Here is a 225,019-nt window from a genome sequence, read left to right on the forward strand (position 1 = left end):
AGATGCGGCCGTGCACCGGCTGGGGCTGCGGCTTGCGGTGCCAAGCACGATCGAAACGCGCTACCGCTACAACCCCGACGTAAGAAGCCTGCCCGCCATGGTGCCCGCCGTGATCCCGATGCTGCTGATGATGATTCCCGCCATGCTGGCGGCGTTGTCGGTGGTGCGGGAAAAGGAACTGGGCTCCATCATCAACTTCTACGTCACGCCGGTCACGCGCGCGGAGTTTCTGCTGGGCAAGCAGGCGCCGTACATCGTGCTCGCGATGCTGAACTTCCTGCTGCTGGCGCTGCTGGCCGTGACGGTGTTTGGCGTGCCCATCAAGGGCAGCTTTGCGACGCTTGCATTGGGGGCGCTGATCTTCGTCACGTGCTCCACGGGCTTCGGACTGTTTGCCTCCACCTTCACGCAAAGCCAGATTGCCGCCATGTTTGTCACCATGATCGGCACGATCATCCCGTGCGTGCAGTTTGCGGGGCTGCTCAATCCGGTGTCGTCGCTGGAGGGGGCGGGGGCGATGATCGGCCGCGTGTATCCGGCCACGCACTTCCTGACCATCAGCCGGGGCGTGTTCAGCAAGGCACTCGACGCGGGCGCGCTGGGCAGCGCGTTCTGGCCGCTGCTGGCGGCGGTGCCAGTCATCCTGGCCGCGACGCTGCTGATGCTGCGCAAGCAGGATCGGTAAGGGGCCCGTGCCATGTCCAGCCGTATGACAGATCGCCGCGCTGCCCGCCTGAGCAACATCTTCCGCCTCGGCATCAAGGAGTTGTGGAGCCTGGCGCGCGACCCGATGATGCTGGTGCTGATCGCCTATACCTTCACGTTGTCGATCTATGTGGCGGCCACGGCCATGCCGGAGAGCCTGCACAACGCCACGATCGCCATCGTGGATGAAGACAGCTCGCCGCTCTCGGCACGCATCGTATCGAGTTTCTATCCGCCGCACTTCCGGACGCCCGCGCTGATCCCGCTCACCGAGATGGATGCGGGCATGGACAGCGGGCGCTACACGTTTGTGCTCGACATTCCGCCCAACTTTCAGCGCGATGTGCTGGCCGGGCGCGCACCGGCCATCCAGCTCAACATCGACGCGACCCGCATGAGCCAGGCCTTCACCGGCAACGGCTACATCCAGCAGATCGTCTCGGGCGAGGTGAACGAGTTCCTGCAGCGCCATCGCGCTGCGCCCAGCGCACCGGTCGACCTTGTGCTGCGTACGCGCTTCAACCCCAACCTGGAGCAGACGTGGTTCGGCTCGTTGATGGAGATCATCAACAACGTGACCATGCTGTCGATCATCCTGACCGGCGCCGCGCTCATCCGCGAGCGCGAGCATGGCACCATCGAGCACCTGCTGGTGATGCCTGTCACGCCGTTCGAGATCATGACCGCCAAGGTGTGGTCGATGGGGCTGGTGGTGGCAGCGGCGGCGCTGGTGGCACTGGTGTGCGTGGTGCAGGGCGCGCTGCGCGTGCCGATCGAAGGCTCTATCCTGCTGTTTATGCTGGTCGCCACGCTGCACCTGTTTGCTACCACTTCCATGGGCATTTTCCTGGCGACGGTGGCGCGCTCCATGCCGCAGTTCGGCATGCTGCTGGTGTTGGTGCTGCTGCCGCTGCAATTGCTTTCCGGTGGAACGACGCCGCGCGAGAGCATGCCGCAACTGGTGCAGGACATCATGCTGGCGGCGCCGACCACGCATTTTGTGGCGGCATCGCAGGCGATTCTTTATCGTGGTGCCGGGCTGTCCGTGGTGTGGCCGCAGTGTCTGGCCATCTGCGCCATCGGGGCCGCGCTGTTTGTCGCATCATTGACACGTTTTCGCCGGACCATCAGCCAGATGGCATAAGGAACGAACATGGACACAGCCACGGACACGCCGTCCGAACCGACTCCGACAACGCCACTACCGGGCGGTGATCTGAGCGTGGTGCGCAACCGCACCTTTGATGAGATCGCGGTGGGCGACAGCGCCGCCATCCGGCGCACGCTCACGACCGAGGACGTACAGCTATTTGCCGTGCTGTCGGGCGACGTCAACCCGCAGCATCTGGACGCGGAGTTTGCGGCGTCGACGCGTTTTCACGGCGTGATTGCCCACGGCATGCTGGGTGGCGCGTTGATCTCCGCAGTACTCGGCACGCGGCTACCTGGCCCCGGCACGATCTACCTGGGGCAGACGCTGCAGTTCCACGCGCCGGTGCGCATTGGCGATACGCTGACCATCCGCGTCACCGTCACGGGCAAGGAGTACGAGAAGCGACGGCTCAAGCTGGAATGCACCTGCACCACCGACACCAATACCGTCGCCATCACGGGCGAGGCCGAGGTCATCGCGCCCACCGAGCGGATCGAGCGCCCGCGCACGACATTGCCGGACGTTCGCATGACGGTGGGCGGCAATGGCGTACACCGCCTGCTCGACCATGTGCGCCCCTTGGGGGCGATCCGCACGGCCGTGGTCCATCCGTGCGATGCGTTGAGCTTGTCCGCTGCGCTGGATGCGCAAGCCGAAGGCCTCATCGTGCCGTGCCTGGTTGCGCCGCGTGACAAGCTGATGCGTGTGGCTGCCGAGGCGGGGCTCGACCTGACCGGCATCGAGATCGAGGACGTGCCGCACAGCAACGCAGCCGCTGCCCGCGCCGTGCAGCTTGTGACGCAAGGCAAGGTGGAAGCGCTGATGAAGGGCAGCCTGCATACCGATGAGCTGATGGCCGCCGTGGTGCAGACCGATGCGGGGTTGCGCACCAGGCGCCGGATTAGCCATTGCTTCGTGATGCAGTCGCCGGCGTATCCGCGCCCGTTTATCGTGACGGATGCCGCCATCAATATTGCGCCGACGCTGGAGCAGAAAGCGGACATCGTGCGCAACGCCATCGACCTGGCACACGCGATCGGTGTGGCGCAGCCGCGGGTGGCGATTCTGGCGGCGGTTGAGACGGTCAACCCGAATATGCCCGCCACGGTCGACGCCGCAGCACTGTGCAAGATGGCCGATCGTGGCCAGATCGAAGGCGGCGTGCTGGACGGGCCGCTGGCATTTGACAACGCCGTGTCGGTGGCGGCTGCGCGCATCAAGGGCATCGTCTCCGAGGTGGCAGGGCAGGCCGACGTGCTGGTGGTCCCCGATCTGGAAAGCGGCAACATGCTTGCCAAGCAGTTGGAGTATCTGGGCGGGGCAGCCAGTGCGGGCATCGTGCTCGGCGCGCGCGTGCCCATCGTGCTGACCAGCCGTGCCGATTCGCGTGAATCGCGCATTGCCTCGTGCGCCATTGCCACGCTGCTGGCGCACCGCTACCGCATGCTGCCGCCATGAACGATTGCATTGTGGTTCTGAACTGCGGCTCGTCGAGCATCAAGTTTGCGTTGTTCGACGTAACGCACGGCCCATTGCCGCGTACGCCCTCCTGGAGCGGCAAGGTGGAGGGCATTGGCACCGACCATCCGGTTGTTACCGAAGCCGGGCGGCCGGCCGAGCCCGTGAAGCTCGATGCCGCGCAGCCATACCATTCGGCGCTGCTGCAGATTCGCCACCGCGTAGAGCGGGTGCTCGGCGGCCGCCGGCTGGCCGCCGTTGCGCATCGGGTGGTGCACGGCGGAGCGAAGTATTTCGCGCCGGTGCGTGTCGATGCCGAGGTGCTGGCCGATCTGCGCAGCTACATCCCCCTGGCGCCGCTGCACCAGCCGTTTGCCCTGGAGGCCATCGAGGCGCTGCTGTCCGATCTGCCGGAAGTGCCGCAGGTGGCCTGCTTCGATACGGCGTTCCACCATACGCTGCCGCAAGTCGAGAAGATGCTGCCACTGCCCTATGCGGCCTGGGAACGCGGCTTGCGGCGCTACGGCTTTCACGGGCTGTCGTATGAGTACATGTCGATTGCGCTGGCCGAGCGTTACGGCGATGCCGCCCGTGGCCGCACCGTGGTTGCACACCTGGGCAGCGGTGCCAGCCTGTGTGCCATGCAGGGGTTGGCGAGCGTGGCAACCACGATGGGCTTCTCCGCGCTCGATGGCCTGATGATGGGCACGCGTTGCGGCGCGCTGGACCCGGGCGCCGTGCTTTACCTGATGGAGATCGAAAAGCTCTCGCTGGCCGAGGTCGGCCACGTGCTCTATCACGAGTCGGGCTTGCTCGGCGTGTCCGGCGTGTCGTCCGACCCGCGTGACCTGCTGCCGCGCGAGGCAGACGACGCGCGCGTGCAGGCGGCCCTGGCACTCTACGTTCGGCGCATCGTTCGCGAGATCGGCGCCCTGACGGCGGTGCTGGGCGGGCTCGATCTGCTGGTCTTCACCGCCGGCATTGGCGAGCACAACGCCGTGCTGCGCGAACGTGTCGTGCACGCGCTCGGTTATCTCGGCGCGCAACTGGACGACGCGGCCAACGCCGCACATGCGGCCGTCATCTCCACACCGGCCAGCCGCGTGCGCGTGGCGGTGGAACCCACCAACGAAGAGTGGGTTGCCGCGCGGCACGCGGTGCAATGCGTTCTGGGGTGATTGCCTTGGCGCGAGCGGTTCTAGCGCGCCCGTAACACCGACGGCGGCATCCCCAGCAGACGCTGAAAGCTGCGCCGCATGCGCTCGGTATCGCCGAATCCGCATTCATTCGCCACGCGCTGCATCGAGGTTGCGCCGCTCTCCAGCGCGGCGCGCGCAGCCTCCACGCGCAGCTTTTCCACAGCCTTGGCAGGCGTGAGGCCGGTTTCGGCCTGGAACGCGCGCGCGAAATGGCGTGGGCTCATGCAGGCCTGCTCGGCCAGATCGCCCACGCGGTGCGGCGCACCGAGGTTGCGCCGCACGTGATCCAGCAGCGGCTTGAAGCGGCCGCGGGCCGAGTCCATCTCATTCAGTGCAGAGAACTGCGATTGCCCCCCGGGCCGCCGGTAGTAGACGACAAGCTGCCTGGCCACCGCGCGTGCTACACGTTCACCCAGGTCTTCGGTAATCACGGCGAGCGCCAGGTCGATGCCGGCGCTGATGCCGGCGCTGGTCCAGAAGCGGCCATCGTTCACGTAGATGCGGTCGGCCTCCAGCCGCACTTGCGGAAACTCGCGCGCGAACTGCTCGCTGCGGCACCAGTGCGTGGTGGCGCGCCGGCCATCCAGCACCCCCGTCGCGGCCAGCAGCAGGCTGCCCGAGCACACGCTCGCCACACGTGCCTCCCGCGCCGCACAGCGCTGCACGAACCGGCGCGTGCGTGCGTCGGTGATGGCGGCATCCACGCCGTCACCGCCGGCCACGAGCAGCGTGTCGACCTGGCTTGCGGGCGGGAGCGCCTCGGCGGCCCAGCATGCGCCCGATGAACTGCGCACCAGGCCGGGCTGCGCAGCAACGATCCGCAGTGCGTAGTGCGCATCCCGGTAGTGGCTTGCCACCTCGAACGCGGCCACCGGCCCGGCAGCGTCGAGCACCTGGAAGTCAGGAAACACAAGAACGGCGATCCGATGGGACATGGCTGAAATGGGGTATGGCAGAAAAGGTGGGAACCAAGACATTGCTGCCAGAACGATAGAGCGCGATGCTACAAGTCGTCAACCCGACTGGCGTCAACCCACACGAAGGAGATTCGCATCATGACGACTGCCCCGTTCATCGTTGTCTTTGCACTGTTCGACCGCGTCACCCAGCTGGATTTCACCGGCCCCAACGAGGTGTTCTGGCGCCTGCCTGGCGCGCAATGCATCATGGCCTCCGCGCGCGGCGGAGAGATCCGTGCCGACGGCGGCCTCACGATCTCGAACGTGCAGCGGCTGGCCGACATCCCGCATGCCGACCTCATCTGCGTGCCCGGCGGCTTTGGTGTGATCGAGGCGATGGGCGATGCGGATTTCGTGCGCGAACTTCGCCGGCTGGCGCAAGGCGCCCGCTATGTCACCTCGGTGTGCAGCGGGTCGCTCGTGCTGGGCGCTGCCGGATTGCTGCGCGGCAAGCGGGCGGCCTGTCATTGGGCCTGGCGCGATCTGCTGCCGCCGTTCGGCGCGATCGTGGACGAAGGCCGCGTGGCGCGCGACGTCAACCTCATCACCGGAGGCGGTGTCACCGCCGGCATCGACATGGCGCTCACCGTCATGGCCGACATTGCCGGCGCCGAGTACGCGCAATCGGTGCAACTGGGCATCGAGTACGCGCCGGCGCCGCCGTTCGAATGTGGGCGGCCTGAGCTTGCGGCACCGCAGATCCTGCAGGCCGTGACCGAGCGGCTGGACCGCCTGCGCGCAGACCGCTATGCAGCGGTGGAGAAGGCCGCGCAGCTCATCTGAACCCAGGGTGCGGATTGCGGCGACAATGGCGTCTTTCTTGACACCCTTGCCGCCAAGAGTGGCGCCGCATCCTGCATGAACATCGCATCCTCCAACCCCAACGGCCCGCTCGGCATTGTGGCCGCTTTGCATGAAGAGATCAGCGAGCTGCTGACGCTGCTGTCCGGCGCCCACCGCGTGCGCATCGGCAGCCGGGATTTCTGGACGGGCAAAGTTGAGGGGCAGGCGGTGGTCGTGGTGCTTTCACGCATCGGCAAGGTGGCGGCGGCGTCCACGGCGGCGGTGCTCGTGACGCATTTCGGGGTGCGTGCCGTGGTGTTTGCGGGCGTGGCCGGCGCGCTTGCCCCCGGGGTGGCGGTGGGGGATGTAGTGGTCTCGGCGGAACTGCTGCAGCACGACGTGGATGCCTCACCGCTGTTCCCGCGCTGGGAGATTCCCCTGACGGGCGTGGCGCGCTTTGCGGCCGACGCATCGCTGGCGCGGGGCCTGCAGGAGAGCGCCGGCGCCGTCCTGGCCGATCCTCAGGCGCTCCTGGGGCTGGAGGTCATGCGCGCGTTTGGGATTGCCGCGCCGCAGGTGCATGCCGGCCTGATCGTCAGCGGTGATCGCTTTGTCTCCACCTCGGCCGAAAGCGCGGCACTCCGGGGTGACCTGCCCGATGCGCTGGCCGTTGAAATGGAAGGCGCCGCGGTGGCCCAGGTTTGCCATGAGTGGGGCGTGCCGTTCGCAGCCATCCGCACGATTTCCGACCGGGCGGACGATGCGGCCAGCGTGGATTTTGCGCAGTTCATCGCGCAAGTGGATTCGCGTTACAGCGTCGCCATCTTGCGCCGATGGCTGGCCGGGGCCAGCTAAAGCGCCCAGGCCCCCGCATGCTTCCTGCTCGCTCGCTTCAGGCGGTGACGCGCTCCAGGTAGGGTTCGATGTTCTTCAGGGCGTTCGCCACATACGCCTCCTTCTCGCCGACGGGCGCCACGTAATGCAACGCCGCGCGAGCGGCTTCCAGCCCTTCCGTACGCGCGATGACCCAACCTGCGATATAGGGTGAAGCCAGGCACCCGCCTGCCGTCGCGACGTTGCCCTGCGCGAAGAACGGTTGGTCCAGCACTTCCACGCCGGCTTCCTGCACCCAAGGCCTGGTCGTCAGGTCCGTGCATGCCGGCACGCTGCCGAGCAGCCCGAGCTTGGCCAGGACGAGCGTGCCGGAACACTGTGCGGCAATCAGTTGACGCGACGGATCGAGCGCCAAGCGTTGCATCAGCCCCGCATCGGCCACGACCTCGCGCGTGCGCATGCCGCTGCCCACGATGACGACATCGGCCGTGCGCGCCGCTTCCAGCAGCGATTGCGCGTGCACGGTGACGCCGTTCATCGACGTGACCTCCGGCTGCGGGCAGCACAAGGTCACACGCCAGTCGGGCTTTTTGACGCGGTTCAGTACGCCCAGGGCGATGATCGAGTCGAGCTCGTTGAATCCGTCGAACGTGAGGATGGCGATATGCATGGCTAGGCTGGGCGCGGAGCCCTGGCGGGTTGGGATGCCAGGCATGCTAGAGCGCGAAATCAATACAATCAAAAAATTGTCCTGAGTACATCGCGCCATGACCCAAGCCCGATATCAGTCGCTGGCCGACGCACTGGCCGCGCAGATCCGTGCCGGCCACCTGCCGCCCGGCACGCGTTTGCCTACCCATCGCCTGCTCGCGCAGCGCCATGGCATCGCGCTGGCCACCGCCACGCGCGTCTATGCTGAACTTGAATCGATGGGGCTGGTAAGCGGCGAGGTGGGGCGTGGCACGTTCGTGCGCGAGACGGCACTGCCGCGCAGCCTCGGTATCGATCAGCAAGCGGTGGCGGCCGGCGTGGTCGATCTGAACTTCAACTACCCCTCGCTGCCGGGACAGGCCAAGCTGTTGAGCCACGGCTTGCGCGAGCTTGCGGCCCGGGGTGATCTTGAAGCGCTGCTGCGCTATGCCCCCCACGGCGGCCGGCCCCACGAGCGCGCCAGCGTCGCCCGGCACCTGGCGAACCGGGGCCTGGCCGTCGAGCCTGGCAACGTGCTGATTGTCGATGGCGCGCAGCATGGGCTGGCCGTCGCGGCAATGGCGCTGCTGAAGCCCGGCGACGTGGTCGCGGTCGATGCGTTGACCTATTCCGGGTTCAAGGTGGTGGCCGACATGCTGCACCTGGAGTTGGCCCCGATTCCTGCGGCAGGGCTGGGCCTCGATCTCGACAAGCTGGAGCGCCTTTGCGCGCGCCGCCGCGTGCGAGCCGTCTACGTCATGCCCACGCTTCACAACCCGCTTGGCTGGGTGAGCGGCATGAGCTGGCGGCGCCGGTTGGCTGCCATCGTGCGGCGGTACGGCCTGGTTGCCATCGAGGACGCGGCCTACGCCTTTCTGGAAGCCCGTGCGCCTGCCCCGCTCGCAACGCTGGTGCCCGAGGCCACGCTCTACGTTTCAGGTTTGTCCAAGAGCGTGGCGACCGGCTTGCGTTTCGGCTTCATCGCCGCCCCGGTCGCGTGGGTGCCCAAGCTTGAACGCGCCATCCGCGCGACGACCTGGAATACGCCGGCCATCGTCACGACCCTGGCCTGCGCCTGGCTCGACGACGGCACGGTCGACCGCCTTGAAGCCGAGAAGCGGTGCGATGCGGCAGCGCGGCAGGCGATCGCGCGGAAGGCCCTGGCCGGGCTGACGTTCGTTGCGCACCCGGCGTCGTATTTCGTCTGGCTCGCGTTGCCGCCCGAGGTGCGGGCCGACCGCGTGGCCGCCGCCCTGCAAGACGACGGCATCTCCGTGTCGACAGCAGAGCCCTTCGCCACGTCGAAGCAGGTGCCCCACGCACTGCGCCTCGCGCTCGGTTCCGTCAGCCTCGACCGGTTGCATGCGGCCTTGCAGACGGTCAAGCATCGCGTTGACGAGCAGGTGTACCGCTGATGCCAGTCACGCCGGCCATGCTGAATTCCGCAGGCTTGAATACACTCTCGTCCGAACCACGATGTTGGAACATTCGAATGGCTTGGCCCATGAGAGAACACGGAGAACATATGAAGCGCTGGCTCGTGACGATGGCGGGATGGATGGTCTGCGCGTGCGCAACCTTTGGCGGCGCGGCGTATGCTGCGGACCCGGTGACGCTCATCGTCGCCGTGGGCGCGCAGCAGCAGACCTGGGAACGCGATGCGCTGCTGCATGACCAGCGCCTGACAAATGTCACCGTTGAAGACGAGAACCTGAAGCGTCGCCTGACCTTCAAGGCGATCCCCGTGACGGAGTTGTTCCGGGGCCAGTTGACCAGCCCGGACGCCAGCGCCACCACCGCGGCCAGCGATGGCTATGTGTCGCACCTGCCGATGCGTCTGCTGCTGGCTGACCGCGCCGACGGCCCGCGCGCCTGGCTTGCGGTGGAAGATCCCGCCGCGCCGTGGCCGATGCTCAAGGGTCAGGACATCGGGCCGTTCCGCCTGATCTGGACGGCGCCGGCAGCCAAGGCATCCGTGGTGAACGAGAGCCTGTGGACCTACAACATCGTGCGTATCGATGTGGCCGCTGTGCCCGAAGCGCGTTTCGCCGCCATTCGGCCCGCCGCCGGGCTGCCTGCTGATGGGCCCGTCATGCGCGGCTTCGCGACTTTCCAGCGCGTCTGCTTTTCCTGCCACACGCTCAACCGCGCGGGCGATGCCAACCTGGGGCCGGACCTGAACGTCCCCTACAGCCCCGTGGAATATCTGGGTGACGATAAGCTGCGCCACCTCATCCGCGACCCGCAATCGCTGCGCTGGTGGCCGAACGCGCGCATGTCGGCCATCGATGAGAAGACGCTCTCCGAGGCCCAGCTCAACGAGCTGCTGGCCTACTTGCACCACATGGCGCAGCGCAAGGCGATGGTCACGCACTGACGGCCGCGCTCGATGCCCGGTACGCCTGGTATTGAGGTGGAGGACATTGCCCAGCGCCACGGCCCCAATACCGGCGCGCTGGTGATGTGCTGCAATCGACCCGTATGCAAGGGCGCATGGCCGCTCGCTCAAGCCGCGCTGGCAATCGATCTGGCGGGATGACCGTCCACGAGAAATCTCATCATCAACGCTGTGCTAATGTGCGCGTGCACGCGCCGGCCGAGTGTTAACAAATAGAAATATGACGCTCTGCCGGTGCTGCTTCATTGCACTCTCTGGCCCGGGGGGGCCGACATTTTTGGCGAGCCGTTGATGAGCAACGATAGCGATCTGCATTTCTCAAACAACTACCGCGACCTGTGCATTCAGTCGGGAACGGGCGCCGGGTTCCAGTTCGAGTTTTATTGCCAATGCTGCAGCGACACCTGGCGCTCGTCGTTCGAGCCCTACCGCAGTGGCCAGGCGTCGGGCTGGATGCGCGAAGCCGGTGGCCTGCTCGGCGGTCTGTTCGGCGGGTTCGGCAATCAACTGGACAACGCGGCCGAAGGGCTGGCGCGTGCGGGTTGGGGTACGTCGCGGGATGCCGCGTTCAAGACGGCCATCGGCTCGGCACAGGCGCACTTTCATCGTTGCGCGAGCTGCCATCGGTATTCCTGCAGCCAATGCTGGAGCCCCGACACCGGCCTGTGCCAGAGCTGCGCCCCGGACCTCGCCGCCCAGGTGCGCGTGGCACGGCATGCCGGCACCATGGAGGCAGCCACGGATGCTGCCAAAGAGGCTGGCAAGGGTCAGGCGGCCGACGTGGAAATCAACGCCGCACGCACGCTCGTTTGCCCGGAATGCCATACCGAAACGCATGGCGCCAAGTTCTGCCCGCAGTGCGGCCACAACCTGACCGCCAAAACCGCGTGCGGACATTGCAAGACCGAACTGCCGGCCGGCAGCCGGTTCTGCCCAGAATGCGGTCAAGCTGCTTCGGGCGGCTGATGTACCGGCCGATTTTCTGAGCTATTCATTCGCCCACGCAACCAGCGTGGCGATGGTGTTCATGTTGCGCGCGGTCCCCGTCCTGGCGACGGGGATCTTCAGTTTGGAGTGCGCCATGCCGTCGCCGTAGTGCACGTAGATCTCTCGCACGCCAAGCGCGATGTCTTCTGCCTGGCGGCCGCTCACGGCTGCCAGCGCATCGGCCGGCGGCGGCGTATCGAGAAAGACGGCGACGGTCCGGTTGGGCGCTGCCGACTTGAACGGATTGCTTTCCAGCACGGCGGCCAGCTCCGCACCCGTGCGCACCAGGACGCCCACGGGCTTGCCGGCGTAGTCCTCCAGGCAACGCTCCAGCTTGGCCTTTACCGAGGCCTCGGACAGCCGGCTTTGAAAGAAGACGTTGCCGCTCGCAATGTAGGTGCGCACGTCGGCCAGCCCGATGGACTCGCACATGGCTCGCAGCTCTGCCATCGGCAGCTTGCCGGTGCCACCAACGTTCACGGCACGCAGGAAGGCGACGTAGATCGGCATGGGGTGTTCTCCTGAGCTTCACAATCTGTACATTTTGTTACCGGATTGACCGGATTGTTTAACCCGGCCAGCCACCGGCCCTGTATTCTGCGCCGCAACCCGTTGAGCCCGATTGCGTCCTGACGGGCTCTCAAGCGGTGAGCCGTTCACTTGTTGACCAACGTGAATGCTGCACCGAGCCTACATTTGCGAGCAAGGAGAACACCAGCATGTGGAAGAAGATGGCCCCCACCCTCATCGTGGCAACTCTCGCCGGCCTGACGGCTTTGCCGGCAGCGGCGGATGACCTGCGCAATGCACTCGGCGGCGCCCTGGGCGGTGCCGGTGGGGCCGCAGTAGGCGGTGCAGTCGGCGGGCAGACCGGCTCGGTGATCGGCGGTGCCATTGGCGGCGGTGCCGGCGGCGCGCTGACGGCGAATGGCCACGAGCGCAAGGGTGCCATCATCGGCGGTGCGGTCGGTGGCGGTGTGGGTGCTGCTGCTGGCAATGCCATGGGCGGCCGCACGGGCGGCATCGTCGGCGCGGGCTTGGGTGGTGGCGCAGGCGCGGCGCTGGGCGGCAACGTGCAGCGCAATTCGTATCCCGACCACGATGGTCGCGGCCGAGGTCATCGCCATCACGGTAAGCATCACCGCGACTAATCCGACGCATCCTCTGGGCGCTCGCGGCCGAGCGCTCGCGACCAACGACCGTGCCCGCGCACGGTCGTTTTTTTTCTCCTCCGCTCTGGCGAAGGCGCGATGCCTTCCAGAAATCGGTCGCCGGTGTTGTGCGATCGACCTACCATAGCCAGACGGGCGCGGTGCCGTGCATGCCGTAGCCGCCACGAAGGAGAGCGCCATGACGCAACGCTTCGACGCCATCATCATCGGAACCGGGCAGGCCGGTCCGCCGTTGGCCGCGCGGTTGTCCGCCGCGGGCATGAAGGTGGCCATCGTCGAGCGCGGACGGTTTGGCGGTACGTGCGTCAACACCGGGTGCATCCCCACCAAGACGCTCGTGGCCAGCGCCTATGCGGCACGCCTGGCGCAACGTGCGGCCGAATACGGAGTGGTGATCGGCGGTCCGGTCACGGTCGACATGCAGCGCGTGAAGGCGCGCAAGGATGAAATTTCCGGACGCTCCAGCCGGGGCGTGGAGCAGTGGGTCCGTGGCCTGGAGCACGGCACGGTCTTCCAGGGCCACGCGCGCTTCGAGAGTGCGCATACCGTGCGCGTCGGCAGCGATCTGCTCGAAGCTGGACGGATCTTCATCAACGTCGGCGGCCGCGCGCTGATTCCGCCCATGCCGGGCCTCGATCAGGTGCCCTACCTCACCAACGCGACGATGATGGACGTCGACTTTCTGCCCGAACACCTGATCGTGGTCGGGGGCAGCTACGTGGGGCTCGAATTCGGCCAGATGTACCGGCGCTTCGGCTCGCGGGTGACGATCGTGGAGAAAGGCCCGCGCCTGATTGCCCGTGAAGACGAAGACGTGGCGCAGGCCGTGCGCGAGATCCTGGAGGCCGAGGGGATCGACGTTCAGGTTGCCGCCAATTGCCTGAGCGTGCGGCGCGATGGAGGCAACGTGGTGGTCGGATTGGACTGCACCGGAGGCGCGCGTGAAGTGTCGGGTTCGCATCTGCTGATGGCAGTCGGGCGCGTGCCCAACACCGACGATCTCGGCCTGGACAAGGCCGGGGTCGAGACCGATGCGCGCGGCACCATCCGCGTGGATGAGCAACTGCGCACCAACGTCCCCGGCATTTGGGCCATGGGCGATTGCAACGGCCGCGGCGCGTTCACGCATACGTCCTACAACGATTACGAGATCGTCGCGGCCAACCTGCTCGACGATGATCCGCGCAGGGTGTCGGACCGCATTCCGGCGTATGCCATGTACATCGACCCACCCCTCGGCCGCGTCGGCATGACGCTGGCCGAGGCACGACAATCCGGCCGCAAGCTGCTGGTGGGCACACGCCCCATGACGCGCGTCGGACGCGCCGTGGAGAAGGGCGAGAGCCTGGGCTTCATGCGCGTGATTGTGGATGCGCAGACCCACGAGATCCTGGGCGCTTCCATTCTGGGTGTGACGGGGGACGAGGTCGTGCATTCGCTGCTCGATGTGATGTACGCCAGGGCGCCATACACCACAATCGGCCGCGCCATGCACATCCACCCGACCGTGTCGGAATTGCTGCCGACGCTGCTGCAGGAGATGCGGCCAATGCAGTAGCGCTGGGCTGCAGGAAAAAAAAAGAAGGGCGCCATCAAGGCGCCCCGCGTGTTGGTCGATCGCAGCGTGCGCCCGTCAGGGCACGACGGACAGGAACAGATACGCCGCAAAGATCGCCAGGTGAACCACACCCTGCAGGATCGTCGTGCGGCCCTTGCCGAGCGTGAGCGCCGAGACGACCAGCGTGAGCATCAGCAGGACCATTTCCTTTGGCCCCAGCCCCAGTTCGAGCGGCCGGCCGATCCAGATGAACACGGCGGCCACCGTGGGGATGGTCAGCCCGATACTTGCGAGCGCCGAGCCCAGTGCAAGGTTCAGGCTGGTCTGGATGCGGTCGGCATTGGCCGCACGCAGGGCCGCGAGCCCTTCCGGCAGCAGGACCAGGGCCGCGATGACAATCCCCACCGTTGCCGGCGGCGCCCCGGCGCTCAGCAGGGCGGCTTCCACCGACGGGGACAGCACCTTGGCCAATCCCACCACCGCCACCAGGCTCACCATCAACAGCACGGTGCTGGTCAGCGCCACGCGCATGGGCGGCGGCGGCGCATGCACGTCTTCGTTGGAACCCTCGGCGAGGAAGTAGTCGCGGTGGCGGATGGTCTGCACGATCACGAAGCAGCCGTACAGCACCAGCGACGTCACCCCGGCAAAGCCGAGCTGCGATGAGGTCATGACCGGGCCTGGTGTCGAGCTGGTGTAGTTCGGCAGCACCATGGTCAGCGTCACCAGCGCGGCCAGCACCGCCAGCGCCGCGTTGGCGCCGGGTGCCTGGAATGCCTGCTCGCGATGTCGCAGGCCGCCGACGAACAGGCATATGCCCACGATGCCGTTGCAGATGATCATGACTGCGGCAAACACGGTATCGCGCGCCAGCCCTGCCTTCTCGGGCCCGGACGACAGCATGACCGACACGATCAGCGCCACCTCGATCACGGTCACGGCAATGGCCAGGACCAGCGTGCCGAACGGCTCGCCCACCTTGTGCGCCACCACCTCGGCATGGTGCACGGCAGCGAAGACGGCCCCGGCCAGCGCAAGCGCCATCAGCGCGATCAGCCAGCCGGGCAGAGACATCAACGTGCCGGCCACCAGCACCACCCATGCGAGCAGGGGTGCGGCAATCGTCCAGGGGGGCAGCTTGTTGGAAGTCAGGGCCACGGAGTTCTCCTTGTTGTTGCCTCAAGCCCCGCATGCGGCGGCGGGCGAGGTGGGATGTGCATGCTGCCCGAATATAAAGCATGCATCTCCACCGGCCCGGCGCGGCCCCAAAATCTCACATCATTTTGCGGCTCCCGCTGCCGAGACTTCCTGGCTCCAATAGGCCGGCAGGGCGCCATACGGGTTGGGCAGCGTCTTGGACGTGAAATACACGCTGCCCGCGTCCTTGGCCGACGCGCTCTGCATGAAGGTCTGCATCTGCGTGGCTGACGCGGCGTACACGATATGCGCGAACCGGCTGGTCGGGTAGTTGGCCTGCCACGCCAGCGGTGCGTAGCTGGCGTAGTGCTTGGCGTTGTCTTCAAACACGACGATCTGGTCCGCCACCGGCAGGCTGGCGTAAATCTCAGGCACGTTGGTGCCTGGGTTGCCCGTGACCGCGTAGTTGGCCGACAGGCCCTTGATGTAGTTGTAGACCGACTGGTAGAACTGGATGTGCGCGGTGACGCTGTCGTCGGTCATTTCGTCGATGAAGAAGCCGTCGACCTGGTATAGCGCCTGATAGGTGTTGATGTCCTGCACCACGGCAGACAACGACCGGTTCGTGTATGACGTCGATACGTACCCGATCACCTTGCCGCCACTGGCGTGCACCTTGGCCACTGCGGCGACGTAGTTGGGGTCTTGCGTCGTGCCTGGGCCGCTGTTGGGGTTGAGGATGACGGTGGTCGGCACCGTCTTGGCCGTCGAAGCGAGCGTGCTCCATTGGGTCGCGCCGGTGCCGGACGGATAGATGTATGCGGGCACTAGGAGCCCTTCGGCCTTGGCATGCGGAGCGCCGATCAGCGTGCAGGCTGCAATGGTGGCCACCGCAGATGCGATGCGCGCGAGCGCGCCTGCCGAAGATGCCACAGCCTTCGTGGCGAATGCGGGCGCAAGCCCCCCCGTTTGTGTCGTTTTCATTATGTGCCTCCTGACCACGCAGAGGTCTGCGTGCGTCAATTGGCCCGCCGCCATTGCGGGTCAGCGGGCAACTGGCTGACTTCCCTCGTTTCCCCCGCGGGAAGTCCCTTTAGCTTTGCGTCGCCGGATCACTCCGGTTTTGCCAAACCTCTGGGCTCTTGCCCATTGGCCGAAGACTCTACCGGGCCTCCGATTTTCGGGCAAACACAGATTGTGCAAACGCACTATGTGAGCGCAGGAGCGTTGTCGGAAACCGACGGGTGCCTCGGTCGAGGGGGGCAATCCGCGGGGGCTCGCCCGCTAGGCCAGATGACGGACGGGAATGCCCGGATTGCCTGCGGCGTTGTCTTTCGCGCCGGGCCGCAAACCCAGCAGGAATTCGTTTGCGTGGCGCTGGCAGGTCGGCCGATCGGCGTGACGCGGACGACCGATTTCCGAGGGCGGTGTGCGGGTTTCATCCCGCTTTCCGGCTGCGGGTGCTAGTCTGGGCTCTCCCTATCCAACGGTGAGCTCGACTCGGAAAAGCGTTGAGAAGGGAGGGGGGAATGCGTTTTGCCCCATCACGACAGAAGCGTGTCGCAGACGTCTCGTCGTCAGCGAGCATGCTCCCGGAGACCGCATCCACCATGCAGACAGACGACATTCACCTGCGCCAGGCCTCTCTCGACGATTGGAGCGAGGTGGCCATGCTCCTCAAACGCTGCGGCCTGCCCGCAGACGACACCCAGGACAGTATCGAAGCCTTTCACGTGGCCCTGGACAAGGGACGCATCGTTGGCTGTGCCGCCGTGGAGCATGGCGGCCGATCCGTCGTGGTGCGCTCGGCTGCCGTCGACTTCGCCTACCGGGAGCGCGGCATCGCCAGTCGGCTGATCGAGACGCTGCTGCTGCGCGCACGCGGCACCGGCGCGCGTGAAGCCTATCTGCTGTCGACGACCGCGCCGTTGTATTTCGCGCGCTGGGGGTTCTCGCTGTTTCCCGCAGAGAAGGCGCCGGCGGAAGTGAGGGCATCGACGGTCTTCCGTAATGCTGAGCGCACTTCGGCGTTGTGTATGCGGTGTGACTTGCAGTAAGGCCGAAGCGCCTCAAGCGGTCAGCAGAAGCGGCACAACACGCTGATCAGCCAGGCTGTCGCTCCGTGTGCGCAACGGGAGCCGACACTGCGTGCGAGAGCCCGCCATTGTGCCGATTCCCTGAGGAGACCTCGATGACCGCATCTGCTGCCGTATCTGCCATCCTTGTGGCGCTGCTGCTCGGGGCGATGATCCCGGGGCCGAGCTTCGTGCTCGTGGCGCGCAACGCCATCGGCCTGTCGCGCCGCGATGGCCTGGCCACCGCGCTCGGGATGGGCACGGGCGCGTTGTTCTTCGGCGGCCTTGCGCTGGCGGGGCTTTACACGTTGCTGCAGACCGTTGAGTGGCTCTACATCGGCCTGAAGATGGCCGGCGGCGCCTACCTGACCCATGTCGCGTGGAAGATCTGGCGCGGTGCCCCGCACCCCATCGCGATGGACGATCCGCTCGCGGCGCAAGCGGGCCGCGGCGCCAGGTCGTTCTGGACGGGCATCACCACGCAACTGAGCAACCCAAAGACGGCGATCTGGTATGGCAGTATCTTTGCCGCGCTGCTGCCGCAGCATCCGCCGCTGTGGTGTTACTTCGTGCTGCCGCCGCTGGTGTTCCTGGTTGAGTTCGGGTGGTACACGATCGTTGCACTGTGCTTTTCGAGCCGTGTGCCGCGCGAGATGTATCTGCGCGCCAAAGCCTGGGTGGATCGGGTGGCGGCCGTTGCGATTGCGGCGCTCGGGCTGCGCCTGATCCTGTCCGCGCCCAAGGCTGGGTTGTGACGATTGGCGTCAGGGCGGTTTCACACCGACCTCGCCACCGTGTCACGCAGCCACTGATGCCCCGGGTCCCGATGCATCCGCTCGTGCCACAGCATCGACATCTCATACCCCGGCACCTCCACCGGCGGCTCGACTACCTGTAGCGCGCCGGCACTGCGCACGAGTCGCTCCGGCAGCATCGCCACGAGGTCGGTGCTCGCCACTGCGGTCATCACGAAGAGGAAGTGCGGCACCGACAGCGCCACGCGCCGTGTTGCTCCCGCTGCCTTGAGCGCTTCGTCTGTAACGCCGAAGAAGCCCCCGCCGTCGGGTGACACGATCACATGATCCAGCGCGCAGAACTGCGCCAGCGTCGGCCTGCGCTTGAGGCGTGGGTGGCCCGTCCGACCGACCAGCACGTATCGCTCGGTGAACAGCGCGCGGCGGCGCAGGCCGGGTGGGGCGCCGTCGGTAGTATGGAAGGCGAGGTCGATCTCGCCTCGCTCGGCCTGTTTCTCGATGTGCGGCGGCGCGAGTTCAAGAACGGCCAGTCGGGTGCCCGGCGCGGAGGTGCGCAGGGCGTTGAGCGTAGGCAGGATGATGGTCGATTCGCCGTAGTCGGTGGCGGCCACGCGCCACGTGTTCTTGGCCTGTGCCGGGTCGAACGGGCTGGCAGGTGCGACGGCCTGCTCCAACGCTTCGAGTGCCTGCCGCAGTGGTTCGCGCAGCGCTTCGGCTCGGGCGGTGGGACGCATGCCGCGCGGGCCGGGCAACAGCAGCGGATCATCAAAGATATCGCGCAGCTTGGCCAGGTGCACGCTCACCGACGGTTGCGAGAAGTTCAGGCGTTCTGCCGCCCGCGTGACGTTGTGCTCGGCGAGTAGCACGTCCAGCGTCACCAGCAGGTTGAGATCCAGTCGTCTGAGATTATTCATGGCTATGCCTGGAATATTAATTATTCATTTCCAATATACCTTGGCAACAGCCACCCTGGTGTCTTTCCAGACTGGAGTTGCCACCATGAATGTTCTGATCGTCTACGCTCATCCCGAACCCAAGTCGCTCAACGGCGCCCTGAAGGACTTTGCCGTCCAGCGCCTGGAGGCCGCCGGCCACACCGTGCAGGTTTCAGACCTGTACGCCATGCAATGGAAAGCCGCGCTCGACGCCGACGACAGTACCGTCGCACCGATTGGCCCGCACTTCCATCCGTCGCTCGATTCCAGGCACGCATTCGAGAAAGGCCTGCAGACTGCAGACATCGCCACCGAACAGGCCAGGCTGCGCTGGGCCGATGCGGTCATCCTGCAGTTTCCGCTGTGGTGGTTCTCGATGCCCGCCATCCTCAAGGGCTGGGTCGAGCGCGTCTATGCCTACGGCTTTGCCTATGGCGTGGGCGAGCATTCCGACGCCCACTGGGGAGACCGCTACGGCGAAGGCACGCTGGCCGGCAAGCGTGCCATGCTGATCGTCACCACAGGCGGTTGGGAATCGCACTACAGCCCGCGCGGCATCAACGGCCCGATCGACGACATCCTGTTCCCGATCCAGCACGGCATCCTGTACTACCCCGGATTCGACGTGGCGCCGCCGTTCGTGACCTACCGCACCGGCCGCATGGACGAAGCGCGCTTTGCGCAGACCACTCAGGCGCTCGGCGCGCGGCTCGACACGCTGTTCACCATCGAGCCGATCCGATTCCGCCCGCAGAACGCCGGTGACTACGAGATCCCGGCCCTCACGCTGCGTGCGGAGATCGCGCCCGAAAAATCGGGCTTTGCCGCACACGTTGCCTAGCCGGCCAGCGCTACAATTTCCGGCGTGCTGGAGGAGGGATCATGGCAGAACAAGACAAGCAAGCGGGGCGGGCACGCCGCGCGCAGGTGATGGGTGACGCGTTTGTAGAGCGGGCAATGAGCGGGCTCGATACCTTTTCGGCGCCGCTGCAGGATTGGCTCAACGAGCACGCGTGGGGCAGCACGTGGCTGCGTGAGGGCATCGACCTCAAGACGCGCAGCTTGTGCACGTGCGCCATGCTGGCCGCGCTCGGTCGCAGCACCGAACTCAAGGGCCACGTGCGCGGTGCCATCAACAACGGCGCGACTGCGGTGGAGATCCGCGAGGTGCTGTTGCACAGCGCCATCTATGCCGGCGCACCTGCGGCCATCGAGGCGTTTCGATCGGCGCGAGAAGTGCTCAACGAACTGGGCGTGACGATCGAGGAAGGACGCTAGCACCGGCGCGAGCGGCCTTCAACACAACACGCAAAGGAGTGGCATGGAGACCTCCGACGACGATCTCACGCGCTTTGCAGCGCACGGTGCTGCGCCGTTGCAGGCTGCCACGCTCCAGGGCCACGTGGAGCACGACGGCGCCCGCATCTGGTACGCGACCTTCGGTGCGGGCGCACCCGTGATCCTGTTGCATGGTGGCCTCGGCCATGGCGGCAACTGGGGATACCAGGTGCCGGCGCTGGTAGCGGCAGGCCACCGCGTCATCCTGATCGACAGCCGGGGGCACGGCCGCAGCACGCGCGACGCGCGACCCTACACCTACGAGGCCATGGCATCCGACGTGCGCGCCATCATGGACGCATTGGATATCGACCGTGTCGCCTTTGTCGGCTGGAGCGATGGCGCCTGCATTGCGCTCGTGCTTGCCATGCAGGCGCCCGAGCGCGTGGCTGGTGTGTTCTTCTTCGGCTGCAACATGGACCCCAGCGGCGCCAGGCCTTTCCAGAGCACCCCGGTCGTCGACCGCTGCTTCGGGCGCCACCAGAAGGACTACGCGGCGCTGTCGGCTACGCCGGCCGACTTCCAGGCGGTGGTTGCCGCCGTCACCGAGATGATGCAGACGCAGCCAAACGCCACGGCGACGGAGCTGGCCGCGATCCGCGTGCCCGTCACCATTGTGCAGAGCGAACACGACGAGTTCATCAAGCCTGAGCACGCGCAGTACCTGGCGCGGACCATTCCCGGCGCGCGGTTTGTGCTGCTGCAAGGTGTGAGCCATTTCGCGCCGCTGCAGCGGCCCGCGTTGTTCAATGATGCGATGCTGGCTTTTCTGGACGATCTACCGCAGGAAGGCTAAAGCGATCTGCCACTCAACCGGCCGCACTCGGCGTACCGTGCGCCGCCTTGATCGCCTTATGCCGTGCCTCCATTTCTTGCCGCAGCGCGCGGCGTTGCTGGGCGGCTTCAAAGCGTTCCTTCTCTTCCGCATTGGCGGGCACCAGCGGCGGCACGTCAGCCGGCTTGCCGTCGTCATCCACCGCCACCATGGTGAAGTAGCAGCTATTGGTGTGGCGCACGACCTGGTTGCGGATGTTCTCCGTGATCACCTTGATGCCGATCTCCATTGAGGTGCGGCCGGTGTAGTTGACCGACGCGAGGAAGGTCACCAGTTCGCCCACGTGGATCGGCTGGCGGAACACCACCTGGTCCACCGACAGCGTGACCACGTAGCGGCCGGCATAGCGGCTGGCGCACGCATAGGCGACCTGATCGAGCAGCTTGAGGATGTGACCGCCGTGCACATTCCCTGAAAAATTGGCCATGTCAGGGGTCATCAGCACGGTCATGCTGAGCTGGTGGGATTGCGTATTCATGGGACGCTAAAGCAGGAATGAAAGCTGGAAGGATGGGAAAAGCGGGGACGCAGAAATGGGTACGCGGCAAGCGTGCCATTGTGCCGTGTGCGCGCCGCGTTGTGCGACATCGCGCGACATTTGATGGCCACGCGCCACACCTGCCGGCGTGTTTGGGCGGTTGATGGGTAACCGCCCCGGCTGCGGAGGCCGTTTGATCCTGCGCAGGATCACCGCATGTTCGCACCATCTGGGGCCTGCACAGCACGCGGCGGCGCGCTACACTCAATGTCTTTCGCCGTCTCAGCACGCCCCTTCCCACATGACCGCGCCTGCTTCCACGCTTGCTCACGCGCAAACGCTTTCCGCCGAGCAACAAGCCTTCTTCAACGAATACGGCTACCTCGTGCTGCGTGGCCTCGCAAGTCAGCAGGAGTGCGCCACCCTGCTGGCCGCCGCGCAGGACGCCCTGGCGCGTGCGGTGCCGCCGGTAGAGCTGGAAGCCGATGTCGGCTATGCCGGCGCGCCCGCCTCGCGCGAGGCCGAGGGGGGCCACACCGTGCGCCGGCTGCTCGACGCCGATTCGCGCGGCACGCCCTATACGGAATGGGCGCGCACTGCGCGCGTTGCCGGGCCGATCGCGCAACTGCTAGGCGGGCCGGTGCACCTATCGCTCGCGCACCACAACTGCGTCATGACCAAGCATCCGGCCTTCGGCACGGCCACGCACTGGCACCGCGACAGCCGCTACTGGTCGTTCGCGCGCAACGAGCTGGTGTCGTCGTGGCTGGCGCTGGTGGAAGAGACCGTCGACAACGGCTGCCTGTGGGTCATCCCCGGCAGCCACAAGCTTAACCTGCCCGCCCAGCGTTTTGACGCGAAGCTTTTCCTGCGGCAGGACCTGCCCGAGAACCTCGAACTGATCGATACCGCGCGCCCCGTGCCGCTGATGCCCGGCGACGTGTTGCTCTTTCACTGCAACACCTTCCATGCGGCGCGTGCCAACCAGACCGGCGCGGTCAAGTTCTCGGCCGTGTTCACGTATTACGGCCCGGGCAACCACCCGTTGCCGGGCACGCGATCGTCTGCGCGGCCCGATCCGCTGGTCGGCTGAGGCGTGGGGGGATGTCTTCAACGTTTGCCTTCCCCCACTTGTAGGTGCATGGCGGACAGATTTGTGCCAAGTGCCTTTGCTAAGGTGGACCTCCAACAACCATGAACGGGGGAAACACCATGCCGATTCAGGAAGTGACACACGGCGCGCACGTCATTCTGATCGATCCACTGCAGCGTGACGACCGCCGTTGGACGGCACGTTTTCAGGTGTGCCGGGCCGGCAGCGTCGTGTGTGACTGGGAAGATGTCGAGATGCCCGAGGGCTTCATCTCTGCCCAGCTTGCCTTGAGCGCCAGCGTTTTGCTGGCCGAGCACCGCCTCTCCAGCCTGTCGTAAGAGAAACGCCCGTCACGCAACGGGCGTTTTTGCACGCACTTTTGGGCCGCTGGACCGCAGTTGGCGTGATTCCTTGGCGTGATCCGTTCGCCGCGTGCCAATGACCATCCACACCCCGCAGTCTGCACTTCGTCGCACCCTGGGCGACAGCCCCGACTTGCCTGCCTAGACTGCCTCCTGACCGCCGGCCATTGTCCGGCCACCCAGGAGACCTCCATGACTGCAGTGTTCCCGATGCCGCTGATGTTCCGCATGGGCGCCGCGCTGGCATTAATGCTGGCTGCAGCCGGCGCATCCGCCGCCACGCTCACCGTTGTCATTGAAGGTGGGCAGGGCCGCCAGGGCGCAATGCGCGCCGCCATGTTCCGTGACGTCGCCGGCTGGCTCAAGCCAGATACGGCCATCCGCGCCGACATTGCCGCGCTCGACAGCGTGTCGGGCACCAGCGTCACCTTCGTCTACCCGGACTTGCCGCCGGGACGCTATGCGCTGTCGGTCTTCCACGATGCCAACAGCGACGGCAAGCTCGGCACCAACCCAGCCGGCATTCCCATCGAGCCCTACGGCTTCAGCCGCGATGCGCGAGGCCGATTTGGCCCACCGTCGTTCGACGATGCGGCCATCGACGTGCAAGGCGACCAGCGCGTGACCATCCACCTGCATTGATACCGGGGCCTGCCATGCAACGCCGATCTTTCCTCGCGGCACTGGGCGCCGCACCGTTTGGCCTGACGCTGCGTGATGTGATGGCGGCGGAGGTCGCCCAAGACCCGTGGGCTGCCGGGTTTGCCGCGGCACGCGCGCAGCACCCGTGGCTGGCGGGCTATCAGGGCATCAGTGGCGACATGCCGACCAGCGCGCTCAAGGTGGAAGGCACCTTCCCGCCCGCACTGCGCGGTACGTTCTACCGCAACGGCCCGGCGCGCCACGAGATCGGCGGCGTGCGTTACCACCACCTGTTCGATGGCGACGGCATGATCCAGCGCTACGACATCAGTGGCCACGGTGCCATGCATCGTGGCGTATTCGTGCGTACCGACAAGTTCATCGCCGACACCGTCGCCGGCAAGCCGTTGCGCGCCGCCTTCGGCACCGCCAACCCGGACATGGAACCGGTCAGCTCGCCCGACAGCATCAACGTTGCCAACACCAGCCTCGTGATGCATGGCGACGAGATGCTGGCGCTATGGGAAGGCGGGTCGGCCACGCGCGTCGATCCTGATTCGCTGCGTACGCTGGGCGTGCAGACCTGGCGTGATGATTACAAGGGCATGCCGTTCTCCGCCCATCCCAAGGTGGAAGCCGACGGCACGCTGTGGAATTTTGGCGTGAGCAGCGCGGCGGGTTTGCTGACCATTTACTGCGTGGGTGCTGGCGGCGCGCTCAAGCGTGTGCAATCGGTGCAGGTGCCGGACATTGCGATGGTGCACGACTTTGCCGTGACGCAGCGGCATCTGGTGTTCCTGCTGCCGTCGTTCATCTACGACGCAGAGCGCTCCCGCGCCGGCATGTCGTACCTTGATGCGCATGTGTGGCGGCCCGAACTGGGCATGCGCGTGCTGGTACTCGACAAGGACGACGCCACCCGCATGCGCTGGCTGCAGTTGCCGGTCGGTTTCGTGTTCCACCTTGGCAATGCGTGGTCGTCACCGGATGGGCAGGAAATCCACCTCGACTACGTGCGTTCCGACGACGCCACCATCGTCACCACCACGCTGCGCGAACTGATGCGCGGGCAAATTCGACCGGCGCCCGGTGCGCGACTCACGCAACTGCATCTGAACCTGCGCACGGGCCGCGCCGAGCAGGTCACCACGGAACATGTGGCGGAGTTTCCGAAGATCGACACACGCCGCACTGCGCTGCGCCATCGCACGCTGTTCACCGTCGCCCATACTGCGCCGGCAGGCGGTGCGCACGCGCTGGCTGGTTTTGACACGATCATGCGTTTCGATACGGACTCGGGTCAGGTGCAGCAATACCGGTTCGGGCACCGCGCGCTGGTGGAAGAACACGTGTTCGTACCGGCCTCGGCCAGCGCCCGCGAAGGCGACGGCTGGCTGATCGGCACGGTGTTCGATGTGGATGCCGGCTGCACGAAGTTGACGGCGTTCGACGCGCGCAATGTGTCAGCCGGGCCAGTGGCCGTGGCGAGCCTGAACGGCGTGGCGCCACTCGGCTTGCACGGGTTGTTTCGTTCGGCTTAGAACCCGTTCACGATCGACCGGAAATCGCCTGACGCCAACGCCTGCGTCCAGATGGTTTGGCCTTTGACTTTCCTGCCCTATGCGGCGCCTTGAATTTCTGTCGCAAGGAGGAAAAAGGAAGGGAAACTGTCTGAGCGCAGCGAGTTTTTCCCTTCCCCTCCTTGCGACAGAAATTCAAGGAGGGGGTCGCCGCATCGGGCGCGCCTTTCTTTGCTGACTTTCTTTGGCAAGACAAAGAAAGTGAGTCAGCCCCGGCAGGGGATGAAACCGGGGATGCTCCGACAACGTCAACGCATTAACGTGATCACGTGCTGAGGTGCCGACGTTCAACGGAACGCCGGCTCGTCAAAGCTGCGCAGCTTGCGCGAATGCAAGGCTTCGACACCGTTCTCTCGCAGCAGCCGCACGGTCTCCATGCCGATCGCCAAGTGCTGGCTCACACGCTGGCGATAGAACAGGTTGGCCATGCCGCGCAACTTCAACTCGCCGTGCAGCGGCTTGTCCGACACGCACAGCAGCGTGCCATAGGGCACGCGTAGGCGGAAGCCGTTGGCGGCGATCGTCGCGCTTTCCATGTCGATGGCAATGGCGCGCGACTGGTTGAAGCGCGTGTACAGCGCCTGGTACTTCAGCTCCCAGTTGCGGTCGTCGGTGGAAACCACCGTGCCGGTACGCATGCGCGATTTCATGTCGGCGCCGGAGAGCCCCGTGATGCGCGCCACGGCCTCTTGCAGCGCCACCTGGATTTCGGCAATCGGCGGCACCGGCACCCAGGGCGGCAGGTCCTGGTCGAGCACGTGGTCGTCGCGCACATAGGCGTGGGCGAGCACGTAGTCGCCCAACTGCTGCGAGCGACGCAGGCCGCCGCAGTGGCCGATCATCATCCAGCAGTGCGGGCGCAGCACGGCCAAGTGGTCGGTGATGGTCTTGGCGTTGGACGGGCCCACGCCGATGTTGACCAGCGTCACGCCCAGGCGGTCGTCGCGCACCAGGTGATAGGCGGGCATCTGAGGCAGGCCCTTGATGCGGTGCGAATCGTCCGGCGCCGGCGTGCCGAGTTCGTGCATGGTGTCGCCGGGCTCGATAAAGCGGACGTAGCCCTCGTCGTTACCGTCTTCCATGAGCTTGCGGCCGAGGGCGGCAAACTCGTCGACATAGCGCTGATAGTTGGTGAACAGCACGAAGCGCTGGAAGTGTTTCGGGTGGGTGGCGGTGTAGTGGTACAGCCGCTGCAGGGCCAGGTCGACCCGCTCGGCGGTGAACATCGACAGCGGTTGCGGTTCGTCGTCCGCCAGGTGGTAGGTGCCGTTGGCGATGGAATCGTCGATCTGCGCGAGGTCGGGCAGCGTGAACGCGCCGCCGAGTGCGCGCGCCTGTTCGGGCGTGATGTCCACCGTGGACGCCTCCACCACAAAGGGCAGCGGGATCGGCCGGTTGCTCACGCCGACCACCACGGGGCTGTTGTGGTAGTGCAGCAGGCGCTCGATCTGCCCGCGGTAGTACTCGCGGAAGAGATCCGGCCGCGTGAGCGTGGTGCCGTACACGCCGGGATATGCCACCGTGCCCCACGCCGGCCGCGCGTCGCTCACGAGCGTTTTCGGGTCGACGGTGATGCCGAGATACGGGTAGCAGGCGGAAGCGTCGTCGCTGCAATCCTCGCCACGCGCGAAGGCGTGGAAGCGCTCGCGGATGGTCTGCGCGGAGCGCTCGTAGATGGCGGTGATGCGCTCGACGGCACTGTTGGCGTCGGTGCAGATTGCCAGGTCGTGCGCGGGATAGAGATGGGCGGTGGCGCGGGTATCGGTCATGTATTTGATGATACCGGCGTTTTGTGAACGCAAGATAGCGGTGTGGCTTACGTCACCGCATCCGAAATGGGGCGTGCACGCCAGCGCACGAAGCGCTTCCAGGTCGACATTTGGACCGGCTGTGCCGCAGATGCGCGCAGCCATTTGGGCAGCGCTTCGATACCGCTGCACAGCAGGAAATACAGCGCCGCCACGGCGCCGAACACTTCGGCCGGATACGCCACCGTGCGGCTGTTGACCTGGCTGGCGGCGGTGGACAGTTCCACCACGCCCACGATATAGGCCAGCGAGGTGTCCTTGACCGTTGATACCCACTGGTTGGCCAGCGATGGCAGCATGATGCGCCACGCTTGCGGCAGCACGATGGTCAGCAGGGCCTGAGCAGGCTGCATACCGAGCGCCAGTGCCGCGTTGCGCTGACCTACGCCAACCGCGCGCAAGCCGGCCTCCATACTCTGCGCGATATAAGAGGCGCCCACGGCGGCCAGCGCTGTGACAACCGTGGCGGTTTCCGGCACCGCCACACCCAGCGCCATCGGGATCAGGAAGTACGCCCAGAACATCAGCATCAGCACGGGAATGGCACGCAACGTGGCGAGTACGCCGCGCAGTGCGCGCGCCAGCCAGTGCAGTTGTGGCGCAGCGTCGAGCCGATCCAGCACCAGCGCGCAACCGACGCCCGCTGCCGTCGCGGCCGCACATGCCAGCAGCGCCATCCACAGTGTGAGCGCCGCACCCGACAGTGGCCCGTTCGGATACGGCCCGACCAGCAGGTAGCGCAGATGCAGAAGCAGGGCTTCGGCCGTCATGCCAGCGTTCCAGCCGTGGCAACCTGCGATGTGGCCACCCACCCGAGTTGCCGCAACACCATCGGCGCAGCCCATTGCAGCAGCAGGATTACGGCTGCGTAGAGCACCGTTGCCACGGCAAAGGCCTGGAAGGCGAGCAGCGTGTCGGTCTCCACTTGGCGCGCGCTGTAGGACAGCTCCGCCAGCCCGATGCCCATGGCCAGCGAGGTGTTCTTGATGGTGTTGGCGCATTGCCCCAGGAGCGGCAGCGCCGACACGCGCAGCGCCTGCGGCAGCACCACGCGCAGGAAGGCCGCATGCGGCGTGAAGCCGAGTGACAGGGCCGCCTCGCGCTGCCCGCGCGGAACGGCCCGGATACCGGCGCGCAGTTCCTCCGAGATGAAGGCGCCCGCATACAGTGCAATACCGAAGGCAGCCGCCAGGAATTCGAACGACGGCGCGGGCACCCGCCAGCCACCCAGCGCGACACCGCTCCATCCCGTGATGCTGCCGACCACATCCTCGCCCAGGAGCTGCGCCGCGCCGAAGTACCAGAAGAAGAGTTGCACCAGCAGCGGCGTCTTGCGCAGGAAGGCGACCAGACCGCGTGCCGGCAGATGCAGCCAGGGTTGGCCGCTGGCACGCAGCGCGGTCAGCAGCAGCCCAATGGCGAGCCCGCCGGCAATGGCCGCTGCCGACACCAGCAGCGTCATCCCGAAGCCCTCCAGCATCCAGCCGAGGTAACGTGGCGGCAGGGGCTGGAGGAAGTTCGGCAGGCTCAGACTCACTTGGTACTGCCGATGATGAAGTCGCGCGGCAGCGGGGCGGCGCTCTTCGGGCCGAACCAGCGGTCGTAGATGCGGGCGGCCGTGCCGTCTTTCTCCAGGCCCTGCAGAATCTGATCGACGGTGGCCGTCAGTTGCGTCTCGCCCTTGGGCACGCCGATCCCCATGGTCTCGCGCGTGAGCACGAACGGCGAGATCTCCAGTTCGTTGCGGTTCGGCAGCGTGGCCAGTAGCGCGCCGAGCTTGGCGCCGTCCTGCGCGAAAGCCTGGATGGCGCCGCTGCGCAGTGCGGTGAGCGCCAGCGGGGAATCGTCATACGCAATCACGCGGGCGGTGGGGTAGCCCTCGCGCAGGGTGGTTTCCTGCGTGGTGCCCTTGTCCACGCCCAGGCGGATGCCGTCTTTCTTCAGGTCGTCCGGCTGCTTGAGGAAGCCCTTCTTGGCGATGAACTGCAGGCCGCTGGCGAAGTACGGCGTGCTGAAGTCGATCTGCTTCTTGCGCTCGTCGGTGATGGTGAAGTTGGCGGCAATGATGTCGACCTTGCCCGAGGTGAGCAGCGGCACGCGGTTGGCCGGGTTGGTGGCGCGCAGTTCCAGCTTTACGCCCAGCTTCTTGGCGATCTCCCGCGCGTAATCGACGTCCAGGCCCACCGGCTGGCCGGTCTTGGCGTCGGCATAGCCGAACGGCGGGTTGGCGTCGAACACGCCCACGCGCAACACGCCGGCTTTGCGGATGTCGTCCAGCCGGTCGGCCCGGGCAGCCGGTGCGTGCAGTACCGCAACCGCCAGCGCCGCTCCGATGACCACGCCCACCGCCTGGCGCGATGCGCGGGCCAGACCCCGCAACGAGAAGAATCCCGAGAATCCTGCCTGCATGACAACCCCCTGAAGATTTTGAGGGGTCCAAGCGTAGGGTGGATGCTGCGCCGCGCAAACGAATTCGTTGGCAGATCGATATGCGTGCTGCACCGCTGCGCATCATTGCCGGAAGCATCCAGCCCGCATGGGGCTTCAGTTTTTACATTTGACGCCGATACGGTCTGACAGGTGATCGGGTACGCACCAAGCGTTTTGCCCACGGAAAAACGTACCCGATACACTGGCAAAAACGACACACAGACGGGGAGTGCAACGTGGATCAACCGGCTGACGACACCAGCCGCCGGCATCGCCGCGCTCGCGTGGAGTGCGGATCATGCTGATCGCCGCGCTGGCCTGCGCCGCCCTCGTTTCCATTGCACTGATCGGCCAGTCATGGCCGCGCCGTGACGATCCGGAAGTCTCCACTTTCATGCTCCTGGCGCTGGGCACCGCGCTGTGGAGCGGTGCGCGTCTCATGGAGGTCGTTACCTTCGACATGCCCGTGCGAGTGGGCTGGGCGAAGGTCGCGTACGTCGGGATCGTGATCGTGCCGGCTGCCTGGCTGCGCATGGTGGCGGGGCTTACGCGGCCGGAACTCAACGGATTGCCGTCCGTGCGCGTGGGCTGGGTGCTGGCCCTGCTCGTGGCCGCCGGGTTTCTCGGGCTGGTTGCCACCAACGAGCTGCATCGCCTCGTTTGGCTGGATGCGCGTTTTGTCCTCATCGACGGCGTGCAGCGCGCGGTGTTCGATCATGGGCCGATGTTCTGGGTGGCCACCGCCTACAACTACGTGCTGCTGGCCATGAGCCTCGTGCTGCTGACATTGCCTGTTAGCGAGGCGGCCAGCGCGCTATACGCGTCGTCGCGCACGCAGGTGCGGCTGGTTCTTGTCATCGGGCAACTGCTGCCGCTGGTGGCGCATCTGGCCTATCTGCAGCGTTGGACGACCGCCCTGGGCGGCGACCTGACGCCCGCGACCTTCGCTGTCAGCACCGCGCTGCTCGGCTGGGTCGTACTGCGCCCGCGCCTGCGTGACACCGCTGTCTATGCACGCGGCAAGATCATCGAGGCCATGCGCGACGGTTGCATCGTGCTGGCGCGCGATGGCGCCATCGCCAGCCTCAATGCCGCCGCGCGCCATCTGGTGCCCGCCGCGCGGCTGCATATGCCGCCGCCTGCGGTGCTGGGCGTGCCGGGCATCCTGCGCGAGTTCGAGCGTACGCGCCTGCCCAACCGGCACCAGGTCTGGTTGGCCGAAACCGGCCGCACGCTGGAGATCACGCTGGAGGGTCTGACCGACGCGCGTGGCCGTCACGTTGGCGTATTCCTGCTGCTGCGCGACGTGACAGTCGAACAGTTGCAGCGCGCCGGCATGGCCAGCGCCCAGGATGCTCTGCGCGGCGAGCTGCAACGCACGCAAGCCAAGCTGAGCCTGCTTGAGAACGACGTCAACCGCGACCCGCTCACGCACCTGTTCAACCGCCGCTTCTTCGAGACGCAGGCCCCGCGCCTGCTCGACCACGCGCGCCGCGACAGCCGCCCCGTCACGCTGGCGTTGTTCGATATCGACTGCTTCAAGCAGTACAACGACACGTACGGTCACCTGCAGGGCGACGATTGCCTGCGCATGGTGGCCGACACGCTTGGCACCGCATGCCGCCACCCCGACGATTTCATTGCCCGCGTGGGCGGCGAAGAATTCATCGCCATGCTGTTCGACCTGGGGCCGGACGACGCACGCCAAGCCGTGGCGCGTGTTGTGGCCACCGTGGCGGAGCAGGCGCGTCCGCATGCATCATCTGCCGTGGCGCCGTATGTCACGCTCTCGGCCGGTGCCGTTGCCTTCACGCCCGATGATGAACGACTGGACGCGTTGTTCGATCGGGCGGATGTGGCGCTTTACGAGGCCAAGCGCAATGGGCGCAATACGTTCCGGTTTCACCACGGCAGTCCTGGATTGCGCAGCGTGTCGGGTGGGGAGTGAGACGCTGAGCCGGGCGAACGCAGCTCGTTGCCTGCGCTGCATTTTGAATCCCACGTGTGTGAGGAGGAACACTGGCGAGCTTCAGGTGAAGCCGATGTCGTCGTATATCGGTAGGAGCGAAAAAAGGGGAACCATGTCTGCCCAGACTTGGGGCAGGGGCGTCCAATCTTTGGAGCCTGCCTGCGCCGATTCGGGCGCCATTTGGAAATCGCAAACGGAAAGGCTGCATGCGTACGAGTCCCCAAGGTAGCGGCACGGAGTCCTTATCGATCGCCAGCAAGAGTGAGCACGCCCTGGCGGCGAATGATCTGCCGGTGCCCATCCTGCGCTACGACGCGGCCGGCCAGCGGCTTGGCATGAACGCCGCCGCTGCCACGATGTGCACCATGGCCGCTAATCCAGCGGGCCCGTGCAGCGATGCGCAGTGGTTGTCCTCACAGAGCTTGCCGCGCTACCTGGAGGCGATCCGCACGGTGGCCGCGACGGGCGTGGCGCAGGAGATCGAACTCGCGTGCGAGCCGGTACTGGGCGCAGAGGGTGCACCTCGCAAGCATTACGCCGCCCGGCTCTGGCCCGAGCTGGCCTCGGACGGCAGGGCGGGCGTCGTTGTGGTCTGTTTCGAAATCACCGCCCGCAAGCAAGCCGAAGTCCGGCTCCAGGAGCGCGTTGCCTTTCTCGAATCACTGTTCGATACGATTCCGGTGCCCGTGTTTTCCAAGAATCGGGAAGGCAGGTATCTCCATCTGAACAAGGCGTTCGAAACGTTTTTCGGGGCTCGGAAGGCGCAGTTGGTCGGCAAGACGGTGTTCGAGATCGGCGACTACGAACTGGCCAAGATCTGTTTCGACATGGACGAAGCCCTGTTCAAGGCCGGCGGCATCCAGCGCTACGAATCGAAAGTGAGGAACGCGCGCCAAGAGCAGCGCGAGGTGGAGTTGAGCAAGGCGGCGTTCCATGACGCCGAGGGCCGGGCGGCTGGCCTGATCGGCGCGATCCTGGACATCACCGAGCGCAAGCGCGCGGAACAGGCGCTGGATGCGTCGCACGCGCGCCTGAAGAGTGTGCTGCAGACCATTCCGGACGTCGTATGGCTCAAGGACACCAATCACGCTTACCTGGCCAGCAACCACGCATGCGAGCGGCTGATCGGCAAGCCGGAGGCCGACGTCATCGGCAAGACCGACGACGAATTGTTCGACGCCGAATTGGCCGATAGCTTTCGCGCCCGAGACAAGGCCGCGATGCACGCAGGCGCCACCAGCGTCTACGAGCAGTGGCTTACTTATGCAGATACTGGCGAGCGCGCGTTGTTTGAGACGCGCAAGGTGCCCGTGCTCGATGCGGCGGGCAACGTGACGGGCGTGCTCGGCGTCGCGCGGGATATCACCGAGCGCAGGCGTATCGAAGACAGGATGGCCCGCCGGGAACAGGAATTCCGCACGCTGGTCGAGCACTCCCCCGACACCATCGCCCGCTACGGCAGCGACTTGCGGCGCCTGTACGTCAACCCGACGTTCGCCAGGCGGGTCGAGGGCGGGGAGGCGGCGCTGATCGGCAAGACGCCCACCGAGTGCCCGGGCGGGCCGAACACCGTGATCTATGAACGGGAGCTGCGCGAAGTCCTCGCCAGCGGCGCGGAGCGCGAATTCCAACTGGTATGGATCGGGAAAGACGGCAGGGAGATGTGCCGCATGATCAAGTTGACGCCTGAGCCCGGCCCGGACGGGACGGTGGGCAGCGTCCTTGCCGTCGGGCGCGACATTACGGAGCTGCATGCCTCGCGCAAGGCTATTCATCGGATGGCCTTCTACGATCCGCTCACCGGGTTGCCGAACCGTACGCTGTTCAACGAGCAGCTTCGACTGGCGATCAGCAGCGGTGTCGGCAGTGCGGTGGCCGCGCAGCCTGGGCTGGTGGGCGTGATGATGATCGACATGGACCGCTTCAAGGGCGTCAACGACACCCTGGGGCACGCAGTGGGCGACGACCTGCTGCGCGAAACGGCCGAACGCTTGCGCGGCTGTGTGCGCCCGACCGATACGGTGGCCCGTTTCGGGGGCGACGAGTTTGCCATCCTGCTGCCTGACGTCGGTACCCGCAGCGCCATGGAGTCGGTCGCTGCGGCCATCATCGACCGGTTTGACGAGCGCTTCGTGCTGGATGGCAAGGACGTGTTCGTCTCGTGCAGCATCGGCATTGCACTGTGCCCGAACGACAGTACCGATGCCGGCGATCTGATGAAGTATGCGGATTCGGCCATGTACCTGGCCAAGCGCTCCGGCCGGCGCGGCTTCCGTTTCTACTCGAAGGCGCTGACAACGGACGCCACCGCGCATCTGTTGCTCGAATCACAACTGCGTCACGCCATCGCGCGTGGTGAGCTGGCCCTGCACTATCAGCCCAAGGTGTCGTGCGCCAGCCATGAAGTGGTGGGCTCGGAGGCACTGCTCAGGTGGGCGCGGCCTGGCATCGGGTTCATTCCGCCCAATCAGTTCATTCCGGTGGCCGAAGAAAGCGGACTCATCGCCGATCTGGGCAGGTTGGTTCTGCGGGAGGCGAGCCGAACGGCTGCTGAATGGAATACCGGCGAGAAGCCCGGCGGGATGCCCCACAAGGTGGCGGTCAACCTGTCGGCCAGGCAGTTCCAGTCCGGTGATTTGGCGTCAGCGGTTGGCGAGATCCTCGCCCAGACCGGCTGCCGCCCCGAGTGGCTGGAGCTGGAGCTGGAGATCACGGAGAGCGTGCTGCTGGAGGAGGACGAAGCGATCCTGGACGTGCTGTTCGCGCTCAAGGCCATGGGGCTTTCCATCGCCATTGACGATTTCGGCACTGGATACTCCGCGCTCAGTTATCTGACGCGATTCCCGATCGACACGCTGAAGATCGACCGCTCATTCATCCACAAGATGATGACGGACCAGCGGCATGCCGAACTGGTCAAGGCCATCCTGTCGATTGCGCACTGTCTTGGCCTGCAGGTCGTTGCTGAAGGCGTGGAGACGACAGCTCAGGCCGTGTTCCTGGAGGCGAACGGCTGCCAGGTCGCGCAGGGCTTCCTGTACAGCAAACCGTTGCCCAAGCCCGACATGGCAGCGCTACCGCGGCATCTGTTGCCGGAGGTGGAGTTGGGGCAAGGCGACGGCGGCGGGTTTTCCGAAGATTTTGGGATGTGCGGGGACCACTGTGAATCGGAGCGGACTTGATGACGTTGGAAGCACCGGCGTTTTCTTGAGTTCAAGGGCGCAACCACATCGGATTGCGCGCCATGTCAGGCGGGGAATACGCCGGAAGTCCGAAGGGCGATGGCTCTTGCTTGTTACGAAATGAGATTGGCGTCGGAAGAATGGGCGCGTGTGCGAGATACGCCGCACATGCGCGGCTGCCGCCAGCAGCCATTCCATTCATGGAGTATGAGATGCCGACTGGCCAATCCATTGCTACAGTCATCGACCACTATTTGCGCAGTTCCGACCTGTCTGAATCTATTTCTGCGCAGCAGACCTTTCAGCACGCCTTCGACGTCTACTTGAAGGATTCCAACGCCTACGCCAACACGTACTTCGCCCGATATTTCGAGTGGCAAGGCGTGGTGCGCGAGCGCTGGTTTCACGAATGCATCGATGCGGACCTGCTCATGAGCGGGCGCGTGATCTTCGTGACCAAGCTGGCGCACCAGGAGTTTGTCGAGGAGACGTTTCCGTTCCAGCATGTGGAGTGCCACCTGAACACGTTCCGGGTCCAGCCATGCTCGTTCTATATGGTGTTCCGGTTTGTCTCGGGCGGACGATTGGTTTCGCTGGGGTATCAGCAGGTGGTGTGCGCCAACGCCGAGCGTGCCATCCAACGGTTGCCGGAACACGTGCGCCTGCGTGTGAAAGCGTATGAGTTGGACATGCTGCCGCAACTCGCGTAACGGAGTTGAAGACTTGAAGGTTAGATAGCAGGAGGTTGGGGAAACCGCATGGAGAACAGCGTGTATTCCCCAACCACGGATTCGCAGTGGATGCGACCACCGAAGGCCTGCATCACGCGCCGGCAGAACGTCAGGCCTACGCCAGAGCCCTTGCCGACGTGCTTGGTGGAGAAGAACGGATCGAAGATGCGGCGCTGTACGCTGGGCGGGATGCCCGTTGCGCTGTCGCGAACCACCAGCACGTAGCCGTCGCCGTCCTTGCGGGCAGAGATATCAATTTGTCCCTTGCGAGCGATCTGGATAGCGTGCAGAGCGTTTTTGAGCAGGTTGAACAGTACGTACACCAGCAGCGTGTCAGAGCCTAGAAAGTGCCAGTCGGGGCTGAACTCCTCGACGTGCACGCGTTCACGCTCGCCGGCCCGGAACGGATACTGCGCGACCGCCAATTCCACACATTCACGCAGGGAGTGCGCCGCAAAGGTGCGCCGGTCCAGGCGTTCAAGCGTGACGGAGGCCAGAGCCATCTCGATCACGCTATGCGCTGAGGCGACTTCCGATGTGATGGCCCCTGCCAGCTTGGAGACGCGCTCCAGCATGGCGGGATGCTGTGGCGGTTGGCACAGGCCATTGTCGATGGCGAGTTGATAACCACGGTACAGGTCGGGCCAGGCGCGGGCTATCTCGGCCGCTTGCAGCCGTATGGTGGTCAGCGGTGTGCGCACCTCGTGCGCGACCGTGGCCGCCAGCGCGTAAGGACGCATCAGGTCGAACTTGACGACGCCCACCGCGATGATGCCCAGTGCCACAGCCAGCGGCAGTACGCCCGGCGGATAGAACGCGACGCCGTAGTTGACCGCGTAGTCCACAGCGGACAGCGAAATCAGTCCCACTCCAAAGAGGCATGTCAGCAACCGCTTGCGTTTCTCGGCGGTCGCGTGCTGCTGACCCACGTAAAGCAGCCACATGCCGCGCGTAACCAGTACGGCGGTCTGCGCAATATGTACGGCCTCCAGCGGGCCTGCCTTCGGATAGAAGCCGAAGTGGAGGCGCTGCACGCCGTCGATCACCAGATTGGTTGTCAGCAGCAGCACGATCAGCACTGCGTCGAGACCGTAGGCGGCGATGAGCTTGCGCCGCTCGTTCGGACTTTCCGCCACTTCCACGGCAAAGTGGTAGAGCATGGTTGGCATCACCATGATGGCAATCCAGCCGAGCTTGGTGAGCACCTGTGCCGTGCCGGCGTCCTTGGTCTGGAAGAGGAACGCCCAGATGCCTTGCCAGAGACAGGTGAGCACCGCCATGCCGAAGAACGCCAGGCTCGCACGCGTGCGCCCGCGCGTAGTCAGCACGTAGACGCCGTAGAACAGGAACAGCGACGAGACGAAGGCGGGGAAGAGGGCGTACATAGAAACCGGAAGCCGGCGCTGCGGCCGGGGCACCAATGCCGACAAAGACTGTCGGCGACGCTCAAGGGTACCGGTTTTCAGCGCCTCCGAGCGTGCGTTCCGATCTCACATATTTTTCATTCTGGCTTAAACGAAGCCCTAAAAAGGCCACCGTGCAAAGGTTCCCTCCCAACGGGTGTGGCAGAAATCCCTACGCGGCCTCGACCATCATCGCGTCAATGGCAAACGAATAGTCAGGTGCCACCGCAAAGTACGCGCGCGCTTCATCGGCGGCGCGGTCGAACAGGTCGCGGATGGCATCGGCGCGGACTTGCGGTGTGCGGATGCGGGCAATCCAGCTATCGAAGGCCATCGTCAGTTTCCAGGTGCGCGGTGTCCCTGGCTGGAAGCCTGCTTCGGCCAGCATGGCCTGCCATTCCGAGACCCGATAGTCGCGCACGTGCGACGCATCGCGCAGCACCTCGGCGGTCTGCAGCAGCGTATCGAGCAGCGGCGCCTCTGGCGCAACGATGTCCACGATGACGAGCTTGCCGCCGGGTTTGAGTACGCGGCGCGCCTCGGCCAGGCCGGCGCGCACATCGAGCCAGTGGTGAGCGGAGAAGCGCGTGGCGACGATGTCGAACGCGGCATCGTCGAAGGGCAGGGTTTCGGCGCGGCCCGCTTGCGTGTGCAATTGCGCGAGACCGCGACGCGCGGCTTCGGCGGCCACCACGCCCAGCATGTCTTCGGACAGGTCATACGCCACCATGGCCGCCACATGCGGAGCCATGGCAAAGCTCACGTGTCCGCCGCCGCAGCCGAGGTCGAGCACCTTGGCATGCGGCACTGATTGCGCCAGCGCGGCCAGCGCATCGAGGTCGGCGCCCTGAGCGTGTACGGCGCTGGTCAGGTAGGCCTGGGCCACGTGGCCGAATTGCTGGTCGACGAGTCGGTGCTGCTGCATGACTGCTCCTTTCTTGTGGGGAGGGCGAGGAGCGGTCAGTGTAGGAGCGCGGCCCGTGCAGCGAAATTCGCAATTGACGAAGTGGGGTATCGCGCGTCAGCGGTTGGGGCGCGAACGCCTTCTCCTCAAACGAAACGGAACAGTTGCGCGGGCGTATCGACCAGCACCTTCTGGCGGTCGGCGGCGTTGGGCAGCAGCACGTCGACAAAGGCGCGCGCCTTGTCGTAGCTGACCTGCGATTCGTATTGCGTGTGCGGCCAGTCGCTGCCCCAGACCAGGCGGTCCAGACCGAGTGAATCTTTCAGGCGCGGCACGGCGGCAACGGCGATGGCCTCGCCGCGTCCAGCGTCTCCGTTGCGGTAGGCACCCGAGATCTTTACCCACACACGGCGCGAGCGGCCGGCGGCCAGCAACGCGGCAAAGCCGGGGTCGTCCACGCCGAGCCTGGGGTCGGGGCGGCCGAAGTGATCGACCACCACGTTCACTTGTGCCTCCAGCAGCGGCGGCAGCAGGGTGGGCAGGCGGCGGGCTTCCACGTGTAGCTCCACGTGCCAGTCCAGCGCATGCAGGTGCGCCAGCGCGGCCTGCCACGCGGCCGACCTCAATTGCGGGTCGGGCGCGCCGATCAGGTTCAGGCGGATGCCGACTATGCCTTCGGCGTTCAACTGCGCGAGGAAGGTCTCCGGCGCGGCCGGATCGATTACAGCCACGCCGCGCAGGCGCTGCGGTGCCTGCTTGATGGCCGCGAGCATGTAGCTGTTGTCCATGCCCAGGAAGCTCGGCTGGATCAGCGCGCCGTGCGACACGTCATGCGCGTCGAGCTGCGCCAGGTAGGCCGACAGCGGTGCGTCGTAACCGGGCGCATAACGGCGCGCATTGGCCAGCGGCAGGCCGCGCTCGAACACGTGCGCATGCGTATCGATGGCGGTGATGCGCGTCGTGCGCATTGTAGAAACTTCGCGCATGCTGTTGCTGGCGCATCCGGCAAGGGCTGTGGAACCTAGCATGGCAAGCAGCCCGGCGTTGAAGGCGCGACGCGTCGGCATGGGGTCTCCTGGTGTGATGTTGTGCGGATCATGACGAGGCAGGTCAGGCGGTGACGGCGGCCAGATCGCGGCCGCGCGTTTCGGGCAGCATCAGCACTGCCAACGCGACGATCGAATACGCGATGGCCGCATCGATGCCGATGGCGGTACCCAGCGACATCGACGCGCTCATCTTGCCCACCAGCACCGGAAACGCGGCGGACACCACGCGGCCGAAGTTGTAGCAAAAGCCCACGCCCGTGCCGCGCACGCCGTGCGGATACAGCTCGTTGAACAGTGCGCCCATGCTGGCCGGAATGCCGGCGGCAAAGAAGCCGAGCGGAAAGCCCAACACCAACATCGCGCCGTCGGACAGCGGCACCAGCAGATACACCAGCACAGTGACCACGCAGCAGCACGAGAAGAGCAGGATGTTGCCGCGCCGGCCGATCATGTCCAGAAGCCAGGCGCTCGCCACGCAGCCGCACCAGAACGCGAAGATGATCACCGCCAGATAGCCGCCCGTGCCGAGCACCGACAGGTGGCGCTCCGTCTTGAGGTACGTCGGCAGCCACGTCATCAGGGCGTAGTAGCCGCCGTGCGCGCCGACGCCGAGCAGCCCGCCGATCAGCGTCATGCGCAGCACCTGCGGGCGGAAGATGTCGAGCAGCGGAAAGCGCGAAACCGGCATGGCATCGGCGGTCGCTTGCGTTTTGACCGCGGGCACGGGCTCCTGCACGCCCCGGCGGATGTAGATGATGAGCAGCGCCGGCAACAGGCCTGCGGCAAACATCACGCGCCAGGCGATGTCCGGTTCGACGAGGGAATACGTGAGCGCGTACAGCAGCACGGCACCGCCCCAGCCTACGGCCCACGCGCTTTGCACGGTGCCCATCGCCTTGCCGCGGTGGCTGGCGCGGATGCTCTCGGCCATCAGCACGGCGCCCGCTGCCCATTCGCCGCCAAAGCCGAAGCCCTGGATGGCCTTGAGCACCAGGAACTGCTCGAAGTTCTGCGCAAAGGCCGAGGCGAACGTCGCCAGCGAGAACCACAGCACCGTGAACTGCAGCGTGCGCACGCGGCCGAAGCGGTCGGTCAGCGCGCCGGCAATCCAGCCGCCCAGGGCAGACGCCACCAGCGTGACGCCCGATACCAGCCCGGCCTCGGTCTTGCCGATGTGCCATGCGGCAATGATGGTGGGAATGACGAGGCTGAACATCTGCACGTCGAGCGCATCGAGTGCCCAACCGCCAAAGCACGCCCAGAAGGTGCGCTTCTCCCCTTTTGAAATCTCCTTGAACCAGCCGAACATGCCGTCTCCTCCGGGTGACGTGAGCGACACCTTGAACACGTATTGCTCTAGTCATCTATATGAATAGATGAATTGTAGGGTCGGCAATCTGAGGGCGCAGTCGGTGTTAACCCGCGCGGATAGGGCTACGCGGCGGCGGCACGCGCGTCCGCTAACACCTTCAGGCGGGCCTGCGTGGTTGGGTCGTTCAGCACAGTATCGGCGGGGCCAGGAAGGCGCCGGCGCCAATTGGGGTGTGTGTGGATGGTGCTGGGCAGGTTCGGCTGCTCTTGCAGGCCGAGCAGGTCTTCCATCGGCACGATGGCGAGCGGCACGGCTGCGGCGGCGGTATAGGCGACAGCGGCGGTGGCGAAGTCGTCGGCGGTGGCGGCGAGGAGGGCAGTCGTTTCTGTGGAGATTGCCACGCCGGCTTGCTCCAGCGCTGCCTGCAATGTGGTGATGCGCAAGGGTGCCGCCCCGGATTGCTCGACCGCCTTGTTATGGTGCTCGAAGGCTTCCACCAGCGCACGCCGATCCGCCATGCGCTGCGTGTGGGCCTGCGCTTCGTTCATGCTGGCCGGCAGCAGACCGAGCTTGCCATGCCAGCGCAGATCGTTGCCGGTCCACCAGCTTGCCAGCGTGGGCAGATCGTGCGTGCTGGTCATGGCGACGGAGGTGCGCGCCCAGGTTTGCGGCTGGCGGAACGGCTGGCCGGGCAGACGCTCATCACGCTCGAACCAGAGGATGCGCATGCCCAGCAGCCCGTTGCCCGCGAGGTGTTCGCGCAGTCCGCCCTGCACGGTGCCCAGGTCTTCGCCGATAACCACGCAACGGTTGCGCCACGACTCCAGCGCAATCAGCCGCAGCAGGTCCTGCAGCGGGTAGCGCAGGTACACACCGTCCAGGGCGCGCGCGCCTTCAGGAATCACCCACAGCCGCATCAGCCCCAGCACGTGGTCGATGCGCACGCCACCAGGTGTGGCCATGATCGCGCGCAGCATTTCGATGAAGGCTGCAAAGCCGTGCAAGCGCATGGCGCGCGGGCTGAAGGTGGTGAGGCCCCAGTTCTGCCCCTGCGTGTTGAACACATCGGGCGGTGCGCCTACCGTCACGCCCATCAGCACTTCCTGCTGCCGGCTCCAAACGTGGCTGCCCGCGCTGTCGGTGCCGATGGCCAGATCGGCGATCAGGCCGATGGCCATGCCGGCGTCTTCGGCGCTGCGCTGCGCGTTGTCCAGTTGGCGGGCTGCGGCCCATTGTAGAAACAGGTGAAAGTTGACGGCATCCGGATGGTCGCGGGCAAAGGCGCGCACCGCCAGTTGTGATGGCGATTGATACCCCGTGGGCCAGTGCTTCCAGTGCCAGGTTTGCGGCTGATGTTCGCGTATGTGGGCATCGAGCGCTTCGAAGCGCGCGTGGTCCAGCAGGCGCTGGCCGTGTGCGGCGCGGAAGGCTTCAAAGGCATCATGCAGGCGGCCAGCGGCACCGTCGCCGGCGGCAACCTGCTGCTGCATCTGCCGATGCAGCGCGCGCAGCACGGTCAACCGGGCCGTGGCGCTGGCCGACCAGTCGATCAGGTTCTCCGCTTCCAGCCGGGCGTAATCGTCGGCCAGTCCGCAGTCCGCCACCGCTTGCCGCACGGCCTGCATGCCGAACAGCGCAGCGGGGTCGATCATCGTTGCATTGAGAAACAGCCGGCTTGATGGCGAATAGGGCGAATAGCGGTGCGGATCGGCGCTGAACATGGCATGCACCGGGCTCAGTGCCAGCGCATCGGCGCCGCGTTGCGCCAGGCTGCGGGCGAGGTCGCCGGCCCCCGTGTAGCTGCCCAGCCCGGCCGACAGCGCAGGCAACTCGCCGCTTGCCCGCAGGCCATACAACTGAGCCGAACTGCCCCATAGGCGGGCGTCCTGCGCCCGCCCTTGCGCATGCAACGCGTCGGCCACGGCATAGCAGCGCGGGGGGGCGATGGCGAGCATGCATTCGATGTCGCTGTCGGCGCCGGTATCGATGCGCAACCGGTGATAGCCGGCGGTTGGTACAGGCGCCAGCAGCAGCGTCGTGTGCTTGCCGCCGGCGCTTGCGCGGACGATGCCTTCGGCGCTGCCGCCGTCTTCGTAGTCGATGCGGTAGGGGCGGCCCGCCAGCGTCGGCAGCTGACGCGGGGCAGTCTCCAGCAGGATCGGCTGGCCGACCACGCCGGTGGCCAGTGCAGGCACCGTCAGGGTGTTGGCTTCAGCCTGCAGGCGTGCGCGGCTGTCCGCGACTTCGGTGGCGGTGCCGGCGGGCAGGCCCAGGCAGCCCAGCACCGTGCGCAGGACTTCGTCGCTTACGCGCATGGCGCGGCCGGCAGCGTCTTCCCAGTCGACTTGCAGGCCGGCCTGTTGTGCAAGCTGGTGCAATGCGTTGTCGGGCGTGGCGTTCATGTTGGGCACTCAGGCGGAGGGCGATGGCGACAGCAGGGCGACACAGGCGCGCGCAGGTACTTGGTGCGTGGCCAGCATGGCGGCGGCGCCGTCGCGCGATTCGTACAGCAGGTCGGCCGGGTTGCCGGCCAGCGCGGTCGGCAGCGCCACCGGCTGCTGCCCGAGGTTGACTCCGAGCGTCAGCACGCTGCCGTCACTCAGCCGCCAGCGTGCGAGCGCCCCCGTTGTGCCGAGCGGAACGGCATCCAGCGCGCGCGTGCCCACCAGCCGCGGCACGATTTGCGCGTGGCGCAGCGCCAGCAGCCGGTGCGTGCGGTTGAGCCAATCGAGGTGCTCGGGGTTGGTGAGTTCGGCTTCGCCCGGCCAGGACGCCAGATAGGTGCGCTCGTCGTTTGGGTCGGGAATGCGTTCGCGCTTGAACGGATCGGAGAACGCCACGAATTTGCCGAAATCACGCCGCCGGCCTTCGCGCACCGCATCGGCCAGCACGCCGTGGTGGCTGGTGAAGTAGTAGAACGGGCGCAGGCTGCCCCACTCCTCACCCATGAACAGCAGTGGAATCTGCGGGCACAACAGCAGCAGGGCCTGCGCCGCATGCAGCGCCTCCGGGTGTGCGAGCCGCGTGAGCCGCTCGCCGAGCGCGCGGTTGCCGACTTGGTCGTGGTTCTGCAGATAGAGCACGAAGGCGGTGGGCGGCAGGGCGCCGCTGGGCTCGCCGCGTGGGGCGCCGTTGTGCAGCGCGGAGGGCTCGCCCTGGTAGCAGAAGCCGTCTTGAAGTACGCGCGCCAGACGCTTGGCGGGCGCGTCGGCGTAGGCGGCGTAATAGGCTTCACGCTCGCCTGTGAGCAGCACATGCAACGCGTGGTGGCCGTCGTCGTTCCATTGGGCTTCGAATGCTCCCGCGGACGATTTGTCGGACACAGCGCCGGGCACCGTGGCCCCGCGCAGCAGTGAAGCCGCGTTGTTCTCGTTTTCCAGCACGAGGTGCACATGCCGCCCCGGCTCGACAGCCATCTGCACGCGCGTGGCTAGTTCGACCAGCCAGTCGCGTTCGCCAATCGCCTGCACGGCATCCAGGCGCAGGCCGTCGAAGCGATACTCCATCAGCCACATCAGGGCATTCTGGATGAAGAACTCGCGCACGGTCGGCTGGCGGAAATCGAAGGCGGCGCCCCACGGCGTGTGCGCACCTTCGTGGAAGAAGCGGCGCGCGTAACGGGCAAGGTGATTGCCGTCGGGGCCGAAGTGGTTGTAGACCACATCGAGGAACACCATCAGCCCGAGCCCGTGCGCGGTGTCGATCAACGCCTTGAGTTCGTCGGGCGTGCCGTAGCTGGCGTCCGGCGCGAAGGGCAGCACGCCGTCGTAGCCCCAGTTGCGTGCGCCGGGAAACTCCGCCAGCGGCATCAGCTCAACGGCGGTGATGCCTAAGCGCGCCAGCTCGGGCAGCCGGGCGCGCACGCCATTGAATCCGCCCAGTGCGCCGACGTGCAGTTCATACAGCACGGTCTCATGCCACGGCCGGCCTTGCCAGCCGGGGTGTCGCCATCGGTAGCGCGTGGGATCGACCACCACGCTGGGGCCGTAGATGTCTTGCCACTGGGCGCGCGCGGCCGGATCGGGCACGCTCACCGTCAAGCCATCGCGGTCGGTGATGCTGTACCGATAGCAGACGCCGGCGCTCGCTGGCGCAATGGCGCTGTACCAGCCGTCGGGCTCGGCATCCATGCGTACGGCGCTGCCGTTGTGGTCGGCGTCGATCTCGATCCGCACCTCCACGGCATCCGGCGCCCACAGGCGGAAGCGCGTGCGATCCGGGCCGAGGCACGTAGCGCCGAACGGCAGGTCGTGCGTGAACTGCGTGGGAGGTGCGACGTGTGATGCGGGAGCGGCTGCGGTCATGGCGTGGGTTCTGGGTTGTCGCCGATGGGCGTGAACGGGTTTTCGGCGGGTTCGCTTTCCAAGCCAAGCAGGCGCCGTGCCGCGCGCACGAGCCCGGCCAGCGGAACCGGCAGCCACGCCGGCCGGCCGGTCGTCTCCGCATCGAGGTGGTGGGCTGCGTCTTCCAGCAGGAAGAGATCGAGCAAGGCCGGGTTGATGGGGGCGCCGCCGGCTTCCCCTCTGGCCGCCACATAGGCTTGCAGGAAACGCCCGGCCGCAGCGGTGCGGAAGCGTTCGAGCAACTGGTCGCGACGCTCCTGCGCTGGCCCCGTTACGTGCTCCGGAGCCTGCCGCATGGCCTCGATCACGTTGTCCAGCGAGTGCAGGAGGCTCGCCACATCGCGCAGCGGGCTGTCCTTGCGGCGACGCACTTCCACCGGCAATGCGGGGTCTCCACCAAAGTCGATCAGGAACGCATCGCCCTGCGAAACCAGCACCTCGCCGAGGTGGAAGTCGCCATGCAGGCGCGACAGGACTGTGCCAAGCCCGGCCTGTGCCGATGCCCGGATCGCCGCAGGCAAGGCATCGCGTTGTGACAGCAGCCATTCGGCTGGCGCGTGAGAGGCGTGCGCGTCCTGCCAGGTTTCCACATGGTCGAGCGCCTGCGTGACCTGCTCGCCTACGCGTGCCGTCCAGTTGCGCACGTCGGCCTCGTCGGCCGCTCGCGTGCCGAAGTGCGGGTTTTGTGTCGGCTGCGCCAGCACGGCGTGCAGTTCGCCCAGCCGCGTGCCGATGGCGCCAATCTGCGCCAGATAGTCGGCCAGTGCCTCGTTGATATCGGTGCGCGCTTCAGATGCGGCCATCGGAGCGACCTCGCCATCGCCTGACGCGATGGCTTCGCTCTGCACGGCCAGTTCGTCGATGGTGCGGCGCAGGTAGTCGAGCGCCCAGGTCCAGGCATCGCCCTGGTTGGGCACGTAGCGTTGCAGGACGACCAGCGTGGCGGGCTCGCCAACAGGGCCTGCGTGGGTGATCTCGCCGATCAGCGCAGCAGTATTGGCGTAACCGGCGCGGGTCAGGTAGCGCGTCATCTCCGCTTCGGGGTGCGTGCCCGCCGACACGTGGCGGATCAGCTTGACGATGACAGCATCGCCAATCACCAGTGAGCTGTACGACTGCTCCGCCGCCTGCCACCGGATCGGGGCATCCGGCGCCAGCGGCATGGCGGAGGGTTCCGCATCGATGCCCGGCTCAGGCACGAAGTGCACCGAGCCGTCGCTGGCATCCAGCGTTGCACCGCGCACGAGGTTGGCGAGCAGCGCGCGGGCGAAGGTTTCGGTGGCGAAGGCATCGGTCAGGTAGCCGACATGGCGGCCACGACGCACGCGAGCGAGCGCCAGTTGCACCGGCAGCGCGGGCAGCGTGGCGGATTCCCACGCAATCGACAGCGGCAGCAGGTAGCGCGCGATGCGTTCGACGCCGTTTGCGTCGCCCAGCGTGACGACGACTTCGTTGAGGAACATCTCCGGCCGTGTTGCGCCCGCCAACGGCCGGTTGGTGGACGAGGCATCCACTGGCACCGACGCGCCCCAGGCAAAGCGTGCACTGCGAAGCACGCTCTCGTGGTCGCCAAACCAGCGGCGCATGGGCAGGTAGGTGGGCAGGATTTCACGTTCGACCACCTGCCGGTGCGCTTCGCGCTGGCGCATATCGGCCAGTGTGTCGAGTCCGGCGCGCAGGACCAGCGTGGTGAACTCGGGCAACTGCTCGGCCGCCGGCTGCGCCCAGTTCGGGCCGGGCTCGTTCTCGCGCAGTTCCAGCCAGAAGAAGGCATACGGCTGAAGCGTCAGCAGGTAGGGGAGTTGCCCAACGGGCGGAAACGCCGTGCCGCCGATCAGCTCGATCGGCACCCGTTGCGCATAGTTCGACAGATCCAGTTCCACGGCCTGCGACGCGCGGGACAGGTTCGCCACGCACAGCATGGGCGGCTCATCTTCCAACACACGCACGTAGGCCAGCACCTTGCGGTTGGACGGCTGCAGGAAGTGGATCGAGCCGCGCCCGAACACGCGGTGACGGCGGCGCGTGGCCAGCATGCGTCGCGTCCAGTTCAGCAATGAATGCGCGTCGCGGCTCTGCGCTTCCACGTTCACCGACTCATAGCCGTACAGCGAGCCCATGATGGCCGGCAGCACGAGCTGTTCCGGGTCGGCACGCGAGAAGCCGCCGTTGCGGTCGGGCGACCACTGCATGGGCGTGCGCACGCCGTCGCGATCGCCCAGGTGGATGTTGTCGCCCATGCCGATCTCGTCGCCGTAATACATGACGGGCGTGCCGGGCATCGAGAACAGCAGGCTGTTCATCAGTTCAACCCGCCGGCGGTCGCGCTCCAGCAGCGGCGCCAGGCGGCGGCGGATACCGAGGTTCAGGCGCGCGCGGCGGTCGCTGGCGTAGACCTCCCACAGGTAGTCGCGCTCGGCGTCGGTCACCATCTCCAGCGTCAGTTCGTCGTGGTTGCGCAGGAAGATGGCCCATTGGCAGGTGCTGGGCACCTCCGGCGTCTGCCGCATGATGTCGGTGATCGGGAAGCGGTCTTCACGTGCAATCGCCATGTACATGCGCGGCATCAGCGGGAAGTGGAAGGCCATGTGGCATTCGTCGCCGGCGCCGAAGTATTCCTGCGTGTCTTCTGGCCACTGGTTGGCTTCTGCCAGCAGCAGGCGGTGCTTGAACTCCGCATCCATCGCCGCGCGCAGGCGGCGCAGCACGTCGTGCGTCTCGGGCAGGTTCTCGTTGGACGTACCTTCGCGCTCCACCAGGTAGGGCACGGCATCCAGGCGCAGGCCATCCACGCCCAGGTTGAGCCAGAACTTCATCACCCCGATCACGGCCTTGAGCACGCGCGGGTTGTCGAAGTTGAGATCGGGCTGGTGGGAGTAGAAACGGTGCCAGTAATAGGCGTTTGCCACCGCATCCCACGTCCAGTTGGAGGGCTCGGTGTCGATGAAGATGATGCGCGTGCCGGCATACTTCTTGTCGTGATCGGACCATACGTAGAAGTCGCGCAGCGCCGAGCCCGGCTTGGCTCGCCGCGCGCGCTGGAACCACGGGTGCTGATCCGACGTGTGATTGATGACGAGTTCGGTGATGACGCGCAGGCCGCGCGCATGCGCCTCGGCAATGAAGCGGCGCACGTCGGCCATGGTGCCGTAGTCGGGATGAACCCCGCGGTACTCGGCGATGTCATAACCGTCGTCGCGGCGCGGCGAGGGGTAGAACGGCAGCAGCCAGATCACATCGACGCCCAGTTCGGCGATGTAATCGAGCTTGGAGATCAGGCCGGGGAAATCCCCGATGCCATCGTTGTTGGAATCGCAGAACGACTTGACGTGCAGCTGGTAGATGACGGCGTCCTTGTACCAGAGCGGGTCATCCACCAGCAGCGCGGTCGGGTTGCGCGTCATGACAGCGGATCCTCCATGGGCCGGCGCGGCATCCGACGGCAAACGTGCGTTCGGCCTGAAGGCATGAAGCGGTCGGCGAGCGGCGGGTTGGCGAATTCACTGTCTGTGCAAATGCCGTGCCCGCAGGGCTGCGGCCTGCGCGCGGCCTGCAGAGCCCGCCAATTTCACGGGCGGCGGCGTGCGCGGCGGCCCGTTCCCGGGGTGCGCCGAGCGCAGCTTGCGTGCCGATTTGTAAATTTGGCCGTGTGCGCATCGGAAGCCTTCACTGCATCTGTGTATAATAGTATTTTGCAATCGAATCGATCGTATCAATCAATTTGTGCAATATGACGGGGCCGCGATACGATCACTCCCGTCGTCAACCCAGTAACCAACCAAACCACTATGTCGCTGATCAATACTCAGGTTCAACCGTTCAAGGCCCAAGCTTTTCACAACGGCAAGTTCATTGAAGTCACCGACGAGTCGCTCAAGGGCAAGTGGTCCGTGCTGATTTTCATGCCGGCCGCCTTCACCTTCAATTGCCCGACTGAAGTCGAAGACGCTGCTGACAACTATGCCGAGTTCCAGAAGGCTGGCGCCGAGGTCTACGTCGTCACGACCGACACGCACTTCTCGCACAAGGTGTGGCACGAAACCTCGCCGGCGGTGGGCAAGGCCCAGTTCCCGCTGGTGGGCGACCCGACCCACGCGCTGACCAACGCCTTCGGCGTCCACATCCCTGAGGAAGGTCTTGCCCTGCGCGGCACCTTCGTGATCGACCCGCAAGGCACGATCAAGACGATGGAAGTGCACGACAACGCCATCGCCCGTGACGTGAAGGAAACGCTGCGCAAGCTCAAGGCTGCCCAGTTCGTCGCCAACAACCCGGGCAACGTGTGCCCGGCCAAGTGGAACGAAGGCGCCAAGACCATCAAGCCGTCGCTGGACCTGGTCGGCAAGATTTAAGCGAACCTGCCCACGGTCCTACTGCGCGGCCCGATCTTGGCTCTGCGATGCTCGCCGTACCCATGTACGGCTGCGCTTCTCGAACCAACCTCGGGCCGCTCGCTACGGACCGTGAACAGGTTCCAAGCGGCGTTGCCGCTTGACCGCGGCGGCCGGCACTGCCGGCCGTTTGCTTAAGGGCGGCGGTATGTGTCGCGCCCGGTTACGGACTCACAACGAATAAAGGAAGTCGTCATGCTGGATGCTGATGTCAAGGCCCAACTGAAAGCCTACCTCGAACGCCTCGTGCAGCCCATTGAGCTGGTCGCCTCGATCGATGACAGCGAGGGCGCCCGCGACATGATGGATCTGCTGCGTGATGTGGCCGAGCAGTCCAACATGATCGTGCTGACCGAACAACGCGACGACGCTGAACGCAAGCCGTCGTTCCTGATCCGCCGCACCGGCTCCGATGTGAGCGTGCGCTTTGCGGCCATCCCGACGGGCCACGAGTTCACCTCGCTGGTGCTGGCGTTGCTGCAAGTGGGCGGCTATGCCCCCAAGCTCGATGCCGACGTTATCGAACAGATTCGCAATATCGAAGGGGATTTCCGCTTCGAGACCTACATGTCGCTCACGTGCCAGAACTGCCCGGATGTGGTCCAGGCGCTGAACGTGATGTCCGTGATCAATCCGCGCATCCAGCACGTTGCCATTGACGGTGCGTTGTTCCAGGGCGAAATCGAGGCGCGCAAGATCATGGCCGTGCCGACCGTGTTCCTGAACGGCGAAACGTTCGGCACGGGCCGCATGGGTGTGGAAGAGATTCTCGCCAAGATCGACACTGGGGCTGCCACGCGTGACGCCGAAAAGCTTGCGGCCAAGGCACCGTACGAAGTGCTGATCGTCGGCGGTGGCCCGGCCGGCGCCGCTGCCGCTGTGTACGCGGCACGCAAGGGCGTGCGCACCGGTGTGGTGGCCGAGCGCTTTGGCGGCCAGGTGCTGGATACGATGGCGATTGAAAACTTCGTCTCCGTGCAGGAGACCGAAGGGCCGAAGTTTGCCGCCGCGCTGGAGCAGCACGTGCGCCAGTACGAGGTCGACATCATGAACTCGCAGCGCGCGGTCAAGCTCACGCCGGCCGCCGCGCCGGGTGGTTTTGCCAAAGTGACGCTGGCCAACGGCGCGGTGCTCAAGGGCCGCTCGATCATCCTGTCGACCGGCGCGCGCTGGCGCAACGTGAACGTGCCGGGCGAGCAGGAATACAAGAACAAGGGCGTGGCCTACTGCCCGCACTGCGACGGCCCGCTGTTCAAGGGCAAGCGCGTGGCCGTGATCGGCGGCGGCAACTCGGGCGTGGAAGCGGCCATCGACCTGGCTGGCCTGGTGAGCCACGTTACGCTGCTGGAATTCGGCGATCAGCTTCGCGCCGATGCCGTGCTGGTGCGCAAGCTGCAAAGTCTGCCTAACGCCACCATTGTCACCAACGCGCAGACCACCGAGATCACCGGCAACGGTGAGCGCGTCAACGGCCTGCGCTACACGGACCGCACGAACGGTGCCCAGCATGAGGTCGCGCTTGAAGGCGTGTTCGTGCAGATCGGCCTGGTGCCCAACACCGAATGGCTCGATGGCGTGGTGGAGCGCAACCGCTTTGGCGAGATCGTTGTCGATGCACGTGGCCAAACCAGTGCGGAAGGCGTTTTCGCGGCGGGCGATTCGACCACGACGCCTTACAAGCAGATCATCATTGCCACCGGCGATGGTGCGAAGGCTGCGCTGTCGGCGTTCGATCACCTGATCCGGGTACCGTTGGCCGAAGCGGCCTGAGCCTGAACAAGAACTTTACGACGCAGCCGGACCGCGCGAGAGCGGGTCCGGCTTTTTTTTGTTCGTTCGGGTGAATTCTCGCGGGCCGCTGTTCTAGGGGGGGGCTGCTGGTAGCGAAGGTGAATCAACGGATAGGAACGCCCTTGACCATCCAGCGCTGATCGGCCGCAGCGCTCGAAGCCCATCCTTTCATCGAAGCCGACGGCCTGTCGGTTTTGCTCGTTCACGTCGTTAGACAAGTTGGGGTGGCGCCTGAGTGCGTCTTCCACCAGCAGGCGGCCTACACCGGATCCACGATGCCTTGCGTCGATGAACAGAGCCTCCATGTGGTGCGCGTTGCCCATCCTGCCAGCCCTTCCTCTTAGGCAGGGTTTTCAGAGGGATTCAAAAACATCTTGTAATACGAATCATTCGCATTTATAGTGTGTCCATCGACAGCGCTGCTGCTGATGGGCCGGCCCCACAAGGTCGCCCCGAGGCGCAACGCATCGAACCGAATTCCGCTGTGAGCGCGCCAGCTTTTTTTTTGTGCCCGGCGCCCCCGGCAACCGATCTTTTGTGGGGACCGCTCTGATACACAGAGCGTTTGGCAGTAGCCAGCCGCCCGACAGTCGGGAAAGCACTCAGACCCCGCTTTCCCGACTGCGACTTTCCCGGGCCGCCAGCCATGCCGTTTTTTTCCAGAAACACCGTCCACGGGATTGCAACGTCGTTTCTTGCCAGCTGTCCGCCCCGCCAGTACCACCCAGATTCACACCCCCAACGCCATGCCGAATTCGACCGACCTGCGCCGGGCAGGGCTCAAAGCCACGTCGCCGCGCGTCAAGATCCTGGAAATCCTCGCCACCGGTACGGATCACGGCCGTCACCTGAGCGCGGAAGACGTCTATCGCCAGTTGCTGACGTCGGATCTCGACATCGGCATCTCCACGGTTTATCGCGTGCTCAACCAACTGGTGGATGCCGGCGTGCTGTTGCGTCACACATTCGAGGCCGGCCATGCGGTGTACGAGATCAATGAGGGTGCACACCACGATCACCTGATCTGCCTGTCATGTGGCCGCGTGGAAGAGTTTCACGACGATGCCATCGAAGCACGGCAGGAGCGTGTGGCGAGCGAGCGTGGTTTCGTGCTGCGCGAGCACGCGTTGGCGCTGTATGGCCTGTGTCCGGCGTGCCAGGCCAGCGCGGGTGTGTCGGAGGCCACAGGGCACGCTTCACACTGATGTGATCCCGTAACGCCTGGAAACATCATCGGCGGGATTATGGCGAAACTCATCCGGTGCCACGGGTTCCAACAGACCGTGTTATCCAGGAGATGCCAATGCGACGCCGTCTGAAGTCCGAGGATGAACTCAAGACCCTGCTGGCCCGCTGTGTCCAGCAGCACCCCGAATGTGCCCAGTGCGAACTGCGCGCCATGTGCATTCACCGCTCCGATCACACCGGCTGCAACTGGAGCGCCGAGTTCGACGTCCTGACCGATGACGACGACGCGGCCATCCGCGGTCTGTTGGTTGCCAAGCGCCTGCTGACGCGGGCGCGCACGCAATACAACGTGGCGCGGTAATTCAGCCCTTTGCCTGGCGGGCGATGCGCTCAAGCAGTTCGCGGGCGCTTTCGCTATGCCCCTGCTGCGCCAGCAGGCGCGCATTCAGCACGAGGTTTTCCAGCACCAGCTTGGCGATGCTCGCCGTCAGCGAGACGATCACTTCGTCCTGGCTGAAGTGCGCATCTTTCATCTGCGTCAACTGGTGCGAGACCAGCCTGCAGACCAGGCCGCGCAACATCTGCTCGTCGAAGGGCAGGTTGGCGAAATCTACCGGGTCTTCCTTCTCGACTTCCGCAATCAACTGAACCAGCAGTTCTTCGGTCATGATGCGTCCCCCGTTCAGGTGAGGGTCAGTCTACGCTTGGGGCTGCAAAAACAAAACGGGCCCGCGCGATGCGGGCCCGCTGGTGTTGCGACGCTGCGTCGCTCGTGGCTACTTGCGGCGCACGAAGCGGATCGGCTGTTCGACCGGTGCGGATGAGTCGCCCGAGGCGCAGCCGCTGCAACCGCTGCCGCACGCGCTGCCCGAGAGCGGATCGGAGTGGCACGACGGCGCTTCGCCCGGCGTGAGCAGCCGCTGCCCGACAGCGCGCATCCAGCCCGGCCGCGACGGACGATCACACCAGCCCGCCATGCGCGCCATCGTGCGCGCACGCATGGCCGGCGCATAGCGGCCGGTCATCGACAGCGCGCTCAGTGCCACCACCGTGGCAACGACTCCGGTTTCGACAATGTGGTACACGCTCATGTCAGCACCCGTGCGATCTGATAGGTGGCGAAGGCGGCCAGGTAGGCCAGTGCGAAGAGGTACCCGGCGGTGGAGGCCATCACCTTCCACGAGTTGGTCTCGCGACGGATGGTGGCCAGCGTCGAAATGCACTGCGGCGCGTACACGTACCACGCCAGGAAGGCTAAAGCGGTGGCCAGCGGCCATTGCTGGGCGATGACCGGTGCCAGTTGCGCGGCGGCATCTTCATGGGTAGCCGACAGCGAATATACCGTCGCCAGCGCGCCCACGGCCACTTCGCGCGCGGCCATACCCGGAATCAGGGCGATGCACATCTGCCAGTTGAAGCCGATCGGCGCGAACACGACTTCCAGCGCGCGGCCAATGTAGCCGGCAAAGCTGTAATCGATGGCCGGCCCGGTGGCGCCCGCCGGCGGCGACGGGAAGGTCGACAGGAACCACAGCAGCACCATCATCTTGAGGATGACCGTGCCGATGCGGCGCAGGAAGATGCGGGCGCGCTCGACCAGGCCGACGATCAGGTTGCGCACGCTGGGCAGGCGGTACGACGGCAGTTCGAGGATGAGCGGGTGCTCGTTGCGGTCGCGCTTGAGGTACTTGAGCACGTAGGCCACCGCCAGCGCCGACACGATGCCCGCCATGTACAGCCCGAACAGCACCAGCCCCTGCAGGTTGAACACGCCCCACACCTGCCGCACCGGAATGAACGCGCCGATCAGCAGCGCATAAACCGGCAGCCGCGCCGAGCACGTCATGAGCGGCGCAACAAGGATGGTCACCAGCCGGTCACGCGGGTCCTGAATCGTGCGCGTGGCCATCACGCCCGGAATCGCGCAGGCAAAGCTGGAGAGCAGCGGGATGAACGAGCGGCCCGACAGCCCCGCACCCGCCATCAGCCGGTCGAGCAGGAAGGCCGCGCGTGGCAGGTAGCCCGATTCCTCCAGCGAGAGGATGAACAGGAACAGGATCAGGATCTGCGGCAGGAACACCAGCACGCTGCCCACGCCGGCGATGATGCCGTCGACGATCAGGCTCTTGAGCATGCCATCGGGCATCACGGCGCCGATCCACACGCCCACGGCCTGCACCACGCTCTGAATGCCCTCCATGAGTGGCTGCGCCCACGAGAACACCGCCTGGAACATGAAGAACATCAGCACGGCCAGCAGGATCAGGCCCATCACCGGGTGCAGCACAATGCGGTCGAGCCGGTCATCCAGCTCGGCTGTGCTGCGCGGCATGGTGACGGCGGTGTCGAGCAGGCGTTTCACCTCGACGTGCGGATCGGCGTCGGCCGGCAGCCCCACCGGCACGGCCGGCAGTTGCTCATGATCGATATGCGCGACGAGCTCCGCCGCTCCATTGCGCTTGATGGCGACGGTCTGCACCACCGGCACGCCCAGCGCGGCTTCCAGCTTGGAGCGATCGATGCGGATGCCGCGCCGCTCGGCTGCGTCCACCATATTGAGCGCCAGCACCATCGGCAGGCCCAGCCGCTGCAACTCCAGCACGAAGCGCAGGTGCAGCCGCAGGTTGGTGGCATCCACCACGCAGATCAGCAGGTCGGGGCGCGGCTCGCCGCGGAACGTACCCAGGCAGATGTCGCGCGTGATGGCTTCGTCGGGGCTGGTGGCGACCAGGCTGTAGGCGCCGGGCAGATCGAGAATCTGTACATGGCGGCCCGACGGTGCCGTGAAGCGGCCTTCCTTGCGCTCGACCGTCACGCCTGCGTAATTGGCCACCTTCTGGCGGCTGCCTGTCAACAGGTTGAACAAGGCGGTCTTGCCACAGTTCGGGTTGCCGACCAGGGCGACGCGCAACGCGGGCGAGGAAGAGGAGGCGGGAGAGGCTTGCATCTGCATGAAGGCCGTGAAAGACGGGGGCCGGAAACCGGGGCCGTTGGCGACGGGCTACGCCGCCTCGCGCACCTGCGCAGGCGGGGCCGTCTCTGGGGCGGCGACAGTCGTGGTGGCGGGTTGCGTGGCCGCTTCGGCGCGCAGGCGCACGCGGGCGGCCTCCTGACGGCGCAGCGCAAAGCGCGTAAAGCCGACCTGCACGACCAGCGGATCGCCGCCGAACGGGCCCACGGCCACTACGCGCACCACTTCGCCCGTCACGAACCCGAGTTCGCGCAGGCGCTGGCTGATGGGATCGGCGGGCTCACGATCTTCAACGTGATCCACCACCGCCGTCGCCCGGCGGGAAAGCTCGGAAAGCCGCATCGTGCGTGATTGTTGACGTGTTAATCAGTGAAAGCGACGTAAATGCGAATCGTTTTCATTGTATCGCAACATCTTATATGACGGGCTGCGGCACGGGGTCGCCGGGATGGATATTTCGGACGAGGGGGGCGGGCGTTGCGCCGAACGCACAAAAAGCGGTGGGGCGCATGCAAAACCGATGCCGGAGCAGGGTTTTTCCCAAATTACCCTATCCTGGGTATTGGCGGGGGAGGGGATCATTGCCTATGCTTCAAACGCGCTGAACTTCCCCGTTCAAAGCGTATTCTTGAAGCCACCGGGTACCGCTATCCGGTGGCTTTTTTCATTGGTGCCTGCCAAGTGTAGGCCATTCAATCGCTGGCGATGGCGCCGCGACCTTCGTCCTTGGCGCGGTAGCACGCAGCGTCGGCGCGCGCGAGGAATGCGGCGGTATCGGCATCGTCGGCGCGCAATTCCACCACGCCCTGTGACAGTGCGATCTCGGCCCGCGCACCTGCCGCCAGCACCGGTTGCCTTGTGAGCGCTGCGCGGATGCGGTCGGCAAACGTGATCGCGGCCTGCAAGTCGCAATTGGGCAGGATCACGGCGAATTCATCGCCGCCCAGGCGGGCGACATGGTCCTGCGTGCGCGTGTTTTGTACGATGCGCTCCGCCACCCCGCGCAGCACGTCGTCACCTGCGGCATGGCCGTAGCGGTCGTTGATGGCCTTGAAGCCGTCCAGGTCGATCATGATGAACGCCATCGGCGCGCGCGTGACGGGGTTGCTGTTGCGATGCGCCTCGAATTGTGCGCGCAAGGTCGCGTCGAAGCCGCGTCGGTTGAGCAGGCCGGTCAGGACATCGTGCGTGGCGTCCCAGGCAATGCGCTGTACGGTCTCGCGCGTGGCCGAGACATCGCGCAGCACCAGCACCCCGCTGCCCGAGGTGCCCGGCAGCGGGCCCCAGGAGAGCTCCACGTCGTGGCGCCGTCCGTCGGGGCGCTCCAGGCGCAGGCTGCCCGATAGCGTGCCGCCCGAGCGCAGCAGTTGCGTGGGGATGACGCGCCGGCCGCTGTCATGTTCAAGCAGATGCAGCAGGCGGTTGACCGACTGGCCGACCGCGCGTGCGGGGTGCATGCCGACCAGCGTTTCGATCGCACGGCTCGCGTGCGTGACGATGCCGTCGCCGTCGATCGTGAGCAACGGTTCCTGAATGGCATCGAGCACCAGCAGCGCAGCGCGCACCTCTTGCTCAAGCGCTTCCTTGGCGTGCTGCTCCCGCGTGCTGTCGACCACCGCGACGATCCAACCCGCCAACGGCGCACCCGCTCCGCCGATGGGCCGGGCTGTCAGCAGCACCGCACCAGTGCCGGCGCCTTGCCCCGTGGCGATGACGACGGGCTGGTCGGCCAATGCCAGCGGCGCACGCGGCAGGTGCGAGAGCGTGGTCGCCACGGCCTGCGCCGCAGGCGAGACAGCGTCGCCGCTCTTGGCCTGCAGCGCCTGGCCGATCGCCTGCGCGCTGGCCCCCAGCAAACGCTCGAAACGCACGTTGGCAAACGACATCACCAGCGTGCGATCCAGAAAGGCCAGCCCCACCGGCGCCTGCTCGGCCAGCCCGCGGAAGAAGGCGACATCTTGTTCGCTGGCTTCCCGCGCCTGCTCCCAATACCGCGCGAGGCGGCCGATGAGGGCGGCCAGCGCCCCGACCTCGGTGGTCGGGTCGAACGAGGCGGCTGCGGGATCGGCCAGTTCGCCCAGGCGCGTGAGCGGGCCGGGCGGCTGCGCATCATGCAAGGGTGGGCGTCCGGAGGCTGGCGCCACCGGATGGATCGGCATGCCGGCTTCCACCTCGTGGCGCAGCCGCTCCAGCGGGCTGATCGCGCGCTCGATCCAGAACCACGCAAACAGCAGGCACACCGCCCCGAAGGCGAGGCCGGCGGCGATGAGCGTGCGCGTTGTGCGTGCGGCGCCCGCATAGGCTTCCCGTGCCGGCCACCAGACGCCCACGCTCCAGGGCACGGCGTTCAGCCGGCGGTAGCCGACGATGACGGGCGACTGGCCGGGCGGGGTGAATTCGGTGCTCCGGCTCCAGCCTTGCGCGGGCGCGCGTGCCGACTCGGGCGTAGCCGCAGCAGCGGCCAGGTCGGGCGCCTGTTGCAGCAGGCGCGAGCGGTCCGGCGCGACGATGTACCTGCCCCCTTCCGACACCATCACCAGACGCCCGGTGCGCCCCATCCGCACGGCTTCCAGATCGGTGAACAGGGGGTTGCGGGACAGTTCGATCGAACCGATCACCAGCCCCGCGAAGTGCCCGTCGTCGCTGTGCAGCGGCATGGCAAACGAGGCCACCGGGCGCTTGCCGGCCGGCGCGAAAAAGGGCTCCGGCAGATAGAGCCGCTGCGTGTCGCGCACGGTCTTGAAGATGGGGTGGGTGGCCATGTTGCCGCCACGGCGGTTTGGCAGCCGCGGCGTGTCGGCCAGGATGGTGCCGTCAGCGCTCACCACCAGCACATTGTCGAATGCGGCGCGCAGGTCCGCGTGGGCATCCATCCAGGCCTGGCCGTCGGCCGGCGTACGGGGGATGCTTGTGGCATCGGCTGCGGCGGACAGACGATCGATGATGTCCGCCAGGCGCGCGTCGATAGGGTGCACGGCCTGCAGCATCGTCTGCTCCAGACGGCTGTCGATCTCCTGCCGCGTGTCGTCGTAGACCGTCGAGACGGCCACTGCGATCAGACCTATAAGAGGCACCAGCGCGGCAATCACGACGCCCGGTAGCAGGCGGAACAACAGGCGGCGTGGAACGGAGAGCGGGGGCGTGGTCGACATGTGCCCGGATTTTAGAGCCAGTTCGGCCTGTGGGAAGCCGAAATGTCAAGAAACACGGTCCGATTGCAGCAGTTCAGTGCACGCTTTCCACAAGTTGCGTGCGATAGGAATTGCAAGCAAAATGCTTGCGCACTGCGTCAGCCGTCCGGCACGATGCTGCAACTGCTTCGTGTGCCAGGGGACGGTTCCTGAGCCGCGCATCGTGCAATCGCTCTCATACCAAGGCTCTACCGGTCAACCAAGTGCCGAAGCACGCTTTTTTTCCCACCACGCTGCGCGGCCGCTTACTTGCACTGGCTGCGGTGGCCGCCTTGCCGGCCATCATCGTGGCGATTGCCGGCGTGGCGCTCTACCGTGACCGGCTCAACGACCATCTCGCCCAGCACCTGACCCACGAGACCGAAGCCGCCGCTGCACGCGTCGGCATGGTGCTGTCCAATGCGGACGAACTGCTCTCCGTGCTGGTGGCCGATGACTCGGCCCTGCGCATGGATCAGCAGGAATGCAGCCGCTTCGTCAACCGCGTCTTCCATAACCAGAGCGAACTCGCCAACCTCGGCATCATCGATGCGCACCGCAAGCTGGTGTGCACGCCGGAGGCCGCCAAGCTCGGCATCGATGTGTCGGACCGCGACTACATCAACGAGATCATGGCGACCGGCCAGCCGGCCATGTCGACCTTCGTAACGGGGCGTGCTTCCAACCAAGCGGTGCTCGTATCGGCCCGGCCGATGTTGGGCGCCGACGGCTCCATCCGAGGAGTGGCCTACGCAGCCGTACGGCAGACCGCTCTGATCTCGGCGGCGGCCGGCGGTTTGGCGGGCGCGCCGGTCTATCTGGTGGACTCGGCCGGCAACGTGCTCTCGGCCAACGGCACGATGACGGCCGCCCAGGTGCCGCCCATCGTGCGCGGCCCGCTGGTGACCGCAGCCGGTCAGCAACCGGGCGCCCCCGTGCTGGTGGACGACGCCGACGGTGTGCGCCGCGCCTACGCCGCCATGGAGGTGCCGCACGCCGCTGCCGGACGCCTGCGCATCGTACACGGCGTGGAGGCGACCGACATCATTCGTCAGCAGCGCGATGTCACGCTGGCCGGCGGCGGCGCCATCCTGCTGATGGTTGTGCTGCTGCTGGCCCTGATCCAACTGGCGATGCGACGGCTGGTGCTGCCGCGCGTCGATGCGCTGGTGGACGCGGCGCGCCATTACGCGGCGGGCGATTTCTCCGCACGCGTGGCCGAGCAGGGCGCCACACGCGACGAGCTGTCGCTGCTCGAGCGCACGTTCAACGAGATGCGTGCGGCCATTCAGCGTCACGACGCGACCGTTCACCGCCTGACCGAGCGCTTCCAGCGCGTGGCGCGCGCGACCAACGATTGGATCTTCGACTGGGATCTCGCCACGGGAGAATCCTGGGCCAACGCCAGCCTGCACCGCTTGCTCGGCAGCGATGCACTGCTCGGCCCCGGCGGGGGTGAAGGTGATGGTGACGGCATGGGTGGCGGCACCTCGCGCACGCTGACCTTCCACCAGTTCGTGCATCCGGAAGATGTGCCGGCGTTCGGCAACGAACTGCGCACGGTGCTGCATTCGGACCGCGATACCTGGCACCATGTGTGCCGCGTGATCGACGCCAATCGCGCCACGCGCACGGTGGAGATCCGCGCAAGCCTGTATCGCGGCAAGGATGGCCGTGCCGTGCGCATGGTCGGCGGTGTGAGCGATATTTCGCAGCGCTCGGCCATGGAGCAAGAACTGCGCGCGAGCGAAGCCAACCTGCGCGTGGCTGAGCAGATCGCGCAACTGGGCAGTTGGCGCTGGGACGTGCTGCGCGATTCGACCACGTGGTCTTCGGGAATGTACGTGCTGACCGGCGTGCCGCCGGGCGCGCCGCCCGCCTTCGCGCAGCAGGCCCAGTTCTTCACTGCCGAGAGCTACAACCGCCTGCGCGAGGCCGCCAGCCGCGCCGTCACTGAAGGCGAGCCGTATTCGCTGGAGCTGGAGATGATCCGCCGCGACGGCGAACACCGCTGGGTGCTGTCGCGCGGCAACATCGAGCGCAACGAGCGCGACGAGGTCGTGGCGCTCTTCGGCACCATGCAGGACATCACCGAGCGGCGCGACTCCGACGAGCAGTTGCGCCTGCTGCGCCGCGTGGTCGAATCCGTGCCCTCGGGCATCACCGTGGCCGACGCGCAGCAGCCGGATATGCCGCTGGTCTATGTGAACCCCGGTTTCGAGCGCATGACCGGCTACCGCGCCGAAGAGGTGTTGGGCCGCAACTGCCGCTTCCTGCATTCGTCCGAGCCGGGGCAGCCGGCCTTGAACGAAGTGCGTGCCGCCCTGCGCGACGCCAGCGAGATCCGCGTGCTGCTGCGCAACTTCCGCAAGGACGGCCACCCGTTCCTGAACAACTTCCTGCTCTCGCCGGTGCGCGATGCCAAGGGCGCGGTCACGCACTACGTCGGCCTCCAGGACGATGTGACCGAGCAGGAGATGACGCGTGCGCGTCTGGCGCAGCACGCCACCATCGATTCGCTCACGGGCCTGCCCAACCGCACGCTGCTGGCCGACCGCGTGCAGCAGTCGGTCGAGATGGCCGCACGCCAGCGCAGCCGCTTCTACGTGGTGCTGGTCAACATCGACCGCTTCAAGGTCATCAACGACAGCCTGGGCCACCTGCTGGGCGACGAGGTGCTGCGTCGCGTGGCCGAGCGCCTGCGCGATGCGGCCGACACGGTCGACACCGTGGCGCGCTTCGGCGGCGATGTGTTTGCGCTGGTGATCTCGCACGCGGGCTCGCATGGCGTTGATTTCGGTTTCGATCTGTTTGCCGAGCCGATTCGCGTGGAAGGACACGAGGTGTTCGTGACGGCCAGCATTGGCGTGGCCGAATATCCGGCACACGGTTCGGATGCCGATGCCCTCATCCGCCATGCCGAGATGGCGATGTACTTCGCCAAGCAGAACGGTCGCAACCGGCTGGAGTTCTTCGCGCCCGAGATGGATATCGGCGTGTCGTACCGGCTGAACCTGGAGCATCAGATCCGGGCCGCCCTGGAGCAGGGCCAGTTTCGCCTGCTGTATCAGCCGCAGATCGACACCAAGACCGGCCGCGTGTGCGGGCTGGAGGCGCTGATCCGGTGGATTCACCCGACGCGCGGGTTGCTGCCGCCGGCAGCGTTCATTCCGGTGGCCGAAGAGAGCGGGCTGATCGTCGAGATCGGTAACTGGGTGCTGGCCGAGGCCGCGCACCAGCGCGCCGAATGGCACGCACGCGGTCTGGGTGATGAGTTGACGATTGCCGTGAATGTGTCACCGCTGCAGTTCAAGCGCGGCACCGTGCTGCCGGCACTGCTCAAGCTGCAGCGGCAGTACGGCCTGGGTTCGGGCTTCCTGGAGCTGGAGGTGACCGAATCGATGCTGATGGAAGGCACCGAGCGCACCATTGACGATCTCACGGCCATCCGCCAGCTCGGCGTGCGCATCGCCATCGACGATTTCGGCACGGGATATTCGAGCCTGGCGTATCTGAAGCGCCTGCCGATCGACCTCATCAAGATCGACCGCGCCTTCGTCAAGGACATCGACCGCGACTCCGATGACGCGGCCATCTGCTCGACGGTGGTGGTGCTGGCCCACAACCTGGGCGTGAAGGTGTGCGCGGAAGGCGTGGAAGACGCGGTGCAGGCCGCCTTCCTGACCGCACACAAGTGCGATGCGTTGCAGGGCTACTACTTCAGCGGGCCGTTGCTGCCCGATGCGGTGGTGGCGCTGCTGGAGCGCGATACACGCTTTACGGTGTAAGCGTAAGCACCAGCCGGGGCAGGATCACGCCCGGAACACCGCCACCGCGTGCTTCAGGTCTTCCGACTGGCGCGCCAGCACCGAGGTGGCTGCCGCCGCCTCTTCCACCAGCGTGGCGTTCTGCTGCGTGACCCCATCGAGCTGCGAAACCGATGCGTTGATCTGCGCGATACCGCTGCTCTGCTCGCGCGAGCTGGCCGAGATTTCCGACATGAGCTGCGTGACGGTCCGCACCGACTGCACGATCTGCGTCATCGTGGCGCCGGCCGTATGCACCAGCTCCACGCCGTCGCGCACGGATTGGTCGGACGCGCGGATGATCTCCTTGCTCTGCGCGGCAGCCTGTGCGCTGCGCTGGGCCAGGCTGCGCACCTCGCCGGCAACCACCGCAAAGCCGCGGCCTTCCTCGCCCGCGCGGGCGGCTTCCACGGCGGCGTTGAGCGCCAGGATATTGGTCTGGAAGGCGATGCTCTCGATGGTGGCGATGATCTCGGTTACGCGCTGGCTGTCGGCGCGGATGGCATCCATGGTCTGCACGACGCGCTGCACGACCTGGCCGCCGTCGGCCGCGATGTTGGAAGCCTGCTCGGCCAGAGTGCTGGCTTCGCGGGCGTGCTCGGCATTCTGCGCAACCATCGACGTGAGCTCTTCCATGCTGGAGGCGGTTTCCTCCAGTGCGGCGGCCTGCTGCTCGGTGCGGGCGGAGAGGTCGTGGTTGCCCGCCGAAATCTGCAGCGTGCTGTGCGCGACGTTGCTGGCGCCATGCTGGATGTCGCGCACGATGGACGACAGGCTCGCGCGCATGGTGCCCATGGCGCGCATCACCTCGCCCAGTTCATTGCCAGTGCGCACTTCCACGGTGGTGGTCAGGTCTCCGGCGGCCAGGCGCGTGGCCAGCATGGCCGCTTCTTCCAGCGGGCCGATGAGCGTGCGCGCCAGCAGCACACCCGAGATCGTTGCCAGCCCAGCGCAGCCCACGCCGGTGAGCCACAGCCAATCACGGCTGAACACCAGCCACGGTGTGCCGTGCAGGTCGGCGGCCTCCAGCGCGAAGTGCGCCCATACCGTGCCGATCAGGATGGCCATGGCAATCAGGCTCTGCAGCCCGATCACCTGGAAGCGCAGGCTGTCGCGCCGGAACAGGTTCAGGCCGCGCCGCAAGCCGGTGCGCAGGATACGGCCGGCACGCACGGTGTACGACGTGTCGCCCTCGTTGATGGCCGTGTAGGCACGTTGCGCGCGCGCAATCTGCGCGGGCGTGGCCATCGAGCGCACCGACGTGTAACCGGTGATGGCGCCGTCCTGGAACACCGGCGTGACGTTGGCGAGCACCCAGTAGAAGCCGCCATCCTTGCAGCGGTTCTTGACTACGCCGCGCCAGGCCAGGCCCGCTTGCAGCGTGGCCCACAGATCGGCGAAGGCAGCTTCGGGCATGTCGGGATGGCGCACGAGATTGTGCGGCGCGCCCACGAGTTCCTCCTGCGAGTAGCCGCTGATGCGTACGAACGCCGGGTTGGCAAAGACGATGCGCCCTTTGAGGTCGGTGCGGGAGATCAGGTAATCGGTCGGAGCGAGCGAGGTTTCGGCTTGGGTGACCGGCAGGTTCTTGCGCATGGTGGTGCCGCGCTTCGTGGGCGCGGAGAAGCGAGATAGACGGAAGTCCTCCCTTGCAACGGCAGGCCGGATGCCGGCTAAAGGTGACGCAAGTGATGTGATTTGACTTGGATCAAATCGGGTGGGCTGGTGGCGTTGCGGCGCAAACAGGCACGGCTGTTGCTAAATGAAGCGCAAACACCGAAGACGGAGGCGCAAGGTGCACAAGATCTGTGGGAACGTCGAGATCGTTCCGCGTGTGATTCCTGCCGGCGCGCGTGGCTGGGCGGCGCGCATCGACGTGGTGTTCCGCAGCGCGGAGGGCCAGTTGTTGATGCGTTCGCAGCCGGTGCAGCCGAGTTGCACGTTCGGCTCGCCGCGTGAGGCGATGGATGCGGCGCTGCTGCACGGGCAGCGCCTGCTGCGTGACTGGGTGTGCGAGGTGGGGCAGTCTGAGCCAGAGTCTGAGCCCCGGCACTCGGGTCAGCGGGCTTCGAGCGCCTTGCGTTCCTCGCGCGTGAGGCCGGCTGTCCAGTAGCCCTTCGCGTCGATGGCGTCGCGCGGTACTGCCCAGGTGTCTTCGAGGAGCGTGCGCACCTGTTTGAGCAGCGAGGCCTCGCCGGCCAGGAACACTTGCGGCGTGCCCGGCGGCATCGGCTGCGCGCTGAGGGCGCCGACCATCATGGCGCCCGCATGCGCGGTGTCCGCCTCGATCCAGTGGATGTCGCGGTTGCGGGGGTGCGTGGCGAAGCTGCCTTCCAGCGGCAGCCGCGCACGGGCATCGCCGATGGCGATATAGGTCTGCACGTGCGAGCGCTCCGGCAGTCTCTCCAGGATGGCAAAGATGGCCGGCAGCGCAGTCTCGTCGCCGACGAGCAGTGTCCACGGCACGGTCGGATCGGCACGGAAGCCGCGCTTGGGGGCCGCGAATTCCACTTCGTCACCGGGTGCGGCGCTTTCAAGCCAGCGGGCGGCTGGGCCATGCTGTGCGGCCGGGGTTTCGTCGTGCACGACAAAATCGATTTCCAGCTCGCCACGCGCGGCATGGACGTGGCGGATGGTGTATGCGCGGCCGAGCGTGCGGCCAGCGCCGTGCGGGAACATCAGCTTGATGGAGGCGCCGGGCGCGGCCTGGGCCAGATCGGCCAGATCAGCGGCCGTGACGCCGGTGAAGACCACGCGCCGCATGCGGGGCGACAGCGTGTGGATGGCTTGTACGCGCATGCGGCGCAAAGCGGGTTTGATGGGAGCAAGCAGCTGTGACATGAGACCTTGTGTGCGGTGGAAGGCGAACATCGTTGGGCTGCGAAAGAAAAAGAGGCGGTATGTGGAGGGGGGCGGGCGATGTTGGGTCGCCCGGCCCGACCCGCGTAGTTCACCGCTCTCCGGTGATTTCCTTGAGGGCGCGCAGCAGGATGTCGGCCACGCGCTGCTGTTCGTCGCGCGAGGCGAAGCGCTTTTCCATGAGGGCGAACTTCAGGCGCCAGCGCGCGGTACGCAGCGGGTCGTTGCCCGTGTCGGTCCATTCAGCGGCGGAGTCGGTTTCGCGGTCGAAGGCCATGGCCTCGTTCATGCGTTTGACGCGCTCGCCCATGGCGCGCAGTTGCGCGAGGATGGCGTCGGCGCTGTGCTGCCGCTCGGCCAGCCACGTCTCGCCTTCGGGCGTGATGCCGTAGCGCTTCTTGTTGCCCTCGGCGGTCACGGAGGCGAAGCCGTGATCCTCCAGATACGACAGCGCTGGGTACACCATGCCGGGGCTCGGCGTGTAGAAGCCCAGCGAGTGCTCTTCCACCGCCTTGATGAGCTCATAGCCATGGCGCGGCGCGCCCTTGAGCAGCGCCAGCAGCACGAGCTGCAGGTCGGCCGAACTCAAACGGCGGCCACGCCAGGGGCGGCCGCCCTCGTCGTCGCCCTCGCCGTAACCGCCGGGGCCGCCGAAGCCTCCCATGCCGCGCCCAAAACCATGCCGGCCGTGGCCGTGTCGGCCCATCATCATGAAGTGCCTTTCCACCCACAATTTGTGGTGACGCCCAAACCATCCGTACATCGTCGTTCTCCTACTGAACATCATCAGATATATCTTAAGATACATCGGATGATAGTGACGACGATCCGGAAGTCAAGGACGGCGACAAGAAAATCTGCGCGAGTGCGGCTCAGGCCGCCGATGCATCTCCGCCCAGCGTGGCGACATGCACCAGCCAACGCCGCACAACCTGCTCTTCTTCGGAGGAGAACCCCGCGCACAGGTCCTGCTCGATCCCGCCCGATCGTTTGCGGCAGGCGTCGAGCAGCGCCAGGCCCTCCGGCGTTACGTCGATATGCTGGATGCGGCCGTGCACCGCGTGTGGCCGGCGCGTGATGGCGCCGCTGCGCGCCAGATTGGCGACGATCACGCTCACGGTCTGCGGTGTCAGCAGGGCCAAGCGGGCGAGGTCGGCGTTCGAGATGCCCGGGTAGGCGCGAATCATTGTCAGCACTAGGAATTGCGGCAGCGTGACGCCCACGTCGGCCATGGCACGCTCCATGCGCAGGCGGTGCGCGGCGCTGGCCTGGCGCAACAGGTAGCCGAGATAACCCTCTTCGCCGCGTTTGCCCTGGCCGGGCGAGGGGATGGGAGTGCTGTTTGTCGCGTTGTCCACGCTGGCCGCAGGGGAGGGCTTGCTCATGATATAAGAGCTCGAATATGATGTTCGAGCGCTGATATTACCACTCCTACAACCCCAACCACACAGGAACCAGACATGCACGATCTCTCCCCTCGCATGGATTACGCGGAATTTGCCGAAACTGCCGTGGGTGTGTCGGCGGCACTGCAGGCGCTCGGCAAGGCGGTGGACGCCTCCGGGCTGGAAAAGCCGCTGACGGAGCTCATCAAGGTGCGCGCCTCGCAAATCAACGGCTGCGCGTTCTGCGTGCAGTTCCACCTGAACCTGTCGCGCAAGTTGGGGGTGGCAAGCCCCAAGCTGGACCTGGTGGCGGTCTGGCGCGATACGCCGGCGGTGTTCACCCCGCGCGAGCGCGCCGCACTGGCCTGGACAGAAGCATTGACGGCCCTGGCGCGCGCGACCGGGCACGGCGTGGAAGACCATGAATATGACGCCGTGCGCGAGCATTTCTCCAAGAGCGAGGTGGCCTTCCTGACGGCCGCCATCGCCAACATCCAGGCGTGGAACCGCATTGCCGTCTCGATGCGCTTCGCGCCTCCCGTACCCGCCTCCGCCACTGCACAGGCATGACCATGGACACCATTCGCCCCATTGAAGACGAAGCCGCACTGCGGGCATGCTTTCCCGTCATGCATCAACTGCGACCGCACCTGGCCGATGCCGACGAACTGGTTGCGCGCTGGCGCCGTCAGGTGGAAGACGGCTACCGCCTCACTGCTGTCTGGCGCGATAGCACGCCCGTCGCGCTGGCCGGCTATCGGTTGCAGGAGAACCTCGTCTATGGCCCGTTCATGTACGTCGACGACCTCGTCACCGATGCCAATCTGCGCAGCAGCGGCCTGGGCAACGTGCTGATGGACCATCTCAAGGACGAGGCGCAGCGCCTGGGCTGCGCGCGGCTCGTGCTCGACACGCCGCTGTCCAACGTGCTCGGCCACCGCTTCTACTACCGCAACGGCTTGCTGGCCGGAGCGCTGCGCTTCGGCTTCAGCATGCAATCTGGAGGTGTGCGGTGACGACGCTGTTGCATGTGGCCGTGAGCCCGCGCGAAGGGCAGTCGCACAGCCGGCGCGCGGCGCAACTCGTGCTTGAGCAACTGGCGCAAGCTACCGCCGGCTTGCGGGTCATCGAGCGCGATCTTGCGGCGACACCGCTGCCGCATCCCGATGCGGGCTTTGTCGAGGCCAGTCTCATGCCCGACGCCCATCGCACCGAGACGCATCGCGCCCAACTGCGCTTGTCCGAAACGCTGATCGGTGAACTGGAGGTGGCAGACGCCGTGCTGATCTCGACGCCAGTGCACAACTACACCGTGCCGTCGGCGCTCAAGGCCTGGATCGATCTGGTGGTGCGGCCCGAACGCACATTCCGCCGCACGCCCACGGGCAAGGTTGGCGTGCTGGCAAACCGCTCGGTGCTGGTGGTGTCTGCGTCGGGCGGTAACTTTGATGGCGCTCATGCGCAGACCGACTTCCTGATGCCCTACCTGCGTTATGTGTTTGCCACGCTCGGCATCTACCAGGTGGAAGGTATCCGCCTGCAGAACATGGGCCGTGGCGCCGACGCTGTCGCGCAGGCGTTCGAAGGCTTTCGCCAGGAGTTCGCGGCGCGGCTGTTGCTGGACCCCTTGGGCGTCTAGTGCACGGTGCCGCCGCTTAGTTTCAGATCGGCGTGTGTTGCCAGCGCGGTGCGCACCGCCGTGCGTATCCCCTTGATCTGCGTGTCCAGCGACAGGCTCGGCCGGCCTGCATGCCGCGCGGCCAGTTCGGGCGTGGTCGGCACGTGGATGAAGCCGCCGCGCACCTGTGGCGCGCGCGTGGTGATGTGATGCATGAGGCCGTAGAAGAGGTGGTTACAGTTGTACGTGCCGGCGCTTTGCGATACCGCTGCCGGCACGCCAGCCTCGCGCAGCGCGTGCACGATCGCCTTGATTGGCAGAGTGGAGAAATACGCAGTGGGCCCGTCTGCCACCACGGGCGTATCAACGGGCTGATTGCCCGCGTTGTCCGGAATGCGCGCGTCGATCACGTTGATGGCCACGCGCTCCACCGAGATCTCCGCCCGCCCACTGGCCAGCCCAAGCGCCAGCACCAGTGTGGGTGACGTTTCTTCAATCGCTTCCACCAGTTTTGCATTGGCGACCCCGAACACGCAGGGCAACTGCCGCGCCACGATGGTCGCGCCGTCGATCTGCTGACCGTCCAGCGCTTGCGCAATGTCCCAGGACGGATTGGTCGGGTCGGATTCGAACGGCTCGATCCCAGTGATGAGGGCGGTGGTCATGCAGATGCTCCTTGCTCAAATGCATAGGTATGCAACTAATTGGCGTTGAAAAAGGGGGCTGATGCCGCCCCCGGGTTTGACTACGTGTTCAGTGCGCTGCGGACATCGCGGATGGCCTGGACCGTGTCATCGAACGCGTTGGCACCCACGTGCTCGCGCAAGCGCCGCGCCACCTTGGCGCTGGCGGCTTGCAGCGCCGCCTCCAGCGCGCGGGCTGCCGCGGTGGGAAACAGGTTCCACTCGCGGCCATCGTCCGCAGACGGCTGGCGTTCCACCAGCCCCTTGGCGACCAGGCCATCGACGAGCCGCGTGGCTGTCGGCCGCGCGATACCCAACACCTCGGCCAGCTCGCGGTTGAGCACGCCGGGCCGCTTGAGCACCACGCGCAGCACGAACCCTTGCGGCGGCGTCAGGCTGAATGGTGCGTACGCGGCGGTCCATGCACGCTCGACGCAGCGCGCCAGTGCGGTGGTGTTGAAGTACAGGCAGTGATCGAACATGTGCGGCAGTCTAGCGAGAGATCGTTAGGGATGCAATGAACATTTCCGTTGATGAATCGACTTAAGGCGCGGCTTCCGTCGCGTGCGCGAGCAGTTTCAGCGCCTGCACGAAATAGGCGCGATCATGCGGTGCGAGGTCCTGCATGGCTTCGGACAGGCGTTGCATGGTGGTGTGGGCGATGGCGAGGTCGCCGTCGGCGTGGGCAAACCATGCCCGTTCGAGCAGCAGCCCGCTGACCTGCACATGACCGTAGCGGTGGCGGCCGCTGTCGTGCTCGCGCAAGCGCAGCGCGGCCACATCGGCCCAGCGTGACGGCCAGTAGCGTGCGTCGAAGGCTTCGGCAAACGGGCCGGCCTGTGTACGCAGATCGGCCAGCGTGAGCGGGGCGCGGTCTGCGCTGGCGCGTGCGATGCGCATCAGGGCGATGGCGTTCCATGCCGATTGCAGCGGCCCGCCGTTGCGCAGCGCTTGCCACTCGCTCATGGCCAGCCAGCGCACGGCATCGACGGTGCCATCCGTGTGGATCGGATGGTCCAGCGCATCACGCAGCAGCCAGCACGTCATGCCAAGGTTGGCGGCGACCTGTTGCACGGCATCGGCGGCCTGGCTTTCCAGCGCGGCCGCCAGTGCGGTCTCGAACTGCGCGACGATGCGCTGCGCCGCCTGCGCGCGTGCCGCAGAGTCGCCGTCTGCGGCATCGGCGTAGAGCAGGCGTGCGCGCTCAATCAGGGCGCTCAAGTTGTTCCACTCGAAGCGGATCTGCGGGTGATAGCGCAGCAGGCTGCGGCCGGGCTCGACGTCGGCCAGGCGGGCGAGCAGGCCGGCAGCCAGGTCGAAGTCGCGCCGGTCGTACGCACACCACGCGGTGACGATGCGCTCCATCGCCGCGAGGTAGTCGTTGCCGAGCACGTGGCGCTGGCGGCGGTGCGCGCGCAGTTGCGAGAGCAGGGCGCTGGCACGCGTGGAGTCGCCCAGGCGGCGCGCGGCCATCGCCTCGCTCAGGGTGACAAGGGCGCGCTGGAAGTCGTTGTCGGCCGCGTCGCCGGCGTGGCGCAGGGCGAGCAGGGCGCCGCCGCGCTCGGCGTCCGATGCGCCGGTGCCGGGGTTTAGCGCATGCAGCAGGCGGCCTTCGCGCATGGCGTGGCGGGCGGTCAGGAAGGCGTGCCAAAAGGCGGGATTGGGCGTGCCGGGCGCGGGCCCGGAGAGGGCGCTGGCAGTGGTGTCGGCGGCGGTGTCCGTCGCGCTTTCCGGCCCCACCGCGATGCCGAGGAAGGCGCGTACGTCCGTGTCATCGGCGACGCACCCTTCGACCAGGCAGACTACACGCGCCGCGTCTTCGGGCGTGAGCCAGAACGGGCCTTGGCTGCGGCGATCGGCATTGAGGAAGCGCGGCTCGCGGTCACGCTGTTCGCCCCAGCCGGCCTGCACGCCCCAGTTCTGCCAGTCGCGAAAGGCACGGCTGATCACCATGCGCAGCGTGCTGGCGTCCGACACCACGCCGCGCAGGTCCGCCAGTCGCACCAGCGGCTGCTCGGGCGTCAGGCGGTGCGCGTATGCGAGCCGCACCAGCAGCCACAGGCTCTGGAACGGTGCGCGCCGACCGTCAACGGTTTGCGGTGTGGTCAGTTCGATGCGAAGGGGCGGCAGCGTCATGCGGATGCAGCAAGGCGAAGCGGAGACTAGGCCGCCATTGTGCGCCAAGCCGTTTGTTACAGGCGTTACGCGCGTGACATGCGGTGTGCCGTTCACGCTGGCGAGCGCGCCGCTCCCTCCCTACGATGCGCAGCGCCGGTGCCTGCCGGCAGCCATCCACAACGTTCTAGGAGCCCCTATGTTCCCTCGCTGGTCGAAAACCTTCGCGCTGGCCATGACGGCCTGCGCCTTTGCGATGGGCGTCACCACCGCCCGCGCTGAACTGGTCGTGCGCGACGACCTTAAGCGCATGTTCGACGAGGCTGGTGTCTCTGGCACGTTCGTGCTGATGGATATCAGCGCCGATCGCACCTACGTAGTGGACCCGGCACGCGCCGCGCGGCGCATCAACCCGGCATCCACGTTCAAGATCCCGAACAGCTTGATCGCCTTCGATACTGGCGCCGTGCGCGACGACCACGAGGTGCTGCCTTATGGCGGCAAGCCGCAGCCCTACAAACAATGGGAACACGATATGGCGTTACCCGAGGCGATTCGCGTATCCAACGTTCCGGTCTACCAGGAGGTGGCGCGCCGCGTCGGGCACGAGCGCATGCAGGCCTATGTTGATGCCTTTGACTACGGCAACCGCCAGATCGGCAGCGTGATCGATCAGTTCTGGCTACGCGGCCCGCTGGAGATTTCCGCGTTTGAAGAGGCGCGCTTCACCAGCCGCATGGCGCTCAAGCAATTGCCTGTGAAGCCGCGCACCTGGAACATGGTCCACCGCATGTTGCTGATCGAGCAGAAGGGCGATGCCTCGCTGTACGCCAAGACGGGTCTGGCCACCGAATATCAGCCGGAGATCGGCTGGTGGGTCGGCTGGGTCGAGCGTGCCGGGCACGTCTACGCATTCGCGCTGAATATCGACATGCCTCGCGAGGGTGATATGGCCAAGCGCATTGCGCTGGGCAAGCAGTTGATGTCGGCGCTGGGGGTGTGGCCGGCACCCTGAAAGGGCGTTTTCGGGGGGGGGCGTCTGACCCGCAATCAGGGATGCCCAGAATCCACAATGAGATTCATTCAGAGGACGATAAGAATCGTAAAAAACTATTGCACCAGCCCGTCAGAGGACGGGCGGGTATAACGCATCGCCCAAGGGTCGGGCATCGGGGGGCCTCATGTTCAAGGTCTACAGGGCAATCGCCGTCGCCACGGCGGCGGCCATCGGAGCGAGTGGTGCGCTGGCAGGCGGCAGCCAGGACGGTGTGATCTATTTCACCGGTGCCATCGTCGAGGCTGGGTTCCGCGTGCAGCCCACGCAGCAGGCAATCGGTGCGGGCGAGGGGTTGCAGGCGCGCACGTCCGCGTCCGGTGATCAGGTGGTGTTGGACTTTCGATCGGCTGCGGTGCGGGTGGTGCCGATTGCGGTGTCGGTGGAGGCGCGCTCGGCATCATCGCTCAAGGCCTTGCGGGTGGGCGATGCGCGCAGCAAGGCGGACCTCCTGGTCAAGTACGGCGGCTTCAAGGCTAACTTGCTGGAGGCAAACAACGGCACGCTGACGGTGTCGCGCTCGCCGGGAGCGGAGCCGGCCCTGGCGGTGGTGACGCTCGCCTACCAGTAAAGAAAAAGGCGGGAATCTTCCCGCCTTGTTTGTTGGCCGCCGCGATGGCGCTTCAGCGTTTACAACGCCACCGGCCCCACCGGTGACTGGAACGGGTGATATTGGTACAGCCATGTTTCCGACAGCGGCTTGCCATCCACGCGCAGGAACAGGCGCATGTCCACCGGCTCCTTGCCGTCGACCGTCAGGTCGAACTGCGCACGCCAGTGGCCCGGCACGCCATTCGGCACGGCTTCGGTAAACACATACGAGAACGTGCCGCGCGAGGTGGAGAGCACTGCCTCCGGTTTGACGCCGAAGGGCAGCTTCTCCAGCGGACCGCCCTTGAACTCCACCATGAACTTGCGCACGCCGTGCGGACGCGGCTGGCCAGGCTGGCCGCCGTTGCCCAGGCGCGTGGCCACGCAGCGCGCCAGCGGCGTCGGATACGGCTCGTCGGCCAGCCAGTGCAGGCGATAGCGCAGTCGATACTGGCTACCCGCGCGTGCCGGCGCCTTCGGCACCCACATGGCGACGATGTTGTCGTGGATCTCGTCGTCGGTCGGGATCTCGATGAGCTGCACCGCGCCTTCGCCCCAGCCTTCCAGCGGCTCGACCCACAGGCTCGGGCGGCGCTCGTAGTGCACACCGTCCTGGTAGTTGTTGAAGTCGCGATCGCGCTGCAGCAGGCCGAAGCCGCGCGGGTTGTTGTCGCCAAAGGCGGAGGCCATCGTGCGCGGCGGATCGTTCAGCGGGCGCCAGATGCGCTCGCCGCTGCCGGTCCACAAGGCCAGGCCATCGGAGTCGTGCACTTCGGGGCGCCAGTCGGTGGCGGTGCCCTTGGCGGTTTCCGAAAACCAGTACATCGACGTGGCCGGCGCGATGCCAAAGCGGTCTACGTCCTTGCGCAGGAAGATGGCCGTGTCGATGTCCATGACCACGCCTTTCGTGCGGTGCATGACAAAACGGTATGCACCCGTGATGCTCGGGCCGTCGAGCAGCGTGTAGATCGTCACGGAATCGGCACGGTTGTCTGCCGGCGTGTCGAACCACACGTGCGTGAAATTGGGGAATTCTTCAGGCTTGCCGGCCTGCGCAACGTCGAGTGCAATGCCGCGTGCGGAAAGGCCGTACTGGTACAGCTCGCCGATGGCACGGAAGTACGACGCGCCCAGGAAGGCGACCCAGTCGTTCTTCTTCCAATTGAGCTTCTTCTGGTCGCCCAGGCGGCTTTCCTGGAAGCGAAAACCTGCGAAGCCGCTGCCGCGCGGCAGCTTGCGCGCGGGGCTGTCGGTGGGCATGTCGAAGTACGACTCGTCGTAGACGATCTCACGCGCGGCGCCTTTCTCGACCACATGCATGCGCACCGGCGCGCGGAAGAACGTGCCCAGGTGGAAGAACGTCACCGGAAACTGGCCAGGACCGTCGGCAAACAGCGCGTGGGCGGTATCGAACTTGATCTTGCCATGGGCTTCGTAGTCGATCTTGGCCAGGATGTCGGCCGGCGCGGTGACAGGCGGCGTGTACGGCTGACCGGCCATCGTGCGGGCGCGTTCGATCAGGGAGTCGAAAGAAAACGGCGCGGCATCGCCAAGTTTGACGCGGCTGGCGGCCAGCGCCTCGGGCGTGATGCCGAGTGCCGCCAGCGTGGCGGTGAGGGAAGCGGAGGCAAGGAGGGTGCGACGCGTGACCATAGGTGCCTGTAACGTAACTTTGGAATCAGACTAATCCGACATGTTAACGCGGGCAGGGGTTCCGGCCAGGCGATCGGGCGAGACTTATACTTCGCTCATTGCATCTACAGAACAAAAACAACATGCTGGTCGATTGGAATGCGCGCCCCTGGCGTGGTCGTTTTCTTCTCGGCTGCGTCGCCCTGGTTGTGATCGGGGCAGGCAGCAGCTATCTCGCCTATCAAGACGGTGAACATCTGACGGCCGGGTGGTCACGCACGAGCCTCGGGGCCGCCGTTGCCGCCATCGGGCTGCTTGGCCTGCTGCTGTTTGCCATTGGCCCCACGGCGCGTCGGGAGCGCATGCTGTTCTCCGCAGCGGCAATGCGCTCGCGCCGGGTGCGCGTCTCCGGCTGGGTGGCCTCGTTGGTGATTGGGGCGTTCGTCTTTGCTTACGTCTACGCGGCGACCCGCGTATAACCAGCGGACGGTTTGCGCCGACGTTCACGCCGCTGAATCGACCGTTCGTCGCAAGGCGTTTGATTGACGCTGCACGGTTGACGATACTGCCCGCAACCGATCCGGATCGATTCGATGGGAGCCGTCATGGCGCAACCACATCGCAGTCTTGGCTGGCTCGCCCGTGCGGGCGTTGCGTTTGTCTTGGCCGTATGCACGCACATCGCGCTAGCAGCGCCACCGTGTGAGGCCCCCGCCCAGCTGAACGATGGCTGGCTGACCGAAGCCAGCGCCGCGGCCGGCTTCGATGCCGACCGCCTCTGTGCCGTCCTGCGCAACCTTGCCAACGGCGAGGCCAACATTCACAGCCTGCTCGTTGTCCGCCACGGTCGCCTGGTGGCGGAGGCCTATCACGCCGGCAAGGACGAGCGCGTGAAGGATCTGTTCCGCACCACGCGCACCTTTGATGCCACCACCCTCCACGACATCCGCTCGATCAGCAAATCGGTGACGAGCCTCCTCTGGGGCATCGCGCAGGGCGAGGGCAAGACACCGCCGCTGGGCACGTCGGCGCTGTCCCTGTTTCCTGATCTGGCGGACCTGAACCGCGATGGCCGAGAGGCAATTACGCTCGGGCAGATGTTGTCCATGTCCAGCGGTCTGGCCTGGAACGAGTGGCGCGCTACGAGCCTGTTCAACAACGACGAGTTTGGGCTCTTCTGGCATACCTCGCAGGTGCGCTACGTGTTCGAGCGGCCGATGGCGGCACCAGCCGGGATTCAGTTCAATTACAACGGCGGCAACACGGCAGTGCTGGCGCAACTGCTGGCTGAGCGCGTTGGCATGCCGCTGCCTGAATATGCGCGTAAGCAGCTCTTTGAACCGCTGGGCATTGCCGACTGGGAATGGGTGGAAGACTACCGTGGCCGTCCGCTGGCGTTTGCCGGTGTGCGCCTGCGCCCGCGCGATCTGGCGCGCATCGGCCAGCTCGTGCTGCAGCACGGCCAGTGGAACGGCCAGCAAGTGGTGCCCGCCGACTGGATTGCTGAATCAACGCGCCCGCACATCGACACCGGGATCGAGCCCGGCTTGCAGTACGGCTACCAATGGTGGCTCGGCAAGGTGGTGGTGAATGGCACCGGGCAGGCGTGGATCGGGGGCATCGGCAATGGGGGCCAGCGCCTGTGGATCGTTCCCGGGCTCGACATGGTGATCGTCACCACGGCCGGCGACTACAACCAGCGCGCAAGCTGGAAGCAGGTCGAAGCACTCTTCGAACAGGTGATGGCGACGGCGCTGCCAGCGCCACCCGCCCCTAGGTAATTGGTGCTCGGTTCAGAGGAACCGGTCGAGGATCTTGCGGCTGGGCTTGTCCAGCCCGAACTGATCGCGAATCAGGTAATGGATGCCGTGGCTGTCGGAGATCAGCAGCGTGCTGCCGGTCAGGCGGCGGATGTCCTCTTCGCCGCGCAACACGAGGTCGGTTTGACCCCGGTCGGTCTGCACGGTCCACGTGCTGGGTGTGGCGTAGGTGGATACGCCGACGATCTTGCGGATCTCGGGCATGAATTCGCGTGCGGCCAGTTCGGCTTCGATCAGCGCACGCGTTGGTGCGGGTAACGCATCGAGCCGGGTGATCCACGCCAGCTCGCGGCCATCGGTGCTCATCAGGCTCACGCCATCGTCGGCGGCGGAGATCGGGAACGCGCGTACGGGCACCACGCCTTCGTGCGAAGTGCCGTCGGCCTGGGTCAGTACAAGCTTGCCAAGGCTGTTGCGGCTCAGGGTGAAATCGGGCATATCGGCGGGCGTCTGCATGGCAGTCTCTCCAGGAATCATCATGACTGCGTGTAGGCTGGCTCGGCAGCATCCACGTGCTCGCCGTCGCTCGTCATGCCGCTGTCGGCGTCGACGTTGCGGGCCTGTGCCTGATACAGCTTGTAGTAGGCACCTTCGCGCGCGAGCAGTTCGTCGTGGTTGCCCACTTCGACGATCTGGCCGCGGTCCATGACCACGAGGCGATCGGCCTTGCGCAGCGTCGACAGACGGTGCGCGATGGCGATGGTGGTACGGCCCTGCACGAGGTTGTCGAGCGCCTTCTGGATTTCCTTTTCGGTGGTGGTATCCACCGACGAGGTGGCCTCATCCATGATCAGGATGCGCGGGTTGATGAGCAGCGCGCGTGCAATCGAAATACGCTGCCGTTCGCCGCCCGACAGCGCCTGGCCCCGTTCGCCCACCAGCGAGTCATAGCCATGCGGCAGACGCAGGATGAATTCGTGCGCATGGGCGGCACGCGCGGCGGCGACGATCTCCTCGCGCGTGGCGTCGGGCTTGCCGTAGGCGATGTTGTCGGCAATCGTGCCGAAGAACAGGAATGGCTCCTGCAGCACGAGGCCGATGTTGCGGCGGAATTCCGAGATGGGCAGCGAGCGGATGTCAGTGCCATCCAGGCGGATCGCGCCTTCGGAGACGTCGTAGAAGCGGCAGATCAGGTTCACGAGCGTGCTTTTGCCGGAACCGCTATGCCCCACCAGGCCGATCATCTCGCCCGGCTGGATCGACAGGTTCAGGCCGCGGATCACTGCACGGTTGCCGTAGCGGAAGCCAAGGTCGCGCAACTCGATTGCGCCGTTGACCCGATCGAGATGCACGGGCTTGGCCGGCTCGGGCACGCTCGACACGTGGTCGAGAATGTCGAAGATCCGCTTGGCGCCAGCCGCCGCCTTCTGCGTCACGGAAACGATGCGGCTCATCGAATCGAGGCGCGTGTAGAAGCGGCTGATATACGTCAGGAACGCCACGAGCACACCCACGGTGATGGCGTCGTGGCTGACCTGCCAGATCCCGAAGATCCAGACCACCAGCAGCCCCACCTCGGTCAGCAGCGTCACGGTTGGGGTGAACAGCGACCACACCGCATTGACCCGGTCGTTGATGGCCAGGTTGTGCTTGTTGGCCTCGCGAAAGCGCGCCACCTCGCGCTTTTCCTGCGCAAACGCCTTGACCACACGGATGCCCGGGATCGTATCGGCCAGCACGTTGGTGATTTCCGACCAGATCCGGTCGATTTTCTCGAAGCCGTGGCGCAGGCGGTCGCGGACTAGGTGGATCATCCACGCAATGAACGGCAGCGGCACCAGCGTGACCAGTGCCAGCCACGGGTTGATCGAGATGAGGATCGCTGCCGTCATCGCGATCATTAGCACATCGGTGGCAAAGTCGAGCAGATGCAGCGACAGGAACACGCTGATCCGGTCGCTTTCGGAGCCGATGCGCGCCATCAGGTCACCTGTGCGCTTGCCGCCGAAATATTCGAGCGACAGTTTGAGCAGATGCTCATACGTGGTGGTGCGCAGGTCGGCGCTGATGCGCTCGGAAACGCGCGCCAGCAGGTAGGTGCGCGCCCAGCCCAGCGCCCACGCCACCAGCGCGGCGCCAAGCAGGCCGGAAAGGTAGAGCGTGACCAGGCTGTAGTCGATCGGCTTGCCGTTCTGGTACGGGATCAGCACCTTGTCCATTAAGGGCATCGTAAGGTACGGCGGCACCAGGGTGGCGGCCGTCCCCAGCAGCAGCAGGGCGAAACCCGCCAGCAGTTCCCACCGATACGGTTGGGCGAAGCGCCACAGGCGCAGGAGCGCCCACGTGGAAGGCGGCTGTTCCAGCTCGCGGCTGCATTGCGGGCAGGTATCTTCGTCGGGCGCAAGCGGCGCCTTGCAGGTCGGGCAGACGTCTGTGTCGGCTTGCGCGGCCTGTGCGCCCTCGGCCAGCAGGTCGCGGCGTGCGTCAAACACGTCGGTCAGCCGCAAGGCGTCGGGGTTATGACCCAGCGTGTACCGCCAGCTCCCCAGGCGGCGCTGGCCGTCGGACAGTTCCAGCGTGCCCACGCCGGCGTGGTCGCTGTGCGAAAGCGTCATGCCGGGCACGATGTCCCAGCTCTGCAGGCCCTTTTCGCCGGGTGCCTGCCCGATCAGGCGACGATTCGTAACAGCCAGCCACCCTTGGGTAAAATGCAATCTTGCGTCCAAGTCCAGCTGTAGCCTAGCCAGGACGGTTTCCTCTGGAGCCAGACTTGTGCCGAGTTCTGCACTCCAAGGATCTTGAGCGCGGGCGAAAGCGGGGGCGGACAATGGGGAGGGCTGGGTCATGATCGGCGCAAAAAACTCAAAAAGCGCGTCCCAATGGCCCAAAATGGATAAAGGACGAACATAAATCGGAGCAATGGCGCGGGATCGCACGTCTGGCGGCCCGCAATTTTTGCTCGCAAGTATACATAGCCGAGTGAGTCGGGCGTGTGCTGCACTGCACAATACATGCCAGACTCAAGAGGTCAACGCCGAAGCCGTTGTAACGTTACTGAAAGGTAAGGCTTCAATTCACCGGGCATTTCGCCCACTGCCTCAAGCTAATTTGATGAAGAAGAAGGACATTGAGATTCTCGATGTCATGTCGCTGCGCGGCCCGAATATGTGGACATATCGGCCGGTGCTGGAGGCGTGGGTCGACATTGGTGAACTGGAGGATTTCCCCTCCAACACGATTCCGGGGTTCTACGAGCGCCTATCGACATGGCTGCCGACGCTGATCGAGCATCGCTGCAGTCCCGGCGTGCGCGGCGGCTTCCTGATGCGCCTGAAGGAAGGCACTTGGCCTGGCCACATCCTGGAACACGTCACATTGGAGCTGCAGAACCTGGCCGGCATGCCGGGCGGCTTCGGCAAGGCCCGCGAGACGCCCATCCGCGGCGTCTACAAGGTGATCGTGCGTGCCTGGCATGAAGACGTGACCCGCGCCGCACTGTTCGCCGCGCGTGATCTGGTCATGGCCGCCATCGAAGATCGCCCGTTCGACGTGTCCGCCACTGTCGAGAACCTGCGCAACCTGGTGGATGACCACTGTCTCGGTCCGAGCACGGCGTGCATTGTGGATGCCGCCGATGACCGCAGCATCCCGTCCATCCGCCTGTCGGACGGCAACCTCGTGCAGCTCGGCTACGGCGCGCGCCAGCGCCGCATCTGGACGGCCGAGACCGACCGGACCAGCGCCATCGCCGAATCGATTTCGCGCGACAAGGATCTGACCAAGAGCCTGCTGGAGTCATGCGGCGTGCCGGTGCCGGAAGGCCGCATGGTCGACAGCGCCGAAGACGCCTGGGACGCCGCCGAAGACATCGGCGTGCCCGTGGTGGTCAAGCCGTATGACGGCAACCATGGCCGCGGCGTCTTCACGAACCTGATGACGCGCGAGGAAGTGGAAACCGCCTATGCGGTGGCCATCGAGGAAGGCAGCGGCGTGATCGTCGAGCGCTTCGTGTCCGGCAACGAACACCGTTTGCTTGTGGTGGGCGGCCGTCTGGCGGCGGCGGCCATGGGCGAGACCGCTTCGGTCGTCGGCGACGGCACCTCCACCATCGAGGCGCTGATCGAATCGCAGATCAACTCCGACCCGCGCCGCGGCAATACCGAAGAGTATCCGCTGAACCCCGTGCGCCTGGATTCCGCCGCACGCCTGGAACTCAAGCGCCAGGGCTATGCCGACGGCAGCGCGGTGCCGCCGGCTGGCCGCTCCGTGCTGATCCAGCGCAACGGAAACGTTGCGTTCGACGTGACCGATCGCGTGCACCCGAGCGTGGCTGCGCACGCGTCGCTGGCCGCGCGGGTCGTCGGGCTCGACATTGCCGGCGTGGATCTGGTGGCCGAAGACATCTCGCGCCCGCTGGACGAGCAGCGCGGCGCCATCGTCGAAGTCAACGCCGGGCCGGGCCTGCTGATGCATATCCGGCCGGCTCAAGGCGAACCGCGCCCCGTGGGCCGCGCGATTGTCGATCACCTGTTCCCCGAGAAGGATGGCGTGCAGGACGACGGTCGTATTCCCATCGTTGGCATCACGGGCACCAACGGTAAGACGGTCGTTGCCAAGCTGGTCGCGCAACTGCTGCAGCTTTCGGGCAAGCACACCGGCCTCGGTTGCAGCGACGGTCTGTATCTGGATCGCCGTCAAGTCGAGGCGGGCGGCCGAGGCGATCGCGCCGCCTGGGATGCGTGCCATCGCATCCTGATGAACCGCGCGGTGGAAGCCGCAGTGTTCGAGAGCGACAGCGGCATGATCCTGTCGCAAGGCCTGCCTTACGACCGCTGCCAGGTGGGCGTGGTCACCAACTTTGGCCGCCCCGACCACCTCGGCGACTTCTATGTCGAAGACGAAGATCGCATGTATAGCGTCCTGCGCACGCAGGTGGACGTTGTGGTCAAAAGCGGCGTGGGCGTGCTCAATGCCGCCGACGAGCGCCTTGTCGAGATGGCCGAACTTTGCGACGGCGAGGTGATCTTCTTCGCCCTCTCGGGTGACCTGCCTGCCATCGCCGCGCACCGCGCCGCCGGCAAGCGGGCCGTGTTCGTGCGCGACGGCAAGGTGGTGCTTGCCACGGGCACGAGCGAAACGGCGCTGGCCGACGTGTCGGCGATTCCGCTGACCTACGCGGGCCGTGTTCCGTTCCAGGTCGAAAACGTGCTGGCCGCCGTTGCTACCGGCTGGGCGCTGGGTATTTCGAACGACCTGATGCGTGCCGGCATTGTCACGTTCGACGTGGGTCAGGTGGATGTGCCTGGCCGCTTCACGCTGATCCAGCACAGCGGCGCCACGATCGTCGTGGATGACGCGCGCAACGCGTCGGCCCTTGATGCCTTGGCTGTCGCGCTGGAGCAGTTTCCGGCCGAACGCAGGACGCTCGTCTTCGGTGCCGGCCAGCAACGCCGGGACGAAGACCTGGTGGCGCAAGGCAAGGTCATCGGCGAGACGTTCGACCGCGTGCTGCTATGCGAAGACACCAGCGTCAAGCGTCCTGACCAGTCCGAACCTCAAGCGCGTGCGCTGCTCAAGAAAGGGCTGAGCGAAGGCCACCGCGTCGCCGAGATCGCTGACGAAGGCCCGCGCCGGGATGCCGTGGAAGCGGCGCTGTCGAAGCTCAAGGCAGGCGACTTGCTGGTTCTGCAATGCGACGAATGCGCGATCGAAAGCACGGTCGAGCAGGTGCACCAGTGGATGGGCCGCGCGGAATACCGGGCCTGATATCCAAAGCAGCCCAAAGCACAACGGAAAACCGATCGTATGGAAGTTTCTCGTATCCGGGCCTTGCGCGGCCCGAATCTCTGGTGTCGCCACACGGCCATCGAAGCCATCGTGGCCTGTTCGGACCAATCTCACCTGCTGGCGAATCTGCCGGGCTTTGAAGACCGCCTGCGCGCGCGCTTTCCGGCCATCGGCCCACTGCGGCCGGATGACGAAGCCGGAGCGCCGTCGATGGCGCACGCGCTGGAAGTCGCCGCGCTTGGTCTGCAGGCCGCCGCCGGTTGCCCGGTGACGTTCAGCCATACCGAGCCCACGCTTGAACCCGGTACGTACCAGGTGGTGGTCGAGTACAGCGAAGAGGATGTGGGCAGGCTCGCGTTCGAGCTGGCCGGCCAACTCTGCCTGGCCGCGCGGGACGACCAGCCGTTCGATCTGGACGATGCGCTGCATCGTCTGCGCGAGCTTGACGAGGACGTGCGCCTGGGCCCGAGCACCGGTTCGATCGTCTACGCCGGCGTGGCGCGTGGCATTCCGTACCGCCGGCTGACGCAGGGGTCGATGGTGCAGTTTGGCTGGGGTAGCAAGCAGCGCCGCATCCAGGCCGCTGAGACCGACATGACCAGCGCAGTGGCCGAATCGATTGCGCAGGACAAGGAACTGACCAAGACCCTGCTGCATGCGGCCGGCGTGCCGGTTCCGATGGGCCGATCAGTCGGCAGCGCAGACGAGGCGTGGGCGGCCGCGCAGGAAATCCACGGCCCGGTGGTGGTCAAGCCGCGCGACGGCAACCAGGGCAAGGGCGTGGCGGTGCGCATCCGCACGCGCGAGGAAGTGATGGCGGCCTACGAAGTGGCGGCCGACATCTCGTCGGACGTGATCGTCGAGCGCTACATCCCCGGCCACGATTTCCGCCTGCTCGTGGTGGGCAACCAGCTTGTGGCGGCAGCGCGCCGTGACCCGCCGCAGGTCATCGGAGACGGCAAGCACACGGTGCGCGAACTGGTTGAAGAGGTGAACCGCGACCCGCGCCGTGGCGAAGGGCACGCCACCTCGTTGACGAAGATTCGCTTCGACGACATTGCGCTGGCCACGCTCGCCAAGCAGGGCCTGGGCGCCGACGCAGTGCCGCCCAAGGGCACGCGCGTGGTCTTGCGCAACAACGCGAACCTCTCCACGGGCGGTAGCGCCACCGACGTGACCGACGATGTCCATCCGAGCATCGCTGCGCGCGCCGTGGCGGCTGCGCAGATGATCGGGCTCGACATCTGCGGCGTGGATGCCGTGTGCGAAACGATGCTCAAGCCGTTTGAGGACCAAGCCGGCGGCATCGTTGAAGTCAATGCCGCGCCGGGCCTGCGCATGCACCTGCAGCCGTCGTACGGCAAGGGGCGCGCCGTGGGCGAGGCGATCATCTCGACGATGTTCCCCGACGGCGAAGACGGTCGTATTCCCGTGGTGGCGGTCTCCGGCACCAACGGCAAGACCACGACGGTGCGCCTGATCGCCCATCTTCTGGCCACAAGCGGCCTGCGCATGGGCATGACCGGCACCGACGGTATCTATATCCAGGGCCAACGCATCGACACAGGCGACTGCAGCGGCCCGCGCAGCGCCCGCAACGTGCTGCTGCACCCGGACGTGGATGCCGCCGTGTTCGAAACGGCGCGCGGCGGCCTGCTGCGCGAGGGCCTGGCCTTCGACCGCTGTGACGTGGCCGTGGTGACCAACGTCGGCGAAGGCGATCACCTGGGCCTGAACTACATCAGCACGGTCGAAGACCTGGCTGTGCTCAAGAGTGTGATCGTGCAGAACGTGGCGCCACACGGCATGGCCGTGCTCAACGCTGCCGACCCGATGGTCGCGGGCATGGCCGAGGGCTGCCCCGGCTCGGTCACGTTCTTCGCGCATGACGCGACTCTGCCGACCATGGCGCTGCACCGCGCGCAGGGCAAGCGCGTGGTGTTTGTCGATGGCGACGAGATTGTGGCTGCCGAAGGCAACACTGAAGTCCGCATTGCGCTGGCCGACATTCCGCTCACGCGCAACGGCACGATTGGTTTTCAGGTCGAGAACGCGATGTCGTCGATTGCCGCCGCCTGGGCGCTCGGCATCGACTGGGCGGTCGTCCGCCGTGGGCTGGCCACGTTTGTCAACGACGCCGCCACGGCGCCGGGCCGCTTCAATGTGTTCGACTACAAGGGCGCCACGCTTATCGCCGACTACGGCCACAATCCCGACGCCATCCAGGCGTTGTGTCACGCCGTGGCAACGATGCCGGCCAAGCGCCGTTCGGTGGTCATCAGCGGCGCCGGTGACCGCCGCGACGACGACATCCGCAGGCAGACGCAGATTCTCAGTGGCGTGTTCGACGACGTCTTGCTGTACGAAGACCAGTGCCAGCGTGGCCGTGCAGATGGCGAAGTGCTGGCACTGCTGCGCGAAGGGCTGCAGGGCGCTGAGCGCACCAGCTACGTCGAGGAGATCCGCGGCGAATTCCTGGCGATCGATACGGCTTTGAGCCGGCTGCAGCCTGGCGACCTCTGCCTGATCCTCATCGACCAAGTGGAAGAGGCGCTGGACCACATCGCCAAGCGTGTCGCTGAATAGGTGAAGACGCCAGCGGCCGTGCAGATGTGATGGCGGTCGCTGGTGGTGCATCCACGGTTTCGTCCCCTGCCGGGGCCGACTCACTTTCTTTGTCTTGCCAAAGAAAGTAAGCAAAGAAANNAAAGGCGCGCCCGATGCGGCGAAAGACGCCTTGAATTTCCGTAACCGTGCGGGGAAGGAGGCAAACTCGCTTCGCTCAAACAGGCCTCCTTCCTTTATCCGCCCGCTTACAAAAATTCAAGGCGCCGCATAGGGCAGGGACCGGCCAAACCGTCTGGGGGCGTGTGCTGGCGGCAAGGTGAAATTCGGTCGGTTATGAGCCGCTCCCACACCACCGGCACTTCGAGCGGCGTTGGCCTATGATGGCGCCACCTTCTGTCTTGCCTGCCATCATGTCCGAATCCATCACGCTGGCTCCGGTGGAGCTGGCCAAGTCCTACCGCCTGCTCAACCACGGGCCGACCACGCTGGTCAGCAGCGCCCACAACGGCGTGCGCAACGTCATGGCCGCTGCCTGGGCGATGCCGCTCGACTTTGATCCTCCCAAGGTGCTGGTCGTGGTCGACAGCCGTACGTTGACGCGCGAGTTGATCGAAGCCTCCGGCGTATTCGCGCTGAATATCCCCACCCGCGCCATTGCCGAGACGACGCTCGCCGTCGGCACGCTCTCGGGCCGCGATGGCGACAAATTCGATACGCTTGGTCTGGCCAGCGTCCCCGCACGCACCGTCGACGTGCCGCTGGTGGCCGGTTGCGCAGCGTGGCTCGAGTGCCGTGTCATTCCCGAGCCGCACAACCAGAAGCGCTACGACCTCTTCATCGGTGAGGTGACCGCCGCCTGGGCCGATCCGGCGGTGTTCAGCCACGGGCGCTGGCATTTTCCTGATGCCGGGCATAAGACCGTGCACTACCTTTCAGGTGGTGCGTTTTTCGAGACCGGCGATGGGTTTGTGGTGGAGGCCAAGCAACCATGATCGACATCGCCATCCGTCCGCTGGCCACAGAGGATGCAGAAGCCTTCAAGGCGCTTCGCCTGAAGGCGATCCAGGACGCCCCCACCGCTATCTGGCCGACCCAAGATGAGGAAGCTGCGCGCACGTTGGATGAGACGCGCGGCCGCATCCAGCCGACGGGGCACCAGGTCGTGTTTGGCGCGTTTGCCGGGCCTGCGCTGATCGGTATTGCCGGGCTGCGGCGAGAGCCGTTGACGCAGGTCGCGCATAAGGCGGTGCTGTGGGGCGTGTTTGTCGACCCCGCGCATCGGCGCAGCGGCATTGCCGGACGGCTTCTGGATGCTGCCATCGCGCACGCCCGTGCGGCCCGCGTGCTGCAGATCCAGCTCTGCGTGAATGCAGAGAACCCGCGCGCGCAGGCGCTCTACCGCAACGCCGGCTTCGAGACCTTTGGCATCGAACGCCGTGCCATGCGCGTCGGCGAGCGCTTCTATGACGAAGAGCACATGGTGTTGTGGCTCGACGGTGAGGCGGACGGCAACGCTGCATGGTAGACGACTTCAGCCGCGCATGACCGGCAGGCTGGCGCCTACGGCGTGGTCGATCAGGCAGCGCCAGGTGCCGTCCGTCTGGCGGCGGCAGACTGCTGTGCAGTTGCCTGCGGCAATCCGCCCGCACGCGGGCCTTAGCGACTCAGTCCGGCCGCACGCGCTCGTGCCCGGCCGGTTGCGCCATCCGGTAATCGGTCGGCCGCATGCCCGTCCATTTGCGGAAGGCGCGGTGAAAGGCGCTCGGCTCGGCAAAGCCGACAGCTGCTGCAATGTCGGCGATGGTGTGGCGCGTGTCCTGCAGTTCGCCGATAGCGATGTCGCGCCTCAGGTCGTCCTTGATCGATTGATACGTGTGGCCTTCCTGCTTGAGGCGCCGCCGCATGGTGGCTTCGGCCACGTTGAGCTTGAGCGCCATGGCGTCAGACGCCGGCCAGGCCGACACGGGCAGCGTGCGCAGCATCTTGCGCACGCGCGCGGCAAACGAATCGGGGTTGCGGTATTTGACGATGAAGCTACCGGGCGCGTCACGCAGAAACACCTTGATGGACGCGGCTGTCTGGACCACCGGCAAGTCCAGCAAGACCGGGGAGAGATCCACGTAAGACGCCTCCTGCGCGAAGGCCATGTCGTCGCAGAACATCAGGCGGTACTCCTGCGCATCGGGCGGCACCGCACATCGGAAGCGCGCCGTGATGAGTGGAATGCGCCGGCCGACCAGCCAGCAGAGCAGGCCGTAGACCATGATGAGCCATGTGGCGTAAGTGAACATCGGCGGCACGCGCGTGCCCTTGCGATGCACGAAGAGCAGGCGCACGTGATGCGCATCTTCTTCGATCCGCACATGCAGATCATCCAGCACCAGCCGCAAGAAACCCGTGGCCCGCTGCAGCGCCTGCCGGCCCGTGCGCGCGGTGAGCGCTGCTTGCGTCATCGCGACGAAGCTGCCCCAGCGCATGGGGTGGGAGTCCTGCCCAAAGAATTCGTCGTCCATCGCCTGGGCGATGCCGGCCCACAGGGCGCCGTACTGCGCCGATGACACGCGCCCTTTGGGTGACGCGAGCATCTGCGGCGCAATGCCGGCCGCGGCAATGAGCGGCTGTACGTCCACCCCGCGCGCCTGCGCTCGCTTGAGCGCTTCGTTGACGAGGCTGACGGCGACTGTCCCCTTCTCGTTGTTCTTCATCGTTGTTGCGGGTCTGCCATGCCTGCAGAGCTTGGCGGAAGGGCGGGCGGACCGGCATGGCAAATCCGCTCACACAAGTTGATCGTGACGGGCATCGAAGCCGCCCCGTCGCGTGCCTACACTTTTTCCCCATCGAATGAATGCGCCGTAGGGCTGCACAGTGTAAGGCGCCTGCACACGCAGCGTCATCTGGCGTTGTGCGATCGGCAAGCAGAGGGCAAGCGATGGACGATTTCTATACCGAAGAACAGCGGATGATCCACGACGCCGCGCGCGACTTTGCCACGGAGCGCTTGGCGCCCTTTGCGGCGCAATGGGATCGCGACGGCGAGCTGCCCGACGACGTGGTCCGCCAGATGGGCGAGCTGGGGTTGCTGGGCATGATCGTGCCGCCGGAATGGGGCGGTTCGTACACCGACTACGTGGCCTATGCGCTGGCGCTGGAGGAGGTGGCCGCAGGTTGCGCGGCCAGCGCGACGATGATGAGCGTGCACAACTCAGTCGGCTGCGGCCCGATCCTGAAGTTCGGCACCGAGGCGCAGAAGGCGCACTACCTGCCGGACCTGGCCGCCGGCCGCGCCATCGGCGCGTTCTGCCTGACTGAGCCGCACGCAGGCTCCGAGGCCAACAATCTGCGCACGCGTGCCGTGCTGCGCGATGGGCACTGGGTGCTCAACGGCAACAAGCAGTTCGTCACCAACGGGTCGCGTGCCGACGTCGCCATCGTGTTTGCCGTCACGGATCCGGAGGCCGGCAAGCGTGGAATCTCTGCCTTTATCGTGCCGACCGATACTCCGGGCTTTCACGTCGGACCGCCCGAGCACAAGCTAGGCATTCGCGCATCGGATACCTGCCCGATCACGCTTGAAGACTGTGCCGTGCCGGAAGAGAACCTGCTGGGCGAGCGTGGCGAGGGGCTGAAGATCGCACTGTCCAACCTCGAAGGCGGGCGCATTGGCATTGCCGCGCAGGCCGTCGGTATTGCGCGGGCGGCATTCGACGCGGCACGCAACTACGCCAACGAGCGCATTCAGTTCGGCAAGGCGCTGCGTGAGCATCAGACGATTGCCAACATGCTGGCCGACATGGCCACGCGCCTGAACGCCGCGCGCCTGCTGGTGCATCACGCAGCACGCCTGCGCAGCGCAGACAAGCCCTGCCTGTCCGAAGCGTCGCAGGCCAAGCTCTATGCATCCGAACTGGCCGAGGAGATTTGCTCCAACGCCATCCAGATCCACGGCGGTTACGGCTACCTGGCCGATTACGCCGTCGAGCGTCACTACCGCGACGCACGCATCACCCAGATCTACGAGGGCACCAGCGAAGTCCAGCGGATGGTGATCGCGCGGCACGTCTAGTGACTTGACACTGGAACGTCCTGCGCATCATCGGCCGAACACGAAAGAGCGCCTACGCGCCGACCAGGAGACGACGATGAACGAAGTGGCATCTGCAGCAAAGGGCTTTGTGGAAGCGCGCGATTTTCTGCTGCGCCATCGCACCGACTACGACCGCGCGTACCGCGAGTTCACCTGGCCGGTGCTGGGCGAGTTCAATTGGGCGCTGGACTACTTTGACGTGATGGCGCGCGGCAATGACAACCCGGCGCTGTGGATCGTCGACGATCCACAGGATGCCGGGCAGAAGCTTTCGTTTGCGCAGATGTCCGAGCGCTCGTCGCGCATGGCCAACTTTCTGCGCGGGCTGGGCATCGTGCGCGGCGACCGTCTGCTGTTGATGCTGCCCAACCGCGTCGAGCTGTGGGACGTGATGCTGGCGGCCATGAAGCTGGGCGCCATCGTGCTGCCCGCCACCACGCAGCTTTCGCCCGATGACGTGCGCGACCGCGTGGAGCTTGGCGGCGCGACCACGGTGGTGGTGGATGCGGCCGAGCTGCACAAGTTCGACAAGGTGGATGCCGGCGTCAGGCGCATTGCCGTGGGTGCGCAGCGCGATGGTTGGGTGGCCCTTGCCGATGCGTACAGCGCGCCTGCCGAGTTCACGCCCGATGGCTCGACCAGGGCGACCGACCCGCTGCTGCTGTATTTCACTTCGGGCACCACCTCCAAGCCCAAGCTGGTCGAGCACACGCACCAGAGTTATCCGGTCGGCCACCTGTCGACCATGTACTGGATCGGCCTGCAACCTGGCGACATCCACTGGAACATCAGTTCGCCCGGCTGGGCCAAGCATGCCTGGAGTTGCTTCTTCGCACCGTGGAATGCGCAGGCCTGCGTGTTCGTCTACAACTACGCGCGCTTCGTGCCGAAAGACACGCTGGACGTACTGGTGCGCTTCAATGTGACCACGCTGTGTGCGCCGCCCACCGTGTGGCGCATGCTGGTGCAGGAGCCGCTGGCATCGTGTGCCGTGAAGCTGCGCGAGATTGTCGGCGCGGGCGAGCCGCTGAACCCCGAGATCATCGAGCGCGTGCGCAGCGCGTGGGGCGTGACCATCCGCGATGGCTTCGGCCAGACCGAAACCACTTGCCAGATCGGCAACACACCGGGCCAGCCGGTGGTGCCGGGCTCGGTGGGGCGCCCGCTGCCGGGCTACCGCGTGGAGCTGGTCGACCATGACGATCAGCCCGCCAGCGAAGGCGAGATCGTGCTGCCGCTCTCGCATCGGCCGCTGGGCCTGATGCAGGGCTACGCCAACAACGCCAAGGCCACCGCCGAGGCCATGCGCAACGGCTACTACCACACCTCCGACGTGGCCCTGCGCCGCGACGATGGCTACTTCGTCTACGTGGGCCGCACGGATGACGTATTCAAGTCGTCGGATTACCGCCTGAGCCCCTTTGAGCTGGAGAGTGTGCTGATCGAGCACGAGGCCATTGCTGAAGCCGCCGTGGTGCCGAGCGCCGATCCGCTGCGCCTGTCGGTGCCGAAGGCCTTCGTGACGGTGCGCCAGGGTTACGAAGCCGGCCCTGAGCTGGCGCGCGCCGTGTTCCTGTTCTCGCGCGAGAAACTGGCGCCGTACAAGCGCATCCGCCGCCTGCAGTTCAGTGATCTGCCCAAGACCATCTCCGGAAAGATTCGCCGCGTCGAACTGCGCCGGCTGGAGTTGGAACGCACAACTGAGCCCGCTCGCCTGCCTGGCGAGTACTGGGAAGAAGACTTCGCCTGATTCGCCCATTCCGCATTGAACCCGCCACCGATTGTCTAGGAGACCCCATGAGCGCCGTTGCTTCCCTCGCTTCCGCCAAGCCCGCTGCACACCAGGACACCCCGCCCACCGTCAAGCTGCTGATCGGCGGTGAATTTGTCGAATCCAAGTCGAGCGAATGGCGCGATGTGGTGAACCCCGCCACGCAGGAAGTGCTGGCGCGGGTGCCGTTTGCCACGGCAGATGAAGTTGACGCAGCCATCCGTTCGGCCCATGCCGCATTTGCCGCGTGGAAGAATACGCCGGTGGGCGCGCGTATGCGCATCATGCTCAAGTTCCAGGCGCTGATTCGCGAGCACATGCCCCGCATTGCCCGCACGCTGACGGCTGAGCAGGGCAAGACGCTGCCCGACGCAGAGGGCGACATCTTCCGCGGGCTGGAAGTGGTCGAGCACGCCTGCTCGGTCGGCTCGCTGCAGCAGGGCGAATTTCTGGAAAACGTGGCCGGCGCGGTCGACACCTACACGCTGCGCCAGCCGATTGGCGTGTGCGCGGGCATTACGCCGTTCAACTTCCCGGCCATGATCCCGCTGTGGATGTTCCCGATGGCGATCGTGTGCGGCAACACGTTTGTGCTCAAGCCGTCGGAGCAGGACCCGCTGTCGACCATGCTGCTCGTCGAGCTGGCACTGGAGGCGGGCATTCCGCCGGGTGTGCTAAATGTTGTGCACGGCGGCAAGGACGTGGTCGATGCGCTGTGCACGCATGAGCATGTGAAGGCGATTTCGTTTGTCGGCTCCACGGCGGTCGGCACGCATGTGTACCGCCTGGGCAGCGAGCATGGCAAGCGCGTGCAATCGATGATGGGCGCGAAGAACCACGCCGTGGTGCTGCCCGACGCCAACCGGGAGCAGACCCTCAACGCACTTGTCGGCGCGGGTTTTGGTGCGGCGGGGCAGCGCTGCATGGCGACGTCCGTGGTGGTGCTGGTGGGTGCCGCCCAGCAGTGGGTGCCGGATTTGATCGCCAAGGCCAAGACGCTCAAGGTGAACGCCGGCGTGGAGCCGGGCACGGATGTCGGCCCCGTCGTTTCGCGGGCGGCCAAGCAGCGCATCCTCGGCCTGATCGAATCGGGCGTGCAACAGGGCGCCACGCTGGCGCTGGACGGCCGCAACGTGCGCGTGGCCGGTTATGAAGACGGCAACTTCGTCGGCCCGACGATCTTCACCGATGTGAAGACCGACATGGATATCTACACCAACGAGATCTTCGGCCCCGTGCTGTTGGTGGTGACCGTGCCCACGCTGGACGAGGCCATTGCGCTGGTCAACCGCAACCCGTTCGGCAACGGCGTAGGCTTGTTCACGCAGAGCGGCGCATCGGCGCGCAAGTTTCAGAGCGAGATCGATGTCGGCCAGGTCGGCATCAACATCCCGATTCCGGTGCCGGTGCCGTACTTCAGCTTTACCGGCTCGCGCGGCTCCAAACTGGGCGATCTGGGCCCGTACGGCAAGCAGGTCGTGCAGTTCTATACGCAGACCAAGACCGTCACCGCGCGCTGGTTTGACGATGCGGTGGATGCCGGCGGCGTGAACACCACCATCAGCCTGCGCTGACCAGCCAAGCGGAGACCACCATGAAGATCGCATTCATCGGCTTGGGTAACATGGGCGCCCCGATGGCGCGCAACCTGCTCAAGGCTGGTCACACGCTCAGCGTGTTCGACCTGAACGCGCAGGCTGTGCAGTCGCTCGTGGAAGCCGGCGCCACCGCTGCCGCATCGCCCAAGGACGCCGTGACTGGCGCCGACACTGTCATCACGATGCTGCCTGCCGCGGTGCACGTGCGCGGCGTATTGACCGCACCGGACGGCGTGCTGGCCGGCATCTCGAAAGGCGTGCCCATCATCGATTCGAGCACCATCGACCCCGCCAGCGCCAAGGCACTTGCCGCGCTGGCAGCCGAGCATGGCAATACCTTTGTCGATGCGCCGGTCTCGGGCGGCACCGGTGGTGCGGCGGCCGGCACGCTCACCTTCATGGTGGGCGGCAGCGCAGCGGCGTTCGAGCAGGTGCGCCCGGTGCTGTCCGCCATGGGCAAGAACCTCGTGCATTGCGGTGACACCGGCGCGGGCCAGGGCGCGAAGATCTGCAACAACCTCGTGCTCGGTATCACCATGGCCGGCGTGGCCGAGGCCATGTCGCTGGGCGAGGCGCTGGGCATCGACCCGAAGGTGCTCGGCGGCATCATCAACACGTCCACCGGACGCTGCTGGAGTTCGGACACGTACAACCCGTTCCCGGGCGTGATCGAGGCCGCGCCGTCCTCACGCGGCTACACCGGCGGCTTCGGCACCGACCTGATGCTCAAGGATCTGGGGCTGGCGGGTGACGCAGCCAAGTCCGTCCGTCAGCCGGTCTACCTTGGGGCGCTCGCTCAGCAGCTTTACCAGACCGTGAGCAGCAAGGGCGATGGCAAGCTGGATTTCTCCGCCGTCATCAAGTTGTATCGCCAGGAAGGGGCTGCGTGATGATCGAAATCGACACTCTGCACAATGATGCAATCGCGTTGTTGACGCTCAAGCGGCCGCCTGCCAACGCTTTTACGCCGGAAGGCCTGCTGCAATTGCAATCCACCGTCGAGCAACTGAATGCGGATGCCCGCGTGCGTGCCATCGTCATCACCGGCGAAGGCCCGAAGTTCTTCAGCGCCGGGGCCGACCTCAACACCTTTGCCGACGGCAATCGCGATGTGGCCCGCGAGGCCGCCGCGCGTTTCGGCGCCGCATTCGAGGCGTTGCAGAATGCGCGGCCCGTGGTGATCGCCGCCATCAACGGCTATGCGATGGGCGGCGGGCTGGAGTGCGCGCTGGCGTGCGACATCCGTATCGCCGAGCAGCATGCCAAGCTGGCTGTGCCCGAGACCGCCGTGGGCCTGCTGTGCTGCGGCTGCGGCACGCAGACGCTGCCGTGGCTGGTGGGCGAGGGCTGGGCCAAGCGCATGATCCTGACCGGCGAGCGCGTCGACGCACAAACCGCGCTGCGCATCGGTCTGGTGGAAGAGGTGGTCGACACCGGCGCCGCGCGCGAGGCTGCCATTGCCATGGCGCAGCGTGTGACGACGCTCAGTCCGCAGGCCGTCACCTTCAGCAAGCAACTGATCCACCAGGCGCGCAACGGCGTGCCGCGTGCTGCAGCGCTGGCTGTGGAACGCGAGCGCTTTGTCGACCTGTTCGATCACCCTGACCAGCGCGAGGGCGTGAACGCCTTCCTGGAGAAGCGCGCGCCGCGTTGGCACACCCAGACAGCGCGCGAATCGGAGACGCTGCAATGAGTGCAGTCCAGATGCAGGTGGCGCAGCCTGATGTGGCGGCCGCCGAGCCCGAGGTGCTGATGCGCGTGGTGAACCGCGTTGCCATCATCACGCTTAACCGCCCGTCCGCGCTCAATGCGCTGTCGCACAGCATGGTGCGGCAGTTGGCCGTGCTGCTGGAGCAATGCCGCCATGACGACGGCATCGTCGCGCTGGTGTTGCGCGGCGCCGGCCAGAAGGGCTTTTGCGCAGGCGGCGACGTGCGCTCGCTTTACCAGCTTGCGCAGCAGGGCCGGATGGACGGCGACGACGGCTGGCTGCAATTCTTTGTCGACGAATATCGGCTCGACTACGCGCTGCATCAGTTTCCGAAGCCCATCGTGGCGCTGCTCGATGGCATCACCATGGGCGGCGGCATGGGCCTCGGGCAAGCCGCGCGCCTGCGCGTGGTGACCGAGCGCACGAAGATGGCGATGCCCGAGACGCGCATCGGCTTTCTGCCCGATGTGGGTGCTACGCGCTTCCTGAGTACGATGTCGCCCGAACTGGAGCTGTACGTCGGGCTGACCGGCGTGACACTCTCCGGCGCCGACGCGCTGCATTGCCGCTTGGCCGACATCTGCGTGCCGACCGAGTGGCTGGCGTCATTTGAAGAACGGCTGCAGCACATGCCGCACGATGGCAACCTGATGCAGGCGCTGCGCCGCGTGTTCGAGCCGCCGTGCAACATCGTCCCGCATGCCGTGCTGGCATCGGCCATGCCATGGGTGCAGCGCTATTTCGATCGGCGCTCGCCGGTCGACCGTATCGTCGCCACGCTGCGCGAGAGCCTCGATCGTGAACCCGCCCGCGAGCCACGCCAATGGCTGCAGGCCACGCTCGATGCCATGACCTCGCATTCCCCGACCATGCTGCACGTTACGCGCGAGGCGCTGCTGCGCGGCCGGCAGATGACCCTGGCCGAGTGCTTTCGGATGGAGCTGGGCATCGTGGCGCGCGTGATCGAGGAAGGAGATTTTTGCGAAGGCGTGCGTGCGCACCTCGTCGACAAGGACCACCGCCCCGGCTGGACACCCGCCACGCTGCCGCAGGTGCGGCCGGAGCGGGTGCGGCATTTCCTGTCGTCACCGTGGCGTATCGATGCGCATCCGCTGGCGGGGCTCGGTGCGTGAGAGGGCGATGGAGGTGATTGAACGGCCTTAAATGAGAGTCGCCGCACACTTCAAATGTCGGGGATGCCGCGTCAATCGCCTTCGTGACAAATTTTCGTCATAACTTGCGTGTAACTTACGCAGGAGAGGTCTCCCTCACGTTCTCATCGTACGCAGCGGCTTCCGCTGCGTTTTTTTTTGCCGACTGAGAGGATCGACGCGCATCGACTTGCATGCCGGTTTCGCAGATCGGACTGAAACAGCACTGCATTCTCCGCCCGTAAACCGGCATCGCGCTTGCGAAATACGCCGTTAGCGTCAGAGGATTGTCCAGATTCAGGGTGAACCCGCTGGCCGCCTAGCTGTCGCTTGGCAGCGAATCGCAGGCCATGGCCGTCGGCTGATGCGCTGAGCCGGAAGCGAGCGCGATCACACGCGTCGTTGCCGGTCACCCCACCACGCATCGCGCAGGCGCCGCTTGGCGATCTTGCCGTTGTCGTCGCGCGGCAGTGCGGTGGTGAATTCAATCTGGCGCGGGATCTTGAACCCGGCAATCTGGCCACGTAGCCAGTCGATCACAGGCTCGGCCTGCAGCCCTTCGCGTTCGGTCTGCACCACCGCGACGAGGCGTTCGCCGTATTCGTCATCCGGCACGCCAAAGACCGCACAGTCGACCACGTCGGGGTAGCGCAGCAGCGCGTGCTCGATCTCGGCCGGGTAGATGTTGACGCCGCCCGAGATGACCATGTCCGATGCGCGGTCGCACACATACAGGTAGCCGTCGGCATCGAGATAGCCCATGTCGCCGAGCGTGACCAGGCCGTCGCGCTCGATCTTGGCGCGTGCGGTGTCGTTGCCGCGGTAGGAGAAGTCGGGGTAAGCAGGCTGGCGGCTGTAGATCAGGCCGATCTCGCCGGTGGCGCATGGCGTGCCGTCTTCATGCAGGATGCGCACCTGCGCGTCGCACACCGGGCGGCCGGCGCTGCCGGGGCGCTCTGCCGCGTCGCGCGGGTCCATTACGGTGATCATGCCGGTCTCGCTGGAGGCGTACGTCTCATAGATGACGGGGCCGAGCCAGTCGATCATGCGGCGCTTGATCTCGGGCGCGCACGGGGCGCCGGTGGAGGCCACGAAGCGCAGTGAAGACAGATCGTGGCGGTTGCGTTCTTCCTCCGTCAGCTTGAGCAGGCGCACGTACATGATTGGCACGAGGTAGACGGTGTCGATGCGGTAGCGCTCGATCTGCTCAAGCACGCGCAGCGCATCGAAGCGCGCGTGCAGGACGAGCACCTCGGCCATCTGCGCGGCCTGCTGGGCGAAAAGGCTCGGGGCGCTGTGATAGAGCGGCGCCGGCAGCAGCGCGCGGCAACCCGGCACGATGCCGAAGGTGGCGGCCACCACCGCTCGTGCCTGCTGCAGATGCGCGTCGAGTTGATCGAGTGGCACAGCCTGGCGTACCACGCCCTTGGGCCGCCCAGTGGTGCCCGACGTGTAGGCCATGTGCCCGCGCGGCGATACCAGCGGCCCGTCGTACGGCGTTTGCAGCGCAAGCCAGTTGGCGTAGCCGTCGGCACGGTCGGTGCCCTCGGCATCCACGCGCAGCAGTTGCACGTGCGGCGGCAGCAGCGGCTCCACCGCATCCACCAGGTCGCGATGGCCGATCAGCACCTTGGCGCCGGAGTCGCGCACCAGGAATTCCACCTCGGCCGGCGTGAAGTGCCAGTTGATCGGGCAGAAGTGGCAGCCGGCAATGCGGCACGCGTGCATCACGTCAATGTAGGCGGGCGCATTGCGCATCAGCACGCCGATCACGTCGCCTTCCTGCACGCCCATGCGGCGCAAGCCGCCGGCAAGCGCTGCGCCGCGCGCAAGCAGGGTATCGGCGTCGATCGGGCGATCTTCAAAGATGAGCTGGGCGGTCATGCGTGTCTCCTGACGGTACTTCCTTCTTAGAAGCCGCTTCAGAATGATTCCGGCGTCGTTGCACAGCCTTGCCGTACTCAAGTACTGTCTGCGGCTGCACGCCTAGCCAGAACCGCTTCGCTTCATTCTGAAACGGTTTTTTATATGGCTGGGAGCATGCCGGATTGAACCGCACTGAACAATCCGCCTACGATTGCGCACACTGGTGAATGCCATTGAACAACAAAGCCCGCCCCGGCGAGATGCCCCGGGGCGGGCTTTTTTTTCATGTATTGCCGACGATTTGCGGGGAGGTTTCAGCCTTTCCACGCAGCATCGATGGCGGCGATGTCGATCTTGGTCATCGTCATCATCGCGTCGAATGCACGCTTGGCGGCCGCGCGATCGGGGTCGCTGACCGCTTTGGTGAGGACGCGCGGGGTGATCTGCCAAGAGATGCCCCACCGGTCCTTGCACCAGCCGCAGGCGCTCTCCTGGCCGCCATTGCCGACGATCGCATTCCACAGGCGGTCGGTTTCGGCCTGGTCGTCCGTCGCGATCTGAAACGAGAAGGCCTCGTTGTGCTTGAACACCGGGCCGCCGTTCAGCCCAAGGCAGGGAATGCCGGCGACCGTGAATTCGACCGTCAAGACATCGCCCTGCTTGCCGCTGGGGTAGTCGCCCGGAGCACGGTGGACGGCGTGGACAGCGCTATCGGGGAAGGTTTCGGCATAGAAATTTGCGGCGTCGAGGGCGTCGCGGTCGTACCACAAGCAGATCGTGTTCTTGCTGGTCATCTGGGTCTCCTGAAGCGCCGGGCACCGGCGTCCGGCACGGTGACGTCACTCAAAAACGCGCCTTGGGCCAGCGCCAGTGACCGGCCCGTCGCGGACGCTTCACACTTCAGCAATGACTATGCCACTCGCAAATGCGCCACCTTGCGTTGCTTGCATCACACGAGCATTGCGGCGGGGGCACACCGGTCAGCGTTTTAGCGAGTCGAAATCACGATCGCTACGCGTCGGTTCTCCGCTCGGCCTTCAGGCGAGTTGTTGTCTGCAACCGGATTCTGCTTGCCCGCGCCGATTGCCTCGATGTCTGAGCGTGCCATGCCGGCACTGGCGAGTGTATCCGCCACGGCGCTGGCACGTTGCAGCGATAGCCGCTGGTTGTAGGTGTCGCTCCCGGTCGAATCGGTATACCCGTAGACGCGCACCCGCGAAATGCCGACGTCAATCAGCGTCCGGGCAATGCGTTGAACAATGCGCTGCGCTTGCGGCTGGATCGCAAATGCATTCGTTTCAAACAGCAGCCGATCGTTGATGCCGAACTCGAAACCCTCGGCGCTTTCATTGAAGCCGGCGTTTTTGAGCGCAGCGATCTGCGCTGCGCTCAGGCCGCTTTGTGGCACGCTCTGGCACCCGGCCAGTGCTCCCAGGGCAAGCAGGACAATGGCGACCATGGCCCGCAGGCGCCATGCACTTGTTATGCCCGTCATCTGCAGCCTACGCGTTTGATGCATGCCTCTCCCCCAAAGTGATGTCGGCCCGCTCGCTTTGCTAAGTCGAGCTCCTCGCATTGCTTGATCGTGTCACGATGTGCCGCCCGCGGATAGTCCACAGTTTTGACTAGGGCCGCGATCTAATCTTCTGCCAGACGCGAGGTGCTGGGGCCAACGCGTTTGGCGGCATACATCGCGGCGTCGGCACGGCGCAGCAGGCTGGCGACGTCGCGAGCGTGCAGTGGGTACAACGCGATCCCGATACTCACGGTGGTCGTGACCTGACGGCCGGCAGGCAACGCGATCGGTTCCAGCATCTCGTCATGCACCATCTGCGCGACGCGGACGGCATCGTCAATCTTGCCGATGCCGGGCAGCATGACGACGAACTCGTCGCCGCCCAGTCGCGCAACGAAGTCGCTCTGCCGCAGCGGCGCGCGCAGCCGCGCCGCAATCGCAACCAGCACGGCGTCGCCGGCATCGTGTCCGAGCGTGTCGTTGATCTCCTTGAAGCGGTTGCTGTCGATATACAGCACCGCCACCATCGACCCTGAACGATCAGCGCCGGCAATTGCATCGTGCAACCGCGCTTCGCAAACCGCGCGATTGGGCAGGCCGGTCAGGCTGTCGTGGCTGGCCTGATGGGCCAGCGTGGCGTTCTGCTCGCGCAACGAATCCTGCCAGGCTTCGAACTCGTCCAGCAGGGCATTGAAGTCGTTGCCGAGCTCTTGCAACTCCACGATTGGTGTCACTGCGACACGACGCCAGAACGCGCGATCGCGACGTACCGCGTGTGCGACCGCAGCCACCGCACGCAACGGGGCGACGATATCGCGGTGAACGTTTCGCGCAATCGTTGTACCGATGCCGAGGATGATCACAAGGCATGCCAACACGCCGCCCATCCCGCCGAGCAGGAATTCGGCAAATTGGTCGCCCCGCCCCCGCACTTCAATCTGTCCGAGTAGCGCGCCGTTGTGCGTCACCGGCACCGTAACGGCGCCCGGCAAGCCAAGCCGTGCCACGCCGTGCACGAAGCGCGCAAGCGAGCTGTTATCCGCATGCTGCCAAAGAGCGAACGTTTTGCCGTGCGCATCGAAGACGCGCACTTGCGAAACGTCCTCCCCGCCGGCAATGAGTGCGATCGCTTCCTGGGCTGCGACGTTGTCATTGAAGACGACGGCGGCCTCGACGGTGTAGGCCATTGAGCGGGCCAGCAGCGTCAAGTTGTTTTCAGCATACGAGCGCAGCGCCATCCCCGCAACGAAAACCAGCACGATCGTCGCGAGTGAGACTGCGGCAATGGCCAGACGCAGGTACGTACGTCGCAGCACGCGCTCCAGCGACGAGCGCCCCGCCGGCTTCGCCGAGGTCACGGTAATTGGCCTGTTCGGCGCGTCCGGATGCGTTTCCGGGTTGCGCATGGCTATTGCCCTCCGGGCTTGCGCGCGAGTTTCAGGACGCTCGGGCTGACACGCACGCTGCTACGCGCGACGCGATCGAGGTTGACGTCGAACGTGACGCGATCCGCGCCGATATTCAGGCAAAACATCGCGCCTTGCGTGCAGCTATCGTCTCGCTCGCTGATGGTCAGCACCGGATAGCCGGCGATATCGGCCACCAGTTGCTGGCGCTCGTCGTTCGGCAATTCAGCCAGATACAGGGCATCGCAACGGGTGCCGACGGTGTGGTCATCTGCGCGAACCGGTTGGGTGACGATGCGCGGCGTCGGCGGCGACGCAGGATTTTCCGGCATGTCCAAGATGAACCGCGTTTTTCCGGCCACGCATAGCCGAACGTCGGTGCGCGGCGCCGGCCAGCGTGCGTAACTGATGATGCCGAACACGGTTTGCTGCACTGCGGAGTCCTGCGCAGTTGAAGGCGTGACGGCAAACACTGGCCGCAAGCCAAGCTGTCCGGCCGCTAGCAGCAAGAGCATTGCGCTCGCCCGAACGCCAATCCCGCCGCGCTTTCCGCGTGCGACGGCTACGGTGGTCGCTGCACTATTTCGTGTCATGGCGTTGCTGCTGCATGTCTTGGATAGTCGAGCCTGGGAAGCGCTTGAAACAGGCGCTTGATCGCTGCCTTCAATTTGAACAACCTCCCATGTTGGCGCGATCCTGAGCAGTCTAATTTGAAATGAGGCCGCTGCCGACCCTGAAACATCCCGCTGAATCTGTACGAACAGAAAAACGCCCATTGTCCATGATCGACGCGCCCTTCAGTTCGGTGCAATCCCGTTTTTTGCCTACACTGATTTCGACTCCGCGCTAACGCTGCAGTCCGAAGCCGATGCGCAGTGGAGCCGTTTGAGCCTGTCTTTTGGCGCTCGATGCGCTGACGGCTGCTTGGGCAGTGCTCATGTCGGCAACCCGGAGCCGATCGAAATCGCTGTCTTGCCGTCAAGCTACGAAAATGCTGGCCACGTCTGGTCGTCATGGGTCAGAGCGTCGCGACCGAACCCTGCTGTATTTCGGTTGGCTGACCCTGTTCATTTATCTGGCAACGCCGGCCGGTTCCCTGGTTGATATCCAGACGTCGTACATACTTAAAAACCAGTTGCACGCGACGGCGCCGCAGATCTCGGCATTCCGGCTGGTGACGGGCATCCCCGTGTATTTTGCGTTTGCGTTTGGCCTCGCGCGTGACCAATGGAATCCGCTGGGGTTGCGCGATCGTGGTTTTTTCCTGATCTTCGCGCCGGCAACCGCGGCGGCATGCATCTGGATGGCATTCTCGGGGTTCTCCTACGTGAGACTCGTTATCGGGATGCTGCTGGCCATGCTGTCGTTCCGATTGGTCGCCGCGGCCTATCAAGGGTTGATCGCTCTGGTGGGCCAGGAGAAGCTCATGTCAGGGCGCCTGAGCGCTCTGTGGAACGTGGTCAGCACCGTCCCGGTTGTTGCGGGAGCGTTCGCTTCTGGATACGTCTCCGATCATCTTGCCGCGAAGCAGGCCCTGTTTCTGGTGGCGGCGGTCAATGTCGCGATTGCAGTGTTGGGGCTCTGGAAGCCCGTTTCCGTCTTCGGCCATCTCTACGAGAAGCCCCAAGCCAAGGGCGCCGATTTCGTCGGGAATGTCCGGCGGCTGGTGAAGCATCAGGCCGTCTATCCGGCGGTGCTCATCTGCTTTCTGTGGAACTTTGCGCCCGGGTCGGCCACGCCGCTGCAGTTCTATCTGACCAATGAGCTGCATGCGTCGGATTCCATTTATTCGTACTACAACGGGATCTTTGCCGCCGCGTTCATCCCGACATTCTTGCTATACGGCTTTCTCTGCAAGAAGGTACCGCTGAACAAGTTGCTGTGGTGGGGAACGATCGTCGCGGTGCCGCAGATGATTCCGCTGGCATTCATTGACTCGGCCAATCTTGCCCTTGTATTGGCAGCGCCCATCGGGCTGATGGGCGGGGTCGCCACGGCCGCCTACCTCGATCTCGCGATGCGGTCCTGTCCGCCGGGTCTGCAAGGCACCTTGATGATGCTGGTGGATGGTGTTTTTGCGCTCTCGGCGCGTGCCGGCGATCTATTGGGTTCATGGATCTATGCCAGTGGCGCAACGCACGGGTTCACCTACTGTGTGATCGCGACGACCGTGGTGTACGCGCTGATCCTGCCCTTGATTCCGCTGGCACCGAAAGCACTGATTGCGACCAGGGATGGCGAACCCAACTTGGAGGTCGAGGCACAGGCGTTGAATGCGGTTCGCGAGACTGAGCCCACATAAACTTCCGCGGGTGAGAACTACCCGGTCGCTATCCTTGCCGATTGCCCGCCACTGTCGACGCCCACTGACTTTGGTCTCGACAAAAATGTGCGCGCGGTGGGCTTGCCCGATGGTGAAGCAATAGAAATGGCGCGTTGGGTCATCCACCCCGTCGATCACGGCCGTGTAGACTCGGGCGAGTTCAACGGGAACATGGGCAATGCAACTTCTTGACCACGTATCGATCAGCGTCCCTGATATTGAGACGGCGCGTCCCTTCTACGATGCCATCATGACCGCCTTGGGGGCTCGCAAGGTCTATGACCGGCCCAACGCACTCGGTTACGGCGAACGTTGTTCTGCGGAAGACACCGCATTCACCTTTCTGGCGGTGTATCTGGATCCGGCAGAAGTCGGGAATAACAAACGGCACTGGTGCTTCAAGGCCCCTTCCCGTGAACATGTGGATGCGTTCTTCCAGGCTGGATTGTCAGCGGGCGGGCGGTCTGATGGCGATCCTGGACTGAGGCCTCACTACCACCCGGATTACTACGCGGTGTTTCTGGTTGATCCGGCGGGAAACCGCGTCGAAGCTGTGTGCCATGGGGTGCCGTCAGCATGAAATGCCCCCCAGTGTTCACAGGTCATGCGGGATAGCTAAGGCAGAGACAGCCGTCGAATAAGCAAAGAAAAAAACGGTCGTTTGCGCTCCTGACTGCTCCCCATATGCTCGCCGGAGACCAACCCTCCGGAGACGCAGCCATGACGCAGCAATCGCTGACTACAGCCCCCGCCTGGAAACTCGACACCGTGGCCGTGCACGGCGGCTACAGCGCCGACCCGACAACGCGCGCGGTGGCTGTGCCGATCTACCAGACCGTCGCGTTTGCGTTCGACGACACGCAGCACGGTGCCGACCTGTTCGACCTGAAGGTGCCGGGCAACATCTACTCGCGCATCATGAACCCGACCAACGATGTGCTGGAGAAGCGCATCGCGGCGCTGGAGGGCGGTATCGGCGCGCTGGCGCTTGCATCGGGGCAGGCGGCCGTCACCTACGCGATCCAGACAATTGCGGAGGCGGGCGACAACATCGTCTCGGCCAGCACGCTGTACGGCGGCACCTACAACCTGTTCGCGCATACGCTGCCGCTGTCGGGTATCACCACGCGTTTTGCGGACCCGCGTGACCCGGCCTCGTTCGAGGCGTTGATCGACGACCGCACCAAGGCCATCTTTGCCGAGACGGTGGGCAACCCGCTGGGCAACGTTACCGACATCGCCGCGCTGGCCGAGATCGCGCATCGGCGCGGCTTGCCGCTCATCGTCGACAACACGGTGCCCACGCCATACCTGACGCGGCCGTTCGAGCATGGGGCCGACATCATCGTGCATTCGCTCACCAAATACCTGGGCGGCCATGGCACGAGCCTGGGCGGCGCGATTGTCGACTCGGGCAAGTTCCCGTGGGCGCAGCACAAGGCGCGCTTCAAGCGCCTGAGCGAACCGGATGTCAGCTACCACGGTGTCGTCTATACGGAAGCGCTGGGTGAGGCTGCCTACATCGGGCGGGCGCGCGTGGTGCCGCTGCGCAATACCGGCGCGGCGCTGTCGCCGTTCAACGCCTTCCTGATCCTGCAGGGTATCGAAACGTTGGGTCTACGCATCGACCGTATCACGCAGAATGCCGCACGCATTGCGCAGCATCTGCGCGGCCACGCCAAAGTGGAGTGGGTCAACCACGCCAGCCTGGAGGATCATCCGGACCACGCACTGGCGCAGAAATACCTGTCCGGCAAGGCGCCAGGGCTGCTCACGTTTGGCGTGAAGGGCGGGTTTGCGGCGGGCGCACGCTTCCAGGATGCACTGCAGTTGTTCACGCGGCTGGTGAACATCGGGGATGCCAAATCGCTTGCCACGCATCCGGCGTCGACCACGCACCGGCAGCTTTCAGAGGCCGAACTGGCCAAGGCCGGCGTGCGGCAGGAGACCATCCGGCTGTCGATCGGCATCGAGCATATCGACGACCTGCTCGCCGATCTGGATCAGGCGCTGGCGTCGGTGTGATCGGGCGTAAAGCCGCGCAGGCTCAAGGCTGCGCCGGCGGCTCCGGATAGGCTTGCCGCAACGCCCGTGCCAGCGCGTCATACAAGCGCCCGCCGAGCGCAGTCAGGACGTGGCGGTCCCGCGTGAGCAGCGAGATGATGCGCTCGGGCATTGGCTGATCGGTCTCGATAAAGTCGATCGTCTGACGGATGATGGGCGAGCGCGTCGATTCGCTCGACAGCAGGAGCAGGGCGTCCGATTTCCAGCACAGCTCAAGCAGCAGCGTCATGGAGTTGCACTCGACCACGCGTTCGGGCAATGCGAGACCGGCATCGGCAAATAACCGGGATAACGGCGAGTGCTCGTCAGCAAGCGAATCGGGGGCAAGCCACTCTTCCTTTTGCAAGGCATGCAGGGGCTGGTGGCCGCGCAGCGGGTGGCCCTTGCGTACGCCGATCAGCGTCTGCGCGCGGCAGACCACGGTGTGGTCGAACCCTCGTTCGTTCGTCTGCAACTGAGACGTCAGCGCAAAGTCGATGGCGCCCTCGCGCAGCAGTTCCAGCAATTGGCCTGGACGTGCCTCCAGGATGCGCAAACGCGCGTTGGGAAATTCGCGCCGGAAGGTCACGAGGCAATCAGCCACCGGCCCGATGAGCGCGGTGACGGGGGTGACGCCCACCGTCAGTTCGCTCGTCACCGCCCCTTTCATGTCTTCCAGGTCTTCTCGTGCGCGTTTGACGCTTTCGTTGATCAAGCGCGCATGCCCGACCAGGCGCTGGCCGTACGGTGTCAGCCGGATACCCTTGCTGGAGCGTACGAACAGCGTTGCGCCCACGCTGGTTTCCAGCTCCTTGATCGCCTTGCTGAGCGCGGGCTGCGTGATGTGAAGCAGGCGCGAAGCCTCCTGGATGCTGCCCGTCTCGGCGACGGTGACCAGTGCGCGTAGCTGGTTGAGCTTCATAGGTGTCCTTGATACACGGCGCAGGGAAGGGTTGGCATGCCGCACCGCCAGCCAGCAACTGTACTGCGGAATCCTCCTGGGGCGGCCGTTGGACTAGCCGGGCAGGCTCGGATGCGCGCCCCCCCCCCGCCATAGCCAACAGCTATAGCCATGAAAAAAAGCGAGGGGCGGAATCGGGCCGACAGCTCCTACTATTGCCCTTCAATCCAGCGCATTGCGGGACGCTCATAGAAGCCCGCCCGACTGGAGGAGACATCGAGATGGACGCCCAGATCGCCGTGCCCGCAGGCGCCCCGCGCCAGGGCACCACCGCCGTCACCCCGCATTCGAGCCGCGCCGTGGTTGCCGCCGCCATCGGCAACGGGCTCGAAATGTACGACTTCACGGTCTATAGCTTTTTTGCCGCCACCATCGGGCGGTTGTTCTTTCCGTCGAGCAGCCCGCTGGCGTCGTTGCTGTTGTCATTCGCCACGTTTGGTGCGGGCTTTGTCATGCGTCCGCTGGGCGCGGTGCTGATCGGCAACATGGCCGATCGGCGTGGCCGCAAGGCTGCACTCACACTGACGATTGCATTGATGACGGCGGGCACCGCGCTGATCGCCTTCACACCCAGCCACGCGACGATCGGGGTGGCGGCAACGGTGCTGGTGGTGCTCGGGCGCTTGCTGCAGGGCCTGTCGGCCGGTGGGGAAATCGGCGCGGCGTCGGCACTGCTACTGGAATCGGCCAGCAAGGGCCGGCGTTGCTTCCTGGTGAGCTGGCAGGCTGCCACGCAGGGGGCGGCGGCACTGCTCGGCGCGTTGAGTGCGGCCGGTGTGAGCGCCGTCCTCAGCCCCGAGGCTCTACAGAGCTGGGGATGGCGGCTGCCGTTCTTGCTGGGCTTGTTGATCGCGCCAGTCGGCATGTACATCCGCCGGCACCTGAAAGAGACGCACGAGGCTGCACCGCATGGAAGCGTGGTCGACGTGCTTCGCCAGCATGCGCGCACGTTGGTGCTGGGCATGCTGCTGATGACAGGGGCCACTGCGTCCATGTACATCCTGATCTTCTACATGCCCACGTATCTGATCCATTCGTTGCACATGCCGCCGGTCACGGCGTTTCTCACAGCCTGCGTGGCGGGGTTGACCATGCTGGTCATGTCGCCGCTATTTGGTCTGGTGGCCGATCGCCTGCCAACACGAAAGCCGATACTGTATGTCGCGTCTGCGGTCAGCCTGTCGTGCACGTACCCGGGCTTCGTGCTGCTGTCTTCCGGCGCGGGGTTGGCACTCACCATGGTGCTGATTGCGCTGGGTGTGACATTCATGGCGGTCAGCAATGGCGCGGGCGCAGCGCTGCTGATGGAAGCCTTCCCGCGCCAGCATCGCGCAACCGGCATGTCGGTGATGTACAGCCTGGGGGTGACCCTGTTCGGCGGGTTTGCGCCGCTCATCGTTACGTGGTTGCTCGGCGTGACCGGCAACCCGATGGCTCCGGCCTGGTATCTACTGGCCAGCAGTGCAATCAGCCTGGGCGCGCTCACGCTGTTCCCGACGTATCCCGGCCGCGACTGAGATTGATGCCGCGCCATCGTTGCCTTTACGCAGTCCGCCTTTGACCTCGCACCATGTACCTCGATCCGAATTCATCCAGCATTCCCCAGGCCCTGCACGTGGGCGCTCACCGCTTTGCCGAACTGCGTCATCGCATCCATGCCAATCCGGAATTGGGCGCCGACGTGCCGCACACCTCGCAGCTCGTCGCCAGCCTGCTGCGCGAATGGGGCTATGACGTGCACAGCGTCGGCGGCCACGGGCTGGTGGGGCAATTGAAGGTGGGCAACGGCACGCGCACGATCGGCCTGCGCGCCGACATGGACGCGCTGCCGATGCAGGAGCGCACAGGCTTGCCCTACGCCAGCCAGGTGGCCGGTCGCATGCATGCGTGCGGCCACGATGGCCATACCGCCACGTTGCTTGCGGCTGCCGAACACCTGGCAGCCACGCGCAACTTCAACGGCACCCTGAACCTCATCTTCCAGCCCGATGAAGAGGGACTGACCGGTGCCGTGGCCATGATGGAGGACGGCCTGTTCGAGCGTTTTCCGTGTGACGCCATCTACGCCTTTCATAACGCGCCTGGCTTGCCGCTGGGCGTGGCCGTGGTCCAGAGCGGCCCGCTTGGTGGCTCTTCGGACCGCGTGACGGTGACGTTTAGCGGGCGTGGCGGCCATGGCGCCATGCCTAACCTTGCTGTTGACCCGACGCTTGCGCTGGCGGCGTCGGTGGTGGCGTTGCAGGGCATCGTCTCGCGCAACGTTGCACCTGTGGATGCGGCTGTCATCAGCGTTGGGCAGATGCAGGCCGGGACGACCCATAACATCATCCCCGAAACGGCCATGCTCAAGTTGAGCGTGCGCGCTACCAAGCCGGAGGTGCGCGAGCTGCTGGAGACGCGCATCCGCGAGGTCATTACGCACCAGGCCGCATCCTATGGCGTGCAGGCGGAGATCATCTACGAGCGGCTGGTACCGGCCATCTGCAATACCCCTGAGCAGACCGCCATCGCGCGCCGTGCCGTGGCGAGCGTGCTGGGCGAAGAGCGCGTCATCCAGGTACCGCCGTCCTCGCAGATGGGCAGTGAAGACTTTGCCTGGATGCTGGAGAAGCGCCCGGGCTGCTACTTCGCGCTGGGCAACGGTTTGGGCGGCCAGTGGGTCGGCTGCTCGCTGCACAACGACGGCTACGATTTCAACGACAAGCTGATCCCCATTGGGGCGGCATGCTGGGTGGCGCTGGTGGAGGATCAGTTGCGCGCCGAGGGCTGATGCGCGGGTGACTACCCCCGCCGCACCTGCCGGAATACCAGCGCCATCACCAGCAGAAACGGCACACCCACCACCAGCGTCATGCGGAAATCCGTCATCCATGCCGTGCTGACGATGATGGCCGCCATCGCGACGGCGCCCATGATGGTCAGCACCGGGAAGCCCCACATGCGGAACCGCAGCGTGCGCCCTTCGCGTTCCACCGCGCGGCGGAAACGCAGGTGCGTGATGAAGATGACGAGCCACGTAAAGAGCGCGCCGAACATCGCCAGCGCCATCATCAGCAGGAACGAGTGGCCCGGCAGCACGACGCTGAGCACGGCCGCGAGCGCCGCGCCGGAGCTGGACACGGCCAGCGCGCGCAAGGGCACGCCACGTTGACTCACCACACCTAGCGCGCCGGGCGCCTGCCCGCCGCGCGCCAGGCTAAACAGCATGCGCGTGGATACATACAACTGCGCGTTCATCGACGACAGCGCGGCGGTGAGCACCACGAAGTTCATCACCCCCGCGCCGCCGGCAATGCCCAGGATCTCCATCACCCGCACGAACGGGCTCTTGCCGGTGCCGGCCTGCTGCCAGGGCACGACGGCCAGCATCAGCGCGAGCGTGCAGAGGTAAAAGAACACCAGCCGGAACAGCGTAGAGCGGAACGCACGCGTGGCGGCGGCTTCGGGCTCGCGCGCCTCGCCGGCAGCCACGGCAATCAGCTCGATGCCGAAGAAGCTGAAGATGCTGACCACCGCGCCAAACCACACACCTTGCCAGCCGTGCGGCGGGAAGCCGCCCGCGTCCACGTAGTTGTGAAAGCCGATCGGGCCGCCTGCGGGCGCACGGTAGATGGCGTAGCTCGCCACCACCAGAAAGGCGACGATGGCCACCACCTTGATCATCGAGCACCAATATTCCGCCACGCCAAACACGTCGACGCTGCTGGCGTTGATCCACACCAGCACGGCAGAGAACCCGACGATCCACACCCACGCCGGCACGCCCGGAAACCAGTACGCCATGTACACCGCCACCGCCGTCACCTCTGCGCCGATCACGAAGACGACCGCCGCCCAGTATGCATAGCGCACCAGAAAGCCGGCGAGCGGGCTGACATAATGCTCGGCATATGCGCCGAACGAACCGGTGGTGGGGTGGGCGACCACCATCTCGGCCAGGCAGCCCATCAGCAGCAAGGCAATGACCGCGCCGATGGCGTAGCTGGCGATCACGCCGGGGCCGGCCAACTGGATGGCCGCACCGCTGCCCAGAAACAGGCCTGTGCCGATCGCGCTGCCGATGGCGATCATGGTGAGTTGCGCAGATGAGAGGCGATGCTGCAGGCCGCCTTCGCGTGCGGCCAGCGCTTCGAAGCTGCCGGTGGCCTTGGTCATGGTGTCGATGCTCGGGAAAAGGCCAGGATAATACGCCCACGCATGCAAAACGCCCCGCGCAAGGGCGGGGCGTTTTGCGTAACTTCAACGGCTGGCCGGATCAGCGTGCCACGGGTTTGGCGTACTGGATCGGAATGTCCACCCGCGCCTGTGGCAGTGCCTTCATGAGCTGCGTGCGCGCATTCACGGCTTCCTGGAACGACGCAAAGCGTAGCGTGCTGAGGTTCATGTGGCCGTAGTACTGCGTCGATACCGGCGATGCGGAAAGCCCTGCCGCCGCCTGCCGCACGCTATCGACCGACACCTGCGACACCACGACCTCGTTGCGGCTCTCTCCCACCACGCCGCGCTCGTTGGCGACCTGGGTGACGGCGCTCGACGCCGCGCCGGCAGCCTTGGCCCGGGAGCCGGTGGAGAGCACCTTGAACGACTGCGATTCGATGTGAACCACCGGCGCACTGGCATATTGCGACAGCTCTTGCGCCGACAGCCGCTTGCCGACCGTGAGGTCAGCCGAAGCCGCCTGGCACACCGTGGCAACCGAAAGGAGCGCCGCCAGCGCAGCAGTCTTGAAAACAGATGGATTGATCATGTTGAAAGGTCTCCCGGCGGCTTACTTGGCGGCGATCACGCGGTACTCGACAGCGAGCGGCGTGGCGAGGGTCACGGTCTGCGTACCACCTTGCGGTTGATACGTGGTGCAGGCGTTGGTCGGTACGCCGCTCACGGCGTAGACCTCCCAGGTGCCTGCGGCGTTCTCGCCGTAGAAGGCATAGCTGCCCAGGCCGTAGTTGCTGACGCTGCTGACCCCGTTTTCATAGTAGCCGTTGTACGGCAAGGACAGCGCCGACACCGTGCCCGACGGCGACTTCACGAAAAAGCCTACGCTGCCGACGCAGACCGAGCCCGAGACGCGCAACTGCAGCGCATCCACCTTGTCAGCGCCCGTCACATTGAATTGGCCGAGCTTTTGCACGGAGCCGTAGTTCAACTGGTTGACGTTGCCGAAGGCCGCCGCGAAATTCGGCACCGACAGCGCGGCCGGCCTGTAGGTGGTGGTCGCCTTGGCCATCTTGACGGCAGCAGATGCATCGGCCAGGCCGAAGCCGTACCAGGTTGAATACGCGTTGCCCGCGCCGTTGGTCTGCCAGCCGTAGTCCAGGCGGGCCGTGGTGGCGCCGTCGGTGAGCGTGGCGCTGGTATCTGCGGTGGCATTGCCGGTACGCAGGTCGATCCTGACGTTGCGGCCGTCGCGGCTACCGTAGTCGGGGTCGATCTTGCGGGCGGTAGCGCGCAGGATGTCGCGCACATCGCGCCAGGTCAGGTTGGGGTTGGCGGCCAGCATCAGCGCCACCACGCCCGACAGCGTGGGCGTGGCCGCCGACGTGCCGTTCATGCTGGAGTAGTTGCAGTTGGCGTTGTCCTTGATGTTGGTGGCCGAGCCGCCCACGGCAAAATCATTCGGGCCAGTGACACCGTTGCGGCTGTAGCCGCGTGCGCAACCGGAAAGATCGGTCGAGAAGATCATCGGGCCGCTGCCGGTTTCACCGTACTTGCCGCCGTTGCCGAATTCACCGCCCAGACCGGTGATCCAGTTGACGGCACCCGCGTTCGAGTAGCTCGACTTGATGCCCATGGCATTGGCCGCCCCCACCACGATCACGCCGGGTTCGAGCGCCTCGGGGTCGTTGGCTGGGTTTTCGCAGCCGATCATGCCGCTGTTGCCCACGCCGGGACAGGTTCGCGGTGGTAGCGTGGGGCCGTCGTTGATGCTCTCATACTCGTTGCCGGAGGCCTTCAGCATGACCAGGCCCAGGCCGTTGCGCAGGTTCGGGAAGGCGCGCACCGCCGCCTGCGTAGACGTTGCCGTGTCGTACTCCAGGGGCGCAGGCGGATTTGCCCCGTACGATGCATTGATGATGTGAGCGTTCTTCGACCAGTCAGCGCCACCATAGGCTGCATTGGTGTCCGGGTTGGCCGCGTCGATGTAGCGTGCGCCGCCCAGCGTCGCACGCGGGGCAATGCCCATGACACCCTTGCCGTTCTGCGCTGCGGCGATGATGCCGGCCACGTTGGTGCCGTGCGCGTCGATGATGTTGGCCGGAATATTCGCCGGCGTCGGGTCGCTCATGCCGTCGTCAAAGTTGTACGTCATCGACGTATTGACGTTGGCCGACAGGTCTTCGTTGCGAATGTCGACACCGTCATCCAGCACCAGCACGTTCACGCCCTGGCCCTTGATGCCGGCGGTGTGCGCATCTTCCACGTCGAGGTCAGTCGTGCTGTTGGCGACCAGGCCGAACGCGGCAAAGAAGCTCGTGGCCTGCTTGAGCGCCCATTGGTAGGCGTAAAGCGGCTCGGTGCTGCCGGTCTGGCACGCGTACTTGACGTCGACGCCGGTTTCCGCGCAGCCCGATGCCGGCGTGTTGCCGCCGGTGTTGCCGGCATTGCTTGCAGTGCTGCTTGGCGAATCTCCGCCACCGCATGCAGTCAGAGCCGCAGCGGCAAGGAGCGTCAAGACCAGCGTTTTCCCCGTAATGCTCTTCACGAGACCCCCGTTTGTCGTTATGCGTTATGCGTTGTGTGTTGTGCAAAGGACGGTATGTCCATCATTTTCCGGACCTGTCGGGCGAAGAGAGCGCACGAAATCGTGCTCGCCGCAGACGCATGGGCGCCGATCAGGTCGGGCCGGATGCTCGCATGCGCGCTGTGGAGGATTCAACTAAGAATGCGGAGCTGGCCGCGGATTGGTGCGGCCGTCGCGAGAACCTGTCAGCGCGTCTCAGGGCAGACGCGCACAGGAGGTGGGTTATGTGGGGACGTGAGCCTGTTAGGCGAGCCGCCAGGTTTCAGCGCATCTGTGTGAGCCAGGTCCGCCAATCCTTGTGCTGCATGAAGGGCAGGGCGGCGGCACGGCCTTCGTGCGCCAGCATGCGGGTTTCGCGCGGCGACATGCCGGAAGCGTGTCGTCTGCCGTGACGATGCCCGGGTGCACGGCCACGCCGATGCTCTTCGTGAGCTTGCCGTGCGTGCTGCCTTCGTTGGGCTCGCCAAGGGCCAGCGCGTCGACGCGCATTTCCCAGAGTGACAGGGCTGTCAATGCGGTCTGCGCCAGCGACAGTGCCGAGGCACCAACGATCAGCAGGGGCGAGCGCCGCAGGAAGGCGCTGATGGCGCGCTGTAACGGCATGCGCGTAATTGTAAAAAGATTGAAATCGCTGTGTTGAATTGTGTACCGAACTCCACTTGGCTTCGCAATATCGCCTAGCGCGTTTGTCGGGTTAGCAATCGTTTGCGTGTGGTATTGGTGCTGATTCTGATCAAGGCGGTTAGCGCCTCAGGCGCATGGCTTGCTGAACCGTAGCTGAGTAGGGTTCGCGCCGCATGCATATGGGCAGCCGGCAGATATTCGCCAATGACCCCTGTTACGCCCCCTTTGCCTATTCTGGGTAAGCATCCTTGGAGAATGTCATGCCCGACGATCGCGCTTCGTCCACCCCCAGCCCCACGCCCGCCAACTCGCAACCGCCCGGGTCCGACTCGCATGAGGAGGCCCTGCTGGATGAGGGGCTGGAAGAAACGTTTCCTGCCAGCGACCCGGTATCCATCGATACCGGTAAGCACGGGGTGTCGCCAAAAGCGCCAGCAAAAGCGCCGGGGGCTGCTCCCAGGCCGTAAAATGCGGGTTGCGTGTCAACGGAACGGTCCGACGGGTGGTTGTTATGACGGACCGTATTGCGTAGCACCATAAACAACGTGCGAATCCAGCACGCGCGAACACGCGAGGGAAACCGGTGCGCCGGTCGGAAGCGGTTCCGGCCAGGACGACAACAAGCCAGCACCGGCAAGTCGGGTCCAATCATGATGTCGGTGCCGCGCATGCGGCCTCGGCTGTCGACCGGGGGATGGTCTCCGGGCGTTTTGCTTGCCGCCGTCTTCCGCCAGCGCGTCTCGGGGTTCGTCCAAGGTACCGCGCCAGCCTCCGCCATCTGCCATCCAGGGCCAGGGCGGGGGCGTCGCCCTAGCCAGCGGGATATCGTTTTTCACCATGCCTGACGCTGCGTCAAACGACGCCAGTCAACAACCGCGCCGATCGTCGACCGGCCCGGCCAGTCCGACCAACCGCGCCGCGCCCGCCGACGGCGCCACTTCTGCCGCGCCTGCCGCCACCTCGCGTGCGGATGCGCGCCCTGATTCCGGCTTCGGCCTGGGCGGCTGGATCGTGACCGGCATCGTGTTGATCCTCGGTGCGCTGGTGTTTGACAGCCTGTATGCGTTGCTCGACGACGTGCATTACGCCGACCTGGTCGCCGCACTGCAGAACACGCCGCGCTCGCACCTGTGGCTGGCTATCCTGGCCACCGCTGCGAGTTATCTCGCCCTGACCGGCTACGATGCTTCCGGCCTGCGCTATGTCGGCGCGAGCGTGGCGCCGGCCACGGTCGCCACCACATCGTTCATCGCCTATGCGCTGGGCAACACTGTCGGCCTCGGTTCGCTGACGGCCGGGTCGGTGCGTGCGCGCCTGTACACGGCGGCCGGCCTCGATGCGGCCCGCGTGACCGAGGCGGTGGCCTTTGACGCCAGCGCGCTGGGCGTGTCCACCACGGCGTTCGGCTCGGTCGGGCTGTTGTGGGGGGCGTCCCACATTGCTGCCATGACGCACCTGCCGGCCTCGCTGCTCGAAGCGGTTGCGCTGCTGGTGCTGGCAGGAGTGATCGCGGTGCTGGCGCTGTGCATGCGGCGGCGTCACGTCACGCTGTTCGGACGGTGGGAAATCCGCCCGCCGCCGCCGGGGCTGGCCGCACGCCAGTTCGCCATCTCTGCGGCGGACCTGAGCGCGGCGGCGGCGGCGCTCTGGGTGCTGATGCCGGCGGGTGCGGTCGACCTGCCCACCTTTGTCGCGTTCTATGCACTGGCCGTCACGCTGGGCGTGTTGAGCCAGAGCCCGGGTGGCCTGGGGGTGTTCGAGGCCGTCATCCTGCTTGGCTGCAGCGGCCACGCACCGCCGGCCGAAGTGCTGGCCGCGTTGCTGTTCTACCGCGCCATCTACTTCCTGCTGCCGCTGGTGGTGGCCGCCGCCATGCTGGGCGTGTTTGAACTGCGCTCGGGGGCGGGGGCACCATTCGGCCGCGCGGCGGTCAAGCTGTCGCCCGGTCTGCTGGCTGCGCTGACCATGGTGGCGGGCGTGATGCTGCTCGTCTCCGGCATGACCCCGGCCAGCGACGAAGCCGAAGATCTCCTGCGCATGCATGTGCCGCTGTTCGTGGTGGAAGCCTCGCACATGATCGGCAGCGTGGCGGGTCTCGTCATGCTGTTTGTCGCCCGTGGGTTGCTGCACCGGCTGGATGCCGCGTGGTGGGCGGCGCTGGTGCTGTCGCTGCTCACGGGCGTGCTGGCGCTGCCCAAGGGCATTGCCGTGTCGGAAATGGTGGTGCTGGTTACGCTGGCGGTGCTGCTGATCATCTCGCGGCGGCAGTTCGACCGGCCGTCGTCGCTGTTCTCGCAGCGGCTGGAGCCCGGCTGGCTGATTGCCATGGCGTGCGTGTTTGCGGCCTGCGTGTGGATTCTGTTCTTCGCCTACCGTGAAGTCGCTTACGCCAATCAGCTCTGGTGGCAGTTCACCTTCGACGGCGATGCACCGCGTTCCATCCGTGCGCTGATGGCGGTGGCCGTCACCGGGCTCGGCTTCGGCATGTGGCAGCTCTTCCGCCGCGAGCCGGGCGTGACCACTTGCCCGAGCGCCGAAGAGCTTGCACGCGCGGCCGAGATCATCCGCAAGCAGCCCGCCGCCGATGCCACGCTGGCGCTGATGGGCGACAAGAGCCTGCTGTTCTCGCCGTCGGGCAACGCTTTCATCATGTATGCCAAGCAGGGGCGCTCGTGGGTGGCGCTGTCCGACCCCGTGGGCGCGCAGGGGGAGTGGCCCGAACTGATCTGGCGCTTCATCGAACTGGCCGATGCGCACGGTGGCCGCGCCGCGTTCTACAAGACGCGCCCGCAGACGCTGCCGCTGTACCTCGATGCCGGCTTGCGCGCCTACAAGCTGGGTGAAGAGGCGTATGTGTCGCTGCCCGAATTCAGCCTCAAGGGCTCGCGCCGTGCCAACCTGCGCCATGGCGTGACGCGCGGCGAGCGCGAAGGGCTTTCCTTCGAGATCGTGCCGACGGAGGGCGTGCCGGCTGTGCTCGAAGAGCTGCGCGCCATCTCCGACGAATGGCTGCGCAACCAGAACGCGCGCGAGAAAGGCTTCTCGCTCGGTGCATTTGAAGACCGCTACGTGATGAGCCAGCCGGTGGCCATCGTGCGCCGCGAAGGCGCCATCCTCGCCTTCGCCACGTTGATGTGCCCCGATGTGCTGCGCATTGAAGCCAGCGTGGACCTCATGCGCCAGCGCGCCAGCGTACCGCCCGGCACCATGGATTTCCTGTTCGGCAAGCTGATCCTGCACTTCCAGGCCGAGGGCTACCAGCGCTTCGGTCTGGGCATGGCGCCGATGTCGGGCATGGTTGAGCATCAGCTTGCGCCGCGCTGGCACCGCTTCGGACGGATGATGTTCCGCCACGGCGCGCGCTTCTACAATTTCAGAGGGCTGCGCAATTTCAAGGACAAGTTCGAACCGGTGTGGGAAGCCCGCTACCTGCTCGCACGCGGCGGGTTGGCGCCGCTATTCACATTAACGGACGTTGCCGCGCTGATCGGCGGCGGGTTGAAGGGAGTGATCTCCAAATGAATGGCCACGCACCGCGCACGCAAGAGGCGCGGCACAGGGGAGTGAACAGCAGTGGATGGCACGGCTGGTGGGGTTGGCGTCTGGCTGCAATCGGCATGGCCATCGCCTCCAGCCTGGGTAGCCACTGGGCCACGGCTGCCGATGCACCGGCAGCCGCCTCCGCACCCAAGCCCACGCCGGTGCAAGGCCCGGTGCTGGTGCCGCCCGTCGGCATGACGGGCGCCAGCGGTGTCACGGCTGCCCCGCCGCAGGGTGATATGCCGCCGCGCCTGCAGATGAGCGCGGCCGCAGTCACCGCCAACAAGGCGGCCAATGGCGGTGTGCTGGCGCTGCCCGTGGTGGCGCCAGCCACACCGGCCGCCGTTCCCGGCGTTGCGGAGTTTGTCACGCACGGCCGATTTCGCGACGTACCGGTCTACAAGCCCAAGGGCGAGATCCGCTCCGTCGTGCTGATGCTCTCGGGCGATCTGGGGTGGACCGCCGAGGCCTCGCGCATGGCGCAGGGGCTGGCGGCACAGGGTGTGCTGGTGGCGGGCCTGTCCACGCCCGCGCTTTTTGCCAGCCTGGAGGCCGACCTGGGCGATTGCGCATTCCCCGATGGCGACCTCGAAAACTTCAGCCGCTTCCTGCAGGCCTACGAGAAGGTGCCGGGCTATTACCCGCCCATTCTCGTGGGCGATAACGAAGGCGGCGCGCTGGCTTACGCGATGATCGCGCAGGCGCGGCCCAACATCTTTGCCGCAGCCATGTCGATCGAGTTCTGCCCGGTGCTGGAGCTGCGCAAGCCGCTGTGCAAGGGTGAGGGCGTGCACTTCAGCCGCCGCATGAGCGAGAGCCGCACCACGGCCAAACGCACCAAGCCGCCCGAGAACGCAGGCGTTGTGCTGCTGCCGGCCACCAGGCTGTCGGCGCCGTGGGTGGTGCTGCAGTCGAGCAACCCGACCTCATTCGCACGTCGCTCGGGCCCGCTGTGCGAGGCGCGCGCCACGCACACCTTTATCGAGACGATCTCGGGCGCGCAATCGGTCGCCTTGCCGGCCGTGCAATCTGCCGCGCCGGGCGGTACCAACGTGCCTCCGGTGACCGAGAGCGAACCTTTCAAGGCGGCCTTCGCCAGACTCGTCGCGCAGCGCAAGCCGCCGCCCCCGCCGCCGCCCGCAGCCGTGTCGGATCTGCCTGTGATCGAGGTTGCCGCGCAGCCCGGCACGTCATCGGAATTGTTTGCCGTGCTGCTGTCGGGTGACGGCGGCTGGGCGGGGCTGGACAAGGAAGTGGCCGCCGCATTGTCGAAGTCGGGTGTGCCGGTGGTCGGCGTCGATTCGCTGCGCTACTTCTGGACGCCGCGCACGCCGGCCTCCGCTGCGGCCGACATCGACCGCCTGATGCGCTTCTACGGCGCGCGCTGGAAGAAGGGCAAGGTGTTGCTGATCGGCTATTCGCAGGGCGCGGACGTGCTGCCCTTCATCGTCAATAGGTTGCCGGCCGCGTCGCGCGAGCATGTGGCGCTGGCCGTGATGATGGGCCTGGGCAAGCGTGCGGATTTTGAATTCCACATGACCAACTGGATGTCGAGCAGTTCATCGGGGTTGTTGATCCTGCCCGAGGTGCAGAAGCTGCCCACAGGCCTGGGCATGTGCATCTACGGCAAGGATGAGAAGGATTCCAATTGCCCCGGCCTGGACCCGAAGCAGGTTCAGCTCGTGAAGCTGCCCGGCGGTCACCACTTCGATGGGGATTACGCCAAGCTGGCGCGCATCATCCTCGACGGCGCGAGCCGGCCGGCGGCTACGCGCTAAGCCGCTTCCTGGGCGGGGCTGCGTCGTGCCGCCCCGGGTGTCATCCCGTTGAACCGCTTGAACGCCCGGCTGAACGCCGCCTCCGACTGGTAGCCCAGGCGGTTGGCGGCTTCGGCCAGCGGCAGGCGCTCTTCCTGCAGCCAGCCCAGCGCGATCTGCATGCGCCAGCGAGCCACGTACTGCATGGCGGGTTCTCCTACCAGCCGCGTAAAGCGCGCGGCAAATGCCGAGCGCGACATGGCGGCCTCGCTGGCTAGCGCGCCCAACGTCCATTCCCGCGCGGGCTCGCGGTGGATCAGCGCCATCGCCCGGCCGATCTGCTTATCCTGCAACGCCCCCACCCAACCGCTGCGCGCGGCCGGATCGCGCTCGATCCAATCGCGGATGGCGAGGATGACGAGAATGTCCGCCAGCCGCGTCACCATGGTTTCGCCGCCGGGCTGCGGCGTGCGTGCCTCGGCGGCCATGAAGCGCAGCGTCTGGTCGATCCACTGTGCGTGCGGCGACTGGCGGCTGTCGATGCACAGCGCCGCCGGCAGCAGTGCCGCCAACCGTTGCGCGGCGGGGTGGCCGAAGCGAACCGCGGCGCAGATCATCTGCGCGGGCTCGCCGCCGCCGCCGTGGCGCAGCACTTCGTAGCGCTCGCTCATCAGCTCGCGCGGCAAGTCGAACAGGCCAGCGCAGGCCACGCCCGGCTGGCTGGTCAGCCGGTGCCCGGTGCCGCGCGGCACGATGGCCAGGTCACCGGGGGCAAGCTGGCGGGGCGCTTCGCCGTCCAGCTCCAGCCAGGTGCGGCCGCTGGCGACCACATGCAGCATCATGCAGTCGGGCATGGGCGGCAGAGCCAGCCCCCACGGGGCGGAGAACTCCGAGCGGCAATAAAACACACCACTCATGCGCAGGAAGTGCAGCGCTTCGCCCAACGGGTCGATGTGGGTCCAGGGTGGCGGCGTGTTCATGAATGTGAGTGGCTCCCGGCGAGCGACGCGCACATTGTGCGCCGATCTGGACGATCGAGCAGTAACCACGGACGTCGGATCACATCAGGAATGGCTCCGATTTCCATACTGGAGGCAGTCTTTCACTGCAACGTCTCCAGGAGTTCTGCCATGCCGATCGTCCAATCCTCTCCCGTTTCCTCCGTCCTCGTTCTGGGCGCTACCGGCAAGACCGGTGCGCGTGTCGCCCAAGGCCTGCGCGCACGCGGCGTGACCGTCCGCGAGGGTTCGCGCAACGCCACGCCGGCCTTCGACTGGGAAGACCCGAGCACCTGGTCGGCGGCGCTGGCCGGCATGGACGGGGTCTACATCACCTACCAGCCCGACCTCGCCGCGCCGGGTGCCGAGGCTGCCATCTCTGCGTTTGTCGATGTGGCCAAAGCGGCTGGCGTGCGCCACCTCGTGCTGCTCTCCGGCCGGGGCGAGCCCGCCGCACAGCGCTGTGAGGCCATTGTGCAGAACAGCGGACTTGCGTGGACGCTGCTGCGCGCAAGCTGGTTCAACCAGAACTTCAGCGAAGGCCATCTGCTGGAGCCCGTGCTGGCTGGTGTCATTGCGCTGCCTGCCGGCAACGTCGCCGAGCCGTTTGTCGATGCGGGTGATCTGGCCGACGCCGCCGTCGCCGCCTTGAGCGATGCGCGCCACATCGGCCAGTTGTACGAACTGACTGGCCCGCGCGCGCTGACCTTTGCCGAGGTGACCGAGATCCTGAGCGATGCCCTCGGCCGCAACATCCACTATCAGCCGATGGAGACAGGCGCGTACGTGGACATGCTCTCCGACTACGTGCCGCGTGACTTCGCAGAATTCCTGGGCGGGTTGTTTGCCGAAGTGCTCGACGGCCGCAATGTGCATGTGGCCGATGGCGTGCAACGTGCGCTGGGCCGGGCGCCGCGTGACTTTGCCGACTACGTGCGCGAGGCTGCCGAGTCGGGTGTCTGGGGTGCGGTGGACGCGCTGCGCTAGGCGGCGCCGGCCGTTGCGTTGGTTGCCAATGACTGCACGCACTCATCCACGCTCAACTCATGCAGCATCTCGGGCCGCAGCGTGTCGTCCGTGGCGCGTTGCAGGGCGGTCAGCGCTCTTGGCTTGAGCCGTACGAACATCAACTGCAGGCCGCGCGCCGCGCATTCGGCGGCAAAGATGCGCAGCGCTTCGATGGCCGAGCCGTCCACGTCAGGGGATTCTTCCAGGCTGAGCATGACAGTGTGCAGCGGAGGCTCTTGCGGCTCCCGCAGCAGCGTGCGCACCGTGCCCAGCACGCGCTCGGTGTTGGCGAAGAACAGGGGCACCTCCGGCCGCGCAATCAACACGCCGGGCAGCGCCTTGGCTTCCGGGTGCAGGGACACATCCACGAAATCGTGGCTCTCACGCAAGCGGCCGAGCACGCTCACGTTGGGCTCCGAGAGCTTGCGAAGTGTCAGCAGCAGGCTCACGCCAATGGCGGCCAGCAGCCCGTGCAGCACGCCCAGCACCAGCACGGCCAGCAGCGCGGCAATCACGACCAGGCGGTCCCGGTGCCACGTCCAGTACGGTTTGAACACACTCGGATGCAGCGAATGGCTGACCGCAAAGATCACGATGGCCGCCAGCACCGGCTCGGGAATGCGCGCGAGCTGCGGCAGGAACAGCCACACGATCAGTGCCACCACGGCTGCCGCACAGAGCCCGGCCAGCCGCGACTGCGCGCCTGCCGCTTCGTTGGCGGACGTGGCCGAATACCCCGCACCGACCGGCATGCCGTGCAGCAGGCCCGAGAGCAGGTTGGCGCAGCCGAGTGCCACCAGGTCGCGGTTGGCGGAGATGCCGTCGCCGTGCTTGAGCGCGAAGTTGCGGATCGAGCCGTACGACTCGGCATAAAGGATGAGCAAGAGCGCAAAGCCCAGTTCGGCGCTTTGCATCCACGCTGTGCGGCTGAGATTGGGCACGCCAAAGCTGATGTTCTGCAGGTCGATATGGCCGACCATCGCAATGCCATGGGCGTGCCAGTCAGACCAGTAGCCCGCCGCGATGGCCAGCACGATGACGACGAGCGTGGCCGGAATGCGGCCTCCCCATCGCCCAAGGCCGAACAGCAAGGCGAGCGCGATGGCGCCCAGCGCGGTGCTATACGGGTTGGCGCCGGCCGCGCCGCTTACAAGGTCTAGCGCCATGCGCGGCGTATCGCCGTGGTGCACGGCCACGTCGAGGATCTTCGGCAATTGCTTGATGGCAATGGTCAGCGCCAGCCCGAATGTGAAGCCGCGCAGCACCGGCCGCGCGATGAAATCCGACATGCCGCCCAGCCTGGCCATGCCCGCCAGGATGAACAGCAGCCCCGTGGCAATGATGAGCGCGGCCGCCAGCGTGAGCGCCGTCGTGCCGTTGGTGCCCGGCTCCGAGAGCACTGTCGCAAACAGCACGGCGGCCGACGACGATGTGGCCGAGACGATGGCAAAGCGGCTCGAGCCGACCAGCGCATACACCACCAGCCCCGAGAGCAGCGCGATCAGGCCGGCCTGCGGTGGCAGGCTGGCGATGCCCGCATACGCAACAGCTTCGGGCAGCAGCAGGCCCGCAATCGAGAATCCGGCGATGACGTCGCGCAGCATGCGCTGCCGCGGCGGCAGGGGTGATTCGCCTAGCGGCACGTAGTGCTCGGGGTGCTGGAGGGCGGTGGCGGGATGTTCGTAGCGGGGGGGCATACAACGCTGCGGTGAGGCAACAAACGGTGAAGCAACAAAGGAATACGCCGCGACCCGGGTGGGCCGCGGCGTAAGGGATGCGCTCCTGGCGCGGCTTACTTTGCGCAGGCCTTGCCGTGGCTCGGGCGCATGCCCTGGGCCTTGGCGTCGGCCTCGGTCATATATTCGCCCTGCTTGGTCTTGCCGTAATAACGGTCACCCGGGCAGTGATAGACCTTGGTGCCGGAATTGGCCCAGACCTTGTCCGGGCCGCCACCGGGGGCAGCACCGGTGGCCGCTGCTGCTGGCTTGGCAGGCATGGCGGCAGCCGGCTTGGCCGGTGCGGCTGCTGGTGCTGTGGCCGGCGCTGCAGCCGGTGCCGTCGGCATGGCCGCAGCAGGCGCAGCGGCAGCCGGTGCGCTGGCGGCGCTGGCTTTCTTGTCGACGCCGCCATGGCCGCGGCAGGCGCCCTTGAGCGTTGCGCCGGTGTAAGGCGTGCCGTCTTTGCAGACCGCATGGACAGCGGCGGGTGCTGCAGCCGGTGCGGTGGCAGGCGCCGCTGTGCCCTGCGCAAACGCCGAGCCCATCACCAGCGCGCCCATCGAAAACATCAACGCAGACAGTTTCATGTCGAGACCCTCAACGAGGCACGGAGATACGTGCGTAATCGAATAACGCCAGGCCCGGGCTTGCGTTGACCAAACCGAGGGTTTGCCTGAAGACAAATGCTCCGGTGTTGATCATTCCGCAACAGTTGGCGCGGTTTGTGTGTCAGTTGTCGGCCGACCGGTCCCAGCATAGGCGAGATGACATGGCAGGGCGAGGTTTCAGGCAAAGCTGTCGACACCCTGCACAAGGCGCTGGGCCAAACGTGGCTGGCGCAATTGTTCAAGCCACCACTGAAGCGCGCGGCCCTCGCCATCGCCGCTGCGCCAGCCGACGTAGAGCACGTTCGGCTCGCGCGGGTCTGCCGTGCGTTTTTCCACCAGCTCGCCGCGCGCGAGCAGCGATGCCACGCGGTGCCTCGGCAACCAGCCAACGCCCAGGCCGTCTCGCTGTGCGAGCGTCTTGGCGCGCATGCTGGGTACGGCCAATGTCGGCTGTCCGCCGAGCATGCCGTAAGCGCGGCCTGCGGTTGAGCGCGCTGAGTCGGCCACCACCACGGCGCGATGCCGGGCGATTTCCTCGCGCGTAAGCGGCGCCTGGATGGTCGCCAGCGGGTGCCGTGGCGCCACGGCAAACACCCACTCCACCACGCCAAGCTCGAACCACCCCAGGTTGGGAATGGCCGGCGGCTCGTTGGTGGCGCCGATGACGAGATCCGCACGGCCGTCGCGCAGCGCTTCCCATGTGCCCGCCAGCACCTCGTGCGTGATGCGCAGCGCCACGCCCGACTGCAGCGCATCAAACGCATGCATGGCTGGCATGAGCGATTCGAACTCCAGCAACTCGTCCGTCACGATCCACAGCCGGTCTTCCCAGCCGTTGGCGACCTGCCGCACGCGCTGCGTAACACGCGACACGTCCTGCGCCAGCCGCGCAGCCTCTGCGGTGAGGAGTTGCCCGGCACGCGTGAGCTGCAGCCGATAGCGACGCCGGTCAAACAGCAATGCATCGAAGCGTTGCTCCAGTTGCCGCGCCGCGTACGACACGGTCGATGGTGCCTTGCCCAGTTGTGCCGCCGCCCGCGACAGGCTGCCCGTCTGGCGAATGGCTTCCAGCAGGGCCAATTCTTCATTCGACAACATGTGCAATTCCTTCGAACGTGTCGATCGTTCCGATCGTATGGCAAACCGCCAGCCCGCGTCCACACTGCAGTCACGCGATTGTTCAAGTTCAACTTTCCTACTGGAGGGCATCATGAATCGCTTCGAAGGCAAGACTGTTCTGGTCACTGGCGGCAACAGCGGTATCGGTTTGGCAGCCGCCCGGGCATTTGCGGAGGAAGGCGCACGTGTGGTCATCACCGGCCGTGATGTAGCAGTGCTGGAAACGGCGCGCGCCACGCTGGGTAACAACGCCATCGCCATCCGCAATGAAACCGGCACCGCAGCCGCCGCGCGCGACCTGGCCCGCCAACTGACCGAAGCCGGTGTGCGGTTGGACGCAGTCTTTATCAACGCAGGCATGGCCCGGTTTGCATCGTTGGCTGAGGTGGACGAAGCCCTGTGGGACGCTACCTTCAACGCCAACGTGAAGGGTGCGTTTTTCCAGATCCAGGCGCTGCTGCCCATCCTCAACCCGGGCACGTCGATCGTGCTCAATGGCTCGATCAACGCGCACATCGGCATGCCGAATTCGTCGGTGTATGCGGCGAGCAAGGCGGCGCTGATCTCGCTGGCGAAGACGCTGTCGGGTGAGCTGATCGGCTCGGGCATCCGCGTGAACGTGGTCAGCCCCGGCCCTGTGGCGACGCCCCTGTACGGCAAGCTGGGCCTGGATGCCGACACGCTGGCCGCCACCGCCGCCCAGATTCAGGGCCAAGTGCCGCTGGGCCGCTTCGGACAGCCGGCCGAGATTGCCGCCACGGTGCTGCATCTGGCGGCGCCGGAATCGGCCTTCATTGTCGGCGCGGAAATCATTGCCGATGGCGGCATGAGCCAACTGTAGAGATAGAGCGTTGACGAAATGTCAGCAATTGACGTATTGTCAGCGCCATGACACTCGCCGAAGAAAACCACCTCCTGCTGCGCGAAGGCCGCAAGATTGTCGAGGCGCTGGGCAAGACGCTCGCCCCGCTGGTGGAGGTCGTGCTGCATGACCTGACCGATCCCGACCATTCCGTCGTCGCTATCGCCAACAACCTTTCCGGCCGCCAGGTGGGCGACGCCGCTACCGAGATGGGCCTGGCGCGCGTGGCCGATCCAGGCTTCCCGGAGGTCATCGAGAACTACGCCAACCGGTTTCCCGACGGGCGGCCGGCCAAGAGCACGTCCATCGGCCTGAAGAACAGCCACGGTGATTACGTGGCTGCCATCTGCCTGAACATGGATGTGTCGATGCTGAGCGCCGTGACCGCTGGCCTCACGCAACTGACGCGTATTGATGTGGCCGCGCCGCCGGTGCCGGAATCCCTCACGTCGCGCCGCGTGGAAGACGTGCGCGCCGCGCTGGAACGCTTTGCCGCCGCGCGCAACACCACGCCCATGGCCCTGACGCTCGACCAGCGCCGCGAGGCCATGCGCGAGCTGGCCGACAGCGGCCTGCTGAACTTGCGCCGCGCGCTGGCCGAAGTCGCGCAAACGCTGGGCGTGGCGCGCTCCACCGTCTACACCTACCTTCCCGAAAACGCCTCAACCTGAGCCCGCCATGAGCCTGCCCATTTCCTACGACGACGTTGTTGCCGCGCACGCCCGCCTGCAAGGCGTCGCCCACAAGACGCCTGTGCTCACCTCCAGCACTGCCAACGCCATGACCGGCGCCGAGCTGTTCTTCAAGGCCGAGAGCTTCCAGCGCATGGGTGCGTTCAAGTTTCGCGGGGCGTACAACGCGCTGTCGCAGTTCACGCCGGAACAGCGCAAGGCCGGCGTGATCACGTTTTCGTCGGGCAACCATGCGCAGGCCATCGCGCTGTCGGCCAAGCTGCTGGGCATGCGCGCGGTCATCGTCATGCCCAAGGACGCTCCCACGATCAAGGTGGAAGCCACGCGCGGCTACGGCGGCGAGGTGGTGTTCTACGACCGCTACACCGAAGACCGCGAGGCCATCGGCCGTAAGCTGGCCGAAGAGCACGGACTCACGCTGATCCCGCCGTATGACCATCCGCATGTGATGGCCGGGCAGGGCACGGCCGCCAAGGAACTGATCGAAGAAGCGGGGCCGCTCGACGTGCTGCTCACCCCGTTGGGCGGCGGCGGGTTGCTCTCGGGGTGTGCCACGGCGGCGCGCACGCTAAACCCGGCATGCAAGATCATCGGCGTGGAGCCCGTGGCCGGCAACGATGGACAGCAGAGCTTCCGCAAGGGCGAGATCGTCCATATCGATACGCCCAAGACGCTGGCCGACGGCGCGCAGACGCAGCATCTGGGCAACTACACGTTTGCCGTGATCCGCGCGCTGGTCGACGACATCGTTACCGTGAGCGATGCGGAGTTGGTGCGCACCATGCAGTTCTTCGCCGGCCGCATGAAGATGGTCGTCGAACCGACCGGCTGTCTGGCCGCCGCCGCCGTGCTTAACAACAAGGTGGATGTGCGCGGCAAGCATGTCGGCATGGTGATCTCGGGCGGCAATGTGGATTTGCAGTTCTTCGCCAAGCTCGTGCTGGGTGAGGCAGTGAGCGCATGAGTGGCGCCCGCTACCTCAACGCGCCAGACCTGCGCCCGCCCGCCGGGCACTACTCGCACGCCGTCTGCGCCAACGGCTTCGTGTTCGTGGCCGGGCAAATTCCGGTCACGCCCACGGGCGAGAAGCTGGTCGACGCGCCGTTCGAGACGCAGGTGCGGCAGGTGCTGGCCAACATCGACGCGGTGCTGGCCGCTGCTGGCACCAACCGCTCGCGTCTGGTGCAGGTGCGCGTGTACGTGACCGACATGGAAACGCACTGGCCCGCCTTCGACGCCCTCTACCGTGCGTGGATCGGCGAGTTACGGCCGGCCCGCGCCGTGGTGCCGGTGCCGACGCTGCATTACGGCCTGGCTGTGGAAGTGGAGGCGACCGCGCTGGCGGGCGTCTGATGCTACACACCACAGATCGAGCAGTGCTTGCCGCCGCAGACATGCAGCACGCTGTTGCGGTGGCCCGAGCCGCTGGCAGAGCCCGGCCCGGTGACGGGCTTGCCTGCCAACTGCTCGTGTAGCGAACTGGGCTGCCAGCGGGCAACCGAGCGCAGGGCCACACGCCCGCCCGTTGGCATGGGGGCGGCAGGTGTCTCTTCGCCGCAATACGGGCAGGGCGTGGGCGCCCGCAGTTGCGCGGCGGGAATCAGGCGTTCAAAAATGCCCTCGCAAGCGGTACAGCGGATGTCATATAGCGGCATGGATGGCTCCATTGATGTGCCGGCCCAGCGGTACACGCCGCGGCCGGCGCGCGTCAGTTATCGGCGTCAGGTTGGCTTGCGGCCCCAGTGCGACTTATCGTTCAGCATGCCTTTGGGGGTGATGTCCTGATCGAAGATCGCAGTGGGAATCGACACCGTGCACGCACAGTTCGGGATGTCCACGATGCCGCCGATGCGGCCCTCCACCGGCGCAGCGGTCAGCAGCATGTAGGCCTGGCTGGCAGTGAAGCCGAAGTGAGTGAGGTAGTCGATGGCCTTCAGGCATGCCTGCCGATAGGCGACGGTGGCATCCAGGTAGTAGTTCGTGCCGTTTTCCACGCTGATGCCCTCGAAGGTCAGCCACTGGTCGTAGCGTGGTTTGACCGGGCTGGGCATGAAGATGGGCGCGCTCAGGTTGTACTTGGCCATGCCGCCCTTGATGAGGTCGAAGCCGACGCGCGTGGCACCGTCCATTTCGATTGCGCCACAGAAGCCGATCTCGCCATCGCCCTGTGAGAAATGCAGATCACCCATCGAGAAGCCGGCCCCCTTGACGTACACGGGAAAGAAAATGCGGGTGCCGATCGACAGATCCTTGATGTCGGTGTTGCCCCCGTGCTCGCGCGGCGGCACGGTGCGCGCGGCCTCGCCTGCCATGCGATCGAACTCGGCGCCGGACACGCCGCGCAGCACTGCGGTGCGCGGGTCTGGCGGCTGGGCCAGGCCCTTGGCGGCCAGCGGTGCCTCGCGGCGGTTCCATTCGTCCAGCAGTTCGCGGGAGGGCAGGCAGCCCATCAACCCCGGGTGCGTCAGGCCGGCCAGCCGGACACCGGGAATATGACGCGATGTGGCATAGACGCCTTTCAGGTCCCAGATGGCCTTGTCGGCATCGGGAAAATAATCCGCCAGGAAGCCGCCGCCGTTGGATTTCGCGAACACGCCCGAAAAACCAATCGGCGTGACGGGCTTGATGTCGAGCAGGTCCACCACCAGCAGGTCGCCTGGCTCCGCACCTTCGATGTAGAAGGGACCGGTGAGTGGGTGCGCGCGCGTCAGGTCGACGTCGCGCACGTCGTCGACCTTGTCGTCGTCGCGAATCTGCGCGTCGAGAAAATCCAGCGATTCGATGATGATCTCTTCACCCGGTTTGACCTTGGACAGGAACGGGATGTCCGGATGCCAGCGGTTGTGGCCGAGTTCGGCCTGCTCTGCCAGCGGCTTGCCGGGCTGGATCTTGAAATGCTGCATGGTGGTTTCTCCTCAGGGAAGTGGCGTCAGGCGTGGGGGATGCCATCGATGGGGCATTCGGGCGTGCCGGCGGTGCGGCGGGTGAGGGCCTCCACCTGCGCACGCGCGGCAGCCGGATCGTTCACCCAGGTCTTGTAGAAATCGAAGGGGCAGGCGGCCACGCCTTCGGGTGTTTCACCCGAGTTGATGGTGCCGGTGTAGCCGCGGTGCAGGAGCTTATAAAGATGGTTTTGCGATTGCAGATGCTTGCGCGCATCGCGGATCAGGCCGACCGACAACTCGGCGTACTGGATGCCCATCTCTTCGGTGCCGCATTCGCCCAGCGTGCGGCCGTCGAATCCGACGATGGCCGAGTGCCCGAAATACGAATACACGCCGTCGAAGCCGGCCGCGTTGGCGACTGCCACGTAGACGTTGTTCATCCACGCCATGGCTTTGGACACCATCACTTGCTGCTCTTTGGCCGGATACATGTATCCCTGGCAGCGGACGATCAGCTCGGCGCCCTTCATCGCGCAGTCGCGCCAGATCTCGGGGTAGTTGCCGTCGTCGCAGATGATCAGGCTGATCTTCAGGCCCTTGGGCCCTTCCGATACGTAGGTGCAGCCACCGGGGTACCACCCTTCGATCGGGCACCACGGCATGATCTTGCGGTACTTCTGCACGATTTCACCCTGATCGTTCATCAGGATGAGCGTGTTGTAGGGCGCCTTGTTGGGGTGGTCTTCATGACGCTCGCCGGTGAGCGAGAACACGCCCCACACCTTCGCCTCGCGGCATGCAGCGGCAAAGATGGCGGTCTCGTCGCCGGGGATCGTGGCTGCCGTCTCATACATCTCGGCGGCGTCGTACATGATCCCGTGCGTGGAGTATTCGGGAAACACCACGAGGTCCAGCCCGGGCAGCCCTTGCTTCATGCCGACCAGCATCCGGCCGATGTTTCGCGCGTTCTCCAGCACCTCCGCTCGGGTGTGCAGGCGCGGCATCTTGTAGTTGACGACGGCCACGCCAACGCAGTCCTGGCTGCTCGAAATGTCCCCGTGACGCATGGTTGCTCCTATGGTGTGAAGATGGGTCAGACCGAGAGGTATCGGCTGATGGTGGCGGCATCGACCTTGTCGCGCGTTTCTTCGTAGACGAAGCGGCCTTTGTCGATGACGAGAAAGCGGTCGGCGATATCGAGGGTGAAGCTGAGTACCTGTTCCGACACGATGATGGTGAGCTGCCGGAGCTTGCGGATCTCCTTCAGCGCCCGCGCGATGTCCTTGATGATCGACGGCTGGATGCCCTCGGTCGGCTCGTCCAGCAGCAGGACCTTCGGGTTGGTGGCCAGTGCGCGGGCAATGGCGAGCTGCTGTTGCTGGCCACCCGACAGGTTCCCGCTCTTGCGCCCGCGCATGTCGTACAGCACGGGGAACAGCGCATACAGTTCGTCTGGAACGCGCCCCCCGGCAGACGCCGGCAAGCCGGTCTGGATGTTCTCCAGCACGGTCATGCTCGAAAACATCATGCGACCCTGCGGCACGTAGGCAATACCGCGCGCCACGCGCTGAAAAGAAGGCAGGGCCGTCAGTTCCTGGCCGTCGATCGACACGCTGCCCGAGCGCGTCGGAAGAATGCCCATCAGGGTTTTGAACAGCGTGGTTTTTCCCATGCCGTTGCGGCCCATCACGGCCACAATCTCCTGCGGTGCCACCTGCAGGTTCAGGGCATGGAGCACCTGGCTCTGGCCGTATCCGGAAACGAGGTCGGTCACGTTGAACATGTGCGGCTCCGGGGCTCAATGGCCCAGATAGACTTCAATGACTTTCGGGTCGGCCTGCACCGCATCCATGCTGCCCTCGGCCAGCACCTTGCCCTGGTGCAGCACGGTCACGCGGTGGGCGATGCTCTTGACGAACTCCATGTCGTGCTCGATGACGAGCACCGAGCGGCCCTGGCTGATGCGGCCGAGCAGTTCCGCGGTTTTCTCCCGCTCCGACACGCTCATGCCGGCAACGGGTTCATCCAGCATCACGAGTTCCGGCTCCTGCATGAGCAGCATGCCGATCTCCAGCCACTGCTTTTGCCCGTGCGAGAGCAGGTCTGCCTGCTGGTGCAGCAGGTCGTGCAGGAAGATGTCGCGGGCCACCGCTTCCACGCGCTCCACCACGTCGGGCGTGCGGCGGAAAGCAAGCGCGCCGAGCACTTTGCGCCCGCGCGGGAATGACATCTCCAGGTTCTCGAACACCGTCAGGTTTTCGTAGATGGAGGGGGTCTGGAACTTGCGGCCGACACCCGAGCGCACGATGTCGTGCTCGCGCATCTTCGTCAGCTCCAGGTTGTTGAAGCGGATGCTGCCGGAGGTGGCGCGCGTCTTTCCGCAGATCAGGTCCAGCACCGTGGTCTTGCCGGCGCCGTTGGGGCCGATCACCACGCGCACTTCGTTGCGGTCTACGTACAGGTTCAGGCTGTCCACCGCCTTGAAGCCATCGAACGACACCGTCAGGTCTTCGATCGCCAGCACGGGCTTGGGCATTTCCACGCCGATCGGTTGGGTCATGATGGTCTCCGGGTTTAACCTTGCGCGGTGGCGCCGGGCGCCGGTTTTGCCGCTGCGCGACGGCCTTGCAGCAGCCGTGCGATCCATTTGCGGCCGTGGCTGTCGTACAGGCCGGCCAGACCGTTGGGGAAGTACATGACCACCGCAATGAATAGGCCGCCCATCAGGAACAGCCACAGCTGCGGGAAGGACTCGGAGAAATACGTCTTGCCGAAATTGACCAGCAGCGTGCCGTAGACCGCGCCGAGCAGCGACAGGCGTCCGCCCACTGCGGCATAGATCACCATCTCGATCGACGGAACGATGCCGACGAACGACGGCGACATGAAGCCCACCTGCAGCGTGAACATCGCCCCGCCGATGGCCGACATGGCCGCCGCCACGCAGAACACGAACACCTTGAAGCTGGCGACGTCGTAACCGGAGAAGCGCACGCGCTCTTCCTTGTCGCGCATCGCCATGAGCAGGCGGCCGAGTTTGGAACGCAGGATGAAGCGTCCGAGCACGATGCAGCCCACCAGCAGGCCGGCGGTCACGAAGTACAGGATCAGCTTGGCGGAGTCGGTGCGGATGTCCCAGCCGAGCAGCGTCTTCAGATCGGTGATGCCGTTGACACCGCCCGTCCAGCCCTGCTGCCCGATGATGAGGATCGACAGGATCGCCGCGATGGCCTGCGTGACGATGGAGAAATACACGTCGCCCACGCGCCGCTTGAACATGGCGATGCCGATCAGCAACGCAAGCAGCGTGGGCACCAACACCACTGCGACCACCGCGAAGCCGAAGTGGCGGAACGGCTCCCAGAACAACGGCAGGGCGGTCAACTGGTTCCAGTCCATGAAGTCGGGAATGCCGGGAGTGGACTGGATCTTGGTGCTGACCGGGTCGGAGGCTTCCAGCTTGAGGAACATCGCCATGCAATAACCACCGAGCCCGAAGAACACGCCCTGGCCCAGGCTCAGGATGCCGCCGTAGCCCCAGCACAGCACCAGGCCGACGGCCACGAAGGCATAGCTGAGGTATTTGCCGATCAGGTTCAGGCGGAACACGTCAAACGCCAGCGGCATGACGACGAAGATGACAGCGCAGAGTACGGCCAGGCCGAGCCAGTCGCGCTTGCGCTCTAGCCATGAATGAAGCGTGGGGTTCATGTCGGACTCCTTATTTGCGGACCTTGACCGAGAACAGCCCCTGGGGCCGCATCATCAGGATCAGGATCACGGCCGAGAGCGTCAGCACCTTGGCCATCGAACCTGTGAGGAAGAACTCGGTGGTCGATTGCGTCTGGGCGATGGTGAAGGCCGATGCGATGGTGCCCAGCAGGCTTTGCGCGCCGCCAAACACCACCACCAGGAAGGTGTCGACGATGTACAGCGACCCCGATGTCGGGCCAGTCGAGCCGATAGTGGTGAACGCTGCTCCCGCCACCCCGGCCACGCCACAACCCAGTGCGAACGTCATGCGGTCGACGCGCCGCGTGTCGATGCCGACCGCACCGCTCATCACGCGGTTCTGCACCGTGGCACGCACTTGCAGGCCCCAGCGGGAGCGGAACAGCAGGAGGAACAGCGCACCGGTCAGCAGCGTGGTCAGCGCCATCACGAATAGGCCGTTGATCGGGATATCGATGCCGCCGCCTGGCGAGACCGACCCCATCAGCCAGTCGGGCAGCGCCGGGCTGACCTCCTTGGCCCCAAAGATGGAGCGGAAAGCCTGCTGCATGGCGAGGCTCAGGCCCCACGTGGCGAGCAGCGTGTCGAGCGGGCGGTTGTAAAGCCGCGAGATCATCAGCCGCTCGACTACGTAACCGATGGCCGCTGCCAGTACGAACGACAGCAGCACGGCTGCGAAGAAGTAGTACGGCTGCAGTGCTGGCGCGTAGCTGGCGGTGAGCGTCGACAGCAGGTACGTGGTGTACGCGCCGATGGTGAGGAACTCGCCGTGGGCCATGTTGATCACGCCCATCTGCCCAAAGATGATGGCTAGCCCCAGTGCCATCAGCAGCAGCACGCAGAAGAACGACAGGCCGTTGAAGCCCTGCATGGCGAAGATCGCCCCGAATTCCGACAACGAGGTCATGGCGGCTCCACGAAAACGATGGATGCGGTGGGAAGCGGTCCGTCCGGCTTGCAATCTGGATGCGGCCGGACCGCGTCTGTGGTGGGTTACTGATAACCCTTCGGGAACGGATTCGGTTCGATCAAGCCCGACTCGTAGACAACCTTGAACTGGCCATTCGTCTGGACTTGCCCGATGCGCGTCTTGCTCCACAGGTGGTGGTTGGCATGCACCTTCACGTAGCCTTCCGGCGCGGTGTTCAGCTCGATGCCGGGCGAGGCCGCGACCACCTTGTCGACGTCAAAACTGCCGGCCTTCTCCACCGCTGCCTTCCACAGCCACGGGCCGAGGTAGGCCGCCTGCGTGACGTCGCCGATGACGGCCTTGGCGCCGTACTTGGCCTTGAAGGCCTCGACAAACTTCTTGTTGTTGGGGTTGTCCAGGCTCTGGAAGTACTTCATGGAGGCGTAAAAGCCGGCCATGTTCTCGCCGCCGATGCCGAGCAGTTCATCCTCCGTCACGGACAGCGTGAGCAGCGTCTGCTTGTCGGCGGTCACGCCAGCCGCCTTGATCTGCTTGTAGAAGGCCACGTTGGAGCCGCCAACCACGGCTGCAAAGATCACGTCCGGCTTCTTGAGTTTCATCTTGTTGATCAGCGAGCCGAACTGGGTGTTGCCCAGTGGGTAGTACTCCTCGCCCACCACCTCGCCGTGCAGCACGTTTTCGATGTGCTTGCGCGCGATCTTCATCGACGTGCGCGGCCAGATGTAGTCGGAACCGACCAGATAGAACGTCTTGGCCTTCTTTTCCTTGGCCACCCAATCGAGCCCCGCCAGGATCTGCTGCGTGGCTTCCTGCCCGGTGTAGATCACGTTCTTGGATTGTTCGAGCCCCTCGTAGAACGTGGGGTAGTACAGCAGGCCATTGTCTTTCTCGAACACCGGCAGGACGGCCTTGCGCGAGGCCGAGGTCCAGCAGCCGAACACGGTGGCGACGCGGTCGGCCTCGAGCAGCTTCTTCGCCTTCTCGGCAAAGGTCGGCCAGTCCGACGCGCCGTCTTCCTGGATGACCTTGATCTTGCGGCCCAGCACACCGCCCGCGGCGTTAATCTGGTCGATTGCCAGGCGCTCAGCCTGGATCGATCCGGTCTCGCTGATTGCCATGGTGCCGGTCGCCGAATGCAGTTGCCCAACGGTGACCTCGGTGTCGGTCACGGCCAGCTTGGTGGTGTTGATCTTGGCGGTCGGGTACGACTGCGCGAGCGCGGCGAGCGGCGTCGCCAGCAGCGGCGTGACGGCAAGACACAAGGCGAGGCGCCGAAGGCGCGAGGGGTGGCGTGACATCTTGGTTTCTCCCGGTTGCGGATGGTGGTCGGTTTGAACAGGCATGGGACGAAGCCTAGGCGGGGCCCACGATTGCCGGAATACGTCAACTGACGTACAGCGCAGCCGCGTTGCACGGCGCGATCATCTGCGAGCAGGAGCACGCCGACACAACAAGACTGAACCGGGCGCGAACCACGCGGAACGGAACTTGCATCGCCCGCCACGCCTGCTCGCTTAGGGCATGAAGCCCAGGCGCGGTTCACCGAAACGGGGAGCGTTCGTGCACCAATCTGGCACCCAGCGCATCGTCAAGATCCGCCGTGACTACAACACGTGGGTCGCAGACGAGACGCTGGAAGACTACGCGTTGCGCTATACGCCGCGGGGGTTCCGCAAGTGGTCGGAATTCCGCGTGGCCAACACCGCGCTGGGAGCCACGTCGTTCCTGGCGCTGGAGGCCATTGGTGGTTCGCTGGCCATCAACTACGGCTTCACCAACGCGTTCTGGGCCATCGTAGTGGTGAGCGTGCTGATCTTCCTGACGGGCCTGCCGATCAGCTATTACGCCGCACGCTTCGGCGTCGACATGGACCTGCTCACACGCGGCGCCGGCTTTGGTTACATCGGCTCGACCGTCACCTCGCTGGTGTACGCCACCTTCACGTTCATCTTTCTGGCGCTGGAGGCAGCCATCATGGCGCTGGCCGTGCAGCTCTATGTCGGCCTGCCGCTGCCCATCGCCTATGTGCTGTGCTCGCTCGTGATCATCCCGCTGGTCACGCATGGCATCACGGCGATCAACCGGCTGCAGAGCTGGACCCAGGTGCTGTGGCTGGTGTTGCTGGTGCTGCCTTACGCGGCGGTGCTGCTGCACAATCCGCGTGCGTTTGCCGATTGGCCGAGCTTTGGCGGCTTGTCGGAGTCGGGGCGCGATTTCAACCTGCTGGCCTTTGGCGCCGGCTGCACCGTGGCCTTTGCGCTGATCGTGCAGATTGGTGAGCAGGTCGACTACCTGCGCTTCCTGCCGGAGAAGACGCGCGCCAACCGAAGCAAGTGGTGGCTCGCCTTGCTTGCCGCCGGACCCGGCTGGGTGGTGCCGGGTGCGCTCAAGATGCTGGGCGGCTCCTTTCTCGTGTTCCTCGCCATCCAGCACGAGGTGGGCACTGCGCGCGCCGTAGAGCCCACACAGATGTACCTGGTGGCTTATCAGTACGTGTTTGGCTCGCCCGCGCTGGCGATGGCCGCCATGGCGCTGTTCGTGGTGGTCTCGCAGATCAAGATCAACGTTACCAATGCATACGCCGGGTCGCTGGCATGGTCGAACTTCTTCGCGCGCCTCACGCACAGCCATCCCGGGCGCGTAGTCTGGCTGGTTTTCAACGTGCTCATTGCGCTGCTGCTGATGGAGCTGGGGGTGTTCGAGGCGCTGAGCGAGGTGCTGGCGCTGTACGCCAACGTGGCCATCGCATGGATCGGCGCGTTGGTAGGGGACCTCGTCATCAACAAACCGTTGGGATACAGCCCCGCACACATCGAGTTCAAGCGCGCTTACCTGTACGACGTCAATCCGGTTGGCGTGGGCGCCATGCTGATCGCCTCGGTTGTTGCGACGCTGGCTCACCTGGGGTTGTTCGGCGCCGTGACCGAAGCGCTTTCGCCGTTCGTCGCGCTGGGCATGGCCTTCCTTTGCGCGCCGCTCATCGCCGTGGCCACGCGCGGCCGGTTCTATCTGGCCCGCACCGTACATGAGCCGACCGGTACCGCGCACGAGAACACCGGCGCGATGCGCTGCGTGATCTGTGAGAACGTCTTTGAGCGCGAGGACATGGCGCATTGCCCGGCCTACGCTGGCAGCATCTGCTCATTGTGCTGTTCGCTGGATGCGCGCTGCGGCGATGCCTGCAAGCCGCACGGCCGGATGTCCGCACAGATCACCCAGGCCTGGCGACACTGGTTTCCGAACACTGAACTTCCGCGACTGCACGTGCGGGTGGCGCAGTACGCTGCAGTGCTGCTGATTGTGCTGGGCTTGCTGGCAGGCGTACTGACACTGATCTACTACCAGACCGCCGTCACACTGAGCGCCGATCAGTCGGCGTTGCAATTGCTGGCGCGCGGCTACCTCAAGGCGTTTTTCGCGCTTGCGCTGGTGGGCTGCGTCGCCGCTTGGTGGTTGGTACTGGCCAAGGAAAGCCGCAAGGTCGCGCAGGAGGAGTCCAACCGGCAGACCATGCTGCTGATGCGCGAGATCGAAGCTCACCGCAAGACCGACGCCATGCTGCAGCAGGCCAAGCAAGCTGCTGAGTCGGCCAACCGGGCCAAGAGCCGCTATGTGACCGGCTTGAGCCACGAGCTGCGCACGCCGCTCAACAGCATTCTCGGCTATGCACAGCTACTGATGCGCGACGCGTCGATTCCACCTGCACGCCGCGAGGGCCTTGCCACCATCTTCCGCAGCGGCGAGCACTTGCTGGCGCTGGTGGATGGCCTGCTGGACGTTGCCCGCATCGAGGCCGGCAAGCTGCAGCTCGACGTGAGCCAGGTTGCGTTTCCCGCGTTCCTGACGCAGATCGAAGCAATGATGGAGCCGCACGCTTCCGACAAAGGACTGGTTTTCCGCATGGAGTATGCAGGCCGCATTCCCGAAGCGGTACGCATGGACGAGAAGCGCGTACGTCAGATCCTGATCAATCTGCTCGGCAATGCAGTGCGCTTCACAGAGAGCGGTACCGTGTCGCTGCATGTGGCCTATGCACGTGAGATTGCCACCTTCGAAATCCTCGATACTGGCATCGGTATTGCCTCGGAAGAGCTGGAGCGCATCTTCCAGCCATTCGAACGGGGCGCCGCAGCGCAGGCGCGGGACAACGGCGCGGGTCTGGGTTTGACCATCTGCCGCATGCTGACCACGCTGATGGGCGGCCAACTGAGCGTGGACAGTGTTCCCGGGCAGGGCACGCGCTTCACCGTGCGACTGTTCTTGCCGGAGGTGCGCGAGCCGCGCGCGGCGGACCGCATCCGTCACGTCAGCGGCTATCGCGGCGAGCGCCGGACTGTGCTGGTGGTGGACGATCAGCGTGAGCAGCGTCGCATCGTGGTCGAGGCACTAGCGCCGCTCGGTTTCACGCTGGTGGAGGCCGCCAGTGGGCCCGAGGCGATGCGCCAGCTTGGCACGTTGCCGGTTGATCTGATCGTGATGGACGTCTCGATGCCGTCAATGGACGGATTCGAGGCCAGCCGGCTGATCCGTCAGCATGCGTTGAGTATTGCACCGATCCTGGTGCTGTCAGCCAATGCCTTCGCCGGCGATCGTGCGCGCGGTGCCGCCGCCGGCTGCGACGATTACCTTGCCAAGCCGGTGCATCTGCCGCACCTACTCGACAAAGTGGGCGATCTGCTCAAGCTCGATTGGATTGTCGACGGCGAGGTGGCTGCCCAGGCACCACCGCCCGTGCGCGTGCAGCCATCGTTGCCCGCAGAGCTGGTCGCACGCCTGCGTCCATTGCTCGAGATCGGCTACATCAAAGGTTTCACCGAATTGCTCGACGAAGCCGAGCATCGCGATCCCGACCTTGCCGGTGCGCTGCAACCCGTACGAGCGGCAGCTCGCCGCTTCCGGTTGGCTGAACTGGACATCTTGCTCAAAGGAGCCCGCTCAGATGAACACAGCATGGATTGACCACGGTGGTGCGGCGGGGCTGCATGTGTCGTCGGCCCCGCAGGCGATAGGGCCTGCCATTGCTGGCCCCGGAGTTGTGCTCATCGTTGACGACACACCAGACAACCTGGCGCTACTGTCCGATGCGCTCGATGCCGTTGGCTACACCGTCTTAGTGGCGCTGGATGGTACGAGCGCGCTGGAGCGTATTGAGCGGTTGGCACCTGACATCATCCTGCTGGACGCGGTCATGCCCGGCATCAGCGGCTTTGAAACGTGCGAACGCATCAAGGCCAATGCGCGCCACGCACAGATTCCGGTGGTTTTCATGACGGGGCTGACGGAAAGCGAGCACGTCGTGCGCGGTTTTCGTGCGGGGGGCATCGACTACGTCACGAAGCCCATCCGCCCGGAAGAGGTGCTTGCGCGCGTCGCAGCGCATCTGGAGCGCGCGCGTGCCCACCGGCAGGCAGACGAAATCGTTGGCTTGGGTGGGCGCGCGGCCCTTGTGGCAGATGTGCGGGGCATGATCCATTGGCGCAGTTCGCGGGTCGCGCCCTTGTTCGCCCGCTTCTACCCGGACCACGACGATGCACGGCGCCTGCCATCGGTGCTGCAACAGTGGCTGGCGCACAGCGTGGAGCCGGCCGGCGCGCCGGAGGCGGGCCGGCTCGCCGAGGCGGGCGACGGCGTGCGGCTGGTGGCAAGACTGGCCGGCCCCGCGCCGCACAGCGCTTGGGTGATCCAACTGGAGGAGCACGACGACCGTAAGGCGGGTGACCGCCTCGTCGCGCGGTTTCGCCTGACCGCGCGTGAGGCGGAGGTACTGCTGTGGATCTCACGCGGCAAGACCAATCGCGACATCGGCGACATCCTCGGCATGCGCCCGCGTACCGTCAACAAGCATCTTGAGCACATCTTCGAGAAGCTGGGTGTCGAAACACGCGCGGCGGCGGCGGCTCTCGTATTGCAGTTCCAGCCAGGCTGAATATCCGTTGAGCCACGTCAGCTTTGTGATACGGCCTGGTTGACCTTCGGTCCTTTGCCCCACAATCTTGCAAAATATCTCGCAGCGCTCGCCTGGGTGTCGCATATGCGCATTGCAGGCAACACAGAGCACTGGACGAAAGCAAGAGGGGACGGCATGGGCACAGCAGCAGGGCAGTTGGAGAAGGGCGACGTACCGATCGGGCAGCCACTGCCATTCGCGTTGACTGATATTCACGGTCATCTGCTGCTCAAGGCGGGCACCGTGGTGCCGGATGTCGGCGCGGTCCGGCTGCTGTTCCAGCATGGTCCCGTGATGGCTGCTGCTGGCGATACGGCCTGCGCGCCGCCCGCTGAAGCCACCGAAGGCAAGCCGCGACTGGCCGCGACTGGCCTGACCATCGGCACCGTCCTGCAGGTGCAGGAGAAATCCGCACCGCTGCGCGGTCCGCTGTCATGCCGCCTGATCGGCTACATCGAAGGCGAGGCGCTGTTCATCACGCAGCCCGTCGATACCAAGCGCACGCTGCGGCCCGAGGTGCGCGATATCTTGCTGCTGCGCGGTTTTTCCGGCCGCGCGGTGGTCAGCATGATGTGCAGCGTGGTGGCGGTGGTGCAGTTTCCGTCGCCGTACATCGTGCTGTCGATGCCGGCCAAGGTGCACAAGGTGCCGCTGCGGCGCGCCAAGCGCGTGCAGGTGCGCATCGGCGCCACCGTGCGTTCGGAAGGGCTGCCCGCCTCGCCCGCCGATCGTGTGGCGGTCATCCGCGATATCTGCCTGAACGGTGCGCTTGTGCAGAGTGCTGGCCAAGTCTTCCATCCGGGGGATCGGCTGGCGCTCGATTTCAGCGCTTACGTCGATGGGCAGCAGGAGGATTTCTCCATCACGGGGCGTGTCGCCAGTGCCTCGCTGGTGCAGGGCGCGGCGGCTTCTGCGTTTCCATCGTTCGGCGTGGAGTTCTTGCTCTCGAAAGAACAGACCGCGCGGCTCTCGCGCCTGATCATCGAGCGACTCGACGAGTAGACGGCGGCTTACGCCTCGTCAGCCAGCATCGTCTCAAGCAGCCACGCGCCGGCCTGGCCCAGCGTGCGTTTGCGCGACCACACCGCATCCACCAGCACATGGCGTGGCCAGCCGCGTGCACGCACCTCATGCAGGCGCTCGGCTGCGAAATGGTCTACCAGCCAGCGCGGCAGTTCTGTCCAGCCGAAGCCCAGCACCGCCATTTCCAGCAGCATCAGGTAGCTCGGCGCCGACCACCGGCGCGGGCTGCGCACGGGTGCCGCATTCGCGCGGGGCCCGACCGGATCAACAAAGGTGTTCAGCCGCAGCTCGCGCGCCTCGCGCAGCGCCGTGTGTGGCACTTCCTTGTCGCCATACCGGGCCAGCGGATGCTGCCGCCCGACAAACAGGCCAATCTCCGAGCGCTCGGAGATGGTGGCCGCGCCGATATCGGGCGGATACGACGCCTGCGCCGCCACCAGTCCGAGCTGCGCGCGGCCCTGCTGAATGATGTCGACCACGTCTTCATCCTCGGCGATCAGGCATTCGAGTTCGAGCTCGGGGTAGCGCTGCTCGAGCGAAGCGAGCGTCTGCTCGTAGCGATCGGACTGGTAGGTGTCGGACATCACCAACGTGAGGCGCGCCTCCAGGCCGCCGGCCATCTGCGCGGCCAAGAGGTCCATCTGCTCGCCGGCGTCGAGCACACGGCGCACCTGCGCAAGCATGGCGCGGCCGGCTTCCGTGAGTGTCGGCTGGCGCGTGCTGCGGTCGAATAGCGTCAGGCCCAGGTCGATCTCCAGGTTGCCGATTGCCTCGCTGATGGTCGACTGGCGCTTGCCCAATTTGCGCGCCGCCGCCGAGAACGAGCCGAGCGTGGCCGCCTCGGCAAAGGCGAGCAGAGCTTCGGAGGAGTGGCGCATCGGTAGCTCCAGAAGGATGAATCGATCGGCTCAATATATCGGAAAAACCGATGCTATCGAATTGGATTGATGGTGCCGTACCGATGAAAATTCAGGTCATTCATCGGAGTGTTGTTATGCAAGTCATCAAGAAATCCCCAGCCGAGCGCATCTTTCATGCGCTGGCCTTCGAGATCATCGCGATGCTGATCTGCGCGCCGCTGTTCAGTTGGCTGACGGGCTTGCCGCTCGCACATATGGGCGTACTGACGTTGATGTTCGCCGTGGTGGCGATGGTGTGGAACATGGTGTTCAACACGCTTTTCGAACGCGTCGAACGCCGCTATCAGCTTGCGCGCACCATGGCCGTGCGGGCAGTACACGCCTGCCTGTTCGAGGGCGGCCTGGTCTTCATGCTGGTTCCGCTGGCTGCGTGGTGGATGGACGTGAGCCTGTGGGAAGCGCTTGTGCTCGACATTGGCATCATGCTGCTCTTCCTGCCTTATACGTTCTGCTTCAACCTCGCGTACGACCACTTGCGCGCACGCTGGATGGCGCGCCGCGCGATGGCTTGATGTTTTCGGGGCGCCGCGGACTAGGGCAAACGACGCAGCGTGGGGGCGGGTACGCTTCCTATAATGAAGTCCCTTTCCATGACGGGCGCACTGGCCGCGAGCCGCTGCGCCCGTATTACGTCCACTGCTGGTCTATGCTGCGATTTGTCGCCGTGCCATCCCATGCCTCGGCAATCGTGCTGCGTCGGTGCTATGTGGCGGCCTGCGCGGGCGATGCCGTGGGCGTAATGAATGTCGTGCGCGATGTCTGCGGCGCGGATCATGCCGCGGCCATGATCCGTTGGCGCGTCGATGGACGTTGGCACTGGGTGGCATCGCAAGGCGCGCATGCGGCCGACATGTTGTTGCATGCCACACGCGGCGATGGCGTGGACGGGTGGCCCGTGGCCGATGCGGAAGTGCGCGGCGCGATGTGGCTCGACTATCGTTCGCGGGGCGTGCCGTTGTTGACGAGGCAGCGAACGGCGCCGCTGGCGTTACTGCCGCATCTTGCGCAGGCGCTGCCGCTATGCTGGCAACGCGTTGCCGCGCGGGCAGGCGTGGCGCTCGCACAGCCTGCCAGCCTATGGTTGACGGATGCGTTCCACCTGACGCGCCGCGAAGCCGATGTGGCGGATCTTCTCGCACGCGGTGCCGATCCTGCGTGCATCGCGCGCACGTTGGGCATTTCGCTCGATACGGTGCGCACGCATCTCAAACACGTCTACCGCAAGACCAACACGCACAGCCAGTGTGACGTTGTGCGGTTGTTGCTGGCGTCGGCTGCACGCCGCTAATCGCGGTGCTGGGCAAGCGCGCTCCTGCCAAGTCCTGCCTGGCTTCGCGCGGTCGTATTGCAGCGCAGAAAGCGCGGTGCGCAACGTCAGGCGGTTGCCATTGGCGGCCGTTCAGTGGTCGGTGTGCCGTCCTTGAAGAGGGTTTGCAGTTGCGAGCGCAGCTCGGGTGTATCGGTGTGCTTGTGCACCGATACAGCGTGCTGCACAGCGGCCTCCAGTAGTTCGGCATCGCTGTCGGCGCTGATGGCGACCGAGCAGTTGTTCTCGCTGGGGAAGGCGCGGCAATCAATGTAGCGGCGGCCCATGATGAGACTCCTGAAATCGCGGTAGCCGGAGTGCAGCGGAATGCGGCGGGTGCCGGTCGCGCGTACCCTCGTTATAGGTCCGCCACGGGGGAGCGTCGTCACCTGTGTGGGGTAGACCTGTTCAGTCAGCCACCTTCGCCCCACGCTCCTTCAGCAGCTCGCGCAGCACCGAGCGGTGGCAATGCGCTTCCTCTTCGCAGTAACACCCGATCGACAGGTTGGTCTGATGCGACAGCGCCGCCAGCATATCGAGCAGGCGCGATGCATCGCCGTCGCGCATCTCGGCGCGAAAGTGGCGCACGAAGGTCTGCCAGCCCTTGTCTTGCTGATCCTTGTCGTGCGCGGCCTGGGCTGCCTGGGCCTGCTTGACGAGCTCGGGCGTGGGGGAGAGCAGCGGCATCCACACGTCGTAGAAATCGCGGCTGGCGAATTCTTCCTTCGGGACGCCGCGCGGCGGGCGCCGCACGGTGCCGATGCGCAGGCCTTCATCGGGGAGGCGCGGCTCGCCGAGCCGGACGATGCGTAGGGTCATGGAATGTCTCCGTGCGAATGCTGCGCGCCGTGTGGTTACGAACCCAGCCGGCTCTGTACCGTCGGGAAGAACAGGTCTTTCCACGATGCCGGTTTGTTCTTGAGCGTGCCCACACGCTGCATGAACTCGGCGTAGTGTGCCACGCCCACCGGCGTGGTCGTGAAGCGCGAGTCCGGATCGTCGAGGATCTTCTTCACCTCGTCCGGCGAGCTCTTCACTTTCGATTGCGCGATGTAGATCTGCGCGGCCTTGGTCTTGTCCTTGGCGATGAGCGCGTTGGCCTCGTCCAGAGCGGCCACGAAGGCGGCCGACAGCTTCGGGTTGGCCTCGTAGAACTTCTTGCTGGTGTAGGTCATGTCCAGCGTGATGTTGCCGAGCACGTCCACGGTGTTGAACACGCGGTGCAGGCCGGGCGCGGCGGCCTCGGTATAGGAGAACGGCGGCGAGGCCATGTGGCTGTTGATCTGGCTGCCGCCCGCGAGCATCACGGCGGTGGCGTCCGGGTGCGGCAGCGGCACGGTGATCGGGTCGAGCTTGTTGAACTGCTTGTCGCCGAAGGTCTTGGCAGCCGCCATTTGCAGCACCACGGCGGGCAGCGAGGTCTTGATGCCGGGTACGGCAATGCGGTCCTTGTCGGAGAAATCGGCCAAGGTTTTCACATTCGAGTTGCGCGTCATCAGGTACATCGACGATGAGCTGAGCGACGACAGCCCGCGCACTTCCATCGCGCTGCCGCAGGTCTTGTCCCACAGCGTGAGGAAGCCCGGCACGCCCAGCGAGGCGATGTCCAGCGCGCCCGAGAGCATGGCGTCGTTGATGACGTTGCCGCCATCGAGGATGCGGTAGTTGACCTTGACGTCGCCGAGGCCGGCGGCCTTGGCCTGCTTTTCGAGCAGGTGTTCGCTGGCCATCACCATGATGGGCAGGTAGAGGATGCCGTAACCGTGGGAGATGCGGACTTCGGTGGCTTCTGCGTGGGCGGTGCTGATGGCGCTGCTCAGGAGTGATGCGGCCAGTGTGGCGGCCATGGTCAGGCGGAGGACGTTACGGCGGGGTTGGTGCATTTGTTGTCTCCTTGTTGCTCTGTTGGTCTTTATGTTTGTTGGTAGTGCATTTTTTGTTTCATCCCCTGCCGGGGCTGACTCACTTTCTTTGTCTTGCCAAAGAAAGTAAGCAAAGAAAGGCGCGCCCGAGATGGCGACTTCCCCTTGGATTTGTGTCACGGGGAGGGAAAGGAGCCAAACTCGCTGCGCTCAGACAAGGCTCCTTCCTTTTTCCTCCCCGCGACAAAAATCCAAGGCGCCATCTAGGGCAGGGTACGGCCAAACCGGCTGGGCGCTTGCGTTGTGCTCTTGCTTAGTTCTGCATGCCCCAGCGTTTGACGGTGCGGGCTTCCAGTGTGCGGAATACCAGGTTCTCTACCAGCAAGCCGATGATGATGACCGTCAGCAGGCCGGCAAAGACTTCGGGAATCTGCAGTTGGTTTTTGTTCTCGTAGATGTACCAGCCGAGGCCGCCCTGACCGGAGCTGACGCCAAACACCAGTTCCGATGCGATCAACGTGCGCCATGCGAAGGCCCAGCCGATCTTCAGTCCTGTGAGGATGGACGGGAACGCGGCGGGAATCAGGATCTTGGTCAGATACCCCATGCCAGAGAGCCCGTAGTTGCGGCCCACCATGCGCAGCGTGTTCGACACCGATAGGAAGCCCGCATGCGTGTTGAGCGACACCGCCCACACCACCGAATGCACGATCACGAAGATCAGGCTGCCATTGCCCAGGCCAAACCACACCAGCGCGATGGGCAGCAGGGCGATCGCTGGCAGCGGGTTGAACATGGCGGTGAGCGTTTCCAGAAAGTCTTGCCCGAGCCGGTTGCTGATGCCGAGCACGACCAACGCGCAGGACAACGCCAAGCCGAGCGCGTAGCCCGCCAGCAGCGTTTGCATCGACGTGCCGATGCGAGCGAACAGTGTGCCGCTGGCCAGCCCTGCCCACAGCGCCTGCACCGTATCGGAGAAGGTCGGCATCAAGAGCGGGTTGTCGAGCCAGCGTGCACCGCCTTCCCACACGAGTGCCAGCGCAACGAGGATGACCAGCTTGCGCAGCCACGCCTGCTCGTACAAGCGTTCGGCAATGGAGAGCGGCTTTTCCACCACGCCGATGCGATCGAACGCCACGGGCGTGCTGTAGACGGGCGCGCGGTTGCTGATGTCGGCGGTGGCCGGCATGGAAAGGGTCTCAGTCTGCATGGGTTTCCTCCACCGTGCGGGCGAACAGCATGTCGTGGATCTCGGCTTCGAGGGCCTTGAAGCGTTCGGGGTCATCGTCACCGCGCGTGAGGCTCGGCAGCTCGGCACGTACCTGGCCCGGGTGCGGCGACAGGATCAGGATGCGACTGCCGCAGCGGATCGCTTCCGGAATCGAGTGCGTGACAAACAGGACCGTGAAGCGCGTCTCGTCCCACAGTTGCAGCAGTTCGTCCTGCATCTTGCGGCGTGTGAGCGCGTCGAGTGCGGCAAAGGGCTCGTCCATCAGCAGCACGTCGGGTTCCATGGCCATGCCGCGCGCGATGGCCACGCGTTGCTTCATCCCACCCGACAGCATGTGCGGATGGTGGTCGGCGAACTTGCTGAGGTTGACCTTGTGGATGTAGTGCAGCGCGCGTTCTTCGGCTTCACGCGCTCCCAGCTTGCCCGTAGAGAGCAGCGGGAAGAGCACGTTCTCTTTCACGGTCTTCCACGGCAGGAGCTGGTCGAACTCCTGGAACACCATCATGCGATCCGGCCCCGGCTTGGTCACGGGCTGGCCTTTCAGGCGGATCTCGCCTTCGGTGGGCGTGAGGTAGCCGCCGATGGCTTTGAGCAACGTCGATTTACCGCAGCCCGACGGGCCCAGCAGGATGTAGCGCTCGCCGGGATAGACCTGGAAGTCGACGCGGTAGGTGGCCGTGACCAGGTGCTGGCGTGTCTTGTACTGCAGCGTAACGCCGCGCACATCCAGCAGCGGTGGTGCTGTCGGTGAGTTGGCCTGCATGATGCTGTCTCCTGCTTTTGCTTTGTTGGTATGGGTCTGCGGCGGCTGCGGCGCTATCGGATGTCGACGTGATAGCGGAAGTGCGCCGCCGCGCCGCGCGAGCGGCGCCACTCCAGCGGCACGCGGTCATAGCCGCGCGCCACACGCTCGATCACCATGACCGGGTCGCCCGGCTTGATGCGCAACAGGCGCGCGTAGGTGGCGTTGACGGCTTCGGCGGTGAGCGTTTCTTCGGCACTGGCGACGATCTGGCCGCAGTGCGTTTCGTACAGCGGATAGAGCAGGTCGCCAAACGCGTCGAGTTCCAGCGTGGCAAGCGGGGCGAAGCGGTCGTAGGGCAGCCAGATCTCTTCGGCCAGCAGCGGCGCGCCGTCGAGCAGGCGCAGCCGTGTGAGGCGGATAACCGGCGCACCGGCCTCGATTTGAAGGCCCGCAGCGGGCGCGGATGGAGCGTCGAGCACATCGCGCTTGAGGATGCGGCTTTCAGGAATGCGTCGCTCGCCGCTTTCACTCTGGAAGCGGAAGAACCGGAACAAGGAGCTGGCAAAGCTGGCACGCCGCACGAAGGTGCCGCGGCCCTGGAAGCGTTCGAGCAGGCCTTCGGCCACCAATACATCGACGGCTTTGCGAACTGTGCCGACCGCCACGTTGTACGTCTTGGCCAGCTCGGCTTCGGTGGGGATGGCGTCGCCCGGGCGCCAGTGCTGCTGGGCGATCTGCGCGGCCAGGTCGTCGCGCAATTGCTGGTAGCGGGGCAGGCGGAGATCAGCGGGCATGGTGTGGTGAATGGGTCAACTATTCATCTATATGACTAGGCATTGTAGGGAGCTTGGTTCCCGTGGGCATTACAGGAAAACCCGCAGGCCTCCGTGTCGGGTTGACACAAAGACCTGCGGGTTGTGGGATGTCGCGGCCACTTCTAAGCGGCCGCTTGATCAGCTTTCCGTTTCGCGACTAGCGCGTGGCGGTGGCCGAAGCCGGCAGCGGTTGAGCTTGTTGTGCCTTCGGGCGGCGCAGCAGGCGCAGCGCATACAACGCCAGCACGAGGGCACCGATGGCGAACACGATGTCACCCGGCACACGCAGCCAGACCAGCGTTTCCATCACCTTCGAGTGCACCACTTCCGGCGAGCGGGCGTACCACATGCCCTTGGTGACACTGGCCCAGGCCTGGTAGATGCCGGCCGGCAGCAGCGACATGAACACCATCATCGCCAGGCCGATATTCAGGCCCCAGAACGCGGGCTTGAGCAGGCGATCGGCATGCAGGCTGCGCGCATACAGGCCGCGCAGGCAGAACAGCATCAGGCCGATACCCAGCATGCCGTACACCCCGAACAGCGCGGCGTGCCCGTGGGCGGCCGTCATGTTCAGGCCCTGCACGTAGTACAGCGAAGCCGGCGGGTTGATGGCAAAGCCCAGCAGGCCCGCGCCAACGGTGTTCCAGAAGCCCACGGCGACGAAGCAGAGCACCGGCCACTTGTAGGCGCCAAGCCATGCCGTGTCCTTGGTGCGGCGATAGTTCTGCAGCGCTTCCAGACCGATCAGCGTGAGTGGCACCACTTCCAGCGCCGAGAAGACGGCACCGACAGAGATGATCGACGTGGGCGTGCCCGTGAAGTACAGGTGGTGCAGCGTACCCAGGATGCCGCCGAACAGGAACACGATCGTCTCCGCCACGATGGCGCGGTTGGCGCTGGAGGCACGGATCAGGCCCAGGCGCGTGAAGATGAGCGCGATGACGGCGGTGGCGAACACTTCAAAGAAGCCCTCGACCCATAGGTGGACGAGCCACCAGCGCCAGTATTCGATCATCGAGTAGTGCGTGTGTTGGCCCCACACCAGCGAGGTCGAATAGAAGCCGCCGATGCACGTGGCCGACAGGAACACCATGGCGATCAGACCGCGCGATTCCGACGGCGTCTTCAGTGCCGGCCACAGTGCGCGGCCCAGCAGCACGACCCAGAACAGCAGCCCGACGAACAGCAGGATTTGCCACACGCGGCCCATGCTGGTGTATTCCAGGCCCTGGTTGCCGATCCAGAAGCCGAAGTCTGCACCGCGATGTTGCAGCGTGCCGAGCCAGCCCGTGGCAATGGAACCCACCACGATGAAGATCAGCGCCCAGAACAGCACGTCAACGCCGAGCTTCTGGAGCTTCGGTTCACGCCCCGAAAGCAGCGGCGCAATGTACAGGCCCGTGGCCAGCCATGCCGTGGCAATCCACAGCACGCCAAGCTGCGTATGGACCGTGCGGCTGATCACATATGGCAGCACCTGCGCCAGCGGAATCCCGAAGAACGACTCGCCTTCGACCGCATAGTGCGCGGTGATGGCGCCCATGCCGATCTGCACCAGCATCAGGCCGATCACGGCAAAGAAGTACTTGCGCGTGGCCTTCATCGATGGTGTGGCGACCGCGTTGAGGAACGGGTCCGCCGCCAGCGGCTTGGCCTCTTCCTCATGCTTGCTGCTGCCGTGAATCCACAGCATGGCTGCAATGCCGCCCAGCAGCAGGATGATGCTCACCATCGACCACATGGCCGCACCGCCGGTCATGGTGTTGCCAACCAGCGGCTCATGCGGCCAGTTGCTGGTGTATGACAAGTCGGTTTCGCCCGGGCGGTCGGTGGCGGCTGCCCACGACGTCCAGAAGAAGAACGCGGCCAGCGCCTCGCGGTCTTCCTGCTTTGGCAGTACGCCAGTGCCCATCGCATATTGATCGCGCAGCGTGGCGAGCGACGGATCGGTGCCGAACAGGCCCTTGAAGTGCTGTGCAACGTCTTGGATGGCGCGGGCACGGTCTGGCGATACGGTGATGCTGTCGTGCGCGGCGTCATAGGTATTGCGGCGCATCTCTTCCTTCACGGCCGCATCGACGGCGGCTTGCTGTGAAGCCGTCAGCGGTGCGGTCGTGCCGAATTGCTGTTGCGTGCGGATTGTCTGCAGGGTGGTTGCCTCGCGGTGCAGCCAATCGGCCGACCAGTCGGGCGCCACGTAGCTGCCGTGGCCCCAGACGGTGCCAAGCTGCTGGCCGCCGGCGGCCAGCCATGCTTGCTGGCCACGTTGAATCTGCTCGCCCGTGAACAGCACGTCACCGGCGGTGGTGACGACCGCTTGCGGTATCGGCGGCGCGGCCAGATAGATTTGCCGCCCCAGATAACCGAGTGCCCCGAATGACAGGACGAAGATCAGGCCGAGCCACCGCCACAGCCTACCGTTGGTTTTCATGACAAGGTTCCTTGCAAGGGTGCAATAGGGAGAAAGCGTTCAGGCGCCACCGCAACTGCCGCAGCACTGGCCCGTGCTGGCGGCGGAAGCCTTTCTGGTAATGGCGACACGCCACGTGTGTGGGCCGCGCTCCAGGTAATCCCAGGCAAACTGCCCGGGGCGCTCGACCTGGAACTGAGACTGCAGCGGACGCGGATCGTGGTCGTTGATCAGCTCCAGGCTTTGGCCGACGTCAAGCTTGCCAAACGAGGAGAAGATCAGCGGATGGCGATCGCGCGGCGCCAGCACGCGGAGGTCGAGTTGGATGGAAGGCGTGGGCTGCGTCATGGGTGCTCCATTCAGGTGGTTGCTCGCATCGCAAAAGATGCATTTGGAATGCATCGATATTAGTGGGCGAGGTGTGGTCAGTTATTGATGTATATCAGATACCTGTTTTGCCGATGCTCTTGATGTCGCATCCGGAAAAGGGCGGCTGCAGTCGTTTGCGCTGCATCAAAACCCTACTGGCGGACGGGTTCTAACGTGGAGCGGACGACACAACACGGACAAACGGGGGAATAACATGAGCCGTCTTCAAGCGGTCCGCGGTCTGATGCGCGCGGGCCTGATTTCCGCAGTGCTTGGGGCACTGTTGACGGGCGCCGTTGCGCGGGCGGCGACCCGACTGCCGGGCGATTTCGGGCCGCCGCGTGGCGAGCCCATCCATGCGGTGCTGACAAGCCCGCCCAACGTGCCGCCAGCGGTCAACCGCAATTACCCGGCCAAGGTCATCGTGGATCTGGAGGTGGTCGAGAAGGAAATGCAGATCTCCGAAGGGGTCAGCTACACCTTCTGGACGTTCGGCGGCACGGTGCCGGGCAGCTTCATCCGCGTGCGGCAAGGCGACACGGTGGAGTTCCACCTCAAGAATCACCCGAGCAGCAAGATGCCGCACAACATCGACCTGCACGGCGTGACGGGGCCCGGCGGCGGCGCGGCATCGAGCTTCACCGCGCCCGGCCACGAATCGCAGTTCACCTTCAAGGCGCTCAATGAGGGCATCTATGTTTACCACTGCGCTACGGCGCCGGTGGGCATGCATATCGCCAACGGCATGTACGGCCTGATCCTGGTCGAGCCGCCGGAAGGCCTGCCCAAGGTGGACCACGAGTATTACGTCATGCAGGGCGATTTCTACACCGCCGGCAAGTACCGTGAGAAGGGCCAGCAGCCGTTCGATATGGAAAAGGCCATCGACGAACGCCCGACGTATGTGCTCTTCAACGGCGCGGAAGGCGCGCTCACGGGCGACAAGGCGCTGCATGCCAAGACCGGCGAGACGGTGCGCGTCTATGTCGGCAACGGCGGGCCCAACCTGGTGTCGAGCTTCCACGTGATCGGCGCCATCTTCGATCAGGTGCGGTACGAGGGCGGCACCAACGTGCAGAAGAACGTGCAGACCACGCTGATTCCCGCAGGTGGTGCGGCCATCGTGAAGTTCACGGCCAAGGTGCCCGGCAGCTACGTGCTGGTCGACCACTCAATCTTCCGCGCCTTCAACAAGGGGGCGATGGCCATCCTCAAGGTCGATGGTCCGGAAAACAAACTGGTGTACTCGGGCAAGGAACTGGACTCGGTGTACCTGGGCGATCGTGCTGCCCCCAACATGACGGCCGTCGCAAAGGCGACCGAGGCATCGGCTTCCGGCACGCTGACGGTGCAGGATCAGGTGCAGGCGGGCCGTGCGCTGTTTGCGGGCACGTGTTCGGTGTGCCACCAGGGCAGTGGCATCGGGTTACCGGGCGTGTTCCCGCCGCTGGCCAAGTCGGACTTCCTGGCGGCCGACCCGAAGCGGGCAATGAGCATCGTGCTGCATGGCCTGAACGGCAAGATCAAGGTCAACGGCCAGGAATACGACTCCGTCATGCCGCCCATGACGCAGCTCAACGATGACGAGGTCGCCAACATCCTGACCTACGTGCTCAATAGCTGGGACAACCCGGGCGGCCGTGTGAGCGCGGAAGAGGTCAAGAAGGCGCGTGCCCAGCCTGCACCGGCCAAGGCCGTGGCCGAGCACTGACCCGATCGCCTGATCGCCATGCCCAGCCTGACCTTGCAGATTGCAGCCGTGCTGGTGGCGCTGGCAAGCGCCATCGCGCAGGGTGCCACGTATGTTCGGCTGCCCGGCGGCGACTTCGACAGCGTGCTGCCGCAGAATGCGCCGGGGCAGCCGCAGCGGGTGCGCATCGAGCCGTTCGAGCTGCGCACCACGCCTGTCACCATTGCAGAGTTTCAGGCCTTCGTGCAGACCCACGAAGCCTGGCGTCGCGACCGCGTGCCCGAGGTGTTTGCGGGCCCTTCTTACCTGCTCGACTGGGCAGATGCGCAGCATCCAGATCCGCAGGCATTGCCGCAAGCCCCGGTGACGGGCGTGAGCTGGTTTGCCGCGCGTGCTTACTGCGAAAGCGAAGGCGCGCGCCTGCCGACGTGGCTGGAATGGGAATCCGCCGCAGCCGCTGACGCCACCCGCGCCGACGCGCGCGACGATCCGCAATGGGCGCAGCGCATTCTGGGCTGGTACGAGCGGCCGGCGGCGCGTGTGCTGCCACCCGTGGGCGGCCCGGTGGACGTGCACGGCGTGCGTGACCTGCACGGCCTGATCTGGGAATGGGTCGACGACTTCAACGCGCTTTTCATCGCTGGCGATAGCCGCACGCAGGGCGACCCCGATAAGCAGAAATTCTGTGGCGCAGGCGCCATCAGCATCGTGCGGCGCGACAGCTATGCCGTGCTGATGCGCGTCGCGCTGCTGTCCTCACTCGGCGGCGCAGATTCCACGGGCAGCCTGGGCTTCCGCTGCGCCCGATCCATCAATGGAGACCATCCATGACGCTTTTCAACCTCATCCGCAGGGCCTTGCTGACCACGCTGCTGGCAGCAACGGCTGCTGGCGCATATGCGGCAGCGCCGCTCGCGTCCGGCTCCCTGTATCAATCCGACGTGGCGCTGACCGACCAGAACGGCCGCGTCTTCCATCTGGCCGACCTGCGTGGTGAGCCCGTGCTCATCAGCATGTTCTACTCGTCGTGCCAGATGGTGTGCCCGATGATCTTCGAGACCATCCGCGCCACGCTGGCCAAGGGCGGCAAGCCTGCGCAAGACGGTGTGCGGGTCGTGATGATCACAGTCGATCCTGAACGCGATTCCGTTGCTGTGCTCAAGAAGACCGCCGCCGACCACGGCGCAGATGATCGTTGGCAACTGGCCCGTGCGGACAGCCGTGGCACGCGTTCTGTTGCCGCGTTGCTGGGTATCCAGTACCGGCGCCTGGCAGACGGCGACTTCAATCATTCCAGCACCATCCTGCTGCTGGATGCGGAAGGGCGGATCAATGCCCGCACCAACACGCTGGGCGCGGTCGACCCGAAACTGGTCGAGGCCATGCGCAAACAGGTGGCCGTCCAGCACTGAGCTGGCTTGGTCAACGCTTCATAGCTTGGCGTACGCCACCACCTGTTGAGTTTGCACGCCAAGGCCATCCACACCCAGGCGCATGGTGTCGCCGGCCTTGAGATAACGCGGAGGCTTGAAGCCCATGCCCACGCCTGGCGGCGTACCGGTGCAGATCAGGTCGCCGGGGTGCAGCGTCATGAAGCGGCTGACGTAGCTCACAAGGTGGGCTACGCCAAACACCATGGTCGCCGTGTTGCCCTTCTGCACATGCTCGCCGTTGACTTCCAGCCAAAGGCCGAGCGCCTGCGGATCGGGCACCTCGTCGCGCGTGACGAGCCACGGGCCGACGGGGCAGAAGGTGTCGCAACCCTTGCCCTTGTCCCAGGTGCCGCCGAGTTCAAGCTGGAACTCGCGTTCAGAAACGTCATTGACCACGCAATAGCCCGCCACGTGCGAGAGCGCCTCTTCATGTGAGACGTCGCGCGCGGTCTTGCCGATCACCACCCCCAGCTCGACTTCCCAGTCGGTTTTCTCAGAGCCGCGCGGCAGCATGACGGCATCGTTGGGGCCGTTCAACGCGCTGTTGGCCTTGAGAAAGACGATGGGTTCGGCCGGCGGTGCCATGCCGGCTTCGGCGGCGTGGTCGGCATAGTTCAGGCCGATGGCGATGATCTTGCCGATGCCGCTCCACGGCACGCCAAAGCGCGCGTCCGGCACGACCGGCAACGCGGCCACATCCACTCGCGCCAGTTGGGCCAGCGCGGCGTCGGACAACTGCTGCGGCCCCAGATCGCTCAGCACGCCGGAGAGGTCGCGCACGCGCCCCTGCACGTCGATCAACCCCGGGCGTTCCGCCCCCGGTTGGCCCACACGGACAAGTTTCATCGGTTTCCCTTGGTTGCGTTCTTGGTCTGGGCCGGTTCGGCCAGGCTGCGTGCGACCACGCTCAACACTTCCTTGGCGGTGTTCTCGGAGTGCTGGCGCAGCACCTGCGCCAAGCGCGGGCGGCCAGGTTCGCGCAGGGCGGCCATGATGGCTTCGTGTTCTTGGTGCGATTCCTGCCAGCGCAGCATGTCGGCGTTGGCGGCGCCACGTGCGCGGTGCACCTTGCTCATCAGCGTCGCGTAGATGCCGGCCAGCACCGGGTTGGCCGCGCCGTCAATGATGAGCTGGTGAATCTCCTGGTTGACGCGGAAGTACTCCGTGCGCCGTCCCGCCGCGTGCGCATCCAGCATGGTCTGGTGCTTGCGCTCCAGACGCGCCATGGCCACCTCGGACAGGCGCGCCGCCGCCAGTTCGCCGGCGGTGAATTCCAGCCCGTGCAAGGTTTCGAAGGTGGCGCGCAACTCATCAAGATCGAGCGGAGCCACGCGGTAGCCGATGTACTGCCGATGCAGCACCAGGCCCTCGGCCACCAGCACCTTGAGCGCCTCGCGCAGCGGGGTCTTGGAGACGTCGAACATCTCGCAGAAGGCGCGCTCGTCGATGCGGGCGCCGGGTGGCAGTTCGCCCTCTTCAATGAGGGTGCGCAGGCGCGTGGCGATTTCGGCCGACATGCCGAGCGTGCGCAAGCGCGTGGATTTGAGCAGCGGTTGAGTCACAGACGTCACCAAGATGGGGAAGATGCACCATAAAAGGCTATCACACGCCAAGATTGTGCATTGTGAATATATAAAAATCAATGACTTACATATGTTGTAATTACAGATTACGTATCCTATACTCGGTCACGTTGCGCAACACATATCAATCAAACCACCTCAGGAGGTCGTTTCGACAAGCGGCGTCTGCGGCAAACTGGCGATCAGCCGGGGCCGTCTGACACGCTTCTCGAAGCGGCCTCAGGAGCGACCAAGGAGACTGCGTAATGGAAACCGCAAGCCAGGCCGTGGCGCTAACGGAGACGAAGAGCTCCGTGCGCTGGAAGATCTTTTTGATGATGTTGATGCTGATCTCCATCAACTACGTCGACCGCGCATCGCTGTCGGTGGCGATGCCGCTGATCGCCAAGGAGTTCAACATCGGTCCGGCGGTGCAAGGCCTGCTGCTGAGTTCGTTCTTCTGGACCTACGCCTTCATGCAGATCCCGGGCGGCATGCTGGCTGATCGCTTCGGCCCACGTGTCGTGATTGCCGGCGCCACGCTGGGCTGGGGCTTCTTCCAGGCGATTGCGGCGGTCTGTACCGGCTGGGTGCCGCTGCTCATCACGCGTCTGGGCCTCGGCGCTGCGGAAGGCCCGATCTATCCGGCCGGCGGCAAGCTCAACGCCATCTGGATGACGCAGAACGAGCGCGGCCGCGGTGCGACGCTGCTCGACGGTGGTGCGCCGCTGGGCGCGGCATTGGGCGCGCTCATCATCGCGGGCCTGATCACCGAGTTCGAATCCTGGCGCACCTCGTTCGTGGTGGCCGGTGTCGGCACCATGGTGGCGGGCTTCTTTGCCTGGTCGTACATCCGCAATCACCCGCGCCAGCATCCGGCGGTCAACGAGGCCGAAGCCGCCTACATCGAGGCTGCGCACGCCGCCGACCACGCCGCCGAGCCCGCCAACGTGAGCGGCAACGTGCTGGACTTCTTCAAGTACCGCTCGGTGTGGGGCATGTTCTTCGGCTGGATGTGCTTTAACGCGCTGTTCTACGGCCTGCTGACCTGGATGCCGACGTATCTGTCGAAGGTACACGGCCTGGACATCAAGCAGATGGGCGGTGCGGTGTTCACCATGTTCTTCGCCGGCTTCGTGGGGGAGATGGTGGGTGGCTGGATTGCCGACAAGTGGAAGGCCGCCGGTGCATCGCAGGCCAAGGTGCTGCGTACGCTGTTCGGCATTGCCTCGGTGCTCGCCACCGTTGCCATCTATGCCGTGGCGCGCATCAAAGACCCGGCTGTCGTGGTGTTGTTGCTGTCGATCACGTTGTTCTTCCTGCGCTGGTGCGGTCTGTTCTGGTGCATCCCGTCCATCCTGGGCACACGCAACCGCGTTGGCTTCCTGGGCGGCACGATGAACCTGGGCGGCAACGTGGCCGGTATCGGCATGCCCATCATCGTGGGTGTGATCGTGCAGGCCACCGGCTCGTATGACATGGCGCTGACGCTGTTTGCCGCCGCCGGTGTTGGCCTGTTCATCTGCTCCGCGCTGCTGATCGACTACGGCAAGAAGCTGCCGATCTGAGCAACGCGATGCCTCGCGATTCTTCCCGCTGAACAACATATTCACGAGCAAGGCCCGGCGCAGGGCATTCCGCGCGCCAGGGCCATGCCAACCACGAAGACGATTCCCATGACCAAACGTACTCTGCTCGGCATGCTCACGCCGTCGTCCAACACGGCGTTGGAGCCCATCACCAGCGCCATGGTGAGCGGCCTGCCCAATGTCAGCGCGCATTTCTCGCGCTTTACCGTGACGGAAATCTCGTTGCGCGATCAGGCGCTGGGGCAATTCGATCTGGACAAGATCCTCAACGCGGCCACGCTGCTGGCCGACGCGCGTGTCGACGTGATTGCCTGGAACGGCACGTCGTCCGGCTGGCTCGGCTTTGAGAAGGACGAGGCGCTGTGCCGCCAGATCACAGAGGCGACCGGTATTCCGGCCACCACGTCGGTGCTGGCGCTCAACGAGATACTCGCCAAGACGGGTGCGCGCGACTTCGGCCTGGTCACGCCGTACCTGGACGACGTGCAGCAGCGCATCGTGCAGAACTACGCCCGCCACAGTTTCCGCTGCGTGGCCGAGCGGCACCTGGACCTGCACGTCAACCACAGCTTTGCCGACGTGAACGAAGACACCATCCGCGCCATGGTGCGCGAGGTGGCGCAGCACAAGCCGGCAGCCATCACCACGTTCTGCACCAACCTGCGCGCAGCCCATCTCGTTGAAGAACTGGAAGCAGAGACGGGCATCCCCGTCTACGACACGATCTCGACCGTGGTGTGGAAATCGCTGCGGCTGGCCGGCGTAGACACCACCGCGCTGCGTGGCTGGGGCCGACTGTTTGCCGAAGTCGCCTGAAGGAGTGCCTGCATGTCCACTGAACTCGATCTGGTGATCCGCAACGCGGATGTGGTCACCGCCTCTGACCGCTTTACGTGCGACATCGGCGTGCGCGATGGACGCATCGCCGTGCTTGGCAACGGCTTGCAGCGCGGCGCGCGCGAAGTTGATGCCAGCGGCCTGTTGGCACTGCCCGGAGGCGTCGACGGTCATTGCCACCTCGATCAGCCCATGCCCGACGGCTTGCGCATGGCCGATGACTTCTTCACCGGCACGCGCGCGGCCGTCTGCGGTGGCACGACCACCGTCATTCCGTTTGCCGCGCAGGAAAAAGGCGGCTCGCTCAAGGCTGCCGTAGCCGACTATCACCGCCGCGCGGAAGGCCGCGCGGTGGCTGATTACGGCTTCCACCTGATCGTTGCCGACCCGACGCCCGAGGTATTGCGGCACGAGTTGCCCGAGCTGATCCGCCAGGGCTACACCTCGTTCAAGGTCTACATGACCTATGACGACCTGAAGCTGTCCGATCGCGAAATGCTGGCGGTGCTCGAGGTGGCCAGGCAAAACAACGCGCTGGTGATGGTGCACGCGGAAAACGCCGACTGCATCTCATGGCTGACCGAGAAGCTGGTGGGCGAGGGCCGCATCTCGCCGCGCTTCCATGGTTTTGCGCGCCCGGCCGCCGTGGAGCGCGAAGCCACACACCGCGCCATCACCTTTGCCGAACTGGTGGATGTGCCGATCCTGATTGTGCACGTGTCGGGCAAGGAGGCGATCGAGCAGATCCGCTGGGCGCAAGGCCGGGGCCTGCAGATTCTGGCCGAGACCTGCCCGCAGTACCTTTACCTGACGGCAGAAAACATGGGCCTGCACGGCGACGATGGCTACGAAGGCGCCAAGTGCGTCTGCAGCCCGCCGCCCCGCGACCCCGAGAACCAGGCGGCGGTGTGGCGTGCGCTGGCCGGTGGCGTGTTCAGTGTGTTCTCTTCCGACCACGCGCCGTTCAACTACGACGACCCGCAGGGCAAGAAGCTTGGCGGCCAGGCGCAGCCGTTCGATCACATTCCCAATGGTGTGCCCGGCATCGAAACGCGCCTGCCGCTGCTGTTTGATGGCATTGCGCGCGGCAAGCTGTCGCTGCATCAATTCGTGGAGTTGACGTCATATCGTCCGGCGCGGCTGTATGGCCTGTACCCGCGCAAGGGCACCATTGCCGTGGGGGCCGACGCCGACATCGCCCTGTGGGACCCGGCGCGCCGCGTGCGCATTACCAACAGCGCGTTGCATCACGCAGTGGACTACACGCCGTATGAAGGTATCGAAGTGACCGGCTGGCCGGTGCACTGTTTCTCGCGCGGCGAGATGCTGGTTGAAGATGGTCAATACCTGGAGCCGGCACCCGGGCGTGGGCAGTTCCTGGTGGCGGGCGCGCCATCTTTGGTTTGAGCGAGGCTTTCAGAGGCTCATCATGCGTATTCTGGTCGTCAATCCCAACATCTCCGAGAGCGTGACAGAGCTGATCCATGCAGAGGCGCAGCGCTCCGTCTCCCCGGGCACCGCACTCACTATGGCGACGGCACCGTTTGGCGTGGCCTACATCGAAACGCGCTTCGAGGCGCTGGTAGGCGGCTACGCCACAGCTTGCGTGGTGGCGGAGCACCATGGCCAGTTCGACGGCGTGGTCGTAGCGGCGTTTGGTGATCCCGGCCTGGCCGGCATCAAGGAGCTGTGCGATGTGCCGGTGGTCGGCATGACGGAGGCGGCACTGGCCAGCGCGTGTTTGCTGGGTCAGCGCTTTTCCATCATCGCGATCTCGCATCGCATTGAAGCGTGGTATCGCGAGTGCGTGGCTGCCAATGGGTTGTCTGCGCGGCTGGCAAGCGTGCGTTCGTTGCAGCAGCCGCTGCGCGACATCGGTAGCGTGCAGGAAGACCACGCGGCACGGTTGGAAGAACTCAGCTTGCAAGCCGTGCGCGAGGATGGCGCCGACGTCATCATCGTGGCCGGTGCCCCGCTAGCGGGGCTGGCACGCACGCTCAAGGACCGCATCCCCGTGCCAGTGGTCGACGGCGTCTCCAGTGCAATCCGACATTGCGAGAGTCTGATCGCGCTGGCGCCGAAGGGCCCGACCGAAGGAAGCTTTGCGCGTCCGCCGCGCAAGGCAAGCCGTGGCCTGCCGCCTGCGTTGTCTGCGTTGCTGGCCTGAACGCGAGACTGTCTTTTGTTCTTGGCGCTGCCGGTTCTCCTGCGCGGAGACCGGCGTGCTGACTTCCCCGAGGCTTCAGTGCAGCCCTCCTAGCGCCGCCTCCATCCGGTCGGCAGCAAGCGCAAGCTGTGCATCCGATGTGGCATAGGACAGCCGCATGAAGCCGGCCATGCCGAAGCCCGATCCGGGCACGACGGCCACACCTTGGTCCAGCAGGTAGGCAGCCAGCGCAACATCGTCGTTGATCGCGCTGCCGTCAGGTGCCTTGCGCCCGATGAAGGCCCGCACGTCGGGAAAAAAGATAGAAGGCGCCTTCCGGCGTGGGAGTCTGCAGCCCATCGATGGCGGCAAAGCGCTGCAAGAGCAAATCCCGCCGGGCCTGGAAGATGCCGCAGCGGCGCGCGACCTCTTTCTGTGGCCCGTCCAGCGCGGCAACCGCCGCCGCCTGCGAGATGGAAGACGTATGCGAGTTGATCTGCATCTGGATCTTGGTCATCGCCTCGATCAGGGGGCGCGGCCCGCAGGCGTAGCCCACGCGCCAGCCCGTCATCGAGTAAGCCTTGGATACGCCGTTCACCGTCAGGATGCGCGGCGCAAGGTCTGGCGCCACCGCTGCCAGCGTGGCAGCGCGGCGCCCATCGAACAGGATGTGCTCGTAGATGTCATCCACGAGGATGAAGAAACGCTGATTGGCACTGCGGCGCAGCACGTCGGCAAATTGCCGCAACTGGTCGGCCGTGTAGGCCGTGCCGCTCGGGTTGCTGGGTGAGTTCAGCACGAACCACTTGGTCCGCAGCGTGATGGCCGCGTCGAGCGTTTCGGGCGCAAGCGCGTAGCCCGTCTCGGGCGATGTGAGCAGCGGCCGAAGCGTGCCGCCGTTCATGGTGACGATGTCGGCGTACGACGCCCAGTACGGCGCCGGAATCAGGACTTCGTCGCCGCGGTTCAACGTTGCCGGGAACGCCTGGTAGATCACCTGTTTGCCGCCGCCGCCAACGCTGATGTCCGCTGGCGTAAAGATCAGGCCGTTATCGCGCGGCCAGGGGGTCTCGGTGGTGGCGTCGCTGGCGTTGCCGGAGGATCATGCCGGCGTGGTGGTCCGCAGGATCACGCCGCGCACGTCGCGGCGCGTGGGGCTGGCCTGCCTGAATCAGGGCCGCCTGTCGCCGGCCGCGGCGGCGCTGTGGCGTCAGGCTCAGGCCATCAAGCTGCGTCGGTAACGCGCCTGGCCAGATACGATGCAATCTTTCTTTCTGATCGAAACCGCTGCTTCGCCATGTCCCTCCGCGCACTGAGAACGCTCGTCGCCATCGCCCGCCACCGGACGTTCGCCCGCGCTGGCGAAGCCGTTGGGCTCACGCAATCCGCCGTCAGCCTGCAGGTCAAGTCGCTGGAGGAAGAGTTCAACGTCCGCCTGTTCGACCGCTCGCGCCGCGAGCCCGCACTGACGGAGGCCGGCCGCATCGTGCTGGCCCAGGCCGAGCAGATCCTGGCCTTGTACGACCGGATTCCCGATGCGCTCAGTGACGAGCGCGCATTGGTCGGCCGGCTGCGCATCGGCGCCATCCAGACCGCGCTGTCCGGGCCGCTGCCCAATGCGCTACTGACCCTGCGGCACGATCACCCGGGGTTGCGCGTGCACGTGGCGGCGGGGCTGTCCGCCGAGCTTGCGCAACGGGTTGCCGATGGCGAGCTGGATGCCGCGATCACCTCGCAGCCGGTCAGGCCGCACCCGGCGGAGCTTGTCTGGTCCACCCTGTATGAAGACCGCTTCTGGCTGCTGGCCCCGCCGCAGTATGCGGAGCAGGACGCGCGTACGCTGCTCACCGAGTTGCCGTTCATCCGCTTTGACGCCCAGGCGTGGGCGGGCCGGATGATCGCCGCGGAGTTGCAGCGGCTGGGCGTACGGGTGCGCGAGGAGATGGTGCTCGACAACAAGGACACCATCGTGCGCATGGTGGCGAGTGGTCTGGGCGCCGCCGTGGTGGCGCTATCCGATTCGGTGCTGACCCAACTGCCGCCGCTTGCTCGCTTGCCTTTCGGTCAGCCGCAACTGCACCGGGCGGTGGTGCTGCTGGAACATCAGTCGCGTCCGGCGCAGCGTTTTACGCAGGCGCTGGCCGATGCGGTTGTCGCTTCTGCTATGAGAATTTCTCGTTGATTGGACGATAAATCATAATTATTGCTGCTGTCACGGCGTGATAGCTTGGCGGTGTTCCAGTTTCCTGTTCTTGCCGAGCATCGTCATGCTGTCCTGCAGATTTCCCCTCGTCCTATCCGCCATGCGCGCGGCCCGTTGCACGGGAGCACGCTCATGACCGCCGCGATCCTGCTGGCACTGGCGCCGGTCGCCCTCCTGGTTGCGCTCGGCCAAGGGCTCAAGCGCACCACCTTCATCGCAGAGGCCTTCTGGCCGCAAGCGGAGCGGCTCTGCTACTACGTCCTGCTGCCCGCCCTGTTCATGCACGGGCTGGCGAGCGCCAAGATGCAGACGTTGCCGGTGCTCCCGCTGGCGGGCACGTTGATCGGCGCGACGGTGCTGGTGGCGGTGGCGCTGGTGCTGGCCCGGCCGTGGATGCGTGTGGACGGCGCCGGATTCACATCGGTGTTCCAGGGCGCGGTGCGCTTCAACAATTACGTGGGCGTGTCGCTCGCCGCCGGGCTTTACGGCGCCAAGGGCATCGCGCTGGCGGCGGTGTGCAATGCGGCCATCGTGCCCACCGTCAACTTGCTGTGTGTGCTGGTGTTTGCGCGTTACGGCTCGGTGCGGCTGAGCGGCAGGGCGCTGGCGCGGCAGATCATGACGAACCCGCTCGTGGTGGCCTGCGTGATCGGGATCGCCATGCAAGCCGCCGGCCTGCACGTGCCTGCCGTGATCGAACCGGCGGTGCGCGCGCTTGGCGCGGCCTCCATGCCGCTCGGTCTGCTATGCGTGGGCGCTGCGTTGAACTTCGAGGGCGTACGCTCCTGGGCGCAGCCGGTCTTCGTGTCGTCGGCCGTCAAGTTCCTGGCCATGCCTGTGCTGACGCTCGTCGTCGGCCATGCCATCGGGCTGACCGACGCTGCGCTGATGGTGGCATTGCTGTTTCAGGCGCTGCCCACGGCTTCGTCGTCCTACATCATGGCGCGCCAGCTTGGCGGCGATGCCTCGCTCATGGCGGGGATCACGGCAGCGCAGACCGTGTTGGCCGCTGCGGCCATGCCTGCCGTGATGACGGCGCTGGTGCTAACGCCGGGTTTGCCGCAGAGGTTGATCTCGGCATTGTGAGCACCGGATGCGGATCACGCCGCCGGGCGCTCACCCATCGCGCGCAGGAAAGTCTGCTGCGCGGTCAGCAGTTCCGGATAGGTGAGCGTGCGGTAATCCAGCCCATGCGCGCGGGCGATGTCTGCCACGCGCGCCGCCAGCGCGGGATAGTGCCGATGGCTGTAGGTCGGAAACAGGTGATGCGTCAGGTGCCAGTTGAGGCCGCCGAGCCAGTAGCCGATCCACGCTGGTTGCGGCTGCCAATCGCACGCCGTGTGAAACGCATGCTCGTGCCACGTGTGCGGCAACTGGCCTGATTCAGGCGGCAGATAGAACGTCACGTCAGCCCAGTGCGTGCCCAGGATCAACGCCACCAGCACGCACGACGCCAGCATCTGGCCCACAAAGTAACCGAACGCCACCCAGCTCCAGCCGAGGCCGAGCCGGTGTGCCACCCAGGCCGGCACCACCACCGCCACCGCGAAGTGCGCGGCCTTCGCGCCCAGGAAGGTCAGCCAGCCGCGCAGGCCGGGCAGCACGCGATCCGTCTTGAGAGGCGTGAGCCCGAAGCGGTCCGACCAGTCGTAGATCCAGTTGATATACGGCAACGACAGCGCGGCGATTAACGGCCAGTAGCGATGCTGGTAGCGGAACTGCGGATACCACGGCTGGAACGGCGTCTGCCGCAGGAAGCGGTTGGCGGCGGTGTCGAGGTCGTAGTGCTCCACGTTGGCATGCGCGTGGTGGTAGTGCACGTGGCGTACGGTCCAGTAGGCGGGTTCGATGCCGAGCGGGATGGCGATCAGGCGGATCATCGCGCGGTCGAACCACGGCCAAGGCGAGAGTGCCCGGTGCGCGCCGTCGTGCAGCACATTCATCGCCACCATCATTGCGAGGAACGGGAAGGCGAGATAGGCCAGCACGAAGGTGAGCTCGCTCGTCGCCGTGACCATGGCGGTGTAGAGCAGCGCGGTGCAGGCGGCCAGAAAGAGGCCTTTGGCGAGCATGCCGATGTCGGCGAAGCGATGGTCGCCGTGCGCCTGCAGGTGGTCGTGCGCAGCGCTGCGCAGATCATCGGCCAGCGACGACGAACGCGGCGAAGCATGGCGGAGCTTACTGAGATTCGGCATGAGGTGGAGAAGGCAGAGATGCATCTGCGCGCAGCACGTGCCACAACCCGCAGACGAGGCCATGCGCACCCAGCGCGACGGCCAGCGTATCGGACAACGCATCGCCCGCGTCGCATAGGCCGGTCATCAGCACGGGCAACGCGAGCGCCAGCAGCGGCCACAGCCAGCGACCCCAGGTGCGCCCATCCGACAGCCCCCCCAGCGCGAGCGTGAGCAGCAGAATGAGCGCGAACCACACGGCCTGCCAATGGCCGGGCCACAGGCCATCGGTGCGCACGTAGTTGATCACCACGCCAAACAACAGCACGCCGCCGGTGGCGATCCAGCCGGCGGGGGTGGCACGCGCATCGCGCTGCAGGTGCGGGGTGCGCAGGCCCAGCCACTGCAGCGTCGGCACGATGTTGGCCCAGAACGGATTGTCGCTGTGCGTGGGCTTGTGCACGCCATAGCGGATCGGCACGTCGGGCAGCGCACGCTGGTAGGTGCCGAACAGCTTGTCCCACAGGAGCAGCGTGCCGCCGAAATTGCGGTCGATGTATTCCGGGTTGCAGCCGTGGTGCACGCGGTGGTTGGCGGGCGTGACCATGACGTGGTCCAGCACGCCCGAGCTGCCGACCAGCCCGCAGTGGTTGTAGAACTGCACGGAGTAATGAAACCCTGACACCATCACGAACATCTCGGGCGTCACGCCCAGCAGTGCCAGCGGCACAAAGAACGGCAGCGAGGTCAGCGACGACAGCCACGCGTTGCGCACGCCCAGCGACAGGTTGAAATGCTTGCCTTCGTGATGCACGGCGTGGACGGCCCACAGAAAGCCGAACCGATGGTGCATGCGGTGCAGCCAATAGAAACCCAGGTCCCACGCGACGAAGGCAAACGCCCATCCGACGATGGGGTGCCAGTTGTCCACCCAGTGCCGGCTGGCATTGGCGTACAGCCAGGTGAAGCCGGCGACTTCCAATCCGCGGCACAGCCACATCAGCACATGGCCCGAGTTCAGGTTGAGGATGACGTCGCGCCACGGCAGCGGCTGGCCGCGCCACCATTTGAGCGCGGCCAGTTCCAGCAGCACGCAGCCGAGCATCAAGGCCAACGGCAGGGCGAATGCATTCATGTCGATATCGGTTCGATCGAAAGTGTTCGGGCACGCCGCGCCAACCATTGACTGGCGGCCACGCCGCACAGCACGCCCACGGCCACGCCGGCGGACAGGTCGAGCGCAACGTGCCGGCGCGTCTGGATGGTCGCGTACAGAACGCCGAGTCCCCATGCCGCTGCCAGCAGCGAGCGCAGCGGCTTGCGCGCATCGGCCAGCGCCCAGACGGAAAGCAGCGTGAGGGCACCATGTAGTGAAGGCAGGCAGTTCTGGCTCGAATCCATGGCGATCAACATGCGCTGCACGCTGGCCGGCAGCGATGCATCGGCCAGCGGTGGGTAGTGCAGCGTGGTCGGCCACAGCAGGAACACCGCGCCGCTCGCCAGGGCGCTCATCTGCATGGCGCGCTCCAGCCACGGCAGCCGCCGCGCATCGGCCAGCAGATAGGCCAGCGGCACCAGCGCAAAGAACGACAGGTACAGCCAGATGCCCGACGCGCTGAACGGAATGGCGCGGTCCAAAGCGGTTTCCGGCACGATCGTTCCAGCGCCCTGCAGCACGCCGCATGTGCCATAGACGAGGCCGACCGAGCACCAGCCGAGCGCCATATGGCGCAGGCGTGTGGCGAGCGGGTTCATCGTGCCGTTTCCTTGAAGGGAAGCCGGACGATGCGGCGGCGCTTGGCGGTGAAGTCGGCGCTCATGTCTTGCGGCGCGGGGTGCCATGTCACACGTGTCATGTCGACGCCCTGGCGCATGAAGATCTCGGCAAGGTGGGCCCGGCATGCCTGCGCGACGTCGGCATCGGTCGGGCTGATGGAGAGCGCCAGCGTGCGTGCATCCGTCTGTACAAGGCGGTAGTCTGCCCGCAGCGGCAGCACCTGGGCCAGCGCGCGCGAGCACACGTCTGCAAACAGCGTGATGGTGCCGCGGTCGCGTGCGGGCAGCATGAGCGTGTCGTCGCAGCGGCCTTCGATGCGTTCGATGGCCATCGCCGGGTTGCGGCAGGGGCAGGGTGGCAGCGCTGGGTCGCGGCGGATCAGGATGTCGTCGAGCCGGTAGCGCACGATGGGCTGCGTGCTGCGCGTGAAGTCCGTGACGATGGGCACGAAGCGGCGCTCGTCCAGCCACTGCGGTTCGATATGCACGTGAGCCTCGTTCAGATGCAGCGTGCCGTGCGAGCAGGTGGCGCCCAGGAAACCCTCGGTGGCTTGGTAGACCTCGCCGACGTTGCCGAAGGCCTGCTCCAGCAAGACGCGGTCCATCGGTTCGAGCACTTCGGCGCCGGACAGCACTTGCGCCGGCGCAATGCTCAGCCGGCCCGCGAGCTTCTCCAGCGCCAGCGCCCGCAGCACCTGAGCTGGCCCTACGATGATGGTCGGCCGCAAGGCGTCCAGCGGCGCCCGATGCGAATCGAACGGCGCAAACAGATCAAAGAACGAAAACGTCAGCCACGGGTTGCGCACCGCCGTATACAGATTGTTGTTGGCCCGCAGGAACAGCGCGACGCGCTCGCCATGCAGCAGGCCGCGCGGCAGCAGCTTGGCGAGCAGGATGCCGGCCCACTGCGCGCGCTCGGCGGGGCTGACCACGAACACGCCGCGCCCGCCCGACGTGCCGGACGACAGGCCGACCGAATGCGCCCCGACCATCGGCCGGAAATCGCGTGACTGCTCGGCCCGGCGCGCGCAGGCCAGCACGTCGTCCAGGCGCAGGCCGGCGGTGTTCATGGCGTCGAAGTTGGCCATCATCGTGGCCTTGTCCATCAGCGGCCAATCCTGCATCGGCTTCGATGCAAACGGGCGGAAGTACGGGCTGCGCATGAGTACGCGTTGCGTGAAGCGCGCAATCTGGTGCCGTTGATGCGCTTCCAGCGCGGCACGGTTGGCTCGCTGTAGACGACTCTGCAACCGGCGCGTCTGCCAGTACGACCACAGCAGGCGGTGGAATGCCGTCACAGCGCGCCCTCGTGGGTGAGCAGAATGCGCACGTGGCCGCCGGCGTTCAGCGCGTGCAGCTTGCGCAGCGTGTCGAAGTACGCGTGGCGGTCTTCCATGATGGTGTAGGCGAGCACCGATGGCCCGCGTAGTTCGCGATAGCTCAGCGGTGACCAAGCGGCATCCGCGGCCAGCAGCACCCAGCCATCGTTCGTGCGCACGAACGCGCCCAGGTGCCCGGCAGCGTGCCCGGGCAGCGGCACGAGCAGCACCTTGCCGTTGCTGTCGGGCAGCGCCCAGGCCGAGGTGAATGGCGCAAGCTCAGGCGGCAGCGCCACCTGCTCGAACTGTTCGACAAAGCGCGTGCGCGTTTCGAAGTCTTCGGGAATCAGCCCTGGTACGAAGGCACGCCGCAGCGCAGATACGCCGCGTAGCGCGCGCAGATGCATCCAGCCTTCGCCCGAGCAGACGATGGGCACGTCGGGAAAGTCGCGCAGACCAGCGACGTGGTCGCCATGAAAGTGCGAGACGATCAGCCCGTCCAGGTCGGCCGGCCGCAAGCCATGCTGTGCAAGCTGCGCGACCATCGAATCAGACGCATCGAAGTACACCGGTGTGACCTTGCGATAGATCGCAAATACACCGCTGCGCGTGTGATCGTGAAAGTGCGAGGCGTAGCCCGTGTCCCACAACCAGCGGCGGCCAGTGGTTTCGATCAGCCACGCGCGCGCCGGAAACGCGCAGGTGCGCAGGCCCGCGCCGCGCAGGGCCACGCACGCGGTATGCGTGCAGTAGCCGGCTTCAAAGACCGTCAACGTTGCCATGTTCGCGTAACCAGTGGGCTGTGCGGCGGATGCCTTCGGCCATGTCGATGGGCGGCGTGTAGCCGAGTTCGGTGCGCGCGCGGTCGTTGGCGAGCGTCATGTCGTAGTGCAGCGCGGCGGCGCTGTAGCGCGTGAGCAGTGGCTCGCGATGTGTGACGGCACTGGCCGCTTCCATGAGTCGGGCGCCTACCGCCATGGCCGCATACGGCACGGTGCGGATGCGGTAGCGCAAGTCGAGCTGCTGGCCGAGCAACTGTTCGAGCAGTTCGCGTAGCGTGGCCGGAGCGTGGTTGGTGATGTTGTACGCGGCGCCGGAGGGCACGTCGGCCGACGTGGCGCATTGCATGGCGTGCACGACGTTTTCAAGATAGGTCAGGTCCATGCGTGCGGCGCCGCCTCGGGGCAGTGGCAGCACGCCGCCGCGCAGCTTGAGCAGGTGCAGGATGCGCGGCAGCACCACGCGGTCATGCGGGCCGAACAGCCCGCGCGGGCGCAGGATGATGAAGCGCGTCGTGTCTTGCGCAGAGGCCTGCTTCTGAATCGCGTCCTCCGCCAGCATCTTGGTCGCCGCGTAGTGATTGGCGAAGCGGGCGGGGCGGTAGGTTTCGGGCAGATCGGCGTGGTGCTGGTAGTCGAAGTAGATCGACGGCGTGGAGATATGTACGAAGCGCCGGACGCCGTGCTTCACGGCACCTTCGGCCAGCGTCGCCGTTGCACGCACGTTGGCGGCATAGAAGTCGTCGTAGGCGCCCCACGGCGACGACAGCGCGGCGCAATGCCAGACCGTATCGACGCCGTCGAGCAGCGTATCGAGCGCGGCTGGGTTCAGGCGGGCAAGGTCGGCTGGAACGTAATCGGCACCGCGCGCAAGGAAAGCCTCGCGCTGCGCTGCATCGCGCCCGGTGGCCCGTACGCGCGCGCCTTGCGCCAGCAGCGCATCAACCGCATTGCGGCCCAGCCCGCCCGTGGCGCCGGTCACCAGTGTCGTCATGTCGTCAGCACCATGCCGCCGAGCGTCAGGCCCGCCGCCGTGCCCACCAGCAGCACCGGGCGGCCGGGTTCAATGCGCCGGCTGGTCATCGCCTCATGCAGCGCGGTGGGGATCGACGCGGCCACCTGGTTGCCGTGCTGCGCGTAGATGTCGACCAAGCTGGCTTCGGGCACGCCCAAACGTTTGCGCAGGTGCTGCATGCCGAGGTGGCTGGCCTGGTGCGGCACCACAACGTGCATGTCGCGCAGCGTGTAGCCGCTGCCCGCAAACATGCGGTCAAGAAAGCCGTCCATCAGTTGCGAGGCCAGCTTGAACACGCGCTTGCCATCCATGTGGAACAGATAGTCGGCAGGGTGCGCGCCGGTGCGCGGGTTGCGGCGCGTGCCGCCTGCGCGGATCTCGCAGAAGGTCTTGCCGGCCGGGTAGGTCTCCATGCGGTAGGCGTAGATGCCGGCGGTGGACGCAGCAGGCGCGGCTTCGACGATCACGGCTGCTGCGCCGTCGCCAAAGATCAGCGCCGTTTCGGCGTCATCCCAGTTGATGCCGCGCGAGGCGAGGTCGGAGGCCACCACGGCAATGCGCCGGTATGTACCCGTTGCCAGCAGGCTGGCCGCCACGTGCAGTGCGGCCAGGAAGCCCAGACAACTGGCATTGACGTCAAAGGCGGGCGTGCCGGCCGGCAGCCCGGCAGGCTCCAGGATGCGCGCGGCGGTGTTGGGCAGCGCCTGCTCCTGCACGCCCGAAGCGGAGATCAGCAGATCGATGGATGCGGCGGGCACATCGGCGCGGCGCAGGGCATCGCTCACGGCGGCGCCGGCCAGGTCCGTCTGATATTCGGCGAGTGTGGCGTGGTGGCGTACGTCGATGCCCGACTTCTTGCGCACGTAACCGGCTGCGTAGCCGAGGCGGGCGTCCAGTTCGGCAGACGTGACCCGTTGTTCCGGCAGCGCCTTGCCGGTGGAAAGCAGATGAATCGGCAGCATAGATGCGGGCGCGTGGAGTGCGTGCCCTGTTCCTCTTCCGGCTGCGTCAGGTCAGGCGAGTCGCAGCGTAATGATCTTGTCTGTTGTGCCGCGATTCTAGCGGTTGGGGGCCATGCTGCCCGGTGAAGATCGTTAAAAAATATTGGGTCGTCAGGCACCGTAGCCGCGCAGCCGCTCGAGGTTGACCACCGTCACACCACCGTATTCCAGACGCACCACGCCGTCCTTCTCCAACGCCTTGAGCGATTGGTTGGCCACCTGCCGTGTCATGCCCGAGAGCAGGCCGAGTTCTTCTTGCGTGATCTCCAGGTGGTCGCCTGCGCCGGGGTAGAGCACCGGGTTGAACAGCGACGCGATGCAGCGCGCCAGGCGAGGTGTGGCGTCGAGCAGGCGATCGTATTCGAGCAGCGCCATGAAGTGGCCGAGGCGCTCATTGAGCTGCTTTACCAGGAAGCGGTTGAAGGCCACGCTGTTTTCCACCAGCCACATGAAGGTGGTGCGCTCCATGAAGGCCATGCGCGTGTCGCGCAGCGCGACGATGTCATAGCGGCGGGGCTCGTTCTTGAGCACCGTCCCTTCGCCAAACCAGCCGCCGGCCGGCACGCCGGTAAACGTGACGCTGCGCCCTTCGGGCGACACCGTGCCGATCTTGATGAGGCCCGTGACCACGCCGGTCCAGCTCTCCAGCAGCGTGTTCTTCGGGCAGATGCATGTGCCGCGTGCGTAGGTCTTCTCGACGATACCGGCGCAGGCGCGGTCGGCCTCGTCAGCGGGCAGGTCGATCGACCACGCGGCGATGTGCGCCAGCCGTGCGCGGCTGATGCCGGGGCGCACGTTCGTATCGTGATCAGCCACGCTGGATGCCCACCGGCAGGTTGCTTATGCGCAGTGCCTCGGGTGTGGTGAGCCAGTCGGAGCGCAGGCATTGCAAGAAGAGTGCGGTGGCGTCTTCTCCCCAGAACAGCTCGCCGTTGTGCGCCAGCGTGGGCACACCAAACACGCCGAGCGCGATGGCCGCATCGGTGTGCTGGCGCAGGGCGTCCTTCACAGCAGGCTGTTCGACGGCAGTCACGCCCTCCGGAAAGCCGACGGCCTCGCACAGTGCGGCAAAGCCTTCGGGCGAGCTGACATCCTGCCCATCGCGCCAGATGTGCCGGAACACTGCGCGCACCGCTTCCAACGAGCCGCCCATGGCAATCGTCAGCCGCAGCGCCTTGATCGGGTTGAACGGATGCGCGGGCGGCATGCGGAACGGAATGCCCAGTTGCTGCGCACGGAACAGCGCGTGCCGGTACGTGAATACACGCTTTGGCGAGATCTCGGCCGGGCCTTTCTGGCCCCAGTGGCTCAGGATCGCGCCCAGCACCGCCGGGCGCGGACGAATGACGATGTCTGCGGGCAGCGCATCGAACTGCTCCAGTTGCAGATAGGCAAACGGCGAGATGAGATCGAAGAACCAATCGACGGTGGACTCTGGCATGGGCGTTCCTTAGGCCTCAGGCGGCGCGCATCTGCAGCAGCGGCGCCAGCGTGAATGGCGCCGCGGTCATGGCGCGGATGTCGTCGAGTGTCGCATGCGAGAGGATTTCGCGCAGCACGAGTCCCGTCTCGGTCACGTCGAACACGGCGTGCTCCGTGACGATGACTTTCACGCAGCTCTTGCCCGTGAGCGGCAGCGTGCAGCGCGGCAGGATCTTCGAGTTGCCGTGCTTGTCGGTATGCGCCAGCGCGGCAATCACCTTGCGTGTGCCATAGCACAGGTCCATCGCCCCGCCAATGCCGGGCCACCACTTGCCGTTGCGCTGGCACGCCCAGTTGGCGAGGTTGCCTTCGGCGTCCACCTGCAGGGCGCCGAGAATGGTCACGTCGAGATAGCCGTTGCGCATCGCACCGAGCGATGTGGCGAGATCCATGATGGCTGCGCCCGGAGGCAGCGTGATCGGCTCGCAGCCGGCGTTGGTGAGATCGCTGTCGATGGCGTCCGGCGCCGGGCGTCCGCCGAAGCCGAACGCGCCGTTCTCGGTGTGGAAGATGACGCCGGCATCCGCGTCCAGGTAATTGGCCGTGAGCGTGGGGATGCCCAGGCCGAGGTTGACGACTTCGCCCGCGCGCAATTCCTGCGCGCAGCGGGCGGCGATGCGGTGCTTAGGCGTTTCGGGCAGAGCTTGCATGGTGGTCTCCTTGGCGCTTCGATGTGGGGCGATCAGGCTTCAGCAGACGCGGGAAGGCGGCCGAGCTTGGTCCAGTGCTGCTTGTAGAGCGCGTGCTGGTTTTCCAGCGACAACCCCTGCACGACTGCATTGACGAACACGCCGGGGCACCCCACGCGCTCGGGCGGGATTTCGCCCACCTCCACGATCTCGTTCACCTCGACGATGGTGTAGTCGCCTGCCATGGCGATGTCGCGCTGATTCTGCAGCGCCGTGCCGCGAAACTCCACGTTGCCGAAGATGTCGGCGCGCCAGCCTTTGATGATCGACACGTCGGCGCGCAGCGGTGGCTCGACAAAGCACGTGAGGCCGTCCACCGTGATCGTCGGCTTGGGCGTGCCGCGCTCGGGAAACATGCCTGGCTGGTCGAGGATGCCCACGCCCACCGGCACCAGCGCGCCGCCCAGGCCCAGGGCCCCGGCGCGTACCTTCTCGGCCCAGGTGCCCATCGGGAAGAACTCGGTCACACGCACGCTGTCGGTCAGGTAAGCCTGCGTCGACTCATCGGTGGTGCCGACGTGCGTGCCGATGAACTCGGCCAACTGGCCCGAGGCAAACAGCTTGGCTTTGAGAAAGCCGCCGCGCAGCCCCGGCGTGTTGGTGATGAGCGTGAGCTGCCCGATGTTGCTGGCGAGCAGTGCCTCGATACAGCAGGCCGGCTCGCCGGCGCCCACGAACTCGCCAAGCATCAGCCGGCTGCCGCTGCGGACGTGTCGGATGGCCTCGTCCACGGAAAGAACCTTGTTGGCGTAGCGCATGGTGTCTCCTGTCGTTGCCGAACGCCGTTGGGTATCGGGCCCGGCTTGCGGCGCAGTGTAGGAGGGGGCTCGGCTTGCCGATGTCTTCTGGATGACATTTGCTCAGGGTTTGCTGGGGGAGCATCCCGTATAGTTCTGTGGCATTGCCTGGGTGATGCCGACTGAACAAATCGGCCTCACCGCTGTCGCACCAGGGCCGGCCAGGCCCTGTCCGGTCGCCCTCCCGCCATTCCACACGCCTGAACTTCACACGGAACGCATGCACGTCGAGACCCCGCTTATCTCTACCGTCATCGGCGGCCTGGTGCTGGCCTTCATCTTCGGCACCATCGCGCAGCGGCTGCGCATGCCTCCGCTGGTGGGCTATCTGGTGGCGGGCGTGATCGCAGGGCCGTTCACCCCAGGTTTTGTGGCTGACCAGAGCCTGGCGCCGCAATTGGCAGAACTGGGCGTGATCCTGCTGATGTTCGGTGTCGGGCTGCATTTCTCGATGAAGGAGCTGATGGCGGTCAAGGCCATCGCCATTCCGGGCGCGCTCGGGCAGATTGCACTGGCCACGATGATGGGCATGGTCCTGGCATGGCTGCTGGGTTGGGGGTGGGGGCCGGGTTTCGTTTTCGGACTGGCGTTGTCGGTGGCAAGCACGGTGGTGTTGCTCAAGGCGCTGGAAGAGCGGGGGATCGACAACACGCACGAAGGCCATATCGCAGTCGGCTGGCTGATCGTGGAAGACCTGGTGATGGTGGTGACGCTGGTATTGCTGCCGGCGCTCTCAGGTGCGCTGGGCGGCGCCGGCAGCGCGTCGGTCAGCGTATGGGACATCGCCAAGGTCCTGGCGATCACGCTTGGCAAGGTGGTGGCGTTTGCCGCGCTGATGCTGGTGGTGGGCCGCCGCGTGATCCCCTGGATGCTTGAGCGCATTGTCATGACCGGCAGCCGAGAGTTGTTTCGCCTGGGCGTGCTGGCCACCGCGCTGGGCGTGGCCTATGGGGCGACGGTGCTGTTTGGCGTGTCGTTTGCGCTGGGAGCGTTTTTTGCGGGCATGGTGCTGGCCGAATCCGAATTCAGCCAGCGCGCGGCGGAAGAATCGCTGCCACTGCGCGATGCGTTTGCGGTGCTGTTCTTCGTGTCGGTGGGCATGCTGTTTGACCCGCGCGTGCTGATCGACGATCCCTGGGCGGTGCTGGGCACGGTGCTGATCGTGGTCGCGGGCAAGTCGTTGGCAGCCTTTGTGGTGGTGCGGGCCTTCGGTCATGCCAACCGGACGGCGCTCACGATCTCGGCCAGCCTCGCGCAGATCGGCGAGTTTTCGTTCATCCTGATCGGCTTGGGTATCAGTCTGGAGATCCTGCCAGTGCGTGCACGTGGCCTGCTGCTGTCGGCGGCCATTTTGTCGATCCTGCTCAATCCACTGATGTTCGGCATCATTGACCGCCTGAACAGGCGTGCCGCGGTGGCCGAACCGGCCCAGGCAGAATAGCGAATCCACCCGAGGCCGCGCGGCGGTCGGCGCGCCTGCCCAACCCGTTTCTTGAGCGAGGAGTCCACATGAGTAATCTGACTATCGGTGTGATCGTCGGCAGCCTGCGCAAGGCGTCGTTCAACCGCCAATTGGCGAACGCGCTGATCGGCCTGCTGCCGGCGGAGGCCACGGCCAGGTTGATCGAGATCGGCGAGCTGCCGCTGTACAACCAGGATTTGGACGGCAACCTGCCCGAGGCCGTTCAGCGCTTCAAGGCCGAGGTGGCGGGCGTGGACGCTCTGCTGTTCGTCACGCCGGAATACAACCGCGGTATTCCGGGCGTGCTGAAGAATGCCATTGACTGGGGTTCACGGCCGTACGGCCAGAGCGTGTGGGGCGGCAAGCCCGCGGGCATTGCCGGGGCATCGCCAGGGGCGATCGGCACGGCGCTGGCGCAGGCGCAATTGCGCAACGTGCTCTCGGCAGTCGGCGTGCAGATCGTGCCGTTGCCGGAGGTGTTCTTTCACTTTGCGGGGGAGCCCTTCGATGCCCAGGGCGGGGTGACGGAGGCGCGAACGCGCCAGTTCCTGCAGGGGTTTGTCGACCGATTCGTCCAGTGGGCGGGCGGGAGGAACGCCTGAGGCGCGCCCGACGAATCGATCGGTTTGTATTCAAGGCCGGGCAGGGAGGGGGCTCCTGCTCGGCCGTTTTACTGACGAGGCGGGTCTCAGGCCAGGAAAGCGGCGGCGCTGATGAGCCAGCCTGCTGCGACGCAGCTTGCGATCCAGGCGGCCATGACGGCGCCAATATCCAACCATTTCATGATTGTTCTCCTTACAACACTTGCATTGCATGTCCAGGCAGTCGATATCTGAACAAGTGCGCGAAGTTTAGGTGTTGCGATGCGGAAGAACAATACGATTCGGAGTGAACAGACTGTTCCAAAGGTAAGAACAAATTTCAGGGCTTGTGTGGCGTGGTCTGCGCTGGCAGTCCGGCAGATCATCTCGCGGTTTCCTGATGTTGCAACGCAAAAAAAACCTTCGGCATGGTTGCCATGTCGTGCCCCGGCTGAGGCTACTTCGTACGGAAGGTTGCGGCTACCGCATCGGCAAAGCGGGCCTCTTCAGCAAACTCCGGCCGGCCGAGCCCGGCTGTGCTGATCACGCGCAGCAGGTACACCGCACCATTGCAGAAGAAGGAGGCGTACCCACGGACCATCCCGGTCCTGCCGTTTGAGGTATGCCACTCCAGTAGATTACCCGGCGCTCGCCCAGCAGCCGCTGCGCGGGCGGCCTGCGGTGGACCAGGCGCACCGCCCACGCGGGCTGGTCGCCATGCACACGCGATTCCATGTGGTTGAGCAGGATCGCCAGGTCGCGCGGTGGCCGCGCTTCCAGGTATCGCGGCGTGCCCTTGTCGAAATCGGATTTGCGCACCGTCACCAGGCCAAACCTTCAGACGGCGAGGCCTGTTGCGCAAACACCAGGCGCGACGGCCCGACGGGCGAACTGATGGTCTCGGCGACGGCGGGGGTGGGGCTTCGCTGGTCAGCCGCAGGGGCCTCCACGTGCGTGGCAGGGCGATGGTCGTGTCGGTGTCGACGTGCAGGACGACCGGGCTGGCAAACTTGGCGGACGCAACGCAGCCACAAGGTGCCAACCCCGCAAGCGCCATCCACACGGCAAAGCGTGTGCTCGCGCCGATTCCTGGCGCTGTTCTCCCCCGTTTCCCAACATGTCGGCTGGCACTGGGGGGCGCCAGCACTGCGTGGCGGGGCATCGAATGGATTAGTCCGCATGGCGGGGTGAGGGGTGGCTCCATCAGATTGCCTGCCGATGGCTCTTTTCACAGGGCCACGACATTCGGTACGGTGATACATCGCTGTTCTGTTGTCCCGATGCCCGCTCTCGTATGACTGCCACCACGCTCAATTCTTACCAACAACCGATCGGCACAGCCCTTCCGGATTGGGGCCCTCGCCCGCTGCCACCGCATACGCCGTTGGCCGGTCGCTACTGCCGACTGGAACCGCTTGATGCTGCGCGCCACGCCGACGGGTTGTTCGATGCCTTTGACCAGGCGCAGGACGGTCGCGACTGGACCTACCTGATGGAGGGGCCGTTTGCCGATGCGGACGCGCATCGCGCCTTTGTCGAGCGCATTGCGGCGCGGCGCGATCCGCTGCAGTACGCGGTGATCGACGCGCGCACCGAGCGTCCGATCGGCACGCTGGCGCTGATGCGTATCACGCCCGATCACGGCGTGGTGGAGGTGGGGGCCGTCACGTTCTCTCCATTGCTGCAGCGCACGCCGGCCTCCACCGAGGCGCAGTACCTGCTGATGAAGCACGTGTTCGACGATCTCGGCTACCGCCGTTACGAGTGGAAGTGCGACAGCTTGAACGCGCCATCGCGGCAGGCCGCGCTGCGGCTGGGCTTCCAGTTCGAGGGGATCTTCCGCCAGGCGGTGGTCTACAAGGGCCGCAGCCGCGATACCGCGTGGTTCTCCATCATCGATGCCGAATGGCCCCAGTTGCGGGCCGCGTTCGAGCAGTGGCTTTCGCCGGAGAATTTTGATGCCGCGGGCCGCCAGCGCGCGTCGCTTACCGCGCTGCGTTCGTCTTAGCCTTGACCCGCTGCACGTCTATACCGTCGCACCGGTCTGGCACGGGGCGGCCCCCCCCGAGCGTGGTTCAAGTGTCGGGTGAAGATGTGTCGGCATACATGCCCCGCAGGGCGAGCGCGCGTTCGGCTTCTGGCAGGGCCAGGATCGAGCGCGCGAAATCGATCAGCGCCCGGCAGCGTTCGGCCGGCGCCGCCGTGTGGCGCAGTGCGGGCACCGTCAGCATGCGTTGTTCTTCCAGTGGCAGCGCGGCCACCGCCAGTTGCAATACCGGCAAGGTTTGCGCGCGGGTGACAACAGGGGCGTGTTCCGGGTCGGCCGCCTGTACCAAGTCGGAAAACAGGGCCCGCTCGCGCGTGACCAGGGCGCGCGGCAGCCGCGCAGCGGCCGCGCTGGCGTCGGCTGTTCCATCCAGGTAAGCCACGCAGGCTTCAGGGCTCACGCGTTGCAGGGCCTGGGCCTGTTCGATGGTCAGTTGCGCGTTGGCAAACAGCAGCGTGTCGGGCGCGGTCGGGATCAGCGCGTGATACAGCTTGACCGATTGCGCGTGCAGCAGGGCCATCACCTCGGCGTCGCTAGCATTGCGCTGCAGGTCTAGCCAGATCGTGTCGATCAGGCGGCTGAAGTGCGCGGGGTACTTGCGCTCCAGTGCGGCATAGAGTGCTGCGCCGCGCAGTTCGGCGGCCAGCGCCTCGCGGCTGCCCAACTGCGTGGCCATGGTCGCGTATTCGCCGCCCGGCGAGACACGCGTGACGACATGGTTGTCCAGCAGCTCCTGTGTGGCGGGAAACCACATCTGGTCAAACGGCGTGTCCTGCACTCGGCGCACGAACGCGTCGGGCAGGCCAGCGGCTGTGTAGGCGCGCCAGAGTTCGTTGTCGGTGGCGCCGGGGGTCTGGTCATGGTCGGCGCCGACTGCGCGCGGGCGGTGGAATCCGATGCGCGCACTCGGCGCGGCGGCGCGGTCTTCCCCGGCCAGGAACGCCATCGTGCAGGCTGACGCGCAGGTACGCTCCACATAGGTGCGCAGATGATGGCGGCGGATGACATCCGCCACCAGCGTGCCTTCGCGCAGCCAGCCGCCTTCGGAGCGCAGCACGACGGCTGTGGCGCCGGGCGTCTTGCGCAACGCGGCTTCCAGCGCATCGGCCGCGCCGTCGTTGATGCCGCCGGTGAAGAGGATGGCGCGCCCGTCGCGCTGCGGCATCACCGTGAAAGGCGAGGCAGCCTGTTCGCCCAGTGCCGTGCGCAGATGCGCGTGCAGGCGCGGCAGATCGTTGATGACGCGCGAGCCTGTGCCGATGGCGCCCAGCGCGATCATCAGCTTGGCGACGAATGGCCACAGGTTCGTCATTCCGGCCCGTCGGCAGCGTGCCTGTTCATGCTCGGCTGAACGCCAGGTGCCAACCACGGCCCAGACCCACAGCGCCACACCCAGGATATAGATGACCAGCAGCGCCGATGAGGCCGCGCGTGCCGGCGCATTGTGCGCCAGCGCGTGCGTGACGCCAGCGCTGAGTGCCACGACGCCGAACTGCATCAGCGCGGTATGCAGCCAGTACGAACGGGCGAGGCTGTAATCGCCGCGCCAGTGGCGGGCGAAGAAATTGCGGGACGGGGCGTGCGCCGGACGCGGATCGGCGGGGGTGGTCGGGGGGCGGGTGTCGCTGGCAGCGAAGGTCATGCGGGTTCTCGATGCCGCGTGTGGCAGGGCCGTAGGGGCGTTTGGGGGATTATCACCGCCGGCACCCTGGGCTGGCGCCCCCTCGTTGGTCGGGAGGGGGGGGCGCGATTCGGCAGGTGCGTCACAAAAGTTGGGCTGCTGCTGAAATGCCGAAGCGCTCTAGGCTCTGACCGATACCAGCGGCGGCTCTGCCGGAGCGATCGCTTCGGCGCTGGCCGGGTGGGCGGCCTGTGCTGCCTGGCGAGCGTGCAACCGGGCATCGGCCAACGAAGACGAGCCGGCGATCTTGTCGGTGGTGCGCGCCTTGGCGGGCGCATCGGTGTTGGCGGACGACGTGCTCTGGTGGTTTTGTAGCGCGTTTTCGGCTTGCTCGAGCCCCTTTTGCGCCTGCAGGCGCGCGATTTGCGCCTGGACAATCTGGATTTGCTGGCTCAGCAGTTGCGCCTGCTCTTGAGCCCGGTCGGCTGGAAGCCCTTGTTTGGGCAAGTCCGTCAAGGATTTCTGCAGGTTCTTGAGTTGGCGCTGCAGACGATCGATTTCTGTGGCCGAACTGCTCCCGCCGCCCGAGGCGCCGGTGGCCGCAGTGCTGGAAACGGAAGAGGAAGAGAGTTGCATTGCCATCTCGCAGGTCAGTACGCCCTTGATCGGATGGCTGGCGGAAAACTTTAGGGTCCGGCGCAGAAATTTTTGTGGTTTCTGCGCCGGACCTTGGGGGAGCGCGGCTGAGGAACAGCCGCTTTTTCGACCTTACTCAAAGACGCGCACCTTGGACGGGGCCGCTGCATCGACCGGTTCGCGGGCCTCGCCGCTTGCTTCGCGCGGCGCCGGGAAGCCCCGCACCTGCTCGAAAGCTGCGTCGACACCTCGGCCGCCAGCGAACGCGATGCCGCCTGCATCACGTGCGCCTTGTCGAGCCACTTGAAGCGGTACGACATGGCGCGGTCGTTGTTGTTCTGGTTGGTGAAGCGCACTCGGACGACCATGCGGCCGCCGCGCTCGGTGGCGCGCAGGGCGGAGACCTTGATGCAGGTCATCTCACCCTGGGCTTTCGACGCGTGCGGCGATCGTGTCGGCAGCGGCGGGCGTGGCGGTCAGGCGGGCGGTACCGGCGGCAAAGGCTAGCGCGCATGCGGCTGCGCGGGCGGCAGGCGCAGGCCACGCGGAAACTGCAGGAGAAACGGAACGGACATCGCTCGTGACTCGGTTGAGGTGACGAAACGAAAACCGCCCGCGCTCAAGCCGAGCAGCAGGCGAGGGGAGCGGCTTACTGCGCCGACGCGCCGGAACGGGTGGCGACTGCCGCCGACGTGCGTGCCGGTGCGCCGCGCCGCTCAGCTGATCTCTAAACCCTAGGCTCCGCCACAACGCCCCAGATGCCGATGGGCGTAGCGGGCAACCTGTTCGTGACGCACACCCCGCTGGGCGCGATGTTCGTGATCTCTGTGCGTGGCGAACCGTAGAGCTCCGCCCGGCCATGCCTGAGCGTGCGTAGGCGCAATCGCGGAAATTCGTGCGTCTCCACCCTGGGCCGCAACTACAGCACTTATCTGACGCTCGCCGGTCGGGCGCGTGCTTCCGGCTCCCTTTGTCGACCTGGCAAGCTTATCGGGGTGGTGTTTTTGTCTTTGTTAACAAGACGCGTCTTCTGTGAGTGGACAAAACGGTAGGAGCAGTCCTACAAAATAGCCATTTGACTGTAGGAACGGTCCTACAGGATGAGCCGAAAAACGGCCGGAATTGTCCTACACGATCTGTAGGACGAGGTAAGAAGTGTCCTACAAACTGTTAACCCGGCATCCGATGCTCACAGTCGCGAAAGTGCGACGCCTTCCCCGTTAATTTTTGGCGTACTTAGGCAATAATATTGCTTTTTTTGTAGAAAGATTAGGGTAAGTACGTGTCAAACGCCTGATTTGACGCATCGTCTATCCAGCCTCTCTGCGTCGGCAATGGCTTCATTTTCAACGTTTATTAACAGTTTTGTAGGAATATCGCCTACAAGAAAACGGCGTACCCAACCCCTCCAAGGTAGGGGGCTCTCCTTCTTTACTTAGCCCGGTCTGAAACCCACAATGTGTTCAACAGAAAACAACTTCGCCATGTCTTCAACGACGTGAGTAAGAAGTAGGCAGGAAGTATCGACAACGGTACGACTGCCAAGATCATCTGGTCCGTGGGGATCGGTGCAGCCCGGAGAGGGATGGCGCGAAACGACAAAGCGTCACCGGACAGCATCGTGCGAGATCAGATGCAGGTTGTACTTTTACTGCACACGACGGGACATACATGGACACGCAAGACATTGTTTCTGAGATCAGCGAGCTGAATCTCACCTACTTGATGCTTGCCCAGCAGATGCTGGCCAAGGATCGTGATGCCGCGCTTTTTCGTCTCGGCATCTCTGAAGAATTGGCTGACATCCTGTTGACGATGTCGCCCGCGCAGATCGTCAAGCTCGCCAGCACGAACATGATGCTGTGCCGTTTCCGCTTCGACGATCACGCCATCCTGGGTCTGGTGACCCAGCCGCACCGTGACAAAGGCCTGCAGCAATCGCAAATGTCGATCCTGCTGGCACGTCAGGCGGTTGAACAGATCAGCTGAGCCGTGTTTGGGCGGGTTTGCCGCCCGGTTCAGTGGTCGCGAGAAGTTCGGGTGGGTAGCAGAAGCAAAGCGGGAGCAGTGCCATGCGTCATACCAGCGTCATGAATGAAGTTGAGCAGATCCACCTTGCGGCGGAATTGATTTCGCTCGGTGCGCGTCTACAACTGCTGGAACAGGAAACCACGCTCAGCCGTGAGCGTCTGGTCAAGCTGTACAAGGAAATTCGCGGGGAATCGCCGCCCAAAGGCATGCTGCCCTTCTCGGCAGACTGGTTCCTGACGTGGTCGCCGAACATCCATTCGTCGATCTTCCTGAATATCTACCGTTTTCTGGGCGAAAACAGTCGCAGCACTGGCGTACGCCGCCTGATTTCGGCCTACAAGCTCTACCAGGAACACATTCATGTCCACGAACAGGAAGAGGTGCTTTCGATCACCCGCGCGTGGATGATGCTGAAGTTCTTCGAAGGGAAGATGCTGCACACCGTGAAGTGCAAGCGCTGCACCGGCCATTTTGTGGCCCACGCAGACGACCTGCACCACGATTTCGTGTGCGGGATGTGCCAGCCGCCGTCGCGCGCAGGGAAAAAAAAGCGCGCTGCTGGCCAGGTCGATGCGATCGCAGACAAGACGATCGACGCCTGAACGGCGCTGACGGGGCGTACGGGAACTCCGGGGAACGACGGGAAATACGGGAGCGCCGGGGGAAGACGGGAAATACGGGAACAAGCCGGCTTGTTCGGCACATAACAAGACAGAACAGAACACAGAGCAGGAAAAGCACAAGGGCTCAGACAGCACAAAAGGGGAAGGGGGTAGGCCGGTCGCCGCGAAAAGCGGCAGACCGGCATTTTTTTTGCCGCCGCGCGTACAAGCGTCGGAAAAAAGGGACGGAAAGCGCTTTCTCCGTCCCTTTTTTCTTTTGATCCGCCTAGAGGGGGTTGTCGGGTGGCGCTCAAGCCGCCCGTTTTACTGCCGTTTTGGGTAGCGAAGGGCATGGCAGATCGGTTTTTTGCTCGTTCTCCCCCATGAAGGAGGGCTGCAAAACCCCGCTCCAAGCCTTCAGTTAACCGGGGCGATGCCGTTAATCCCCTTGTATTGATCGCAGGATCGCCCATTCAGGAGTTTGCCCCCGTGCTAGTCGCCATCGGTTACATCGTGATTCTCGCCTCGGTGTTCGGCGGCTACATGCTGGCCGGAGGCCACCTCGGACCCCTGTTCCAGCCGACCGAGCTGCTGATCATCTTCGGTGCCGGCATCGGCGCCTTCGTCGTCGGCAACGACAAGAAGGCGATCAGCGCAACGGTCAAGGCCATTCCGGGCCTGTTCAAGGGCTCGAAATACACCAAGTCGCTCTATATGGAAGTGATGGCGCTGCTGTTCGTGGTGCTGTCCAAGATCCGCCGCGAAGGGATGATGTCGATCGAGGCCGACATCGAAGCCCCGCACGAGAGCGCGCTGTTTTCCAATTACCCCGCCATCCAGGCCGACCATCACGCGCTGGATTTCATCTGCGATTACCTGCGCCTGATGGTGGGCGGCAACCTGAATCCGTTTCAGATCGAAGCGCTGATGGATCAGGAAATCGACACCCACCACCACGAAGCCGAGCAACCAGCCCGCATCATCACCAAGGTAGGCGACGCCATGCCGGCATTCGGCATCGTGGCCGCCGTGATGGGCGTGGTGCACACCATGGGCTCGGTCGGCCTGCCGCCGGCAGAACTGGGCAAGCTGATCGCTTCCGCGCTGGTCGGTACGTTCCTCGGCATCTTGCTGGCGTACGGCTTCATTGGGCCGCTGGGTTCGCTGCTGGAGCAGCGCGCCGAAGAGTCGACCAAGTTGTTCCAGTGCATCAAGGTGACGCTGCTGGCGAGCATGAACGGCTATGCCCCGGCGATTGCCGTGGAGTTCGGCCGCAAGGTGCTGTTCTCGACCGAGCGCCCATCCTTCGCAGAACTGGAAGACCACGTGCGCGGCGCCAAAACGGCTTAGCGTTGAACCCTTGAGACAGAGCGTGGCCCACGAGCCACGCCGCTAACGACGCAGCACAAACCGACGGGAACGGACCATGAGCAAGTCCAGCACGCCTACCTTCATTGTCATCCGGCGCAACAAGAAGAACGCACACAGCCACCACGGTGGCGCGTGGAAGATCGCCTATGCCGACTTTGTGACCGCCATGATGGCGTTCTTCCTGCTGATGTGGCTGCTCAGCTCGGTGACCAAGGCTGAGCTCTCTTCCGTCGAAACGTATTTCCGCACTCCGCTGAAGGTGGCGCTGTTCGGCGGCGCCGGTTCGGGCGACCAGTCGAGCATCCTCAACGGCAGCCCGGCCATCAAGCAGAACATGCCGCAGCCGAACCCCAGCCCGAGCCCGACCGTGCAGCGCCAGCGCAATATTCGTGACGAGAGCGACGACGCGGCGCTGAACAAGCTCAAGCAGAAGATTGCCGAGATGGTCGAAACGAACCCGGTGATGAGCCAGTTCAAGCACCAGTTGCTGATCGACATGACCAGCGAGGGGCTGCGCATCCAGATCGTCGACCAGCAGAACCGGCCGATGTTCGCCAACGCCAGTGCCGAGGTGCAGCCGTACATGCGCACCATCCTGCGCGAGCTGGGCGCGGCGCTCAACGACGTGCCCAACCCGATCAGCCTGTCGGGCCACACCGATGCCACGCAGTACGCCACCCAGCACGGCTACAGCAACTGGGAGCTGTCGGCCGACCGCGCCAACGCCTCGCGCCGCGAGCTGATCGCCGGCGGCATGAAGCCGGCGAAGGTCAGCCGCGTGGTGGGGCTCGAAGCGTCCGTGCCGCTGGACAAGACCAATCCGTACAACCCGATCAACCGCCGCATCAGCATTGTCGTGCTGAACAACCGCACGGCCGAGGCGGTGCGTTCGGGCGGAGTCGAGCCGGTGGCCGACCTGCGCAACGACGGCAAGGACACGCTGACCGATGCCGCTGCGCGCGCGGCCGGTGTAGCAGGCGCTGCCGATGCAGGCGGTGTGGCGGGCGCGACGGGCGCAGTCGGAACAAGCGGCGGCGGTGGCCAAGCCAAGCCATAAGCGCCGAGGGGAGAAATCAGCCAAATGAGCGAGAAACACATCCTGGTGGTGGACGACTCCACGTCGATCCGCCGCATGATTGCCGCGTGCCTGCGCGAGTGCGGCTTTGCCGTGACGGAAGCCGCTGACGGCACTGCCGCGCTCGAACTCGTGCGCAAGCACGCGGAAGGCAGCCACCACCTCGTGATTACCGACCAGGTGATGCCGTCGATGGATGGCCTCACTCTCATCCGCGCGCTGCGATCGCTGCCGACCTACGCCGACACCCCGATCCTGATGCTGACCACCGAGGCCGACAGCACGATCCGCGACCAGGCGCGTGCCGCCGGCGCAACGGGTTTCCTGCCCAAGCCGTTCGACCCGGAAGGGCTGACGGATTCGGTGATGCAGTTGTTCGAATGGCATGCGCAGACCCACAGGTCTGCTTCGACGCATTAAACGAAAGAGACCACGACATGAATCTCGATCTCAGCCAGTTTTTCGGCGCCTTCTTCGAAGAAGCAGAAGAGCTTCTTGTCGATATGGAGCGGCTGCTGCTCGATCTCGATCTTGCCAACCCCAGTTCCGATGATCTGAACGCCATCTTCCGTTGCGCGCACTCCATCAAGGGCGGTGCCGCAACTTTCGGCTTTACGCACATGACTGAGCTCACCCATGTGCTGGAGTCGATTCTGGATCGCGCCCGCACCGGCACCCTGCAGTTGCGCGAAAACATGGTGGATGCCTTCCTGGAAACGAAAGACGTGTTGAAAAGCCAACTTGATGCCTACCGGCAAGAGCACCCAATCGATACGGCCACGCTCGAATACATGGTGGCCAAGCTCAACAGCCTGACCGCCGAGGAAGGCGCCGTCGCAACTCAGCCTGTGCCGGCAGCGCCGGTAGCCGTGCCTGCGCCGGCGGCGGTCGAGCCCGTCGCGGCAGAGCCGGAAGTGGCGCCTGTTGTGGCGGAGGCCGCAGTTGGCGACATCGATGGCGGCCTGGACATCAAGCTCATCGACGTCTCCAACGAAGACTGCGAGCTGATCGTCACCGAGCTCAAGCACCTGGGCACGGTGTTCAGCCACGCGCGCAACGGCCGCAACAGCGACATCGTGCTGCAGAGCACCTGCACCGCCGACGACATCATCGCGGTGAGCTGCTTCATCATCGATGCCGACCAGATTGTCATCACGCCGCACGTGGGCGCTGCTCCTGCCGCCGCTGCCGTACCAGTGCTCGAAGTTCAGGTGGCTGCCCCGACGCCCGCTGCCGCGCAGACCGAGGCGCATGCTCCAGCCGCCAACGAAGTCGCACCGGCGCCTGCCGCTGCGGTCGCTACCCCGATGCCGTCACGCCCGGCTGCCGCCGAAAAGCCGGCGGTTGCGGCGGAAACGTCGATTCGCGTTGGCGTGGAAAAGGTCGATCAGCTCATCAACCTGGTGGGCGAACTGGTCATCACGCAGGCGATGCTGGCGCAAACCGCATCGTCGTTCGATCCGGTGCTCAACGAACGCCTGTTCTCCGGCCTCTCGCAACTCACGCGCAACGCGCGCGACCTGCAGGAAGCCGCCATGTCCATCCGCATGATGCCGATGGACTACGTATTCAACCGCTTCCCGCGCTTGGTGCGCGACCTGGCCCACAAGCTGGGCAAGCAGGTCGAGCTGTCGACCTTCGGCAAATCGACCGAGCTGGATAAGGGCCTGATCGAACGCATCATCGATCCGCTGACGCACCTCGTGCGCAACAGCCTGGACCACGGCATCGAACTGCCCGAGGCCCGCGTGGCCGCCGGCAAGGACGCGGTGGGCCAACTGCTGCTCTCCGCTGCACACCAGGGCGGCAACATCGTCATCGAGGTGAGCGACGACGGCCAGGGCCTGAACCGCGACAAGATCCTCAAGAAGGCGCGCGAGCGCGGGCTGGCCGTGTCGGACAACATGACCGACGACGATATCAACCAGCTCATCTTTGCGCCGGGCTTCTCCACCGCTGACCAGGTGACGGACGTGTCCGGCCGCGGCGTCGGCATGGACGTGGTCAAGCAGAACATCCAGTCGATGGGTGGCTATGTCGAGATCCAGTCGCAGCGCAACAAGGGCACCACGATCCGCATCGTGCTGCCGCTCACGCTGGCGATCCTGGACGGCATGTCGGTCAAGACCGGCGACGAAGTGTTCATCCTGCCGCTGTCGAGCGTGGCCGAATCGCTGCAGCCGCGCCCCGAAGACATCAAGGCCGTGCCGGGCGGCGGCCGCCTGCTCAAGGTGCGCAACGAATACCTGAGGCTGGTGCCGTTGCACGAGCGCTTCCGCATCACGCCGTCGATTCCAGATCCGTCGGAGGGCATCGTCGTCATCCTGGATTCGGAAGGCAAGAAGATCGCCCTGCAGATTGACGAGCTGGTCGGCCAGCAGCAGGTGGTGGTCAAGAACCTCGAAACCAACTACCGCAAAGTGCCGGGCATCTCGGGCGCGACCATCCTGGGCGATGGCAGCGTGGCACTGATCGTCGACGTGTCTGCGCTAATGCGCGAGACGCGCGTGGGCCATTCAGAAACCGCCACGCGTGCCGTTAGTGCCGAGAAGCAGGAGGTGGGCGAAGAGCCGGGTGGCCGGTTCTCGACCGAGGCGATGGCCGCAGCATAAGCGTCCGCGCTTTCCCGGGTGGGATCAGCCGCCTCACAACACATTCAATCGATTGGCCCGGCAGGGCCGAGGGGAGCCGCAATGAAAGTCAAGGAACATGCGATCGGGGAAGACACCGGCGGGGAGGAGTACCTGGCCTTCACCCTCGGGCGCGAAGAGTACGGCATCGATATCCTGAAGGTGCAGGAGATCCGTGGCTATGAGACCGTCACGCGCATCGCCAACGCACCCGACTTCATCAAGGGCGTGATCAACCTGCGCGGCATCATCGTGCCGATCGTCGACCTGCGCATCAAGTTCCAGCTCGAGCGGGTTGAATACAACCAGTACACCGTCGTCATCATCCTGAACCTGAAGGATCGCGTGGTTGGCATTGTGGTGGACGGCGTGTCGGACGTGCTGACGCTGCAGAGCCAGCAGATCAAGCCGGCGCCGGAGTTTTCGGGCGCGCTGGATACGGAGTACATCCGCGGCCTGGGTTCTATCGACGAGCGCATGCTGATCCTGGTGGACATTGAGCATCTGCTGATGTCGGCCGACATGGCGCTGTGTGACGAGGCCGAGGTGGCCTGATCGCCAAGGCGTCAAGAGAACAGGCGGCAAGCGACAAGACACCATGCGACGGAGCGCAATGCGCATCCGCCAGCAAACGAGGTGCTGCGCGGGAAGGGGAGGAATATCGTGTTCAGCAGAATGACCATCCGGCTCCGGCTGGGGCTGATGATGGCGGGCGTGGGCATGCTTGCCGTCATCGTGGGCGTGACGGGCCTGATCGGCATGCGGCACGCCAATACCCGTGTGCAGGACACGTACACCGTGCAACTGACCGGCGCGGTGGCATTGGCTGAATCCGATTCCAACCTGTTGAGTTTCCGGATTGTGCTCGACCGGGCGGCCATGGCACCGGGTGCTGCGGACGTGGGCAAGACGATCGAGCGCGCCAGGATGTTCCTCGGCAAATCCGATGACGCGTGGAAGCGTTACCGCGCACTGGCCACCACGGCGGACGAGCGCAAGCTGGCGGATGAGGCAGAGGCCCTGCGCGGTAGGTTCCTGCGCGACGGTGCCCAGGTGCTGATCCAGGCGATCCAGGCTGGTGACCAGCCTGCCGTGACCAAGACGGTGATGGACGTGATGCCCGTCCTCTATCGCCCGCTGGGTGACAAGGTGGCGGCGCTCAATCGCATGCAGATGGACATTGCGCGCGCCAGCTACGAATCCGGCCAGCGCGAGCACAGCAGTCTGAGCGCGCTGACCTCCGGTGTGCTGCTGGCCGGCATCGTGGTCGGCGGGCTGCTGACGTGGGCGTTGCGCCGCTCGATCACGCTGCCGTTGGCGCGCGCTGTCGAGCAGGCCGAGCACATTACGCAGGGCGATCTCACGCACACCATCCGCGTGGATCGTGTTGATGAGACCGGCCGCCTGCTGCTGGCGCTGCAGCGCATGCAGGAGAGCCTGCAGAAGATGGTGGGCCAGGTGCGCGCGGGCTCGGATTCGATTGCCAGCGCGACCCAGCAGATCGCTGCGGGCAATGCCGATTTGTCGCAGCGGACCGAACAGCAGGCCTCGTCGCTGGAGGAAACCGCGTCGAGCATGGAAGAGCTCACGAGCATCGTGCGCCAGAACGCCGACAACGCGCGCCAGGCGAGCCAGCTTGCCGGCAACGCGTCGCACATTGCCGTCAAGGGCGGCGAGGTGGTGGGCCGGGTGATCGACACCATGGCCGGCATCAACGAGAGCAGCAAGAAGATCGCCGACATCATCGGCGTAATCGAAGGGATTGCGTTCCAGACCAACATCCTCGCGCTGAATGCCGCTGTGGAAGCGGCCCGCGCAGGGGAGCAGGGGCGTGGCTTTGCCGTGGTGGCGGGCGAGGTGCGCAGCCTCGCGCAGCGGTCGGCCACGGCCGCCAAGGAGATCAAGGAGCTCATCAGCGATTCGGTCGGCCGTGTTGAGAACGGCTCCACGCTGGTGGCCGAGGCGGGCAACGTGATTGAGGACGTCGTTGCCGCAGTGAAACGTGTGACGGACATCATGGGCGAGATCAGCTCCGCGTCTGACGAGCAGAGCGCGGGCATCGAGCAGGTCAACCTGGCCGTCACGCAGATGGATGAAGGCACGCAGCAGAATGCCGCGCTGGTGGAGCAGGCCGCCGCCGCCGCGATGTCGCTGCAGGAGCAGGCAGACGGGCTGCGTCAGGCCGTGGCGGCTTTCCGTACGCATGCCGGCGCGTCTGCCAGTCAGCAGACCCCAGCCGTTGCGCCTCGCGCGGTTGCGCCGGTCGCCGGTACGCCGGCTGGGCAGGCCAAGGCCGCGCACCGCCGTGTCACCAAGCCTGCATCGGCGCGCAAGCCGCGTGCGGTCGTACATGACAGCGCTGAACCCACGGTGGACGCCGCGATTGCGCCGGCTGCCGAAGAACAACAACACGTGCGCCCCGCAGCCGCCAAGCCGGCCGCGCCAGCGCACACGTTGCAGACACCCAAGCTCGTTGCCACAGGTGGCGACGATAGCGATTGGGCGACCTTTTGACCATGTATGCATGGGATCTTCGCTGCTCGCGAAAGCTCTCTCGTGCGTGTTTGTGGTGTGCAGCCTGCCCTTCGGGGCAGGTTTTTTTTTGCCTGGGCTGGTGCTTACCGAAAAAAGGGGCGATCCCCCACCAAGGTGGCATGGCCCACGGCGGTTCTAAAGAGCCGTCCCCCATGGGCCGATACCGGCTATAGGGGCATCTAAAAAAGAAGAGGGGTAGACAACATGGGTTGGATCAAGCGCTTGCCGGTCTCGACAATTCTGACTGGCGGATTCCTGATCGTGGCCGCCATGGGCGCGGCCATCGGTGGTTTGGGCATCGTCACGATTACGCAGTTGACCCACGCCAGCGAAGAGCTGGCGCAGAAGCAGATGCGTGCCATCACGCAGATGGGCAGCGCCGCCAACAGCCTGGCGCATGCCAGCCGCGCGCAGACCGCGCTGTTGATCGCCACGACCATCACCGAGCGCAAGACGCTCAGCGGTCAGATCGGCGACAGCATGCAGCACCTGAAGGACGGCGTGGACAACGTGCGCCCGCTGTTCGTCTCGGATGAAGGCAAGAAGATGATCCGCGAGGTGGAGGCCATCTACCCCGTGTGGAGCAAGCGCATGAATGACTTCGTTGCGCTGATGGACAAACAGGGCCTGGACCCGACCCAGTTCGACAGCCGCGTCACAGCCGAGAACGTCGGCCTGCTGGACGACACGGCGGCGTTTGAGAAAACGCTCGACAAGATGGTCAAGCGCGTGGAGGAGGTGTCCGCAGCATCCACCGTCAAGGCGCGTGAAGACGCGCAGCGCTCACGCCTGGTGATGATGGTGCTCGCGTGTGCCGGTGCGCTGATCGGTATCGTGCTGGGCCTGGTGATCGCGCGCCGGCTGTCGCGCCAGTTGGGTGGCGAGCCTTCGTACGCCGCCGAGATCGCCCGCCGCATCGCCGCCGGCGACTTGGCCGTGCACGTACAGACCCGCCCCGGCGACCGCGACAGCATGCTGTTTGCGATGGCACAGATGCAGCAGCACTTGACCGGCACCATCAGCAATATCAAGAGCTCGGCTGACTCCATTGCCAGCGCGACCAAGCAGATTGCCGCCGGCAATGCGGATCTGTCGCAACGCACGGAAGAGCAGGCCAGCTCGCTGGAGGAAACGGCTTCCAGCATGGAAGAGCTGACCAGCATCGTGAAGCAGAACGCCGACAACGCGCGCCAGGCCAGTCAGCTTGCCGGCAACGCGTCGAGCATTGCGGTCAAGGGCGGCGAGGTGGTGGGCCGCGTGGTCGACACCATGGCCGGTATCGACGCGAGCAGCAAGAAGATTGCGGACATCATCGGCGTGATCGAAGGGATTGCTTTTCAGACCAACATCCTGGCGCTGAATGCGGCGGTGGAAGCGGCCCGCGCCGGCGAGCAGGGACGTGGCTTTGCCGTCGTGGCAGGCGAGGTGCGCAGCCTGGCGCAGCGGTCGGCCACGGCCGCCAAGGAGATCAAGGAGTTGATCGGTGATTCCGTGGGGCGCGTGCGCAACGGCTCGGCCCTGGTGGCGGAGGCGGGCAGCGTGATCAACGAGGTGGTTGTAGCCGTCAAGCGCGTGACCGACATCATGGGCGAGATTTCCGCCGCGTCGGACGAACAAAGTTCCGGCATTGAACAGGTCAACCAGGCCGTGAACCAGATGGACGAGGTGACGCAGCAGAACGCCGCGCTGGTCGAGCAGGCCGCCGCCGCCGCGCTGTCGCTGGAGGAACAGGCGCAACTGCTGCGCAATGCCGTGTCGTCTTTCCGCACCGACGCATCGGCCGAGCTTGCAGCACATGCGGCGCAAGCGGCTTCTTATGTGCCGGCCGAGGTCGCCAAGCCGGTGGTGCGAAGCGAAGTCCGCCCCGAGGGCAAGACGGAGGTCGTCCGTTCGGTCGCCCGCGCGATTGCTTCGCGCAAATCGGACCGGTCGGCCAAGCCGGTGCCGACTGGTGCCGAGGCACCGACTGCGGCCGAAGCGCCCGCCGTTGCGTCGGATCAAGTCGAAAAAGAGCTGCATGAGGCACATTCAACGACTGTGCCTGCAGTGGCCGCCGCCGTTTCGATGGCTGTTGCGGCGCCAGCCCTCAAGCTGTCCGCCGCTTCTGCCGATGATGATGAATGGAGCACGTTCTGACGCCTGCGCCTCGCCCGGATCACATACAGCACCCAGGCGTGGCACTCGCGGTAACGGTGCCCACCATCGACTGAAAGCGGGCACCGAGACCCGCGCAATTACGGGGTAGTTACGAGGTAGCAATACATGGCACAAACCTTGGCGCCAGTTTCGCCGACGCTCGCGTCGCGTGAGTTTTCGTTCACGGCGGAAGATTTCGCCCGCATCCGCAGCCTGATCTATCGCCGTGTCGGCATCTCGTTGTCCGATCGCAAGAGCGAGATGGTCTACAGCCGTCTGGCCCGCCGCCTGCGCGTGGTCAACCTCGGCTCGTTCCGCGATTACCTCGACGCGCTGGAGAACGGCCACTTGCCTGACGAGTGGGAAGCCTTCACCAACGCGCTCACCACCAACCTGACCGCGTTCTTTCGCGAACAGCATCACTTTCCGCTTCTGGCCGAGCACGCCAAGGGCAAGCGCACGCCGTTCTCGGTGTGGTGCTCGGCGTCTTCCACGGGTGAGGAGCCGTATTCGATCGCCATTACGCTGGCCGAGACCTTCGGCACGATGAACCCGGGGCAGGTGAGCGTGGTCGCCTCCGACGTGGATACCAACGCGCTCGCGCGTGCCCGCGCCGGCATTTACCCGATGGAGCGCGTGTCGGCGTTGTCTGCCGACCGGCTCAAGAAGTATTTCCTGCGCGGTACTGGCAAGCAGGAAGGCTATGCCCGCGTGCGCCCTGAGCTGCAGGCCATGATCGACTTTCGGCAGATCAACCTGCTCGACCGCGATTGGCCGCTCACGCAAAAGTTCGACGTGATCTTCTGCCGCAACGTGATGATCTATTTCGATAAGCCGACGCAGGCCAAGATTCTGGAGCACTTTGTCGATGTGATGAAGCCGGACGGCCTGCTGTTTGCCGGCCATTCGGAGAGCTTCCTGCAGGTCAGCAAGGCATGGTCGCTGCGGGGCAAGACCGTGTACGAAATCGCACCCGAGGTGCGCGCGAAGATGACGGGGGCGCGATGATCGAATTCGGCAAGAAGGCCGTGCCGCGTTCATCCGTGGCCGACATGGCACGCAACGATGGCGGCGCCAATAGCGGCATGAGCGCAGGTGCCATGGCCACGCTCGCACAGTCAGCCGCCAGCACGCACGCGTATTACGACACCACCTTCAGCCGCCGCGCCATGAAGGTGCTGCCTGGCGAGTACTACGTCACCACCGAAGACCTGATGCTGGTGACGGTGCTCGGCTCGTGCGTGTCGGCCTGCGTACGTGACAAGATTCTCGGCATCGGTGGCATGAACCACTTCATGCTGCCTTCGCGCAACGAGGGGGAGTCGATCCTTTCGCCCTCCATGCGCTACGGCACGCACGCCATGGAAGTGCTGCTCAACCAGCTCTACAGGGCTGGTGCGCGCCGCGAACACCTGGAGATCAAGGTGTTTGGCGGCGCGGCCGTGCTGGCCGGCATGAGCACGCTGGACGTGGGCGAGCGCAACGGCAAGTTCGTGCTCGAATTCCTGCGCAACGAAGGGCTGCCCGTGGCGGCCAAGGACCTGTTTGACGTGCATCCGCGCAAGGTCTACTTCGTGCCGTCCACCGGCCAGATCATGGTGCGCAAGTTGCGCTCCCAAGGCTCGGCGGCCGACCTGGACAGCGAAGCGCAATACGCCAGCAAGCTGTCGAAATCCATTGCGACGAAGCCAACTTCGCGCCTGCAACTGTTTACGTAATCCCGTAAATCCTGAGACTTGCTTCCAACATGAACGACAAACGCAAGATTCAGGTGCTGTGCATCGACGATTCCGCACTGATCCGCAGCATCCTGAAGGAAATCATCAACAGCCAGCCCGATATGGAAGTGGTGGGCGTGGCGCCGGACCCGATCATCGCGCGCGACCTGATCAAGCAGACCCATCCGGACGTACTCACGCTGGACGTCGAAATGCCGAAGATGGACGGCCTCGACTTCCTGGAAAAGCTCATGCGCCTGCGCCCGACGCCGGTGGTGATGATCTCGTCGCTGACCGAGCGCGGCTCCGAAGCCACGCTGCGCGCGCTGGAGCTGGGCGCGGTGGACTTTGTCGCCAAGCCCAAGCTGGGCATGCGCGACGGCATGAACGAATACGCCGACCAGATCGCCGACAAGATCCGCGCGGCGGCCCGGGCCAAGCTTCGGCCCCGCACAGCGGCACCTGCCGTCGCGCCTGCGCCGACGCACGCCGCACATGTTCGCGCAGAACCCGGGACAGCTCCGCATATGAGTGCTCCGGCCGCTCTGGCCACCCCCGCGCGTACCCATTTCTCGTCGACGGAAAAGCTCATCATCGTGGGGGCTTCCACCGGCGGCACCGAGGCCATCAAGGATTTCCTGCTGGAGATGCCGCCCGACTGCCCCGGCATCCTGATCGTGCAGCACATGCCGGCCGGCTTCACCACGTCGTTCGCCAAGCGGCTGGACGGCCTGTGCCGCATCCGCGTGAAAGAGGCGGTGCACGGCGAGCGCGTGCTGCCCGGCCACGCCTACATCGCCCCGGGCGACATGCACCTGTCGCTGGGCCGCAGCGGCGCCAACTACGTCACCGAACTGGACCAGGGCCCGCCGGTCAACCGTCACCGCCCGGCGGTGGACGTGCTGTTCCGCTCTGCCGCGCGCAACGCCGGCGCCAACGCGCTGGGCGTGATCCTGACCGGCATGGGCAAGGACGGCGCGGCCGGCATGCTGGAAATGCGCAACGCAGGTGCATATAACGTCGCTCAGGATGAGGCGTCGTGCGTGGTCTACGGCATGCCCAAGGAAGCCGTGGCCCACGGCGGCGTGCACGAGGTCCTGCCGCTGTCGCAGATCGGCCCGCACGTGCTGGCCAAGCTGTCGGCCCATGGTCGTGTGACTCGTGTGTAACGTATAACGTGCAGGTCCGGTGGTTGCGGGGCGCAGCAGTTGGGCGCCCTGCGGCGTTCCAGCGCTCAAGAAACGGCTCCAGGCGCCGATAACACTGCCAAGGTAGTCCCGAAACCCCCCAATTCAGTTAGTTTGCGGAGATTGTGTCCATGGACAAGAGCCAGTTCCGATTCCTCGTCGTCGACGATTTCCCGACGATGCGCCGGATCGTGCGTAACCTGCTCAAGGAACTCGGTTTTTCCAACGTCGACGAGGCCGAAGACGGTGCTGCCGGCCTGGCCAAGGTCAAGGAGGGCCGGTTCGATTTCGTGATTTCGGACTGGAACATGCCGAACATGGATGGCCTGCAGATGCTGCAGAGCATCCGCGCCGATGCCAACCCCATCATCAGCAAGCTGCCCGTGCTGATGGTGACGGCCGAAGCCAAGAAGGAAAACATCATTGCCGCTGCCCAGGCCGGCGCCAACGGCTATGTGGTCAAGCCGTTTACCGCCGCCACGCTGGACGAGAAGCTGGGCAAGATCTTCGAGAAGATGGAAAAAGCGGGGGCGTAATGAGCGAAATGCATGATGGTGCTCACCCTGGCGCCCTCGCGAGCGCAGCCGAAAGCGTCAACCCGGCCGACATGCCGGAAATGCTCCAGCGCATTGGGCATCTCACGCGCATGCTGCGCGAGAGCATGCGCGAGCTGGGCCTGGACAAGGGTGTGGAGAAGGCTGCGTCGGCCATCCCCGATGCGCGCGACCGCCTGAACTACATCGCCAACATGACCGAGCAGGCGGCCACCCGCGTGCTCAACGCCATTGACGCGGCCCGCCCCGTGCAGGATGCACTCGAATCCGACGCCGAGGCGCTCGTTACCCGCTGGCAATCGTGGATGGACCGCCAACTGGGTGATGAAGAAATTCGCGATCTGGTCGGCCAGACCAACGGCTTCCTGCGCAGCGTCCCGCAAAAGACGCGCGACACGAACCAGCAGCTCATGGAAATCCTGATGGCCCAGGATTTCCAGGACCTGACCGGCCAGGTGATCAAGAAGGTGCTGGATGTTGTCCAGCTCATCGAGAGCCAGCTTGTCGGCATCCTGCTCGACAATGCGCCGGAACATCTGCGCGTGGAAGTGGGGTCGACGCTGCTCAACGGCCCGCAGATCAATCCGGATCATCCGGACGTGGTCGCCAACCAGGAACAGGTCGACGACCTGCTGGAAAGCCTGGGGTTCTAAATCTGCATTGCTGCGGGCCCTGCGCCCTCGCTTGGCGCGGGCACCGGCATTTGTCCACTTGGTCCGCCACAGGCGGGCGGCCGTGTCTGGTCGACGTGCCTCAGTGGTTCCCTAGCGCGGCTTGGGCCAGCATGGCTTCGATCTGCGCATCCTTTTCCTCCCAAAGCTGCGCAAGCCAGCGGTGAAACTCGCTGCGGAACGCCGCATCGGCGGTGTAGTCGCCCGCGCAGAGGCCGGCTGGGATGGGCAGTTCGCGGATGTGCACCATCACGCGGCCAGCCCGGCCGCTCGCCAGCGTCCAGAAGCTGGGCGTGCCATCCGGATAGGCAATGCTGACGTCCAGCAGCGCCTGGAATTGTTCGCCCATGGCGTTGAGCGCCAGGGCCATCGCCCCAGCCTTCGGCTTGAGCAGATGGCGGTATGGTGACGACTGCTCCCGATGCTTGGCCGCGGTGTAGCGCGTGCCCTCTGCAAAATTCATGACGCTGGTGGGCACGTGGGCAAACTTGGCGCAGGCGCGCCGCGTGGTATCGCGATCTTGATCGCGCAGTTCCGGATGCTTGCGCAATGTCGAGCGCGAGTGCCTGCGCATGAACGGAAAATCCAGTGCCCACCAAGCCAGTCCGATCACAGGTACATAGATCAACTGCTGCTTGAGGAAGAACTTCAGCAGCGGTATGCGCCGGTTCAACACGCGCTGCAGCACGAAGATATCGACCCAGGAGCGGTGGTTGCAGTTGACGAGGTACCAGCCGGCGTAGCGCAAATCACTGACGCCTTCCACGCTCCAGGGCTCGCGTTGCAGTAGGCCGATCCACACGTCGTTGCAACTGATCCAGCTTGTGGCGATGCGATTGAGCAGCGGGTCGATCCGCCGCCGTACCGCTGCCGCCGGCACAAGCAGCTTGAACAAGGCGAGCAGGAACAGCGGCATGCTCCAGAACACGGTGTTGAGTGCCAGCAAGAGCAGACTGAGCAGTCCCAATCCGCAGGCCTGTAGCGAGCGGATCAACGGTGTGTTTGGCGTAGGCGGCGGCGATGAAGGCCGCGTGGGTTCGGATATCGAGGGCACGATGGCGCGTCTGGACCGGGATGGGTTGATATTAGGCATGACCAACAGTGTCGTGCAGACGTTGTCGCGATGCCTTGGCCTGCATCAGGAAACATGATGCCTCGAAGCATCGGCGTCGAACATTCTGCCTTGCTCGATGGCTCGCGACGCTGATGGTGACGGCATGCGCGGCGGCGTGGCAACTTGCGGCGATGACACGACCTGGGCGGATCTTGCAGGCGATCAGAAGGATGCCAAGAGCCGTGATATCCCAATGGTATTTCCCTGCCCGCCGTAGGGACGTTTGCACCTTATAACGGCTCACAAAGCCTTGCCCTGATTGGCGTCAAGGCTTGAAGCGGCATTCATTCCTACCATGGTCATGGCCTCTTGGCGCCACTGTTCTCACTCCTTTTGATTTGAGGTATCGACGTGCTCATACGACCTATCACCATTGCTGCCCTTGTGGGGTTCACCTTGCTGACGGCATGCAGCAAAAACGAAACTGCTTCGGCAGCCTCCACCGTCGCTGCGCCCTCTGCAACTGTGGCTGCAGCGCCCGCACCGGCGCAAGCAACGCAGGCCGCCGCCGGCGGTGTCGAGAAGGGAGAGAAGGTCTATAAGTCCACCTGTGCGATGTGCCACGGCACCGGTGCCGGCGGCGCGCCGATGTTCAAATCGAAGGACGATTGGGCCCCTCGCATCGCGCAGGGCAAGGACACCCTTTACGATCACGCGCTGCACGGCTTCACGGGCAGCAAGGGTACGATGCCCGCGAAAGGCGGCAACGCATCGCTCAGCGATGACGACGTGAAGGCGGGGGTGGATTACATGACGTCGAAAGCGACGTAACGACATCGCCCTCGGGCAGGTATGACGGCGCTCCTGGTGAGCGCCGTTTGTTTATGCTTGCAACAGCGGGTCGACCAGCACGGCATCAATCACGGCGCGCACGTTGGCCCAGGGCTCCGCGCTCGGGTGGGTCAGGCGATCTTCGCGCAGTACGTCCGACGCATCGTGCAGATGGTTCGGGAAGGTGGCAAGGGTGCGATGCAGCGGCGCGGTGTCGATGCGTAATTGCGCATCGCCCCAGCGCCACGCGATCGCGTATTCCGACGCAGCGGGGTAACGCAGCTCGAGCAGAACGCCGTTGTTGAGCGAGACCAGCAAGGCGTCCTGGCACAGCGTCGGGGGTTCAGCCAACACCGCACCGTAGTGCGCTTCCAGTGCCTCTTTGAGATCGAGGTGGTGCATGATCAGCCTCCCATGCGCGCCAGCAGCGCCTTCAGTTCAGCGGTGACGTCTTGCCTGGCGGTAGCAAGCGCGAGTGAGCCGAGGTAATGCTCATAGGCCGGATGCTCCGGCAAGTCCGCCGCCGCGATACGCGCCAGCAGATCACCTTCGTCGTTCACCCCATAGGGTTCGAGCAGCTTGCGCCGGATTTCCCGCAACTCGTAGGACAGGCGGCTGAGCTGCTCCATCTGAACAGCATCATCGGGCGGTAGATTGGCAAAGTAATCGATCATTTCGTGTTCTCTGGGGCGGTTACATCTGGTGGTCTTTCAGTACGCCACCGTCGAGCTGCGCCATTTGGGGCGTAATTTCATTGAACTTGTAAACCTTGCCGCCTTGATGCATGGCGAAGGCGTCGGCATCGGCCTGCGTGGCAAAGGACGCAAATGTGGCGCCCATCGATCCGCGCGCCTTCGATCCGACCACGTAGAACGCGGTGCGGGCGTCGATCCAGTGGCCCTGCGGCGTGTTCCAGTCTGTCTTGGCCATGTCTTGCACGTACATGGCGAGCATGTGTCGCTGTTGTTCGGGGCGCAGCACGATCGAGAACAGCTCGATGGTGTCGCAGAAGAAGTCGGGGCCGCCTTTGTCATACAGAATCTGCGCCTTCGGGCCGGGGAAGTCGGCCACCGTCATGCCGTCGAGGCTGCAGGGTGTGTCGCGAGTGAGTTCGACCGGATCAGGCGTGGAGGTGGCGCTTTGGCAACCGGCCAGGACGATTGCGGTAGCGAACAGGGCTGTGCGCACACGGCGGCGCAGAGTGGATACGGAAGGTTGCAGGGTGGGTTTCATTTGCGGAATCTCCATGCGGCCACGGCGAGCGGGGCGACGATCCAGGCGGTCATGAGGGAGCCGAGCACGAGCGGGTCGGCCATGCGCTCGGGGAATACGGTCGCCAGACCGTAGAGTGTTCGGACTTCGTCAAAGCTGAAGATATTGAGGATGCGGAAAATGTCTGCCGGATTCAGCAGCATCAGGTAGGGCAGGGCGTCCGATCCCAGCTTTCCGCCCGTGGCGATCAGTGCCCCGAGAAGCAGCAGATCGAATACCAGCACGAAGAAGAACCACAGCGCGATGGCGACACCGCTTGCGCGCGTGCGGTCGGCGGCGACGACGGACACCAACAGGGCCAGGCTCAGGAAGGCCATGCCCAGCAGCACCGAACTGAGCATGAAGCCGGCGTAGTGATACATGGCCGCGAGTGGTAGCTTCACGGCCAACAGTATCCCGACCACCCCAAAGCCGACGACCGTGGAACACGCAAGCGCGGCCGCCAGGCCGAGGTATTTGCCAAGCAGCAATTCGACACGGGTGAGCGGCATGGAAAGCAGCAGGTCCAGCGAGCCGCGTTCGCGCTCGCCCACGATCGCGTCAAAGCCGAGAATCAACGCAATCAGCGGTACGAGATAAATCACCAGGCTGACCAGGCTGGCGATCGTGACTTCCATGCCGCGCAGCCCGACTTCGCCTTGCTGTGCCGCGCCGAAGTAGGCGATCACCAGCGCAAACGCCGTCAATACGGTGGTCACGGCCAGCACCCATCGGTTACGGATGCGGTCGTGGAATTCCTTGGCGATGACGATGCCGATCTGCCGGGGTTCGAGCGTCAATTGCATGGGCGGCCTCAAGCAGGTTGGCCAAGGAGCACGTCCTCGAGCGAGGGTTCGCGCAATTGCAGGTCGGCAAGTGTCGCGCCGAGCGTGGATAGGGATTGCAGCAATGGCATCTTCGCCTGCCGTGGGCACAGCACCGTGGCGCGCGATCCATCCATGTGTAGTTCGCATCCTGGCGCGGCCGCGAGCGCGCGCCGCAGGGCGGGCTCGGCATGTTCAGGGCCGCCCGTCAGCCGCAGGTCGAACCACAGCGGCAGGGCCATCGATTCGCGCAATGATTGCACCGTGCCCTGCGCATGCACGCGTCCGTTTTTCATGATCGCCAGGCGGCCCACGCGCTCCTGGATTTCCGACAGGATGTGCGAGGTCAGCACGATGGTCACGCCCTGCGCCTGCAGTTCGCCCAGGGTGCGATAGAAGTCGCGAATCCCCTGCGGGTCCAGGCCGTTGGTGGGCTCGTCAAGGAACAGGAGTGTGGGCTGGCCGAGCAGGGCCTGGGCGAAACCCAGGCGCTGGCGCATGCCCTTGGAGTAGCCGCGCACGCGGCGGTTTGCGGCATGGGTCAGCCCCACGCGTTCGAGCACGCGAGCGCAATCCGTTCGCGGCGCGCGCTTGAGCGCAGCGAAGAATTCCAGCGTTTCCTGGCCAGTCAGGTTGTCGTAGAACACCACGTTTTCCGGCAGATAGCCAACGTTGCGCCGCACCGACCGGAAGGTGCCACCGCGCATGGGCTGGCCCCCGATGCGCACGTCACCCGCGGTGGGCGCCTCCAGGCCCAGGAGCATCTTGAACAACGTGCTCTTGCCTGCGCCGTTGTGGCCGATCAGGCCGAACAGCTCGCCAGAATGCACCGTCAGGCTCACGTCCGCCACGGCTTCGATCTCGCCGTAGCGCTTCACCAGTTGCCTCGCTTCAATCATGCTTGTTCACCCACGCGCGCCAATCATTGCCCCGTGGACGCATGCGGGGGCTGGCGTCGACCACACTGGGCGAGCGCAGCAGCGGGAATTGCTCCGAGATCAGCTTCAACGTCTGTACCGCGGGGCTATTGAGCAGCAGCTTGGCGCTCGGAAAGCGCCACAACAGCCGGTCCATCAGATCGCTTGCGCGATAGGGCACGTCGCCACGGCCGTCGCCGTTGCGGTCCCATCCGGCATAGTTGCTCCAGTAGTTGCCGCTGCGCCCGCCCCAGGGCTCGTCGCGTGTGGCAACGTAGCGCACCTGTTCCTGGTTATCGATGAAATCGTTACCGTCCACTTTGTTGTGAATGGACCCGGCCCATACGTGCATGCCGACCGTATTGCCGATGACGAGGTTGTTGCTTAGCACGTTGTATTCGGCGTCGTAGACGAAGAAGCCGCGCAGGTTTCCGGACACGACGTTGTCTTCAATGACCGAATCCTGGATGGTGCGCAGCATGATGCCGTGGTCGGTGTTGCCCCAGGCGCGGTTGCCGCGCACGATCTGGCGGCGCGTCATCATGAGCGCCAGGCCGCCGCGGTTGTGGTAGGACTCGTTGCCCTCCCACACGTTGTCGTTGGAGTTCATGTAGTGCGTGCCATAGCGCACGTTGTGAATGCGGTTGGCACGAAACAGTGCGTGGTGCGAGACATCGACATAGATGCCGTCACGCGAAAAACTGATCTCGTTGCCGTCGAGCTGCGCACCCGTCGTGTTGTAGAGCTGGATGCCGTTGCCGCGCTGGGCGGAAGGGTAATCGCGCTTGCCGGCAATCACGTTGCCCACGATGCGCACATCCTTCACGCCCTCGATCCACAGGCCGAACAGGTTGTAGGTGAGCTCGCAGTGTCTGACCGTGGCGCGATCGGCGCCGGGTTGGATGTAGATGCCGGCGTTCTGCGCGCCGAGGTCGTCGCCGCTGTCGCTGACGATCAGGCCATCGATCGTGACGTCCGGCGACGTGACGCGGATCACGTCGCCGACAAGGCCGCCGCTGATGGTGGGGCGGTCGATGCCTACCAGGGCCAGTGGTTTGTCGATCCGGACCGGGCCTTGATACCGCCCGCGCTCGATGACGAGGGTGTCCCCTGCATGCGCGAGCGTGACCGCCTGCGAAATCGAACTGCCGGCATGCACGCGAACCTCTGCACCGCAGGCCGCAGTGCAGACCAGCAGTGCCGAGATCGCGCAGAAGAGGCGGTTCAGTACAGCCATTTCAGTTGGGGCAAGGTTTGCAGCGCCGGCAGCACGCCCACCGCCTTCATGGCAAGGAAGAGTCCTGCGCCAATCAGCAGGTTCTTCATGCCGACATAGGCTGCCATGTCGGCCCAGGAGGCCGTGCGCAGCTTGTAACCCCACCACGCGCCTTCCTTCACATAGGGCTTGCACGCCATGCGCATCACAAGTTCGTAGGCGGACCAGGCCAGCCACCAACCCAGCACGATCCCCTGGCCAAGCCTGCCGCCCGCACCGAGCAGCCACGCCCAGGTGACCAGCACGGCCAGGCCAATGCCGGCGGCACGGAAGAACAACGGGTGGCTGAGGAATTGCCGGTTCCAGGGGAAGAGGTGGTCGGTCAGCTCACGACGCAACCGGGCGAGGATGCCCACAGGTGGTGGCGGCAGCGAAGCCGGCGCCGGCGCGATGGGTTTGGGCGGCGCGCTTGGCACCGGCTGGATCGGAATGTAGTAGCCGTCGGCGCCGATCGGTGTCAGTTTCAAGCCGGCGCTCGTGCGGTGCTTGCGCTCCTTGACCAGCGGAGGGCACGCATGATCGTCGTAATACATGACCATGCAATCCAGGCACAGCAGGCATTCGCGCTGGTCGATCTTGCCGTCGCGTCCGATGGCTTGCGATCCGCAGCCAGCCTCGCAGGCGCGGCACGGGCCGCACTCTTGCTTGCGCTTGAGACCCCACCACCGGAACGTTGAAGGGATGGCGAGCGAGGCGCCCAGCGGGCACAGGTATTTGCAGAATGGCCGCTCGATGAACAGGGCGGCGACAGCCAGCACGCTCCAGAACGTGACGAAGGGCCACGTCCGGTTCCAGACGCCGACCAGGAACGTGGTCTTGAACGGCTCGATCTCCGCCAGCTTCTCGGCGGTGCCCATCGAGTAGAACGACATCCCGAGCAGGCCGGCAAACACACCGTATTTGATCCACTTGAGCTTGTCGTGCAGCGCCTTGGGCAACGGGAACTGGAAGCGCGCAAGGCCAAGTTTGCCCCCCACCTTGTAGAGGATCTCACTCAGCGAGCCGTAGGGGCACAGCCAACCGCAGAACATGCCGCGGCCCCAGAAGAACACGCTGATGATGATGAACCACCAGAACAGGAAGATGAACGGATCGGACAGGAACAGATCCCACCGCCACTTGAAGAGAATGGCGTGGAACCATGTCAGCACCTGCGTGATGGACGGCTGCGCCATGAGATGGAATCCAGCGAAGCCAATGCTCGTGGTCCACAGCGCGTACTTGGGCCAGGAGACCCAGCGCTTGTCCTTGCGCCTGGAGCGGCGCACCAGCGTGTCGCGACACGCGTACACCGCGCCCGCGCCAATCAACAGGAGGGCGAACAGGCCGATCTCGACGGCGCGCGCCTTCCAGATCTGCAGCCAGGGCGGAGCGGGGCGGTCGTACTGCGGCCGCCCGCCAACCAGCTCATCCGCCGGGAGCCAGTATTCCTGGTCGAAGCTTGTGAAAGTCTTTGCGCCGGTTTCCGCGTCCAACTTGTTGGCCAGGAACACCAGCTTCCACGGATACGCCGACGAAAACCCCGGGCTGCGGATGATGAAGATGCCTGACTCGCGATAGTCCGGCGCACCGGTTGCGCGGATGCCGTAGAGGTTCTGGTAATCAAGGTCCCGGAAGGTGAAGGTGTCGGTATCCTGGGCGACCTGGATGCGGTCGAAGATGCCCCCGCGCACGAAGCCGGAACCTTTGAAACTCTCCGTGCCGTTCGACGCGATGAAGATCGCGTGTTCGCCGGCTTTCAGGCTCGACATGAGCGATGCGTAATTCGCATCGCCCAGGATGCTGCGCCCTACGACAGGTGCACTGACGTCACCGAACACCATATCCACGTAAGGCTGGCCGTTGGCCTGCAGCCCAACATCTTCGGGGTGCACGGTCAGGCGCTGCACAGCGCCTTGATCCAGCAGCGCCTTCCAGCTCAGGGGCTGACTTGCCTGCGTAAATTTCGCCTGGGCGCGCCGTTTGGGAGTGATGATTCCGGCCTGTTCGGCCGCGGCCTTGCCGCTGCGCAGAATGACCTGATTCTCGGACATCACCGTCACGGTCGCGCCACTGATCGCGTCGAGTTCGACGGCGCCCTCGCTCACTGCGTGGGATTTGCCGATCTCGATGCTCCCCCCGACGAACTTGCCGATGTACTGCGCGGTGAAGTGTGTCAGTTGGGTTTCTGGAATGCCCAGCAGAAGGATCGGCTCGGAGTGTCGCAATACCTTGACGCCCGTGATCACGCCGTGCGCGTCCATACCCATCAGCGTAACGATGGGTTTGCCCGAATAGCCGGGCATGTCAACGATGTCGGTAGACAGGAACGCGTAGCCGACCAGTTGGCGTTTGCCGGCCACGTCGCGATAGCCCTCCACGTAGGGGGGGTGTCCCTTACGCGGTGAGAAGCTGCTGGCGCCTGGCAGCACATCCGTGCAGGGCACCATTGCGCACAGGTTCGGGTCGGTCGATAAACCGGCGGGCAGCGGCGCCTCATAAGCCATGCCGCTGATGCCCGCCAGCGCGGACGTGTCCATCGCACAAGTGGCGGCAATCACCGCCAATCGTGAGAACAGGTGTTTCATACGTCCGCCTTCTCCCTTATGCCTCAACAAGCATGCGCGAGCGCATTTCCAGGTGCAGCGCGTGGCAGAAGTTGGTGCAGTAGCACCAGTAGACCCCTGGCTTGTCGGCCTTGAAGGTGACCGACTTGGTTTCCTGCGGGTTCACGATGAAGTTGATGTTGTACTTCGGGATGGCGAAGCCGTGGGTCAAGTCCTCCACCTTGTCCAGGTTGGTGAGGATGATCGTTACCTCATCGCCCTTCTTCACGGTGAACTCGCGCAAGCCAAAGGCAGGTGCCTGCGAGGTTAGGTAGACCGTCACCTGCTTGCCCTTGCGTTCGACGCGGCACTCCTTCGGGTCTTTCACCGCGTTCGGGAACTCATCGATGTTGTAGACCTGACGCGTCTTGATGATGTCGCGGCGGATGACGATCGAGTCGTGCGGCTCGGAATAGACCGCATGGTCTGCCACGAGCTTCATCTTGTCGCCGGAGATGTCGATGAGCTGCGCTGTTTCCGGGTGCAGCGGGCCGACCGGCAGGAACCGGTCTTTCGAGAACTTGTTGTCCGAAATGAAGAACTTGCCATCCGGTTCCTTGGTTTCGCCCATCGAGGTGAAACCGTGGCCCGGCTGGTAATTGACGTCGATGCGGTCCACCACCGGCACGGCGGTCTTGTCGCCCTTGAACGCCTTGATCGCCGCTTCGAGGTTCCATTTGACGATCTGGCTGTCGAGGAACAGCGTGGTATAGGCATTGCCGCGGTTGTCAAAACCGGTGTGCAGCGGGCCGAGGCCGATCTCGGGTTCGGCGACGACGCAGTCGCGAGGCTCCTTGAGTTCGCCGTTGAACCACTTCAACACGAGGTCGTGTTCGATCAGCGTTGCCGTCGGCGACAGCTTGCCGGAACAGGCGTAGTACTTGCCGTCCGGGCTGGCATTCACGCCGTGCGGGTTCTTGGGCACGGGCACATAGCAGGTCAGCGCGGTCTTCGGGTCGGTGTTGGCGGCTTTGGTGCCATCGACGACAGGGACTTTCGAGGTGCCGATGGTGAAGGTCTTGCCGGCTTTGACCGCGGCTTCGATCCGTGCAACGTTGAAGAAGACGCACGCGTCGCGCTCGGCGGACATCATCTCTTCGTAATGCACACCGCCTTCGGTGTTGTACTGGTTGGAAGCGGCGAGCTTGCCGTCATAAGACGTGGCCACCAGGTCCATGTTGCCGTCGACCTTGACCTGCCAGCGGGGCTCCATCGTCTCCGCGTCCACGCAGGTGAACAGGCAGAAATATTTCTTCGGGTCGTTCAGATCGCGGCCGTCATTGGGCTGCGGAATGTGAAACTCGTTGCCGCAGAACACTCGGGTGGTGTGATTGATCTTGTCATCCACCGGGTCCCGCTTGTCAGGGAAGACGCCGTGGAAGCCCTGCACGTTCGGCAATTCGACAATCTTGTCGCATTCCATCGTGTCCATGCGCACCCGGGCGAGCCGGCTGTGGATCTTATCGTTGACGAAGATGTATTTCCCGTCGTACGTGCCGTCGGTATAGGACGGATGCACGTGGTGGGTATCACCGGTCCAGTACTTGAGCGTTCCGTCCGGATTGGTGCCCATGATCTTCTTCGATTCGTTGGTGATGCCCCAGCCCACCAGGCAATCGATGTTGAAGACGGGTATGCGCTTGAAGCAGCGCCCCGAGGGCAGACCGTAGATGCGAACCTCACCCGAGTGGCCGCCGCTGGAGAACGCGTAGTACGTGTCCAGCTGGCCGGGCGGCACTTCGTACTTGCTGTAGTCGACGCCGCCGGCTGCGCTCGCTTTGCCATCCGCCGGAGCCGCTGCCGCAGGCGCGTCCTTGTCCGTGCCTTTGTTGCAGGCTGCCAGGCCGGCGGACAGGCCCACGCCGACCAGACCCGCTGCCGTCCGGTTCAGAAAGCTGCGTCGTGTCGGGCTCACCGGAATCGGATTCTCAAAATCATTGTTGGATAGGCTCATCTCTTACGCTCCCTCAGAATTGGAAACCACATTAACAAACCGCAAATTTTCGCTATTGACAGCAATCAAAGGTCAGTGGAAACCCATCAATTCGAATTGAATCGCAACGAGCCTTATTCAATTGACCGTTGAAAATTGGAATAACCTATTCTTTATAAGGCTATTCAGATATGAATGAATGTGGCGATAAGGTTGCGCTTTGTGCGGGTTGCAGTGCGGATCAGGTTGATGTGGCAGGGCGGCCGCCCAGCGCAGAAAACGCGGTTGTCATACGGTCTTGATGGCGGCCATCGGCATCGCGCAGGATGAAGTAGGCGGCCAGCCCGAGTTGCTCGGCAACCTCAAGGCCGCGTTCGGGGCCCAACACAATCAGCGCCGTGGCGTATGCGTCGGCAATCGCACACTGCGACGCGGCCACGGTGACGGAGGTCAGGCCATTGGCAATTGGGTGGCCTGTACGTGGATCGATCTCGTGTGAGTAATGCTGCCCATCCTGCTCAAAGCAGATGCGGTAATCGCCTGACGTCGCCATGGCCAGATCGCGCAATGGCACGACGAATCGTGCACGGCGCGGCAGCCCCCGCTGAGGCTCTTCAATACCGATTTGCCACGCGCGCCCATCATGGCGCCGGCCCTTGGCGCGCACTTCTCCGCCCACCTCGACCATGAAATCAGCGATGCCAAGCGCGTCAAGCGCGATGGCCGCCTGGTCCACGCCAAAACCCTTGGCGATGGCCGATAGATCGGTGTAGACGCGAGGGTTGGCTTTCGTGGCGGTGCGCGTGCGCGCGTCGATTTCCAGCGCGCCGGTGCCGACCGCGCTCCTGAGCATCGCCAGCTCTCGCGACGTTGCCACACGTTGAGCCTTTTCCGGCCCGAAGCCCCACAGATTGACGAAGCTCCCGGCAGTGACATCGAACGCACCATCCGTTGCGAGGCTCACCGATCTCGCCATCTGCAATACGCTGATCGTATCGGCGGACAACGCGAAGGGGCGCCCGCCCGCATACCGGTTCAGTTGCGACAGTTCCGAGTCGGCCCGATACGTCGACATGCGTTGATCAACAGCCTGGACAGCCGCATCCACGGCTGCACGCGCCGCATCGAGCAATGCCGTGTCATCAATCGATGGAAGCGCGAGCCGCACGTGATATGTCGTGCCCATCGTGTGGCCTTCGAAGGCATATCGATACCGCGCGGGCGGTGCGCTCGCGGCCGGACTGGCGGTCCAGCGCAGCGTGTGCGCCGGGCCGGCGAGCCCGATACTCGGCAGGATTCCACGGTGGGGCAGAGTGCAACGGTTCAAGATTTCACCGCACGTGTCAGAAGCGGCCGATGGTAGCGCTATGCCTGCAACACAGATTGATGCGCATCAATTGACCGAAATGCCCGTGGCTAGAATTGATGCAAATCAAGTATTGCGGATGCATTTTTTATCCACAATGCAATGTCGGGTATTTTTTTGGCGTTTTTTTTGCTATGCAGAAATGGGAAACGCAAATGCCGGAAAAAAGGCCGATTTAAAAATGGGCAACATCAATTCATGCCATCGATCAATTTAGAAGATTGGCATCGCCGATATGCTCGACATCCTGGCGTTGGCTGGCGCTGCGACTGCCGATGGATTCGGCCATGCCACGCCGATGGTGTCGTCGTTCCGTTTCTTGTTGGTGGGAGAGCCGCACCTGCTCGCCTCCCATGGAGCTTTCACTTGTGATTCGCCGCTGTCATCTTCTGTCCAGAACCGTCTTTGCCCGCGGCATCAGCGCCGGTGGATGGAGCGGGTTATGACGACGCGCCGCCCGATGCTGGCGCTGGCCGCCTTGCTTGCGACTCTCTGGTCCCTTTGGTGGTTTGTGGGACGTGCAGACCGTCGGGCCGAGCCGCAGTTGCCTGAGGAGATCTGCTTTGTCGCGCCGGCCGTGCCTTACGATCCGCGGTCCGGACTGCATCCACATGCCCCGCGTCCCATTCCCGCCAGCGCGCGTTGCCCCGTCTGTGGGGTGTTTCCATCTCGCGCTCCTGAGTGGGCGGCGCAACTCATTTTTGCCAACGGCGATGCGTACTTCTTCGATTCGCCCATGAGCCTGTTCATCTACCTGCGAAACCTGCAGCGCTACGCACCAGGGCGACAGGCCGCGGAGGTTGCCGCCAGCTACGTGCATGCCACGGGAGACGGCGGATGGGTTCCGGCACAGCAGGCTGTTTATGTGTGGGGGTCGGCGGTTCTGGGACCGATGCGGCGCGGCAATCTTCCAGCGTTTCGGAATCTGGCGGACGCGCAGCAGTTCATCGCGCGAAATGGTGGCGTGGTGGTGCGTCCGGCGGATATCACGGCCGAACGGTTGCAGGATTTTGAGCCGCACCGCGTGCATCGCGCGGCAGACCGGGGTTAGGGTGTCCGGTGTGTCTGCGCAGCCATGGGCCAATATCGCAAACCTGGTGTCTCGCACGTGCGCGCTGATCACGGTTCGGGAGCCCGTGCCACCACGGGGCTGGCGCGCAACTGTCGAATGCCGTAGACATCCATCAGCAGGCGCTGAGGGGGCCAGTCCCGCGCAGCGTCGGTCAGCCGACACTGTTTGTGTCGGCTTTTTTTCGATAAGCGTGCTTTCAAGGCGTCTTCTTTGCGTTTCGATGGGCTGATCGGGGCCGGATAATGTGAGCGTTCATCCATCCCTCGCACATCCGGCATGTCCGACGATAGCGATCTCGAGAAAACCGAACCCGCCTCACCGAGGCGCCTCGAGCAGGCGCGCGAGGAAGGCGACTTTCCCAGATCACGGGAATTGGGTTCGTTCGCCCTGCTGGCGGTCAGCGCGGGCGGGCTGTGGGTGATGGGCGAGTCGATCGTGCGCGCTGCGTCATCGTTTCTGGCGCGCTGCCTGGAGTTCCACCGTTACGACTACACCCGCGCGCAAGACCAATGGATCTACGTGGGGGCGCAGTTCACGCCGCTGGCCGTTGCGCTTGGCGGGCTGGTGCTGATGCTGATTCTGGCGGCGCTCACGCCGCTGGCCCTTACGCGCGGGGCGATCTCGTTCAAGCCGCTGGAGCCGGACATCACGCGCCCATTCAAGCTACAGGGCCTCAAGCGCATGTTCTCGGTAGAAGGGCTGCTTGAACTGCCCCGGCTGCTGCTCAAGCTGCTGCTGCTTGGCGGCGTCGGCTGGGGGCTGATCCTGCATTACCGGGCGGATTTCATCGAGCTTCCCCAGCAGAGCCTGAGCACCGCCATGCGTGACACCATGCACGTCGCCGGCGTGGCCTTCCTCTGGATGGCCGCGGTGATGCTGCTGGTGGCTGCGGTGGATGTTCCCCTGGCGCTGTGGCAATACGCCCGCAAACACCGCATGACCAAGGAAGAAGTGCGCAAGGAGCACCGCGAGTCCGAAGGCGACCCGCAGCTCAAGGGCCGCATCCGCGCCATGCAGCGCCAGGTGGCCCAGCGCCGCATGATGGCCGACGTGCCCAAGGCCGATGTGATCGTCACCAACCCGACGCACTACGCGGTGGCGTTGCGCTATTCCGAGAAAGAGGGCGGTGCGCCGCGCGTGCTGGCCAAAGGCGCCGACCTGGTGGCGGCCAAAATCCGCGAACTGGGCACCGAGCACAAGATCCCCATCCTGGAAGCGCCGCCGCTGGCGCGGGCGCTGTACCGCCACACCGAGATTGGCCACCAGATTCCCGAGGCGCTGTACGCTGCCGTGGCAGAGGTCCTGGCCTACGTCTACCAGTTGCGTCGCATGCACCAGGTGGGCGGCCGCGCCCCGAAGCGCCCGACCGATTTGCCGGTGCCGGCCGATATGGACCCGGGGCCACAGCCGGGCCCGGAAGACGAGCCGGTTGATCTGTAAACAGGCAGTTCTTAGGCGGGCGGCGGCCGTTGCCGCTTCCGCACCCCCCGGTGGGAGGGTATTTCGAAGAAAAGCCGCCTTTTGGGCGGCTTTCTCGCTTCTTCGATTTGGCAGCGCACCGGGCAAGATGGCATCCATCGAAAAGTCCCCCGCAGCACGCTCCTGACGATGAACGCCGCACTGCTCCGAGTATCAAGCTTCCTGCGCCAGGGCGACTACCGCTCGGCCGCCGGTCCGGTGCTGATCATCCTGATCCTGGCGATGATGGTGCTGCCGCTGCCGCCGTTCATCCTGGACCTGTTGTTCACGTTCAACATCGCGCTGTCGATCATCGTGCTGCTGATCAGCATGCACACGCTCAAGCCGCTGGATTTCTCGTCGTTCCCGAGCATCCTGCTGATCACCACGCTGATGCGGCTGTCGCTCAACGTGGCTTCCACCCGCGTGGTGCTGATGGAAGGCCACACCGGCCCCGACGCCGCCGGCAAGGTGATCGAAGCCTTCGGCCACTTCCTGGTGGGCGGCAACTACACCGTCGGCATCGTGCTGTTCGTCATCCTGGTCATCATCAACTTCATGGTGATCAGCAAGGGTGCGGGCCGGATCGCCGAGGTCAGCGCGCGCTTCACGCTCGACGCCATGCCCGGCAAGCAGATGGCGATCGACGCCGACCTGAATGCGGGCCTCATCCGCGAAGACGAGGCGCGCCGCCGCCGCCAGAACATCGCCCAGGAAGCCGAGTTCTTCGGCTCCATGGACGGCGCCAGCAAGTTCGTGCGCGGCGACTCGGTGGCGGGCATCGCCATCCTGCTCATCAACATCATCGGCGGCCTGGCCGTGGGCGTACTGCAGCACGGCATGGACATCGGCCACGCCGCCACCAACTACACGCTGCTGACCATCGGCGATGGCCTGGTCGCGCAGATTCCGGCGCTGGTCATCTCCACCGCGGCGGGCATCATGGTCAGCCGCGTGTCCACCGACAAGGACGTCGGCCAGCAACTGTCGAGCGAGCTGTTTGCCATGCCGACGGTGCTGATGACCACCGCCGGCGTGCTCGGCCTGCTGGGCCTGGTGCCGGGCATGCCGCATTTTCCGTTCATCCTGTTTGGCGGCTCGCTGGGCTATCTGGGCTGGTATCTGAAGAAAAGGCGCGAGATTCCCGAAGTCGAGCCGGTGTTGCAGGCCATTGCCCCGGTCGACACGCCGGAAGCGAGCTGGGACGACGTTTCGTGGGTCGACGTGCTGGGCCTGGAGATCGGCTACCGCCTGATCCCGCTGGTCGACAAGAGCCAGGACGGCGAGCTGCTGCGCCGCATCAAGGGCATCCGCAAGAAGTTCACGCAGGACATGGGCTTCCTGGCGCCGGTGGTGCACATCCGCGACAACCTGGAGCTGGGTCCGTCGTCATACCGCATCACGCTCAAGGGCGTGGAGATCGGCCACGGCGAGGTGCAGCAGGGCAAGTTCCTGGCCATCAACCCGGGCGGCCAGGACGGGCTGGGTGGGCACGGTGCACACGGCGGGCGCCTGGGCACGCAACTGCCCGGCACGCCTACCGTGGACCCGACTTTCGGCCTGCCCGCCATGTGGATCAGCGCCGATGTGCGCGATCGCGCCCAGGCCGAGGGCTACACCGTGGTCGATTGCAGCACGGTCATCGCCACGCACGTCAATCAGTTGATTTACACCCATAGCACCGAGCTTCTCGGCCGTTTGGAAGTGCAGCAGTTGCTCGATCATTTGGCCAAGGAAGCACCGAAGCTGGTCGAAGACGTTTGCCCCAAGCTGTTGCCCGTCGCGACCGTGCAAAAGGTGCTGCAGAACCTGCTGGACGAAGGCCTGCATATCCGCGATATCCGCACCATCGTCGAAACGCTGGCGGAACACGGAGGCAGGACGCAAGACCCCGCCGAACTTACCGCCGCTGTGCGGATCGCGCTGGGCCGGGCGATCGCCCAGCAGCTCTTCCCGAACAAGACCGAAATGCAGGTCGTCACGCTCGACCCGAATCTGGAGAACATCTTGCTGCAAAGCGTCGTTGGCTCGAATGCCGGCCCGATCGAACCGCAACTTGCTGATTCGCTCATGCAAGCGGCTGCGGATTCGTCGCGCCAACACGAACAGATGGGCCAGACGGGCGTCCTGCTGGTGCCGCCCGCGTTGCGCCCGATGCTTGCACGCCTGTTCAAGCGTGCCGCACCCGGCCTGCGCGTGCTCTCGCACGCAGAAATTCCCGATCACCGAACGATTAAGGTTGTCGCCATGCTTGGAGGCCGCGCATGAAGATGCATCGATTCACCGGACTGACGTCGCGCGACGTGTTGCGCAAGGTCCGCGATCAGTTGGGCGACGACGCGCTGATCCTCTCGAATCGCGCCGTGCCCGGCGGCATCGAGGTGATTGCCGCCTCCGACACGCATCTGGATGCCCTGATCGACACGCAGTCGACTGCTCCCAAGGCAGCGCAGCGCCGCCCCAGCATGCCCGCACCGATTCCCGAGGCAGCGCCTGCAGCGGAAGCCGCCACCACAGTTGCCGCCGAACTGCGAGCGCTGGCCCAGGCCGAATCGGCACCCACGGCGGGCGTTGCAACGAATGCGCTGGCCCGCCTGCGCAACCGCTTTACCGCAGCGCGCCGCACCGCAATGGCGCAGGCACAGGCACAGGAAGAGGCACCGGCAGTCTCGGCAGCCGCGACCGCCTCTACCGCCACGAGCAAGCCCGCCGGCCGCACGCTGCAGACCCGTGTGGATGACGACGTGACACTCGGCACGGAGGCCGACGATCCGCTGGTGGCCGCCACCCGCATGCTGGCAGGCCTGTCGCTGGATCGCGCCAACGACGACGCGGCGCAGACGGTTGCCAGCACCGCCCAGTTCATCGCCCGCCGTGCCGTGGCGCTGGACGACGAGCCCATCGAACCGGTCAAGCGCCCGGCCGCCCGCCGCGAACGCGCGCACGAACAGGAGGAGCAGCCGACCACGCTGCGGTCCTTTGCCGAACGCGTGGAAGCCCAGGCACGCGCCGCCCGTGCAGAACAGCAGAAGATCGAGGCGCACAAGCCGGCCGACCTCTTTGTCCGCATGGAGGACTCGATGGCCAAGCCGGACGCCGATCACGACATTCAGCAAGACGACGTGAGCCTGCAGCGCTCCGACATCAAGGCGGATTTCAAGGCCGAGACCGACGCCATGACCCGCCGCATGGTCGGCGAGATCGACGCGCTCAAGAGCACGCTCAACGACGCCATGTCGAGCCTCGCCTCGCTGGGCGTGAAGCTGGGCGATCCGGTGCGCACGCGCCTGTTCCAGACCATGCTGAACGCGGGCTTCTCTGCACAGCTCACGCGCTACGTGCTGGAGAACATGCCGCAGCACGACACGTACGAAGCCGCGTTGGACTTCGTGCAGCGCGCCATTGAGAAGAATCTGGCCGTGGTGCCGGATGAGAACAGCCTGCTCGACCAGGGCGGCGTGTTTGCCCTGATGGGCCCGACCGGCGTGGGCAAGACCACCACGACCGCCAAGCTGGCCGCGCGCTTCGTGCTGCGCCATGGCGCATCGCGCGTGGCGCTGCTCTCGACCGACAGCTACCGGATCGGCGGCCACGAGCAACTGCGCATCTACGGCAAGATCCTGGGCGTCTCGGTGCATGCCGTGAAAGACGCGCAAGACCTGAGCCTGGCGCTGAACGATCTGCGCGAGAAGCACGTCGTGCTGATCGACACCATCGGCATGAGCCAGCGTGATCGCGCCGTGTCCGAGCAGATGGCCATGCTGCATGCCGTTGGCCCGTCCATCAAACGCCTGCTGCTGCTGAACGCCGCGAGCAACGGCAAGACGCTCGATGAAGTGGTGGGCGCCTACCGTGACGCCAACCTGGCCGGCTGCATCCTGACCAAGATCGACGAGGCGGCCTCCGTGGGGCACGCGATGGACGTGATGATCCGCCGCCGCCTGCCGCTGCACTACGTGTCGTACGGCCAGCGCGTGCCGGAAGACATCGCGGTGCCGAACAAGAAGCTGCTGATCCATCGCAGCTTCCGCGCCGGCGCCGAACAATCGTCGTTCTCGCTGGATTCGGACGAATCGCTGCTGGTGGCGCAGGGCGCCGCGCGCGGCCGCGAACCCGGCCTGGCTGCTTTCGATTTCGCTTGAGAACGACAACAGGGGGCCTGACATGACGACTCCATTCGTCAAGGACCAAGCCGCCGGGCTGCGTCGCATGCTCGGTCAGGCAGCCAGCCGTCGCGTGCTGGTGATCGGTGCGCAAGAGCAGGTCGATGACTTTGTCGACAACCTGCGCATTGCCCTGTCCACCCTGGGCCGCGAAGCTGCCGTGGTGAGCGCACAGACCATGCTGGCCGTGGCCGGCATGCTTGAACAGTACGACGACACGGCCGACGTGACTCTGATAGCCGCCGATTTCGGCACCCGCGCGCTGGGCGCCGTGGCCGAATCGTGCGACGACGTGCTGCTGACCTTCTCCGATAGTCCGGAGGGCATCAAGAGCGCTTACACGCTGCTCAAGAAGACGGCAGTGCTGCAAGGCGGCGCAGGCATCCGCACCGTGGTGTGCGGTGCGCATTCGGTCGATTCCGCAGTGCGCGTGTTCAACAACCTGGCCAACACCGTGGGCCAGTACCTGAACACTCGCATCGATTTTGCCGGCTACCTCCCGGAAGACCGGCACGTAGAACTGGCGCTCTCGCTCGGCAAGCCCGTGGCGAGCGCGTTTCCCGCATCGCCCTCGGCCATGGCCTTCCGCCAGCTCGCCGAAGAGATGCTGAGCTGGGCCAGCAGTATTGACGCCGGGGCCCAGGCCGACGACGGCAGTGAGCCGTTGCGGGGGATGGTATCGGCGCAAGAACCGGCTCAGGCGGCCACCCAGCCAGCGGCAGATGAGTCGGTGCAGACAACGTCGATCCCGACGCCCCGCGTCACCGCACGCGCGGCCGAGATGGTTTATTGAGGCGCACCATGAACGAAGCGCCAAAGGCAGGCATGGATATGTACACCGCAACCGGTCGCAAGACCAAGTCCGACGAGATGGCCACGTACGCACCGCTGGTGCGCCGCATTGCCAACCAGATGATGGTGAAGCTGCCCGCCAGCGTCGAGCTCGACGACCTCATCCAGGCCGGCATGATGGGCTTGCTCGACGCCCTGTCGCGCTATGAGGAAACGCAGGGCGTGCAGTTCGAGTTCTACGCCGCCCAACGTATTCGCGGCGCCATCCTGGATGAGCTGCGCGGCTCCGACTGGCTGCCGCGCGGCCTGCGCCGAAATGCCCGCACGATCGAGCAGGCGATCCAGAAACTGCAGCAGCAGAAGGGCCGAGCGCCCACTGAAACCGAGATTGCCGCCGCGCTGGGCATGTCGCTGGCCGACTACCAGAAGCAACTGGTTGAATTGCAGGGCAGCCAGCTCCTGTACTACGAAGATTTCGACCGCGAAGACGCCGACGCTTTCATCGAAAACCGCGCCGCCGAGAACGACGCCACGCCGCTGGACCAGTTGCTGGACCACGACCTGCGCGAATCGGTCGTGGCCGCCATCGAGGGACTGCCCGAGCGCGAGAAGCTGATGATGAGCCTGTATTACGAGCAGGACCTGAACCTGCGCGAGATCGGTGCCGTGATGGGCGTGTCGGAATCACGCGTGTGCCAGATCCACAGCCAGGCCATCGCCCGTATCCGCGCACGCCTGCGCGATCGGGCATGGCTGCCGACACCGGGCTGATCAGCAGCCAACCAGCTTGCTACTGCGCGGCCAGCGAGTCATCTCGCAGCCGCGCTTTTTCTTTGGGCAGTTCGGTGACAAGGCGTGCCGCCTCGGCATGCCATACGCGCGTTTCGCCATGGCGGAACAGGGTGAAGCGTTCGTGCGGCACGTTACGTGCGGCCAGCGCGTTGGCCAAGTCGGCGATGGGCTGGTCCAACGGTTCGTCCGTCAGCGCAAAGGTGCCCCAGTGAATGCCCACCGCCTGCCGCGCGCCGATGTCGTGCATGACCTGCACGGCCTCGGTCGGGTCGATGTGCTGGGCCTTCATGAACCAGCGCGGCTCGTAGGCGCCCACGGCAATGGCCGCCACATCAAAGTGGCCGAAGCGCGCGCCGATGTCGCGTGTGTCCTGCGAATACCCCAGATCGCCCGAAAACCAGAAGCGCAGTTGCGGATGCATCAGCGCCCAACTGCCCCACAGCGTGTGGTTGCGGTCATACAGCCCGCGCGCGGACCAATGCTGCACGGCGCAGAAGTGCGCGGTGAAGGGGCCGAAGCGCGCTTCGTCGTCCCAGTCGAAGCCGCGTACGTTGGGGTTGTTGCCGGTGAGGCGCGTGCCGCGTACGTTGCGCGCAAACCAATGGTCGATGCCCAGTGGCACGAAGAACATCGGCGCACCGCCCAGCTGGCGCATCAGCGCGCGCACGCTGGCGCGGTCGAGGTGGTCGTAGTGGTTGTGCGAGATCAGCACCAGGTCGATATGCGGCAACTGTTTGAGCGACAGGCCCGGTGGCTGGTGCCGGAGCGGGCCGGCAAACGGCAGCGGCGAGGCGCGCTTGGAGAACACCGGGTCGGTCAGCACGTTCAGTCCGTCGATCTGCAGCAGCAGCGTTTCGTGCCCGATCCAGGTGAGTTGCGGCACGCGGGGCGGCTGGTGCACGGCGGCCAGGTTGGGTGCCACGCAGGAGAGGTCCCGCGTGGGCGGCCTGGGCAGGCCGAGGCGACGGCGCTCGCGCTGCCATTGCCAGAAATCGCCGCCGGGGCGCGGGTGTGGGTAGCGGTTGCGGAATCCGTCCGGCGTGTGGTGGGGCTTGGCCGAATCGTAGTGAGGATTTTTCATATCACCGTAACGCCCGCATCGAAGTTCGCTGGGCGATGCTTCGGTTAGATGCTGCAGGTTGATCAAGGGCTTGCATGCGTCAACCGGTACCGGGGCTTTTCAGGGCTTGACCCGGTGCATTTCTGTACCGCGCCTGCTCGGCAACCGGGACGCGGGTTCTCTACTGTGGCGTCGCCATGGCAAAGATCAGGTTCATCGTGCCCATCACGGATGCAGTGCAGCCCCGGGCATCGGCTGGTGAACCTTGGGGCACTTTGTGGTGCCCGGCTTCCGCCGCAAGATTACCCCAGCGGGTCGCGAGGCGCTCAGCCGTCCATCAAACCAGCGTGTTTGCCTCGAACGGGGTGTAAACTGCGGCCTTTTTTGGCACTCGTAGTATGGCGAAAGGCCAGCAAAGCAGGGCACTCAATGGCCCCGAGCTGATCCGCTTACTTGCTCGCCTGACGGACGTTGACGTTCCTGATTCGGGGCAATCACTTGCAGACCGGCTGAGCCAATGGCTCAGTTGGACCGATGCCATTACGCTGTCGGCAGCGCTCAGCGCAAGCCCGCCGGCTGTCGCCCCCGGCGCACGGCCTGCTGGCTCGGACGCAGAGACCATGTGCGGCCGCGCTCGCACCGCATTGGTAAAAGCCATTGCCGCCACCTGCACGCCGGATGCCAGATCAAACGGCGTTGCGCGCACGCCGGTGCACAGTGCAACGGCCGCGACTGCTGCGATGGTTGAGGCTGTTGACTATGCGGATTTCCGTCAGCGGTACGTCTCGATGCAGCAGGCGATGGAGATGGATATCGGCAACCTGCGTGGCCGCCTGCGGCGCGCAGTTGCTGCAAAGACCCCCGGTCTGGCCCGGCTCGCCGTGCTGGATGCCAGCATGGAGCAAGCACTCAGCATGCATGAGCGCACGCTGCTGGCCTCCGTGCCCACGTTGCTCGGACGGTACTTCGAGCGCTTGCGCGCGACCGAACAGCAGCGGCAGGCCGATCAGGCGGATACCCTGGACGAGCGCGCTTCTTCGGCTTCATCCAGCACCTGGGTGAACGCTTTCCGCAAGGATATGCAGAGCGTGCTCCTCGCCGAACTGGATGTTCGTTTTCAACCGGTCGAAGGGTTGCTCGCAGCCCTTCGCACCCGCTAGGGACACTATGTCCAGACATCACCTGAATCTCATCGTCTTCGTTGCCGGGCTGGCTGCCCTGGGTTGGATCGCCACCGGCTATATCGTTGGTTCAAATCCACTGGCCTTTGCCGTCACGATCGTGATTGGCGCCGTCTACCTGGCTGGCGCGCTGGAGCTGCGCCGGTATGAGCAGGCCACCGGCACCGTCGCACGCGCTGTTGCCGGGCTGACTGAGCCGCCCTCGAAGCTGAGCGTCTGGCTTGAGCAACTGCACCCCAGCCTGCGCAATGCAGTGCGCCTGCGTGTGGAGGGCGAGCGCATCGGGCTGCCGGGGCCCACGCTGACCCCGTATCTGGTTGGCCTGCTCGTCTTGCTGGGGATGCTGGGCACATTGCTTGGCATGGTGGTGACCCTCCGGGGCACCGGTGTGGCCCTGGAAAGCGCAACGGACCTGCAGGCGATCCGCGCCTCGCTGGCTGCGCCGGTCAAAGGGCTGGGATTTTCGTTCGGCACGTCGATTGCCGGTGTGGCGACATCCGCCATGCTGGGGCTGCTATCCGCCCTGTGCCGGCGCGAGCGGCTGCAGGCGGCTCAGGCGTTGGACGCCAGCATCGCAACCACACTGCGCATCTATTCGCACGCGCATCAACGCGAAGCCACCTTCAAGCTGCTGGAACGGCAGGCCGACGTGATGCCCGCCCTGGTCGACCGGCTGCAGGCGATGATGACGGCGCTGGAGCAACAGGGCGCCACCAGCAGCGAGCAGCAGATCGCCCGGCAGCAAGCCTTTCTCGATCATGCGGAGGCAGCCTACAGTCGCCTTGCTTCCTCTGTCGGGCAGGCCTTGAAGGAGAGCGCCGCCGAGAGTGCCCACATGGCCAGCGCGGCGTTGCAGCCGGTGGTTGCATCAACCATGGCCGGGCTCGCACGTGAATCAGCCGCGCTGCACGACACGGTCACGCATGCCGTGCAGCGGCAGCTCGATGGTCTGTCGACGCGTTTCGAGACCACGACCGAGACCGTCGCGGGTCTCTGGAACCGCGCCCTGGTAGAGCATCAACGCTCCAGCGAGGCGCTGGTCGGGCAGTGGAGCACGACCCTGGACCGGTTTGCCGATACGTTCGAGCAACGTTCGAACCGTTTGCTCGACGGCGTTTCTGAACGCTTGGAAGCTACGGCGGGCAGCCTCTCCGGCACCTGGAGCGATGCGCTTTCGCGGCAGGAGCAAGCCCATGTGGAACTCGCCAGCCGAAACCAGCGCGCGCTGGAGGCGGCCTCCGCCACCTTGGAGCAACACGGCGCATCGCTGCTGCACGCGGTGGGCCAATCGCATACCGCGCTGCAAGCCGAGCTGGCCGCAAGCGATCAACAACGGTTGGCCGCCTGGGCCGAGACGCTCAATTCGATGGGCGCCAAGCTGAGCCAGGCGTGGGAGACGGCGGGCGCCGGCACCGCGCGCCGCCAGCAGGACATCTGCGACGCGCTGGCGCAGACCGCACGCGACATCTCCGCACAAACGCAGGCGCACGCCAGCGACACCATCGCCGAGATTTCACGGCTCGTGCAGGCCGCATCGGAAGCGCCCAATGCCGCGGCCGAGGTGGTTGCCGAACTACGGCAGAAGCTGTCCGACAGCATGGTCCGCGATACGGCCATGCTGGAAGAGCGCACGCATCTGCTGGGCACGTTGGAAACGCTGCTGGATGCGGTAAACCATGCATCCACCGAGCAGCGCTCTGCCGTTGATGCGCTGGTCGGCGCCTCGGCCGACCTGCTGGAGCGTGTCGGAACCCGCTTCACCGATCGCGTTGAAGCCGAGACCGGAAAGCTCGGGGCGGTTGCGGCACAGGTCACTGGCAGCGCTGTCGAAGTGGCGAGCCTGGGTGAAGCCTTTGGGATGGCCGTGCAGGTGTTTGGCGAATCGAACGACAAGCTGGTGGCCCACCTGCAGCGGATCGAAGCCGCGCTGGACAAATCCCTCACCCGCAGCGACGAGCAGCTCGCCTACTACGTGGCGCAGGCGCGGGAGGTCATTGATCTGAGCATGCTGTCGCAGAAGCAGATCATTGAAGACCTGCAGCGGCTCGGCAGCCAGCGGGCGTTTGCCGGAGCCGAGGCGGCATGAACGACGAGATTGACAGTGGCCAGGAGCTGGCGGCGCCGGTCTGGGCTGCATTTGGCGACCTGATGTCGGTGTTGCTTGGCGCCTTTGTCCTGATTCTTGTGGGCGTCGTCGGCGTGCAGTTGGAGCTTTCGTCCAAGCTGGAGCGCGAGATCAAGCAACGGGAGGCGGAAGCGCAGCGCCGCAAGACACTGGAGCAGGCGCTGGCGGGTCCGTTGGCGGCGGGGCGGGTGACGCTCGTCAACGGGCGGATCGGCATCAACGGCAGCGTGTTGTTCGCGCTCAACTCCGACCAACTGCAGCCTGAGGGGCGGGCGCTGTTGAAGAGCCTGGCTGGGCCGCTGTCCGCCTATCTCAAATCCCGGGACGAGATCCTGATGGTGAGCGGCTTTGCCGATGACCAGCAGGTGAGGGCAGGCAACCGCCACTTTGCCGATAACTGGGAACTCTCCGCAAAGCGCGCGCTGACTGTGACGCGCGCGTTTATCGAAGAGGGCATTCCCGCTTCGGGCGTGTTCGCGGCGGCGTTCGGCTCCGAGCAGCCCGTCAGTTCCAACGCAGACGATGAGGGGCGCGCCAGGAACCGGCGCGTGGAAATTGCACCGGTTCCGCGGCAAGCGGCTTCCAACGGTGGGCCTCGTGCATAGCGAAGAGTCTTCCACCCAAGCCGTGCTTGATCGCTGGCGTGAACGCGGCGCGGATCGCCTGGACCCGGTTCGCTTCCGGTTCATTGCGGCGCTGCATCGGCGCGCGGCTGGCCAAACCGGCGAGGCGCGGCGCATCCTGGACGAAAGGCTCGGACAACTGCTGGCGGCTTACCAAGACACACTCGAACAAGCGGCACCCGTGCCTGATGCGGTTGGCGGTGCGACACCCGCCAGCGCGCCTGTTCACAGCGCGCTGGCCGCATTGCTTGGCGACATTGCCGGCCGCGCGCGCGCAGATGGCGGCGGCCACACCGCCAACGCTTCCCCGCGCCGCCCCGGCGGTTACGCGGCGGTGGAGTTGCTCGATGACTTCCGGCAAACCTGGGCCCGGGTCAGCGCCGAGCATCAATTGCGCCAGTCGCTAGAGCAGGTGCCGACGAACGCCGGCCCCCTCAATTCCAGCAACCTGGTGCACCGCTCGCTCGTGTTGATGCGTGAGCTGTCACCGGACTACCTCCGGCAATTCCTGTCATACGTCGATGCGCTTTCCTGGCTGGAGCGGATGAGCGGGGATGGCGCCGCGTCGAGTCACGAGGCGGCGCGTACCAGCGGCGGCAGGAAGAGCGCGCGAAGCCGATCGCACTAGCGCTCAGCCGCCATTGAGGCCGTGCTCGACCGCATACAAGGCCACTTGAACCCGGCTGGTCAGGTTGAGCTTCTTGATATGGCGTTACTCGATCAGCCGCTGGGATAACTGGCCCGCAACATTCCGGGCGCTTTATCTCCGTTTGTGTGTGTTCCGGGAGGACCTGATGGAACACATCCATCTGAAAAATAACGTTCTGTTTGACGGAGCGGCTGGATCGAACTGGAATGGTTTGCCGAATTCACGAACGAAGCGCGTGCATTGTCTGATGCGCCGGCTGGGTTTCGATCCACGCCGGATGGCACGGCAGAAAGCCAGAAAGGACCACACTCTCAAGTCTCAATCCAAGCCTGTGAGTGAGCGCGCTTCATGGCGGCGGATTCCGCAGACGAAAGCGCCTGCCCGCATATCAAGGAATTTCAAGTTGTGTTGGTTCTTGAACTTTGGATACGAGCCCGCCTAGGCTGAATTGGCCTCGCGCAGGCGCGCCGCACAACCATTCTCCGTGCAGCTGCGGTCGTTCAATCCTCAACATGGAACCATCATGTATCCAGATCATCCATTGGCCGGACAACCCAATGTCAACGACAGGCGCGATGCGCGTCAAAAAGGGGGGGCGTCAGACCGTTGACGGGCTGCCATGCTCTAGGCCAGGCCGTTCTGTTGGCCGACGCCCGGTTCGCCACCTTTGCCCTCCAATCTTCGCCCCTTCATTGCCATGCGCCGCCCCGCTTCATGCTGGGCTCTCCGGCGCGGCAGATCAGCGGCCGCGCCGTGTGGCTGGCGCAACTGCCCTCGGGCGCCATCGTTGGCATCAATGACCACCGGTTGATCGGCGAGACGGCCGAACTGGCCGATCTCCATCGTCGACGCGGTTACATGCATGGGCGCTGGATGCGCGGCGTGGTACGCATCGGCTCGCAGGCAAGGCAGGTTGGCGGCGGCGCGGGGGACTGCCACTACGCCGTCGTCGAGCAGGCCGGCGTGCCACTGCAGCGGCAGACCGCGCGCGGATGCCGCGGTGTTTTCACGCCGCCCACCGTGGTTGGCGGATGCGGCCCGGCAGGCCAGGTTGACGGCATGCTGGACATGATCTGGCTCGACCGTGTCCTGCATCTGGAAGGGGGTCTGGCAGTTCAGGCAAATGGGGCGCGGGCGAGCCTGCCGATCCGCCAGTACCAGCCGGAGATCGGCAAGACCTGCCACGGCGGCAGCCCGCTCGGCGGCAACATCTACGATCTGATGCCCGTGGTGGCCGAAAACGGCATGCTGCGCTGCGTCATCCTGTACCGTGTGCGGCTCGATTCCGGTGTCCCCTACCAGGGGGTGGCGATGTTCGAAGCACACATGCGTTTCGGAACGCAAAATATGTACACAAAAAACGGTGCAAATTGTTGACATTGGCGAGGGCGCTCCCCAAGATACCGGCAAATACGCGGTATCACGCCATGCAAATGCCGGTAGACGGCCCCCCGGGCCCGCTCTATCCAAGCACGCCCCCGGCACGTATCCGAGGGCGGCCCCAGGAGACAAGACCATGCGCCAATCCCCCGGCCAATCCTCGCTTTCGTCCTCGACCCGCATCGATCCCGTCAACGAACGCCTGCCGCTGCCGCGCCTGTTTGCGCTCGGGCTGCAGCACCTGCTGGTGATGTACGCCGGCGCGATTGCAGTGCCGCTGATTGTCGGCAATGCGCTGGGTCTGCCGAAAGACCAGCTCTCGTATCTCGTCAATTGCGATCTGTTTGCGGCTGGCGTCGGCACGCTCATCCAGTCGCTCGGTTTCCTGATCTTCGGTATCCGCCTGCCGGTGATGATGGGCGTGACCTTTGCCGCCGTGGCCCCGATGATCGCCATCGGCATGGAGCCCGGCATGGGGCTGCCCGGCATCTTCGGGGCATCGATCGTCTCGGGCGTGTTCGGCATCGCGGTCGCGCCGCTGATGGGCCGGCTGCTGGGTCTGTTCCCGCGCGTGGTGACGGGCACGGTCATTATGCTGATCGGTTTTTCGCTGCTCTCCGTGGGCATCAACTGGGCTGCCGGCGGCCAGCAGACGATTCCGCAGGTGGTGGACGGCGTAAAGCACATGGTGCCCAACCCGGCCTTTGGTGATCCGTTCGGGTTGGCAATTGCCGCGCTGGTGCTGGTGACGATCCTGCTGCTGACCAAGTTCGGCAACGCGCTGCTGTGCAATATCGCGGTGCTGCTGGGCATCGTGGTGGGCACGCTGGTGGCGGCGGCCTTCGGCAAGGTGTCGCTGGCCGACGCAAGCGCCGCGCCGCTGATGACGCTGGTCACGCCGTTCTACTTTGGGGCGCCCAAGTTCGAGCTATCGGCCATCATTTCGATGTGCATCGTGATTGTGATCACGCTGGTGGAATCGACCGGCATGTTTCTCGCGCTGTCGCACGTGGTGGGTAAGCCCATCTCGCGCAACGAGCTGACCAACGGCCTGCGCGCCGACGGCCTGGCAACGGTCGTGGCCGGCGTGTTCAACACGTTTCCGCATACGTCGTTCTCGCAGAACATCGGGCTGGTATCGATCACGGGCGTACGCTCGCGCTACGTGGCGGCGGCTGGCGGCGTACTGCTGATCGTGCTGGGGCTGTTTCCCAAGCTGTCGTACGTGGTGGCATCGGTGCCGCAGTACGTGCTGGGCGGCGCAGGCATCGTGATGTTCGGCATGGTGGCGGCGGCCGGCATCCGCATGCTGGGCATGGTCGATTTCCAGAACCAGCGGCACAACCTGCTGATCATCGCCGTGTCGGTCGGCTTTGGCATGATGCCCACGCTGGCGCCTGCGTTTTTCCACCACTTTCCAGACTGGACGCGCCCGATCACCCACAGCGGCATCGTGATGGGCACGCTAGTGGCGGTGGTGCTCAACGCGTGGTTCAACGGTATCCGCGGCACGCACGAGGCGATGCACGGCGCGGCAGCCGCAGCGCATTGATTAGCGCATCCCGCACGCAGGCAACACCCCGCTCTCAGGCGGGGTGTTTTGCTTTGGCGACACCAGCCTGAGCGCAAGCGTTTGCTTTGCGGTGGCTTTGTGGAAAACGCATCGGTTTCACGTTCCTGCAAATAAGCCACCTTAGGTTGAGCCTGATCTTCGGGGGAAGAGACGGGGGAGCCATGCAAGGGCTATCTGGACGATTCGAGAAAACGGACGCGGGGCGCCAAGAGATCGCCACGCGCGGCGGCACGCTGAGCCGATCAAACCGCGCGCTGCTGATCATGGTGGACGGCCAGTCCACCGGTGAAGACCTGGCCGCGCGTGCCGGTCAGATCGGCCTGGGGGCGCAGGCTGTGCTCGATCTGCTGCAGGCGGGCTTCATCCGCGGCCTGCCGGATGCCGACACTACGCCGGTTGCCGAGCTGGCTGCCGCGCCCGAACCCGAGGAGGTGCCCAAGCCCGCCGTGCCCAATCGCAAGCGCTCGCTGGCTGCGGCACGCATGTACCTCATGGACATCGCAGCCCGCACGTTCAGCTCAGCAGAACACCCGATTCGCGTGCAGTTGGTCGAGGCGACTGACCGAGCCTCTGTGGAAGGCGCGTTCGAGGCGCTGTTGGCCGCGCTGCGCGAGGCCACATCGGCGTCGATGGTGGAGCAGGTCGAGACGTCTTTCCGTGGCTTTCTGCCGGCCGAGGAAACAGCCTGCTGAACTGAACGCGTCTGGCTTCGGCAAGCGGCGTGATGACGCAGTGACCCCTGAAGTCATGAAGCCGCTCCCAGCAAGCGGAGCGGCTTCATGAGCCGACATGGGGCCCGCGCGATATCAGGGCTGGCTGCCGCCACCGCCCTCCGGATATCCGCGGCCGCTGCACGGCTCTGCCTGCGCCGACGGTACGGAGAGAACTGCAAAGGTTCCAACGGTGCCGCCAACCACGGTCAGCAGGGCAACGCCGAGCAGGAAACTCTTCATCATGCGTTTCATGGCTTCTCCCTGAAGTGGCTGGCATCGGCCCCTGAAGTCTAGTTCGCCTGAGAACCAGAACAAATACGAGATTCGTGGTGTTCATCAGGCGGAAAGCGCAAGGTGTCACTCCGTCACCATGCCGTCTGCGGCCGTGTGATCAAGCAATCTTCTGCGTGACCTCATCTTGCAGCAGGCCACGCGCCCGCTGGTTCGACTTGTAGATGTTGTCGCGCGCCGGCGCTGCGCCGGTCTTCACGCTGTGCACCCATTCCTGGGTCGACATCACGGCCGCAAAGCGCGACTGCAGCACCACGCTGAACACGCGGTGGATCTCTTCCGCACTCGCGAAGCCCGCTTGATTGCTGTACGGCACCGAGCCCGACGCATCATGCAGGAACTCGACCGCCGTGCCGTTGTGCAGCGCATGGTTGATGGTCGAGGCATCGCAGTTGTGCGTCATGTAGCCGACCACGGTGAGCGTGTCGATGCCGCGCGCTTGCAGCCATTGCGCGAGGTCCGTTTCCGGATAGGCGCTGGGCAGCAGCTTGCGCAGGTAGTGGTCATGCGGGCGCGAAGCCACCACGGGGTGCAGTTGCCAGCCATCGGTGTCGATGGCAAACAACGGCGAGCTGGCGGGCGAAGTTTGCTGCACGACGATCACCGGAATCCCTGCCTCGCGTGCGGCATCCATGGCAACGCCGACATTGGCGACGGTCTGCTGCGGGTCCGGATACTCGATCGGCAGGCCGCCGGTGAAGTATTCGTTCTGCACATCGATGACGATCAGGGCGCGCTTCGGGGTGGCGTTTGCAGTCATGGCTGACTCCTCTTTGGTTGGTTGAATCGGGCTGTTGTGTCAGCCCGTGGACAGCATCTTCGCCCACGGTTATCCTTCCCAAAAGTGGCCCGGAAGACAATCACCGATGAAATCGGGCCAAACCAATGGGAATGCCATGAACCCCCCGGAAATCGCCGTTCTGGCCTTCAACGACATCAGCCCGTTCCACCTTTCTGTGCCGTGCCTGGTGTTTGAAGACCGAGTCTGGGCGGGCTTGCCTGCCTACCAGCTCAAGATTTGCGCGGGCGAGCCGGCCAAAAAAGACGGCCTGCGCACTACCGCCGGATTTGCCGTGCAGACCGACTTGACGCTGGAAGATGCCGCCCGCGCAGATGTGCTCATCGTGCCGTCGTGGCGCGACACGGATGAGCGCCCGCCCGCACCCATGGTGGAAGCTGTGCGCACTGCGTATGAGCGGGGCGCGACGGTGGTCGGCTTGTGCCTGGGGGCGTTTGTGCTGGCAGAGGCGGGGGTGCTCGACGGCTTTGAAGCGACCACGCACTGGAGCGCAGTCGAGGCGTTCTCGCGGCGCTATCCGCGCGTGAAGCTGAAGCCCGACGTGCTGTATGTGGATGCCGATGAAGGGCGCCTCGTCACGTCCGCCGGTACGGCTGCCGGCCTGGACTGCTGCCTGCACCTGGTGCGCCGCTGGCATGGCGCCGAGGTGGCCAACCGCATTGCGCGGCGCCTGGTGGTGGCGCCGCACCGGCAGGGCGGGCAGGCGCAGTACATCGAGCAGCCATTGCACGATGCACCGGGCGGTGATCGTCTATCGGACTTGCTGAACTGGACCGTGGCCAACCTGGCCGAGCCGCACACGCTCGATTCGCTGGCCGAGCGCGCGGCCATGAGCCGGCGCAATTTCACGCGGCGCTTTCGTGATCTGACCGGCACGACGGTCGGCCAGTGGCTGCTGGCGCAGCGCCTCGCCTATGCGCAGCGCATGCTGGAAACCACGCGCCAGCCGGTGGAGGCGATTGCGCAACTGGCGGGCTTCGGCAGCGCGGTGTCGCTGCGCCAGCATTTCAGCCGGACGTATCACACGTCACCGAGTGCTTATCGCACGCTGTTTGCGCA

203 protein-coding genes, 3 pseudogenes and 1 riboswitch (2 of these 207 only partly in view) are annotated in these 225,019 nt (G+C 65.2%); of the genes and pseudogenes, 108 read left to right on the plus strand and 98 right to left on the minus strand.

Going from position 1 to position 225,019, the window contains the following annotated elements; translation table 11 throughout:
- The 4 genes in view from rbbA to B4F51_RS22195 are tightly spaced (at most 12 nt apart) and all read left to right on the plus strand, a layout consistent with a single transcriptional unit that may run on beyond the window.
- Positions 1 to 685 carry the final stretch of a ribosome-associated ATPase/putative transporter RbbA gene (gene rbbA, locus B4F51_RS22180; RefSeq protein ID WP_414706811.1) on the plus strand. It extends 2,117 nt beyond the left edge of the window, so only the last 685 of its 2,802 coding nucleotides appear in the window; its start codon lies beyond the left edge, outside the window; it ends in the stop codon at positions 683 to 685.
- A 12-nt stretch (positions 686 to 697) separates the two neighbouring features.
- Positions 698 to 1,849 (plus strand): ABC transporter permease, encoded by a 1,152-nt coding sequence (locus tag B4F51_RS22185; protein WP_296228904.1) that lies wholly within the window; start codon positions 698 to 700, stop codon positions 1,847 to 1,849.
- Between the two features lie 9 nt (positions 1,850 to 1,858).
- Complete coding sequence (locus B4F51_RS22190) at positions 1,859 to 3,316, plus strand: bifunctional enoyl-CoA hydratase/phosphate acetyltransferase (protein WP_296228905.1); 1,458 nt, start codon at positions 1,859 to 1,861, stop codon at positions 3,314 to 3,316.
- On the plus strand, positions 3,313 to 4,494 hold the full coding sequence (locus B4F51_RS22195) for an acetate/propionate family kinase (protein ID WP_296228906.1): 1,182 nt from the start codon (positions 3,313 to 3,315) through the stop codon (positions 4,492 to 4,494). The genes B4F51_RS22190 and B4F51_RS22195 overlap by 4 nt, the downstream gene beginning before the upstream one ends.
- Positions 4,495 to 4,514: 20 nt before the next feature.
- Here the strand turns inward: B4F51_RS22195 and B4F51_RS22200 are convergent, their stop codons facing one another.
- On the minus strand, positions 4,515 to 5,450 hold the full coding sequence (locus B4F51_RS22200) for a GlxA family transcriptional regulator (RefSeq protein ID WP_296228907.1): 936 nt from the start codon (positions 5,448 to 5,450) through the stop codon (positions 4,515 to 4,517).
- A gap of 120 nt (positions 5,451 to 5,570) precedes the next feature.
- Between B4F51_RS22200 and B4F51_RS22205 the strand changes: the two genes are divergently transcribed.
- Both B4F51_RS22205 and B4F51_RS22210 read left to right on the plus strand, forming a co-directional pair.
- The gene (locus B4F51_RS22205) at positions 5,571 to 6,257 is read left to right on the plus strand and encodes a DJ-1/PfpI family protein (RefSeq protein ID WP_296228909.1); all 687 of its coding nucleotides are present in this window, start codon (positions 5,571 to 5,573) and stop codon (positions 6,255 to 6,257) included.
- Between the two features lie 75 nt (positions 6,258 to 6,332).
- Entirely contained in the window at positions 6,333 to 7,112 is a 780-nt protein-coding gene (locus B4F51_RS22210; RefSeq protein ID WP_296228910.1) for a 5'-methylthioadenosine/adenosylhomocysteine nucleosidase, read from the plus strand.
- Positions 7,113 to 7,149: 37 nt separating this feature from the next.
- On the opposite strand, the gene B4F51_RS22215 is transcribed toward B4F51_RS22210, so the two are convergent.
- Positions 7,150 to 7,761 carry a DJ-1/PfpI family protein gene (locus tag B4F51_RS22215; protein ID WP_296229144.1) on the minus strand — a complete coding sequence of 204 codons (612 nt, stop codon included), beginning with the start codon at positions 7,759 to 7,761 and terminating at the stop codon, positions 7,150 to 7,152.
- Between the two features lie 97 nt (positions 7,762 to 7,858).
- Between B4F51_RS22215 and B4F51_RS22220 the strand changes: the two genes are divergently transcribed.
- The 3 genes from B4F51_RS22220 (at position 7,859) to B4F51_RS22230 (ending at position 11,145) form a co-directional block, all read left to right on the plus strand.
- Positions 7,859 to 9,196: a PLP-dependent aminotransferase family protein gene (locus B4F51_RS22220; protein ID WP_296228911.1), complete on the plus strand. Its 1,338-nt coding sequence runs from the start codon at positions 7,859 to 7,861 to the stop codon at positions 9,194 to 9,196.
- 110 nt (positions 9,197 to 9,306) lie between these two features.
- A complete protein-coding gene (locus B4F51_RS22225; protein ID WP_296228912.1) occupies positions 9,307 to 10,158 on the plus strand; it encodes a c-type cytochrome in 852 nt (283 codons plus the stop codon).
- A 312-nt stretch (positions 10,159 to 10,470) separates the two neighbouring features.
- Entirely contained in the window at positions 10,471 to 11,145 is a 675-nt protein-coding gene (locus B4F51_RS22230; protein WP_296228913.1) for a zinc ribbon domain-containing protein, read from the plus strand.
- A 21-nt stretch (positions 11,146 to 11,166) separates the two neighbouring features.
- On the opposite strand, the gene B4F51_RS22235 is transcribed toward B4F51_RS22230, so the two are convergent.
- Entirely contained in the window at positions 11,167 to 11,676 is a 510-nt protein-coding gene (locus B4F51_RS22235) for a DUF1697 domain-containing protein (protein WP_296228914.1), read from the minus strand.
- A gap of 209 nt (positions 11,677 to 11,885) precedes the next feature.
- Here B4F51_RS22235 and B4F51_RS22240 point away from each other — a divergent pair, with 209 nt between their 5' ends.
- A complete protein-coding gene (locus tag B4F51_RS22240; RefSeq protein ID WP_296228915.1) occupies positions 11,886 to 12,317 on the plus strand; it encodes a hypothetical protein in 432 nt (143 codons plus the stop codon).
- A gap of 199 nt (positions 12,318 to 12,516) precedes the next feature.
- On the plus strand, positions 12,517 to 13,896 hold the full coding sequence (locus tag B4F51_RS22245; RefSeq protein WP_296228916.1) for an FAD-containing oxidoreductase: 1,380 nt from the start codon (positions 12,517 to 12,519) through the stop codon (positions 13,894 to 13,896).
- 75 nt (positions 13,897 to 13,971) lie between these two features.
- Here the strand turns inward: B4F51_RS22245 and B4F51_RS22250 are convergent, their stop codons facing one another.
- Together B4F51_RS22250 and B4F51_RS22255 are read right to left on the minus strand one after the other, a co-directional pair.
- The gene (locus B4F51_RS22250; protein WP_296228917.1) at positions 13,972 to 15,054 is read right to left on the minus strand and encodes a calcium:proton antiporter; all 1,083 of its coding nucleotides are present in this window, start codon (positions 15,052 to 15,054) and stop codon (positions 13,972 to 13,974) included.
- 120 nt (positions 15,055 to 15,174) lie between these two features.
- Positions 15,175 to 16,017, minus strand: a complete 843-nt coding sequence (locus B4F51_RS22255; protein WP_296228918.1) for a spherulation-specific family 4 protein — start codon at positions 16,015 to 16,017, stop codon at positions 15,175 to 15,177.
- 63 nt (positions 16,018 to 16,080) lie between these two features.
- Positions 16,081 to 16,171, minus strand: a riboswitch (cyclic di-GMP riboswitch).
- A gap of 472 nt (positions 16,172 to 16,643) precedes the next feature.
- Here B4F51_RS22255 and B4F51_RS22260 point away from each other — a divergent pair.
- Positions 16,644 to 17,090: a GNAT family N-acetyltransferase gene (locus tag B4F51_RS22260; protein ID WP_296228919.1), complete on the plus strand. Its 447-nt coding sequence runs from the start codon at positions 16,644 to 16,646 to the stop codon at positions 17,088 to 17,090.
- Positions 17,091 to 17,224: 134 nt separating this feature from the next.
- Positions 17,225 to 17,863 (plus strand): LysE family translocator, encoded by a 639-nt coding sequence (locus B4F51_RS22265; protein ID WP_296228921.1) that lies wholly within the window; start codon positions 17,225 to 17,227, stop codon positions 17,861 to 17,863.
- A 20-nt stretch (positions 17,864 to 17,883) separates the two neighbouring features.
- On the opposite strand, the gene B4F51_RS22270 is transcribed toward B4F51_RS22265, so the two are convergent.
- Entirely contained in the window at positions 17,884 to 18,777 is an 894-nt protein-coding gene (locus B4F51_RS22270) for a LysR family transcriptional regulator (RefSeq protein WP_296228922.1), read from the minus strand.
- A gap of 85 nt (positions 18,778 to 18,862) precedes the next feature.
- Here B4F51_RS22270 and B4F51_RS22275 point away from each other — a divergent pair, with 85 nt between their 5' ends.
- From B4F51_RS22275 to B4F51_RS22285, 3 genes are read left to right on the plus strand one after another with little or no spacing between them, the layout of a single operon-like run.
- The gene (locus B4F51_RS22275; protein ID WP_296228923.1) at positions 18,863 to 19,639 is read left to right on the plus strand and encodes an NAD(P)H-dependent oxidoreductase; all 777 of its coding nucleotides are present in this window, start codon (positions 18,863 to 18,865) and stop codon (positions 19,637 to 19,639) included.
- A gap of 41 nt (positions 19,640 to 19,680) precedes the next feature.
- Complete coding sequence (locus tag B4F51_RS22280; protein ID WP_296228924.1) at positions 19,681 to 20,076, plus strand: carboxymuconolactone decarboxylase family protein; 396 nt, start codon at positions 19,681 to 19,683, stop codon at positions 20,074 to 20,076.
- A 43-nt stretch (positions 20,077 to 20,119) separates the two neighbouring features.
- Positions 20,120 to 20,932, plus strand: coding sequence for an alpha/beta fold hydrolase (locus B4F51_RS22285; RefSeq protein WP_296228925.1), 813 nt, complete (start codon positions 20,120 to 20,122; stop codon positions 20,930 to 20,932).
- Positions 20,933 to 20,945: 13 nt separating this feature from the next.
- Here the strand turns inward: B4F51_RS22285 and B4F51_RS22290 are convergent, their stop codons facing one another.
- A complete protein-coding gene (locus B4F51_RS22290; protein WP_296228926.1) occupies positions 20,946 to 21,449 on the minus strand; it encodes an acyl-CoA thioesterase in 504 nt (167 codons plus the stop codon).
- Positions 21,450 to 21,750: 301 nt separating this feature from the next.
- Between B4F51_RS22290 and B4F51_RS22295 the strand changes: the two genes are divergently transcribed.
- The 4 genes from B4F51_RS22295 to B4F51_RS22310 all read left to right on the plus strand — a co-directional run bounded on the left by B4F51_RS22295 (position 21,751) and on the right by B4F51_RS22310 (position 25,087).
- The gene (locus tag B4F51_RS22295) at positions 21,751 to 22,542 is read left to right on the plus strand and encodes a phytanoyl-CoA dioxygenase family protein (protein WP_296228928.1); all 792 of its coding nucleotides are present in this window, start codon (positions 21,751 to 21,753) and stop codon (positions 22,540 to 22,542) included.
- 119 nt (positions 22,543 to 22,661) lie between these two features.
- Complete coding sequence (locus B4F51_RS22300) at positions 22,662 to 22,880, plus strand: hypothetical protein (protein WP_296228929.1); 219 nt, start codon at positions 22,662 to 22,664, stop codon at positions 22,878 to 22,880.
- Positions 22,881 to 23,096: 216 nt separating this feature from the next.
- Positions 23,097 to 23,546, plus strand: coding sequence for a DUF2141 domain-containing protein (locus tag B4F51_RS22305; RefSeq protein ID WP_296228930.1), 450 nt, complete (start codon positions 23,097 to 23,099; stop codon positions 23,544 to 23,546).
- Between the two features lie 14 nt (positions 23,547 to 23,560).
- On the plus strand, positions 23,561 to 25,087 hold the full coding sequence (locus B4F51_RS22310) for a carotenoid oxygenase family protein (RefSeq protein WP_296228931.1): 1,527 nt from the start codon (positions 23,561 to 23,563) through the stop codon (positions 25,085 to 25,087).
- 326 nt (positions 25,088 to 25,413) lie between these two features.
- Here the strand turns inward: B4F51_RS22310 and B4F51_RS22315 are convergent, their stop codons facing one another.
- Genes B4F51_RS22315 through B4F51_RS22330 form a run of 4 tightly spaced genes read right to left on the minus strand, consistent with a single transcriptional unit; the run spans position 25,414 to position 29,343 of the window.
- Positions 25,414 to 26,895 carry an AMP nucleosidase gene (locus B4F51_RS22315; RefSeq protein ID WP_296228932.1) on the minus strand — a complete coding sequence of 494 codons (1,482 nt, stop codon included), beginning with the start codon at positions 26,893 to 26,895 and terminating at the stop codon, positions 25,414 to 25,416.
- A gap of 47 nt (positions 26,896 to 26,942) precedes the next feature.
- Positions 26,943 to 27,704 (minus strand): amino acid ABC transporter permease, encoded by a 762-nt coding sequence (locus B4F51_RS22320; RefSeq protein WP_296228933.1) that lies wholly within the window; start codon positions 27,702 to 27,704, stop codon positions 26,943 to 26,945.
- Entirely contained in the window at positions 27,701 to 28,414 is a 714-nt protein-coding gene (locus tag B4F51_RS22325) for an amino acid ABC transporter permease (RefSeq protein WP_296229145.1), read from the minus strand. The genes B4F51_RS22320 and B4F51_RS22325 overlap by 4 nt, the downstream gene beginning before the upstream one ends.
- Before the next feature lie 53 nt (positions 28,415 to 28,467).
- Positions 28,468 to 29,343 carry an ABC transporter substrate-binding protein gene (locus B4F51_RS22330; protein WP_296228934.1) on the minus strand — a complete coding sequence of 292 codons (876 nt, stop codon included), beginning with the start codon at positions 29,341 to 29,343 and terminating at the stop codon, positions 28,468 to 28,470.
- 319 nt (positions 29,344 to 29,662) lie between these two features.
- Between B4F51_RS22330 and B4F51_RS22335 the strand changes: the two genes are divergently transcribed.
- The 3 genes from B4F51_RS22335 (at position 29,663) to B4F51_RS22345 (ending at position 35,225) form a co-directional block, all read left to right on the plus strand.
- Complete coding sequence (locus tag B4F51_RS22335) at positions 29,663 to 31,312, plus strand: GGDEF domain-containing protein (protein WP_296228935.1); 1,650 nt, start codon at positions 29,663 to 29,665, stop codon at positions 31,310 to 31,312.
- Between the two features lie 227 nt (positions 31,313 to 31,539).
- Positions 31,540 to 34,515, plus strand: coding sequence for a sensor domain-containing protein (locus B4F51_RS22340; protein WP_296228936.1), 2,976 nt, complete (start codon positions 31,540 to 31,542; stop codon positions 34,513 to 34,515).
- Positions 34,516 to 34,727: 212 nt separating this feature from the next.
- Complete coding sequence (locus tag B4F51_RS22345; RefSeq protein ID WP_296228937.1) at positions 34,728 to 35,225, plus strand: acyl-CoA thioesterase; 498 nt, start codon at positions 34,728 to 34,730, stop codon at positions 35,223 to 35,225.
- Positions 35,226 to 35,245: 20 nt separating this feature from the next.
- On the opposite strand, the gene B4F51_RS22350 is transcribed toward B4F51_RS22345, so the two are convergent.
- The 7 genes from B4F51_RS22350 to treS all read right to left on the minus strand — a co-directional run bounded on the left by B4F51_RS22350 (position 35,246) and on the right by treS (position 47,661).
- Positions 35,246 to 36,631 carry a sensor histidine kinase gene (locus tag B4F51_RS22350; RefSeq protein WP_296228938.1) on the minus strand — a complete coding sequence of 462 codons (1,386 nt, stop codon included), beginning with the start codon at positions 36,629 to 36,631 and terminating at the stop codon, positions 35,246 to 35,248.
- A 190-nt stretch (positions 36,632 to 36,821) separates the two neighbouring features.
- Positions 36,822 to 37,574: a class I SAM-dependent methyltransferase gene (locus B4F51_RS22355; protein ID WP_296228939.1), complete on the minus strand. Its 753-nt coding sequence runs from the start codon at positions 37,572 to 37,574 to the stop codon at positions 36,822 to 36,824.
- Positions 37,575 to 37,699: 125 nt separating this feature from the next.
- Positions 37,700 to 38,620 carry an amidohydrolase family protein gene (locus B4F51_RS22360; RefSeq protein ID WP_296228940.1) on the minus strand — a complete coding sequence of 307 codons (921 nt, stop codon included), beginning with the start codon at positions 38,618 to 38,620 and terminating at the stop codon, positions 37,700 to 37,702.
- 43 nt (positions 38,621 to 38,663) lie between these two features.
- Entirely contained in the window at positions 38,664 to 39,911 is a 1,248-nt protein-coding gene (locus B4F51_RS22365; RefSeq protein ID WP_296228941.1) for an MFS transporter, read from the minus strand.
- Positions 39,912 to 40,036: 125 nt separating this feature from the next.
- Entirely contained in the window at positions 40,037 to 42,316 is a 2,280-nt protein-coding gene (gene malQ / locus B4F51_RS22370; RefSeq protein WP_296228942.1) for a 4-alpha-glucanotransferase, read from the minus strand.
- Positions 42,317 to 42,325: 9 nt separating this feature from the next.
- Positions 42,326 to 44,218, minus strand: coding sequence for a malto-oligosyltrehalose trehalohydrolase (treZ, locus tag B4F51_RS22375; protein WP_296228943.1), 1,893 nt, complete (start codon positions 44,216 to 44,218; stop codon positions 42,326 to 42,328).
- On the minus strand, positions 44,215 to 47,661 hold the full coding sequence (treS, locus tag B4F51_RS22380) for a maltose alpha-D-glucosyltransferase (RefSeq protein ID WP_296228944.1): 3,447 nt from the start codon (positions 47,659 to 47,661) through the stop codon (positions 44,215 to 44,217). The genes treZ and treS overlap by 4 nt, the downstream gene beginning before the upstream one ends.
- 384 nt (positions 47,662 to 48,045) lie before the next feature.
- On the opposite strand from treS, the gene ahpC reads away from it, so the two are divergent.
- Together ahpC and ahpF are read left to right on the plus strand one after the other, a co-directional pair.
- Complete coding sequence (gene ahpC / locus B4F51_RS22385; protein ID WP_296228945.1) at positions 48,046 to 48,609, plus strand: alkyl hydroperoxide reductase subunit C; 564 nt, start codon at positions 48,046 to 48,048, stop codon at positions 48,607 to 48,609.
- A gap of 234 nt (positions 48,610 to 48,843) precedes the next feature.
- Entirely contained in the window at positions 48,844 to 50,418 is a 1,575-nt protein-coding gene (gene ahpF / locus B4F51_RS22390) for an alkyl hydroperoxide reductase subunit F (RefSeq protein ID WP_296228946.1), read from the plus strand.
- A 107-nt stretch (positions 50,419 to 50,525) separates the two neighbouring features.
- Here ahpF and B4F51_RS22395 read toward each other — a convergent pair.
- A pseudogene (locus B4F51_RS22395) lies at positions 50,526 to 50,762 on the minus strand (GNAT family N-acetyltransferase); the annotation flags it as partial.
- Between the two features lie 423 nt (positions 50,763 to 51,185).
- On the opposite strand from B4F51_RS22395, the gene fur reads away from it, so the two are divergent.
- On the plus strand, positions 51,186 to 51,644 hold the full coding sequence (fur, locus tag B4F51_RS22400) for a ferric iron uptake transcriptional regulator (RefSeq protein WP_296228947.1): 459 nt from the start codon (positions 51,186 to 51,188) through the stop codon (positions 51,642 to 51,644).
- A gap of 98 nt (positions 51,645 to 51,742) precedes the next feature.
- Positions 51,743 to 51,988, plus strand: a complete 246-nt coding sequence (locus tag B4F51_RS22405) for a hypothetical protein (RefSeq protein ID WP_296228948.1) — start codon at positions 51,743 to 51,745, stop codon at positions 51,986 to 51,988.
- Between the two features lies 1 nt (position 51,989).
- Here B4F51_RS22405 and B4F51_RS22410 read toward each other — a convergent pair whose 3' ends face one another.
- The 5 genes from B4F51_RS22410 to B4F51_RS22430 form a co-directional block, all read right to left on the minus strand.
- The gene (locus tag B4F51_RS22410) at positions 51,990 to 52,295 is read right to left on the minus strand and encodes a hypothetical protein (RefSeq protein ID WP_296228949.1); all 306 of its coding nucleotides are present in this window, start codon (positions 52,293 to 52,295) and stop codon (positions 51,990 to 51,992) included.
- 108 nt (positions 52,296 to 52,403) lie between these two features.
- Positions 52,404 to 52,718 (minus strand): DUF6587 family protein, encoded by a 315-nt coding sequence (locus B4F51_RS22415; protein ID WP_296228950.1) that lies wholly within the window; start codon positions 52,716 to 52,718, stop codon positions 52,404 to 52,406.
- Positions 52,715 to 54,580 carry a ferrous iron transport protein B gene (feoB, locus tag B4F51_RS22420; protein ID WP_296228951.1) on the minus strand — a complete coding sequence of 622 codons (1,866 nt, stop codon included), beginning with the start codon at positions 54,578 to 54,580 and terminating at the stop codon, positions 52,715 to 52,717. The genes B4F51_RS22415 and feoB overlap by 4 nt, the downstream gene beginning before the upstream one ends.
- Before the next feature lie 48 nt (positions 54,581 to 54,628).
- Positions 54,629 to 54,940, minus strand: coding sequence for a FeoA family protein (locus B4F51_RS22425; RefSeq protein WP_296228952.1), 312 nt, complete (start codon positions 54,938 to 54,940; stop codon positions 54,629 to 54,631).
- Between the two features lie 350 nt (positions 54,941 to 55,290).
- Positions 55,291 to 57,750 carry a sensor domain-containing diguanylate cyclase gene (locus B4F51_RS22430; RefSeq protein WP_296228953.1) on the minus strand — a complete coding sequence of 820 codons (2,460 nt, stop codon included), beginning with the start codon at positions 57,748 to 57,750 and terminating at the stop codon, positions 55,291 to 55,293.
- Between the two features lie 242 nt (positions 57,751 to 57,992).
- Between B4F51_RS22430 and B4F51_RS22435 the strand changes: the two genes are divergently transcribed.
- Complete coding sequence (locus B4F51_RS22435; protein WP_296228954.1) at positions 57,993 to 61,556, plus strand: EAL domain-containing protein; 3,564 nt, start codon at positions 57,993 to 57,995, stop codon at positions 61,554 to 61,556.
- A gap of 24 nt (positions 61,557 to 61,580) precedes the next feature.
- Here the strand turns inward: B4F51_RS22435 and B4F51_RS22440 are convergent, their stop codons facing one another.
- Positions 61,581 to 63,170, minus strand: coding sequence for a methyl-accepting chemotaxis protein (locus tag B4F51_RS22440; RefSeq protein ID WP_296228955.1), 1,590 nt, complete (start codon positions 63,168 to 63,170; stop codon positions 61,581 to 61,583).
- Between the two features lie 199 nt (positions 63,171 to 63,369).
- Here B4F51_RS22440 and B4F51_RS22445 point away from each other — a divergent pair, with 199 nt between their 5' ends.
- A complete protein-coding gene (locus B4F51_RS22445) occupies positions 63,370 to 63,687 on the plus strand; it encodes a hypothetical protein (RefSeq protein ID WP_414706812.1) in 318 nt (105 codons plus the stop codon).
- Here the strand turns inward: B4F51_RS22445 and B4F51_RS22450 are convergent.
- From B4F51_RS22450 to B4F51_RS22460, 3 genes are all read right to left on the minus strand, one after another.
- Positions 63,633 to 64,445: a siderophore-interacting protein gene (locus tag B4F51_RS22450; protein ID WP_296228956.1), complete on the minus strand. Its 813-nt coding sequence runs from the start codon at positions 64,443 to 64,445 to the stop codon at positions 63,633 to 63,635. The genes B4F51_RS22445 and B4F51_RS22450 overlap by 55 nt on opposite strands.
- 79 nt (positions 64,446 to 64,524) lie before the next feature.
- Positions 64,525 to 65,196: a PadR family transcriptional regulator gene (locus B4F51_RS22455; RefSeq protein ID WP_296228957.1), complete on the minus strand. Its 672-nt coding sequence runs from the start codon at positions 65,194 to 65,196 to the stop codon at positions 64,525 to 64,527.
- 109 nt (positions 65,197 to 65,305) lie between these two features.
- On the minus strand, positions 65,306 to 65,818 hold the full coding sequence (locus tag B4F51_RS22460) for a MarR family winged helix-turn-helix transcriptional regulator (protein WP_296228958.1): 513 nt from the start codon (positions 65,816 to 65,818) through the stop codon (positions 65,306 to 65,308).
- 75 nt (positions 65,819 to 65,893) lie between these two features.
- On the opposite strand from B4F51_RS22460, the gene B4F51_RS22465 reads away from it, so the two are divergent.
- Genes B4F51_RS22465 through B4F51_RS22475 form a run of 3 tightly spaced genes read left to right on the plus strand, consistent with a single transcriptional unit; the run spans position 65,894 to position 67,457 of the window.
- The gene (locus B4F51_RS22465; RefSeq protein WP_296228959.1) at positions 65,894 to 66,388 is read left to right on the plus strand and encodes a carboxymuconolactone decarboxylase family protein; all 495 of its coding nucleotides are present in this window, start codon (positions 65,894 to 65,896) and stop codon (positions 66,386 to 66,388) included.
- Entirely contained in the window at positions 66,385 to 66,834 is a 450-nt protein-coding gene (locus B4F51_RS22470) for a GNAT family N-acetyltransferase (protein WP_296228960.1), read from the plus strand. Before B4F51_RS22465 ends, B4F51_RS22470 begins: the two co-directional genes overlap by 4 nt.
- Entirely contained in the window at positions 66,831 to 67,457 is a 627-nt protein-coding gene (locus B4F51_RS22475; RefSeq protein WP_296228961.1) for an FMN-dependent NADH-azoreductase, read from the plus strand. The genes B4F51_RS22470 and B4F51_RS22475 overlap by 4 nt, the downstream gene beginning before the upstream one ends.
- On the opposite strand, the gene pcp is transcribed toward B4F51_RS22475, so the two are convergent.
- From pcp to B4F51_RS22490, 3 genes are all read right to left on the minus strand, one after another.
- Positions 67,454 to 68,101, minus strand: a complete 648-nt coding sequence (gene pcp, locus B4F51_RS22480) for a pyroglutamyl-peptidase I (protein ID WP_296228962.1) — start codon at positions 68,099 to 68,101, stop codon at positions 67,454 to 67,456. The genes B4F51_RS22475 and pcp overlap by 4 nt on opposite strands.
- 80 nt (positions 68,102 to 68,181) lie before the next feature.
- Complete coding sequence (locus B4F51_RS22485) at positions 68,182 to 68,601, minus strand: MarR family winged helix-turn-helix transcriptional regulator (RefSeq protein ID WP_296228963.1); 420 nt, start codon at positions 68,599 to 68,601, stop codon at positions 68,182 to 68,184.
- 61 nt (positions 68,602 to 68,662) lie between these two features.
- Positions 68,663 to 70,255 (minus strand): hypothetical protein, encoded by a 1,593-nt coding sequence (locus B4F51_RS22490; RefSeq protein ID WP_296228964.1) that lies wholly within the window; start codon positions 70,253 to 70,255, stop codon positions 68,663 to 68,665.
- A 178-nt stretch (positions 70,256 to 70,433) separates the two neighbouring features.
- Between B4F51_RS22490 and blaOXA the strand changes: the two genes are divergently transcribed.
- Together blaOXA and B4F51_RS22500 are read left to right on the plus strand one after the other, a co-directional pair.
- Positions 70,434 to 71,249, plus strand: a complete 816-nt coding sequence (blaOXA, locus tag B4F51_RS22495; RefSeq protein WP_296228965.1) for an OXA-60 family carbapenem-hydrolyzing class D beta-lactamase — start codon at positions 70,434 to 70,436, stop codon at positions 71,247 to 71,249.
- Positions 71,250 to 71,415: 166 nt separating this feature from the next.
- Positions 71,416 to 71,859 carry a hypothetical protein gene (locus B4F51_RS22500; protein ID WP_296228966.1) on the plus strand — a complete coding sequence of 148 codons (444 nt, stop codon included), beginning with the start codon at positions 71,416 to 71,418 and terminating at the stop codon, positions 71,857 to 71,859.
- 59 nt (positions 71,860 to 71,918) lie between these two features.
- On the opposite strand, the gene B4F51_RS22505 is transcribed toward B4F51_RS22500, so the two are convergent.
- On the minus strand, positions 71,919 to 73,532 hold the full coding sequence (locus B4F51_RS22505; protein ID WP_296228967.1) for a glucan biosynthesis protein: 1,614 nt from the start codon (positions 73,530 to 73,532) through the stop codon (positions 71,919 to 71,921).
- 122 nt (positions 73,533 to 73,654) lie between these two features.
- Between B4F51_RS22505 and B4F51_RS22510 the strand changes: the two genes are divergently transcribed.
- Both B4F51_RS22510 and B4F51_RS22515 read left to right on the plus strand, forming a co-directional pair.
- Positions 73,655 to 73,990 (plus strand): hypothetical protein, encoded by a 336-nt coding sequence (locus B4F51_RS22510; RefSeq protein ID WP_296228968.1) that lies wholly within the window; start codon positions 73,655 to 73,657, stop codon positions 73,988 to 73,990.
- Between the two features lie 126 nt (positions 73,991 to 74,116).
- Positions 74,117 to 75,292: a serine hydrolase domain-containing protein gene (locus tag B4F51_RS22515; protein WP_296228969.1), complete on the plus strand. Its 1,176-nt coding sequence runs from the start codon at positions 74,117 to 74,119 to the stop codon at positions 75,290 to 75,292.
- A 12-nt stretch (positions 75,293 to 75,304) separates the two neighbouring features.
- On the opposite strand, the gene B4F51_RS22520 is transcribed toward B4F51_RS22515, so the two are convergent.
- Together B4F51_RS22520 and B4F51_RS22525 are read right to left on the minus strand one after the other, a co-directional pair.
- On the minus strand, positions 75,305 to 75,787 hold the full coding sequence (locus B4F51_RS22520) for a DUF1854 domain-containing protein (protein WP_296228970.1): 483 nt from the start codon (positions 75,785 to 75,787) through the stop codon (positions 75,305 to 75,307).
- Positions 75,788 to 75,807: 20 nt separating this feature from the next.
- The gene (locus B4F51_RS22525) at positions 75,808 to 78,117 is read right to left on the minus strand and encodes an ABC transporter ATP-binding protein (RefSeq protein ID WP_296228971.1); all 2,310 of its coding nucleotides are present in this window, start codon (positions 78,115 to 78,117) and stop codon (positions 75,808 to 75,810) included.
- Positions 78,118 to 78,382: 265 nt separating this feature from the next.
- Here B4F51_RS22525 and cphA (B4F51_RS22530) point away from each other — a divergent pair, with 265 nt between their 5' ends.
- The 4 genes from cphA (B4F51_RS22530) (at position 78,383) to B4F51_RS22545 (ending at position 85,151) form a co-directional block, all read left to right on the plus strand.
- Entirely contained in the window at positions 78,383 to 81,037 is a 2,655-nt protein-coding gene (cphA, locus tag B4F51_RS22530; protein WP_296228972.1) for a cyanophycin synthetase, read from the plus strand.
- 39 nt (positions 81,038 to 81,076) lie between these two features.
- Positions 81,077 to 83,644, plus strand: a complete 2,568-nt coding sequence (cphA, locus tag B4F51_RS22535) for a cyanophycin synthetase (RefSeq protein ID WP_296228973.1) — start codon at positions 81,077 to 81,079, stop codon at positions 83,642 to 83,644.
- A 359-nt stretch (positions 83,645 to 84,003) separates the two neighbouring features.
- Positions 84,004 to 84,618, plus strand: a complete 615-nt coding sequence (locus tag B4F51_RS22540) for a flavin reductase family protein (RefSeq protein ID WP_414706813.1) — start codon at positions 84,004 to 84,006, stop codon at positions 84,616 to 84,618.
- Positions 84,615 to 85,151, plus strand: coding sequence for a GNAT family N-acetyltransferase (locus B4F51_RS22545; RefSeq protein WP_296228975.1), 537 nt, complete (start codon positions 84,615 to 84,617; stop codon positions 85,149 to 85,151). The genes B4F51_RS22540 and B4F51_RS22545 overlap by 4 nt, the downstream gene beginning before the upstream one ends.
- Positions 85,152 to 85,290: 139 nt before the next feature.
- Here the strand turns inward: B4F51_RS22545 and B4F51_RS22550 are convergent, their stop codons facing one another.
- Positions 85,291 to 86,331 (minus strand): AraC family transcriptional regulator, encoded by a 1,041-nt coding sequence (locus tag B4F51_RS22550; RefSeq protein WP_296228976.1) that lies wholly within the window; start codon positions 86,329 to 86,331, stop codon positions 85,291 to 85,293.
- 224 nt (positions 86,332 to 86,555) lie between these two features.
- Between B4F51_RS22550 and B4F51_RS22555 the strand changes: the two genes are divergently transcribed.
- The 6 genes from B4F51_RS22555 to B4F51_RS22580 all read left to right on the plus strand — a co-directional run bounded on the left by B4F51_RS22555 (position 86,556) and on the right by B4F51_RS22580 (position 93,923).
- Positions 86,556 to 87,689 (plus strand): acyl-CoA dehydrogenase, encoded by a 1,134-nt coding sequence (locus B4F51_RS22555; RefSeq protein WP_296228977.1) that lies wholly within the window; start codon positions 86,556 to 86,558, stop codon positions 87,687 to 87,689.
- A gap of 76 nt (positions 87,690 to 87,765) precedes the next feature.
- Positions 87,766 to 89,460, plus strand: coding sequence for an AMP-binding protein (locus B4F51_RS22560; RefSeq protein ID WP_296228978.1), 1,695 nt, complete (start codon positions 87,766 to 87,768; stop codon positions 89,458 to 89,460).
- 47 nt (positions 89,461 to 89,507) lie between these two features.
- Complete coding sequence (locus B4F51_RS22565) at positions 89,508 to 91,055, plus strand: CoA-acylating methylmalonate-semialdehyde dehydrogenase (RefSeq protein ID WP_296228979.1); 1,548 nt, start codon at positions 89,508 to 89,510, stop codon at positions 91,053 to 91,055.
- Positions 91,056 to 91,075: 20 nt separating this feature from the next.
- Complete coding sequence (gene mmsB / locus B4F51_RS22570) at positions 91,076 to 91,969, plus strand: 3-hydroxyisobutyrate dehydrogenase (protein ID WP_296228980.1); 894 nt, start codon at positions 91,076 to 91,078, stop codon at positions 91,967 to 91,969.
- The gene (locus tag B4F51_RS22575; RefSeq protein ID WP_296228981.1) at positions 91,969 to 92,772 is read left to right on the plus strand and encodes an enoyl-CoA hydratase; all 804 of its coding nucleotides are present in this window, start codon (positions 91,969 to 91,971) and stop codon (positions 92,770 to 92,772) included. Before mmsB ends, B4F51_RS22575 begins: the two co-directional genes overlap by 1 nt.
- Positions 92,769 to 93,923, plus strand: a complete 1,155-nt coding sequence (locus B4F51_RS22580) for an enoyl-CoA hydratase/isomerase family protein (protein WP_296228982.1) — start codon at positions 92,769 to 92,771, stop codon at positions 93,921 to 93,923. Before B4F51_RS22575 ends, B4F51_RS22580 begins: the two co-directional genes overlap by 4 nt.
- A 408-nt stretch (positions 93,924 to 94,331) precedes the next feature.
- Here the strand turns inward: B4F51_RS22580 and B4F51_RS22585 are convergent, their stop codons facing one another.
- The 5 genes from B4F51_RS22585 to B4F51_RS22605 all read right to left on the minus strand — a co-directional run bounded on the left by B4F51_RS22585 (position 94,332) and on the right by B4F51_RS22605 (position 99,151).
- Complete coding sequence (locus B4F51_RS22585; RefSeq protein WP_296228983.1) at positions 94,332 to 95,825, minus strand: acyl-CoA synthetase; 1,494 nt, start codon at positions 95,823 to 95,825, stop codon at positions 94,332 to 94,334.
- Between the two features lie 296 nt (positions 95,826 to 96,121).
- Positions 96,122 to 96,601, minus strand: coding sequence for a VOC family protein (locus B4F51_RS22590; RefSeq protein WP_296228984.1), 480 nt, complete (start codon positions 96,599 to 96,601; stop codon positions 96,122 to 96,124).
- A gap of 194 nt (positions 96,602 to 96,795) precedes the next feature.
- Positions 96,796 to 97,266, minus strand: coding sequence for an OmpA family protein (locus B4F51_RS22595; protein ID WP_296228985.1), 471 nt, complete (start codon positions 97,264 to 97,266; stop codon positions 96,796 to 96,798).
- 179 nt (positions 97,267 to 97,445) lie between these two features.
- Positions 97,446 to 98,729 (minus strand): diguanylate cyclase domain-containing protein, encoded by a 1,284-nt coding sequence (locus B4F51_RS22600; protein WP_296228986.1) that lies wholly within the window; start codon positions 98,727 to 98,729, stop codon positions 97,446 to 97,448.
- Between the two features lie 2 nt (positions 98,730 to 98,731).
- The gene (locus tag B4F51_RS22605) at positions 98,732 to 99,151 is read right to left on the minus strand and encodes a YfiR family protein (RefSeq protein WP_296228987.1); all 420 of its coding nucleotides are present in this window, start codon (positions 99,149 to 99,151) and stop codon (positions 98,732 to 98,734) included.
- Positions 99,152 to 99,720: 569 nt separating this feature from the next.
- Here B4F51_RS22605 and B4F51_RS22610 point away from each other — a divergent pair.
- The 3 genes from B4F51_RS22610 (at position 99,721) to B4F51_RS22620 (ending at position 103,077) form a co-directional block, all read left to right on the plus strand.
- A complete protein-coding gene (locus tag B4F51_RS22610) occupies positions 99,721 to 101,031 on the plus strand; it encodes an MFS transporter (protein WP_296228988.1) in 1,311 nt (436 codons plus the stop codon).
- Between the two features lie 199 nt (positions 101,032 to 101,230).
- Positions 101,231 to 101,632: a VOC family protein gene (locus B4F51_RS22615; protein WP_296228989.1), complete on the plus strand. Its 402-nt coding sequence runs from the start codon at positions 101,231 to 101,233 to the stop codon at positions 101,630 to 101,632.
- A gap of 140 nt (positions 101,633 to 101,772) precedes the next feature.
- Entirely contained in the window at positions 101,773 to 103,077 is a 1,305-nt protein-coding gene (locus tag B4F51_RS22620) for an O-acetylhomoserine aminocarboxypropyltransferase/cysteine synthase family protein (protein ID WP_296228990.1), read from the plus strand.
- A gap of 22 nt (positions 103,078 to 103,099) precedes the next feature.
- Here the strand turns inward: B4F51_RS22620 and B4F51_RS22625 are convergent, their stop codons facing one another.
- On the minus strand, positions 103,100 to 104,017 hold the full coding sequence (locus B4F51_RS22625) for a LysR family transcriptional regulator (protein ID WP_296228991.1): 918 nt from the start codon (positions 104,015 to 104,017) through the stop codon (positions 103,100 to 103,102).
- A 260-nt stretch (positions 104,018 to 104,277) separates the two neighbouring features.
- On the opposite strand from B4F51_RS22625, the gene B4F51_RS22630 reads away from it, so the two are divergent.
- Both B4F51_RS22630 and B4F51_RS22635 read left to right on the plus strand, forming a co-directional pair.
- A complete protein-coding gene (locus B4F51_RS22630; protein ID WP_296228992.1) occupies positions 104,278 to 105,573 on the plus strand; it encodes an MFS transporter in 1,296 nt (431 codons plus the stop codon).
- Positions 105,574 to 105,626: 53 nt separating this feature from the next.
- A complete protein-coding gene (locus tag B4F51_RS22635; protein WP_296228993.1) occupies positions 105,627 to 106,826 on the plus strand; it encodes a M20 aminoacylase family protein in 1,200 nt (399 codons plus the stop codon).
- Positions 106,827 to 106,837: 11 nt separating this feature from the next.
- On the opposite strand, the gene B4F51_RS22640 is transcribed toward B4F51_RS22635, so the two are convergent.
- From B4F51_RS22640 to B4F51_RS22655, 4 genes and pseudogenes are all read right to left on the minus strand, one after another.
- Positions 106,838 to 108,211 carry an amino acid permease gene (locus tag B4F51_RS22640; RefSeq protein WP_296228994.1) on the minus strand — a complete coding sequence of 458 codons (1,374 nt, stop codon included), beginning with the start codon at positions 108,209 to 108,211 and terminating at the stop codon, positions 106,838 to 106,840.
- 100 nt (positions 108,212 to 108,311) lie between these two features.
- Positions 108,312 to 108,803: a hypothetical protein gene (locus B4F51_RS22645; protein ID WP_296228995.1), complete on the minus strand. Its 492-nt coding sequence runs from the start codon at positions 108,801 to 108,803 to the stop codon at positions 108,312 to 108,314.
- Between the two features lie 672 nt (positions 108,804 to 109,475).
- Positions 109,476 to 110,759: pseudogene (locus B4F51_RS22650) on the minus strand (S8 family serine peptidase); the annotation flags it as partial.
- A gap of 282 nt (positions 110,760 to 111,041) precedes the next feature.
- Positions 111,042 to 111,401: a hypothetical protein gene (locus tag B4F51_RS22655; protein ID WP_296228997.1), complete on the minus strand. Its 360-nt coding sequence runs from the start codon at positions 111,399 to 111,401 to the stop codon at positions 111,042 to 111,044.
- A gap of 281 nt (positions 111,402 to 111,682) precedes the next feature.
- Between B4F51_RS22655 and B4F51_RS22660 the strand changes: the two genes are divergently transcribed.
- The 3 genes from B4F51_RS22660 (at position 111,683) to B4F51_RS22670 (ending at position 116,740) form a co-directional block, all read left to right on the plus strand.
- Positions 111,683 to 111,889 carry a hypothetical protein gene (locus tag B4F51_RS22660; protein WP_296228998.1) on the plus strand — a complete coding sequence of 69 codons (207 nt, stop codon included), beginning with the start codon at positions 111,683 to 111,685 and terminating at the stop codon, positions 111,887 to 111,889.
- Positions 111,890 to 112,259: 370 nt separating this feature from the next.
- Positions 112,260 to 114,944, plus strand: a complete 2,685-nt coding sequence (gene mprF / locus B4F51_RS22665) for a bifunctional lysylphosphatidylglycerol flippase/synthetase MprF (protein WP_296228999.1) — start codon at positions 112,260 to 112,262, stop codon at positions 114,942 to 114,944.
- Positions 114,941 to 116,740: a virulence factor family protein gene (locus B4F51_RS22670; RefSeq protein ID WP_296229000.1), complete on the plus strand. Its 1,800-nt coding sequence runs from the start codon at positions 114,941 to 114,943 to the stop codon at positions 116,738 to 116,740. The genes mprF and B4F51_RS22670 overlap by 4 nt, the downstream gene beginning before the upstream one ends.
- On the opposite strand, the gene B4F51_RS22675 is transcribed toward B4F51_RS22670, so the two are convergent.
- Positions 116,737 to 117,699 (minus strand): AraC family transcriptional regulator, encoded by a 963-nt coding sequence (locus B4F51_RS22675; RefSeq protein WP_296229001.1) that lies wholly within the window; start codon positions 117,697 to 117,699, stop codon positions 116,737 to 116,739. The two genes, B4F51_RS22670 and B4F51_RS22675, sit on opposite strands and share 4 nt — an antisense overlap.
- A 150-nt stretch (positions 117,700 to 117,849) precedes the next feature.
- Here B4F51_RS22675 and B4F51_RS22680 point away from each other — a divergent pair, with 150 nt between their 5' ends.
- Entirely contained in the window at positions 117,850 to 118,704 is an 855-nt protein-coding gene (locus tag B4F51_RS22680) for an NAD(P)H-binding protein (protein ID WP_296229002.1), read from the plus strand.
- Here the strand turns inward: B4F51_RS22680 and B4F51_RS22685 are convergent.
- The 3 genes from B4F51_RS22685 to B4F51_RS22695 all read right to left on the minus strand — a co-directional run bounded on the left by B4F51_RS22685 (position 118,701) and on the right by B4F51_RS22695 (position 122,149).
- Positions 118,701 to 120,422 (minus strand): SulP family inorganic anion transporter, encoded by a 1,722-nt coding sequence (locus tag B4F51_RS22685; RefSeq protein WP_296229003.1) that lies wholly within the window; start codon positions 120,420 to 120,422, stop codon positions 118,701 to 118,703. The two genes, B4F51_RS22680 and B4F51_RS22685, sit on opposite strands and share 4 nt — an antisense overlap.
- 95 nt (positions 120,423 to 120,517) lie before the next feature.
- Entirely contained in the window at positions 120,518 to 121,030 is a 513-nt protein-coding gene (locus B4F51_RS22690; RefSeq protein ID WP_296229004.1) for a signal peptide protein, read from the minus strand.
- 198 nt (positions 121,031 to 121,228) lie between these two features.
- Positions 121,229 to 122,149, minus strand: coding sequence for a LysR family transcriptional regulator (locus tag B4F51_RS22695; protein WP_296229005.1), 921 nt, complete (start codon positions 122,147 to 122,149; stop codon positions 121,229 to 121,231).
- Positions 122,150 to 122,261: 112 nt separating this feature from the next.
- Here B4F51_RS22695 and B4F51_RS22700 point away from each other — a divergent pair, with 112 nt between their 5' ends.
- The 4 genes from B4F51_RS22700 to B4F51_RS22715 are packed head-to-tail and all read left to right on the plus strand — an operon-like array spanning position 122,262 to position 125,077.
- Entirely contained in the window at positions 122,262 to 123,011 is a 750-nt protein-coding gene (locus tag B4F51_RS22700; protein ID WP_296229006.1) for an SDR family oxidoreductase, read from the plus strand.
- Between the two features lie 47 nt (positions 123,012 to 123,058).
- Positions 123,059 to 123,703 carry a helix-turn-helix transcriptional regulator gene (locus tag B4F51_RS22705; RefSeq protein ID WP_296229007.1) on the plus strand — a complete coding sequence of 215 codons (645 nt, stop codon included), beginning with the start codon at positions 123,059 to 123,061 and terminating at the stop codon, positions 123,701 to 123,703.
- A 7-nt stretch (positions 123,704 to 123,710) separates the two neighbouring features.
- Positions 123,711 to 124,688, plus strand: a complete 978-nt coding sequence (locus B4F51_RS22710; RefSeq protein WP_296229008.1) for a threo-3-hydroxy-L-aspartate ammonia-lyase — start codon at positions 123,711 to 123,713, stop codon at positions 124,686 to 124,688.
- Positions 124,685 to 125,077: a RidA family protein gene (locus tag B4F51_RS22715; protein ID WP_296229009.1), complete on the plus strand. Its 393-nt coding sequence runs from the start codon at positions 124,685 to 124,687 to the stop codon at positions 125,075 to 125,077. Before B4F51_RS22710 ends, B4F51_RS22715 begins: the two co-directional genes overlap by 4 nt.
- Positions 125,078 to 125,079: 2 nt before the next feature.
- On the opposite strand, the gene B4F51_RS22720 is transcribed toward B4F51_RS22715, so the two are convergent.
- The 8 genes from B4F51_RS22720 to urtA all read right to left on the minus strand — a co-directional run bounded on the left by B4F51_RS22720 (position 125,080) and on the right by urtA (position 132,570).
- The gene (locus B4F51_RS22720) at positions 125,080 to 125,379 is read right to left on the minus strand and encodes an FmdB family zinc ribbon protein (RefSeq protein ID WP_296229010.1); all 300 of its coding nucleotides are present in this window, start codon (positions 125,377 to 125,379) and stop codon (positions 125,080 to 125,082) included.
- 66 nt (positions 125,380 to 125,445) lie between these two features.
- Positions 125,446 to 126,627, minus strand: coding sequence for a formamidase (gene fmdA / locus B4F51_RS22725; protein WP_296229011.1), 1,182 nt, complete (start codon positions 126,625 to 126,627; stop codon positions 125,446 to 125,448).
- A gap of 26 nt (positions 126,628 to 126,653) precedes the next feature.
- Positions 126,654 to 127,676, minus strand: coding sequence for an aliphatic amidase (locus tag B4F51_RS22730; protein ID WP_253540377.1), 1,023 nt, complete (start codon positions 127,674 to 127,676; stop codon positions 126,654 to 126,656).
- Between the two features lie 26 nt (positions 127,677 to 127,702).
- Positions 127,703 to 128,392 (minus strand): urea ABC transporter ATP-binding subunit UrtE, encoded by a 690-nt coding sequence (gene urtE / locus B4F51_RS22735; RefSeq protein WP_296229012.1) that lies wholly within the window; start codon positions 128,390 to 128,392, stop codon positions 127,703 to 127,705.
- A 15-nt stretch (positions 128,393 to 128,407) separates the two neighbouring features.
- Positions 128,408 to 129,169: an urea ABC transporter ATP-binding protein UrtD gene (gene urtD, locus B4F51_RS22740; protein WP_252693926.1), complete on the minus strand. Its 762-nt coding sequence runs from the start codon at positions 129,167 to 129,169 to the stop codon at positions 128,408 to 128,410.
- A gap of 14 nt (positions 129,170 to 129,183) precedes the next feature.
- On the minus strand, positions 129,184 to 130,236 hold the full coding sequence (urtC, locus tag B4F51_RS22745) for an urea ABC transporter permease subunit UrtC (protein ID WP_392397889.1): 1,053 nt from the start codon (positions 130,234 to 130,236) through the stop codon (positions 129,184 to 129,186).
- A 94-nt stretch (positions 130,237 to 130,330) separates the two neighbouring features.
- Positions 130,331 to 131,248 carry an urea ABC transporter permease subunit UrtB gene (gene urtB, locus B4F51_RS22750; protein WP_296229013.1) on the minus strand — a complete coding sequence of 306 codons (918 nt, stop codon included), beginning with the start codon at positions 131,246 to 131,248 and terminating at the stop codon, positions 130,331 to 130,333.
- A gap of 86 nt (positions 131,249 to 131,334) precedes the next feature.
- Positions 131,335 to 132,570 carry an urea ABC transporter substrate-binding protein gene (urtA, locus tag B4F51_RS22755; RefSeq protein WP_296229014.1) on the minus strand — a complete coding sequence of 412 codons (1,236 nt, stop codon included), beginning with the start codon at positions 132,568 to 132,570 and terminating at the stop codon, positions 131,335 to 131,337.
- Between the two features lie 223 nt (positions 132,571 to 132,793).
- Here urtA and B4F51_RS22760 point away from each other — a divergent pair, with 223 nt between their 5' ends.
- The 3 genes from B4F51_RS22760 to B4F51_RS22770 all read left to right on the plus strand — a co-directional run bounded on the left by B4F51_RS22760 (position 132,794) and on the right by B4F51_RS22770 (position 138,221).
- On the plus strand, positions 132,794 to 136,231 hold the full coding sequence (locus B4F51_RS22760; protein WP_414706814.1) for a hybrid sensor histidine kinase/response regulator: 3,438 nt from the start codon (positions 132,794 to 132,796) through the stop codon (positions 136,229 to 136,231).
- Positions 136,212 to 137,198, plus strand: a complete 987-nt coding sequence (locus tag B4F51_RS22765; protein WP_296229016.1) for a response regulator transcription factor — start codon at positions 136,212 to 136,214, stop codon at positions 137,196 to 137,198. Before B4F51_RS22760 ends, B4F51_RS22765 begins: the two co-directional genes overlap by 20 nt.
- A 156-nt stretch (positions 137,199 to 137,354) precedes the next feature.
- On the plus strand, positions 137,355 to 138,221 hold the full coding sequence (locus B4F51_RS22770; protein ID WP_296229017.1) for a flagellar brake protein: 867 nt from the start codon (positions 137,355 to 137,357) through the stop codon (positions 138,219 to 138,221).
- An 8-nt stretch (positions 138,222 to 138,229) separates the two neighbouring features.
- Here B4F51_RS22770 and B4F51_RS22775 read toward each other — a convergent pair whose 3' ends face one another.
- Positions 138,230 to 139,120, minus strand: a complete 891-nt coding sequence (locus B4F51_RS22775; protein WP_296229018.1) for a LysR family transcriptional regulator — start codon at positions 139,118 to 139,120, stop codon at positions 138,230 to 138,232.
- A 116-nt stretch (positions 139,121 to 139,236) separates the two neighbouring features.
- Between B4F51_RS22775 and B4F51_RS22780 the strand changes: the two genes are divergently transcribed.
- Both B4F51_RS22780 and B4F51_RS22785 read left to right on the plus strand, forming a co-directional pair.
- A complete protein-coding gene (locus tag B4F51_RS22780) occupies positions 139,237 to 139,674 on the plus strand; it encodes a multidrug/biocide efflux PACE transporter (protein WP_296229019.1) in 438 nt (145 codons plus the stop codon).
- Between the two features lie 134 nt (positions 139,675 to 139,808).
- On the plus strand, positions 139,809 to 140,450 hold the full coding sequence (locus tag B4F51_RS22785) for a helix-turn-helix transcriptional regulator (protein ID WP_296229020.1): 642 nt from the start codon (positions 139,809 to 139,811) through the stop codon (positions 140,448 to 140,450).
- A gap of 86 nt (positions 140,451 to 140,536) precedes the next feature.
- On the opposite strand, the gene B4F51_RS22790 is transcribed toward B4F51_RS22785, so the two are convergent.
- The 8 genes from B4F51_RS22790 to B4F51_RS22825 all read right to left on the minus strand — a co-directional run bounded on the left by B4F51_RS22790 (position 140,537) and on the right by B4F51_RS22825 (position 147,882).
- On the minus strand, positions 140,537 to 140,755 hold the full coding sequence (locus B4F51_RS22790; RefSeq protein WP_296229021.1) for a DUF1059 domain-containing protein: 219 nt from the start codon (positions 140,753 to 140,755) through the stop codon (positions 140,537 to 140,539).
- 121 nt (positions 140,756 to 140,876) lie between these two features.
- On the minus strand, positions 140,877 to 141,287 hold the full coding sequence (locus B4F51_RS22795) for a DUF488 domain-containing protein (RefSeq protein WP_296229022.1): 411 nt from the start codon (positions 141,285 to 141,287) through the stop codon (positions 140,877 to 140,879).
- Positions 141,288 to 141,322: 35 nt separating this feature from the next.
- Positions 141,323 to 142,351 carry an ABC transporter substrate-binding protein gene (locus B4F51_RS22800; protein ID WP_296229023.1) on the minus strand — a complete coding sequence of 343 codons (1,029 nt, stop codon included), beginning with the start codon at positions 142,349 to 142,351 and terminating at the stop codon, positions 141,323 to 141,325.
- Positions 142,352 to 142,643: 292 nt separating this feature from the next.
- The gene (locus B4F51_RS22805) at positions 142,644 to 143,540 is read right to left on the minus strand and encodes an ABC transporter permease (protein WP_296229024.1); all 897 of its coding nucleotides are present in this window, start codon (positions 143,538 to 143,540) and stop codon (positions 142,644 to 142,646) included.
- Positions 143,530 to 144,324 (minus strand): ABC transporter ATP-binding protein, encoded by a 795-nt coding sequence (locus B4F51_RS22810; protein WP_296229025.1) that lies wholly within the window; start codon positions 144,322 to 144,324, stop codon positions 143,530 to 143,532. The genes B4F51_RS22805 and B4F51_RS22810 overlap by 11 nt, the downstream gene beginning before the upstream one ends.
- Before the next feature lie 53 nt (positions 144,325 to 144,377).
- Positions 144,378 to 145,100, minus strand: coding sequence for a GntR family transcriptional regulator (locus B4F51_RS22815; protein WP_296229026.1), 723 nt, complete (start codon positions 145,098 to 145,100; stop codon positions 144,378 to 144,380).
- A gap of 178 nt (positions 145,101 to 145,278) precedes the next feature.
- A complete protein-coding gene (locus tag B4F51_RS22820) occupies positions 145,279 to 147,555 on the minus strand; it encodes a nitric-oxide reductase large subunit (protein ID WP_296229027.1) in 2,277 nt (758 codons plus the stop codon).
- A 39-nt stretch (positions 147,556 to 147,594) separates the two neighbouring features.
- Positions 147,595 to 147,882: a DUF2249 domain-containing protein gene (locus B4F51_RS22825; protein ID WP_296229028.1), complete on the minus strand. Its 288-nt coding sequence runs from the start codon at positions 147,880 to 147,882 to the stop codon at positions 147,595 to 147,597.
- A gap of 235 nt (positions 147,883 to 148,117) precedes the next feature.
- Between B4F51_RS22825 and nirK the strand changes: the two genes are divergently transcribed.
- Genes nirK through B4F51_RS22840 form a run of 3 tightly spaced genes read left to right on the plus strand, consistent with a single transcriptional unit; the run spans position 148,118 to position 151,005 of the window.
- Positions 148,118 to 149,614, plus strand: a complete 1,497-nt coding sequence (gene nirK / locus B4F51_RS22830; protein WP_296229029.1) for a copper-containing nitrite reductase — start codon at positions 148,118 to 148,120, stop codon at positions 149,612 to 149,614.
- Between the two features lie 18 nt (positions 149,615 to 149,632).
- Positions 149,633 to 150,424: a formylglycine-generating enzyme family protein gene (locus B4F51_RS22835; RefSeq protein WP_296229030.1), complete on the plus strand. Its 792-nt coding sequence runs from the start codon at positions 149,633 to 149,635 to the stop codon at positions 150,422 to 150,424.
- A complete protein-coding gene (locus B4F51_RS22840) occupies positions 150,421 to 151,005 on the plus strand; it encodes an SCO family protein (RefSeq protein ID WP_296229031.1) in 585 nt (194 codons plus the stop codon). The genes B4F51_RS22835 and B4F51_RS22840 overlap by 4 nt, the downstream gene beginning before the upstream one ends.
- Before the next feature lie 18 nt (positions 151,006 to 151,023).
- Here the strand turns inward: B4F51_RS22840 and B4F51_RS22845 are convergent, their stop codons facing one another.
- A complete protein-coding gene (locus tag B4F51_RS22845; protein ID WP_296229032.1) occupies positions 151,024 to 151,872 on the minus strand; it encodes a fumarylacetoacetate hydrolase family protein in 849 nt (282 codons plus the stop codon).
- Positions 151,869 to 152,588: a GntR family transcriptional regulator gene (locus B4F51_RS22850; RefSeq protein ID WP_296229033.1), complete on the minus strand. Its 720-nt coding sequence runs from the start codon at positions 152,586 to 152,588 to the stop codon at positions 151,869 to 151,871. The genes B4F51_RS22845 and B4F51_RS22850 overlap by 4 nt, the downstream gene beginning before the upstream one ends.
- 266 nt (positions 152,589 to 152,854) lie before the next feature.
- On the opposite strand from B4F51_RS22850, the gene B4F51_RS22855 reads away from it, so the two are divergent.
- From B4F51_RS22855 to B4F51_RS22870, 4 genes are all read left to right on the plus strand, one after another.
- Positions 152,855 to 154,156, plus strand: a complete 1,302-nt coding sequence (locus B4F51_RS22855) for an MFS transporter (RefSeq protein WP_296229034.1) — start codon at positions 152,855 to 152,857, stop codon at positions 154,154 to 154,156.
- A 108-nt stretch (positions 154,157 to 154,264) separates the two neighbouring features.
- Positions 154,265 to 154,993: a maleate cis-trans isomerase family protein gene (locus B4F51_RS22860; RefSeq protein WP_296229035.1), complete on the plus strand. Its 729-nt coding sequence runs from the start codon at positions 154,265 to 154,267 to the stop codon at positions 154,991 to 154,993.
- 12 nt (positions 154,994 to 155,005) lie between these two features.
- Positions 155,006 to 156,421, plus strand: coding sequence for a dihydropyrimidinase (gene hydA, locus B4F51_RS22865; RefSeq protein ID WP_296229036.1), 1,416 nt, complete (start codon positions 155,006 to 155,008; stop codon positions 156,419 to 156,421).
- A gap of 22 nt (positions 156,422 to 156,443) precedes the next feature.
- Positions 156,444 to 157,181, plus strand: a complete 738-nt coding sequence (locus B4F51_RS22870; RefSeq protein ID WP_296229037.1) for an aspartate/glutamate racemase family protein — start codon at positions 156,444 to 156,446, stop codon at positions 157,179 to 157,181.
- A 75-nt stretch (positions 157,182 to 157,256) separates the two neighbouring features.
- Here the strand turns inward: B4F51_RS22870 and B4F51_RS22875 are convergent, their stop codons facing one another.
- Together B4F51_RS22875 and B4F51_RS22880 are read right to left on the minus strand one after the other, a co-directional pair.
- Positions 157,257 to 157,469 carry an aminotransferase class I/II-fold pyridoxal phosphate-dependent enzyme gene (locus B4F51_RS22875; protein WP_296229038.1) on the minus strand — a complete coding sequence of 71 codons (213 nt, stop codon included), beginning with the start codon at positions 157,467 to 157,469 and terminating at the stop codon, positions 157,257 to 157,259.
- Positions 157,438 to 158,157, minus strand: a complete 720-nt coding sequence (locus tag B4F51_RS22880; RefSeq protein ID WP_296229039.1) for an aminotransferase class I/II-fold pyridoxal phosphate-dependent enzyme — start codon at positions 158,155 to 158,157, stop codon at positions 157,438 to 157,440. Before B4F51_RS22880 ends, B4F51_RS22875 begins: the two co-directional genes overlap by 32 nt.
- A 25-nt stretch (positions 158,158 to 158,182) precedes the next feature.
- Between B4F51_RS22880 and B4F51_RS22885 the strand changes: the two genes are divergently transcribed.
- From B4F51_RS22885 to B4F51_RS22895, 3 genes are all read left to right on the plus strand, one after another.
- A complete protein-coding gene (locus B4F51_RS22885; RefSeq protein WP_296229040.1) occupies positions 158,183 to 158,401 on the plus strand; it encodes a hypothetical protein in 219 nt (72 codons plus the stop codon).
- A gap of 56 nt (positions 158,402 to 158,457) precedes the next feature.
- Positions 158,458 to 159,342: a LysR family transcriptional regulator gene (locus B4F51_RS22890; RefSeq protein ID WP_296229041.1), complete on the plus strand. Its 885-nt coding sequence runs from the start codon at positions 158,458 to 158,460 to the stop codon at positions 159,340 to 159,342.
- 153 nt (positions 159,343 to 159,495) lie between these two features.
- Positions 159,496 to 160,449: an AEC family transporter gene (locus B4F51_RS22895; RefSeq protein ID WP_296229042.1), complete on the plus strand. Its 954-nt coding sequence runs from the start codon at positions 159,496 to 159,498 to the stop codon at positions 160,447 to 160,449.
- 14 nt (positions 160,450 to 160,463) lie between these two features.
- On the opposite strand, the gene B4F51_RS22900 is transcribed toward B4F51_RS22895, so the two are convergent.
- The 11 genes from B4F51_RS22900 to B4F51_RS22950 form a co-directional block, all read right to left on the minus strand.
- Positions 160,464 to 161,558, minus strand: coding sequence for an acyl-CoA desaturase (locus tag B4F51_RS22900; protein WP_296229043.1), 1,095 nt, complete (start codon positions 161,556 to 161,558; stop codon positions 160,464 to 160,466).
- Positions 161,542 to 162,672: a sterol desaturase family protein gene (locus tag B4F51_RS22905; RefSeq protein WP_296229044.1), complete on the minus strand. Its 1,131-nt coding sequence runs from the start codon at positions 162,670 to 162,672 to the stop codon at positions 161,542 to 161,544. Before B4F51_RS22905 ends, B4F51_RS22900 begins: the two co-directional genes overlap by 17 nt.
- A complete protein-coding gene (locus B4F51_RS22910) occupies positions 162,669 to 163,292 on the minus strand; it encodes a phosphatase PAP2 family protein (protein ID WP_296229045.1) in 624 nt (207 codons plus the stop codon). Before B4F51_RS22910 ends, B4F51_RS22905 begins: the two co-directional genes overlap by 4 nt.
- Positions 163,289 to 164,611, minus strand: coding sequence for a F390 synthetase-related protein (locus B4F51_RS22915; protein ID WP_296229046.1), 1,323 nt, complete (start codon positions 164,609 to 164,611; stop codon positions 163,289 to 163,291). Before B4F51_RS22915 ends, B4F51_RS22910 begins: the two co-directional genes overlap by 4 nt.
- Positions 164,608 to 165,414, minus strand: a complete 807-nt coding sequence (locus tag B4F51_RS22920; RefSeq protein WP_296229047.1) for an MBL fold metallo-hydrolase — start codon at positions 165,412 to 165,414, stop codon at positions 164,608 to 164,610. The genes B4F51_RS22915 and B4F51_RS22920 overlap by 4 nt, the downstream gene beginning before the upstream one ends.
- Positions 165,392 to 166,405, minus strand: coding sequence for an NAD-dependent epimerase/dehydratase family protein (locus B4F51_RS22925; protein WP_296229048.1), 1,014 nt, complete (start codon positions 166,403 to 166,405; stop codon positions 165,392 to 165,394). The genes B4F51_RS22920 and B4F51_RS22925 overlap by 23 nt, the downstream gene beginning before the upstream one ends.
- On the minus strand, positions 166,402 to 167,388 hold the full coding sequence (locus tag B4F51_RS22930; RefSeq protein ID WP_296229049.1) for a 3-oxoacyl-[acyl-carrier-protein] synthase III C-terminal domain-containing protein: 987 nt from the start codon (positions 167,386 to 167,388) through the stop codon (positions 166,402 to 166,404). Before B4F51_RS22930 ends, B4F51_RS22925 begins: the two co-directional genes overlap by 4 nt.
- Before the next feature lie 150 nt (positions 167,389 to 167,538).
- Complete coding sequence (locus tag B4F51_RS22935) at positions 167,539 to 168,243, minus strand: Crp/Fnr family transcriptional regulator (protein ID WP_296229050.1); 705 nt, start codon at positions 168,241 to 168,243, stop codon at positions 167,539 to 167,541.
- The gene (locus B4F51_RS22940) at positions 168,236 to 168,868 is read right to left on the minus strand and encodes a 2-hydroxychromene-2-carboxylate isomerase (protein WP_296229051.1); all 633 of its coding nucleotides are present in this window, start codon (positions 168,866 to 168,868) and stop codon (positions 168,236 to 168,238) included. The genes B4F51_RS22935 and B4F51_RS22940 overlap by 8 nt, the downstream gene beginning before the upstream one ends.
- Before the next feature lie 16 nt (positions 168,869 to 168,884).
- Positions 168,885 to 169,559: a 3-oxoacid CoA-transferase subunit B gene (locus B4F51_RS22945; protein ID WP_296229052.1), complete on the minus strand. Its 675-nt coding sequence runs from the start codon at positions 169,557 to 169,559 to the stop codon at positions 168,885 to 168,887.
- Positions 169,560 to 169,591: 32 nt separating this feature from the next.
- Complete coding sequence (locus B4F51_RS22950) at positions 169,592 to 170,356, minus strand: CoA transferase subunit A (RefSeq protein WP_296229053.1); 765 nt, start codon at positions 170,354 to 170,356, stop codon at positions 169,592 to 169,594.
- A 259-nt stretch (positions 170,357 to 170,615) separates the two neighbouring features.
- On the opposite strand from B4F51_RS22950, the gene B4F51_RS22955 reads away from it, so the two are divergent.
- A complete protein-coding gene (locus B4F51_RS22955; RefSeq protein WP_296229054.1) occupies positions 170,616 to 171,836 on the plus strand; it encodes a cation:proton antiporter in 1,221 nt (406 codons plus the stop codon).
- A 68-nt stretch (positions 171,837 to 171,904) separates the two neighbouring features.
- Positions 171,905 to 172,459 (plus strand): NADPH-dependent FMN reductase, encoded by a 555-nt coding sequence (locus B4F51_RS22960; RefSeq protein WP_296229055.1) that lies wholly within the window; start codon positions 171,905 to 171,907, stop codon positions 172,457 to 172,459.
- A 436-nt stretch (positions 172,460 to 172,895) separates the two neighbouring features.
- On the opposite strand, the gene B4F51_RS22965 is transcribed toward B4F51_RS22960, so the two are convergent.
- A complete protein-coding gene (locus tag B4F51_RS22965; protein ID WP_296229056.1) occupies positions 172,896 to 173,039 on the minus strand; it encodes a hypothetical protein in 144 nt (47 codons plus the stop codon).
- Between the two features lie 693 nt (positions 173,040 to 173,732).
- On the opposite strand from B4F51_RS22965, the gene B4F51_RS22970 reads away from it, so the two are divergent.
- Entirely contained in the window at positions 173,733 to 174,446 is a 714-nt protein-coding gene (locus B4F51_RS22970; protein WP_296229057.1) for a GNAT family N-acetyltransferase, read from the plus strand.
- 67 nt (positions 174,447 to 174,513) lie between these two features.
- Here the strand turns inward: B4F51_RS22970 and B4F51_RS22975 are convergent, their stop codons facing one another.
- The 3 genes from B4F51_RS22975 to B4F51_RS22985 form a co-directional block, all read right to left on the minus strand.
- A complete protein-coding gene (locus B4F51_RS22975; RefSeq protein ID WP_296229058.1) occupies positions 174,514 to 176,127 on the minus strand; it encodes a hypothetical protein in 1,614 nt (537 codons plus the stop codon).
- Between the two features lie 159 nt (positions 176,128 to 176,286).
- Positions 176,287 to 176,742, minus strand: a complete 456-nt coding sequence (locus B4F51_RS22980) for a FlxA-like family protein (protein ID WP_296229059.1) — start codon at positions 176,740 to 176,742, stop codon at positions 176,287 to 176,289.
- 50 nt (positions 176,743 to 176,792) lie between these two features.
- Positions 176,793 to 177,161: a DUF1425 domain-containing protein gene (locus B4F51_RS22985; protein ID WP_296229060.1), complete on the minus strand. Its 369-nt coding sequence runs from the start codon at positions 177,159 to 177,161 to the stop codon at positions 176,793 to 176,795.
- Positions 177,162 to 178,413: 1,252 nt separating this feature from the next.
- On the opposite strand from B4F51_RS22985, the gene flhD reads away from it, so the two are divergent.
- The 14 genes from flhD to cheZ all read left to right on the plus strand — a co-directional run bounded on the left by flhD (position 178,414) and on the right by cheZ (position 193,234).
- Entirely contained in the window at positions 178,414 to 178,731 is a 318-nt protein-coding gene (flhD, locus tag B4F51_RS22990) for a flagellar transcriptional regulator FlhD (RefSeq protein ID WP_004627783.1), read from the plus strand.
- Between the two features lie 83 nt (positions 178,732 to 178,814).
- Positions 178,815 to 179,375: a flagellar transcriptional regulator FlhC gene (flhC, locus tag B4F51_RS22995; RefSeq protein WP_296229061.1), complete on the plus strand. Its 561-nt coding sequence runs from the start codon at positions 178,815 to 178,817 to the stop codon at positions 179,373 to 179,375.
- Positions 179,376 to 179,864: 489 nt separating this feature from the next.
- Positions 179,865 to 180,725 (plus strand): flagellar motor stator protein MotA, encoded by an 861-nt coding sequence (gene motA / locus B4F51_RS23000; RefSeq protein ID WP_296229062.1) that lies wholly within the window; start codon positions 179,865 to 179,867, stop codon positions 180,723 to 180,725.
- Between the two features lie 76 nt (positions 180,726 to 180,801).
- Complete coding sequence (motB, locus tag B4F51_RS23005; protein ID WP_296229063.1) at positions 180,802 to 181,803, plus strand: flagellar motor protein MotB; 1,002 nt, start codon at positions 180,802 to 180,804, stop codon at positions 181,801 to 181,803.
- Positions 181,804 to 181,827: 24 nt separating this feature from the next.
- Positions 181,828 to 182,241, plus strand: coding sequence for a response regulator (locus tag B4F51_RS23010; protein WP_296229064.1), 414 nt, complete (start codon positions 181,828 to 181,830; stop codon positions 182,239 to 182,241).
- Positions 182,242 to 182,258: 17 nt separating this feature from the next.
- Entirely contained in the window at positions 182,259 to 184,433 is a 2,175-nt protein-coding gene (gene cheA, locus B4F51_RS23015) for a chemotaxis protein CheA (RefSeq protein WP_296229065.1), read from the plus strand.
- Positions 184,434 to 184,514: 81 nt separating this feature from the next.
- Positions 184,515 to 185,006 carry a chemotaxis protein CheW gene (locus B4F51_RS23020; protein ID WP_296229066.1) on the plus strand — a complete coding sequence of 164 codons (492 nt, stop codon included), beginning with the start codon at positions 184,515 to 184,517 and terminating at the stop codon, positions 185,004 to 185,006.
- Between the two features lie 108 nt (positions 185,007 to 185,114).
- Complete coding sequence (locus tag B4F51_RS23025; RefSeq protein ID WP_296229067.1) at positions 185,115 to 186,965, plus strand: methyl-accepting chemotaxis protein; 1,851 nt, start codon at positions 185,115 to 185,117, stop codon at positions 186,963 to 186,965.
- Positions 186,966 to 187,190: 225 nt separating this feature from the next.
- Positions 187,191 to 189,122, plus strand: a complete 1,932-nt coding sequence (locus B4F51_RS23030; protein WP_296229068.1) for a methyl-accepting chemotaxis protein — start codon at positions 187,191 to 187,193, stop codon at positions 189,120 to 189,122.
- A gap of 126 nt (positions 189,123 to 189,248) precedes the next feature.
- A complete protein-coding gene (locus B4F51_RS23035; protein WP_296229069.1) occupies positions 189,249 to 190,130 on the plus strand; it encodes a CheR family methyltransferase in 882 nt (293 codons plus the stop codon).
- Between the two features lie 92 nt (positions 190,131 to 190,222).
- Positions 190,223 to 190,840, plus strand: a complete 618-nt coding sequence (gene cheD, locus B4F51_RS23040) for a chemoreceptor glutamine deamidase CheD (protein WP_296229146.1) — start codon at positions 190,223 to 190,225, stop codon at positions 190,838 to 190,840.
- 29 nt (positions 190,841 to 190,869) lie between these two features.
- A complete protein-coding gene (locus tag B4F51_RS23045) occupies positions 190,870 to 192,009 on the plus strand; it encodes a protein-glutamate methylesterase/protein-glutamine glutaminase (protein WP_296229070.1) in 1,140 nt (379 codons plus the stop codon).
- Positions 192,010 to 192,158: 149 nt separating this feature from the next.
- Complete coding sequence (gene cheY, locus B4F51_RS23050; protein WP_296229071.1) at positions 192,159 to 192,563, plus strand: chemotaxis response regulator CheY; 405 nt, start codon at positions 192,159 to 192,161, stop codon at positions 192,561 to 192,563.
- Positions 192,563 to 193,234, plus strand: coding sequence for a protein phosphatase CheZ (gene cheZ, locus B4F51_RS23055; RefSeq protein WP_296229072.1), 672 nt, complete (start codon positions 192,563 to 192,565; stop codon positions 193,232 to 193,234). Before cheY ends, cheZ begins: the two co-directional genes overlap by 1 nt.
- A gap of 100 nt (positions 193,235 to 193,334) precedes the next feature.
- Here the strand turns inward: cheZ and B4F51_RS23060 are convergent, their stop codons facing one another.
- On the minus strand, positions 193,335 to 194,246 hold the full coding sequence (locus B4F51_RS23060; protein ID WP_296229073.1) for an acyltransferase: 912 nt from the start codon (positions 194,244 to 194,246) through the stop codon (positions 193,335 to 193,337).
- Between B4F51_RS23060 and B4F51_RS23065 the strand changes: the two genes are divergently transcribed.
- Together B4F51_RS23065 and B4F51_RS23070 are read left to right on the plus strand one after the other, a co-directional pair.
- Positions 194,167 to 194,403: a hypothetical protein gene (locus B4F51_RS23065; protein WP_296229148.1), complete on the plus strand. Its 237-nt coding sequence runs from the start codon at positions 194,167 to 194,169 to the stop codon at positions 194,401 to 194,403. The genes B4F51_RS23060 and B4F51_RS23065 overlap by 80 nt on opposite strands.
- A gap of 359 nt (positions 194,404 to 194,762) precedes the next feature.
- Positions 194,763 to 195,137 carry a c-type cytochrome gene (locus tag B4F51_RS23070; RefSeq protein WP_296229074.1) on the plus strand — a complete coding sequence of 125 codons (375 nt, stop codon included), beginning with the start codon at positions 194,763 to 194,765 and terminating at the stop codon, positions 195,135 to 195,137.
- Positions 195,138 to 195,188: 51 nt separating this feature from the next.
- Here B4F51_RS23070 and B4F51_RS23075 read toward each other — a convergent pair whose 3' ends face one another.
- The 9 genes from B4F51_RS23075 to B4F51_RS23115 all read right to left on the minus strand — a co-directional run bounded on the left by B4F51_RS23075 (position 195,189) and on the right by B4F51_RS23115 (position 205,250).
- Entirely contained in the window at positions 195,189 to 195,539 is a 351-nt protein-coding gene (locus B4F51_RS23075; protein WP_296229075.1) for a hypothetical protein, read from the minus strand.
- Between the two features lie 2 nt (positions 195,540 to 195,541).
- Positions 195,542 to 195,811 carry a hypothetical protein gene (locus tag B4F51_RS23080; RefSeq protein WP_296229076.1) on the minus strand — a complete coding sequence of 90 codons (270 nt, stop codon included), beginning with the start codon at positions 195,809 to 195,811 and terminating at the stop codon, positions 195,542 to 195,544.
- 19 nt (positions 195,812 to 195,830) lie between these two features.
- On the minus strand, positions 195,831 to 196,370 hold the full coding sequence (locus B4F51_RS23085; protein ID WP_296229078.1) for a nitrous oxide reductase accessory protein NosL: 540 nt from the start codon (positions 196,368 to 196,370) through the stop codon (positions 195,831 to 195,833).
- Complete coding sequence (locus tag B4F51_RS23090; RefSeq protein ID WP_296229080.1) at positions 196,367 to 197,194, minus strand: ABC transporter permease; 828 nt, start codon at positions 197,192 to 197,194, stop codon at positions 196,367 to 196,369. The genes B4F51_RS23085 and B4F51_RS23090 overlap by 4 nt, the downstream gene beginning before the upstream one ends.
- Positions 197,195 to 197,202: 8 nt before the next feature.
- Positions 197,203 to 198,111 (minus strand): ABC transporter ATP-binding protein, encoded by a 909-nt coding sequence (locus B4F51_RS23095; protein WP_296229082.1) that lies wholly within the window; start codon positions 198,109 to 198,111, stop codon positions 197,203 to 197,205.
- Positions 198,104 to 199,366 carry a nitrous oxide reductase family maturation protein NosD gene (locus B4F51_RS23100; RefSeq protein ID WP_296229084.1) on the minus strand — a complete coding sequence of 421 codons (1,263 nt, stop codon included), beginning with the start codon at positions 199,364 to 199,366 and terminating at the stop codon, positions 198,104 to 198,106. Before B4F51_RS23100 ends, B4F51_RS23095 begins: the two co-directional genes overlap by 8 nt.
- Positions 199,354 to 201,972 (minus strand): 4Fe-4S binding protein, encoded by a 2,619-nt coding sequence (locus B4F51_RS23105; RefSeq protein ID WP_296229086.1) that lies wholly within the window; start codon positions 201,970 to 201,972, stop codon positions 199,354 to 199,356. Before B4F51_RS23105 ends, B4F51_RS23100 begins: the two co-directional genes overlap by 13 nt.
- A 16-nt stretch (positions 201,973 to 201,988) precedes the next feature.
- On the minus strand, positions 201,989 to 203,944 hold the full coding sequence (nosZ, locus tag B4F51_RS23110; RefSeq protein ID WP_296229088.1) for a TAT-dependent nitrous-oxide reductase: 1,956 nt from the start codon (positions 203,942 to 203,944) through the stop codon (positions 201,989 to 201,991).
- A gap of 220 nt (positions 203,945 to 204,164) precedes the next feature.
- Complete coding sequence (locus tag B4F51_RS23115) at positions 204,165 to 205,250, minus strand: FAD:protein FMN transferase (protein ID WP_296229090.1); 1,086 nt, start codon at positions 205,248 to 205,250, stop codon at positions 204,165 to 204,167.
- A 274-nt stretch (positions 205,251 to 205,524) separates the two neighbouring features.
- Here B4F51_RS23115 and B4F51_RS23120 point away from each other — a divergent pair, with 274 nt between their 5' ends.
- From B4F51_RS23120 to B4F51_RS23145, 6 genes are all read left to right on the plus strand, one after another.
- Entirely contained in the window at positions 205,525 to 206,340 is an 816-nt protein-coding gene (locus tag B4F51_RS23120) for a nitrous oxide reductase accessory protein NosL (protein ID WP_296229091.1), read from the plus strand.
- Between the two features lie 297 nt (positions 206,341 to 206,637).
- Positions 206,638 to 207,801 carry a flagellar type III secretion system protein FlhB gene (gene flhB / locus B4F51_RS23125; protein ID WP_296229092.1) on the plus strand — a complete coding sequence of 388 codons (1,164 nt, stop codon included), beginning with the start codon at positions 206,638 to 206,640 and terminating at the stop codon, positions 207,799 to 207,801.
- Between the two features lie 168 nt (positions 207,802 to 207,969).
- On the plus strand, positions 207,970 to 210,087 hold the full coding sequence (gene flhA / locus B4F51_RS23130; RefSeq protein ID WP_296229094.1) for a flagellar biosynthesis protein FlhA: 2,118 nt from the start codon (positions 207,970 to 207,972) through the stop codon (positions 210,085 to 210,087).
- On the plus strand, positions 210,084 to 211,961 hold the full coding sequence (gene flhF, locus B4F51_RS23135; protein WP_296229095.1) for a flagellar biosynthesis protein FlhF: 1,878 nt from the start codon (positions 210,084 to 210,086) through the stop codon (positions 211,959 to 211,961). The genes flhA and flhF overlap by 4 nt, the downstream gene beginning before the upstream one ends.
- 22 nt (positions 211,962 to 211,983) lie before the next feature.
- Positions 211,984 to 212,775 carry a MinD/ParA family ATP-binding protein gene (locus tag B4F51_RS23140; RefSeq protein ID WP_296229096.1) on the plus strand — a complete coding sequence of 264 codons (792 nt, stop codon included), beginning with the start codon at positions 211,984 to 211,986 and terminating at the stop codon, positions 212,773 to 212,775.
- Positions 212,776 to 212,783: 8 nt separating this feature from the next.
- Entirely contained in the window at positions 212,784 to 213,545 is a 762-nt protein-coding gene (locus tag B4F51_RS23145; protein WP_296229098.1) for an RNA polymerase sigma factor FliA, read from the plus strand.
- Between the two features lie 19 nt (positions 213,546 to 213,564).
- Here the strand turns inward: B4F51_RS23145 and B4F51_RS23150 are convergent, their stop codons facing one another.
- Positions 213,565 to 214,647, minus strand: coding sequence for an MBL fold metallo-hydrolase (locus B4F51_RS23150; protein ID WP_296229099.1), 1,083 nt, complete (start codon positions 214,645 to 214,647; stop codon positions 213,565 to 213,567).
- 377 nt (positions 214,648 to 215,024) lie between these two features.
- Here B4F51_RS23150 and B4F51_RS23155 point away from each other — a divergent pair, with 377 nt between their 5' ends.
- The 8 genes and pseudogenes from B4F51_RS23155 (at position 215,025) to B4F51_RS23195 (ending at position 222,849) form a co-directional block, all read left to right on the plus strand.
- Positions 215,025 to 215,786, plus strand: coding sequence for a DUF3348 domain-containing protein (locus B4F51_RS23155; RefSeq protein ID WP_296229100.1), 762 nt, complete (start codon positions 215,025 to 215,027; stop codon positions 215,784 to 215,786).
- A gap of 7 nt (positions 215,787 to 215,793) precedes the next feature.
- A complete protein-coding gene (locus B4F51_RS23160; RefSeq protein WP_296229102.1) occupies positions 215,794 to 217,893 on the plus strand; it encodes a DUF802 domain-containing protein in 2,100 nt (699 codons plus the stop codon).
- Positions 217,890 to 218,537 carry an OmpA family protein gene (locus B4F51_RS23165; RefSeq protein WP_296229103.1) on the plus strand — a complete coding sequence of 216 codons (648 nt, stop codon included), beginning with the start codon at positions 217,890 to 217,892 and terminating at the stop codon, positions 218,535 to 218,537. The genes B4F51_RS23160 and B4F51_RS23165 overlap by 4 nt, the downstream gene beginning before the upstream one ends.
- A complete protein-coding gene (locus B4F51_RS23170) occupies positions 218,521 to 219,183 on the plus strand; it encodes a DUF2894 domain-containing protein (protein WP_414706815.1) in 663 nt (220 codons plus the stop codon). Before B4F51_RS23165 ends, B4F51_RS23170 begins: the two co-directional genes overlap by 17 nt.
- A 118-nt stretch (positions 219,184 to 219,301) precedes the next feature.
- Positions 219,302 to 219,403, plus strand: a pseudogene (locus B4F51_RS23180) (iron-sulfur cluster repair di-iron protein); the annotation flags it as partial.
- A gap of 443 nt (positions 219,404 to 219,846) precedes the next feature.
- The gene (locus tag B4F51_RS23185) at positions 219,847 to 220,581 is read left to right on the plus strand and encodes a hypothetical protein (RefSeq protein ID WP_296229107.1); all 735 of its coding nucleotides are present in this window, start codon (positions 219,847 to 219,849) and stop codon (positions 220,579 to 220,581) included.
- Between the two features lie 139 nt (positions 220,582 to 220,720).
- Positions 220,721 to 222,136, plus strand: a complete 1,416-nt coding sequence (locus B4F51_RS23190; protein WP_296229109.1) for a nucleobase:cation symporter-2 family protein — start codon at positions 220,721 to 220,723, stop codon at positions 222,134 to 222,136.
- Positions 222,137 to 222,318: 182 nt separating this feature from the next.
- The gene (locus B4F51_RS23195) at positions 222,319 to 222,849 is read left to right on the plus strand and encodes a hypothetical protein (protein ID WP_296229111.1); all 531 of its coding nucleotides are present in this window, start codon (positions 222,319 to 222,321) and stop codon (positions 222,847 to 222,849) included.
- Positions 222,850 to 222,963: 114 nt separating this feature from the next.
- On the opposite strand, the gene B4F51_RS23200 is transcribed toward B4F51_RS23195, so the two are convergent.
- Together B4F51_RS23200 and B4F51_RS23205 are read right to left on the minus strand one after the other, a co-directional pair.
- The gene (locus tag B4F51_RS23200) at positions 222,964 to 223,122 is read right to left on the minus strand and encodes a hypothetical protein (protein WP_296229112.1); all 159 of its coding nucleotides are present in this window, start codon (positions 223,120 to 223,122) and stop codon (positions 222,964 to 222,966) included.
- Positions 223,123 to 223,261: 139 nt separating this feature from the next.
- Entirely contained in the window at positions 223,262 to 223,921 is a 660-nt protein-coding gene (locus B4F51_RS23205; RefSeq protein ID WP_296229113.1) for a cysteine hydrolase family protein, read from the minus strand.
- 136 nt (positions 223,922 to 224,057) lie between these two features.
- On the opposite strand from B4F51_RS23205, the gene B4F51_RS23210 reads away from it, so the two are divergent.
- Positions 224,058 to 225,019, plus strand: the 5' portion of a protein-coding gene (locus B4F51_RS23210; RefSeq protein ID WP_296229114.1) for a GlxA family transcriptional regulator. Its footprint extends 7 nt past the window's final position; the window shows 962 of its 969 coding nt (coding positions 1–962); its start codon is at positions 224,058 to 224,060; the stop codon falls past the right edge of the window.

Origin of the sequence: Ralstonia sp. UBA689 (genome assembly GCF_002298975.1) — a bacterium.
Classification (GTDB): domain Bacteria; phylum Pseudomonadota; class Gammaproteobacteria; order Burkholderiales; family Burkholderiaceae; genus Ralstonia.

What these genes read in the sequence shown, in the direction of transcription:
- B4F51_RS22780 (WP_296229019.1), top strand. Translation starts at nt 139,237, where the DNA reads ATGCAAGTCATCAAGAAATCCCCAGCCGAGCGCATCTTTCATGCGCTG.
- B4F51_RS22365 (WP_296228941.1), bottom strand. Translation starts at nt 39,911, where the DNA reads ATGTTCGGCTGGTTCAAGGAGATTTCAAAAGGGGAGAAGCGCACCTTC.
- B4F51_RS22730 (WP_253540377.1), bottom strand. Translation starts at nt 127,676, where the DNA reads ATGCGTCACGGGGACATTTCGAGCAGCCAGGACTGCGTTGGCGTGGCC.
- hydA (WP_296229036.1), top strand. Translation starts at nt 155,006, where the DNA reads ATGTCCACTGAACTCGATCTGGTGATCCGCAACGCGGATGTGGTCACC.
- B4F51_RS22930 (WP_296229049.1), bottom strand. Translation starts at nt 167,388, where the DNA reads ATGCTGCCGATTCATCTGCTTTCCACCGGCAAGGCGCTGCCGGAACAA.
- B4F51_RS22215 (WP_296229144.1), bottom strand. Translation starts at nt 7,761, where the DNA reads ATGCATATCGCCATCCTCACGTTCGACGGATTCAACGAGCTCGACTCG.
- B4F51_RS23155 (WP_296229100.1), top strand. Translation starts at nt 215,025, where the DNA reads ATGGCGAAAGGCCAGCAAAGCAGGGCACTCAATGGCCCCGAGCTGATC.
- B4F51_RS22345 (WP_296228937.1), top strand. Translation starts at nt 34,728, where the DNA reads ATGCCGACTGGCCAATCCATTGCTACAGTCATCGACCACTATTTGCGC.
- urtC (WP_392397889.1), bottom strand. Translation starts at nt 130,236, where the DNA reads ATGCCGCTGGCGTTTGACGTGTTCCGCCTGAACCTGATCGGCAAATAC.
- B4F51_RS22360 (WP_296228940.1), bottom strand. Translation starts at nt 38,620, where the DNA reads ATGCCGACGCGTCGCGCCTTCAACGCCGGGCTGCTTGCCATGCTAGGT.
- malQ (WP_296228942.1), bottom strand. Translation starts at nt 42,316, where the DNA reads ATGAACGCCACGCCCGACAACGCATTGCACCAGCTTGCACAACAGGCC.
- B4F51_RS23145 (WP_296229098.1), top strand. Translation starts at nt 212,784, where the DNA reads ATGAACGAAGCGCCAAAGGCAGGCATGGATATGTACACCGCAACCGGT.
- B4F51_RS22770 (WP_296229017.1), top strand. Translation starts at nt 137,355, where the DNA reads ATGGGCACAGCAGCAGGGCAGTTGGAGAAGGGCGACGTACCGATCGGG.
- B4F51_RS23205 (WP_296229113.1), bottom strand. Translation starts at nt 223,921, where the DNA reads ATGACTGCAAACGCCACCCCGAAGCGCGCCCTGATCGTCATCGATGTG.
- cphA (WP_296228972.1), top strand. Translation starts at nt 78,383, where the DNA reads ATGAAGAAGAAGGACATTGAGATTCTCGATGTCATGTCGCTGCGCGGC.
- B4F51_RS23020 (WP_296229066.1), top strand. Translation starts at nt 184,515, where the DNA reads ATGAAAGTCAAGGAACATGCGATCGGGGAAGACACCGGCGGGGAGGAG.
- B4F51_RS22460 (WP_296228958.1), bottom strand. Translation starts at nt 65,818, where the DNA reads ATGAGCAAGCCCTCCCCTGCGGCCAGCGTGGACAACGCGACAAACAGC.
- B4F51_RS22895 (WP_296229042.1), top strand. Translation starts at nt 159,496, where the DNA reads ATGACCGCCGCGATCCTGCTGGCACTGGCGCCGGTCGCCCTCCTGGTT.
- B4F51_RS22785 (WP_296229020.1), top strand. Translation starts at nt 139,809, where the DNA reads ATGCTGCGATTTGTCGCCGTGCCATCCCATGCCTCGGCAATCGTGCTG.
- B4F51_RS22720 (WP_296229010.1), bottom strand. Translation starts at nt 125,379, where the DNA reads ATGCCGCTATATGACATCCGCTGTACCGCTTGCGAGGGCATTTTTGAA.
- B4F51_RS22540 (WP_414706813.1), top strand. Translation starts at nt 84,004, where the DNA reads ATGATGGCGCCACCTTCTGTCTTGCCTGCCATCATGTCCGAATCCATC.
- B4F51_RS22845 (WP_296229032.1), bottom strand. Translation starts at nt 151,872, where the DNA reads ATGAAACTTGTCCGTGTGGGCCAACCGGGGGCGGAACGCCCGGGGTTG.
- B4F51_RS22280 (WP_296228924.1), top strand. Translation starts at nt 19,681, where the DNA reads ATGGCAGAACAAGACAAGCAAGCGGGGCGGGCACGCCGCGCGCAGGTG.
- B4F51_RS22450 (WP_296228956.1), bottom strand. Translation starts at nt 64,445, where the DNA reads ATGTTCGCCTTCCACCGCACACAAGGTCTCATGTCACAGCTGCTTGCT.
- B4F51_RS22820 (WP_296229027.1), bottom strand. Translation starts at nt 147,555, where the DNA reads ATGAAAACCAACGGTAGGCTGTGGCGGTGGCTCGGCCTGATCTTCGTC.
- B4F51_RS22760 (WP_414706814.1), top strand. Translation starts at nt 132,794, where the DNA reads ATGAAGCCCAGGCGCGGTTCACCGAAACGGGGAGCGTTCGTGCACCAA.
- B4F51_RS22205 (WP_296228909.1), top strand. Translation starts at nt 5,571, where the DNA reads ATGACGACTGCCCCGTTCATCGTTGTCTTTGCACTGTTCGACCGCGTC.
- B4F51_RS23140 (WP_296229096.1), top strand. Translation starts at nt 211,984, where the DNA reads ATGACGACTCCATTCGTCAAGGACCAAGCCGCCGGGCTGCGTCGCATG.
- B4F51_RS22655 (WP_296228997.1), bottom strand. Translation starts at nt 111,401, where the DNA reads ATGCCGTTACAGCGCGCCATCAGCGCCTTCCTGCGGCGCTCGCCCCTG.
- flhC (WP_296229061.1), top strand. Translation starts at nt 178,815, where the DNA reads ATGCGTCATACCAGCGTCATGAATGAAGTTGAGCAGATCCACCTTGCG.
- B4F51_RS22675 (WP_296229001.1), bottom strand. Translation starts at nt 117,699, where the DNA reads ATGAACACGCCGCCACCCTGGACCCACATCGACCCGTTGGGCGAAGCG.
- B4F51_RS22615 (WP_296228989.1), top strand. Translation starts at nt 101,231, where the DNA reads ATGCAACTTCTTGACCACGTATCGATCAGCGTCCCTGATATTGAGACG.
- B4F51_RS23165 (WP_296229103.1), top strand. Translation starts at nt 217,890, where the DNA reads ATGAACGACGAGATTGACAGTGGCCAGGAGCTGGCGGCGCCGGTCTGG.
- motB (WP_296229063.1), top strand. Translation starts at nt 180,802, where the DNA reads ATGAGCAAGTCCAGCACGCCTACCTTCATTGTCATCCGGCGCAACAAG.
- B4F51_RS22685 (WP_296229003.1), bottom strand. Translation starts at nt 120,422, where the DNA reads ATGCCCCCCCGCTACGAACATCCCGCCACCGCCCTCCAGCACCCCGAG.
- B4F51_RS22305 (WP_296228930.1), top strand. Translation starts at nt 23,097, where the DNA reads ATGACTGCAGTGTTCCCGATGCCGCTGATGTTCCGCATGGGCGCCGCG.
- B4F51_RS22185 (WP_296228904.1), top strand. Translation starts at nt 698, where the DNA reads ATGTCCAGCCGTATGACAGATCGCCGCGCTGCCCGCCTGAGCAACATC.
- B4F51_RS22975 (WP_296229058.1), bottom strand. Translation starts at nt 176,127, where the DNA reads ATGACCTTCGCTGCCAGCGACACCCGCCCCCCGACCACCCCCGCCGAT.
- fur (WP_296228947.1), top strand. Translation starts at nt 51,186, where the DNA reads ATGCCGAATTCGACCGACCTGCGCCGGGCAGGGCTCAAAGCCACGTCG.
- B4F51_RS22765 (WP_296229016.1), top strand. Translation starts at nt 136,212, where the DNA reads ATGAACACAGCATGGATTGACCACGGTGGTGCGGCGGGGCTGCATGTG.
- B4F51_RS22980 (WP_296229059.1), bottom strand. Translation starts at nt 176,742, where the DNA reads ATGCAACTCTCTTCCTCTTCCGTTTCCAGCACTGCGGCCACCGGCGCC.
- B4F51_RS22640 (WP_296228994.1), bottom strand. Translation starts at nt 108,211, where the DNA reads ATGACCAAGGCCACCGGCAGCTTCGAAGCGCTGGCCGCACGCGAAGGC.
- B4F51_RS22555 (WP_296228977.1), top strand. Translation starts at nt 86,556, where the DNA reads ATGGACGATTTCTATACCGAAGAACAGCGGATGATCCACGACGCCGCG.
- B4F51_RS22260 (WP_296228919.1), top strand. Translation starts at nt 16,644, where the DNA reads ATGCAGACAGACGACATTCACCTGCGCCAGGCCTCTCTCGACGATTGG.
- B4F51_RS22315 (WP_296228932.1), bottom strand. Translation starts at nt 26,895, where the DNA reads ATGACCGATACCCGCGCCACCGCCCATCTCTATCCCGCGCACGACCTG.
- B4F51_RS22890 (WP_296229041.1), top strand. Translation starts at nt 158,458, where the DNA reads ATGTCCCTCCGCGCACTGAGAACGCTCGTCGCCATCGCCCGCCACCGG.
- B4F51_RS22610 (WP_296228988.1), top strand. Translation starts at nt 99,721, where the DNA reads ATGCTGGCCACGTCTGGTCGTCATGGGTCAGAGCGTCGCGACCGAACC.
- B4F51_RS22815 (WP_296229026.1), bottom strand. Translation starts at nt 145,100, where the DNA reads ATGCCCGCTGATCTCCGCCTGCCCCGCTACCAGCAATTGCGCGACGAC.
- nosZ (WP_296229088.1), bottom strand. Translation starts at nt 203,944, where the DNA reads ATGAGCCTATCCAACAATGATTTTGAGAATCCGATTCCGGTGAGCCCG.
- B4F51_RS22670 (WP_296229000.1), top strand. Translation starts at nt 114,941, where the DNA reads ATGAATGGCCACGCACCGCGCACGCAAGAGGCGCGGCACAGGGGAGTG.
- B4F51_RS22220 (WP_296228911.1), top strand. Translation starts at nt 7,859, where the DNA reads ATGACCCAAGCCCGATATCAGTCGCTGGCCGACGCACTGGCCGCGCAG.
- B4F51_RS22985 (WP_296229060.1), bottom strand. Translation starts at nt 177,161, where the DNA reads ATGACCTGCATCAAGGTCTCCGCCCTGCGCGCCACCGAGCGCGGCGGC.
- B4F51_RS22585 (WP_296228983.1), bottom strand. Translation starts at nt 95,825, where the DNA reads ATGACCGCCCAGCTCATCTTTGAAGATCGCCCGATCGACGCCGATACC.
- B4F51_RS22310 (WP_296228931.1), top strand. Translation starts at nt 23,561, where the DNA reads ATGCAACGCCGATCTTTCCTCGCGGCACTGGGCGCCGCACCGTTTGGC.
- B4F51_RS22285 (WP_296228925.1), top strand. Translation starts at nt 20,120, where the DNA reads ATGGAGACCTCCGACGACGATCTCACGCGCTTTGCAGCGCACGGTGCT.
- B4F51_RS22950 (WP_296229053.1), bottom strand. Translation starts at nt 170,356, where the DNA reads ATGCGCTACGCCAACAAGGTTCTTTCCGTGGACGAGGCCATCCGACAC.
- ahpF (WP_296228946.1), top strand. Translation starts at nt 48,844, where the DNA reads ATGCTGGATGCTGATGTCAAGGCCCAACTGAAAGCCTACCTCGAACGC.
- B4F51_RS22255 (WP_296228918.1), bottom strand. Translation starts at nt 16,017, where the DNA reads ATGAAAACGACACAAACGGGGGGGCTTGCGCCCGCATTCGCCACGAAG.
- B4F51_RS22355 (WP_296228939.1), bottom strand. Translation starts at nt 37,574, where the DNA reads ATGCAGCAGCACCGACTCGTCGACCAGCAATTCGGCCACGTGGCCCAG.
- B4F51_RS22940 (WP_296229051.1), bottom strand. Translation starts at nt 168,868, where the DNA reads ATGCCAGAGTCCACCGTCGATTGGTTCTTCGATCTCATCTCGCCGTTT.
- B4F51_RS22855 (WP_296229034.1), top strand. Translation starts at nt 152,855, where the DNA reads ATGGAAACCGCAAGCCAGGCCGTGGCGCTAACGGAGACGAAGAGCTCC.
- B4F51_RS22300 (WP_296228929.1), top strand. Translation starts at nt 22,662, where the DNA reads ATGCCGATTCAGGAAGTGACACACGGCGCGCACGTCATTCTGATCGAT.
- B4F51_RS23090 (WP_296229080.1), bottom strand. Translation starts at nt 197,194, where the DNA reads ATGCAATTGACGCTCGAACCCCGGCAGATCGGCATCGTCATCGCCAAG.
- B4F51_RS23010 (WP_296229064.1), top strand. Translation starts at nt 181,828, where the DNA reads ATGAGCGAGAAACACATCCTGGTGGTGGACGACTCCACGTCGATCCGC.
- B4F51_RS22960 (WP_296229055.1), top strand. Translation starts at nt 171,905, where the DNA reads ATGAGTAATCTGACTATCGGTGTGATCGTCGGCAGCCTGCGCAAGGCG.
- cheY (WP_296229071.1), top strand. Translation starts at nt 192,159, where the DNA reads ATGGACAAGAGCCAGTTCCGATTCCTCGTCGTCGACGATTTCCCGACG.
- B4F51_RS22510 (WP_296228968.1), top strand. Translation starts at nt 73,655, where the DNA reads ATGCTGGTCGATTGGAATGCGCGCCCCTGGCGTGGTCGTTTTCTTCTC.
- urtD (WP_252693926.1), bottom strand. Translation starts at nt 129,169, where the DNA reads ATGACCCAACCGATCGGCGTGGAAATGCCCAAGCCCGTGCTGGCGATC.
- cphA (WP_296228973.1), top strand. Translation starts at nt 81,077, where the DNA reads ATGGAAGTTTCTCGTATCCGGGCCTTGCGCGGCCCGAATCTCTGGTGT.
- B4F51_RS22470 (WP_296228960.1), top strand. Translation starts at nt 66,385, where the DNA reads ATGACCATGGACACCATTCGCCCCATTGAAGACGAAGCCGCACTGCGG.
- treS (WP_296228944.1), bottom strand. Translation starts at nt 47,661, where the DNA reads ATGACGCGCAACCCGACCGCGCTGCTGGTGGATGACCCGCTCTGGTAC.
- B4F51_RS22825 (WP_296229028.1), bottom strand. Translation starts at nt 147,882, where the DNA reads ATGACGCAGCCCACGCCTTCCATCCAACTCGACCTCCGCGTGCTGGCG.
- B4F51_RS22775 (WP_296229018.1), bottom strand. Translation starts at nt 139,120, where the DNA reads ATGCGCCACTCCTCCGAAGCTCTGCTCGCCTTTGCCGAGGCGGCCACG.
- cheD (WP_296229146.1), top strand. Translation starts at nt 190,223, where the DNA reads ATGGCCACGCTCGCACAGTCAGCCGCCAGCACGCACGCGTATTACGAC.
- B4F51_RS22695 (WP_296229005.1), bottom strand. Translation starts at nt 122,149, where the DNA reads ATGTTGTCGAATGAAGAATTGGCCCTGCTGGAAGCCATTCGCCAGACG.
- blaOXA (WP_296228965.1), top strand. Translation starts at nt 70,434, where the DNA reads ATGTTCCCTCGCTGGTCGAAAACCTTCGCGCTGGCCATGACGGCCTGC.
- B4F51_RS23065 (WP_296229148.1), top strand. Translation starts at nt 194,167, where the DNA reads ATGCTCCAGAACACGGTGTTGAGTGCCAGCAAGAGCAGACTGAGCAGT.
- B4F51_RS22320 (WP_296228933.1), bottom strand. Translation starts at nt 27,704, where the DNA reads ATGACGGCCGAAGCCCTGCTTCTGCATCTGCGCTACCTGCTGGTCGGG.
- B4F51_RS22270 (WP_296228922.1), bottom strand. Translation starts at nt 18,777, where the DNA reads ATGAATAATCTCAGACGACTGGATCTCAACCTGCTGGTGACGCTGGAC.
- mprF (WP_296228999.1), top strand. Translation starts at nt 112,260, where the DNA reads ATGCCTGACGCTGCGTCAAACGACGCCAGTCAACAACCGCGCCGATCG.
- B4F51_RS22440 (WP_296228955.1), bottom strand. Translation starts at nt 63,170, where the DNA reads ATGCGCAAGAACCTGCCGGTCACCCAAGCCGAAACCTCGCTCGCTCCG.
- B4F51_RS23080 (WP_296229076.1), bottom strand. Translation starts at nt 195,811, where the DNA reads ATGATCGATTACTTTGCCAATCTACCGCCCGATGATGCTGTTCAGATG.
- B4F51_RS22700 (WP_296229006.1), top strand. Translation starts at nt 122,262, where the DNA reads ATGAATCGCTTCGAAGGCAAGACTGTTCTGGTCACTGGCGGCAACAGC.
- B4F51_RS22505 (WP_296228967.1), bottom strand. Translation starts at nt 73,532, where the DNA reads ATGGTCACGCGTCGCACCCTCCTTGCCTCCGCTTCCCTCACCGCCACG.
- B4F51_RS23095 (WP_296229082.1), bottom strand. Translation starts at nt 198,111, where the DNA reads ATGATTGAAGCGAGGCAACTGGTGAAGCGCTACGGCGAGATCGAAGCC.
- B4F51_RS22190 (WP_296228905.1), top strand. Translation starts at nt 1,859, where the DNA reads ATGGACACAGCCACGGACACGCCGTCCGAACCGACTCCGACAACGCCA.
- B4F51_RS23045 (WP_296229070.1), top strand. Translation starts at nt 190,870, where the DNA reads ATGAACGACAAACGCAAGATTCAGGTGCTGTGCATCGACGATTCCGCA.
- B4F51_RS22335 (WP_296228935.1), top strand. Translation starts at nt 29,663, where the DNA reads ATGCTGATCGCCGCGCTGGCCTGCGCCGCCCTCGTTTCCATTGCACTG.
- B4F51_RS22860 (WP_296229035.1), top strand. Translation starts at nt 154,265, where the DNA reads ATGACCAAACGTACTCTGCTCGGCATGCTCACGCCGTCGTCCAACACG.
- B4F51_RS22630 (WP_296228992.1), top strand. Translation starts at nt 104,278, where the DNA reads ATGGACGCCCAGATCGCCGTGCCCGCAGGCGCCCCGCGCCAGGGCACC.
- B4F51_RS22955 (WP_296229054.1), top strand. Translation starts at nt 170,616, where the DNA reads ATGCACGTCGAGACCCCGCTTATCTCTACCGTCATCGGCGGCCTGGTG.
- cheA (WP_296229065.1), top strand. Translation starts at nt 182,259, where the DNA reads ATGAATCTCGATCTCAGCCAGTTTTTCGGCGCCTTCTTCGAAGAAGCA.
- treZ (WP_296228943.1), bottom strand. Translation starts at nt 44,218, where the DNA reads ATGACCGCAGCCGCTCCCGCATCACACGTCGCACCTCCCACGCAGTTC.
- B4F51_RS22680 (WP_296229002.1), top strand. Translation starts at nt 117,850, where the DNA reads ATGCCGATCGTCCAATCCTCTCCCGTTTCCTCCGTCCTCGTTCTGGGC.
- B4F51_RS22945 (WP_296229052.1), bottom strand. Translation starts at nt 169,559, where the DNA reads ATGCAAGCTCTGCCCGAAACGCCTAAGCACCGCATCGCCGCCCGCTGC.
- nirK (WP_296229029.1), top strand. Translation starts at nt 148,118, where the DNA reads ATGAGCCGTCTTCAAGCGGTCCGCGGTCTGATGCGCGCGGGCCTGATT.
- B4F51_RS22515 (WP_296228969.1), top strand. Translation starts at nt 74,117, where the DNA reads ATGGCGCAACCACATCGCAGTCTTGGCTGGCTCGCCCGTGCGGGCGTT.
- B4F51_RS23160 (WP_296229102.1), top strand. Translation starts at nt 215,794, where the DNA reads ATGTCCAGACATCACCTGAATCTCATCGTCTTCGTTGCCGGGCTGGCT.
- B4F51_RS22805 (WP_296229024.1), bottom strand. Translation starts at nt 143,540, where the DNA reads ATGCAGACTGAGACCCTTTCCATGCCGGCCACCGCCGACATCAGCAAC.
- B4F51_RS22635 (WP_296228993.1), top strand. Translation starts at nt 105,627, where the DNA reads ATGTACCTCGATCCGAATTCATCCAGCATTCCCCAGGCCCTGCACGTG.
- mmsB (WP_296228980.1), top strand. Translation starts at nt 91,076, where the DNA reads ATGAAGATCGCATTCATCGGCTTGGGTAACATGGGCGCCCCGATGGCG.
- B4F51_RS22920 (WP_296229047.1), bottom strand. Translation starts at nt 165,414, where the DNA reads ATGGCAACGTTGACGGTCTTTGAAGCCGGCTACTGCACGCATACCGCG.
- B4F51_RS22210 (WP_296228910.1), top strand. Translation starts at nt 6,333, where the DNA reads ATGAACATCGCATCCTCCAACCCCAACGGCCCGCTCGGCATTGTGGCC.
- B4F51_RS22900 (WP_296229043.1), bottom strand. Translation starts at nt 161,558, where the DNA reads ATGCCGAATCTCAGTAAGCTCCGCCATGCTTCGCCGCGTTCGTCGTCG.
- B4F51_RS22965 (WP_296229056.1), bottom strand. Translation starts at nt 173,039, where the DNA reads ATGGTCCGTGGGTACGCCTCCTTCTTCTGCAATGGTGCGGTGTACCTG.
- urtE (WP_296229012.1), bottom strand. Translation starts at nt 128,392, where the DNA reads ATGTTCAACGTGACCGACCTCGTTTCCGGATACGGCCAGAGCCAGGTG.
- B4F51_RS22290 (WP_296228926.1), bottom strand. Translation starts at nt 21,449, where the DNA reads ATGAATACGCAATCCCACCAGCTCAGCATGACCGTGCTGATGACCCCT.
- B4F51_RS22520 (WP_296228970.1), bottom strand. Translation starts at nt 75,787, where the DNA reads ATGCAGACGCCCGCCGATATGCCCGATTTCACCCTGAGCCGCAACAGC.
- B4F51_RS22620 (WP_296228990.1), top strand. Translation starts at nt 101,773, where the DNA reads ATGACGCAGCAATCGCTGACTACAGCCCCCGCCTGGAAACTCGACACC.
- B4F51_RS22810 (WP_296229025.1), bottom strand. Translation starts at nt 144,324, where the DNA reads ATGCAGGCCAACTCACCGACAGCACCACCGCTGCTGGATGTGCGCGGC.
- B4F51_RS22230 (WP_296228913.1), top strand. Translation starts at nt 10,471, where the DNA reads ATGAGCAACGATAGCGATCTGCATTTCTCAAACAACTACCGCGACCTG.
- B4F51_RS22490 (WP_296228964.1), bottom strand. Translation starts at nt 70,255, where the DNA reads ATGACGCTGCCGCCCCTTCGCATCGAACTGACCACACCGCAAACCGTT.
- B4F51_RS22600 (WP_296228986.1), bottom strand. Translation starts at nt 98,729, where the DNA reads ATGCGCAACCCGGAAACGCATCCGGACGCGCCGAACAGGCCAATTACC.
- B4F51_RS22430 (WP_296228953.1), bottom strand. Translation starts at nt 57,750, where the DNA reads ATGTCGACCACGCCCCCGCTCTCCGTTCCACGCCGCCTGTTGTTCCGC.
- cheZ (WP_296229072.1), top strand. Translation starts at nt 192,563, where the DNA reads ATGAGCGAAATGCATGATGGTGCTCACCCTGGCGCCCTCGCGAGCGCA.
- B4F51_RS23035 (WP_296229069.1), top strand. Translation starts at nt 189,249, where the DNA reads ATGGCACAAACCTTGGCGCCAGTTTCGCCGACGCTCGCGTCGCGTGAG.
- B4F51_RS22350 (WP_296228938.1), bottom strand. Translation starts at nt 36,631, where the DNA reads ATGTACGCCCTCTTCCCCGCCTTCGTCTCGTCGCTGTTCCTGTTCTAC.
- urtA (WP_296229014.1), bottom strand. Translation starts at nt 132,570, where the DNA reads ATGTCACGCCACCCCTCGCGCCTTCGGCGCCTCGCCTTGTGTCTTGCC.
- B4F51_RS22465 (WP_296228959.1), top strand. Translation starts at nt 65,894, where the DNA reads ATGCACGATCTCTCCCCTCGCATGGATTACGCGGAATTTGCCGAAACT.
- B4F51_RS22545 (WP_296228975.1), top strand. Translation starts at nt 84,615, where the DNA reads ATGATCGACATCGCCATCCGTCCGCTGGCCACAGAGGATGCAGAAGCC.
- B4F51_RS23190 (WP_296229109.1), top strand. Translation starts at nt 220,721, where the DNA reads ATGCGCCAATCCCCCGGCCAATCCTCGCTTTCGTCCTCGACCCGCATC.
- B4F51_RS22235 (WP_296228914.1), bottom strand. Translation starts at nt 11,676, where the DNA reads ATGCCGATCTACGTCGCCTTCCTGCGTGCCGTGAACGTTGGTGGCACC.
- B4F51_RS22660 (WP_296228998.1), top strand. Translation starts at nt 111,683, where the DNA reads ATGCCCGACGATCGCGCTTCGTCCACCCCCAGCCCCACGCCCGCCAAC.
- B4F51_RS22225 (WP_296228912.1), top strand. Translation starts at nt 9,307, where the DNA reads ATGAAGCGCTGGCTCGTGACGATGGCGGGATGGATGGTCTGCGCGTGC.
- B4F51_RS22645 (WP_296228995.1), bottom strand. Translation starts at nt 108,803, where the DNA reads ATGATCAATCCATCTGTTTTCAAGACTGCTGCGCTGGCGGCGCTCCTT.
- B4F51_RS22710 (WP_296229008.1), top strand. Translation starts at nt 123,711, where the DNA reads ATGAGCCTGCCCATTTCCTACGACGACGTTGTTGCCGCGCACGCCCGC.
- B4F51_RS22405 (WP_296228948.1), top strand. Translation starts at nt 51,743, where the DNA reads ATGCGACGCCGTCTGAAGTCCGAGGATGAACTCAAGACCCTGCTGGCC.
- B4F51_RS23075 (WP_296229075.1), bottom strand. Translation starts at nt 195,539, where the DNA reads ATGCACCACCTCGATCTCAAAGAGGCACTGGAAGCGCACTACGGTGCG.
- B4F51_RS22590 (WP_296228984.1), bottom strand. Translation starts at nt 96,601, where the DNA reads ATGACCAGCAAGAACACGATCTGCTTGTGGTACGACCGCGACGCCCTC.
- B4F51_RS23120 (WP_296229091.1), top strand. Translation starts at nt 205,525, where the DNA reads ATGCTCGACATCCTGGCGTTGGCTGGCGCTGCGACTGCCGATGGATTC.
- B4F51_RS22265 (WP_296228921.1), top strand. Translation starts at nt 17,225, where the DNA reads ATGACCGCATCTGCTGCCGTATCTGCCATCCTTGTGGCGCTGCTGCTC.
- B4F51_RS22870 (WP_296229037.1), top strand. Translation starts at nt 156,444, where the DNA reads ATGCGTATTCTGGTCGTCAATCCCAACATCTCCGAGAGCGTGACAGAG.
- B4F51_RS22525 (WP_296228971.1), bottom strand. Translation starts at nt 78,117, where the DNA reads ATGACCCAGCCCTCCCCATTGTCCGCCCCCGCTTTCGCCCGCGCTCAA.
- B4F51_RS22200 (WP_296228907.1), bottom strand. Translation starts at nt 5,450, where the DNA reads ATGTCCCATCGGATCGCCGTTCTTGTGTTTCCTGACTTCCAGGTGCTC.
- B4F51_RS22550 (WP_296228976.1), bottom strand. Translation starts at nt 86,331, where the DNA reads ATGAAGAACAACGAGAAGGGGACAGTCGCCGTCAGCCTCGTCAACGAA.
- B4F51_RS23195 (WP_296229111.1), top strand. Translation starts at nt 222,319, where the DNA reads ATGCAAGGGCTATCTGGACGATTCGAGAAAACGGACGCGGGGCGCCAA.
- B4F51_RS22885 (WP_296229040.1), top strand. Translation starts at nt 158,183, where the DNA reads ATGTCCGCTGGCGTAAAGATCAGGCCGTTATCGCGCGGCCAGGGGGTC.
- B4F51_RS22455 (WP_296228957.1), bottom strand. Translation starts at nt 65,196, where the DNA reads ATGTACGGATGGTTTGGGCGTCACCACAAATTGTGGGTGGAAAGGCAC.
- urtB (WP_296229013.1), bottom strand. Translation starts at nt 131,248, where the DNA reads ATGACCTCGTTGTCGGAATTCGGGGCGATCTTCGCCATGCAGGGCTTC.
- B4F51_RS22905 (WP_296229044.1), bottom strand. Translation starts at nt 162,672, where the DNA reads ATGAATGCATTCGCCCTGCCGTTGGCCTTGATGCTCGGCTGCGTGCTG.
- flhA (WP_296229094.1), top strand. Translation starts at nt 207,970, where the DNA reads ATGAACGCCGCACTGCTCCGAGTATCAAGCTTCCTGCGCCAGGGCGAC.
- flhB (WP_296229092.1), top strand. Translation starts at nt 206,638, where the DNA reads ATGTCCGACGATAGCGATCTCGAGAAAACCGAACCCGCCTCACCGAGG.
- B4F51_RS22925 (WP_296229048.1), bottom strand. Translation starts at nt 166,405, where the DNA reads ATGACGACACTGGTGACCGGCGCCACGGGCGGGCTGGGCCGCAATGCG.
- B4F51_RS23100 (WP_296229084.1), bottom strand. Translation starts at nt 199,366, where the DNA reads ATGGCTGTACTGAACCGCCTCTTCTGCGCGATCTCGGCACTGCTGGTC.
- B4F51_RS22245 (WP_296228916.1), top strand. Translation starts at nt 12,517, where the DNA reads ATGACGCAACGCTTCGACGCCATCATCATCGGAACCGGGCAGGCCGGT.
- B4F51_RS22195 (WP_296228906.1), top strand. Translation starts at nt 3,313, where the DNA reads ATGAACGATTGCATTGTGGTTCTGAACTGCGGCTCGTCGAGCATCAAG.
- B4F51_RS22500 (WP_296228966.1), top strand. Translation starts at nt 71,416, where the DNA reads ATGTTCAAGGTCTACAGGGCAATCGCCGTCGCCACGGCGGCGGCCATC.
- fmdA (WP_296229011.1), bottom strand. Translation starts at nt 126,627, where the DNA reads ATGCAGCATTTCAAGATCCAGCCCGGCAAGCCGCTGGCAGAGCAGGCC.
- B4F51_RS22970 (WP_296229057.1), top strand. Translation starts at nt 173,733, where the DNA reads ATGACTGCCACCACGCTCAATTCTTACCAACAACCGATCGGCACAGCC.
- B4F51_RS23150 (WP_296229099.1), bottom strand. Translation starts at nt 214,647, where the DNA reads ATGAAAAATCCTCACTACGATTCGGCCAAGCCCCACCACACGCCGGAC.
- B4F51_RS22790 (WP_296229021.1), bottom strand. Translation starts at nt 140,755, where the DNA reads ATGGGCCGCCGCTACATTGATTGCCGCGCCTTCCCCAGCGAGAACAAC.
- B4F51_RS22835 (WP_296229030.1), top strand. Translation starts at nt 149,633, where the DNA reads ATGCCCAGCCTGACCTTGCAGATTGCAGCCGTGCTGGTGGCGCTGGCA.
- B4F51_RS22560 (WP_296228978.1), top strand. Translation starts at nt 87,766, where the DNA reads ATGAACGAAGTGGCATCTGCAGCAAAGGGCTTTGTGGAAGCGCGCGAT.
- B4F51_RS22595 (WP_296228985.1), bottom strand. Translation starts at nt 97,266, where the DNA reads ATGGTCGCCATTGTCCTGCTTGCCCTGGGAGCACTGGCCGGGTGCCAG.
- B4F51_RS22910 (WP_296229045.1), bottom strand. Translation starts at nt 163,292, where the DNA reads ATGAACCCGCTCGCCACACGCCTGCGCCATATGGCGCTCGGCTGGTGC.
- B4F51_RS22580 (WP_296228982.1), top strand. Translation starts at nt 92,769, where the DNA reads ATGAGTGCAGTCCAGATGCAGGTGGCGCAGCCTGATGTGGCGGCCGCC.
- B4F51_RS23105 (WP_296229086.1), bottom strand. Translation starts at nt 201,972, where the DNA reads ATGAAACACCTGTTCTCACGATTGGCGGTGATTGCCGCCACTTGTGCG.
- B4F51_RS22485 (WP_296228963.1), bottom strand. Translation starts at nt 68,601, where the DNA reads ATGTTCGATCACTGCCTGTACTTCAACACCACCGCACTGGCGCGCTGC.
- B4F51_RS22715 (WP_296229009.1), top strand. Translation starts at nt 124,685, where the DNA reads ATGAGTGGCGCCCGCTACCTCAACGCGCCAGACCTGCGCCCGCCCGCC.
- B4F51_RS22565 (WP_296228979.1), top strand. Translation starts at nt 89,508, where the DNA reads ATGAGCGCCGTTGCTTCCCTCGCTTCCGCCAAGCCCGCTGCACACCAG.
- B4F51_RS22410 (WP_296228949.1), bottom strand. Translation starts at nt 52,295, where the DNA reads ATGACCGAAGAACTGCTGGTTCAGTTGATTGCGGAAGTCGAGAAGGAA.
- B4F51_RS22415 (WP_296228950.1), bottom strand. Translation starts at nt 52,718, where the DNA reads ATGAGCGTGTACCACATTGTCGAAACCGGAGTCGTTGCCACGGTGGTG.
- B4F51_RS22340 (WP_296228936.1), top strand. Translation starts at nt 31,540, where the DNA reads ATGCGTACGAGTCCCCAAGGTAGCGGCACGGAGTCCTTATCGATCGCC.
- flhF (WP_296229095.1), top strand. Translation starts at nt 210,084, where the DNA reads ATGAAGATGCATCGATTCACCGGACTGACGTCGCGCGACGTGTTGCGC.
- B4F51_RS22705 (WP_296229007.1), top strand. Translation starts at nt 123,059, where the DNA reads ATGACACTCGCCGAAGAAAACCACCTCCTGCTGCGCGAAGGCCGCAAG.
- B4F51_RS22240 (WP_296228915.1), top strand. Translation starts at nt 11,886, where the DNA reads ATGTGGAAGAAGATGGCCCCCACCCTCATCGTGGCAACTCTCGCCGGC.
- feoB (WP_296228951.1), bottom strand. Translation starts at nt 54,580, where the DNA reads ATGCAGATGCAAGCCTCTCCCGCCTCCTCTTCCTCGCCCGCGTTGCGC.
- B4F51_RS22840 (WP_296229031.1), top strand. Translation starts at nt 150,421, where the DNA reads ATGACGCTTTTCAACCTCATCCGCAGGGCCTTGCTGACCACGCTGCTG.
- B4F51_RS22330 (WP_296228934.1), bottom strand. Translation starts at nt 29,343, where the DNA reads ATGCAGGCAGGATTCTCGGGATTCTTCTCGTTGCGGGGTCTGGCCCGC.
- B4F51_RS22690 (WP_296229004.1), bottom strand. Translation starts at nt 121,030, where the DNA reads ATGAAACTGTCTGCGTTGATGTTTTCGATGGGCGCGCTGGTGATGGGC.
- B4F51_RS23085 (WP_296229078.1), bottom strand. Translation starts at nt 196,370, where the DNA reads ATGAAACCCACCCTGCAACCTTCCGTATCCACTCTGCGCCGCCGTGTG.
- flhD (WP_004627783.1), top strand. Translation starts at nt 178,414, where the DNA reads ATGGACACGCAAGACATTGTTTCTGAGATCAGCGAGCTGAATCTCACC.
- B4F51_RS23030 (WP_296229068.1), top strand. Translation starts at nt 187,191, where the DNA reads ATGGGTTGGATCAAGCGCTTGCCGGTCTCGACAATTCTGACTGGCGGA.
- B4F51_RS22625 (WP_296228991.1), bottom strand. Translation starts at nt 104,017, where the DNA reads ATGAAGCTCAACCAGCTACGCGCACTGGTCACCGTCGCCGAGACGGGC.
- B4F51_RS22295 (WP_296228928.1), top strand. Translation starts at nt 21,751, where the DNA reads ATGACCGCGCCTGCTTCCACGCTTGCTCACGCGCAAACGCTTTCCGCC.
- B4F51_RS23200 (WP_296229112.1), bottom strand. Translation starts at nt 223,122, where the DNA reads ATGAAACGCATGATGAAGAGTTTCCTGCTCGGCGTTGCCCTGCTGACC.
- ahpC (WP_296228945.1), top strand. Translation starts at nt 48,046, where the DNA reads ATGTCGCTGATCAATACTCAGGTTCAACCGTTCAAGGCCCAAGCTTTT.
- B4F51_RS22800 (WP_296229023.1), bottom strand. Translation starts at nt 142,351, where the DNA reads ATGCACCAACCCCGCCGTAACGTCCTCCGCCTGACCATGGCCGCCACA.
- pcp (WP_296228962.1), bottom strand. Translation starts at nt 68,101, where the DNA reads ATGACCACCGCCCTCATCACTGGGATCGAGCCGTTCGAATCCGACCCG.
- B4F51_RS22795 (WP_296229022.1), bottom strand. Translation starts at nt 141,287, where the DNA reads ATGACCCTACGCATCGTCCGGCTCGGCGAGCCGCGCCTCCCCGATGAA.
- B4F51_RS22275 (WP_296228923.1), top strand. Translation starts at nt 18,863, where the DNA reads ATGAATGTTCTGATCGTCTACGCTCATCCCGAACCCAAGTCGCTCAAC.
- B4F51_RS22325 (WP_296229145.1), bottom strand. Translation starts at nt 28,414, where the DNA reads ATGCTGGAGGGCTTCGGGATGACGCTGCTGGTGTCGGCAGCGGCCATT.
- B4F51_RS22575 (WP_296228981.1), top strand. Translation starts at nt 91,969, where the DNA reads ATGATCGAAATCGACACTCTGCACAATGATGCAATCGCGTTGTTGACG.
- B4F51_RS22425 (WP_296228952.1), bottom strand. Translation starts at nt 54,940, where the DNA reads ATGCGGCTTTCCGAGCTTTCCCGCCGGGCGACGGCGGTGGTGGATCAC.